Source organism: Rhodococcus indonesiensis, assembly GCF_047782815.1.
Classification (GTDB): domain Bacteria; phylum Actinomycetota; class Actinomycetes; order Mycobacteriales; family Mycobacteriaceae; genus Rhodococcus; species Rhodococcus indonesiensis.
On the sequence record NZ_CP180630.1, the window covers coordinates 3,641,000 to 3,871,685 of the forward strand.

A 230,686-nucleotide genomic window follows, 5' to 3' on the forward strand; every position below is an offset into this window, starting at 1 on the left:
GGCCCCGTCGGCGACCTGCAGCAGCTGCGCTGCCGGCACGACACCGAGCGCGTCGAGCTGCGGGCGCAGGAACTGGGTGGGATAGCTGTCCGGGGAGATCCCCGTCGCCCACACGTCCGCGGCGGCCAGTTCGACATCGCTCATGCCGGGCAAGGCGGGGGCCTGCGTCGAAGCGCCGACGCCGGGCAGCCGGTCGGGCCGCTGCGCCGCCGCGGCGCTCGCCGCCCACAGCGCCTCCCGGCGGGTGATGCCGAAGCACCCGAGGGCTCCCGCCGTGGCGAGGGCCTCGGCCTGGGCGGTGCTCGGTTCGACCCGCCGGGACAGTTCCGGGAACGACGTGTAGGGGCCGTGCGCCGTGCGCTCGGCGACGATCCGTTCGGCGAGCGCGTCACCGAGATGGCGGACCGCGCCGAGGCCGAGGCGCACCTCGCGGCCGCGGTTCTCGGTGGTGGCATGGGCGAGGCTCACGTTCACGTCCGGCCCGTGGACCACGACACCGTGACGGCGGGCGTCGGCGACGAGGGACTGTGGGGAGTAGAACCCCATCGGCTGCGCGCGCAGCAGGCCCGCACAGAATGCCGCGGGATGATGCAGCTTGAACCACGCCGAATAGAACACCAGGGCCGCGAAACTCTGCGAATGACTTTCGGGGAAACCGAAATTCGCGAAGGCATAGAGCTTCTCGTAGATGCGGTCGGCAACGTCGCCGGTGATGCCGTGCCGCTCGCGCATACCGTCGTAGAGCCGGCCGCGCAGCCGTTCCATCTTCGCGGTCGAACGCTTGGCCCCCATCGCCCGGCGCAACCGGTCGGCCTCGGCCGCCGTGAACCCGGCCGCGTCGACGGCCATCTGCATCAGCTGCTCCTGGAACAGCGGTACCCCGAGGGTGCGTTTCAGGGCTTTCTCGAGGCAGGGATGGTCGTAGGTGACGGGTTCGAGCCCGTTGCGGCGCCGGATGTACGGGTGCACGGACCCGCCCTGGATGGGACCCGGCCGGATGAGCGCCACCTCCACCACCAGGTCGTAGAAGACGCGCGGTTTCAAGCGCGGCAGGGTGGCCATCTGCGCGCGGGACTCGACCTGGAAGACCCCGACGGCGTCGGCGCGGCGCAGCATCTCGTACACCCCGTCCTCCGCGAGGTCGAGACACGCGAGATCCACCGTGATCCCTTCGTGCTCGGCGACGAGGTCGATCATGTAGTGCAGTGCGGACAGCATGCCCAGCCCCAGAAGGTCGAACTTGACCAGTCCCGCGGCGGCACAGTCGTCCTTGTCCCACTGCAGCACGGTGCGGCCCGCCATCCGGGCCCATTCGACCGGGCACACGTCGGCGACGGGACGGTCGCAGATCACCATCCCGCCGGAATGGATGCCGAGATGGCGCGGCAGTCCTTCGACCTGTGCGGCGAGTTCGAGGACGGGCGACGGGATGTCGGTGTCCGTCTCCTGGTCCACACCGTGCCACCGGGTGACCTGGCGGCTCCAGGCGTCCTGCTGGCCCTGCGCGTAGCCGAGAGCCCGCGCCATGTCGCGGACGGCGGACTTGCCGCGGTAGGTGACGACGTTGGCGACCTGAGCGGCGTGGGTCCGCCCGTACTTGGCGTAGACGTACTGGATGGCCTCCTCCCGCCGATCGGATTCGATGTCGATGTCGATGTCGGGAGGTCCGTCGCGTTCCGGGGACAGGAAGCGTTCGAAGAGCAGTTCGTTGCGGACCGGGTCGACGTTGGTGATGCCGATGGCGTAGCAGACGGCGGAGTTGGCGGCCGAACCTCTCCCCTGGCAGAGGATGTCGTTGTCCTTGCAGAAGGTGACGATGTCGTGCACCACGAGGAAGTAGCCGGGAAAGTTCAGCCGGCCGATGACGTCGAGTTCGTGCTCGATCTGACGGTAGGCCGCCGGATCGTCCTCGGGGGTGCCGTAGCGGTGCCGTGCCCCGTGCAGCGCGAGTTCGCGCAGCCGGCTGAGTTCGGTATGACCCTCCGGTACATCGAACGGGGGCAGATCCGGGGCGATGAGCCGCAAGTCGAACGCACAGTCTCGGGCGAGTTCGGCGGCCCGGCGGACGGCACCGGGGTGGGCGGTGAACAGTTGCGCCATCTCGGCACCGGAACGCAGATGGGCACCACCGGTCGGGAGGAGCCGGCCCGCGGCTTCGTCGAGACTCTGCCGGTCGTGGATGGCGGCCATCGCTGTCGCCAGTCGCCGGCGGTGCGGCGTGGCGTAGTGGGCCGCCGTGCTCGCAATGCACGGAAGACCCTGGCGATCGGCGAGTTCCGCGAGGAACGCGTTGCGTTCGCCGTCCTCGGGGAGACCGTGGTGAGTGAGCTCGACCGTGACCCGATCGGCACCGAAACGCTCGACGAGGTCGCGCAGGGCCGCCTCGGCCGCCTCGGGGCCCCCCACGTCGAGGGCTCGGCGGACGTGCCCGCGTCGGCAGCCGGTGAGGATCTGCCAGTGCCCACCGGCCGCATCGGTGAGCGCGTCGTAGTCGTAGCACGGCCGGCCCTTCTCCCCACCGGTCAGATGCGCGGCGGCGATCTCGCGGGACAACCGCCGATACCCCTCCTGCCCCCGCGCGAGGACCAGGAGGTGCGTCTCCTCCGGAGACCCGGCGGCGAGGGAGAGTTCGGCGCCGAACACGGTTCGCATCCCCAGTTCGCGGGCGGCCTCGGCGAAGCGCACGACGCCGTAGAGACCGTCGTGGTCGGTGAGCGCAACGGCTTCGAGACCGAGGCGCACCGCCTCCTCCACGAACTCCTCGGGGCCGGAAGCGCCGTCGAGAAAGCTGAATGCCGAATGGGCGTGCAGTTCGGCGTAGGGCACGACGGGCCCGTCGGGCGGCCGGACGCGCGGTTCGTACTCTCCGCGGGTGCGCGACCAGGCCGGGCTGTCGCTGCCGTCACCGGGGAATTCGACGTCGCGGCGGGGCCGGCCCGACAACACGCGTTCGAGCTCCGACCAGGTCGGCGGCCCACTCCCCCAGCCCATCCCTGCACCGCCTTCGGCTCGACCGTCTACGCGTATCGTACATATGTTCGATTCGTGCGATCCGCCGAGCGCGACGGTCACCGCCGCAGTTCCGCCGGACTTTCCAGCCGCCCCAGCTTGTGGGGGTTGTTGATCGCGTAGAGGCGGGTGATCCGGCCGTCCTCGACCACCGGACTCACCGCAGCAGCTGCGCCCTCGACCTCGAATCGCACGCCCGGCATGCCGTTGAGCCAGGCACCGGCCGCCACGAAGCCCGGGGCCCGGGTGAGGCGGATCAGCAACGTCGCCAGCCTCTCGGCTCCGGCGATCGGTTTGCGGGCCGCCGGCACCACCCCACCGCCGTCGGCGATGGCCACCACGTCCGGGGCGAGCACCTCCATCAGGCCCTGCACATCGCCCGTCGCGAGGGCCGTCATGAACTTCTCGACGACTGCCAGCCGCTCGGCCGGCGCCACCCGCATCCGCGGTCGCCACGCCGCGACGTGCCGGCGGGCACGGTGGGCGATCTGCCGGACCGCGGACGGGGCCTTGCCCACCACCTCGGCGATCTCGTCGTAGGGCGTATCGAACACCTCACGCAGGACGAACACCGCCCGCTCGACCGGACCGAGGGTCTCCAGCACGGTGAGCATCGCGATCGAGACGCTCTCGGCCAGTTCGGCGTCCTCGGCCACGTCGGGACTCGTGAGCAGCGGCTCGGGTAGCCATTCCCCGATGTACTCCTCGCGTTGCCGCGCCAATGCCCGCAGCCGGTTGAGCGCCAGCCGCGTGACGATCCGGACCAGGTAGGCGCGCGCATCCCACACGTGCGTCCGGTCCACGTCGGACCACCGCAGCCATGTCTCCTGGACGACGTCCTCGGCGTCGGCGGCAGAGCCGAGCATCTCGTAGGCGACGGTGAAGAGCAGATTGCGGTGGGCGACGAACGGGTCGTCGGTCACGACTTCGACGCTACGGCGAGCGGCTCGAGATTGCAGGCGGCGGACAACCCCTGCGACTCGATGCCGAATGCCGTGTTGGAGCGGGTCATGAAGTTCACCAGCGCGATGTAGGCGGTCAACTCCACCATCGCGGCCGGGCCGAGCGCCTCCAGCAGCCGGGCCGACAATTCGTCGGTGACCGTCGGCGGCGTCTGCGTCATCGCCTCGGCGTACTCCATGACGTCGCGCTCCAGCGGCGTGAACACATCCGACTCACGCCACCGGGGCACCTCACGCGCCTTCCTCAGATCCAGCCCCTTGTTGTGGGCGTCGAAGTAGCCGAGGTCCAGGCAGAAGCTGCATCCGACCAGTGCGGCCACCGCCATGTGGGCGAACGACTTCAGGTTCTCGTCACACCGGTCCCACTTCCGAATCCTGCGAGCGACCGCGAATCCGAAGTTCAGCACCCTCCGGTTGTGCCACATCACCCCCACCCCCTCGGGCACGTCGCCGAGCATCTTCCGGGCCGTCCGCTCGACGAGCACGCCGTAGAGGCCGCTCAGCTCCGCTTTCGGGATCCTGCTGGTCATGATTCCTCCTCCGATCGTCTGTTCTCGGCATGGAGACACCGGCCACGAACCGAATGTGACAGCCGGGCCGGAAATCGCGGCCGGGGCGGCCGAACCGACGAAAGCACCCCGTCGAGAACTCCACCGGCACCGGTGGCCTTACAAAACCGGACGAATGGTTTTTCGGTGGTATGCTGCGAGCGCTACCAGAGACAGACCTCCGGGACGTGCCTTGTGCCGCGGCACGGACGGGCCTCTGGTGGCTCCGCAGGGAGCGGAGGGTGAGGTTCCGTTCGGGCAGGCTCGGGGGGCCGGCCCGAACGGAACACCTCCGTCCGCACCCGGTCACGCAGGGCGGCCGACGAAGCGAGGAGTGGACATGCCCCGGGACTCCGTCGGTGCACCGACCGTCGAACCGGCAGCCACTCCGGCCGCTGCGAACCCCCCGTCCGAGACTTCCGCCGCCGGGCGCCCGGCCCAGCAGCGCGCGATCCGGACCCGACAGCAGATCCTTCTCGCCGCCGCCCGGTTGTTCGCCGACAACGGCGTCCACGGCACGGCCCTCGCCGAGGCCGCGGCCTCGGCCGAAGTGACCAAGGGAGCGCTGACCTTCCACTTCCCCACCAAGGACGCCCTGGTACAAGCGTTGATCAGCGAACAGGAACAGCGCACCCGCGCCGCGATCGGCACTGTCCTGCACACCGACGTCCCCGCGCTCGAGCAGCTGGTCGCGCTCACCCATGCGCTCGGCCGGTTGTTCACCGAAGACCTGATCGTCCAGGCCGGACTGCGGCTGACCGGCGAGTACGAGCGCGCCGACCGCGAGGCCTACCGGAGCTGGATCACGGTGTTCGAAGGCCTGTTCCGGCGCGCGTCGGACGAGGAGGAACTGAGCGCCCGGCTGGACCCGGACGCACACGCCCGGTTCCTCGTCTCCTCCGTTGCGGGGGTGTACCTGCTGTCGATGGTTCTCGCGGGCCGCGCGGACCTCGAGGCCCGCCTCGACCAGATGTGGGAGCTGTTGCTCCCCAGCATCGTCCGCGCCGATCGGCACGATCGGATCCCGGCGATCCGCTCCGCGCGCTGACTGGTTCCCCACCCTCCGAGACGGGCCGTTCGTACAGACGTGCGTCGCCGGGGAGGATCGCCGTACCGGACCGAAACCACCGGGAGGAACTCGCGACGAGAAGGCGGTTCCCGCGGTATCGGCCGAGCAGCGGGCCCGGCAACTGCCCGCTCGTCACAGGAACCTCCCGTTCGGCCCGCTGGGAGCACCCGCGCACACCGGTCCATTTCGGGGTTGTCCCCCATCCCGATTTCGGGTGTGCGCCCGGATGTGCCGCTCCGCCCACCGCAGCACTATCGATCTCGTGAAGCGGATCCTGCTGCAACTGTCCGCCGCCGCGGGCGTCGTCGTCGTCGTCACTGCGATCGCGGCAGGCGTCGTCGTGCACGCGTGGAACTCGGCGGTGGTCGACACCACCGGACAGGTCACCTTCGACCGTGCGCTGCACATCCCGCCGCTCGCGACGAGCGAGATCGCACCCGACGGGGTCCGCGTGTTCGACCTGACCATGCAGCGCGGCACCACGGACCTCGGGCACGGTCCCGGCACCCGGACCTGGGGCGTGAACGGGGCGTATCTCGGACCGACGTTGCGTGCCGGCCGCGGCGAACAGGTCCGGGTGAACGTCACCAACGATCTCGGCGAGGCGAGCACCCTGCACTGGCACGGCATGCACCTGCCGGCCGTCGCAGACGGCGGTCCGCACCAGGTGATATCTCCGGGTGCGACGTGGAGCCCGCAGTGGACGATCGACCAGCCGGCCGCGACGCTGTGGTACCACCCGCACCCGCACGGCGCCACCGCCGACCACGTCTACCGCGGGGTCGCCGGGCTGTTCCTGCTCGACGACCCGGCCGGCGGTCCGACCCTGCCCGACCGGTACGGGATCGACGACATCCCACTCGTGGTGCAGGACAAGCGGTTCGACCGCGATCAACTCGACACCGACGAAGCGATGTTCGCCGCCGTCGGTCTCCTCGGCGACGAGATCGTCGTCAACGGCACCCCGCGGCCCTACCTCGACATCACCACCGAGCGGGTCCGGCTGCGATTGCTCAACGCCTCCAACGCTCGCGTCTACAATTTCTCCTTCGATACCGGTCTGCCGTTCCTGCTCGTCGGCACCGACGGCGGCCCGCTCACCCGTCCGGCACCGATGCGCCGAATCCAGCTCTCCCCAGGCGAGCGCGCCGAGATCGTGGCCGCGCTGCCCGCAGGCGCGACGACCGTGCTCCGCAGCACCCCGCCGGACCTGGGTGCGGACTTCTGGCAGACCAGGTTCTCCGGCGGTGACGACGAGTTCGACATCCTCGAACTGCGCGCCGCGCATACGCTCGCGCCCAGCGCGCACGCACCGGAAGGACCGGTCACCCACGAGGATCCCGGTACCCCCACCGTCACGCGGCACCTGGACCTCACCGGCTCCGGCACCATCGACGGCCGCGCAATGGACATGTCCCGCATCGACCAGACCGTCGTCGCCGGCGCCACGGAGGTGTGGGAGGTCCGCAACAGCAGCGGGGCGATCCACAACTTCCACGTCCACGGCACGAGCTTCCGCGTCCTCGGCGACGGCCATCCCGCCCTGTCCGGACCGAAGGACACCGTCTACATCGCACCGGGGCGCACCGTCCGATTGCTGATGCGGTTCACCGGCCACCCCGATCCCGCGGCGCCGTACATGTACCACTGCCACCTGCTCCGGCACGAGGACGGCGGCATGATGGGGCAGTTCGTCGTCGTCGGCCCGGGTGCGGGGCCGCCACCCGAACCGCCCGCCCACACCGCCGTCCACGAGTAGCGTGCGTCCTATGACGTCCGCGATCCGGATCGACGGACTGGTCAAGCGATTCGGACGCTTCACTGCGCTCGACGGCCTGGATCTGGAGGTCGCCGCGGGCGAGGTGCACGGTTTCCTCGGCCCCAACGGGGCCGGCAAATCCACCACGTTGCGGGTTCTGCTGGGTCTGCTCCGCCCGGACGCCGGGCACGTCGAACTGCTCGGCGGCGACCCCTGGCGCGACGTGGTGAGCCTGCACCGGCGGCTCGCCTACGTGCCGGGCGATGTGAGCCTGTGGCCCGGGATGACCGGTGGGGAGGCGATCGATCTGCTCGGACGGTTGCGCGGCGGGCTCGACCGGCGGCGCCGCGCGGACCTGCTCGACCGGTTCGAGCTCGACCCGACCAGGCGCGGCCGTACCTATTCGAAGGGCAATCGGCAGAAGGTGGCGCTCGTCGCGGCACTGGCCTCGGATGTGGAACTGCTGCTGTTCGACGAGCCGACCTCGGGGCTCGACCCGGTCATGTCCGCGGTGTTCCACGACGAGATCACCCGGGAGAAGCAGCGCGGACGGACGGTCCTGCTGTCGAGTCACGTGCTCAGCGAGGTCGAGGCGCTCGCCGACCGGATGAGCATCATCCGTGACGGCCGGGTCGTCGAGACCGGCACGCTCGAGGACATGCGTGCGGATCTGCGCTCGACGATCGACGCGGTCCTCGCCGCACCCGTGGCCGACCCGACGGCACTGACCGCACTGCCCGGGATCCACGACGTGCGGATCGACGGCCCGCGCGTGCACTGCGCGGTCGAGCACGGCCACGCCGGTCCGGTGCTCGCGGCTCTGGGCCGCAACGACATCCGCAGCATCACCGTCTCGCCACCGTCCCTTGAGGAATTGTTCCTGCGGCACTATCACCGGCACGGGCAGGGCCCGACGTGACGGCCTCGTGGACGGGGATGCGGCCGCTGCTGCGGGCCACCGTCGAGCAGGACCGCGGCAGCGTCGCGCCGTGGATCGTGCTCGTCACGGCGCTGTCGGTGTCGTCGGTCCTCGCCTACGGCTGGGTGTTCCCGGATGCGGCGAGCCGCCGCACCCTCGATGCCACCCTCGGCACGAACCCGGCGCTGCGGGTCGTGTTCGGCCCGGCGCGCGACCTGACGTACGCGGACGGATTCAACGCGTGGCGGGCCGGGGCGCTCGGCGCGTTCTTCACGGCCCTGATGGCCATCCTGGCCGTCACCCGCAACAGCCGCGCCCACGAGGATTCGGGTCAGGCCGAACTCGTCGCCTCGGGCGTCGTCGGGCGCCAGGCCCGGCTGGCGACGGCCGTCGCGTGGTCGTCGCTGGCCTCCGTCGTGCTCGGTGTCGTCTGCGCGGGCGCGACGATCCTCGTCGGCGGCGGTGTCGCCGACTCGGTCACGCTGGCCGCGACGTTCACCGCGTCCGGGCTGGTGTTCGGTGCGCTCGCCGCGGTCACCGCCCAGCTGGGGTCCTACGCGCCCACCGCCAACACCCTGGCGGTCGGGGTGCTCGGGGCCTGCCTGCTGGTCCGCGCCTACGTCGACGTGGTCGCCCCCGACGGATGGGCGATCTGGACGACTCCGCTGGGCTGGGTGCAGCAGGTTCGTCCCGCGTCGGGAAACGACTGGCGACCCCTGGCGGCCTGCCTGGCGCTGACCGCGGTACTGCTGCTGATCGCTTTCGTCCTGCAGGCCCGGCGCGATTTCGGGGTCGGTGTGATCGCGCCGTCGCCGGGGCCCGCCGAAGGCGGCGCCGCAACGAACGTGTGGGGCCTGGCGCTGCGTCTGCACCGCGGCGCGCTCGCCGCATGGACGACGGTGTTCGTGGCGCTCGGGGTGGTGTTCGGTTTCATGTCCACCACGTTCACCGAGGTCTTCGCCGACAATCCGGCGCTCGGATCGCTGCTCGGGAGCGGACGCGGCTCGCTCGTCTTCGGTTTCGTGGTGACGATGCTGCAGCTGATGGGAATCGTCGCCGCCGTGTTCGGGGTCCAGGTGATGATGCGGCTGCGCGCCGAGGAACTGGCGCTGCGCGTCGAACCGGTGCTGGCCGGGGCCCTGACCCGGACCCGGTTCTTCGCGTCGCACGCGGGAATTGCGCTGCTCGCCCCCGCGGCGACGCTGCTCGTGGGGGCGACGCTGTTCGCGTACGTCTCGTCGGCGCGGGGTGGACGGATCGCGGCCGGAGATCTGATCCGGCAGGCGCTCGTGACGATCCCGGCGGTGTGGGTGCTGGTCGGGCTCGCGGTCGCGGTGATCGGCGCCCGGCCCCGGGGGCGGATGCTCGGCTGGCTCGGGGTGGTCGCGGCATTCGCGCTGACGATCCTGGGCCCGCTGTTCCGCTTGTGGAACTGGATTCTGGGAATCAGTCCGTTCCGGCACGTGCCCGTGGTGACGGCGGCGCCGCCGCAGTGGCTCGGGCTCGCCGTGCTCACCGTCGTGGCCACCTTGTTCGTGGCCGTGGGGTTCGCGGGGTTCCGGCACCGGGACGTCGGCTGAGGACCGGTCGCACTACAGTCGCGGAGCATCGGGTCGTCACCGGGAACGGAGCACCGCATGAACCGTTGGGCCACATTCGTCGTCGACCGGCGCTGGTGGGTGCTCGGGCTGGCGGTCGTCGTCGTCGTGCTCGCGGGCATCTGGGGCACCGGGGTGTTCGGGCGGCTCTCGCAGGGCGGGTTCTACGACCCCGGCAGCGAATCGGCCGAGGTGCAGCGCATCGTGGACGACAATTTCGGTCCCCAGACCGCCGACATCATCGCGATCTACACCCCGCCGCCCGGGCGCACCGTCGCCGACATCGGACCCGAGGTGACCGCGGTGCTCGATCGGTTCGCGGCCGAGGTGCCCACCCATTCGATCGACTCCTACTGGTCGGCCACGCCCCCGGCGAAGCAGTTGCTGCTGTCGAAGGACGGCGGCAGCGCGGCGGCGGCCGTCACCCTCGAGCCCGGCTCGGAGATCACCGTCCAGACGTTCCAGGGTCTGCTCCCGAAACTCGAGGTCCCCGGTGTCGATGCGCAGTTCGCGGGAAACTCGGTCGTCGGCGTCGCGTTCACCACCCGGCTCGAGCGCGATCTGCTGTTCGCGGAGGCGATTGCGCTGCCGGTGACGCTGGTGCTCCTGGTGTTCATCTTCGGCGGTCTCGTCGCCGCAGCGGTCCCGGTGTTCGTCGGGGTCCTTGCCGTCCTCAGCGCCCTGGCGACGCTGCGTCTGCTCACGATGTACACCGAGGTGAGTTCGTTCGCGCTGAACGTCACGTCCCTGATCGGTCTGGGCCTGGCGATCGACTACGGCCTGTTCATCGTCAGCCGTTTCCGGGAGGAACTCGACTCCGGCGCCGACCCGGCCACCGCGACGCATCGTACCGTGCTCACCGCGGGCCGCACGGTCATGTTCTCGGGGCTGTTGCTGATGTGCGCCTTCGCCGGAATGCTCGTGTTCCCACAGGCCCTGCTGCGGTCCCTGGGTCTCGGCGCGATCGCCGCGGTGCTCAGCGCGGCGGTGCTCTCACTCACCGCGATTCCCGCACTGCTGGCGATACTCGGGCACCGCATCAACGCGCTGACGTGGCGTGAGGGCGCCGCGCGGCGGGGCGAGGCCCGGGCCCGGCGCTTCTGGGGGTCGGTGGTGACGAAGGTGATGCGCCGGCCGGCGCTGGTGGCGGTGACGATCACCGCCGGTCTGCTGCTGCTCGCCACGCCGCTGCTGCGCGCCTCCTTCGGCGAGATCGAGTACACCGCCCTGCCCGCGGGTGACCCGGCGCGTGCCGCCACCCAGACACTGCTCGACGAGTTCCCCTCCACCGGCAACGGCGTCACGCTCGTGCTGCGGGGTGACGACGGTTCCGGACCCGCCCCGGCCGCGGTCACGGCGGTGTCCCGCGCGGCGGCGGAGGTGGACGGCGTCGCGCAGACCGTCACCGTCGCCGCGCGGAACGACGTCGTGGTCCTGCTGGCGCTGTACGCCCAGGGTGTGGAGGAGACGCCGCAGGCGGGCGAGATCGTCCGGGAGCTACGGGATCTGCCGCCCCCGCCGGGCACCGACCTGCTCGTCGGCGGCGGCCGGGCGATGGTCGACGACAGCAATGCCGCGATCGCACGCTCGATGCCGGCGATGATCGCGGTCATGGTGCTCTCGACCCTGGTGCTGCTGTTCCTGGCATTCGGGTCCGTGGTGCTGCCGCTCAAGGCGGTGGCGATGGCGGGTCTGAGCTTGGCGGCCACGTTCGGCGTACTCACCTGGGTGTTCCAGCTCGGCAACGGAGCGGAGCTGCTCGACGTGACCCCCAGCCCGCTGGAGCCGAGCTTCGTGGTGCTGATCCTGGCGGTGGTGTTCGGCCTGTCCACCGACTACGAGGTGTTCCTGATGTCGCGCATGGTGGAGGCCCGGGCCGCCGGAGCGAGCACGGAGGAGGCGGTGCGGTTCGGCACCGAGCGCACCGGCCGGGTGGTGACCTCGGCGGCGTTGCTGCTGATCGTGGTGACCGGCGCGTTCACGATCTCGGGATTGTCGATCATGCGGTTCCTGGGCGTGGGGATGATCCTCGCGCTGATCATCGACGCGACCGTGGTGCGGATGCTGCTGGTGCCGTCGCTGGTCAAGCTGATGGGCGAGGCGAACTGGTGGGCGCCGGCGTGGATGAAGCGGGCGCACGCGAAGGTCGGCATCGGACACTAGAATCCGTTCTTACCTTGCAGTAGGTTCGGGCCATGGCCACGTACCTCGTCACGGGCGGCACCGGTTTCCTCGGCACGCACGTGCTCGGCCGACTGCTCGCGACCCACCCGGACGCCGACATCCATGTGCTGGTCCGGCCGGCGTCGCTGCCGAAGTTCGAGGCCCTCTGCAAGCGCCTGGACGGTGGATCCCGGCTGCACGCACTGCTCGGCGATCTCACCGAACCGGGTCTCGGACTCGACCCCGCCACGGTGCCGCCGGCCGAGCACGTCCTGCACTTCGGCGCGATCTACGATCTGACCGCCGGCGAGGAACAGGCGACCACGAACGTGGCGGGTACGCGCGCGGTGATCGCGCTCGCGCTGGAACTGGGCGCGACCCTCCACCACGTCTCGTCCGTGGCCGTCGCCGGTGATCACCGCGGCACGTTCGCCGAGGACGACCTCGACCTGGGCCAGCACTTCCCGTCGCCGTATCACCGCACCAAGTTCGAGGCCGAGAAGGCGGTCCGGGCGAGTCCGGTGCGCCGGCGCATCTACCGGCCGTCGGTGATCGTGGGCAGTTCCACCACAGGCGAGATCACCAAGATCGACGGTCCCTACTACTTCTTTCCCGCCCTGGCCGCGCTGGCGGCGCTGCCGTCCCGGCTGCCGCTGGTCCTGCCCGACCTCGGCGACACCAACCTGGTGCCGGTCGACTACGTCGCGGCGGCGATCGTCGAACTGATGCACCGTCCCGGATCGGACGGGTGCACCTTCCATCTCGTCTCCCGCCCGCAACCGGTCCGCGAGGTGTTCGCGGCGCTGGCCGCCGCGGCCGGCGCCCCCGCCCCCGTCGCCGGCGTGCCCGGCGCGCTGGTACGTCCGCTGTTGTCGAGCAGCGCGCTTCCCGGCCTGGACACCGTCCGTCGTCTCGTGCTGCGCCGGGCGGGCATCCCACCGGTCGTGCTCGACCAGCTGACCTTCCCGAGCCGGTTCGCCGACCGCAACACCCGGGAGGCCCTGCGCGGCAGCGGCATCACAGTGCCCGTGTTCGCCGGGTACGCCCCGGTGCTGTGGCGCTACTGGCGCGAGCACCTCGACCCCGGCCGGGCCCGCCGCGACGATCCGCGCGGACCGCTCGTGGGACGGCACGTGCTGATCACGGGCGCCTCCTCGGGCATCGGCCGTGCGAGCGCGATCGCCGCGGCCCGCGAGGGCGCAGTCGTCTTCGCGCTCGCCCGCCGCGCCGAGGAACTCGACGCGGTCGTCGCCGCGATCCGCGCGGACGGCGGCAGCGCGTACGCCTACCCGTGTGACCTCACCGACTCGGCTGCGGTGGAGCACACCGTGCAGGCGATCCTCGCCGAGCACGACCACGTCGACATGCTGGTCAACAACGCGGGCCGCTCGATCCGGCGCGGGCTGTACCACTCGACGGACCGGCTGCACGACTTCGAACGCACCATGGCGGTCAACTACTTCGGCGCCGTGCGGTCGACCCTGGCCGTGGTTCCGCACATGCGGGCGCGCCGGTTCGGGCACATCGTGAACATCAGCACCGCCGGGGTTCAGGCCCGCACCCCGCGATACGCGGCGTACATCGCGTCGAAGTCCGCGCTCGAGGGGTTCGCCGACGTCGCCGCCTCCGAAATGCGGGACGACGGAATCACGTTCACCACCATCCACATGCCCCTCGTCCGAACCCCCATGATCGAACCCTCCGGGTCGTACAACCCGGGTCCGGCGATCAGCCCGGAGGACGCCGCGCAGATGGTCGTCCGGGCCCTCGTCGAGCGGCCCAAGCGCATCGACGTGCCGATCGGGACCGTCGGCGAGTTCGCCGGCATCTTCGCCCCGGGTCTGCGGGATCGGATGTTCGCGCTCTATTACCACGCCTACCCGGATACGCCCGCCGCCCGCGGTGAGAAGTCCGACGCGCCCCCGCAGTTGCGGACGCCGACCCGTCCGGCGCTCCCGAACCCCGCGGTGCTGCGCCGAGTCGGCCGGCTGCTGCCCGGCGTGCACTGGTGAGGCGGCTCCGCCGCCGGTGTGTCCTTCGGGCGGCTGGGGCCGCCCGAAGGACACACCGCTAGAGGACCGCCACCAGTGGTCGCACCGGCTTCGGCTCGGCGCCGCAGCTGACCGGACGCGGCGGCAGCTGCCGGGCCTCGACCCGCACGCGCCAGTGACGGCCGTCGCGGTGCCGTACGACCGCTGCGGCGTCGCTCTCGTCGACGACGAACGCATCGGCATCCGCGGCCACCTGCTCACGCACCGCTATCTCGGCGACCTGCCCGGCCGCGGACCAGCTGCTGCGCCCCCGCAGCCCCGGCAGGTACACCTCCCCGCGAGCGGCGGCCGCCATGGCGTCCCGGCTCTGCGCGACGTCGAGCCGGCCGTAGGTGTAGCCGGTGGGCAGCAGGATCAGCGACGGAGCGAACCGGTGCCCGCCGGTGTGCGAACACTCCCACACATCCTCGCCGAACTCCGCGGCCAGCGCCGCCGCCACGGGACGCCCCAGCACGGCGCAGCACCGGTCCCGCTTGCCGTGGGCACACACCAGTGCGACGGGCCGGCCCTCCGCACGGCCGAGGCCGGGGGCGGGACCGGCGACGACGTGCGGGATCAGATCGAGCAGTTCCTTCGGCTCCCCGACCTCGAGTCGCTCGCACCAGCTGTTGCCCGGATCGGACCGGGCCAGGAGCACGGTGCGGGCGCTGCCGGGACGCGACGTGTCGCGGCCGGGTCGCCGGATGAACAGCAGCCGCACGCCGGCGGCGTCGGCCGCGGCCGAGAACTCGCCGGCGAGGTCGGGACCGAGAGCGGCGCCGTCGAGGACGTCGCGTCCCCAGCCGGACGGCATCTCGAGGCACACCCAGCCCGGAGCGGTGGCGGCGGTTCCAGGCAGTGGCTCGTCGAGCGCGGACGCCGCCGAGCAGGTGGGAGGAAATTCAGGGCTCACCCGCTCATTGTGTCCGTCCGGGCTGGTCGTGGAAGCGACGGCCCTCCGCGAGTTGCTGCACGAAGGTCTCGATGCGGCGGGCACGGGTCTCCGGGCGCTTCGCGGCCTGCAGCCGGTAGGCGATCGCGAAGCGGTTGCGACCGTCGAGCGTGTCGTAGAAGGCCCGCGCGGCGGGATTGTCCGCGAGGGCGTCGAGGAAGTCCTGCGGCACCTGCGCGGTCGCCTGGCCGGCGTAGGCGCGCTCCCAGCGGCCGTCTGCGCGGGCGCGGGCGACTTCCGCAGCCCCGGCCGCGCTCAGCCGCCCCTCGGCCTCGAGGCGCTCGACGAGTTCACGGTTGCGCTGCGACCAGGGGCTGCGGACACGGCGCGGGGTGATGCGCTGGAGGCGGAAGTCGTCGTCGAGCCTGCGTGCCTGACTGTCGATCCAACCGTGGCACAGCAGTTCCTCGACCACCTCGGCGTAGCTCACCGACGGATGCGCCGACCCCTTCTTGGCGAGCTTGACCCAGATGCCCGGCGAATCGGTGTGGTGCTCACGCAGCCAGGTGGCGAAGGACTCCCGATCGGGGAAGTACTCGACAGGCAACTCGTCGGCCATGGTCATCTCCCCAGTCGGCGCAGGCCGGCCCGCGTCCACAGACCGAGGAAACCCTGGGACAGGTAGGCGAGGGAGCCGAGCGCGAGCACCCACTTCACGGTGCTGACCGTCGTCGCCGCCCGGACCGTGGTGTCGGTGATGCGGTCCCGGTGGTCGAGCAGATACAGACCCGCGACGTTCTCGACGTAGTCCGCGAACGCGGCCACTGCGGGGGCGACGGCGAGGGCGCGGCGGATGCGCGCCGGCACGGGCCGGTGCTCGGCGAGCGATCGCGCGCCGGCCCGCAGCGCGAGGGCAAAAGTCAAGGGATGCAACAGATCCCAGTAGTAGTGTCGGCGATAGCGCGCGACGGCGTCTGGGTCGAGTCCGTCGAGAACGGCACGGTATGTCGCCGCCGATCGAGCGGTCTGGATCCGTCCCACCGCCGGCGCGGCGGGGCCGAGCACGCGGGCGATGTTCGCCTGGGACACCACGAACAGCGCGGCCGTGGCGAGGAGTCTGCGATCCGGAGCAGTCGGAGCCATGGGGCGATCGTAGGTGGTGTGACGCACGTCGCCCGGCTCGTATTCGAATCTGCCGTTCCCCCGCGAGTACAGTGGGCGCGGTGTTGTTCCTGACGTCTCGGCGATACGTCGACCTCGAGCTCCAGGCGAGCGCCATCTGTTCGCGCTCGCTCTGACGACCGCTCTTCCAGGAACCCTCCCGTCGTAGGCCGCCGCATCCGGCGCTGTGCTACGACTTCTTCATTCGAAAGGCACACCCATGCCCGACACCGCCCTGTCCGCGCGCGCCGAGAAGACCTCGCGGCGCCTGCCCCGATGGGCTACCTCCTTCGGCCCCCAGATCGTCCTCGGTCTCGTCGTCGGCGTCGTCGTCGGTCTCGTCGCACGAGCGATGCCCGACGCCGCCGACGGCAACGAGAACTGGCTCGTGGGCACCGTCCACACCCTCGGTTCGAGCTACGTCAAACTCCTCACTGTCGCGGTGATCCCCCTGATCTTCACCGCCATCGTGAGTTCCATCGCGAATCTGCGCGAAGTGACCAACGCCGCGCGTCTCGCCGTACAGACCCTGCTGTGGTTCGCCTTCACAGCCTTCGTCGCGGTGATCGTCGGCCTCGTCGTCGGTCTGATCGTCGAACCCGGTGCGCGCACGGACGTCAGCACCTCGGCCGAGAAGGCACCCGGGACCACCGGCTCCTGGTGGGCATTCCTCACCGGCCTGGTGCCGAACAACTTCCTCGGCCTCAACGTCAAGACCACGCTCGCCGAGGGTGCGGCCACCACGACGCTGAGCTTCAACGTGCTGCAGCTGCTCGTCGTCGCCGTGGCCGTCGGTATCGCCGCCCTGAAGGTGGGGGACAAGGCTGCACCCTTCCTCGAAATCAACGCGTCGCTGCTGGCGATCGTGCAGAAGGTGCTGTGGTGGATCATCCGCCTGGCCCCGATCGGCACCGCCGCGTTGATCGCGAACGCCGTCGCTACCTACGGTTGGGACGCCATCGGTTCGCTGGGATGGTTCACCGCCGCCGTCTACATCGGCCTGGCTGTCGTCTTCTTCGGGGTGTATCCGATCCTGCTGCGCATGCACGGGTTGTCGGTGCGCAGCTTCTACTCCGGCGTGTGGCCGGCGACGCAGCTCGGTTTCGTCTCCCGCTCGTCCATCGGCACCCTGCCACTGACCGAGCGCATCACGGAACGCAACCTCGGCGTCCCACGTGAGTACGCCGCGTTCGCGGTTCCGCTCGGATCCACCACCAAGATGGACGGCTGCGCCGCGATCTACCCCGCCGTCGCGGCGATCTTCGTCGCCGAGTTCTACGGCGTACCGCTGGGCATCACCGACTACCTGCTGATCGTGATCGTCGCCGTCGTGGGTTCGGCCGCCACCGCCGGCACCACCGGCGCGACGGTGATGCTGACCCTGACGCTGTCCACCCTGGGTCTGCCGCTGGCCGGGGTGGGGCTGCTGCTCGCGGTGGAGCCGATCGTCGACATGGGCCGCACCGCCGTCAACGTGACCGGTCAGGCCCTGGTGCCGACCATCGTCGCCAAGCGTGAAGGGATCCTCGACCGAGAGCGGTACGACGCCGACCGGCGCGGCGAACCGTTCGCGGACGAAGACGCCGCCGTCGCCGCGGTCTGACGATCTGCAGTCACGGCGAGGGACTGCACTGGTGAGGGACTGCACCGACGGCAGACTCACGCAGTCGGCGACGAAGGGGAGTACTGCGGGTTCGAATGCGCGGTACTCCCCTGTCGTTCCCTTCTCGTGCCGAACCTCCCGGCCCGCAGTTCGTGGGTGCCCCGTTCCCGCCCTCCCCGATTCGGATCAGCACGTGGTGATGAACTGTGCCGGCGTGCACCGTGTCCTCGTGCGTCGTGCAGGGCTGCTCCGTGCGCGGGACTCGAACCCGCTGCGCTGCCCTCCGCGCGCCGGAGGATACAGACGGGTCGATTCACCGCGACCCACGGCGTGTGCTCGCTTCCGATCCGGGTACCCGCTGCCCACGATCACTCGTCGATCAGGTCCACCTCCCAGTTCACGCGCTGGATCTCCAGGTCCACCCGGCGGATCCGGCGGGCCAGATCGTCGGCGGTGCGCCGCAGGTCCCGGACCGACAGCGCCGAGACGTACGCCAGTTCGGACCGGAGCTGTCGGCCGTATCGATCCTTGCCGCCGGAGGCCGCGTCCGCGGCCGCGGTGAGCGCACGGTGCCGCGTCTGCAGAGCGTCCCGTTCGGCCAGCGCATCGGTGAGGGTCCGGTCTCCGACACGGGTGGCGGTGTTCGTCTTGTTGATCCGAGCGATCAGCAGAGCATGCCGATCGACGGCGTCGGTGAGTTGTTCGAGAAGCTCGCCGGCGTTCTCGGCGGGCTCCTCCCCTTCCTGATATCGGGCATTCGCCACGACCCGAGTGCCGAGCTGCTCGATCCGTCGTTTCAGCTCGCCTCGTTCGGCGAGTGCCTCCGCCAGCCGCATGACGTCGAATCGTAGACGAGCGGTGAATTCATGCGTACCCGATTTCCGGCACCGTCGAGACAACCCAGCCGGGTGGGAATACCGTGTCCCACGTTCCGGTCCGCGAACGGCCCTGCCACGTCGGCGTGCCCGAGGGTGAGCTGCGGTACAGGCCGCGAGCGGCGGCAAGGGTGCGGTCGTACTGGGTCGGCCAGCCGATGTCGGCGGCGAGTTGTTCGAGGACGGAGCGATCTCGGCTCAATGCCCGTTCGGTGTGAGCCAGTGCGGGCAGCGAGTCCCGCTTGTCGGTGTTGCATGCTCCGCAGGCGAGTACGAGATTCGCCAGTCCGTCGAGGGGTGCCCGGGACCACGGTAGTACGTGGTCGACCGGACTTCCATCGGAAAGCTTTGCCGCACAGTAGAAGCAACGCGCTCCGAACGCCTCACGAAGCGCCACCCGAGGTTTCGTCAGCGAGACGCGCTCGCGGCCGAACAGGTGCCCCGCAATGTCGGGGACGTCGAGGAAGGCGTTGTACCGGCGCACGTCCTGAACCCACAGGATCTCCAGGGTCGGAGTGAGCAGACCGGACAGGCGTGCCAGGGCCGCCGCAACTCCCGGAAACAGGCGGATCGCGCCGCCCTGCCGGACGATCGCTGCCCGGGTGATTCCGGAATGCAGCCAGGAGTCGTCGTAGAGGAACGGCTCGCCGCGTCCGCCCGGCAACCGTTGAAGCCGGTACAGCGGCTGTTGCGCGAGCGTGAGCGCGACCTCCGCGACGGTCCCGCGGTACAGGTCAGGCTTCCGCAATCTCGCGAGGGACAGACCGACCACCCCGCCGGTGTTCGCCGCGCTGCGCAGCGCCTCCACCGCCGTCAGGATCCGAGCCCTGGGCTGCGACGACTGGCGGAGCCGATGCCCGTCGAACGGGCGGACCTGGGACCAGTACAGGTCGATCACCCGCTCGGCGAGAGCGTCGATCGGCACGTCGAGTGCCGCGGCCGGCTCCGCCGGTAGATGTTCGACGCAGAAGCCGACCAGGGCCGACAGGGTCGCCAGCTTGTAGGTGGCGGTGCGCGCTCCGGTCTCGAGGACCGCGACGACGCGCTGACCGAGCGCGAGAGGATCCGTCGGTGGTCCGGTACCGTCCACCCCGCGACGGTAGCGCAGCGGAAGGATCCACGATGGGCAAGTTGGTCCGCGACCGGATTCCCGAGATCATCGAAGCCGCCGGCCGGGTGGCGCGCATTCGCGTACTCGATCGGGACGAGTACCGCCGCGCCCTGCTCGACAAGCTGGTGGAGGAAGCGCGCGAACTGCGGGAAGCACAGAACTACGACGAGCGGCTCGGCGAACTGGCCGACGTGCACGAGGTGTTCACGGCTGTGCTCTCCGCGTGCGGGATCACCACGGACGAGGTGGCTGCCGCGGCCGCGGGAAAGCGGGCCGAACGCGGCGGCTTCGATCGCCGCATCTGGTTGGACCAGCTCCGGTAGACCCGGAGTTCCGCTCAGTCGGTGAGGAAGGGCAGCACGGTGGCCTCGAACTCGCGGTGCCGGTCGCGGTGGATGCTGTGGCCGCAGGTGAAGTCGTGGACCGCGACGTCGCCGAGGACGTCCACCGCGGCGGTGAGCCGGGTCGGATCGACCATGCTGCCGGGCCCGCCCCGCAGAATCAGCGTAGGCGCGGTGATCCGCGGAAGACGTTCCCACCACATCGGATTCGGCGCCCGGAACTGGGTGATGGCCGAGCCGGTCATGGAGCGGTCGAAGGCGAAGGTCGCGCGCGGATTGCGCAGCAGGTTCGTCGAGGCATGCCACAGTTCGGCCGGTGACGGCAGACGCCCACCGAGCACCGGCGGCGGATCACCCGGGCGCAGCGGCAGGGGGGCCTCCTCGAGCACGAGCCGCCGCACCAGACCCGGGCGCTGCTGCGCGACGAGGGATCCGGTGTGCCCGCCGAGGGAGTGCCCGACGAGGTCGACCGTCTCGAGGCCCAGGTGCTCGCAGAGACCGAGCACGTCGGCGCCGAACTCGTCGAAACGGTAGGACGCGGCGCGGGCGCTGCGTCCGTGGCCGCGCAGGTCCACCGCCACGACCCGCCGGCCGGCCGCGAGCAGGGACCGGGCGAACCGGTCCCACGTGCGGCCGTCGCCGCCCATCCCGTGCACCAGCAGCACCGGCACGGGGTGGTAGCCCGTCGTGGGAGCCGAATCCCGGTAGGCGATCGCCACCCCGTTCGGCGCGGCCGTCAGCACACTGGTCTCCACGTCGATCGAGCGTACTCACTCGTAGACGCCCTCCACATGCCAGTGCTCGTCGACGTGGATCACCAGCAGGGCCCGGGACTCCTCGAGTCGCACCTGCAGCCGCGCCACCGCCCGCGCCGCCGCCGGATCCCACCAGTACTCGTCCACCGGCCACGGTCCGGCCCACCCGCGCACCCGCCAGCTGCGGCTGCCCCAGCTCAGCCGGCCGGGATCGCCGCTGAGCAGACCGCGCTCGGTCACCGTCACCGGGGTGCCCGCCGCATCCTCGAGCGCCACGCCGGGCAGGGTGGTGAGCACCACAGCCGGGGCGGGCGGCGGTAGCCGGCCCGGCCACGGCGCCGACGGATCCGTCGCCGGCACCGACTCCTCCCCCAACGGCACGAGGGTCACCCGTTCCACCGGGCCACGTCCACCACTGAGCACCCCCACCAACACGGAGTCGGCACCGAGCAGTCCCTGCACCCGCACCAGGGCGCGCCGGGCCCGTTCGTCCTCGTCGCCGACCCCGCCCCACAGACCCAGCTGCAGCGACCCCGCCGTCACCACCTCCACCGGTTCGAGCCGCAGCAGGACGATCCCGGCGGTGGGGCGGGCCGCACTGTGCCCGGTGAGCCAGCCGTCGAGTTGCCAGCGCACCCGATCGGCCGTGCCGTCCGGGGTCAGCGGCTCGGCGCAACGCCACGTCCGGGTCAGTTCCTCACCGTTGCCGGTGCGAGCGGCCACCAGCAGCCGGGTGCAGGCCACTCCCGCCGCGGCCAGCCGGGTGTGCAGCAGCGCGGCAAGCGCCCGGCCGGCGAAGGCGGCCGAATCGACCCGTTCGAGCGGCGGATCACAGGGACGTTCCACCACCAGATCGGGCGGCAGGGCACGGCCGGACGGCGGTCGTTGCGGCCGTGCCCGTGCGTCGCGGTGCGCGGCGACGGCGTCCGGTCCGAAGCGGGAGGCGACATCGGTCGGCGAGAGGGCAGCGAAGGCCCCGATCGTGCGCAGCCCGAGCCGTTTCAGCAGGTCCACCAGGTCGACGCGCTCCGGGGCAGCCAGGGACGGCTCCAGACAGATCTCCGAAATATCCAAAGGCGCAAGGAATTCCTCGTCTCTACCGGATGGGACGAGACGGGCGTGGCGGGCGGCGAGCACCGCCGTGAACAACTCGTCGGCGATGCCCACCTGGCATTCGACGCCGACGGCGGCCACCTCGTCGATCAGTCGCTCGGCCGCTGCTTCCTCGGAACCGAACCAGCGCACGACACCGCGCGCGGCGAGCACCACCAGACCGGGACGCAGCACCTCCACGCCCGGCGCCGCCGCATCGATCGCCGCCGCCACCGGCTCGAACAACCGCGCGTCGCGATCCGGATCATCTCGGGCCACATACAGATCCGGGCACCGGGCTTGGGCTTCCCGGCGGCGCAGACCTCGTCGCACCCCGGCTGCCCGGGCCGACGTGGAACAGGCCACCACCCGGTTGGCCGAGATCACCGCCACCGGTGTCGTCGGCGGCAGGTCGGCGGCCGCGGCGGCAGCGATCGCCGGCCAGTCCGGGCACCACAGGGCCACCACCCGGGCCGGGCGGGGTTCGCTCACAGTGCCACCTCGGCAGGCCGGGGACTGCCCACCTGCGCCGGTCCACCCGGTCGCCACTCCACCCCGGCTCGACCGGCGCACAGGTCCATTCGCGCCGACCGAGGCTGGAAGGACCGGCCCTGCGCGCGCACGGAGAACCTGGTACCGCACAGTCTGCCCCGGGCCGGGGCAGACAGCCCCCGGTAACCGTGCACCGCAGCCTCGAGCCGCACGTGCGCCCCGTCCCACCGGCCGTCGGTGACCACCAGGGCCGCGCCCTTGCTCCGGGCCCGAGCGACCACCGCCCGGGTCCGCGACGGCGGCACCACGGTGCCCCCGAGACCGAGAACGACGAGGTCCATGCCGTCGAGCAGGACGGCGGCCACCTCCACCGGGTCCGGCCCCGGGTCGGGGATCAGCGCGATCCGGCTCAACTCGGCCCCCATCTCGGCGGCAGCGAGCAGGCCGAGGCGACGATGACCGACGACGGCGGCGTGCCCACCGGCGGCGGTGGCCGAAGCCAGCACACCGAGCAGCAAAGATGTTGCGCCGGAGAAGCTTACGACGGATCCGCGGGCCAGGCCGCCGTCCGGGAGCAGCCGGGCGAGTGGCTCGGGCACCGGGAGCAGCCGGTCGGCCGGCACCGGGGATGCGGTGGGTTCCGCCGGGCGGGGACGGGCGCTCTCCCCTCTCGCAGGGATCGCGGCGATCTGCCGACGCAACGCCTCGAGCCGTTCCTGCCGGGAGGGACCCACCGGATCCTGCGACCCGCCCTCGACCGGAAACTCGGCCACCTCACCCACACGAACTCCCCTCGCCCTGCGCCGGCCGCGTATAACACGGCCCACCGACAAACCGCGGGGAAGACGCGGTTGTTCGAACATGTATTCGAACGACTTCAGTAGACCCGACTCCGGGGCGCCCGTCAAGCGATGGCCCCCGCGGCATCCACTACCCTCGTCAAGGTGTCGGAACAGGAGCGAGCGGCAAGCGTCGTCGGCCCGGATCACTTGGTGGCCGGACGTTATCGGCTCGTCTCCAAACTCGGTGGCGGTGGCATGGGAGCGGTCTGGCTCGCCCACGACACCCTGCTCGATCGGGACGTGGCCGTCAAACAGGTCACCTCGACCGTGGGCCTGCCCACGGAGGCCGCCGAGGAGATCCGCCGCCGCACGCTGCGGGAGGGCCGGATCGCTGCCCGCCTCACCCACGAGCACGCGATCGCGATGTACGACGTCGCCCTCCATTCCGGCGAGCCGTGGCTGGTCATGGAGCACCTTCCCTCCCGCAGCCTCGCCCAGGTGATGAACATCGCCGACACCCTGCCGCCGCTCGAGGTGGCGCAGATCGGCGCACACATCGCCGACGCACTCGCCGCCGCCCACGCTGCCGGGATCGTGCACCGCGACATCAAGCCGGGCAACATCCTCGTCGCCGAGCGCGGCCGCGAACTGGGTAGGGTGAAGATCAGCGACTTCGGCATCGCCCGGGCCAAGGGCGATCACGACCGGTCCGGCGTGATCACCGGCACCCCTGCCTTCTTCGCACCCGAAGTGGCCCGCGGCAGCGATCCCACCGAGGCCGGCGACGTCTTCTCCCTGGGTGCGACCCTCTACACCGCGATCGAGGGTCAGCCGCCGTTCGGCATCGATCCCGACTCGATCGCCCTGTTGCACCGCGTCGCCCGCGCCGAGATCATCCCGCCGACTCGTACGGGCCCACTGACCGACGTCCTGCTCGCGATGCTGGAACCCGACCCTGCCCGTCGCCCGACGATGGAGCAGGCCCGGGACCGTCTCGCCGCGGTCGTCCTCGGGGCCGACGCCGACCCGGAGCTGCTTCGCGGCCGTCCGATCCTGTCCGCCGACGGAACCGTCCCCGTGTGGGCCCGGCGCGCCACCGCACCCGTCGTGGGATCCCGGCGCACCGCGGCTACCGGCGGCACTCTCACCGGGTTGCCCGCCGCTCCCCAGCCCGTCTCGCTCCGGGGCGTACCCCGCCCCGCGGAGTTGCTGCGCCGGCTGCGCCCCACCGGGCCCCCGCCGCGCACCACGCAGGAGAAGATCGTCGCGTTCGCACCGATGGCGATGGCGGTCATGGTGGCCGTGATCGTTCTCGCTCTGATCGTGGCCCTGATCATCGCGGTCGCCGTCAGCTGAGCTTGACCTTCGGGTCGGCCGAAGCTCGATGATGGTGCCGTGACCCCCTCCCCAGACCTGATCACGATCGGCATCATGGCCCGGCTCAGCGGGCTCACCCCGGGGGCGCTGCGGTTCTACGGCGACTGCCGGCTGCTCGTGCCCGCCATGGTCGATCCCGTCACCGGCTACCGGTACTACACGGTCGACCAACGCGAACGAGCGGTGACGATCCGTCAGCTCCGCGAACTCGACGTCCCGCTCGAGGACGTCGGCCGGATCCTCGACGGCGACGCCGAGTCCGGTGCCGCGCTGCTCGACGAACACGTCGCCGAACTGCATCGCCGGGCCGAGCGCGCGACCCGGCTGGCCTCCGCCGTCAAGTCCCGCCTCACCGCCCTCGCGGCACCGCCGGCGGTCGCCGTGCCAGGCCGGCTCCTCGCCGACACCGTCGAACGCGTCCTTCCGTCCATCGCCATGGATCCGAAAATTCCTTGTCTGACAGGCATTCTCGTCGAGGTGAATGCCGGGGCGGTGGTCCTGACGGCGACGAACCGTTACCGGCTGACCACCGGCTCGGTGTCGGCCGCGGCCCGCACCGGGGACCCGTTCCGCACCGTCGCCGACAGCTCCGCACTCCGCGGGACCGCCACGTCACTGCGGGAACACGAGAACGTCGGCCTGGCCCTCGACGACTCGGGCGCGCTCACCCTCACCGGCGCGAACGGTGAGCGGCACAGCTGCCCCGCCGTCGAGGGAACCTTCCCCGACTACCGCAGCATGCTCGCCGCCCTCACCCCGCCGGTCACGCGGGTGATCGTGCACCGCGACGCCCTGGCCGGGGCCGTGCGCGACGCTGCGGCCGGCACGATCGACCTCCGCGTGCGGGCGACGGCACTCACCGTCGGCCACGGGAGGCACGACCGCGTGCTGCCCGCCGACGTCACCGGCGCCGACCTGGATCTCGCCTTCGACCGGGACGGGCTGGGCGCCGCCCTCGACACCGCCGTCGGCCCGGAGGTGCTGCTGGACATCGCCTCCTACGACCGGCCCGTCGTGATCCGTTCCGCCGCGGCCGGGGACCTGACCACGCTGGCCATGCCCGTCCGCCGAGAGGAACAACCGTGACCACCGATCCAATCATGGCCGCCGTCACCGACGCGGTCACAGCCGGCCGCTCCGGCGACAACACCACCGCCCGGACTCGGCTGGTGGCCTTGTGGTCGAGCATGGGGCCGCACGGCGATCCCCTGCACCGCTGCGCTCTGGCTCACTACCTGGCAGATCTGTACGACGATCCCGCCGTCTCCCTCACCTGGGACCTCCGCGCCTTCGACGCGGCCGCGGCCCTCGACGACGACCGGCTCGCCCGGCACCACGCCGCGTTGCAGGTGCGGGCCTTCCAGCCGTCGCTGCACCTGAATCTCGCCGACGACTACCGGCGTCTCGGGTCCTTCACGGTCGCCACGGAGCACTTGACGGCGGCCCGCGACTGCGTCGACACCCTGCCCGAGGACGGGTACGGCCGCACGGTACGCGCGGGGATCGAGCACGTCGCCGCGGCACTCGCGACCGGCTCGACCGCGCGGCTGCCCACGCACTGAATTCCGGTCAGTCGATCCGCCGCCGGTGCGCCCACCGGGTGAGCGCGTTGCGGTTGGACTGCTGGGTCTTGCGCAGCACGTTCGACGCGTGCGTCTCGACGGTCTTGACCGAGATCACCAGTTCCTCGGCGATCTCCCGGTAGGTGTAACCGCGCGCGAGCAGGCGCAGCACCTCGAGTTCGCGCGGGGTGAGCGAATCGAGTTCGGGGTCGAGCGGCGGCTCCGGCACGCTCGAGCGGCCGGTGAACGAGTCCAGAACGAATCCGGCCAGACGCGGGCTGAACACCGCGTCCCCGCCGGCGACCCGTCGCACCGCGTCGGCCAGTTCGGATCCCGAGATGGTCTTGGTGACGTACCCGCGCGCGCCGGCCCGGATCACCGCGATGACGTCCTCGGCGGCGTCGGACACGCTCAACGCCAGGCACACCGGCCCGTCGGCGATCCGTCCGAGCACCGCCACCCCACCCCCGTCGGGCATGTGGACGTCGAGCAGGACCACGTCGGGGCGGGTGGCGTCGATTCCCGTGACCGCTTCGGTGACCGTGCCGGCCTCGCCGACGACCTCCATGTCGACCTCCCGGCCGAGCTCTGCGCGCACCCCCGAGCGGAACACGGCGTGGTCGTCGACCAGGAACACACGGAAACGGCGGGAGGCGTCGAGTGACGTCAAGTGGGCTGCTCCTCTGAACGGGCGTCGGTGCCCTCCCACTCTAGGGTTGTCGTGCGCTCCGCTCCGGTACCGGCACGGGGCATGTGGATGCGGATCTCCGTGCCCTTGCCGGGGTTCGAGCGCACGACGACCCGGCCGCCGCGACGCTCCACCCGGCCCCGGATCGAACGGGCCAGGCCCTGCCGGTCCTCCGGGACCGCGGACTCGTCGAAGCCGACGCCGCGGTCCCGGACGAAGACACTCACCTGCTCGGGTTCGACCTCGACGAACAGGTCCACGCTGTCCACCTGCGCGTGCTTGGCTGCGTTGACCAGCGCCTCCCGGGTGGCACCGAGCAGGGCGGTGAACGACTCGGCGGTGAGGTCCTCGTCGTCGCCGGGCGTCACGTCGCCCACGATCACCGGCGCCACCGATACCCCGTGCTGGTCCTCCACCTCGCCGGCGATGGTGCGCAGCGCCTCGGCCAGGCTGGTGTGCGGGGTCTCGCCACCGCCGAACAGCCAGCGCCGCAACTCGCGCTCCTGGCTGCGCGCCAGGCGCAGCACCTCCTGCGAGTTGTCGGCCTGCTTCTGGATCAGGGCGAGCGTCTGCAGCACCGAATCGTGCAGGTGCGACGCGATCTCCTCGCGTTCCTCGTTGCGGACGCGGGCGGCACGTTCCTCCTCGAGCGCGCGCCACATCCGCACCCACAGCGGCACCGACAGCAGGCCGGCCCCGACCAGCGTCACCAGCACGGCCAGCACCGACGAACGTAGGGCCGCCACGTCGACCTGGGCGAGGATCACGACGCCGAGCCCGATCACGATGAGCGAGGCACCGCCGACCACCCGCGCCCAGGTGAGCACCGTCGGGCGGGCGGGCAGGCCCAGCACCGAACGTGGTCCCTCCGCGTCGAACTCGCGCCAGACCAGCGCGGCGCCCACCGCCACCACGACGACGGGGGCGATCACCGAGCCCACGCCGCCGTTCAACAGCCACGAAAGCCCCACGGCCAGGCCCACTCCGATGACCGCAAGGCCGAGGGCCCGGCGCCGTTCGGTCGGCGAGGGCGGTTCGGTGTCCGAGCCCTGCGGTGTGAGGACCCACAGCAGTCCGTAGGCGACGATGCCCAGGCCGGCCAGCGCCGCCAGCACCGTGAACGCCACCCGCACCTTGAGCACGTCGACCCCGAGATGGTCGGCGAGGCCGCCGGCCACGCCGCCCACGACCCGGCCACCGACCCGGCGCTCGAGGCGGGGGGTGGGCAGGGGTGGGTAGGGAACCGGCTGCATACCTTCGATACTGGCACGCGTACCCCGTCCCGGGCATCGGGGACGAACCCTGAACCGGCGACCGCGCACCGGCGCGGAAATCAGGGTCGGTCCCTGATGCGCGACGGTGCGCCGGTCCAGAAGGATGTGGTTCATGAACACGCGAAGCTTCCCCGAGCAGCTCTCGGACATGTGGCGCACCCGTCCGGTCCGGCTGCCACGACAGGGCCACGTCGCCGGGGTGTGCGCGGGCATCGGCGTGCGATACGACGTGGATCCGGTGCTGATCCGCGTGGCGTTCGTGGTGTCCACCTTCTTCGGCGGCGCCGGCCTGGTGCTGTATCTGGTGTGCTGGCTGCTGCTGCCGCGCTACGGCGATCAGGTCTCCCCCGCCGAATCCCTCGTCGGCCGCGGCCAGAGCTCCGAATCGAGCACCAAGGTCGTGGTGCTGCTGGTGGTGCTGGCCGTCGCGGCGAGCGCCTTCGGTCCGCTGGGCGCCGGGGTGGGCGGTTCCGGGTTCGTCAGCATGGTGCTGATGCTCGGCGGTCTGTGGCTGCTGTACCAGCGCCGGCCGGAACCACCGGTCCTGCCCGGGGCACCGCAGCTGTTCCCCCAGAACCCCTTCCAGGCGCCGTTCCAGCAGAGTCAGTACCAGCAGGCACCCTTCGCGCAGCACAGCGCCGCCCCCGGCCCCGCACCGGCGGACCCGGACTTCTGGACGAAGCCGGAACCGGAATCGCCCCGGCCCGGCGACCAGTCCCCCGGGCCGGAACCGGCACCCCCACAGGATCCGTTGCTGCAGCGCCCCACGCCACCGTCGTGGGATCCGCTCGGTGTCGCACCGTTCGCATGGGACCTGCCCGAGCCTGCGCCCACGACGGCCGTCGTGCCCGCGAAACAGCCTCGTTCCCGGCTGACCACGACCGTGCTGGGCCTGGCGGTGCTCGCCGCGGCGGCTGCGGGGGCGGTGGCTTCCGCCGGCGAGGTCGCGTGGCTCACCCCGGCGCGCATCGGTGCGATCGCGCTCGTGGTGATCGGGCTCGGCCTGCTCGTCGGGGCATTCCTGCATCGCGGCTACGGACTGCTGGTGGTGACCGGTCCACTGCTCGGGTTCGTGGTGCTCGCCTCGCTCGTCGGACCGATCGACACCTCGTCGTGGGGAGAGCAGTTGTATTCGCCCCGCACTGCCGCGGAACTGCAGCCGGAGTACTCGGTGCAGATGGGGGCTCTGCAACTGGACCTGCGCGGACTCGAACTCACCGAGGACGAGACCGTCTCCGTCGAAACCCGATTCGGCGCCACCGAGGTCCTGCTGCCGCAGAACCTCGACGTCGACGTCGTCTGCACCGAACGGGCTTCGAACCCCTGCACGATCCAGGGCCTCGACGGCGGCGACGACGGCGTCGGCGGACCGGTCCTGACCCTGAATCTCGACACCGCATTCGGCAACTCGGAGGTGCGCCGTGGCTGACACCGACTACACCGACCCCACCCAGCCGGCGTCCGGCGCCCGGCGACGGGGCCCGTCGATCCTGATGCTGCTCTCTGCGATCGCGGCGCTGGCCGTCAGCGCGTGGGCGCTGATCGGGCCGTTCTCCCTCGAGCCGCTGGCGAACGTCGAGTTCCGCTGGCTACTCGTCGCGCTCGCCGTGGTCGTCGGCGCGACGCTGGTGTTCGCGCCGGGCAAGAAGAAGCGCTGACACCGTCGCCCCGGAACGCACTGCGCCCTTCGGTTCCGATCCGAAGGGCGCAGCCGCGTCTCACTCCCACTCGATGGTGCCCGGCGGCTTGCTCGTGACGTCGAGGACGACGCGGTTGACGTCGGGCACCTCGTTGGTGATGCGGGTGGAGATGCGCTCCAGGGCCTCGTACGGCAGGCGGGTCCAGTCCGCGGTCATCGCGTCCTCGCTGGAGACCGGGCGCAGCACGATCGGGTGACCGTAGGTGCGGCCGTCACCCTGAACGCCCACGCTCCGCACGTCGGCGAGCAGCACCACCGGGCACTGCCAGATCTGCTTGTCGAGGCCGGCAGCTGTGAGTTCCTCCCGGGCGATGGAGTCGGCGCGGCGCAGGATCGCGAGGCGCTCGCGGGTGACCTCGCCGATGATGCGGATACCCAGGCCCGGGCCGGGGAAGGGCTGGCGGCCGACGATCTCCTCCGGCAGGCCGAGTTCACGCCCGACTGCCCGCACCTCGTCCTTGAACAGCAGCCGCAGCGGCTCGACCAGTGCGAACTGCAGATCCTCGGGCAGGCCACCGACGTTGTGGTGGCTCTTGATGTTCGCGGTGCCGGTGCCGCCGCCGGACTCGACCACATCCGGGTACAGCGTGCCCTGCACCAGGAACTCGACGGTTTCGCCGTGGGCGGCGTTCTCGCCGAGCACCTCCGAGACGGCGCCTTCGAAGCTGCGGATGAACTCGCGGCCGATGATCTTGCGCTTGGTCTCCGGATCCGTCACGCCGGCCAGTTCCCGCAGGAACGTGTCGGCGGCGTCCACGGTGACGAGCCTCGCCCCGGTCGCGGCGACGAAGTCCTTCTCGACCTGTTGCCGCTCGCCCTCGCGCATCAGGCCGTGGTCGACGAACACACACGTCAGGCGGTCGCCGATGGCCCGCTGCACCAGGGCTGCGGCGACCGCGGAGTCGACCCCGCCGGACAGGCCGCAGATGGCGCGTCCGTCACCGACCTGCTCGCGGATCTGTTCGATCAGGGCCTCGGCGATGTTCGCGGCCGTCCAGGCGGCGGGGATACCGGCGATGTCGTGCAGGAAGCGGCTGAGCACCTGCTGGCCGTGCGGGGAATGCAGCACCTCAGGGTGGTACTGCACGCCGGCGAGGCGGCGCGCGCGGTCCTCGAACGCGGCCACGGGCGCGCCGGCGCTGCTGGCGGTCACCTCGAAGCCCTCCGGCGCGGCGGTGACCCCGTCGCCGTGGCTCATCCACACCGGCTGTGTCGCGGGCAGGCCGTCGTGCAGGACACCTCCGGTGACGGACATCTCGGTGCGCCCGTACTCACGATTGCCGGTGTGCGCGACGGTGCCGCCGAGCGCCTGGGCCATGGCCTGGAAGCCGTAGCAGATCCCGAACACCGGCACGTCCAGGTCGAACAGTTTCGGGTCGAGTTGCGGTGCCCCGTCGGCGTAGACGCTGGAGGGGCCACCGGAGAGCACCACGGCGAGCGGATCGCGGGCCGCGATCTCCTCCACCGGGGTGGTGTGCGGCACGACCTCGGAGTAGACCTTGGCTTCGCGGACGCGGCGGGCGATCAGCTGCGCGTACTGGGCTCCGAAGTCGACGACGAGGACCGGCCTGGACTGCTGGGTTTGCGACACCCGAACAGTCTAGAGGCCCGGTCCTCGTCCAACGAACGGCGGTTCGGGTCAGGCGACGCCGGACGCGGACCCGGTGCGGACCTCGACGATCGGCAGCGACAGCGCGCCCGGGGCGCCGGCCGGAACGACCGGCTTGTTCGGGGCGATCGGGTCCAGCCGGCGGTAGCCCTCCCCCTGGCCGGGACGCAGGTCCTGCTCCCCCTTGTTCGGCCACAGCGCCGCCGCGCGCTCGGCCTGCGCAGCGATGGTCAGCGACGGATTGACACCGAGATTGGCCGAGACGGCGGCCCCGTCCACGACGCTCAGCGTCGGGTATCCGTACACGCGGTGGTACGGGTCGATGACACCGTGTTCGGGATCGGTGCCGATCACGCAGCCACCGAGGAAGTGCGCAGTGAGCGGGACGTTGAAGATCTCCCCCCAGGTGCCGCCCGGGACGCCGTCGATCTTCTCGGCGATCCGGCGGGTGGCCTCGTTGCCGACGGGAATCCACGTCGGGTTGGGGTGCCCGTGGCCCTGCCGGCTGGTGACCTTGCGGCGACCGAACAGGCCCTTCTTGGTGTAGGTGACGATCGAGTTGTCCAGGTTCTGCATGACCAGGGCGATGATGGTGCGCTCGCTCCAGTCCTTGACGCTGAGCATCCGGGCCATCTGGACCGGGTTCTTCACCACCTGGCCGAGGAACTTCAGCCAGCGCGGCGTGCGGCCGCCACCGTCGGTCATCAAGGTCTGCAACAGACCCATCGCGTTGGAGCCCTTGCCGTAGCGGACCGGCTCGATGTGGGTGTCGGCAGTGGGATGGAACGACGACGTGATCGCCACCCCGCGGGTGAGATCCAGGTCCGGGTCGACGCTCATCTTCCCGGCGCCGACGATCGACTCGGAGTTCGTGCGGGTCAGATGGCCCAGCCGGTCGGACAGTTCCGGCAGGGCGCCGGTGTCCTTGAGGTGGTGCAGGAGATGCTGGGTGCCCCACGTGCCGGCGGCGAGGACGACGTGCCCGGCGGTGTAGGTGCGACGGTTCTTCCGCTTCCAGGTGCCGGTGCGCTCGGTGTCGACGTCCCACGTGCCGTCGGAGGCCTGGCGCAGGCCGGTGACCGTGGTGAGCGGGACGATCTCGGCGCCGGCCCGCTCGGCGAGCCCGAGGTAGTTCTTCAGCAGTGTGTTCTTGGCGCCGTGTCGGCATCCGGTCATGCACTCGCCGCATTCGATGCAGCCGGTGCGGTCGGGGCCGACACCGCCGAAGTACGGGTCGGCGACGGTACGGCCGGGCTCTCCGAAGTACACCCCCACGGGAGTCTGGATGAAGGTGTCGCCCACACCCATGTCCTCGGCGACGGACTTGACGATCCGGTCCGCGGGGGTCATGTGCGGGTTCTGCACCACGCCGAGCATGCGACGCGCCTGGTCGTAGAAGGGGCTGAGCTCGTCGTCCCAGTCGGTGATGTGTGCCCACTGGCCGTCTTCGAAGAACGGCGCCGGCGGCTTGTAGAGGGTGTTGGCGTAGTTGAGGGAACCCCCGCCGACGCCGGCTCCGGCAAGGATGAGGACGTCGTGCAGCAGGTGGATCCGTTGGATGCCGAAGCACCCCAGCTTGGGGGCCCAGAGGAATCGCTTGAGATCCCAGCTGGTCTTCGCGAAGTCGGCGTCGGCGAAACGCCGGCCCGCTTCGAGGATGCCGACCTTGTAGCCCTTCTCCACGAGCCGCAGGGCCGTCACACTTCCGCCGAAACCCGATCCGACGATGAGGACGTCGTAGTCCGTCGCGCGCTGCTCACCCACCGAAACACCTCCATGAAGCTGGTTGTTACTCACCAGTATGCACGGACTTGCTGTGACCACTGCCACAAGGGTGCCCTAACTGTAACCTCGAGTTCCGTAAACCGCAGGTGAGGCCCGGAAACGGCTGTGGCCGAATGTCACATGGCTTCGATCGAATCGACGCGATGTGACATTCGGCCACAGCGGGAAAGGCGCAGGGGCGGTCAGGCGCGGACGGTCAGGCCGACCTTCTGGAACTCCTTGAGATCCGAGTAGCCCGACTTCGCCATCGCACGACGCAGACCGCCGACCAGGTTCAGCGAGCCGAACGGGTCGTCGGACGGACCGGTGAGCACGCGGTCCAGACTCGGGCGCTCGTCGTAGGCGACCTGCAGCAGCGCGCCGCGCGGCACGGACGGATGCGCGCTCGCCGACGGCCAGTACCAACCACGGCCCGGGGCCTCGGCCGAGACCGCGAGAGGGGCGCCGAGCACGGCGGCGTCGGCGCCGCAGGCGATGGCCTTGGCCAGGTCGCCCGAGGTCTCGATGTCGCCGTCGGCGATGACGTGGACGTACCGGCCACCGGTTTCGTCCAGGTAGTCGCGACGGGCGGCGGCAGCGTCGGCGATCGCCGTCGCCATGGGCACACCGATGCCCAGCACTTCGCTGGTGGTGGTGGCGCCCGCTGTCGAGCCGTAGCCGACGACGACGCCCGCCGCGCCGGTACGCATCAGGTGCAGCGCGGTGCGGTGATCGCTCACACCACCTGCGACGACCGGCACGTCCAATTCGGAGATGAACGTCTTGAGGTTCAACGGCTCGCTCGCACCGTGCGCCACGTGCTCCGCGGAGATGATGGTCCCGTGGACAACCAGCAGGTCGAGGCCTGCCTTCACCAGGTGCGGAGTCAGTGCCCGCGCATTCTGCGGGCTGACCCGGACGGCCGTGGTCACACCGGCGTCGCGTACCTGCGCGATCGCGGCGGCCAGCAGGTCGGGCTGCAGCGGGGCCGCGTGGAGCTTCTGCAGGTGGGCGATCGCCGCTGCCGGGTCCGGGTCGGATTCGGCGATGCCGACGAGGCGTTCGATCTCGGCATCGACATCGGCGTGCCGGCCCCACAGTCCCTCACCGTTGATGACGCCGAGGCCGCCGGCCTTGCCCAGTTGCACCGCGAAGGACGGCGAGACCAGCGCATCGGTGGGATGGGCGAGCAGCGGGATGTCGAATCGGTACGCGTCGAGCTGCCAGGCCGTCGACACCTCCTTCGAGGAGCGCGTCCGGCGGGACGGCACGATGTTGATGTCGTCCAGCTCGTAGGTGCGTCGGGCGGTTCGCCCCATGCCGATTTCAACCAGGTCGCGCACGCGCGTCCCTTTCTTCTCAGGTAGATGCCCCCACCGGACACTCCGGCGGGGGCCGATCGCGGACTCTTGCTCTACCGAACCACGTAGTTCGGTGCCTCGGCCGTGATCGTGATGTCGTGGGGATGGCTCTCCTTCAGACCCGCCGCCGTGATCTGCACGAACTGGGCCTCCTGCAGCTGTTCGATGGTGGCGGCACCGGCGTAGCCCATCGCTGCCCGCAGGCCACCGATCAGCTGGTGCGTGACCTGCTGCAGCGGACCGCGGAACGGCACGCGACCTTCGATGCCCTCGGGCACCAGCTTGTCCTCGGAGAGCACGTCGTCCTGGAAGTAGCGGTCCTTCGAGTACGACTTGCCCGCGCCCCGGCTCTGCATCGCACCGAGCGAACCCATGCCGCGGTAGCTCTTGAACTGCTTGCCGTTGACCAGGATCAACTCACCCGGCGACTCGGCCGTGCCGGCCAGCAGGGAGCCGAGCATGGCCGTGGAGGCGCCGGCAGCGAGCGCCTTGGCGACGTCGCCGGAGAACTGCAGGCCGCCGTCGGCGATGACCGGCACGCCCGCGGGCTTGGCGACGGCGACGGCCTCGAGGATGGCGGTGATCTGCGGCGCGCCGACGCCCGCGATGACGCGGGTGGTGCAGATGGAGCCGGGACCCACGCCGACCTTCACGGCGTCCACGCCGGCCTCGATGAGCGCTGCGGCGCCCGCCCGGGTCGCGACGTTGCCTCCGATGATCTGGACCCGATCGCCGACCTCGGTCTTGAGCTTGGCGATCATCCCGAGGACACCCGCGGAGTGACCGTGGGCGCTGTCGACCACGAGCACGTCCACCCCGGCGTCGGCCAGGGTCATGGCCCGGGTCCACGCGTCGTCGCCCACGCCGACGGCGGCACCGACGAGCAGGCGGCCGTCGCGGTCCTTGGTGGCGTCGGGGTGCTGCTCGGTCTTGACGAAGTCCTTGACGGTGATCAGTCCGGTCAGGCGACCCTGCCCGTCGACGATCGGCAGCTTCTCGATCTTGTGACGGCGCAGCAACCCGAGGGCGGCTTCGGCGGTCACACCCTCCTGCGCGGTCACCAGCGGCGCCTTGGTCATGACCTCCGCGACCGGGCGGTTCTGGTCGACCTCGAACCGCATGTCCCGGTTGGTGATGATGCCGACGAGCTGACCCTCGTCGTCGGTGACGGGCAGCCCCGAGATGCGGAAGCGCGCACACATGGCGTCGACCTCGGCCAGGGTGGCGGTCGGCTTGCAGGTGACCGGGTCGGTGACCATGCCCGCCTCGGACCGCTTCACGGTCTCGACCTGCGCGGCCTGCGCCTCGGCGGACAGATTGCGGTGCAGGACGCCCATGCCACCGGCGCGGGCCATCGCGATGGCCATGCGCGACTCGGTGACGGTGTCCATTGCGGAACTGACCAGCGGAACCCGGAGGCGGATGTCCCGGGTCAGCTGGCTCGACGTGTCCACCTGGCTCGGGATGACGTCCGACGCGGCCGGAAGCAGCAGCACGTCGTCGAAGGTCAGACCCAGCATGGCGACCTTGTCGGGGTCGTCACCGCCGGTATGCACGTGCCCTCCGGTACTCCTCATGCGGTTCGGACCCTCCATGACGCGTCGATACGGTGCGGGCGGGTGGGCCCCGGCCCGGCATCGGTGATTACGGAACACAATGTCGTGAAAGACAATGGTGCGAGCGGTGCACACCGTTCCCCGGACACTCCGAACAACGATGCCCTGCTCATGAACTATCGTATCGGTTCACCGGGACCGGCACACACGCGCATCCGCACGCGTACACGAAGCTGCGCGGGAAGTCCACGGTGTGACGGCTGGCGCGGACCCCGTCGGACTGCGTACCGTGGAGTCGTGCGTGATCAGTTGCCTCCCGGTCTGCCACCGGACCCATTCGCTGGAGATCCCGACGATCCGTCCGCCGCACTGGACGCCATCGAGCCGGGTCAGCCGCTCGACCCTGCCGAGCGGCTGGCCGTCGAGGAGGATCTCGCCGACCTCGCGGTGTACGAAGCGCTGCTGTCGCCCCGCGGCGTCCGCGGCCTGGTGGTGTGCTGCGAGGACTGTCATCAGGATCACTACCACGACTGGGACATGCTGCGGGCGAACCTGCTGCAGCTGCTCGTCGACGGTACGGTCCGGCCCCACGAGCCGGCCTACGATCCCTCACCCGACGCCTATGTGACATGGGACTACTGCCGCGGCTACGCGGATGCGTCGATGAACGAGGCACTGCCGGTCGACCCGTACGGCCTCGACTCCTAGAAGAAGCCACCGCACCACGGGAAGGGCCCGCCGGGACGTTCGTCCCGGCGGGCCCTTCCCGTTGCGTCTACTCCGAAGGTGCGGGCACCACGGTGATCGTCTGGCTGATCGACTGCTGCTCGAGCGAAGTGGAGGGTGTCGGCGCCGACGCCGACGGGGTCGTGGTCGGCGCAGCAGTCGGCACGGTGGTGGGCTCCGGTGTCACCGGTGCGCTCGTCGGTTCGGTGGACGGGAGCGGCGGCGGCGTCGTGACCGGGGACGGTGACGGACTGGGTGCCGGCTGCGACGACGGCGGCACCAGATCGACGCCGGGTGCATCGCTGGAGGTCGCCGGAGGCACCGTTCCCGTACCGGGCGTCGTGCCGGCGATGGTGGGGTCCACGGTCGACGGGGTCGTCGGAGTGGTCGGCGCCGGCGCGGGAATCACCTGGGTCGATTGGACCGGCGGCGCGGGCAGCACAGGCGGGGGCGGGGGCGGAAGAAGCTTGCTCAACTCGGTGGTGAGCCGCTGCACCCAGTCACCGAGCTGGTCGCGCTGGCCGGCGTCGGTGATCGACCCGGACCGCTGCTGTGCCGATTGGATCAGTTCCTGCGCGCCTTCCGTGTCGCCGACGGCGAGCCGCTGCTCGGCCTCCTGCAGCGTGGAGGCGGTGTCGATCCGGGCGATCGTCGACTCGGCCTGCTCACTGAAGACGACCTGCTTGACACTCCACAGCGGGTCGCCGGGTTCTGCCTGGTAGGACACGGCGGTTGCCCCACCGACGGCGATGGCGATCAGGGCGGCGGCACCGGCGATGGGCCGGATCAGGCGGAGCTGGGTGCGGGAGCGGGAGCGGCGCTCGGCGAGTGCGTCGCGGGCACCGATCTCCCGGTTGACCGCAGCGACGATCTCGTCGAGATCCGGTTCGGGAGGAAGCGGATCGGCCAGGATCTCGGCACGCCAGCCCGCAAGAAGGGTGGCCAGCTCGTATTCCTCGGTCGTCTCGGTGGGCACCGGTCCGTCGCCGGAGATCGCGTCGATGAGGGCGTCGTCACGGCGCACTGCCGCAATGTCCACGGGGGTGCCGTCGTCGGCGAGATCGGCGAAGAAATCGTCATCCGCGCCGTGCTTCCTACCCATTTCTCTCACCTGCTCTCGTCACTTCCTTCTTCAGTCGGGCGATGGCACGGTGCTGCGCCACCCGAATGGCCCCTGCCGTACTTCCCACCGCTGCTGCTGTTTCTTCGGCGGACAGACCCACCACGAGCCGCAGGACCAAGATCTCCCGCTGCTTCTCCGGAAGCGTGCCCAGCAGCTGCTTCATCTGCCGGCTCGTCTCCGCGTTGAGTGCCTGCTCCTCCGGACTGTCGTCCAGCGACATCGACTCGGGTACCTCTGCGACCGGATCCGCCCGGTTGCGGGCGGCGCTGCGGTGCGCGTCGGCGACCTTGTGTGCCGCGATCCCGTACACGAATGCCATGAAGGGGCGTCCCTGGTCCTGATACCGCGGCAACGCCGTCATCACGGCCAGGCACACCTCCTGCGCTACGTCGTCCGCGGAGAGCTGGCCACGCTCCGCGGCTCCGACCCGAGCCCGGCAGTACCGGACGACCAAGGGCCGGATAATTCTCAGAACCTGAGCGAGAGCTGTCCGATCTCCCTGCGCAGCCGCAGCGACAGCGGAGTCCAACTCCTCACCCATAACAGTCATCGATTGCGCAAGTCCTGGCGTTACAAAGTGACACGACCCCCCGGCCGGGTGTGCTTCCACACGCAGTGGAACATTCCCAGACTAGCGACACGATCGGACGGAACGGACGCACGGATGGCTTCTAGGCCCGGATCGTTGCGAATCTCCCACCGCGCCGGGCGACGAGTGCCGCCGACTCGTCGCGCACGCGCCGAGCCGCGTCGCCGCCCCCGAGCCCGTCCCACAGCATCGCGGCCGCCCAGCGCAGCGGGACAAGACCCAGCGCCGTACTGCGATCGAGTACGTCGAGGCACAGGTCACGAGCGGGTGCGAGATCGGACTCCCCCGTCCACGAGGCGGCCCGCAGCAGATCGGACTTGACCAGGTGCCGGACCGAGCCGCTGCGTTCGGCCTCCGTCGCGGCAGCAGCCGAACGCCGGCGGGCCGTGGCGAAGTCCCCGGAAGCGAGCGCAGTCTCCGCGCAGACCCAGTGCAGTCGCACCCGCTGCCGCCGGAGCACCGTGCCGTGCACGCCCTCGGCTTCGTCGAGAGCGGCGGCGCACCGGTCCAGCAGCCGGACGGCCAGCCGGATCCGGCCGCATCCGAGTGCATCCGCCGCCAGACCCGTGAGGGCGTCACACCGAGCCTCGGCGGTCCGCGAGGAATACGGCGGGGCGTCGGCGAGCACCGCGGCCGCCCGACCGTCGAGGACGGCGGCCTCGCGGTGCCGGCCGAGCTGACGCAGCAGCGACGCTTCGGTGCTCGCCGCCAGGGACAGGAGCGCTCCGTCCGCACCCGTGGCGCGGTGGAGCCGGGTCAGCTCCGCGCGGGCGGCGGCGTAGCGACCCTGACCGCCCAGGGCGACGGCCCGGTGCCACGACGCGACGGGATCCCCGCCGAGAGGGAGCGGGAACAGGTCCGGCCTGGCACCGAAGGCCGCCGATGCGAGCGTGGACGTGTCGGACGGCGGAGCTGTGACGGGCACGAGCCCATGATCGCACCACCTTCTCCTCCGCCCGCCGGGGAGGCAGAGTGCATTCCGAGAAATATGCACCGAAGGCGCATCAATTACTTCCGTGCTTCAGCCGGTTGAACATCCGGTTTACGTTTTGTTAATTACAGACAAGGTGTAGGTAAGTAAAGACGTGCGGACCGGAGCCATTTTCGGTTCACACAAGCCGGACGGATGCCCTTCCGCGCTCAGCACAGGGTCTATAGTCCCTGTTCGGGGCCGTTCCGGTCACCGGAGGCCGGTACGCACGAGCGAGGCGCACACCTTCAGGACACAATCACGAATCTGCCACGAAGTAAATATTTCGGCGGTTAATTCTCGCAGATCGGGATATGCAAATTGCCACTCCGCGAAAGTGTTGACTCCATTTCCTCGCCACCTTTACGGTTACGGAGCCTGAACAACTGCTTTGGGAGGAAAGACCTTCCGCCCACGGTCCGCTCGCCCCTCGGGCGAGCACGCTGCAAAGGAGTACCCATGCCTGCACCCCACCACTTGCCCGGACCGAACGCGGACGTCTGGGATTGGCAGATGCACGGACTGTGTCGTGGGGTGGACTCCTCGATGTTCTTCCACCCGGACGGTGAGCGCGGCCGGGCCAGAGCGCAGCGCGAGAGCCGGGCCAAGGAGATGTGCCGGCAGTGCCCGGTACTCGCGCAGTGCCGGGAGCACGCCTTGGCGGTGTCCGAGCCGTACGGCATCTGGGGCGGCATGTCCGAGACCGAACGGGAAATGTACGCGCGGCACCGACGACGGCGGATCGCTGTCTGACCGGGCCGCCGGACGACCTCACGAGAAGACGAAGCCCCGCACGGATTGTTCCGTGCGGGGCTTCGTGGTTCCCGGGTGCCCGGCTCGCTAGTGAGCGTGACCGTGGCCGTGGCCGGCCTCGGGCTCTTCCTCCGGCTTGTCCACGACGGCACTCTCGGTGGTCAGCACCATCCGCGCCACCGAGGACGCGTTGACGACCGCGGACCGGGTCACCTTGACCGGATCCACGACACCGTCGGCGAGCAGGTCACCGTAGGTGAGAGTGGCCGCGTTGAAGCCGGATCCGGCAGGGGCCTCGGACACCTTGTTCACCACGACCGACCCGTCGAGACCGGCGTTGCCGGCGATCCAGTACAGCGGGGCCGTGAGAGCGGCGCGCAGCACGGCGACACCGGTGGCCTCGTCACCCGAGAGAGAGTTCTCGAGCGCGTCCAGCTCACGGGCGGCCTGCACGAGCGCCGAACCGCCACCGGGCACGATGCCCTCCTCGACCGCGGCCTTGGCCGCATTGACGGCGTCCTCGACACGGAACTTGCGCTCCTTGAGGTCCGTCTCGGTCGCTGCGCCCACCTTGATCACCGCGACACCACCGGAGAGCTTGGCGAGCCGCTCCTCGAGCTTCTCCCGGTCCCAGTCGGAATCGGTGGCCTCGATCTCGCGACGCAGCTGTGCGACGCGGTTCTCGATGTCCTCCTGCGTACCGGCACCGTCCACGATCGTGGTGTTGTCCTTGGTGACCACCACCCGGCGGGCCGAACCGAGCAGGTCGAGACCGGCATCCTTCAGGGTCAACCCGATGTCGGAGTTGATGACGGTGCCGGCGGTGACGACGGCGAGGTCGTCGAGGAACGCCTTGCGGCGGTCACCGAAGAACGGCGCCTTGACCGCGACGGCCTTGAGGGTCTTGCGGATGGAGTTGACCACGAGGGTGGAGAGCACCTCGCCCTCGACGTCCTCCGCGATGATCAGAACCGGCTTGCCGTTCTCGGCGATCTTCTCGAGCAGCGGCAGGAAATCGGGCAGGGAGCCGATCTTGTCGCGGTAGAGGAGGATGACGGCATCCTCGAGGACCGCCTGCTGTGCGTCGATGTCGGTGATGAAGTACGGCGACAGGAAGCCCTTGTCGAACTGGACGCCCTCGGTGACGACGAGCTCGGTCTGCAGCGTCGAGGATTCCTCGACGGTGACGACGCCGTCCTTGCCGACGGTGCTCAGGGCCTCGCCGACCATGGCGCCGATCTCCTCGTCGCGCGAGGAGACGGTGGCGACCTGGGCGATCGCCTCCTTGCCCTGGACGGGGGTGGCGGCGGCGAGGAGCGCCTCCGACACCTTCTCGGCGGCCCGGCCGATGCCGTTGCCGAGTGCGATGGGGTTGGCGCCGGCCGCGACGTTCTTCAGGCCGGCCTTGATGATGGCCTGGGCGAGCACGGTGGCGGTGGTGGTGCCGTCACCGGCGACGTCGTTGGTCTTGGTGGCCACGCTCTTGACCAGCTGGGCGCCGAGGTTCTCGAACGGGTCCTCCAGCTCGATCTCCCGGGCGATGCTGACACCGTCGTTGGTGACGGTCGGGCCGCCGAACGCCTTGGCGAGCACCACGTGCCGCCCACGCGGGCCGAGGGTGACCTTGACGGCGTCGGCGAGCTGATCGACGCCACGCTCGAGTGCCCGCCGCGCGGTCTCGTTGAACTCGATTTGCTTGGACATGTTCTCCGACTACTCCTGGAACGAAGGATCCGGAACGGATTCCGCCCCGGGTCCGAGGCGGAACTCCGGGGCGGAATGCGTGCGGCTTACTTGGCGACGACGGCCAGCACGTCGCGAGCCGACAGGATCAGGTACTCCTGGCCGGCGTACTTGATCTCGGTTCCGCCGTACTTGCTGTAGATGACGACGTCGCCTTCCTTGACATCGAGGGGGATGCGCTTCTCACCCTCGTCGTCCCAGCGGCCGGGGCCGACGGCGACGACGGTGCCCTCCTGGGGCTTCTCCTTCGCCGTGTCCGGGATGACCAGGCCGGAGGCAGTCGTCGTCTCGGCCTCGTTGGCCTGGACGAGGATCTTGTCCTCGAGCGGCTTGATGTTCACGCTCGCCACGATGAGCCCTCCACTTTCAGGGGTTCGATGGTCCGAGGCCTCTGATGGTCCTCGGACAGGGTTTGTTCAGTCACCACGGTGACTCCGCGCGCAGTCCCGTCGTCGCGGGTGCCGGAACACGCTCGGCGTCGACTAGCACTCTATACACGCGAGTGCCAGCGCTCAAGGGCAGTGGGTGCTGAATGCGCTCGTGTCGCCTCGGACGCACCACGACCGTGACCACCGCGCCTCCACCAGGGGCGACCTCCGGTCGAGCGCACCCCGTCCGGAGGCTCCGGACCCACCGCCGGCCGTCGCCCCGCACAGACCCAGCGCGCCTGCAACCGTGGAGACCGAACTGTGACCATTCGTACCCCGGTCGGGTCCCGGTCGCTCCCCCTCTCCGGAAAACGCTCGTTCGGCGCCCGCGCCTACGACGCTCCGCTCGCGCCACCCTCGGAGAGAACGGCTCCGAGCTGGGACGACAGCGGTGGCACGAACGGGCAACCCTCGCCCGGAGCCGACGTCGAGAGCGCCCGGCGGAACAGGCACGCCGCCCTGCGACGGTGCCGGACGGACCAGGATCGGCGCTTTTCGGCGAGCGCTCACACACCCCCGTCTGTTACGTTCGGATAACGGAGACCGAACGCGTGACCATTCGGTGACTTTGCGGCTCGACCGCGTCCCTGTCCGCCGGTCACGCACGGGAGGGGAACTATGCGCACGTCGCTGGGAATTTCCACCGGCGCTTCCGGAGTGGGCTCGGCCCTCGTCGTCGAGGGGCCGGGAGAGCACACCACCGAGTACCGATTTCTCGCCGCCGATCCCGAGGCAGCCGGCGACCTGGGCGACCTCGTCATCGATGCCCTCTCCCTCATGAGCACCCAGATCGACGGGCACGCCGTCCCCGACGCGGTGGCGGTGGCCTATCGAACCTCCGAACACGCAGAGGCGATCCGCTCCGCGTCGGTGCGCGACGGCCACATCGTCCACCTGGTACCGGAGACGACGGCCGTGCTCGCCTACCTGAACAGCACCGGTCTCGTCGACACCGCCGACACCCTCGCCGTCGCCGACCTGGGTGCATCGGGATTCACAGTCTCCGTTGTCGACCGACGTTCCGGATCGATGCTGCGCTCGGCCCGGACCGAGGACGTCGGGGGCGGAGCCGTCCGCGCCCGCGTCTACGACCACGTGCGCCGCCGGATCGGCCGCGCCCGTGGCCGCATCCCGATCGACCCCGCCCTACTGACGGTGCGCTGCCAGGGCGCACTCGAGGCCCTCGGAGAAGCGTCCACCACCAGGATCGAACTCGGCGACGCCGGCCCGGCGGTGCCCCTGACCCGCACGGAACTCGACGAGATGGTGTCCGACCTCAGCGACACCGCGGCGACATTCACCCGGCGGGTCTGCGACACCGAGCCGCGGCCGCAGATGCTCGCGCTCGTCGGCGGCGCAGCGGCGATGCCGGCTCTCGCCGGCGCTGTGACGTCGGCCTTCGCCGGTCCCGTCGCGGTGGTGCCGGAACCGGCCACGGCAGCGGCCCACGGCGCCGCGCTGCTCGCCGCGTCGTCACGACTGTCCGCCTATCCGTCGGTAGGTGCCTCGGCTCCGACGCCGGGCACCCCCGGCGGCAAGGTCTCGGGTGCCCTCGCCGGGGCGCTGGTCATCGGTGCGCTCGTAGCCGGCTATGCGACCGACCACGTCGCGTCCGACGACACCGCCGTGTCCCCCGCGGGGACCAGCGGCCAGGCCACGACCCAGCCGGCGGCAGCCGTCCCCGACACCGGACACACGCAGATCCCCTCCGAGGATCCCCACGCCGCCGTCACCACGACAGCTCCCGACGACGGCTACCCACGCACGGACACGCCGGTGCCCTATCCGACGCCCACCGTGCCGCAGCCCTCGACGAGCACGCCGGCGACGACCACGCCGTCCAGCACACCGGAATCGACGACGAACGAGCGGCCCGAGTCGCCTGCGGACGTCCCCGGCACCGACCGGCCGTGGCAGTTGCCGGGAACCTTCCCGAGCCTGCCGCTGCCGACCGTCCCGCTGCCGACGCTGCCCGGCACGACGCCGTCGGAGAGCACCACACCGAGCTCGACGCCGTCCGCGCCGACGTCCGAGTTCGCACCGCCCGAGACGACGACCGAGGCCTCCTCGACCGCGGCCCCGGAGGAGGAGGCGCCGAGCACGTCACCGCCGCTCACCGAACCCGCACCGGCCGGCTGATCGCACCCGCCGATCCCCGCAGGATCGGGTCAGACGGGTACCTGGGCGATCTCGACCGGCAGGCCGGGATCGGTGCCGACGGTGAGCGCGGAGGGCTGGGCGCCCCCGGCGATCAGATGCGCTCCCAACGCGGCGATCATCACCCCGTTGTCGGTGCACAAACGCGGCCGCGGCACCCGCAGCGTGATCCCGGCGGCGGCGCAGCGCTCCTCGGCGAGCTCACGCAAACGGGAATTGGCAGTGGCTCCGCCCCCGAGGACCAGCGTGTCCACGCCCATGTCCTGCGCAGCCCGCACCGCCTTCATCGTCAGCACGTCGGCGACCGCCTCCTGGAAACCGGCCGCGACGTCCTCGAGCGGGACCGGTTCGCCGGACCGCTCGCGCGCCTCGACGAACCGCGCCACTGCCGTCTTGAGCCCGGAGAAGGAGAAGTCGTGCCGGGCGTCGCGCGGCCCCGTCATCCCCCGCGGGAACACCACCGCGGTGCGGTCACCGTTCCGTGCGGCCCGATCCAGCGCCGGTCCGCCCGGAAAACCCAGTCCGAGCAGCCGGGCGACCTTGTCGAACGCCTCCCCGGCTGCATCGTCGACCGTGGTGCCGAGCTCGACGATCGGCTTGCGGCCGAGATCCTCGACGTGGAGCAGGTGGGTGTGCCCGCCGGAGACCAGCAGCGCCACGCACGGCGGCATCGGTCCGTGTTCGATCGTGTCCACAGCGACGTGCCCACCGAGGTGGTTGATCGCGTAGAACGGCACGTCCCATGCCGCCGCATACGCCTTGGCCGCGGCGACACCGACGAGCAGTGCGCCGGCGAGACCGGGCCCGATCGTCACGCACACGGCGTCGGGTTCGACGACCCCGGCGGCGGAGAGCGCCCGTCGCATGGTCGGGACGATCGCCTCGAGGTGCGCGCGGGACGCGATCTCCGGGACGACGCCACCGAAGCGGGCGTGTTCGTCGACGCTGGAGGCCACCTCGTCGGCGAGCAGTTCGAGCGTGCCGTCACCGACCCACCGGACGATGCCGACGCCTGTCTCGTCGCAGGAGCTCTCGATCCCCATCACGATCACGACTGTGACTCCTTCCGCCGGTCCGGCCGGCACATGGTGTACGCGTCGGCCCCGCTCGGCTGGTAGTAGCGCTTCCTCGTCCCGACGATCTCGAAACCCTCCCGGCGGTACAGCGCGATCGCTGCGTCGTTGTCGGTGCGGACTTCCAGGAACACGGGACCGCCCCAGACGTCGGCCATCCGCAACAGCTCGGCGAGCAGCGCGCCACCGACGCCGCGGCGCCGCTGTCGTGGGTCCACCCCGATGGTATGGACCTCCGACTCCGGATGAACCGCGGTACCGAGTCGGGCGAGACCGGCGTAGCCGATGAGCCGGCCTTCGTCGTCGCGGGCGGCGACGTAGTGGTTCTGCGGTGCCGCCAGCTCGGCGCGGAACGCGTCGGCGCTCCACGGGTCGTCGCCGGGAAACAGGATCCGTTCCAGCTCGGCGCACCGGGCGACGTCGGACGGTTGCAGCGCGTCGACGAGGGGACGAGGGTCGTGGGTGGTCATTTCTTCTTCCGGTCCGCCGTCTCCACCGCGTCCGGACGGCGCAGGTACAGGGGCACCAGGGGCTCGGGCTCCACCCCGGCGAGCAGGTCCGCGGCGGCAACCGCGACCAGCCCTGCCGGGGACGGTGTGGCCACCGGATGCGCGGGCAGCTCGAACAGGCCGACGTGGGGGCGGGATCCCGCGATCCGCTGCGACGGCTCCGCCTTCAGATCCGCCGGCCTGCACACCCCCGGACCCTCGATGCGGGCGCCGCCGGAATACCGCGCCCAGTACACCTCGCGGCGACGGGCATCGGTGACGACGAGCAGATCGCCGGCACCGTCGCCGCAGTCGACCGAACCGGAACCGTCGCCGCAGGCGACCGAACCGGCACCGTCCGCGCCGCGGACGTCGGCCGCGATCGCGTCGAGACTGCACACACCGTGCACCGGCACGCCGAGGGCGTCGCCGAAGGCCGCGGCGGTCGCCATGCCCACACGCAGCCCGGTGAACGGTCCCGGCCCGACCCCGACGACGACGGCGTCGAGGTCGGCCGGCGTGTGGCCGGTGGACGACAGACACTCGAGGATCTGCGGGGTCAGCACCTCGGCATGGGCGCGTGGATTGTCCGTGACCCGCACGGCCAACGTCTCGATACCGGCGGTCCCTGGTTCACCGCGATCGTCCACACGGACGAGACCTGCGGTGACGGCGGGGGTGGCGGTATCCACGGCGAGAACGAGCACGAGTATCCAGAGTACCGCCGGGCGCGGCGGTCACCCCACCCAGGACCAGGTGGCGGTGCGCACGTCCGAGTCCGGTTCGCGGCGCAGCCGCACCCGCAGGTGCCGTTCGGTGAGCGTCTCGACCAGTCCCTCACCCCATTCCACGACGACCACGGCGGCGGTCAGGTCGGTGTCGAGGTCGAGAGCGTCGAGTTCGTCGAGGGCGTTCGGTCCGTCCCCGAGGCGGTAGGCGTCGACGTGGATCATTCCGACGGGTTCGCCCTGGGTGCGATCGCCGGGACGATGTTCGCGGGCGATGACGAAGGTGGGCGAGGTGACCCGGCCCTGCACCCCGAGGCCTGCGGCGATGCCACGGGTCAGGGCGGTCTTCCCGGCGCCGAGCGGCCCGTCCAGGACCACGAGATCGCCGGCGTGCAGTTGTTCCGCCAGGCGTCGGCCCAGTGCCTCGGTGTCCTCGACCGTGGGCAGCTCGGCGCTGTGCTCGGTGTGCGTGCCGGCGGCGAGATCGTCACCCAATTGCGGCGCGCCTCCTGCCCGCGTCGTGAGCGAACCCGCGTTGGATCAGCCGGTCGAGCGCACCGACGACGACCTCGGGGAACTCGAGCTGCACCAGGTGTCCGGCGCCGCGGACCCGCTTGAGCTCGACGTCCGGGAGGGCCGCCGCGAGTTCCTCGGAGCCGGAGAACGGGATGATCATGTCGGCGTCCCCGCACAGCACGAGGGCGGGTACCTGTCCCAGCACCGGCAGTGCCGCGGATTCGTCGTGCAGTTCGAGGGTGCGCAGGAAGTTCACGATGGTCAGCACCGAGGTTTCCGCCAGCATCCGGTCGGAGAATTCGACGAGCTTCGGGCTGACCACCGTCCCGTAGGACGCGGCACGCAGGATCGGCGCGATGATCGCCTTGGCGGCACCGCGGGCGTACTGCACGAAGCCCGGCGCGGTACGGGCCAGGTGCCGGAATCCGTCGATCACCGGGTTCTCGAGGTTACGGCCGATGCCGGTCTTGGTCAGACCGGCCGCGGTGGTGGCGAGCAATCCGACTCCGACGATGCGTTCGTCGAACAGCTCCGGACGCTGCGCGGCCAGGGCGATGGTCGTCATTCCGCCCATCGAGTGCCCGACCACGATCACCGGGCCGGTGGGGGCGACCGTGTCGACGACCGTGCCCAGGTCGCGGCCGAGTTGGGCAATGGTGCAGGACTTCGACTTCGGCGCGGTGGATTCCCCGTGGCCGCGCTGATCGTAGAACACCATCCGCACGTCCTTGCCCCAGCGCTCCTGCAGGTGGCGCATCTGCAGGTGCCAGGACTGCATGCGCAGGCAGTACCCGTGCACGAACACGATCGTCAGCGGCGCCAGCGCCGAGCCGACCTCTCGCACGGCGAGTTCGACGCCGTCCTCGGTGCGGACGGTGCGCTTGGGCAGCGCGAGCATCGCGTCGAAGTCTTCTTCGCCGTAGATCTCGTGCGCGGGCAGACCCGCGGTGCGCACCGCGTACAACCCCGCGTTCGAGCCGAGCGTGGCCAGGCTCGCACCCAACAGTCCCAGACTGCCCAACAGCGTCATCGCCGCTCGCCTCCTCCGCCACCGACGTAGGTGCGGACGGTGCGCCCGCCGACGCCGGTGACCACCTCGTAGTTGATGGTGTCCAGCAGCTCTGCCCACACCTGTGCGACAGGCTCGCCGTGACGACCGTCACCGAAGAAGAACGCGGTATCGCCTTCTTTTACTCCGTCCCCGTCCGGTCCGAGATCGACCACGACCTGGTCCATGCACACGCGGCCGAGCTGAGGGCGGCGACGTCCGCCGAGCTGCACCTCGAAGCGGCCGCTGAGATTGCGCCGGATTCCGTCGGCGTATCCCATCGGCAACAGGGCCACGGTGGTGTCGGTGGGCGCCACCCAGCGATGCCCGTACGACACTCCGGACCCTGCACGCACCTTCTTCACCAGCGCCACCCTCGTTCGTAACGTCATCGCGGGACGGAACCCGAAGTCCCCGATCTCGGGGATCGGGGACAACCCGTACATCGCTATACCCGGTCTGACCATGTCGAAACGCAGGTCAGGGCGGGTGACAGTCGCTGCCGAGTTCGACAGGTGCACCACCTCGGGGCTCATTCCGTGGCGGCTCAGATCGGCGACGGCCTCGCGCAACCGGTCCCGCTGGCAGTCGATCTCGGGGTGACCGAGTTCGTCGGCGTGGGCCAGATGGGAAAAGGCGCCGCGCAGCCGGATCGCGCCCTCGGCGTGGGCCCGGCCCAGGTCCTGCAGAAATGCCGGCCATTCGTCGCGTGCCACGCCGTTGCGGTTGAGCCCGGTGTCGATCTTCGCGGTGAGCACCGCGGTCACGCCCGTTTCCCGCGCGGCGGCGACGATCGACGCGAGATGCCGGGTCGACGAAACCCCCAGTTCGACGCCAGCGGTGATCGCGGGTGCGAAATCGGCGTCGACGGTGTGCAGCCACGACAACACGGGCACGTCGATCCCGGCGCGACGCAGTTCGAGTGCCTCGGTCAGGGTCGTCACCCCCAACTCGCGCGCCCCGGCGGCGACGGCGGCCCGCGCGACCGGGACCGCGCCGTGGTTGTATGCGTCGGCCTTGACGACGGCCATCACCGCCGCCTCCCCGGCGAACTCCTGCAGCCGCCGCACGTTCTCGGCCACGGCGTCGAGGTCGATCAGTGCCTCGGCCTGCGGCAGGTCGTGGTGGAGGTGGTTGCGGGGTCGGGGTTCGGCCGTGGTCATGGGTCCCGATCCTGCCACTGCGGGCGAAGTGGCCCGCAGCACGGTCGACGGTGTCGGGTCACGATTCGGCCATGCTCCGCAGACGGCGTACCGCCGCGGGCACCCGGTCGAGGATCGCACTCGCCGACGTCGGCGCCCCGGCAGCGTCGGCGCCCCCGCGCGCGGCCGTGTCCGCGGCGACCGCATGGGCCCGCGCACCGGCTGCGCCGGCGAGGTCCGGGGCCATACCGGCGGACATCAGTGCCCCGATCATCCCGGACAGGACATCGCCCGCCCCGGCGGTGGCCGCCCACGACCCGCCGGCCTCGTTGACGAACACGTGCCCGTCCGGGTTCGCGATCAGCGTCGAGCGGCCCTTGAGCAGCACGTGCACTCCCCAGTCGGCCGCCAGCGCTCGCACCGCCGTCACCCGGTCCGGCTCCGGGCGACGGCCGGTCAGGCGCGCGAACTCCCCGGCATGCGGCGTCAACAGCGTCGGGGCGTCTCGGCCGCGGACCAGTTCCGGCTGCCGGGACAGCAGCGTCAGCCCGTCGGCATCGATAAGGACGGGCAGATCCGTCGCCAGCACCTCGCGCAGCGTGTCGGCCGCCTGGTGATCGGTGCCGCCGCCGGGCCCGAACACCCACGCCTGCACGCGACCCGCCTCGGCGAACGACGGCGCGGCCACCACCTCGGGGAACCGGGCCAGCACGACGGGCGCAGCACTGCCGGCGTAGCGGACCATGCCGGACGTCGCGGCCACCGCACCGCCCGCGCAGAGCACGCCGGCGCCCGGGAACCGGGCGCTCCCGGCGACGATGCCCACGACGCCCTGGCTGTACTTGTCGTCGTCGGCGCCGGGCACCGGCCAGATCGCGCCGATCTCGGCCGGCTCGGCCGCCACCAGGTGCGACTGGGGCAGCTCGAGACCGATGTCGACGAGCTCGACCCGCCCACAGCGGGCCGGCGCGAGGACGTGGACCGGCTTGTACGCACCGAACGTGACGGTTACCGCCGCGGTGACAGCCGGTCCGTCCACGGCACCGGTGTCCGGGTCCACGCCGCTCGGGGTGTCCACCGCGACGATCGGCGCGACGATCTGCTCGACGACCGCCGCGGCCGCCGGGCGCAGCGGGCCCCGGCCCGAGATGCCGACGATTCCGTCGAGCACGAGATCCGGGTCACCGATCCGCCCCGGATCGGCCGGTACGAGGCGTCCACCGGCAGCACGCAGCGCCGCGGCTCCCGCTCGATGGGCCCGCTCCGGGTCGAGGAGCAGCGCCGTGACCGCGACCCCGCGACGACGCAGGAACGCGCCCGCCCACAGGGCGTCGCCGCCGTTGTCGCCCGACCCGACGAGCAGGCTGACGCGCCGGCCGGCGACGGACCCGGTACGCGCACGCAGCTCCGTCGCCGCGACCCGGGCGAGCCCGAACGCGGCGCGACGCATCAACGTGCCCTCCGGCAGGGCTGCGAGCAGCGGCGCCTCCGCCGCCCGCACCTGCTCACACGGGTAGTAGCTGCGCATCGGGTCTCCCGCCGGGGTCGCTATTCCACCGTCACGGACTTGGCGAGGTTGCGGGGCTTGTCGACGTCGTAGCCGCGGGCCTGGGCGACCTCGGCGGCGAACACCTGCAACGGCACGGTCGACAGCAGCGGCTGCAGCAGCGTCGGCGCCGCCGGAATCTCGATGAGGTGGTCGGCGAACGGCCGCACCGCCTCGTCGCCCTCCTCGGCGATCACCACCGTCCGCGCGCCCCGAGCCTGGATCTCCCGGATGTTGCTCAGCAGCTTCGAGTGCAGCACCGCCCGCCCCTTCGGCGACGGCATCACTACGATCACCGGCAGCCCGTCCTCGATCAGCGCGATCGGACCGTGCTTGAGCTCGCCCGCGGCGAAGCCCTCGGCATGCATGTACGCCAGCTCCTTGAGCTTGAGCGCACCCTCGAGCGCCACCGGATACCCCACGTGCCGGCCCAGGAACAGCACCGTCGACGACGACGCCAGCTCCCGCGCCAGCCGCCGTACCGGCGCGACCGTCTCGAGCACCCGCCCGATCAGGTGCGGCATCGCCGCCAGATCGGCGTACTCGCGGGCCACCTCGTCCGGATACTTGGTGCCGCGGGCCTGCGCCAACGCCAACCCCACCAGGTAGTTCGCGGCGACCTGCGCCAGGAACGCCTTGGTCGAGGCCACCCCGATCTCCGGCCCGGCCCGGGTGTAGAGCACCGCGTCGGCCTCCCGGGGGATCTGCGCGCCGTTGGTGTTGCACACCGCCAGCACCCGCGCCTTCTGATCCTTCGCGTGCCGCACCGCCTCGAGGGTGTCGGCGGTCTCCCCGGACTGGGAGATCGCCACCACCAGCGTCGACCGGTCCAGCACCGGATCCCGGTACCGGAACTCGCTGGCCAGCTCCACCTCCACCGGCAACCGCGTCCAGTGCTCGATCGCGTACTTGGCCACCAGACCCGAGTGGTACGCGCTGCCGCAGGCGACGACGAACACCTTGTCCACATCGCGCAGCTCCTGATCCGACAGCCGCTGCTCGTCGAGCACGATGCGACCCTCGGCGAAGTGCCCGAGCAGGGTGTCGCCCACCGCGGCGGGCTGCTCCTCGATCTCCTTGAGCATGAAGTAGTCGTGGCCGCCCTTCTCCGCGGCCGCCAGATCCCAGTCGATCTCGAACGGCCGGGTCGCCACGTCGGTGTCCCCGTCGAAGTCCGACACCCGGTACCCGTCGGCGGTGATCACCACCACCTGGTCCTGCCCGAGCTCGACCGCGTGCCGGGTGTGCTCGATGAACGCCGCCACGTCCGAGGCCACGAACGTCTCCCCGTCCCCGACCCCGACCACCAACGGCGTCGACCGGCGCGCCGCGACGATCGTGCCCGGATGATCGGCATGGGTGAACACCAGCGTGAACGCCCCCTCGAGCCGGCGCAGCACCGACAGCGCACTGGCCTCGAAATCCCCCGCGGTCGGCCCCTCGGCATACGCCCGGGCCACCAGATGCACCGCCACCTCGGTGTCGGTGTCGCTGGCGAACTCCACCCCGGCCTTCTCGAGCTCGGCCCGCAGCGGCGCGAAGTTCTCGATGATGCCGTTGTGCACCACCGCCACCTTCCCCGACGCGTCCCGGTGCGGATGCGCGTTCCGGTCCGTCGGACGACCGTGCGTGGCCCACCGGGTATGACCCATACCGGTGGTTCCGGCGAAGTGCCCGGCCCCGATCTCGTCGAGTTCGGCCTCCAGGTTCGCCAGCCGACCGGCCTTCCGCTCCACGGCCAGACCACCCGCACCGTCCAGGACCGCCACCCCGGCCGAGTCGTAGCCCCGGTACTCCATCCGCCGCAGTGCCTCCACCACGACATCGAGAGCCGGGCGGTGCCCGACGTACCCCACGATTCCGCACATGGTTAGCAGGGTACTGGTCCACGACCCGCCGGTAACAACTCGTCCGTGTCCCCGACGGGTGGCACGCACGAAGCTGATCATCGGCTAACGTTCACGCCGTGGCGGCGAAACCGAAATCCCTGGCCCAGCGGCTCTCGAAGCGCGGACCGCACACGGTATTGCGCGGCAACCTCGCTCTCGCAGGTCAGCCGGGCACCGTCTACACCCCCGCCGAGGGATTCGGCCTACCCGCCGTCGCGTTCGGCCACGGCTGGATGACCGGCCTCGACAAGTACTCGAAGCTGTTCGAGCACCTGGCCTCGTGGGGCATCGTGGTCGCTGCTCCGAGCACCGAACGCGGACCGATCCCGTCGCACCTCGGGCTCGCCGCCGACCTCGGCACCACCCTCGACATCTGCGTGGGTGTGCGCCTGGGTACCGGCCGGATCAGTGTCCACCCCGATCGGCTCGGCCTCGTCGGCCACGGCATGGGGGCGGGAGCCGCGGTGCTTGCCGCGTCCCGACGCGAGGTGGCGGCCGTCGCGGCGCTCTACCCGGCTCCGACGTCGCCCCCGGCCTCGACCCTGGCCGCCCGGGTGCACGCTCCCGGTCTCGTGCTCGCCGCGGAGAAGGACCTCGGCTCGATGGGCAGCGACGCCGTCGCTGTCGCCCAGGCCTGGGGCGGCGAGGTGCTGATGCGGGCCGTGCACAAGGCCACCGACGACGGCATGATCGAGGGCCGGCGCCTGCTCGCCTTCCTCGGCGTCGGGGGCGCACAGCGGAACACCCAGAAGGTCACACGCGCGCTCCTCACCGGATACCTGCTGTACCGGCTCGCCGGTGACAAGACCTACGCGCCGTTCGCCGATCCCGAGGCGGAGCTTCCCGGCTCCGAGGTGCTCACCGAGCCCGACGCGATCGACCGCGAACTCGGCACTCAGATCAACCAGCTTCTCGGACGGTAGAACTGCTCCTCGCCGGACGGCTCCGGCGCGCGCATCGTCCCGGTCCCGAGCTCGAGGGGGTCCCGCACGCGCCGTAGGGCCTCGAGGTGGCAGGCGACCGCTTCCCGGTGCTCAGCGACGATGCGCTCGAACCGTCCGGTCACAGCGGTCCTGCCTCGGCCAGGACCACCCCGTCGCCGGTCTCCTGCTCGGGACCCGGGCCGGCGCGCTCGTCCTGGGCCGGCCCGGTCCGGCGGGCGGTGTCCGCCCGGGGCCCCGGTATCCCGGCCGGCGCAGGGGGCACTCCGCCACCCGGCGCATCCGCCCGCGGGGGCTCGGGCGGCGGCGGTGCCGCCGACGTGCCGGGTCCCGTTGCGCCCTGTCCCGCAGTGCCCTGTCCCGGGACGATGTGTCCCGGATCGTCGACGGGCAGGGGCGGGGCCGGTTCCGTGGCAGTAGTTCCGGGTACGGATGCCTGCGGGTCGGAAGCGTGCGACGGCGGCTGTGCGGGATCCGGCGGGACGGCCGCCTCGACGGCCTCGGACACCTCCCCCGCCACCGTCGCGGCCAGGCCGAGGACCGCGCCGGTGAGGTCGCCCACAGCGGTCACGAGCCGTAGGCCCGCCGCGACCAGGTCCGTGGCTGCGCCTCGTGGCGAGCACAGGTCGGTTTCCGGACCCACATCCCGCACAGCCGGATCCGGCGGCGTGAGTGCCGTGGCGAGTTCGGCGAACACCGCCCGCACCGCATGGTCGGTGTCGTCGCACAGTGCGAGGAAGGACTCGACACTCGTCTCCACGCCGGGTCGGTACACCTCGTCACGCCATCGTGCGCACCAGTGCACGACTGCGGCGCGGTCGGGATCCTGGCCCAGGGCCGGATCCCACGCGGCGAGCTGGGTTGCCGTCGGACCGTCCCTGTCCGCGGCTCCGGCCAGGATGACGTCGATCTCCTCGATGGTGCGCCCGCCGACGGTGGTGTCCGCGAATTCTGCGGCCGCCCGGGCCTTCTCCTCGACGACGGCGAGCACCGCGGCTGCAGCGTCGATCAGCGCACGGTGAGCAGCGCCCAGCCGTGCCTGCAGGTCCTCCCCCACCGTGACATGGCGGAGGAGCGCGTCGACCGCACCAGCCGCTCCCTCTCCTGTCCACGCCGTCTCCAGCGCATCGACACAGGAACGCTGCCGCGCGACCTCGGCATCCAGGCCGGTCTCGAGCCGGGCGAAGACGTCGGCATCCACGAGCAGGACGGCCGGGTCCGTGCCGCGCTGCTCGTCGTAGCGTTCCACCAGGTGCGAGTAGGGCGGCACACCGGAGGCGTACCGCTCGACGCGCGGAAGATGCTCGGCAAAGAAGCGCAACCCGACCCGTCCCCCGTCGAGCACCGGGTCGAGCCGGCGCTCGCCCCCGATCACCGGGATGCCGTCGGCGGCATGTCGACGCCCCGCAGGACGGAGTCGGTCTCCTGATCCAGCCATGCGTACTCCCCGGTCGCGCGCCGCAGCGCCGACGCACGCGCGGCCGTCGCCGCCGACCACTCCACCACCGCGCGATGGAGTCCGTCGTAGCACGCCTGCACCGCTTCGGCTTCGGACCGGTAGCGGTCGCCGACCGCGTCCGCACCGAAGCCGACAGCGCGGAACGCGTGCGCACGACGTTCCACGTCGCCGGCCGAGTCTGCCAGTCCGTCGGCGACCGACCGGATCAGCGCGCCGTCGAGTCCCATTCCGTCACGCACCGCGCCCCCTCCCTCGTCCCCCGAGGGATTGGACGCAGCGGGCGGCGGATCGGTTCCCCGTCGGTAGAAACGCCTCAGACGGCGGCGACCGCTCCCGCGAGGCGATCGGCGAGTGCGCGGGCCAGTGCGTCGTCGGCGGCCTCCACCATGACCCGCACCAGCTGTTCGGTGCCGGACGGCCGCAGCAGCACCCGCCCGGACTCACCCAGTTCCCGTTCCGCGGCGGCCACCGCGTCGGCGACGGCGGGCGCCTCGGCAACCGCGGTCTTGTCGGACACGGGCACATTCACCAGCACCTGCGGCAGCGTGCGCATGACCGCGGCCAGGTCCGCGAGGGACGACCCCGTCGCCACCATCCGCTCCATGAGACGCAGACCGGTCAGCACCCCGTCACCCGTGGTGCCCAGAGCCGGCAGCACGATGTGACCGGACTGTTCACCGCCGAGGCTGAAGGAGCCGCGCCGCAGTTCTTCGAGCACGTAGCGGTCGCCGACCCCGGCGGTGACGACGGTGATCCCGGCTTCGCGCATCGCCAGGTGCAGGCCCAGATTGCTCATCACGGTGGCGACGAGCGTGTCGTCGTGCAGTTCGCCGGCCTCCCGCATCCCGAGGGCGAGGATCGCCATGATCGCGTCGCCGTCGACGACGGCGCCGGTCGCATCGACCGCGAGGCACCGATCGGCATCGCCGTCGTGAGCGAGACCGATGTCGGCGCCGTGCTCGACGACGGCGGCCCGCAGACCGTCCAGGTGGGTCGAACCGCAACCGTCGTTGATGTCGAGCCCGTCCGGTTCCGCGTGCAGCGCGACGACGGTGGCCCCGGCCGCGGCGTACGCGGCCGGCCCGACGTGCGACGCCGCGCCGTTGGCGCAGTCCACCACCACCGTCAGTCCGGTCAGCGGCGTACGCACCGCCGATGCGAGGTGCGCGAGGTAGCGGTCGGCCGCGTCGGCGGCGGTGCGCACCCGGCCGACGCCCGCACCGGTGGGACGTGCGACGACGCCCTCACCGTGCAGCATCGCCTCGATGCGGTCCTCGACGGTGTCGTCGAGCTTGTGGCCGCCGGCCGCGAAGATCTTGATGCCGTTGTCCGGCATGGGGTTGTGCGACGCGGAGATCATCACCCCGAGGTCGGCGTCGTAGGCGCCGGTCAGGAACGCGACCGCCGGAGTGGGCAGCACCCCGACCGACAACACGTCGACGCCGGCCGCTGCGAGACCCGCGGTCACTGCGGCTTCGAGCATCTCCCCGCTCGCACGGGGGTCGCGGCCCACCACCGCGACGGGGCGCCGCCCCTCGGCACCGTTCGCCAGCACGGTCGCGGCCGCACCGGCGAGTCGCATCGCCAGTTCGACCGTGAGCTCGGCGTTCGCCAAGCCTCGCACGCCATCGGTACCGAACATCCGACCCATCGAGCAAAGTCCTCCACGTCGAGAAATGCGGTCTACGCCGCCTGCTGTCGCAAAAAGTACGTCAATGCACGAGAGCAGGCGTCCGGTAGCGAATTCTCTACCGGCGCCTGCTCTCGTGGTCGAACAGGTGCCGAGGCTGACGAGGTCAGCGTCGGCGGCACATCAGCGCTTGGAGTACTGCGGTGCCTTACGGGCCTTCTTCAGGCCGTACTTCTTGCGCTCGGTGGCACGCGGGTCACGCGTGAGGAAGCCGGCGCGCTTGAGCGCGGGACGGTCCTCGGCGGTGACCTCGATCAGCGCGCGGGCGATCGCCAGGCGCAGGGCGCCTGCCTGACCCGACGGGCCGCCGCCGTGCAGGCGGGCGTGCACGTCGAACTGCTCGGTGCGCTCGACCGTGACCAGCGGCGACTTGACGAGCTGCTGGTGCACCTTGTTCGGGAAGTAGTCCTCGATGGTACGGCCGTTGAGCACGAACTTGCCGGTGCCGGGCACGAGGCGGACGCGGACGACGGCCTCCTTGCGGCGGCCGACGGTCTGCACCGGGCGGTCGAACACGATCGGCGCAGGAGCGACAGCGGCCTCCTCGGCCACGTACTCGTCCGCGGCGACCTCGACGTTCTCCGTGTCGGTGTACTCGTCGCTGTAGTTCTCGTTCACGTTCTCGGTCACTGCGCCACCTGCTTGATTTCGAACGGCACCGGCTGCTGCGCGGTGTGCGGGTGGTTCGGGCCCGCGTAGACCTTCAGCTTCTTCGCGATCGCGCGACCGAGCTTGTTCTTCGGGAGCATGCCGGTGACGGCCTTCTCCACCAGACGGTCCGGGTTCTTCTCCAGAACCTCACCGACGGTGCGGGAGCGGAGGCCGCCCGGGTAGCCGGAGTGGTTGTACAGGAGCTTGTCCTGCTTCTTGTTGCCGGAGACGGCAACCTTGTCCGCGTTGATGATGACGACGAAGTCGCCACCGTCCACGTGGGGGGCAAAAGTGGGCTTGTGCTTGCCGCGGAGCAGGTTCGCCGCCTGCACCGCGAGGCGGCCGAGCACCACGTCGGTGGCGTCGATGACGTGCCACTGGCGGGTCACGTCGCCGGCCTTCGGTGTGTACGTAGACACAGATCTTCCTCGTCTATCGTTTCGCTGCTGGCCCGCGCGCCGTCGATGATCACCCTCGGCGGCCAGTTGGGACCCGAGAAGCGACGTTCGCCGCGCACGAAGCAACGACGACGTACGACACGCCAACGGGACACGATACCGGGGACGCGTCCGCCCGGTCAAAACAGCACTCGGCCCGGTCGAAACAGCACGACGCCCCGGCGGCCTCTCCACCACCGGGACGTCGCTCGTCACTCGTGTCGTCTCAGGCCTGCCACCTCCGTGCCAACTCGGATTCGACGCTGCGCATCTCGTCGTTACCTCGCGCCACGGCGACGGCGATCTGGTCGAGCAGCAGGTTCAGGTCGGCGGACGCCCGATCCCACTTCTGCTGCGTGACGTGGTACTCGGACCTGGCGTGCCCGTCCCAGGTCTGCACCAGCGGTTCGACCTGGGACCTGATCCGGTCGAGCGTGTCGTTCATGCCGCGCTGCAGCCCGACGACGCGTGCATGCAGGTCGTCGATGCCACCGAAGTCCTGCCGGATCACATCGGGTCCACTCATTCGTTCTCCTCGGGTCGGGTCCTGCGGACTGAATCGGGCCCGGTCGGTGCCGGACCGGTCGAGGTCAGTAGGTGCCGTGGAGGCTGTCGCCGAGGACGTTCAGCGACTGTGCCTGAGCCTCGACGGTGCCCTCGTACGCCCGGCCGTTGGTGCGGATGCCGGTGACGATCGCGGCCAGTGCCTCGTTGAGCTGAAGGGCGCTGCGGTCCCATCGCGACATCACGTCGGTGAACGCCATTCCCGACCGGCCCTGCCATACGTCCGGCGACGACGAGACAGTGGTACGCAACGCCCCGAGCAACTGTTCGAGTTCTCCGTGAGAGTCCTCGATCTGCCGCGCCGCCGTCTCCATGGTCGCGACGTCGGTCGCCACCCGATTCGAACTGCCCTGCCCTGGTTGCGTCACGCCTGTCTCCTCTGCCGTCCCGCGTTCCGTGTCCCTCCGGACCCCCGTGGCCGAAGCGGTTCGCGCCTACACCGATTGGACGCAGCGCCGCCCGGTCAGGTTCCCTCCTCAGCGAACGAGGTGATCCGCTACGCGACCGTCACCGTGTGAACGGCCTGCTCGCATTCGTTCTTGATGCCTGCCCATTCCCCGTCGAGGAACTGGCATCCGACCGCGACCTGGATGCCGGACTCGACGACGACGAACCAGCGCACGAGCGAGAACTCGTCCGGTGCCTCCACATAGGCGATCACCGGACGGTCCGCGAAGGTGGTGTCGGTGTCGAGATCGCGGATCACCCCGCCCCGTTCGGCAGCGCGACGGGCCAGCACTTCCCCCAGGCCGGACAAGTCCAGACGGCGACGAAGAGTGCTGTGCACCAACACTATTCGTCGATCATTCCCGCCCACTGGGACGAGTTCGGCACGATCGGCACCGGCTGGGTCGCGCACCTTCCACCCCTCCGGCAACTCCAGCCGGACGGGCCCGAGCACATGCTGCACCGAAGGAGCTCGCGGCGTAGGAGATCTCGTCCCCGGGGTCGCGCCGGCCGTGTCGCCGAGGTCGGGATCGTCCACGACCTCCCCGTGCAGGTCCGCACGGTGTTCGGCAGTCCACACCAGGCCGACAGCGGTCACGGCCGCAACGACTGCGACGACTGCAATGCCCCGGCGCATCCGGCGGACGGGCCGGGACGCCGGCTCGGTGCGCAGCCAGCGCGGTGCCGCCCCCGCGTCCCCCGGCGGGACGGGAACGGGGTCCGGCACCGCGGCCAGCATCTCGGACGCTGCGACCGGTATCACCCGGATGCCACGGCCGAGCCGCTCGGCGATGCGCTCGCACAGCGGCATTCCGGGTGGCTCGCCCGGACTGCCCGTCACGAGGACGACATCCGGATCGACGGAACCGCACACGTCTCCTATCAGCTCGTCCAGCCGGCGGGCCCCGGTCGGAGAGTCCAGCAGTACCTCGTCGAGGTCGGGATCCCGGGCGAGCCGGTCGACCTCGCCGTCGGGCGCGGTCAGGGCCGTCGCCGTCACACCGGCCCCGTCGACCTCCACGACCGCGTACCGCTCGCCGTCGCCCAGCGGCGCGGTGCGGCGCGCCGCGACCGCGGTGGTCACGAGGACGGCGTGCCGCGCGACCTGCCGTGCGGCCGTGTGCAACTGCGCACGACGACGTTCTCCCCACTCGGTGGGATGCACCACCGTCACGGTGTCGAGATCGTCCGGTGCCCCTGCCGTCGCCGCGGCGTACCCGAGCAGGGCGGCCGGGTGCGCACCGTCGCCCGAACCGGGCCGGGGAACAGCGGCGGGAATCGTCACGGTCCGATCCGCCCACCGTGCGTGGATCCGTCCCGGGACGACCTGCACATGCAGCGTGCGGACGTCGCTCATTGCGGGGGCAGCCAGGCCGTCTGCACGAGCGCCTCCCCGTCGCGCTGCACGAGGATGCCCCGCCCGGGCGGCATCGGGCGCGGACGCGCGGTGCCCACGAGTGCACCCTCCTCGCGGTTGCCGCTCATCACGAGACCGGCCGCCGACAATTCCCGCAGCCGCGCGATGACCGGTTCGAAGAGTGCGCGCCCGGCTCCTCCGGAGCGGCGCGCCAGGACCAGGTGCAGCCCGACGTCCTTGGCCTGGGGCAGGTAGTCGAGCAGGGGCGTCAGCGGCGACTGGCTCGCAGCGGAGACGAGGTCGTAGTCGTCGACAACGACGAAGACCTCGGGTCCCGACCACCAGGAGCGTTCCCGCAGTTGCTGCTGAGTGACGTCGGGACCGGGCATGCGCCGCTCGAACACCGCCGCCAGGTCGCGGGACATCGCGGACAACGTGACGGCGGACGGCGCGTATCCGCCGAGGTGGTCCCCCTCCACGACGCCGAGCAGGGTGCGCCGGTAGTCCCCGACGATGATGCGGGCCTGCGCCCCGGTGCGGGACTCCATGAGGCTGCGGCAGATGCCGCGCAGCACAGTCGTCTTCCCGCAGCCCGAGTCACCGAAGACGAGCAGATGAGACTGTTCGGCGAAGTCGATCCCCACCGGGGCCAGTTCGGCTTCGTCGATGCCGAGCGGCACGAACAACCGCCGTTGCCCGGACGTGCCGCCGGCCGACCGGGCGCCGAGGGCCGCCAGGACGTCGGCGCGATCGACGAGGTCGGGGAGCATCCGGACGGCAGGGGCGGGGCGGCCAGGTGCAGCCGCGGCGACGGCGGCGACGGCGTCCGCCAGTCCCGCCGTGAGATCGACGGTTTCGGAGCTGCCGTCCACCCGCGGCAGCGCGGACAGTACGTGCAGCCCGTCACGGTCGATGCCCCGGCCCGGTCGGCCGTCGGGCACCGCCGCCGCCTTCTTGCGGCCGTACTCGGAATCGGCGGGATCGCCGAGGCGCAGTTCGAGGCGGGTTCCGAGATGGTCCCGCATCGCCGGTCGTACGTCGCCCCAGCGCGGCGCGGTGAGCACCACATGGATCCCGAAGGACAGCCCCTGGGCGGCCAGCACCGCGACCTGCGGTTCCAGCGCCTCGAAGTCCTGCCGGATGCTGGGCCAGCCGTCGATCACGAGGAACACGTCGCCGAAGGCGTCCACGTCCGCGGCCGGCCCGCTGCCGGCCCGGCGACGACGCAGCTCGGCCATCGACTCGAGGCCGAGTTCGGCGAAGCGACCCTCCCGGCGCCGCAGCAGGGCGGTCAGTTCGGCGATCGTCCGGCGGACCCGGTCGGCGTCCAGCCGGTTGGCGACCGAGCCGACGTGCGGGAGGCCGGCGAGTCCGGCGAGCGCTCCACCGCCGAAGTCCAGACAGTAGAACTGCACCTGTTCGGGCGTGTGCGTCATCGCCAACGACAGCACGAGGCTGCGGAGCATCGTCGACTTGCCGGCGCGCGGTCCTCCGACGACGACCACGTTGCCTGCCGAGCCCGCAAGGTCCACCACCAGCGGATCCCGCCGTTGCTCGAAGGGGCGGTCCACGATGCCGATCGGCGTGCGCAGGGTGCTCCGCGCCGGCACGTCACCGGTCAGCAGCGAGCGCGGGAGGAGCCTGTCCAGGCTCGGTGCCGCGTCGAGAGGCGGCAACCAGACCTCGTGCGCGGGAGTTCCGTGGCCGCGCACCCGCGCGACGAGGACATCGAGCACGGAACGGCTTTCCTCGGCGGGGACGGGGTCGTCGCCGGGTTCGGCCGGCTCGGGAACGGATTCGGGCTGTGCCAGGGGCACTTCGGCGGTGGTGAACAGCCGCGGCCGGGCGGCTGCAGCGCCGTGCCGGGTCACCGACCGGTCCGAGCGACGGTGCTCGTAGGGCGCGGACACGTAGGCGGCAGCGAACCGCAAGATTTCCGCCGAGTCGCACTTGAGATATCCGGCTCCCGGCGACGGCGGCAGGTGGTAGGCGTCGGGAACGCCGAGAACGCTTCGGGATTCGTTGGCCGAGAAGGTCTTCAGGCCGATACGGTACGACAGATGACTGTCGAGTCCGCGTAACCGGCCCTCGTCGATCCGCTGGCTGGCGAGCAGCAGATGCATGTGCAGCGACCGCCCCAGCCGGCCGATCGCAGCGAACAGGTCCGCGAAGTCCGGCTGTTGCGTGAGCAACTCCGAGAACTCGTCCACGACGACGACCAGCGCCGGCAACGGTGCCAGCGCTGCACCGCCGGCGCGGGCTCGTTCGTAGTCGCCCACGTTCGCGAAGTTGCCTGCCGCGCGCAGAAGCTCCTGCCTGCGGTTCATCTCGCCCTCGAGGGCATCCTTCATCCGATCGACCATGGCCAGTTCGTCGGCGAGGTTGGTGATCACCGCCGCGACGTGCGGCGCCGACTCCAGTCCGAGGAACGTTGCGCCACCCTTGAAGTCGACGAGAACGAGGTTCAGCGACTCGGGGGCGTGCGTTGCGATCAGACCCAGTACCAGGGTCCGCAAGAGCTCCGATTTTCCCGAGCCGGTGGCTCCGATGCACAGTCCGTGCGGGCCCATGCCACCCTCGGCGGCCTCCTTCAGGTCCAGTTCGACCGGTGTGCCGTCGGTTCCGATTCCGATGGGGATCCGCAACCGGTTGCGTCCCCACCGCGGCGACCAGGCCCGGCCGGGGTCGAACTGTGCGACGTCGCCGAGCCCGAGCAGATCCTCCCACCGGTCCGGTCGATTCTCACCGGGACCGGACTCGGCGGCCCGGTGGGTGGCTCGGTACGGCGCCAGTCGCCGCGCCGCCGTCTGTGCCTGCGCCACGCTCGCTCCGTCCGGAACCGCGAAGGTCTCCACCCGCTCGCCGGCGCGCGCACCCAGTCGTCCCGGACCGACGACGAGTTCGAGTCCGCGAGAGGCCGCGGCAGGCATCGACGCGCACAGGTCCAGGATCGTGACGGAGTCGAGTCCGTCGTCGAGGATCCCCGAGCCCGAGCCGGGTACGCCCCCGTCGATCACGATCACCAGTTGGGGCACACCGTCGACCGGGGCCGCATTGCGGACGAATCGTCCGCGCCCCGTCAGCCGGTCGGCGAACGCGGCCTCGAGATCGCGGACGGACCCGAACACGGCGCGGGCGCTGCCCGCCCCGTCGACGAGCTCGTGGTTCTGCACGTGCGGCAGCCACTTGACCCAGTCCCACTCGTCGGCCGTGTCCGGCCCGCACACCACGGCGATTCGCAGCACCTCCGTGCTGTGGAAGGTGCACAGATGCAGGAGCATCGCGCGCACCAGATCGCGTGCCGCTCGGCGGTCGCCGCCGAACGACACCGCCGGGAACCCGCGCAGCGACACCGCGGTCGGCAGTGCCGGCACCACCGAGTGCGCGCGCACGAACCGCCGCAGCGACACGGCCGCCACCGGTTCGAGGTCCTCGACGGGACCGGTGTCGGGGGCGATCAGCCGGGTCGCGAGACGTTGGCCGCTGAGCCCGACCCGGACGTGGCAGAAGTCGACGTCGGTTCCGCTGCGTTCCCACATGCGTACCGTCCCCGCAAGCGTCCACAGCACGGCCGGGTCGGGATGCGTCCATTCGAGGGCCCGCCGCTGCCGGTCCGCGGTGTCGTGGACCTCCCGCCGGAGGCCGTCGAGATACCGCAGGTAGTCCTTTCGATCCTCGTCCGCCTCCGCCGCTTTCGCTCCGCCTCCGCGGCTGCCCGCGAACATGCCGACCATCGAGACGACCATCATGAGCGGGAAGACGAGCGACATCGGACTTCGCGCCGCCCCGGAACCGAACATCAGCGCCACCATGCCGATCATCGCCGCGACCATCACGACCGGCAGCAGCTTCGCCAGGAGATTGCCCGGCGTCGACCGCGGAATCTCCGGCGGGGCCTGCATTCCGACCTCGCCCACCGGTACGCGCGGCACCTCGCGCCGCGGCCTGCGCACGAACCGCTCTGTGCTCACCAACCCACCCCCACCGGCCCACCACGGCAGCCGTCCTCGCGACGGCCGTCCCCCCACGGTCGACGAAGGGTAACGCACACCTGAGAGATCGGCATGCACGCGGACACGACGGCGTCTGCGCGAGGTGATGTCGTATCGTCTCCGCGAGATCCGGGCGGGTGCGCCCGCCCGGACCGAAGCACGGTCGGGGGACGACGGGGGGATGGACGATGACGGCTGCGCAAACCGAACCGGGGCGGATCGGCGCACCGGAACTCTGCCGGGTGACCGTGCTGGCACGGCACACCCAGGTCGACCTCGCCCTGCCCGGCGACGTCCCCGTCGCCCTGATCGTGCCCGGCGTCGTCGACCTCATCGCAAACCACCGCGCCCTCAACGACTTCGATTCCTCCGTCGAGCGGGTAGAGCCCGAAGCGTGGGCGCTTGCCCGTCTCGGTTCGTCGCGGCTCGCGGCGGCACTGAGCCTGCACGAGCAGGGTGTCCGGGACGGTGAACTGCTGGTACTCGAGGACGCGTCGGCACCGGCGCCACCCCCGCTGTTCGACGACGTGACCCACAGCGTCGCGACCGCCGACGAGGCCGGGACGGGCCGCTGGTCGCCGACTTCGGCGGCGACGGTCGCGGCGGCGGTCACCCTCGCCGCGACGGTGACCGGTGCGGGGGCTCTGCTGCGCCTTTCCGCGCCGGAAGGACGGCTCGCCGCCGGGGCCGGTTGCGCCGCGCTCACCGTCCTGCTCCTGCTCGCCGGGATCCTGCTCCGGCGGGCCCGCGACGACCGTCGCCCCGTGGTGCTGCTGTGCGCCTGTGCGGTGCCGGCCGCCTTCGTCACCGGAATCCTCGTGGTGCCGGGGGCCTTCGGACCGGCGCACTCGATGCTCGGTGCGGTCCTGTCGGGGGCCGCGGCAACCCTGGTCCTGGTCTGGACCGACGTCGGACGGGCGCCCTTCACCGCGGTTGCCGCCGTCGCTGCGGTTGCGGCGGCTGCCTTCCTCGTCGCCACATGGGGAATCCCCGCGTCCACGGTCGGCGCCGGAGTCGTCGTCACGGCGTTGCTGACTGTGACGTTCGCGCCCCGACTCGCCATGAAGTTCGCCGACCTGCCGCTGCCCCCGGTGCCCGGGCTCGGCACGGACGCATCCCGGACCGAGGACGGAGAGGACGCCCCGGCCGGCGGGGACCGGTCCCTGCCCGATCGGAGCGAACTCGCGGAAGCCGCCGCGCGGGCACGCGACCACCTCACCGGTCTCGTCGGTGCAGGAACCGTTCTGACCGTCGCGGGCGCGTGGTGCGTGGCGGCCCCGCTGTCCGGTGCCGACCCCGTCGGCCCGGGCACCGCCCTGGCCGTCGCCGCTGCGGCGGTGACCATGCTGCGCGGCCGCACCTACACCGACGCGCGCCAGGCGACGCTGCTAGTGGCAGGCGGCGCATCCGTGCCGGTGGTCCTGCTCGCCGCCGCCGCGATCAGCGGATCTGTGCCTCCCGTTGCTGTCTTCGCCCTCGCGTCCGGCGTCGCGGCCGCAGCGCTGGTACTCGGCGTGGCCGCTCCGCGCCGCTCGTTCACCCCGGTGCAGCGCCGCGCCGCCGAGCTGGTCGAGTACGCGACGATCGCGTCGGTCCTGCCACTGGCCTGCTGGGTCACGGGCCTCTACGCCGCCGTCCGCGGGATCTGACGTGGCCCGCGGGGCACGCCTCTTCCTCGTCGCCCTGGTGCTGACGACCTCGTCCTTCGGCACGGTCCCGTTCGCCGGGGCGGAACCTCCGCCCGTCGATGCCGGGAGCCTGCCTCCTCCCGCAGCACCCGGACCCGTCGACGACACCGCGCAACGTTCGCCGTGCACCACCGTCGACATCGTCGACGACACCGCCACGATCCCGGAACCGCAGCGCCTCCTCGATTTTCCGACTGTGTGGCCGTTGACGCGCGGCGCGGGCCAGCTCGTGGCGGTGATCGACACCGGAGTGGGCCGGAACGCCAGGCTGCCCGGGCTGGTCCCCGGTGGGGACTACGTGTCCTCGGGCGACGGGACGCAGGACTGCGACGCCCACGGAACGCTGGTGGCGGGACTCGTTGCGGCCCGGCCGGTCGCCGGGTCGGGGTTCGCCGGCGGCGCCCCGGACGCGCGGATCCTCGCCGTGCGCCAGTCCAGCCGCCACTTCTCGGCGCACCGGCCGGATGCCGACGACCAGGATGCGCGCACGTCGCCCGGCTACGGCAACGTGCGCACGATGGCGATGGCGGTGCGCCACGCGGCGGACCGCGGTGCCACCGTCATCAACATCTCCGAGGTCGCCTGCGCGCCGGCCGCAGAGGGCATCGACGACCCCGAACTCGGAGCGGCGGTGCGGTACGCAACGGAGGTGAAGGACGTCGTCGTCGTCGCTGCCGCCGGGAATGTGGAGGATCGCTGCCGAGGGTCGAACCCGCACGGACTCGATCCGCTCCGCCCGGGAGCGGATCCGTGGCGCGCGGTCACGACCGTGGCCTCGCCGGCCTGGTACGACGACTACGTACTCACGGTCGGCTCGGTCGAGCCGGACGGCTCACCGTCGAGCTTCAGTCTGCCGGGACCGTGGGTGGACGTCGCCGCGCCCGGCAGCGGGGTAGTCTCCCTGCATCCCACCGCGGATGCCCTCGTCGACGCCTACCCAGGTGCTCAGGGCCCGACTCCGGTGGCGGGCACGAGTTTCGCGGCGCCGCTCGTGTCCGCAACCGTCGCGCTGGTACGGGCACGATTTCCGCATCTCGATGCCCGCGCCGTCGCGATGCGGATCGAGGCCACGGCGCACGGGCCGGCCGAGGGCTGGAATCCGCGGGTGGGCCACGGCGTGATCGACCCGTTCGCGGCGGTGACCGCCCCGCCGGCGGAAGCGCGTCCACCGGTGGCGGCCTCGGTGGCTGTCGCACCTCCGGCGCCACCGGCTTTGACGGATCAGCGGCCCAGGAATGTCGCGGTCGTCGCGGCGATCGTGGTGCTCGCGATCGTGGGAGCGACAGCGGCGCTGCGACGCCGACGTCAGCTGCCGGCGCCGACCGGCGCCGGGTCCGGATCGGGTGCGACGCCGTCGTGAGCGACGAGCGCCTCCGCCCGCCCGAGCGCCGGACCCGGCGCGAACAGTTCGACGATCTGCCACGGCGCGGGCACCGGTTCGGAGAATCCCAGGGCGGTCGCGGCGTCCGCGTCGACGATGCCGTACCGCACGCCGGTGTCGGCGACGTAGAAGAGGGCGCCGCGCCGCGCGCTGTCCGGCGCGACGGAGGTGGTCTGCACGAACGCGCCCCGGCCGGGAGCGAGGTACGCGCTGTCGGCCTCGGGCCCGCCGCCGTCCGCCTGGGCCAGGGACACCGGCACCGCACCCTCGGGTAGCGGCAGCGCGGAGCCTGCCGACACCTCGACGGCGGACCGCGATCCTCCGTCCGCGCCGGCCTCCGGTGTCCACGTCAGGCATCCGACGGGGCGGTCGCCCGCATCGACGACCGTGGGCACGGTCGTGGGGAAAGTGTCCACGTCGAGACCGCGCACGGCCGGAGCGTCCCGCAGCAGATCCGGTGGGACGGCCGGGATCTCCGCGGCGCCCTGCGAATCGGTGAAGTGGACGATCTGCGCCGTGGCCTCGGAGACCTCCTGCACTCCGTCGCGCAGCACGACGTAGAACTTCTTCCCGTCCGGCACTGCGACGCGGACCACCGACCCGACGGTCAGCGAACCGATCGGATAGCCGGGCTCGCCGCCGGCGCCGGGGATCCGCGGAGCCTCGAGCCGCGGCACCTCCGGGATGGCGGCGAGCAGGGCCGGACCGACGGGACGCGCCATGCCGGCATCGATGCCGAGGACGCGGGTGAGCGCCCGGTCCGAGAGATCGACTTCGGCCCGGGATCCGCGGTACACCAGATGGTGCCTGCCGTCGGCCGCGACGAGCAGGGCTTCGTCGTCGGTGAGCGGTCGCGTGCGGTCACCGTAGGCCGGCGTCCCGGCGGCGACACTCGTGGTGACCGAGCGGCTTCCGTCGGTGGCCACGGTCTCGCACACCGTCCACGACAACGGCTCCGCGACGTGTGCCAGCGCGGACGGCGCACCCGGAATGCCGACGAGGGAACCTCGTGGGCGCGTTTCGAATTCCCCGTCGGCGACGACGGTGGGCTCGTCGGGCCGCCCGAGCACCAGGCGGGCGGAGGCCAGGTTGAGCACCGGATGGAAGGTGCCGTCGATCGCGACCAGCATCGTGCCGGATTCGCGACCGACCACGATCGTCGCGTCGCCGATCTTGTCCTGCGGGCGGAACAGGGCGAGTGCGGCGCAACCCGCGAGTCCGACGCAGGCGAGGACGGCACCCACCGCCAGAGCGCGCGACTGCGACCGCATCGGGTCGTGAATCATCCGCACGTCCCGCCGCACCAGTGCATGTTCCATGCGGCGCACCAGAAATCGGTAGCCGTTGACCTGCCAGCGCGTGGTCGGCTGCGCTCCCATCGATCCTCCCCCGTACGACGCCCCCTCCGCCGCAACACAGTACAGTTCCGCCGGGGAACGTCGGGGGCACCGGGCCGTCGCTCGGTGGGAACGGGGGAATCGTCGTGCAGGATGGGATTTTCCGGCGGCCACGGCGCCGCTCCGCGGCCGGGGTGGTGCGTGCGCAGTGTGCGGCGGTGGCCGGGTGGACGACTGCGGTGGCTGCCGGAGCACCGCCTCCCGCTTTGGTGCTCGCGGCGGCACTGGCCGCGGTGGCAGTGGTGGTTCCGGTCCGGGGACGCGACGCCGTCGACTGGTGGCGGGAATGGTGGCGATTCCGGAACCGTCCGATCCGGACCGCCCCGGTGATCGTCGACGTCGCAGCGGCCGGCGACGGGCCGGTCGGGGTGTGCTGGGACGGCTCGGCCGTCGGGGTGTGCTGGGACGGCTCGGCCGTCGTCGCGGTGGTGGAGCTGGTGCCGGCGGGTGGGGACCTCACCCGGCTGACACGCGATCGGGCAGATCCACTGCGCCGGCTTCCGCTGGCGGCGATCGCCGCGTGCCTCTCGCGGCACGACGTCGAACTCGACGGGATCGACGTCGTCGTGCACGGCAGCCGGGTGTGCGACGAGACCGCGGCCGGCGAGGCGTACGGGAGCCTGGTCGGTCCGCTGCCCGCCGCCGCGACCCGCACGGTGTGGCTCGCGCTGCGGTTCGACGCCCTCGCCTGCCCGGCCGCGGTGGCGCGCCGGGGCGGCGGGTCCGAGGGCGCGGCACGCGCCGTGCGCATCGCGGCGCGCCGGGTCGTGCGCGCGCTGGCAGAACAGCGCCACGCCGCACGGATCCTCGACGCGGGAGAGATCACCCGGGCGGTGGAGTCCGTCACCGGGGGCGCGGATCCGCTGCTGCTCGAGGAGGATCGCGACGCGGTACGGCTTCCCGGCGGTCTCAGTCGCGCCGCCGTCGTCGAACCTGGGCGCCTCGACCGGACGACCTTGACCCACCTCTGGTCGGAGCCGCTGTCGTCGGCGACGATCACGGTACGCCTGCGGCCCGGTACCGAGCCCGGAACCGTGCGAATGGGGGCAGTGGTGCGCGGAACGAGCCGCTCCCCCGAGCCCAGCCGCCGGATGCCGGGCACTCGACGGCTGTGGAGTCGCGAACTGGACGGGCTGCTGGCGTCGACCCCGACGGCCGCGGCCGGGCTCGAGGATCTGGTTCCCCTGCGCACCGTGCAGCTCGGCGACGTCGACGCCCTCACCCTGCCGGTGACGGGATGCGGACAGGTGATCGGGGCGGACGAGTCCGGGGCGGCCGTGTCTGCCCGCGTGACCGGCCCGGGAGTGCGATCCGTGTATGTCGCCGGGGAGCTGTACCTGGCGCAGCAGCTGGTGTTCCGGTCCGTCGCGATCGGCGCCCGGGTGGCGATCCACACCGATCGCGCCTCGGCCTGGCGTCCCCTGCTCGCCGCGGCGGGTCCGGACCGGTTGCGGCTCGGCGACGACCGGGGTGTCGACACGATCGTGTACGACGGCGTGGTCCCGGCGACGGTTCCCGCCGGGACGACCGCGATCCACGTGCATGCGGATCCGGACCGGTGGCCGCGTGAGCGCCCGGACGTGTCGATCCTGCAACCCGGCGCGGCCGGGGATCGGGTGGTGCTCACGACAGGGGGCCGCCGGATGTCGTTGTCGCTGGTGAGTGTGGGCGCCGAAGCCGCGTTCATCGGTCGTCCGCGGGCGGGTGGGCGCAGCCGGGCTCCTCAGCCGGGGTAGGGGTCGGCGGCCTGCCCGGCGCGCACGGTCCGCGCCCACCACGCGAGCTGGTTCAGCATCCGCTGGGCCGCATCGGCCGCGGCGCCGTCGGTGGTGGTGCCGTCTGCGGCGAAGGCGTGCTTGACGCGGTGGAAACTGACCGATTCGCGTACGGGGACCATGTGCACCTCGACGACGACCTGCCGGAGTTGTTCGACCGCGCGCAGACCGCCGGAGAGCCCGCCGTAGGAGACGAATCCGACGGGCTTGGTGCGCCATTCGTGTTTGACGGTGTCGAGGGCGGTCTTCAGGGCGGCCGGATAGCCGTGGTTGTACTCGGAGGTGACGACCGCGAACGCATCGGCCGCACCGATGCGCCGGGTGAACGCCTCGGCCTCGCGGCCGCCGGAAAGATCCTGCGGCAGCGGGGTGTCGGCAAGGTCGAGCACGCCGACGTCGAACTCGGGGCGTTGCCGCGCGGCCGCGGCGAACCAGTCGGCGACGACGGGCGCGATCCGCCCGGCCCGCACGCTGGCGACGACGATCTCGAGACGAATCGGGGCTTCGGCGTCCATGGGCCGATGGTAGGCGGGTCAGGCGGTGAGGCCGTGGGTGAGCAGGGCGGCGAGTTCGCGGTAGGCCTGGGCGTCCGGCAGGCCGGTGGCCTCGGCGACGTGGCGCTGCTGGATGCGGACCATGACGGCGGCGACGACGTCGGCGACGAACGCGGCGTGCACGTCGCGCAGTTCGCCGGTGGCGACTCCGGCGACGATGAGGTCGCGGACGCGTTCGGCGGCGAGCCGGGTGTTGCGTTCGTAGACCTCACGGGCGGCGGGGGCGGCAGCCATGTCCTCCATGAACTGCGCGGAGGCGGGTTCGAGTTGCCGGCCGACAGCCTCGAGATAGCCGCGGATGCGGTCGACGGCGCCGCTGCGGCCCTCGAGCTCGGATTCGACACGCTCGGTCGCGCCGCGGAAGAAGTGCACGGTGGCGGCCCGGACAAGGCGGTCCTTGCTCTCGGCGAGGGCGTACAGGGTCGACTTGGAACAGTGCAGGCGGGCGGCGATGTCGTCGAGGGTGAAGCGGGCGAAGCCCTCGGCGAGGAACAGCGCGACGAGCTGGTCGAACAGTTGCGCCTGCCGCGCCGTACCGCGCCGGGTTCCCGCTCTTGTCATACTATGAATAGTACTGCAGTATCGTTCTCAGTACTATTTTCTGAGCGAGGAGTCACCGTGCCCGTCGAGCGCCTGCTGCCCACCCCCGAGGCCTACGACCTCATCGAGCTGACCCGCGACGTCGCGGACAAGGTTCTCGCGCCGCGGGTCGTCGAACACGAGCGCAACGAGACGTTCCCCGAAGGCGTGTTCCCCGCCCTCGGGGCGGCCGGCCTGCTGAGCCTGCCGTACCCGGAGGAGTTCGGTGGCGGGAATCAGCCGTACGAGGTGTACCTGCAGGTGCTCGAGGAACTCGGCGCCCGCTGGGCGGCCGTCGCCGTCGCCGTGAGCGTGCACGGCCTGTCGTGCTTCGCGCTGGCCACCCACGGCACCGAGGAGCAGAAGGCCAGGTGGTTGCCGGACATGCTCGGCGGCGAGACGATCGGCGCCTACAGCCTGTCCGAGCCGCAGGCCGGGTCCGATGCCGCGGCCCTGGCCTGCCGCGCGACAGCCGTGGACGGCGGCTACCGGATCTCCGGGTCGAAGGCGTGGATCACCAACGGCGGCAAGGCGGACTTCTACACGCTGTTCGCCCGGACCTCCGACGCCGGCTCGAAGGGCATCTCCTGCTTCCTCGTGCCCGCCGGGACCGAAGGTCTCAGCTTCGGCAAGCCCGAGGAGAAGATGGGCCTGCATGCCATCCCCACCACGACCGCCCACTACGACGACGCGTTCGTACCCGAGGAGCGCCGTATCGGCGCCGAGGGCCAGGGTCTGCCGATCGCGTTCAGCGCGCTCGATTCGGGTCGCCTCGGGATCGCGGCCGTCGCGGTGGGCCTCGCGCAGGCCGCGCTCGACGAGGCCACCGCGTACGCCAAGGAGCGCAAGGCGTTCGGCAAGAAGATCATCGATCATCAGGGCCTCGGATTCGTCCTCGCCGACATGGCCGCGGCGGTGGACTCGGCCCGCGCCACCTACATCGACGCCGCGCGCCGCAAGGATGCCGGTCTGCCCTACTCGCGGCAGGCGTCGGTCGCCAAGCTCGTCGCGACCGACGCGGCAATGAAGGTGACCACCGACGCCGTGCAGGTACTCGGCGGCTACGGCTACACCCGGGACTTTCCCGTCGAGCGGTTCATGCGGGACGCGAAGATCACGCAGATCTTCGAGGGGACGAACCAGATCCAGCGGTTGGTCATCGCCCGGCACCTGGCCGGCTGACCGGCAGAGGTGTCGGGGCGCGTCGCCGTCCTCCCCGGCGGCGTGCGCGCCCCGACACTGCCCGGATAGCTCGCGCCGCGGAATCTGAAACATCTTCCTGTCAGATTCTGCGAGCCTGCTACCGTGCGCCGGTGAACAGACAGCGCAGGCGGGGCCGCAGGGCCGCGAACCGACTGGAGCGGGCGGCCGATGCCGCGGACGTCGTGGCAACCCTTGCCGAACTGGGGATCCTGTTCCTGAGACTGCTGTCGCTGCCGTTCCGCGCGGCGGCGGCGCTGCTCCGGATGGTCACGACCTGACCGCGCTACGCGCCGATCGCCTCCTCGAGGATCGGCCAGGACTCGTGCAGCGCGTCCTGCCAATAGCCCCACGAATGCGTGCCCTCCACCGCTGTGCTGAAGGTCGCCTCGATCCCGAGTTCGTCGAAGGTCCGTCGCAGCCGTTCGGTGCACTGTGCCGTGGCCGCCTCGATGGATCCGAGGACGAGCAGGTCGACCGGATCCACCTGCCCACCCAGGGCCGCCTCGTGCGGGCCCGGCAGGCCACCGCCGGAGGAGATGTACAGCGTCGTGCCGCGCAGCTTCTCCGCGTTCAGCGCCGCGTCGTTGGCCATCCACCCCGGGCCACCGATCGGGCCCCACATGTTCTCGACGTCGCCGCCCCCGATCGTGACGACGGCCTCGACGTAGCTGCGTCCCGGATCGCTGCTCGTCTGAGCGCACCCGCTGTAGGACGCCACCGCCTCGTACAGTCCCGGCGCCTGCTGCGCGAGAGCCAGCACCGAACTGCCCGACATCGACATTCCCGCGACGGCGTTGCGACCGTCGGCGCCCAGTGCCGCGTCCACGACCGGCGGCAGTTCCGACGTCAGGAACGTCGCCCATCGGTGCCGGCCGAGCTTCGGGTCGTCACGCACCCAGTCCGTGTAGTACGAGAAGGCGCCGCCCACCGGGGTGACGACGTTGACGTTCCTGCCGTCGAAGAACTCGCGGACGTCCGTCTGCTCCCGCCAGTTCGCGGCGTCTTCACCCCCGCCGGCGCCGTTGAGCAGGTAGAAGGTGGGCCGGGCAACGGAAGTGTCGGCGGGCCGGATCACCTCGACCGGGATCACCCGGTCCATGGACGGCGAGTACACGTGCAGCACCCAGTCGCGCGCGGTCCGCTCCTCCACGTGATCGACGTAGGCCCCGGCCGGAGCCGGCTCGGCGGCCGCCGGCGCCGTCAGCAGCGACGCCGCGGCGAACAGCGCCGCCGCGATCGTCGCGCCGCGTCGCCGGATCGCGGGCATGTCGAGCACTGCGCCTCCCTCTCACATGCCGATCCCCCGGCCGGGCCGGCCGGGGGAGGTGCTCGTCGGAACATATCACCGGAAGGCACATATCACCGGAAGGCCGCGGGTCAGCAGCAGCCGGGCCCGATGGGGCCGCGCAGCTCGCGGGTGGCCGCGTTGCGCGCCGCGAGTTCGCCGTCGGGGGGATAGTCGACGCCGACGAGGCTGAGTCCGTGCGCCGGAGCCACGGCCACGGCCGCGGCGCGCTGCCGTTCGTCGAGCAGCGCGGTCATCCACTCGACACTGCGCCGCCCCTCCCCTACTGCGAGCGCCGCCCCGACGAGGCTGCGCACCATCGACCAGCAGAACGCGTCTGCGCTCACGTGCGCGGTCAGGATGTCCCCCGTGCTCGTCCAGTCGAAGCGTTGCAGTTCGCGGACCGTCGTCGCGCCCTCGCGCCGCTTGCAGAACGCCGCGAAGTCGTGCAGGCCCAGCAGCGACCGCGACGCGGCACGCATCGCGTCGACGTCCACCGGCTTGGGCCAGGCGACGGTGTCGCGGGCCCGCAGCGGCTCGGCGCCGTAGACGGCGGTGGTGAGCCGGTACTCGTAGTGCCGGCGGACCGCCGAGAAACGGGCGTCGAAGTGCGGCGGGGCGACGGAGATGCCGGTGACGCGGACGTCGCGCGGCAGGAACCGCGCGAGCCGTCGCACCAGACGGGCGAGGTCGTCCGGAAGGGCAGCGGCGGGGACGTCGACGTGCGCGACCTGACCGGACGCATGCACCCCGGCATCGGTCCGCCCGGCGACCGTGAGCTGGACCGGTGCGCGCACGACCGCCCCGAGTTTCTCTTCGATCTCCCCGCACACCGTCCGTCGTCCGGGTTGCCGTGCCCAGCCGGAGAAGTCGGTGCCGTCGTAGGCGATGTCGAGCCGCAGCCGGGTGCTGTCCCCCGCGGCGGACGGGTTCTCGAAAGCAACGGGCCCGCCGCCCCGGTTCGGGGCGACGGGCTCGTTCGCTTCAGCGGATGCCGAAACCAAGTGGACTAGTCCTTCTTGGCCTCGTCGGCGTCCTTGGCGTCGGCCGCGGTGGCGGTCTCGTCCTCGATCGCGTCGACGACGGCGTCCGCGTTCTCGACCTGCGCGTCGGAGGCGTCGGCCTCGACGGCTTCGACGACGTTCTCCTCGGCCGGGGCCTCGGTGGCCGGCGCGCTCTGCGAGGCGGCGACGCGACGGGCGCGGTCGGCCTCGGAGGTGACGGTCTTCTCCTTGACGAGCTCGATGATCGCCATGGGAGCGTTGTCACCCTTGCGCGGCATCGTCTTGACGATGCGGGTGTAGCCGCCGTTGCGGTCCTCGTAGAACGGGCCGATCTCCGCGAACAGCGTGTGGACGACGTCCTTGTTGCGGATGACCTTCAGCACCTCACGACGGTTGGCCAGCGTGCCGGCCTTCGCGTGCGTGACGAGCTTCTCGGCGTAGGGCCGCAGGGCCTTGGCCTTGGCCTCGGTGGTGGTGATGCGGCCGTGCTCGAAGAGCGCAGTGGCCAGGTTGGCCAGCAGCGCCTTCTGGTGCGAGGCCGACCCGCCGAAGCGGGCACCCTTCTTGGGCTTGGGCATGATGAATCTCCTAGTAACGGACCGTGAGCTGCTACAGCTGCTCGGTCTCGGCGTAGTCCTCGTTCCCCTCGGCGTCGCCGAAGGAACCGGCGTCCGTATCGCTCCAGGTACCGGTCGCGGCGTCGTAGCCGGCGACGGTGCTCGGGTCGAAGGACGCGGGGCTGTCCTTGAGGGAGAGGCCGAGCGAGTGCAGCTTGACCTTCACCTCGTCGATGGACTTCTGACCGAAGTTGCGGATGTCGAGCAGGTCGGACTCCGTGCGTGCCACGAGCTCACCGACGGTGTGCACACCCTCGCGCTTGAGGCAGTTGTAGGACCGGACCGTCAGGTCGAGATCCTCGATGGGGAGTCCGAAGGAGGCGATGTGGTCGGCCTCGGCGGGCGAGGGACCGATCTCGATGCCTTCTGCTTCGACGTTCAGCTCACGAGCCAGACCGAAGAGCTCCACCAGGGTCTTGCCCGCCGAAGCGAGCGCGTCCCGCGCGGTGATCGAGTTCTTGGTCTCCACGTCGAGAATCAACCGATCGAAGTCGGTGCGCTGCTCGACGCGGGTCGCCTCCACCTTGTAGGTCACCTTGAGCACCGGCGAGTAGATCGAATCGACCGGGATGCGGCCGATCTCGGCGCCGGACGCCTTGTTCTGGACGGCAGGGACGTAGCCGCGGCCGCGCTCGACGACGAGCTCGATCTCCAGCTTGCCCTTGTCGTTCAGGGTGGCGATGTGCAGGTCCGGGTTGTGGACGGTGACACCGGCCGGGGGCACGATGTCGCCCGCGGTCACGGTGCCGGGGCCCTGCTTGCGGACGTACATGGTGACCGGCTCGTCCTCTTCCGAGCTGACCACGAGGCCCTTGAGGTTCAGGATGATGTCGGTGACATCCTCCTTGACCCCGGGAACCGTGGTGAACTCGTGGAGCACGCCGTCGATGCGAATGCTGGTGACGGCCGCGCCCGGAATCGAGGACAGCAGGGTGCGACGAAGCGAGTTGCCGAGGGTGTACCCGAAGCCCGGCTCGAGGGGTTCGATGACGAACTTCGAGCGGTTGTCGGCGATGACCTCTTCGCTGAGGGTGGGTCGCTGCGAGATGAGCATGGAGTGCCTCCTTGTGGGCGTCCGCCATATGACGCCCTGGTCGGGATGTGGTGTCCCCCCGGACCTCGGGAGGACCGGAAGGACACCACGGCGCGAAGCGCCTTACTTCGAGTAGTACTCGACGATCAGCTGTTCCTGCAGCGGGATGTCGATCTGCGCGCGCTCGGGGAGCTGGTGGACCAGCACCCGCAGACGCGGGCCGACGACCTGCAGCCAACCCGGGATCGGACGATCGCCCTGGGTCTCACGGGCCACCTGGAAGGGCAGCGTGCCCAGCGACTTCTCGCGGACGTCGATGATGTCGTACTGCGAGACGCGGTAGCTGGGGATGTCGACCTTCTTGCCGTTCACCAGGAAGTGGCCGTGGCTCACCAGCTGGCGGGCCTGACGGCGGGTCCGGGCGAGACCGGCGCGGTAGACGACGTTGTCCAGACGCGACTCGAGGATGGTCAGCAGGACCTCACCGGTCTTGCCGGGGCGGCCGGCGGCCTCCTCGTAGTAGCGACGGAACTGCTTTTCCATCACGCCGTAGGAGAAGCGGGCCTTCTGCTTCTCCTGCAGCTGGAGCAGGTATTCGCTCTCCTTGATCCGCGCGCGGCCGTGCTGGCCGGGCGGGTAGGGGCGACGCTCGAACGCCTGGTCGCCTCCGACGAGGTCGACGCGCAGACGACGCGACTTACGGGTAACGGGACCGGTATAGCGAGCCATGATTCAAACCTTCCTTTCCCGTTAGACGCGACGCCGCTTGGGCGGACGGCAGCCGTTGTGCGGCTGGGGGGTGACGTCGGAGATGGTGCCGACCTCGAGGCCCGCGGCCTGGAGGGAACGGATCGCCGTCTCGCGGCCCGAGCCCGGGCCCTTCACGAAGACGTCGACCTTCTTGACACCGTGCTCCTGCGCCTTGCGGGCAGCGTTCTCGGCGGCGAGCTGCGCGGCGAACGGGGTCGACTTGCGCGAACCCTTGAAGCCGACGTGGCCGGAGGACGCCCAGGAGATGACGTTGCCGTTCGGGTCCGTGATGGACACGATCGTGTTGTTGAAGGTGCTCTTGATGTGAGCGGCACCGTGCGGGACGTTCTTCTTGTCCCTGCGGCGCGCCTTCTGGGTCTTCTTGGGACCGGTGCTGCGTGACTTGGGAGGCATTACTTCTTCTTTCCTGCGACGGTGCGCTTCGGACCCTTACGGGTGCGGGCGTTGGTCTTGGTGCGCTGTCCACGCACGGGCAGACCACGACGGTGTCGCAGGCCCTGGTAGCAGCCGATCTCGATCTTGCGACGGATGTCCGCCTGGACCTCGCGGCGGAGGTCACCCTCGACCTTGTAGGTCTCCTCGATGAACTCGCGCAGCTTGGCGAGATCCTCGTCGGAGAGGTCCTTGCTGCGCAGATCCGGGCTCACGCCGGTGGCCTCGAGGATCTCCTTCGAGCGGGTACGGCCGATGCCGTAGATGTAGGTCAGTGCGATCTCCATCCGCTTTTCGCGGGGAAGATCGACACCTGCGAGACGTGCCATGTGGCATTCCTATTCGGTGTGCGGAGGTCTGCTCCCAGCCCGTCCCCTGCGTCGTGAAACTGTGTGGTCCCGCGGCCCGGCCGAAGCCGGAACGCCGGTAGTCCGAAACACAGTGGGGCCCCGGCCTCCGAACCGGGGGTGTATCGCGCGGCTCCCCGACGAATCGGGAATCGTGACCGAACGACTGGTACTGGAAGGTCTTCTCTAGCTTGTTGCCAAGCCGATCTGTCGAAGAGCGGGTGGTCTAGCCCTGGCGCTGCTTGTGGCGCAGGTTCTCGCAGATCACCATGACCCGGCCGTTACGGCGGATCACCTTGCACTTCTCGCAGATCTTCTTGACGCTCGGCTGAACCTTCACGGTGCGTCTGATCTCCTGTGTGTACGCCTGCGGCAGAGCACGAGGCATGCTGCAGACATGGTTCTCCCCGACCGTGCGGCCGGGGAAGCTCTTACTTGTAGCGGTAGACGATGCGCCCACGCGACAGGTCGTAGGGCGAGAGCTCTACGACAACCCGGTCCTCGGGCAGGATGCGAATGTAGTGCTGACGCATCTTGCCGCTGATGTGAGCCAGGACCTTGTGACCGTTCTCGAGCTCAATGCGAAACATCGCATTGGGCAGCGGCTCGATCACTCGACCCTCGACCTCGATGGCTCCGTCTTTCTTGGCCATATCCTCCGCGATCCGTGTTGTTCGGCGTGTGGTTGCATCGGTGTCCGTTACCGTGACGCTCGGCGTGCCCGGACTGCGGACACCCGCAGACCGGCGCGCAGGGCGCACCATCGATCTATGTTACGGGAACTTTCCCACCAGGGCCAAATGCCGACATACAGGAGGACAGCCGTGCGGGCGTTGGTTCAGCGGGTGACGGGTGCCGCCGTCGCGGTCGACGGCCGCGAGGTCGCCCGGATCTCACCCCCGGTCGGCGGTCACGGCCTGCTCGTGCTCGTCGGCGTGACCCACGACGACGACGCGGCCAAGGCCGCGACGCTGGCCCGGAAGGTGTGGACGATGCGGATCCTCGAGGACGAGAAGTCGGCGTCCGATCTGGCGGCCCCGATCCTCGTGGTCAGCCAGTTCACGCTCATGGCCGACACGCGCAAGAGCCGGCGCCCGTCGTGGTCGGCCGCCGCACCGCGCGCCGTGGCCGAACCGCTGGTGGACGAGTTCGCGTCGGCTCTGCGGGAGCTGGGCGCCGACCCGCAGACCGGCGTCTTCGGGGAGCACATGGAGGTGAGCCTGGTGAACGACGGCCCGGTCACTCTCCTGGTCGAGGTGTGAACCGGGGTCTGCGACCCGAGCGAATGTCTCGTTCGGCTCGTCGGGCAGCGAGCGAGACATTCGCTCGCCACCACCGCCGCACTACTCCGGGCGCAGGGTGAGGATGCGGGGACCGTCCTCGGTCACCGCGACGGTGTGCTCCCAGTGCGCGGCGCGGCTGCCGTCGGTCGTGACGACGGTCCACTTGTCGTCGAGCACCTCGGTCTCGTAGGTACCGAGCGTCAGCATCGGTTCGATGGCGAGCACGGATCCCACCACGAGGCGCGGGCCCTTCCCGGGCTCGCCCTCGTTCGGCAGGAACGGATCCATGTGCATCTCGCGGCCGATGGCGTGCCCGCCGTATCCGTCGACGATGCCGTAGCGCCGGCCGTGCAACCGTTCGGCCTCGCGGGTGCCGGTCTCGATGGCGTGCGAGACGTCGGTGAGCCGGTTGTCCGGCAGCATCGCCGCGATGCCCGCCTCCATCGACAGCCGTGTCGCATCGCTGAGATCGACGTCGGCGGCGGCGAGTTCCCCGACGCCGAAAGTCCACGCCGAGTCGCCGTGCCAGCCGTCGAGGATCGCGCCGCAGTCGATCGACACGAGATCGCCCTCGGCGAGGATCTCCGTCGCCGAGGGGATTCCGTGCACCACGCGGTCGTTCACCGACGAGCAGATCGAGCCGGTGAACCCGTGGTAGCCCAGGAAGGAGGGGACGGCCCCCGCGTCACGGATGACCGCCTCCGCCACCTGGTCCAGTTCCAGGGTGCTCACGCCCGGCTTCGCCGCCTCGCGGACCGCCACGAGTGCGGCCCCGACCACAGCGCCCGCCGCCGCCATCGCATCGAGTTCACCGGCGGTGCGGAACGGAACCACCTTGCGCTTGCGCCCGAAACCCATCGTCTTGCTCCTGCGTCCTTACTTGCCGAGGGCCGCGAGGGCGCGGGCGTTGATCTCGTCGACCTCGCCGACGGCATCGACCGTGACGAGCGCGTCGGCGTAGTAGTCGAGCAGCGGCGCCGTCTCCTCGCGGTACACCCGGAGCCGATTGCGGATGACGTCCTCGGTGTCGTCGGCGCGGCCGCGGGCGAGCATCCGCTCGACCACGACGTCCTCGTCGATGTCGAAGGAGAGAACGCCGTCGAGCTTCGTGTCCAGGTCCTTCAGGATGGACTCGAGTTCACGAGCCTGTTCCACGCTCCGGGGGAAGCCGTCGAGCAGGAAGCCGTCGACCGCGTCGGGCTCGGCGAGACGGGCGCGCACCATGTTGTTGGTGATCTCGGCGGGCACGAGCTCGCCGGCGTCGATGTACTTCTTGGCTTCGACACCGAGCGGGGTGCCCTGCCCGATGTTGGCCCGGAACAGATCCCCGGTGGAGATCGCGGGGACGCCGAGCTTCTCCGACAGGATGGCGGCCTGCGTGCCCTTGCCGGCACCGGGCGGACCGAGGAGTACAAGTCTCACTTGAGGAACCCTTCGTAGTTGCGCTGCATGAGTTGACTTTCGATCTGCTTGACAGTGTCCAGCGCGACACTGACGAGAATGAGCACCGCGGCGCCACCGAAGATGCTGGTGGCGGTCTGGCTGCCCGAGAGGAAGAAGTTGGGCAGCGTCGCGATGAGACCCAGGTACAGCGAACCTGGCACCGTGATGCGGTTGAGGACGTAGCTGAGGTACTCGGCGGTCGGGCGTCCCGGCCGGATGCCCGGGATGAAGCCGCCGTACTTCTTCATCTCGTCGGCCCGTTCCTCCGGATTGAAGGTGATGGCGACGTAGAAGAAGACGAAGAAGACGATCAGCCCGAAGTAGATCGCGATGTAGACCGGGTTGTTCGGATTCACCAGGTACTCGTTGATGATCCGCTGCCACCAGCTCGGATCGGTGGCCGAGGTGGCTCCGGTCAGCTGGGCGATGAGGTTCGGCAGGTACAGCAGCGACGACGCGAAGATCACCGGGATGATGCCGGCCTGGTTCACCTTCAACGGCAGGTACGTCGAAGACCCGCCGTACATGCGCCGGCCCACCATGCGCTTGGCGTACTGCACCGGGATCCGGCGCTGGCCCTGCTCGACGAACACCACGCCGGTGATGACCACCAGCGCGACGACGAGGACGATCGTGAAGACCAGCCCGCCGCGGGACTCGAGGATGGTGCGGCCCTCGGACGGCAGCCGCGAGGCGATGCCGGCGAAGATCAGGATCGACATGCCGTTGCCGACGCCGCGCTCGGTGATGAGCTCACCGAACCACATGACGAGCGCCGCACCGGCCGTCATGACCAGCACGATCACGACCATGCCGAAGATGCTGTCGTCGGCGAGGATCGGTTCGGAACAGCCCTGCAACAGCTGCCCGCGCGCCGCGAGGGCGACGATGCCGGTGGACTGCAGCACGGCGAGCGCCACCGCGAGGTAGCGCGTGTACTGCGTCATCTTGGCCTGCCCCGCCTGGCCTTCCTTGCGCAACTCCTCGAAGCGCGGAATGACCACCGTCAGCAGCTGCACGATGATGCTTGCGGTGATGAACGGCATGATGCCGATCGCGAACACCGACAGCTGCAACAGGGCGCCGCCGGAGAACAGGTTGATCAGCGAGTAGATCCCGGCGGAGTCCCCGCCGCTGAGCTGATCGATGCAGGCACGCACGTTGCCGTAGTCGACGCCCGGAGACGGCAGCGTCGCGCCGAGGCGGTACAGGGCCACCAACCCGAGCGCGACGAGGATCTTCCGCCTCAGGTCCGGGGTCCTGAGGGCCGAGACGAAGGCGGAAAGCAAAGATCCTCCTGGCAGGGCGAAACGGGAGACTGTGGATCGACGCGCGGGGTCCGACGGTCGACAACTCTTGAACTCTAGCAGCGCGCCCGGAACCGGTGCCGTGGCGCCGGGTCGGGGCTGCTCGTCCCCGCGGCGACAGGATGCCGCCGTGCGGTGTCCGGCAGGGCGGGAACGCCGAACGGCCGCACTGCAACACGTGCTGCAGTGCGGCCGTTCGTGTGCTGTGCGTCACGCACGAGCGAACCGGTCAGGCCAGTTCGGTCGCGGTGCCGCCGGCAGCGGTGATCTTCTCCTTGGCGGAGCCGGAGAACTTGTTCGCGGTCACCTGCACGGCCACCGTGAGCTCGCCCTCGCCGAGGACCTTCACGAGCTGGTTCTTGCGAACCGCGCCCTTGGCGACGAGCTCGTCGACGCCGACCTGTCCACCCTCGGGGAAGAGACGGGCGATGTCGCCGACGTTGACGACCTGGTACTCGGTGCGGAAGGCGTTCTTGAAGCCCTTGAGCTTCGGCAGCCGCATGTGCAGCGGCATCTGGCCACCCTCGAAGGCCGCCGAGACGTTCTTGCGCGCCTTGGTGCCCTTCGTACCGCGACCGGCGGTCTTGCCCTTCGAACCCTCACCGCGTCCGACGCGGGTCTTGTCCGTCTTCGCGCCCGGAGCCGGGCGCAGGTGGTGCAGCTTGATTGTCACTTGGAGGCCTCCTCAGCAGTGACTTCCTCGACAACGACGAGGTGACGCACCACGTTGATCAAGCCGCGGTTCTGCGCATTGTCCTCGCGGACCACGGACTGGCGGATCTTCCGCAGACCGAGGGTGCGCAGGCTGTCGCGCTGGTTCGACTTGGTGCCGATGGTGCTCTTGACCTGAGTGATCTTCAGCTCTGCCATTACTTCACGCTCCCAGCGGCCTGTGCCCGGGCGCGCAGCATGCCCGCAGGTGCGACGTCCTCGAGGGCCAGACCGCGGCGAGCCGCGACTTCCTCGGGGCGCTGCAGCTGCTTGAGGGCGGCCACGGTGGCGTGCACGACGTTGATGGCGTTGTCGCTGCCGAGCGACTTCGACAGGATGTCGTGGATGCCCGCGCATTCGAGCACGGCACGCACCGCACCACCGGCGATCACACCGGTACCCGGCGAGGCGGGGCGCAGCATGACGACGCCGGCCGCGGCCTCACCCTGCACCGGGTGCGTGATCGTGGAGCCGATGAGCGGGACGCGGAAGAAGCCCTTGCGAGCCTCCTCGACACCCTTCTGGATGGCCGCGGGAACTTCCTTGGCCTTGCCGTAGCCGACGCCGACCAGGCCGTTGCCGTCGCCCACGATCACCAGTGCGGTGAAGCTGAAGCGACGGCCGCCCTTGACGACCTTCGACACACGGTTGATCGAGACGACACGCTCGATGTAGTTCGACTTCTCGGCGGCACCGCCGCCGCGCGAGTCGCGATCGCGGCGGTCGCGACCACCACGCTGGTCCCCGGTGTTGGGGCCATTCTGTCCGGCGGGGCCGTTGCCGCCGTCACGCCGCTGACGTCCCGGCATCAGGCGTTCCTTCCGTTCGAAGAGATGGTCATCAGAACTTCAACCCGCTTTCGCGAGCCGCGTCTGCGAGGGCCGCGATCCGGCCGCTGTAGGTGTGGCCGCCACGGTCGAAGACCACAGCCTCCACGCCGGCAGCCTTGGCCCGCTCGGCGATCAGCTGGCCGACCTTGGCGCCGCGCGCCTTCTTGTCGCCCTCGAGCGCACGCACGTCCGGCTCGACGGTCGAGGCCGCCGCCAGGGTGGTGCCCGTCAGGTCGTCGACCAGCTGGGCGTGAATGTGGCGCGAGGACCGGTTCACGACGAGACGGGGACGCTCGGCGGTGCCGGCGACCTTCTTGCGCAGACGGAAGTGCCGACGCTGCTTCGACAGCCGACGCCGGGTGGACGCGTCCTTGCCGAGCGGAATCCGCTTGGCCTTCTGGTTCTCGGTCTGGCTCATGATCACTTACCCGTCTTTCCGACCTTGCGGCGCACCTGCTCGCCCTCGTAGCGGATGCCCTTGCCCTTGTACGGGTCGGACTTGCGCAGCCGGCGGATGTTGGCCGCGATCTGGCCGACCTTCTGCTTGTCGATGCCCGAGATCGAGAACTTCGTCGGCGACTCGACCGCGAACGTGATGCCCTCGGGGGCCTCGATCGGGACCGGGTGGCTGTAGCCGAGCGAGAACTCGAGGTCCTTGCCCTTGAGCGCGACGCGGTAGCCGACGCCGTGGATCTCCATCTTCGTGGTGTACCCCTCGGTGACACCCACGATGAGGTTCTGCACGAGCGTGCGCGACAGACCGTGCAGCGCGCGGCTGCGACGCTCGTCGTTCGGACGGCTCACGTTGAGCGCGCCGTCGTCACCCTTGGCGATGGTGATCGGCTCGGCGATGGTCAGCGAGAGGTTGCCCTTGGGGCCCTTCACTGCGACGTCCTGGCCGTCGATGGTCACCTCGACGCCCGACGGGACGGTGACCGGAAGCTTTCCAATACGCGACATTGTGGTGGCCTCCCTTACCAGACGTAGGCGAGGACTTCCCCGCCCACTCCCTGCTTGGCCGCCTGGCGATCGGTGAGCAGGCCGGAGGACGTGGAGATGATCGCCACGCCGAGGCCGCCCAGGACCTTGGGCAGGTTGGTGGATTTCGCGTACACGCGCAGGCCGGGCTTCGACACGCGGCGCACACCGGCGAGGCTGCGCTCACGGGACGGGCCGTACTTGAGGTTGACGACGAGGGTCTTGCCCACCTCGGCATCCTCGGTGCGGAAGTCGGCGATGTAGCCCTCACGCTTGAGGATCTCGGCGATGTTCGCCTTGATCTTCGAGTGGGGAAGCTTCACCTCGTCGTGGTACGCCGTGTTGGCGTTACGCAGACGCGTCAAGAAGTCTGCGATGGGGTCGGTCATGGTCATGGCTGACCTGTTCACCTTTCTCGTTGCGGTTCCCATGCAACACCGGCAGCGGCGACGAACGTGTCGCCGGCGCGGACCGGCCGTGGGCCTACGACGAACTTGGTTTCATGCGGACCGGACGCGGTTGCGACCGGCCCCTGACAGGAGTGACGGTGGACGACCGTGCGGTCGCCCACCGTTCACGTCACCAGGAGCTCTTGTGAACTCCCGGAAGCTGACCGCGGTGTGCCATGTCACGCAGGCAGATGCGGCAGAGTCCGAACTTGCGGAAGACCGAGTGGGGGCGCCCGCAGCGCTGGCAGCGGGTGTAGGCGCGCACCGCGAACTTCGGCTTCTTGTTGGCCTTGTTGACCAGTGCCTTCTTAGCCATGGGCTCAGTTCTCCTTGAACGGGAAGCCGAGGTGCTTGAGCAGGGCACGGCCTTCTTCGTTGTTGGTGGCGGTCGTGACGACGGTGATGTCCATGCCGCGCGGGCGGTCGATCTTGTCCACGTCGATCTCGTGGAACATCGACTGCTCGTTCAGGCCGAACGTGTAGTTGCCGTTGCCGTCGAACTGGTTGCCGTTGAGGCCGCGGAAGTCCCGGATACGGGGCAGCGCGATGGAGACCAGGCGGTCCAGGAACTCCCACATGCGGTCGCCGCGCAGCGTGACGCGCGCGCCGATCGGCATGCCCTCACGCAGCTTGAACTGGGCGATCGACTTGCGGGCCTTGCGGATCTCCGGCTTCTGACCGGTGATCAGAGCCAGGTCGGCGACCGCGCCGTTGATCAGCTTCGCGTCGCGGGCGGCGTCACCGACACCCATGTTGACGACGACCTTCACGACGCCGGGGATCTGCATGACGTTCGCGTAGTCGAACTCCGCGTTCAGCGCGTCGCGGATCTCCTCGCGGTACCGGGTCTTCAGACGCGGTGTGGTCTTGTTCTCGGTGGTGGTCATGTCAGATGTCCTTCCCGTTCTTCCGGGAAATCCGAACGCGCTTGCCGGTTTCCTCGTCGGTCCGGTAGCCCACGCGGGTGGGGTTGCCGTCCGAGTCGACGACCGCAACGTTGGAAACGTGGATCGGGGCCTCCTGCGTCACGATGCCCCCGGAAGAGGCGCCGCGCTCGTTGGCCGAGACCGCCGTGTGCTTCTTGATTCGGTTCACGCCCTCGACGAGGACCCGGTTCTCCTTCGGGTAGGCCGCGATGACCTTGCCCTTGGCACCCTTGTCCTTGCCCGAGATGACGAGCACGGTGTCGCCCTTGTGCACCTTCATCACAGCACCTCCGGAGCGAGCGAGACGATCTTCATGAACCGCTTGTCGCGCAGCTCGCGGCCGACGGGGCCGAAGATGCGGGTGCCACGCGGGTCGTTGTCACCCTTGATGATGACGGCGGCGTTCTCGTCGAACTTGATGTACGAGCCGTCCGGCCGGCGGCGCTCCTTGGCGGTGCGCACGATCACGGCCTTGACGACGTCGCCGCGCTTGACGTTGCCACCGGGGATCGCGTCCTTCACGGTGGCGACGATGATGTCACCGATACCGGCGTAGCGACGGGACGAGCCACCGAGAACGCGGATGCAGAGGATCTCCTTGGCACCCGTGTTGTCGGCGACGCGCAGTCGCGACTCCTGCTGGATCACTTACTTCTCCTTGACCTGGATTGGTGTGTGCGTCAGATTTCCGACCTGGACGCACGCGGTCGTCGGTCGCCCACGGCGCACGCGCGCAAGACACACGGGTCCCGTGAGGCAACCCGTCCAGGGTAGGCGATATACCTCATGCAGGGCAAATCCGCGAACTGTGAGGTCGCTCCCTACCCCGGACCCGGGCGTGTCGTCCGAGGGCGCCCCCGGAAAGACCGACGGCACCCACACCGCGCGCGAGGCGAGCGATGTGGGTGCCGTACTCGATCGTCGTCGACGATGCGAAAGAGGGCTTACTTGGCCTTCTCGAGCACCTCGACCAGACGCCACCGCTTGGTCGCGGACAGCGGACGGGTCTCCATCAGCTGCACGCGGTCGCCGATGCCGGCCACGCCGTTCTCGTCGTGTGCCTTCACCTTGGTGGTACGGCGGATGATCTTGCCGTACAGCGGGTGCTTCACCCGGTCCTCGAGCTCGACCACGATCGTCTTCTCCATCTTGTCGGAGACGACGTAGCCGATGCGGACCTTGCGGCTGCCGCGCTCTTCCTTCTGGGTCACTGCCTTTTCCTCACTCATGCCGCGTCACCCGCATCCGGGCCGGAGGCCAGGCCGAGCTCGCGCTCACGCAGCACCGTGTAGATGCGGGCGATCTCGTTGCGCACGACGCGCAGCCGGCGGTTGTTGTCCAGCTGGCCGGTGGCCATCTGGAAACGAAGGTTGAACAGCTCTTCCTTCGCCTCGCGGAGCTTGGTGACCAGCTCTTCCTCGGTCAGCTCGCGGAGCTCTGTGGCGGGGGTTCCGGTAGCCATCAGAACTGCTCCTCCCTCGTCACGATCCTGCACTTGCACGGGAGCTTGTGCATCGCGCGCCGGAGGGCTTCGCGGGCAATCTCCTCGTTCGGGTAGCTCATCTCGAACATCACCCGTCCGGGCTTGATGTTCGCGACCCACCACTCGGGCGAACCCTTACCGGAACCCATGCGGGTCTCGGCAGGCTTCTTGGTGAGGGGGCGATCCGGGAAGATGTTGATCCAGATCTTGCCGCCACGCTTGATGTGCCGGGTCATGGCGATACGAGCGGACTCGATCTGCCGGTTGGTGATGTAGGCCGGCTCGAGAGCCTGGATGCCGTAGTCACCGAAGGTCACCTGGGTCCCACCCTTGGCGGCACCCGAGCGGCTCGGGTGGTGCTGCTTGCGGTGCTTGACCCGCCGTGGGATCAACATGCGTCAGCCCTCCTGATTCTCGGTCGGAGCGGGTGCATCGGCGGAGGCGGCGCGGCCGGCGTCGGTGCTCGTCGCGGTGGTGCCCGAGGCACCGGAACGACGGGGACGGCTCGGACGCTCGCGACGGGGACGGTCGGCCGGGGCGGCGGCCGCAGCGGCCAGCTCACGACGGCCACCGACGATGTCGCCCTTGTAGATCCAGACCTTCACGCCGATGCGGCCGAAGGTGGTCTTCGCCTCGTACAGGCCGTAGTCGATGTCCGCACGCAGCGTGTGCAGCGGGACGCGGCCTTCACGGTAGAACTCCGAGCGGGACATCTCGGCGCCGCCGAGGCGGCCCGAGCACTGCACCCGGATGCCCTTGACGTTGGGCTGACGCATGGCCGACTGGATGGCCTTGCGCATCGCGCGACGGAACGCCACACGGTTCGAGAGCTGCTCGGCGACGCCCTGCGCCACCAGCTGGGCCTCGGACTCGGCGTTCTTGACCTCGAGGATGTTCAGCTGAACCTGCTTGCCGGTCAGCTTCTCGAGCTCGGCGCGGATGCGATCGGCCTCGGCGCCGCGGCGGCCGATGACGATGCCCGGACGCGCGGTGTGGATGTCCACACGCACACGGTCACGGGTGCGCTCGATCTCGACCTTGGCGATGCCGGCCCGTTCGAGGCCGGTGGCCAGGAACTTGCGGATCGCGACGTCTTCCTTCACGTACTCCGCGTACTGCTTGTCGGCGTACCAGCGCGACTTCCAGTCGGTGGTGATGCCCAGACGGAAGCCGTGCGGGTTGATCTTCTGGCCCACTACTGAGCTCCCTTCCGGCGGTTACGGTTTCCAGCAGACGCAGGCGCCTTGCTCTCGACGATCACGGTGATGTGGCTCGTCCGCTTGCGGATGCGGAATGCACGGCCCTGGGCACGCGGCTGGAACCGCTTGAGGGTCGCGCCCTCGTCGACGTACGCCGTGGCGACGACGAGCGTGCTCGGGTCGAGGTCCAGGTTGTTCTGCGCGTTCGCGGCGGCGCTCGCGATCACCTTGGCGACCGGCTCGGCCGCGGACTGCGGCGCGAACTTCAGGATCGACAGAGCCTCGTCCACGGTCTTGCCCCGGACGATGTCGACGACGCGACGCGCCTTCATCGGGGTCACACGCACGTGGCGCGCAACAGCCCGAGCGCTCTTGTTTGTGGTTTCAGTGCTCATCGACGCTTGCTCTTCCGGTCGTCCTTGATGTGGCCCTTGAACGTACGGGTCGGCGCGAACTCGCCGAGCTTGTGGCCGACCATCGACTCCGAGACGAACACCGGCACGTGCTTGCGACCGTCGTGGACGGCGAACGTGTGACCGATGAAGTCGGGCAGAATGGTGGAACGGCGCGACCAGGTCTTGATGACCTGCTTGGTGCCCTTTTCGTTCTGCGTATCGACCTTCGCCAGGAGGTGGTCGTCGACGAACGGGCCCTTCTTGAGGCTGCGTGGCATTCTCTAACTCCCTCCTTGACTAGCGCTTCTTGCCGGTACGGCGACGACGGACGATGAGCTTGTCGGACGCCTTGTTCTTGCGGGTGCGGCCCTCGGGCTTGCCCCACGGGCTGACCGGGTGGCGACCACCGGAGGTCTTGCCCTCACCACCGCCGTGCGGGTGGTCGACCGGGTTCATGACCACACCACGGACGGTCGGGCGCTTGCCCTTCCAGCGCATGCGGCCGGCCTTGCCCCAGTTGATGTTCGACTGCTCGGCGTTGCCGACCTCGCCGACGGTGGCGCGGCAGCGCACGTCGACGCGGCGGATCTCACCGGAGGGCATACGCAGGGTGGCGTAAGTGCCTTCCTTACCGAGCAGCTGGATGCTGGCGCCGGCGGAACGGGCCATCTTGGCGCCGCCGCCCGGACGCAGTTCCACCGCGTGGATGGTGGTACCGGTCGGGATGTTGCGCAGCGGCAGGTTGTTGCCGGGCTTGATGTCGGCCTGCGGGCCGGACTCGACCGGAGCACCCTGCACCAGGCCCTTGGGGGCGATGATGTAGCGCTTCTCGCCGTCCACGTAGTGCAGCAGGGCGATGCGGGCGGTGCGGTTGGGGTCGTACTCGATGTGAGCGACCTTGGCCGGGATGCCGTCCTTGTCGTTGCGGCGGAAGTCGATCAGGCGGTAGGCACGCTTGTGTCCGCCACCCTTGTGCCGGGTGGTGATGCGGCCGTGCGCGTTGCGGCCACCGCGGCCGTGCAGCGGGCGAACCAGCGACTTCTCGGGCGTCGAGCGGGTGATCTCGGCGAAGTCCGAGACACTCGCGCCACGCCGACCCGGGGTTGTCGGCTTGTACTTACGAATTGCCATGAGTCTTCTCGTCCTCTATCTCTCGAGTCCCGGCCGCCTAGGCGACCGGCCCTCCGAAGATCTCGATGGGCTTGCTGTCGGCCGACAGGGTCACGAGCGCGCGCTTGGTGTCCTTGCGCTTGCCGTAACCGAACCGGGTCCGCTTGCGCTTGCCCTGACGGTTGGCGGTGTTGACGCTGGTCACCTTGACGCCGAAGACCTTCTCGACGGCAATCTTGATCTGCGTCTTGTTCGAGTCCGGGTGCACCAGGAAGGTGTAGGTGCCCTCCTCCATCAGCCCGTAGGACTTCTCGGAGATGACCGGAGCCAGCAGGATGTCGCGCGGATCCGCGATCGTGCTCACTTGCTCTCCTCCTTCTCTGCCTGGGCGGACTCGGCCGGCCCGTGGATGAACGCGTTGAGCGCCTCGACGCTGAACACGACGTCGTCGCTGTAGAGCACGTCGTAGGTGTTCAGCTGATCCGGAGCGATCGCGTGCACGTTCTGCAGGTTCTGCACGCTCTTCCACGCCGCGAGATCCTCACGGCCGACGACGAGGAGCAGGTTCTTGCGATCGGTCAGCTCCGCGAGGAAGGTACGCGCGCCCTTGGTGGACGGCGCCTGCCCGGCGACGAGCTCGGTGATCACGTGGATGCGCTCGTTGCGAGCCCGGTCGGAGAGGGCGCCACGGAGGGCGGCAGCCTTCATCTTCTTGGGCGTGCGCTGGCTGTAGTCGCGCGGCTGCGGGCCGTGGACGGTGCCACCGCCGGCGAACTGCGGCGCGCGGGTCGAGCCCTGGCGGGCGCGGCCGGTGCCCTTCTGGCGGTACGGCTTCCTGCCACCGCCACGGACCTCGCCGCGGGTCTTGGTGGCGTGCGTGCCCTGGCGAGCCGCGGCGAGCTGCGCGACGACCACCTGGTGCAGCAGCGCGATGTTCGCGGGGGCGTCGAAGATCTCGGCGGGGAGATCGACGGTGCCGTTGGTCTGGCCGCCGGGAGCCTTGACGTCGAGCGTCAGCTTGGTTGCGGTCTCGGTGCTGGTCATGCCCGTGCACCACCCTTCACTGCGGTCTTGACGATCACGACGCCGCCCTTGCGGCCCGGGATCGCACCCTTGATCAGCAGCAGGCCGTTCTCGGCGTCCACCTTGTGGACCGAGAGGTTCTGCGTCGTGACGCGGTCGCTACCCATGCGCCCGGACATGCGGGTTCCCTTGAACACGCGGCCCGGGGTGGCGCAGCCACCGATGGAGCCCGGACGACGGTGCACAGCCTGCGCACCGTGCGAGGCGCCCTGGCCGGCGAAGCCGTGACGCTTCATGGTGCCGGCGAAGCCCTTGCCCTTGGAGGTGCCGGTGACGTCGACGAAGGCGCCGTCCTCGAAGACCTCGGCGGTGAGCTCCTGGCCGATCTCGATGCCGTCGGTGTCGTCGACACGCAGCTCGACGATGTGGCGACGAGGGGTGACGCCCGCCTTCGCGAACTGGCCGGCGACCGGCTTGGTGACCTTGCGCGGGTCGATCGCACCGTAGGCGAGCTGCACGGCGCTGTAGCCGTCGCGCTCCTCGGTACGGATCTGGGTGACCACGTTCGGTCCGGCCTTGACGACGGTGACCGGAACGACCCGGTTGTTCTCGTCGAAGACCTGGGTCATGCCGAGCTTGGTGCCCAGGATTCCCTTGATCTGGTTAGTCATGTGTTGTCTCCGCTGCGTCTTCTACAAGCTCGCTGGTCTCGAAAGTCACTGAATGTTGACGTCGACGCTCGCCGGGAGGTCGATGCGCATGAGCGCGTCGACGGTCTTGGGCGTCGGGTCGAGGATGTCGATCAGCCGCTTGTGAGTCCGCATCTCGAAGTGCTCGCGCGAGTCCTTGTACTTGTGCGGCGAGCGGATGACGCAGTACACGTTCTTTTCGGTGGGCAACGGCACCGGGCCGACCACGCGAGCGCCCGTACGGGTCACCGTCTCGACGATCTTGCGCGCAGATGCGTCGATCGCCTCATGGTCATAGGCCTTGAGCCTGATGCGGATCTTTTGTCCCGCCACGCTTATGTGTCCTTTTCTTGCCGCGTTTCGTAGCACCCGAGCGAATCGGGAACCACCTCGTCTGCACAGTTCCGCCCGAACGGCGACGACGAACAGCACTCTCCACACCTCGTGACCGGGCGCACCCGATCCGCATGCCGCTGTTCATCTGTCATTGTTCTCCGGCACACGCGGTCGGGCGTGTCGCCCTACTGCTCGCTCCGCAGCGCCGAACCGATGCTCGACACCACGGACCGACCTGCCGGATGTACCCGCACGGGTACAGGAAGGTACTGCTTCCGTCTTGCATGTGGCCGCGACCAGGCCGTCAGGCTCGATCCGCGACTGTCACTCGATCTTGTTCCGAGCCGCGGAAAACCGTGACCCGGTCAAGGCAACCCGACCAGTATGCAGGACCGCCCCGGCATTCTCAACTTCGCGTCGGCGGGACGGCCGTCACAATCCTCCGGTCGACAGGGTCGCCGGTGTCCGGACCGGCGCCGCCGCCCCGAGCGTATTGGTCGGATCGGGACCCGGGCCCGGCGCCGTCGGCGTGACCACCGGCAGCTCGCGCGGCGTCGGCGTCACACCCGGCACGTCGCGCCACACCGGCAGGGCCTCCTGCAGGGCCAGTCCCACCGAGATCAACCCGGACTCCTGCCACGGCAGCGCACCCAGCTGGACGCCGAACGGCAGCCCGGTCACCGCCGAGCGGCCGACGGGGAACGAAACAGCCGGGGCGCCGGTGTAATTGGCCCACTGGACGTCGCCGGCCACTCCGGACAGCACGCTCAGACCTGCGAACGCATCGCGGGGACAGCCGTCGTCGAGCGCGCCCGGCAGGGCGATCACATCGAGCTCGTGGTCGCGGAACATGGCGTTGTACTGGTGCTGATAACGCAACCGGTCCCGCTCCAGCGAGAAGTAGTCGGCGACGGGCAGCGCCAGAGAGGCCACCGCGGCACTCACGAGCGGCGCGAGGTCGATGCGGTATTCACCGAGCCGGTCCACGAACTGCCGGTGATAGGCACCCATCTCCGCGGTGTCACCGGCCAGGAGCGACTCCGGCGGGTGGGGCATCGACACCGGAACGAGTTCGGCGCCCAGTGCGCGCGCCGTCGCGAGGAACTCGTCGAACAGGCGGCGCAGCTCCGGTGCCAGCCGGTCGGTCCCGCCGTGCGGCAGGCCGATACGGACGCCCGCGAGCGGGGTCGCCCCGGTGGGCGGCACCAGCGGGTAACCGCCCTCGGGCACGCCGGGGCCACCGGCCGTCACCGGATCGTCCGTCTCCTCACCCGCGAGGACACCGAGCAGCAGCGAAGCGTCCGCGAGGCTGTGCCCGATGGGGCCGGGGTGGTCCCTGGTCCAGGTGAGCGGGATCATCCCGTGCGAGGTGACCCGTCCGTACGTCGGCTTGATCGCCGAGACGCCGCACGCGCTCGCCGGCAGCCGCAACGAGCCGCCGGTGTCGCTCCCGACGGACAAGGGGGCGAAGCGGGCCGCAACCGCCGCGGCGCTGCCGCCCGACGAGCCGCCCGGGGAGTACTGCGTGTTCCACGGGTTCGCCACCTGCGGGGTGACGACACCGATCGCGAACTCGTCGGTGTGCACGTGACCGAGCAGGACCGCCCCGGCGTCCCGCAGCCGGCGCCACACCCCCGAATCACCGGCTGCGACGTTGTCGCGGAGCACATTGCTCGACGCGGTCAGCGGAAGGCCCCCCACCGCGAACAGATCCTTGAGGGCGATCGGCAGTCCGCACAGCGGCGAGACGGGCTCACCGGACGCCCGGGCGGCGGTGAGCCGCGTGGCCGCCGCGTCGGCAGCGGCATAGGCGAGGTCCGGATAGAGGTGGATCCATGCGCCGACGCCGCCGTCGTGGTCCCGGCTACGACGCAGGTACGCATCGAGCAGTTCGCGCGGGTGCAACTGTCCGGCCTGCAGCAGACTGGCCGCTTCGATCGCACTCAACATGGCCGGATCGGTGGCCGGGACGGTCGCCGGGTCGGGAAGGCGAGAGGCCGGGCGGGCGGCGGCGCGCGCGGCGGGGAGGAGGCCGAGCCCGACGATGCCGCCGGCAGCGGTGCCGAGGAATCGACGCCGGGACGTTCGGGAACTCACCCGGTCGAGGCTAGTGTCGGCACCGTACGCCTGCAGGACGAGCGCACCGAGCCACCCTCCCCCACGACGCATGAGCGGTGCGCGATAATCCGTCGAACGGAACCGGCCGATGTACCGGAACGCAGGACTGTAGGGAGTGCCGATGACATCTTCTGCCCAGTCCCGGGCGTCCGGGGGGCGGCCGCTGCGGCGCAGGCCACAGCTGTCGGACGACGTGGCGGTGCACGTCCGCAACCTCATCATGTCCGGTGGGGTCCGGCCCGGTGACTTCATCCGGCTGGACGAGACCGCCGCCGAACTCGGTGTGAGCGTCACCCCCGTTCGTGAGGCATTGCTCACACTGCGGGGTGAAGGCCTCGTGGAGCTCGTCCCACACCGTGGCTACGTCGTCGCTCCGTTGAGCCGGGGCGACATCGACGACCTGTTCTGGTTGCAGGGACAGATCGCGGAAGAGCTCGCGCGCCGGGCGGCGGCCGCGATCACCCCGGAGACCGTCGCGGAACTGTCGGACCTCAACGAACGTCTCGCCGAGGCGGTGCACAGCGGCGACGGGGCGCGGATCGAGGACCTCGAGTTCGCGTTCCACCGCACCCTCAACCGCGCGACCGGCGCACGGAAGCTGTCGTGGTTCCTGCTCAACGCCACCCGCTACACCCCGGTGCACTTCTATTCGTCCGATCCCGCCTGGGGCGCCGCCGCCGTCGCCTCGCACCGCCGCCTGATCGACGCGCTCGGTCGCGCAGACGCCGATTCCGCAGGTGAGGAGACCCGCCGGCACTTCACCGACGGGGCCCGGCGCCTGGTCCGGCACCTGGACGAGATCGGTATCTGGAGCTGACGCGGCCGCCGCGCGGCACTCGCAGCCCGCTCGGACCGCGCCGGGCGGCCGGTAACATCGCGGCGTGACGGCGGGATCTACTCGTCGACGGGTCCGCGAGCGGCCGACCGAGAGTTCCACGGCGGAGAGTGATGCTGAGATACCACGACGAAGCGGTCCTCGTCGACGACCTGCACAAGTCGTTCGGCGACGTCCATGCCCTCAAGGGCATCACGTTCTCCGCCCCGCGCGGTTCGGTCCTCGGCATTCTCGGCCCCAACGGCGCCGGCAAGACCACGACGGTGAAGATCCTCTCCACGCTGCTGCGCCCGACGAGCGGGCGCGCGGTGATCGCGGGGCACGACGTGGTCGCCGACCCGGCCGCCGTACGGCGCTCGATCATGATGACCGGGCAGTACGCCGCCCTCGACGAGACGCTGTCGGGCCGGGAGAACCTGATCCTGTTCGGCCGCCTCATGGGTCTCGACCGCGCGGCCGCCCGCCAGCGCGCCGACAATCTGCTCCGCGAATTCGACCTGGTCGACGCCGGCAAACGCGCGGTGCGGCACTACTCCGGCGGCATGCGCCGCCGCGTCGACATCGCCTGCGGTCTCGTCGTGCGCCCCGAGGTGGTATTCCTCGACGAACCGACCACCGGTCTCGATCCGCGGAGTCGGCAGGGTGTCTGGTCTCTCGTGGGCGCGCTCAAGAAGCAGGGCATCACGGTATTGCTGACGACGCAGTATCTCGAAGAGGCCGACCTGCTCAGCGACAACATCATCGTCATCGACCGGGGCACCGTCGTCGCCGAGGGCACCGCCAACCAGCTCAAGGCCTCGACCGGCGGCAGCTACTGCGAGATCGTCCCGGCCGATCCGAAGGCCCTGCCGTGGGTCGTGCATGCGCTCGGCAACCTCGTCCCGGGCGACGTCCGGGCGGAACTGGCCGGGTCCGAATCCAACGACCGGGTCTCCATCCCGGCGCCGCACGGTCCGGCGACGCTCGCCGAGGCCCTGCGCCGACTGGCACCCACCCGGATCGAGCTGGCCGACATCGGTCTGCGCCGGCCGTCGCTCGACGACGTGTTCCTCAGCCTCACCGGCCACACGGCGGGCGCCGACGCCCCGGAACCGACGACGGGAGGGCAGGCATGACCGTGCACACCAAGAGCATCAGCGCCCAGCGGGTGCGGCACGACGCGAAGATCACCCTCCCGGAGAAGCGGGTCGGTTCGCACCGGCGGGCCGACCCGACGGTGCTCAACCAGTGGAGTGCGCTCACGATGCGCACGGTCCGCACCATGGCGCGGTACGGCGAGCTCGTCGTTGCGGCGATCACCCCGGTGGTGTTCGGCCTCGGCTTCTACCTGCCCCTGAAGTTCGTCATGTCGCTGCAGGGCATCGACTACGCGCAGTACCTGATGCCGATCATCGTCCTGCAGGCGATGGCGTTCACCGCCATCTCGGCGGCGCAGCTGTCCTCGGGTGAGGCGATGACGGGCCTGACGAGCCGGTTGCAGACCATGCCCGTGTTCAGCGCGGTCCCGCTGCTCTCCCGGATGTCGAGCGCGATGTTGCGGTCCGTCGTGTCCCTGGCCGGGGCGCTGCTGTTCGGATACGCGATCGGGTTCCGATTCTCAGCCGGGTTCGGACAGGCGGTCCTGTTCTGTGTCACCGCCCTGGCGATCAGTCTCGTCCTGGCGCTGGGCGCCGACGCGATCGGCACGCTGTCGAAGAGTCCCGAGGCCACCGCGCAGGCCCTGACGCTGCCGCAGCTGATCCTCGGCATGCTCTCGTGCGGCTTCGTCCCGGAGGAGGGCTTCCCCGAGTGGATCCGGCCGTTCGTCCGCAACCAGCCCATCTCGCAGTTCTCGTTCGCCATGCAGGACATGGCCGAGGGTGGCGTCACCTGGCAGGTCCTCTTCCCCACCGTGGCCTGGTGCGCGGGTCTCGCGCTCGTGTTCGCGCCACTGGCCGTATGGGCCAGCACGAGGCGGGGGTGATTCGCAGGTGACCGGAACGCCCGAGGCCCGGCCCGTCGACGCCGACGGCGCCGCATTCGCCTTCCTGGACCCCACGCGCGCCCATCCGGAGCGGTCGTCGGCGGCGCTGTGGGAGCACAGCCGAATCCAGTGCGGGCGCCTGCTGCTGCGCTGGGCGCGCGATCCCGCGACGATGATCCAGGCGCTGCTCTACCCCGCGCTGACCCTGCTGATGTTCCGGGTCGTGCTCGGCAACACCGTCACCGCCGCGACCGGTCAGCCCGCGATCTACGGCACGGTCCCGATGATCATTCTGGTCGGTGCCATGTTCGGCTCGGTGGTCAGCGCCGTGGGTCTGCGTACGGAGCGGCAGACGGGCCTGCTCGGCCGCTTCCACACCCTGCCGATCCACCGGGCTGCCGGGCTGTTGGGCCGGATGTTCGCCGAGGCGGTCCGGGTGCTGGCCACCACGATCGTCATCCTGGCGGCCGGGGTGGCTCTGGGGTTCCGGTTCACGCAGGGCTATCTCGCCGTGCTCGGGATTCTGGTGATCCCGATCCTCTTCGGGATCGCGTTCGCCCTCATGGTCACCGTCCTCGCGACCATGTCGAGCAAGCTGCCCCTCGTGGAACTGGTGTCGATCGGGTGCACCCTGCTGATGTTCTTCAACTCCGGGTTCGTCCCGGTGATGGCCTACCCGAAGTGGCTGCAGCCGATCGTGGAGAACCAGCCGATGTCGTGTGCGATCGACGCGATGAAGGCGCTGGCGATGGGCGGTCCGCTCGCCGAACCGCTGGTCAAGACACTGCTGTGGGTCTTCCTCGCCGTCGCCGTGTTCACGGTGCCGGCCATCCGGGGCTATCGGCGCGCGGCCGAGGAGGGCTGATCGCGGCGACCCCGGGCGGCCGTCCCCGGCTGTTATCCTGTGCGCCGACCGCGGCCGCACAACGGCTGCAGCACGCAGCCGAGGCACTGTCACCCAGTGCGGCCCACGGAGGAATGCCGATGAAGTATGCCCGCCGGATCACCGTCGCCGTGACGGCGGCCGCCCTGGCGGCCGCCGGGCCGGCGCTGCCCACGGCCGCCGCGGCGCCCACCGAGCCCCCGTCGCTACCGGCGCTGCTCGACTCGATGGGGCCGAGTCCCGCCGGCGCGAACGACCTCGACTGTGTGCCCTCCCCCGAGCATCCCCGGCCGGTTGTTCTCGTCCACGGGACGAGGATGGACATGACCGGCACGTGGGCCGTTGCAGCCCCGCAGCTCGCCGATCTCGGCTACTGCGTCTACGCCCTCAACTACGGTGGCATCCGCTCGCTGGTCGACCCCGAGCTCATGGTCTGGGGAGTCGGGAGCATCGAGGACTCCGCGAAGCAGGTCGGCGAGTTCGTCGATGCGGTACTCACTCACACCGGAGCGGAACAGGTCGACCTCGTGGGTCACTCGCAGGGTGGACCGGTCTCCCGCCAGTACCTACGGTTCGAGGGCGGCGCGGACCCGGCGGACCCGGACCGCAACAAGGTCGACAAGCTGGTGATGCTCGGTGCGACCAACCACGGGACCACGTTCAACGGGCTGCAGCAGCTGTACTCCCTGTTCGCCCGTCTCGGACTGGGGAACCAGGAATGGGCCACCGAACGCCTCGCGCAGATGGTCTTCGGTATCGCCGGACGTCAGCAGCTGATCGGATCGCGCGTGCTGGCCCGGCTCAACTCCGGGTCCGAGACCCTGCCGGGAATCGAGTACACCTCGATCGCCACCCGTCAGGACACGGTCGCCACGCCACCGGAGAATGCGTTCCTGCAGCCCAGCGAGAACAGCGTGGTGCACAACGTGTGGCTCGAGGACGCGTGTCCGACCAGCCCGGCCGGCCACCTCGCCCTACTCGAACTGCCCGAGTCGCTGCACCTGGTGAAGTCGGCTCTCGATCCGCAGTACGCCGAGACCGTGCCGGCCCCGTGCACGGCACCTCCCGCCGGCTAGACAGTCGCGGCACGCGAACGGCCCCTCCCGCCGGGAGGGGCCGTTCGCGTGTGCACGATCCGGGGACCGGAGATCAGATCCCGAGGGCCCGCTGCAGCACCGGCCATGAATCCTTCAGGTCGTCCTGCCAGTAGCCCCACGAGTGGGTTCCGGACTCGCGGAAGTTGTAGGTGGCGGGGATGCCCAGGCTGTCGAGCCGGTTCTTCAGGTTGTGGGTGCAGTAGTTGGTTGCGGCCTCGATCACGCCGCCGACCACGATCTGGTTGGCCAGCACTCCCGCGTCACCGTCGATCTCCGGTCCGGTCAGCGTGTCGTGGGGACCGGGCAGGCCGGTGCCGTTGGAGATGTACATCTCGAGCCCGCGCAACTTGTCGGCGTGGACGTAGGGGTCCTTCTCCGCCCACATCGGGTCGTTCGTCGGTCCCCACATGTTCTCGGTGTCGCCGCTGCCCCACGTCTCGACCGTGATCTTGACGAACTGCTGGCCGATCGGGTCGGACGTCTGTGCGCATCCGCTGTAGGCAGCGACGCCCCGGTACAGTCCCGGCGCAGCCATGGGCAGCTGGAACACCGAGGTGCCCGAGGTGGAGATACCGGCGATCGCGTTGACTCCGGTGGTACCCAGAGCCCCGTCGACCAGCGGCGGGATCTCCTTGGTCAGGAAGGTCTCCCACTTGTTCACACCGAGCTTCGGGTCGGGTTTCTTCCAGTCGGTGTAGTAGCTGAACATGCCGCCGACGGGCGAGACGACGTTGACGTGCTTGTCCTTGAAGAACTCGATCGCGTCGGTGCGGCCCCGCCAGGTGGCCATGTCCTCGCCGCCGCCGGCGCCGTTGAGCAGGTACAGCGTCGGCGCGGGCTTGCTGGTGTCGGCCGGGCGCCACACGTCCAGCAGGATCTCCTCGTCCATGGACGCCGAGTAGACCCAGATCAGAAGTTGCTGGGGTGCGTAGTTCTTGATCCTGGTGATGTACGACCCGTTCTCGGACGTGACGGCCGTGATGGGCTGCAGGGTGTCGGCCACCGGGTCGGCCGAGGCGAACGAGGCGCCCGTGAACAGCGGCAGCGCAAGTACCGCCGCCGAGATCGCGGCTGCTCCCATCTTCCGAGCGCGGCTCCGCGACTCGACAACACTCATTCCGTCAACCTCCTCAGGCCCGGCAGGCGGGCGTCCCCGAACCCCGGTGAACCGGGGTGCGCCCTGCGGCGCAGCATGTACTGAAATCGACAGCACGCGGTCGAACGTTACCTTGCGGACGGCAGGCCATAAACCTCACTGATCACATCCGTCACATCGATCGCATCACGATCTGCCGGGGCCCTGGGCGGGTTCGGCTTGTCCCTCATCGCGGCACTTCTTGTCGTCGAGGTGCTGAGCGAGCACAGGGCCGATGATCGCAAGAGACTCCGGGGTGGTCATGTCGGCGTGCGTGCCTGGAACGGACACATCGACGATCTCTCCCTCGACGAACTCCGACCAGCGCTGCGCCGGATCGTCCACACCGGGCAGATGCTCCGTGGCGCTGAAGTACAGCAGGTTGCCCCGGAACATGCCAGGCGTGTGCGAAGCAATGAGTTCCGCAGACCTGATTGCGCTGGCGTAGATGCGCCGCACTCGCTCGAGATCCAACGCGGGCCCACCGACCACCATAGTCTCGAACAATTGCTCTGCGTTCTCGGTCGACATATTCGAGATGTCGGCGTCGCCCACGTTGATCCCAACTTCGGCCAGGGCTTCCCGCACCGCATCGTGGAATTCGGATACTTCCAGATTGTGGTGGCTGTCCAACATTGTCAGGGTGGCTACCTCTTCCCCCACGGACTGCAGTTCGACCGCGATGATGTGCGACAGCACACCGCCGAGGGACCAGCCGAGCAGGTGGTAGGGACCGTGCGGCTGGATCCGTCTGATCTCCTCGACGTACCTGAGCGCCATGTCTTCCAGGGAGCCCGGAAGCGCCTCGTCCTCCGACAGAGCCGGTGACTGCAATCCGTAGACGGGACGATCCTCTGCGAATCGTGTCAAACCGGAGTAACACCACGACAGTCCGTACATCGGGTGCACACAGAAAAGCGGTTCGCGAGATCCCTTCCTACGGATGGGCAGCACGACGGCCATGGCGACATCCTGTGTCACGTCGTAGTCGAGTTCGGAGGATGCCGCCTCGAGGAGGCGCCTGGCCAGTCCCTCGACCGTAGGGTCGGCGAAGAACCACTGGATGCGAACGTCGATACCCGTCTTCGTACGCAGCCGGTTCGCCACCTGGGTGGCGTTGAGCGAGTTGCCCCCCAACGCGAAGAAGTCGTCGTCCACCCCGACCCGAGCCACCCCCAGGACCTCCGCGAACACCCCCGCCACGATCTCCTCGGCCGGGGTACTGGGAGCCCGGAACCCTCGCGACTCGAACACCGGTTCCGGCAAGGCCTTACGATCCAACTTGCCACTCGCATTGAGCGGGAAGGCCTCGAGTACCACCAGCGCCGACGGCACCATATACGACGGCAGCACCGCCCGGACCCCGTCGAGAACCCGCGCACCCTCGACCGTCGCACCCGGCGCAGCAACCACATACCCGACCAACTGCTCACCGGTGTGCGGATCGCTGTGCAAGACCACCACCGACTGTTCGACGCCCGGTTGGGCGAGCAGCGCCGCTTCGATCTCCCCCAGCTCGATCCGCTGACCGCGGAGCTTGACCTGGAAATCGGTACGACCGAGATACTCGAGTTCGCCGCCGGCGGTCCACCGCACCAGATCACCTGTGCGATACATCCGCTGTCCGGCCCCACCGAAGGGGGTGGCCACGAACCGCTCCGCCGTCAATTCAGCCCGACCGTGGTAGCCGCGGGCCAACTGCGCCCCGGCCAGATACAACTCACCTGCCACCCCGACCGGCACCGGCTGCAGCCGGCTATCGAGGACGTAGACCTCGGTGTTCCACACCGGCGCCCCGATCAGCGCCGACGGCGCCGATGGATCACCCGCCCACGCGGTGACGACTTCCGCCTCGGCCGGCCCGTACCAGTTGTGCACCTCCGGCGTGCCATCGCCGTCCCGCACCACACGTCGCACCACCTCGATCGGCAACGCCTCACCGGCGACGAACACCCGGCGCACTCCGGCACCGACACCCTCGGGCACGACCGCCACGAATGCCGCCAGCATCGACGGCACGAAATGCACGGTGGTCACCCCGTACTCGGCGATCACCTCGGCGAGATAGAACGGATCGCGGTGCCCGTCCGGCGCCGCCACCACCAGCCGGGCACCGGTCTGCAACGTCCAGAACAGCTCCCACACCGACACGTCGAACGTGAACGGCGTCTTGTGCAGCACCACATCCGACGAATCGAGCGGATACCGTGCCTGCGCCCACCGCAACTGGTTCACCGTCGCGGCATGGGTCAACGCCACCCCCTTCGGGCGACCGGTCGACCCGGACGTATAGATCACGTACGCAGTGTTCGACGCCTGCAGACCGGCAATCCGCTCCTCGTCGGCGATCGGCTCGTCGGAGTACCCCGACACATCGACGACGTCCACCTCGAGCACCCGCGAACCCGGCGCCTCGAACCCGTCCCGGGCGGTGGTCAACACCACCAGCGGAGCCGCCGACGCCAGCACATACTGCGTCCGCTCGCCCGGATGATCCGGATCGATCGGCACATACGCCCCACCAGCGGCGAGCACCGCATGCACCGCCACCACCAGATCCACGCTGCGGCGCATCGCCACCGCCACCACCGTCTCCGGCCCCACCCCCAAGCCGATCAGATGCCGCGCCAGCCGACGCACCCGCGAGGCGAACTCCGCGTAACTCCATTCCTCGTCGGCCGAGACAACCGCCGGCACCGCCGGGGATCGACGCACCTGCTCGTCGAACAGATCCACCAACGTCACCGACCCGTCGAGTTCGACGGAGGTCGCATTCCACGTCTCGAGCACCCGCACCCGCTCGGCCGCCTCGAGAATCTCGATCTCGCCCACCGGCACCGACGGATCGACCACCACCGACGCGAGCACCCGCACGAACCGCTGCCCGAACCCGACCACCGTCGACTCGTCGAACAGATCCGACGCATAGGTCACAGCACCGACCATCCCAGCCGGCGCCCCCGACTCGTCGAATTGCTCGACGAATGTGAACTGCAGATCGAACTTCGCAGTGTCCAGTTCCGCCTCGACCCCGGACACCTCCAATTCGGGCAGCTCGAACCGGGTACGCGCAAAGTTCTGGAACACCAGCAACACCTGGAACAACGGCGAATGGGCCGTCGACCGCACCGGCGCAATCTCGTCGACCAATGCCTCGAACGGCACCTCCGCGTGCCCGAACGCCGCCACATCCACCGCCCGCGCCTGCGACAGCACCTGCTCGAACGACACCCCCGACTCGACACGAGTCCGCAACACCAGCGTGTTGACGAACATGCCGATCAAGTCGTCGAGCTCACGCGCCCCACGCCCGGCGACGGGCGTGCCCACTGCAATGTCCGCGGTGCCCGACAGGCGCGACAACAACACCGCCAACGCCGCATGCACCACCATGAACACCGTCGACGCGTGCTCACGCCCCACCCGGGACAGGCCGGCATGCACCGACGCCGGCACCTCGAACGACACCGTCGCCCCACGGAACGACTGCACCGCCGGCCGCGGTCGATCGGTCTGCAACGGCAATACCTCCGGCAGACCCTCGAGCTGCCCGAGCCAATACTGCATCTGCTGTGAGAACACCGACTCCGGATCGTCCACCGACCCGAGCATCCGCCGCTGCCACAACGCGAAATCGGCGTACTGCACCGGCAACGGCACCCACCCCGGCACCTCACCACGACGCCGAGACTCGTACGCCACCATCACATCCCGACCCAACGGCGCCATCGACGAACCGTCACCGGCGATGTGATGCACCACCACCACCAACACGAACTCCGCATCGGCGACCTGGAACAACCGCGCACGCACCGGCACCTCGGCAGCGACATCGAACCCCGCACCGATCACCCCACCGACCGCAGCGAAAACCTCCGACTCCGGCACCCGCACCGGCTCGAGATCGAGCACCACCCCCGACGCCGGCAACACCACCTGCACCGGCCCGTCCGCATCCGACGGATACACCGTCCGCAACGACTCGTGCCGCTCGAGCACATCAGCCACCGCCGCCTGCAACGCCTCCACATCCAACCGACCCGACAACCGAATCACCAACGGCACGTTGTATACCGGCGACGACGGATCGAACTGGTTGATGAACCACATCCGCTGCTGCGCAAACGACAACGGCACCCGCTCCGGCCGCACCTGCCGCACCAACGGCACCACCGCACCCGAACCCGCATGCCGCTCGACCGCCACCGCCAACGCCTGCACCGTCGACGACTCGAACAACACCCGCACCGGCACCCGCGCATCCAACGCCGCACCCAACCGCGCCACCACCTGGGTGGCGTTGAGCGAGTTGCCCCCCAACGCGAAGAAGTCGTCGTCCACCCCGACCCGAGCCACCCCCAGGACCTCCGCGAACACCCCCGCCACGATCTCCTCGGCCGGGGTACTGGGAGCCCGGAACCCTCGCGACTCGAACACCGGTTCCGGCAAGGCCTTACGATCCAACTTGCCACTCGCATTGAGCGGGAAGGCCTCGAGTACCACCAGCGCCGACGGCACCATATACGACGGCAGCACCGCCCGGACCCCGTCGAGAACCCGCGCACCCTCGACCGTCGCACCCGGCGCAGCAACCACATACCCGACCAACTGCTCACCGGTGTGCGGATCGCTGTGCAAGACCACCACCGACTGTTCGACGCCCGGTTGGGCGAGCAGCGCCGCTTCGATCTCCCCCAGCTCGATCCGCTGACCGCGGAGCTTGACCTGGAAATCGGTACGACCGAGATACTCGAGTTCGCCGCCGGCGGTCCACCGCACCAGATCACCTGTGCGATACATCCGCTGTCCGGCCCCACCGAAGGGGGTGGCCACGAACCGCTCCGCCGTCAATTCAGCCCGACCGTGGTAGCCGCGGGCCAACTGCGCCCCGGCCAGATACAACTCACCTGCCACCCCGACCGGCACCGGCTGCAGCCGGCTATCGAGGACGTAGACCTCGGTGTTCCACACCGGCGCCCCGATCAGCGCCGACGGCGCCGATGGATCACCCGCCCACGCGGTGACGACTTCCGCCTCGGCCGGCCCGTACCAGTTGTGCACCTCCGGCGTGCCATCGCCGTCCCGCACCACACGTCGCACCACCTCGATCGGCAACGCCTCACCGGCGACGAACACCCGGCGCACTCCGGCACCGACACCCTCGGGCACGACCGCCACGAATGCCGCCAGCATCGACGGCACGAAATGCACGGTGGTCACCCCGTACTCGGCGATCACCTCGGCGAGATAGAACGGATCGCGGTGCCCGTCCGGCGCCGCCACCACCAGCCGGGCACCGGTCTGCAACGTCCAGAACAGCTCCCACACCGACACGTCGAACGTGAACGGCGTCTTGTGCAGCACCACATCCGACGAATCGAGCGGATACCGTGCCTGCGCCCACCGCAACTGGTTCACCGTCGCGGCATGGGTCAACGCCACCCCCTTCGGGCGACCGGTCGACCCGGACGTATAGATCACGTACGCAGTGTTCGACGCCTGCAGACCGGCAATCCGCTCCTCGTCGGCGATCGGCTCGTCGGAGTACCCCGACACATCGACGACGTCCACCTCGAGCACCCGCGAACCCGGCGCCTCGAACCCGTCCCGGGCGGTGGTCAACACCACCAGCGGAGCCGCCGACGCCAGCACATACTGCGTCCGCTCGCCCGGATGATCCGGATCGATCGGCACATACGCCCCACCAGCGGCGAGCACCGCATGCACCGCCACCACCAGATCCACGCTGCGGCGCATCGCCACCGCCACCACCGTCTCCGGCCCCACCCCCAAGCCGATCAGATGCCGCGCCAGCCGACGCACCCGCGAGGCGAACTCCGCGTAACTCCATTCCTCGTCGGCCGAGACAACCGCCGGCACCGCCGGGGATCGACGCACCTGCTCGTCGAACAGATCCACCAACGTCACCGACCCGTCGAGTTCGACGGAGGTCGCATTCCACGTCTCGAGCACCCGCACCCGCTCGGCCGCCTCGAGAATCTCGATCTCGCCCACCGGCACCGACGGATCGACCACCACCGACGCGAGCACCCGCACGAACCGCTGCCCGAACCCGACCACCGTCGACTCGTCGAACAGATCCGACGCATAGGTCACAGCACCGACCATCCCAGCCGGCGCCCCCGACTCGTCGAATTGCTCGACGAATGTGAACTGCAGATCGAACTTCGCAGTGTCCAGTTCCGCCTCGACCCCGGACACCTCCAATTCGGGCAGCTCGAACCGGGTACGCGCAAAGTTCTGGAACACCAGCAACACCTGGAACAACGGCGAATGGGCCGTCGACCGCACCGGCGCAATCTCGTCGACCAATGCCTCGAACGGCACCTCCGCGTGCCCGAACGCCGCCACATCCACCGCCCGCGCCTGCGACAGCACCTGCTCGAACGACACCCCCGACTCGACACGAGTCCGCAACACCAGCGTGTTGACGAACATGCCGATCAAGTCGTCGAGCTCACGCGCCCCACGCCCGGCGACGGGCGTGCCCACTGCAATGTCCGCGGTGCCCGACAGGCGCGACAACAACACCGCCAACGCCGCATGCACCACCATGAACACCGTCGACGCGTGCTCACGCCCCACCCGGGACAGGCCGGCATGCACCGACGCCGGCACCTCGAACGACACCGTCGCCCCACGGAACGACTGCACCGCCGGCCGCGGTCGATCGGTCTGCAACGGCAATACCTCCGGCAGACCCTCGAGCTGCCCGAGCCAATACTGCATCTGCTGTGAGAACACCGACTCCGGATCGTCCACCGACCCGAGCATCCGCCGCTGCCACAACGCGAAATCGGCGTACTGCACCGGCAACGGCACCCACCCCGGCACCTCACCACGACGCCGAGACTCGTACGCCACCATCACATCCCGACCCAACGGCGCCATCGACGAACCGTCACCGGCGATGTGATGCACCACCACCACCAACACGAACTCCGCATCGGCGACCTGGAACAACCGCGCACGCACCGGCACCTCGGCAGCGACATCGAACCCCGCACCGATCACCCCACCGACCGCAGCGAAAACCTCCGACTCCGGCACCCGCACCGGCTCGAGATCGAGCACCACCCCCGACGCCGGCAACACCACCTGCACCGGCCCGTCCGCATCCGACGGATACACCGTCCGCAACGACTCGTGCCGCTCGAGCACATCAGCCACCGCCGCCTGCAACGCCTCCACATCCAACCGACCCGACAACCGAATCACCAACGGCACGTTGTATACCGGCGACGACGGATCGAACTGGTTGATGAACCACATCCGCTGCTGCGCAAACGACAACGGCACCCGCTCCGGCCGCACCTGCCGCACCAACGGCACCACCGCACCCGAACCCGCATGCCGCTCGACCGCCACCGCCAACGCCTGCACCGTCGACGACTCGAACAACACCCGCACCGGCACCCGCGCATCCAACGCCGCACCCAACCGCGCCACCACCTGGGTGGCGTTGAGCGAGTTGCCCCCCAACGCGAAGAAGTCGTCGTCCACCCCGACCCGAGCCACCCCCAGGACCTCCGCGAACACCCCCGCCACGATCTCCTCGGCCGGGGTCGTCGGCGCCCGGAACTCGCGCGCAACGAACGTCGGCGCCGGCAGCGCCTTACGATCCAGCTTGCCCGAGGTGTTCAGCGGGAACTCAGCGAGCACCACCAGCGCCGACGGCACCATATACGACGGCAGCATCCGCGTTACGAACTCGATCACCTCGCCGGCATCCACCTCGTGGCCCGGCGCGGGAACCACATACCCGGCGAGCTGGTCACCGGTCGGGGTCGGCACGACCAGCGCCGCGGCCTGGTTCACCGACTCGTGCGCCAGCAACGCCGCCTCGATCTCCCCCAGCTCGATCCGCTGACCGCGGAACTTGACCTGGAAATCGGTACGACCGATGTAGTCGAGAACCTGGTCACCGCTCGCGGTTCGGCGCCACCGGACGAGGTCACCGGTGCGGTACATGCGAGCGCCGGGGGTGCCGAGCGGGTCGGCGACGAAGCGGTCCGCGGTGAGGTCCGGTCGACCCACGTAGCCGCGCGCGAGTTGCACGCCGGCGAGGTACAGCTCCCCGGGCACACCGACCGGGACAGGATGCAGCCGGCCGTCGAGGACGTACACGCGCACGTTCCACTCGGGCACACCGATGGGCACGCTCTGCCGCTCGTCGGCGGCGGGCCAGTACGTCACCGACACCGCGGCCTCGGTGGGGCCGTACAGATTGTGCACCGCGGCAGCGCAGATGCGACGGAAGGCGTCGACGGTCTCGGGTGGCAGAGCTTCGCCGATCACGAACACGTGCCGCAGCGTCGAGCAGGTACCGGCCGGCGCATGAGCGGCGAACACAGTGAGCATCGACGGCACGAAGTCGGTCAGCGTCACGCCGTGCCGCGCGATCGTCTCGGCGACGTACACCGGATCGCGGTGACCGTCGTGGGTGGCGACGACGAGGGTCGCGCCGGCGCGCAGGGGCAGGAACCAGCCCCACAGCGACACGTCGAAGGTGGTGGCGGTCTTCTGCAGATAGACGTCGCTGTCGTCGATCTCGTACTCGTGGGCCATCCACTCGAGCTGGTTGACGATGGCCTCGTGCGAGATGCACACGCCCTTGGGGCGTCCCGTGGAACCGGACGTGAAGATGACGTAGGCGGGGGTGCCGGGACGGATCGGACCGGCCAGTTCGTCGTCCCGGATCGGGTCGGGCGCGTAGCCCCGCAGGTCGAGGTCGTCGACCAGGACGGGGGCGACCGTGCCGGGCAGGTCCGCCGCGTCCGCACGGGTGCTCAGGACGCACACCGGTTGCGCGGTGGACAGGATGTGCCCGATGCGGTCGGCGGGATGGCCGGGATCGAGCGGGACGTAGGCACCGCCAGCCGCGACGACCGCGTAGATCGCGACCGGGAGGTCGATCGAACGCCGGATGGCCAGTGCCACGAGGGTTTCGGGTCCGACACCGAGGCCGATGAGGTACCGGGCGAGCCGGTTGACGCGCGCATCGAACTGCGCGTAGGTGAGCGTCTCGTCGCCGAAGACGACGGCCACCGCATCCGGACGATGCGCGACGGCGTCCCGGTACGCGGCCAGCAGCCCCGTCGCCGGGACCGGATGCACGGCACGGTCGTTGCCGGCAGCGAGGGCGCGGTGCTCGGCGGTGTCGAGGAGGTCGAGGTCACCCACCACGCGGTCGGTGCCCGCGGCCAGGGCGGCGAGCACCCGGATCAGGCGCCCGGCGAAACCCTGCACCGTGGGCTCGTCGAAGAGATCGGTCGCATAGGTGAACTGCGCCGACATTCCGGCCGGCTTCCCGGCTTCCTCGCGGGGCGAGACGGTCAGCTGGAGATCGAACTTGGCAACGGCGCCACCGAGATCGACGGATTCGATCTCGACGTCCGGCAGGATCACCTCGGCGCGGTCGAGGTTCTGGAAGAACAGCGCCACCTGGAACAGCGGATGGTGCCCGGTCGATCGCACCGGATCGAGCACCTCCACGAGCCGCTCGAACGGCAGCTCCGCGTTGTCGAAGGCCGCGAGGTCGGCGTCTCTGACCCGGCCGAGCAGTTCGGCGAACGTGGCGTCGGGCTCCACGCGGGTGCGCAGCACGAGGGTGTTGACGAACATGCCGACGAGATCGTCGAGTGCGCGCTCGCCGCGGCCCGCGACGGGTGTGCCGATCGCGATGTCCGCGGTGCCCGACAGTCGCGACAGCAGTACCGCGAGCGCGGCGTGGACGACCATGAACGCGGACGTGCCGGTCGCCTGAGCGGCGGCTTCGACCGCCTCGTGCAGGGCGGCGTCGATCTCGAAGTCGACGGTGGCGCCGCGGCCCGAGGCCTCCACCGGGCGGGGCCGGTCGGTCGGCAGGTCGAGACGGTCCGGGAGGTCGGCGAGGGCGTCCCGCCAGAACTCGATCTCCCGCGCCGCCGGTGATGCGGGATCGGACTCGTCACCGAGTACGGCGCGCTGCCAGAGTGCGTAGTCGGCGTACTGCACCGCGAGCGGTTCCCACGCGGGGGCCGCACCGCCGGTGCGTGCGACGTACGCGGTGACCAGGTCCCGCACGAAGGGCGCGATGGAGGCGCCGTCGGCGGCGATGTGGTGGACGACCAGGACGAGGACGTGCTCGTCGTCGGCCGACCGCAGCAGGTTCACCCGCAGCGGCACCTCGGACGTCACGTCGAAGCCGGCCGTCGCGAGCCGGGCGACCGCTCCGGCGATCTCGTCGGGCGGGGTCGGCACCGGGTCGAGGGGGTGCCTCGCCTCCTCAGGCGGGAGGATCAGCTGGGATCCGATGCCGTCGTGCTCGGGGTAGACGGTGCGCAGCACCTCGTGCCGGCCCACGACGTCGGCGAGGGCCCGGCGCAGGGAATCGACGTCGAGCGGCCCGCGGACGCGCAACGCGACGGGGATGTTGTTCGCCGCCGACACCGGATCGAACCGGTTGAGGAACCACATCCGCTGCTGCGCCAGTGACAGCGGGATCGGATCGGGGCGCGGCCCGGCGACGAGCGGTTGCGGCGCGCCCGCCCCGACGGAGGGTTCGACGAGTGCGGCGAGGCCTTCGACGGTGGACGCCTCGAACAACAGTCGCGCGGGGACCCGGGTAGCGAGGCGTTCTCCGAGCCGGGCGGCCGCGCGGGTGGCGACGAGGGAATTGCCACCGAGTTCGAAGAAGTCGTCGTCGAGGCCGGCCCGTTCGGCACCGAGCAACTCCGTGAACACCTCCGCCACGGCCTGTTCCGTGGCGGAACGGGGTGCGCGGTATTCGTGCGCGGGCAACTCCGGTTCGGGCAGTGCGGCCCGGTCGAGCTTGCCGACCGGGGTCAGCGGTATGCGGTCGAGCGGCACGATCACGGCGGGCACCATGTGCGCCGGCAGCCGGTGGGAGACGAACTCGGTCAGTGCGTCGGGGTCGATGTCCGCACCCGGGACGGGATGGACGTACGACACCAGCCGGGCCTCACCCGAAGGGGTCCGGCGTCCCACCGTGACCGCGAAGTCGGCATCGGGGTGCGCGGCCAGCGCGGCGTCGATCTCCCCGAGCTCGATCCGGAATCCCCGGATCTTGACCTGGAAGTCGTTGCGCCCCATGTAGATCAGCCCGGTCTCGCCCGATCGGACGAGGTCACCGGTGCGGTACAGGCGGGTGCCGGCGGGACCCGCGACGAACCGCTCGGCTGTCAGCGCGGCGCGACGATGGTAGCCGCGGGCGAGACCGGGGCCCTCGAGGTAGAGCTCCCCCACGACCCCGGACGGGACCGGGTTGAGGCGCTCGTCCAGCACGTGCGCGGTCATCCCGCGGATGGCCCGGCCGATCGTGACCTGCTCGCCGGGCCGCAGCGCGTGCGAGATGTTGGTCATGATGGTGGTCTCGGTGGGCCCGTAGCCGTTGAAGAAGCGGCGCCCCGGTGCCCATCGCGCGACCAGGTCCGGCGGGCACGCCTCGCCGCCCACGACCACCGTCGCGAGGGTGTCCAGTCCGGCCGGGTCGACGGACGCCAGGGCTGCGGGTGTGACGAAGGCGTGGGTGACCTGCCGGCTGCGCAGCAGCTCGGCGAGGTCCTCGCCGCCGTACACGGACGGCGGGGCGATCACCATGGTGGAGCCCGCGCCGACGGCGAGCAGCAACTCGAGGACGGAGGCGTCGAAGCTGGGGGACGCGAAGTGCAGGGTGCGCGAGGCCGGGTTCAGCGCGTAGCGCTCGACCTGTTCGGCGCAGAAGCCCTCCAGTCCGGTGTGGGTGACGACCACGCCCTTGGGCCGGCCCGTGGAACCCGAGGTGTAGATCACGTACGCGGGGTGCTCCGCCCGCAGTGTCCGGACCCGGTCGTCGAGCGCGACAGGTGCTGCGGACTGTTCGGCGAGGGCGGCGCGGGTCTCGGCGGAATCGAGGGCGATCCAGGGCACGGAGCCGGGCAGGTCCGGCACCGAAGCCGTGAGGGTCAGACCGGCGCGGGCTCCCGAGTCGTCGACCATGTGCCGGACCCGGTCCTCCGGGTAGTTGGGGTCCACGGGCACGAACGCGGCGCCGGCCTTGGCGACGGCCCACACCGACAGCACCGACTCGATCGACCGGGTCGCAGCGACGGCGACCACGTCCTCCGGCCCGATGCCGCGCCGGATGAGCAGCCGTGCCAGCCGGGAGGAGGCCGAGTCGAGCTCGCCGTAGCTCAGGGTGCGGTCCTCGAACACCACCGCGGGTGCGGCGGGATCACGTTCGACCGCTGCGGCCAGGAGCTGGGGCAGCAGAGCGACGCGGGGTCCGCGTCGGCGGCCGGGTCGCTGCCGGACCGGCCGGCGACCTCGTGTTTCGTCCGGCCGTCGGTCCCCCGAACCGTCGACACTCATCCCTGCGTGCTCCGTCGCCGGTCGTCCTGCGCGTGCACACCCAGCATCATCCACCTCGCGTATCCCTCATCGTCCCGGCCGTCGCCCCCTGCACACGACAGTGCAGGGTGGCACGCGCCAGCCCCATTAGACCATCGGGGGGCCTGACGCTTCGTTACGGTCGAAACCGCGAGGTCGGCCGCGGATCACACCCCGCGACCAGCAGGCGGACGACGAGGGGTACGGGTCAGCGGCCGCCCCCGACCCAGCGGTCGAGCACCGGCCCGATCCGGGCGACGGCATCCTGCGACGTCATCTTCCAGTGGGTGGCCTGGACCGATTCGACCGCCAGCGTGCCGGTGACGTGCGTCCGCCACTGCTGCGCGGCGCGGGTCGCCGAGGTTCCGTCCTCGCTCGCGGCGAAGAACAGCAGGTCCCCGTCGAAGCGGGCGGGCCGGTGCTCGGCGAGCAGCCGGTAGGACAGGCGCACGCCTTCGAAGATGCGCTCGAGGCGGGGCAGGGTCAGCGCGTCGAACGGGGCCGGCAGGTCGGCGACCAGCTCCAATGCCTGCTCGGGAGTGAACTGCGCCGGGTCGAGGCCGGCCCCGACGTCGGTTCCGATGGCGCCGAGCAGGTCGGCGACGCTGACCGCGGACGGGACCGTCTCGACGGGTGCGGCGGGTGGGTACGCGTCGAGCAGTGCGAGGGTGGCGACCTCGTGGCCGTCCGCCCGCAGCCGGACCGCGGCGGCGTGGGCGATGATGCCGCCGAGCGACCAGCCGACGAGATGGTAGGGCCCGGCGGGCTGGATCCGCCGGATCCGGTCCACGTACCCCGCGGCCCACGCGTCGATGCTCTCGGGCAGCGGTTCGTCGTCGCGCAGGGCCGGCGACTGCAGACCGTAGAGGGCCCGCTCGGGGTCGAGGTGGCGGGCCAGGCCCGCGAAGCTCCACGACAGACCGATCACCGGATGGATGCAGAACACCGGCTCGGCGGCACCGCCCGGGCGCAACGTCAGCACCGCGTCGAACCCGACGGTGTGATCAACCGGGTCGCCGGCGGATCCCTCGATCCGGGCGGCGAGGGCTTCGACGGTGGGGGTGAGGAACATCCACTGCAACGACACCGGCAGGTTCGTGCGTTCGCGCAGCCGGGCGATCACCCGCACCGCGCTCAGCGACGTGCCGCCGAGGTCGAAGAAGTCGTCGTCGAGACCGACTCGGAACTCGCCGGCGTCCCCCGCCGGCCCGAGAACCTCGCAGTAGGCGGCGGCGACCTCCGTCTCGAGCGGAGTGCGCGGCGGTCGGTGGCGCCGCGGGGCGATCACCGGCTCGGGGAGGGCCGCACGGTCGAGCTTGCCGTGCGGGTTCAGCGGCAGCGCATCGAGGGTGACGACGCCGGCGGGCACCATGTAGGAGGGCAGGGTCTCGGCCAGCGACGCGCGGAGGCCGGCCACGTCGATCCGCCCGGCGGTCGGAACCACGAAGGCCACCAGCCGGTCCCCGCCGTGGACGGCGACCGCGGCGTCGCGGACCGCCGGGTGGGCGCGCAGCGCGGCCTCGATCTCGCCGAGTTCGATCCGGAACCCGTGCACCTTGACCTGGAAGTCGGCGCGCTCGAGGTACTCCAGGGTGCCGCGGCCGTCGCCGTCGATGCGCCACCGCACCACGTCCCCGGTGCGGTAGAGGCGGGTGCCCGGGTCACCGAAGGGGTTGGCCACGAACCGCTCGGCGGTCAGGCCGGGACGGCCCAGGTACCCGCGGGCGAGCTGCACGCCGGCGAGGTACATCTCACCGGCCACGCCCGGCGGCACGGGATGCATCCGTTCGTCGAGGACGAACGTCTGGGTGTTGGGGACCGGGTCGCCGATGGGCACGGAGGTGAGCGTCGGCGTGGTGACCGCGTGGGCGGTCACGGAGACCGCCGCCTCCGTCGGGCCGTACAGGTTCACCAGGTCCGCACTCGAGGCGCCGAGCGCGCGTCGCGCCGTCGGGGCGGGCAGTACCTCACCGATGGCGAGGACACGGCGCAAGGTGGCGGGCAGCGCGCCGGCCGAGTCCTCGAGCAGCGCCTCGAGCATTGACGGCACCACGTGCAGGGTCGTGACCTTCTCACGGCGGATCACGTCGTTGAGGTAGGACGGGTCACGGTGACCGTCGGGGGCGGCGATCACCAGCCGGGCGCCGCACGTGAGTGCGGACCAGAACTCCCACACCGACAGGTCGAAGGTCGCGGCCGTCTTGAGCAGTACCGCGTCGTCGGGACCGAGATCGTAGTGCGCCCGCTTCCAGGCGATCTGGTTGACGATCGCCTCGTGCGGCACCGCCACGCCCTTCGGGCGTCCGGTCGAGCCGGAGGTGTAGATGACGTACGCGGTGTTCGCGGCGCGCAGCGGTGCCCGCCGATCCGTGTCGGCGAGCGGTGTGGGATCGACGTCGCTCAGGTCGAGGCGGTCGACGTCGAGCACCGTCCGGCCCGCCAGGGCGTCGACCCGGTCCCCGGTGGTCGACAGCACGCACTGCGGGGCCGCCGCATCGAGGATGTACCGGTTGCGGGCCGCGGGGTGGTCGGGGTCCAGGGGCAGGTAGGCGCCGCCGGCCTTGGCGACGGCGTACATCGCCACCACGAGGTCGACCGAACGCCGGATACAGAGAGCCACTGTGGATTCCGGCCCCACGCCCTGGGTCACGAGGTGACGGGCGAGCCGGTTGACCCGCGCATCGAAGTCCCGATAGGTGAGGGTGCCGCCGCGGAACACGAGGGCGGGGGCGTTCGGGGTGGCCGCGACCTGCTCGTCGAACAGGTCGACGAGGGTCCGGCCGGCGGACAGGTCGGCCTGTTCGGCTTCCCACGCCCGCATCATCTCGGCCAGTTCCGCAGAGTCGTGCAGGTCGATGTCGCCGACGACGGCAGAGGGGTCGGCGACGACCGCCCGGAGTATCCGCAGATACCGCGCGAGCAGGCGCTGGATCGACGGTGCGTCGAACAGGTCGGTAGCGTAACCGAATTCGATGTCGAAACCGCCGGGTCCGCCGCCCGCGGCGTGATCGACCACTGTGACGTGCAGATCGAAACGCGCTGCGTACGAATCACTCTCGACCGGCGTGATCCGCAGGCCCGGCAGCTCGAGGGTTTCTTGGGCGAAGTTCTGGTAGGAGAACCCGACCTGGAAGATCGGATGGCGTGCGGTGGACCGGACCGGGTCGAGCACCTCGACGAGGCGTTCGAAGGGGACGTCGGCGTGCGCGAACGCCTGCAGGTCGGTGTCGCGGACCTGCTCGAGCAGCGTCGCGAACGAGGTGGCGGCGTCGACGTCGGTCCGCAGTGCGAGCATGTTGACGAACATGCCGATCAGCCCGTCGAGTTCGGGGGCCGTGCGCCCCGCGACGGGGGTGCCGACGACGACGTCGTGCGTGTTCGACACTCGCGCCAGCAGCGCCGCGAGGACGGCGTGCAGCACCATGAAGGGTGTCACGCCGCGCTCGCGGGCGAGCGCGCTGATCGCGTCGTAGGTGGCCTCGTCGACGTGCGCCGAGACCCGGTCCCCCGCATGACCGACGACGGCGGGCCGGGGCCGGTCCGTGGCGAGTTCGAGGTGTTCGGGGATGCCGTCGAGGGCGCGCCGCCAGTAGGCCAGCTGCCGAGCCGTGCCCGAGCGGGGATCGTCCTCGTCGCCGAGGGCGTCGAGCTGCCACAGGGTGTAGTCGGCGTACTGGACGGGCAGCGGTTCCCACGCCGGTTCCCGGCCCGTCGAGCGTGCAGTGTAGGCGGTGACGAGGTCCCGGACGAGCGGACCCAGCGACGAGCCGTCCCCGGCGATGTGGTGGAGGGCCACGGCAAGCACGTGCTCGTGGTCGGCGAGGCGGAAGAGCCGGGCTCGTACGGGAACCTCTCCGGTGACGTCGAACCGCCTTCCCACGAAACCGGCGAGCCGGGCGGGGGCGTCGGAGTCGGTCGCGTCCTCGGGCCCGAGGTCGAGCGGGACGTCGCCGACGTCGAGGATGCGCTGCTCGCCGACGCCGTCGACCTCGGGGTACACCGTCCGGAGCGTCTCGTGCCGCGCGACGACGTCCCGCACCGCCGTTCGCATCGCGTCGACGTCGAGCCTGCCGGACAACCGGACGGCGAGCGGGATGTTGAACACCGCCGAGTCCGGGTCGAGGCGGTTGAGGAACCACATGCGCTGCTGCGCCGGAGAGAGCGGGATCCGATCGGGTCGCGGGCGGCGCGGCAGCAGGGCGCGGGCGGCCGTCGGCGCGGCCGCCACCCGGGCTGCGAGCGCCTCGACGGTGGTGGCGTCGAACAGGTCGGCGGCCGAGACGGTGACCCCGAGCGCTGCCCTGATCCGGCCGATCACGCGCGTGGCGAGCAGCGAGTTGCCGCCGAGGTCGAAGAAGTCGTCGTGGACCGAGACCCGCTGCACCCCGAGCACGTCGCCGAACGCCTCCGCGACGGCCACCTCCGCGGCGGAGGCCGGCGCTCGGTACGGAGCCGACGCGATCTCGGGCTCGGGCAGAGCCGCCCGGTCGAGCTTGCCCACGGGCGTGAGCGGGATGGTCTCCAGCGCGATCACCGACGACGGGATCATGTGGGCCGGCAACCGCTCGGCGACGAACGCGGTGAGCACGGCGACGTCGAGCGCGGAACCGGCGGCGGCGTGCACGTACGTGACGAGGCGGGTGTCCCCCGTCGCGCCCCGGTGACCGACGGTGGCGGCGAAGTCGACGGTGGGATGCGCGGCGAATGCCGCGTCGATCTCGCCGAGCTCGATGCGGAAGCCACGCACCTTGACCTGGAAGTCGTTGCGGCCCAGGTACGTGATGCCTTCTCGCGCCGAACGCGGGGACCGCACCAGGTCGCCGGTGCGGTACCGCCGGGCGCCGTCGGGGGCGGCGACGAAGCGGGTGGCCGTCAGTCCGGGGCGATCGTGATACCCGCGGGCGAGGCCGGATCCGGTCAGGTACAGCTCGCCGGCCGTGCCTGCCGGCACGGGCCGCAGGCGGATGTCGAGGATCTGGGCAGCGGCTTCACGAACGGGCCTGCCGATGGTGACGGGTTCCCCGGGCTCGAGCGGCCCGGAGATGTTCGTCATGATCGTGGTCTCGGTGGGCCCGTACCCGTTGTGGAACCGGCGGCCGGACGCCCAGCGCGCCACCAGGTCCGGAGGGCACGCCTCGCCGCCGACCACCACCGTCTCCAGGTCGTCCAGTCCGGTGGGATCCACCGACGCGAGGGCGGCCGGCGTCACGAACGCGTGGGTGACCCGTTCCCTCCGCAGCAGCTCGGCCAGTTCGTCGCCGCCGTACACGGACGGCGGCGCGACGACCATCGTCGATCCGGATCCGACGGCGAGCAACAGTTCGAGCACCGACGCGTCGAAGCTGGGGGACGCGAAATGCAGGGTGCGGGCGGCGGGGGTGAGCTGGTAGCGCTCGACCTGTTCGGCGCAGAAGGCCGCGAGTCCGGTGTGGGTGACCACCACCCCTTTCGGGTGTCCCGTCGAGCCCGAGGTGTAGATGACGTATGCGGGATGCTCGGCGCGCAGCGGGCGTACGCGGTCGACGAAGGTGAGCGGGTCTGCCGGGCAGGCGTCGAGTTCCCTCCGGACCTCGGGCTCGTCCAGGACGACGGTGTCGAACCCGTCGGGAACGACCCCTCGGTGTGCGCCCACCGTGAGGGCGAGACGGGCGTCGGAGTCCGACAGCATGTACCGGACGCGATCGGCCGGGTAGAGCGGGTCCACCGGGACGAACGCGGCGCCGGCTTTGGCCACCGCCCAGACGGCGAGAACGGACCGGATCGAGCGGGTGAGGAGCACCGCGACGCGGTCCTCGGGGCCGATGCCCCGGGCAATGAGCAGGCGCGCGAGTCGGGACGATTCGGCGTCGGCCTCCCGATAGGTGAGGGTGTGTTCCCCGGCCGTGAGGGCCGGGGCGCCGGGGTCGCGTTCGACGGCGGCCGACAGCAGGTGCGGCAGCATCGTCATGGGCGGCCGGCGCCGCGAAGCGCGGAGCTTCCCACGGGCGGTTCGGTCGATCACCTTCATCGGCTGTCCCCTCCGAATTCCGGATCCGTTGTGCGCGTGCGCATACCGGTTCCGATCACGGTCGGGGTGTCACGAACTGCGGCGACACCCGCCCTCCCCGACGGACACCGCTTCGCTGTCGTCTCGCGCACCGGAACCCCGACGATTCCCGGCTCGAGAGCACTTCGCCACCATTCCACACGAAAACAAACCGTGCCACCTGTTCGTACGTCCAGAAACTAAGTTACCGAAGGGTAGACCGGCATTCCGGACAGCGCGTGGCCCGTCCCGCCGGAAGCGCCGGCACATCCGAATGCCCGATTCGTCGCACGCCGCAGCGCCGCTTCCGAAGGCGCCCGTACCCCCGACCCGCATCCGGGGAGTCTTCGACTGCCCCACAGGAAAGACTCGACACCTGCGGTTTCGGAATACGGAGCCGGAACCCGGCTTGGAAGAGTTCCTCGCCGTCCCGCCGGTTCGATCCGACGGCCTCCATGACCGCTACGGACCGAGTACCGACACTCTCTCCATTTCGTCCAAGGATTGGACAATTCACTCCGGGGTGTTCGATGTGATCTCGGACACGACGACCGCCTGCCGACCGCTCGTGCGCAATGCCCGACACCTCCGAGTCACCGCGCGGCGCACCCGCATTCCGGGCAGGAGCCGACCGACGTCCAGCTTGCCAACAGCGGTCCGAGACGAGTGCACGCACCCGGCCCGGTCATCTCCCAGTGCGAGACGGGGAGATCGTGCCGATGCACCTCGTCCGCGACGTAGGGCGCCCAGTCCCGGCCCCCGTCCGACGCGGTGTGCGGCGCGGCGCCGACGAACAGCATGCGCCCGTCGTACCGGCCCGGAACATGCCCCTCGAGCGCATCGAACGAGCGCTCGATGCTCGTCAGGACGGACGCCGTCAGATCCGGGTCGATGTCGTCGGCGAGCACATCGAGACCGTCCTCGACCCCACCGGGTCCGCCGCCGTGGCTCGCGTTCAGAGCCGCTGCCGCCACCGAGACCGGATCGACCGGGGAGCGCACGGCGTCGGGCAGGTAGGAGTCGAGGAGCACGAGTGAACCGACCTCGAGTCCGGCCCGCTGGAGCTGGACCGCCATCTCGTGCGCGATCACGCCGCCGAGGGACCACCCGACCAGATGGAAGGGACCGTCCGGGTGGACCCGCCGGACCTCCGAGACGTACCGAGCCGCCCAGGACTCGATCGAATCCGGTAGGTCCGACTCACCCGACAGTGCCGGGGACTGCAATCCGTAGACCGCGCGGCCGGGCTCGACGTACCCGGCGAGCGACGCGAAGCTCCAGGCGAGGCCGATCACCGGGTGCACGAAGAACACCGGATCGCGTCCCTCCTCACCCTCCCGCAGAGGAAGCAGAACGGCCAGGGCCGAGTCGGCGGCTTCGCTCGCCGCCGACCGCTCCCCCACCGACCGCTCGATCCGGGCCGCAAGGTCGGCCACCTTCGGATGAGCGAAGACCCATTCGAGTGGGACCGGACGATCGAGTCGGCGCGTGAGCTCGCGGGTCACCCGCACGGCCACGAGGGAGGATCCGCCGAGAACGAAGAAGTCGTCGTCGGATCCGACCCGGTCCGCGGCGAGGACGTCCGCGAACACCTGCGCCACCGCGCGCTCGACGGGTGTCGCCGCAGCTCGGTAGGACGCCCGCTCGGGCATCGGCGTGGGCAGCGCGCCACGATCGACCTTGCCCGTCGCGCCGACGGGGAGCCGGTCCAGGCGCACGATCGAGGCCGGCACCATGTAGTTCGGCAGCTCGTCCGCGAGCACGCCCCGCAGGGACGCCGCGTCGAAGTCCGATTCCGACTGTGCAGCAACGACATACGCGATGATTCGCGCACCGGTCGCCGCGTCCTGATGCACTGTCGCGACCGCGGCCGACACGACGGGCAGACGCAGCAGCGCCGCTTCGATGTCCCCGAGCTCGATCCGGAATCCGCGCAGCTTGACCTGGGAGTCTCCGCGCCCGACGTGCTCGAGGACGCCCGCAGCGGTCCACCGGGCCAGATCGCCGGTACGGTACAGACGTCCCCCGGCCCCGAAGAGGTCGGCAACGAATCGGTCCGCGGTCACCCCGGGGCTTCCGCTGTATCCCCGCGCGAGCTGCCGGCCCGCCAGGTAGAGCTCTCCGGTCACTCCGGCCGGCACGGGTCGCAGCCGCCGGTCGAGTACATACACGCGGGTGTTCCACTCGGGCACTCCGATCGGCACCTGCTCGGTGTCCGCGGGCGTGACCCGGTGCGCCGTCACCGACACGGCCGCCTCGGTGGGTCCGTACAGGTTGACGAGTTCCGCCCGGCTCGACCGGGCGCACGCCCCGGCGACAGCCCCCGGAAGCGTCTCCCCGATCGAAAGCACCCGTCGCACCGAGGTCGGCAACTGTCCGTCTGCAACAGCGATCAGGGCGCTCAGCAGGGACGGAACCAGGTACAGCGTCGTGACGGCTTCGCGTTCGACGAGCGCCAGCAAGCGGACCGGATCGCGGCGGGCCTCGGGATCGGCGACCACCAGCCGGCCACCGCACGTCGTGGCGCCCCAGAACTCCCACACCGACAGGTCGAACGTGGCAACGGTCCGCTGTACCGTCACCTCCCCCGGACCGAACCTGAACTCCGCATGCAGCCAACGCAACTGGTTGACCACCGCCCCGTGGTCCACCGCCACACCCTTGGGCACCCCCGTCGATCCCGACGTGAACAGGATGTAGGCGAGGTTCGCGGGATGCAGCGGCGCGGTCCTGTCGGCGTCGGTCACCGGGGCGGCCGAGTACTGCGACAGGTCCACACTCGAGACATCGAGAACCCGGACCGGCTCCGGCACAACCGCGCTCGCGACGCCTGCGGATGCCGCAGACACGAGCACCGTCGCCGGTCGCGCCGCCGCGACCATGCGCGTCAGCCGGGCGACCGGAAGCGACGGATCGAGCGGAACGTACGCGCCGCCTGCGGCGGCGACCGCGTACATCGCGACGACGAGATCCACCGATCCGGGGATCAGCAGACCGACCCGGACCTCCGGTCCGACACCCTCCGCCACCAGCGCGCGGGCCAGCCGGGCGACGCGGGCACCGAGTTCACCGAACGTCGACTGCACCCCGTCCCCGACGAGCGCGACCGCGCCCGGGCGTTCGCGTACCTGGCGTCCGAGCAGATCGGGAAGGCAGTCGCCGGCCGCGATGTCGACGCGGGTGTCGTTCGCCGCCTCGAGCAGCGCCTGCCGTTCCCGGGCGCCGAGGAGGTCGGCGTCGCCGACCGCGCGGTCGGGAGCCGAGACCAGTTCGCCCAGGATCCGGACGAACCGGTCCACGACGGACGCGGCCGCATGTCCGTCGAAGAGATCGGTGGCGTACGACAGATGCCCGCCGATCCCCGCCGGCGTCCCGTCCGCCCCGTAGCTGTCACCGACGATCAGGTGCAGGTCGAACTGGGCGATCTCCCCCGCGATGTCGAACCGGGCCGCCGTCAGTCCGGCGAGTTCGAAATCGACCGTGCCGAGGTTCTGGAACGACAGGCCCACCTGGAACAGCGGATGCCGCGCCATGGACCGGGCCGGCGCCAGCGCCTCGACGAGCTGTTCGAACGGGACGTCCGCATGGGCCAGGGCCTGGAGGTTCTTCTCCCGGGCCTGCGCGAGGAGCGAGGTGAAGGAGACAGCCGGGTCGACTCGGGTGCGGAACACGAGGGTGTTCACGAACATCCCGATCAGGTCGTCGAGGGCTGCCTCGCCTCGACCGGCCACCGGGGTGCCCACGGCGATGTCCTCGGTGCCGGACAACCGGGCCAGCAGCACGGCGAAGGCCGCGTGCACGACGGTGAACGGCGTCGTCCTCGTTGTTGCCGCGAGTGCCGCCACCCTGCCGTGCAGATCCGCGTCGATCGTGACGGGAACCCGGTCGCCCCGATAGGACTGCACCGGAGGCCGCGGACGGGTCGTGGGCACCGGCAACTGATCGGGCAGATCGGCCAGTTCGTCGGCCCAGAAGGCGAGCTGGCGGGAGACGCGCGACTCCGGGTCGCTCTCGCTGCCCAGGATGTCCCGCTGCCACAGGGTGTAGTCCGCGTACTGCACGGGAAGTGGCTGCCACGCGGGTTCGCGCCCCTCTTGTCGCGCGCTGTACGCGAGGGCGAGATCCCGGACGAGGGGCGCCACGGAATATCCGTCGGCGGCGATGTGGTGCACCACGACGAGCAGGACGTGTTCGGCCGGGGACAACCGGAACAGCCGCACGAGGACCGGCACGGACCCGGTGACGTCGAACCGGGTCGCCGCCGCCGACCGGACGGCAGCGCGGAGTGCCGGTTCGTCGACGTCCGTCGGGTGCAGGGCCGGCGCACCCGCGCCGGCGGGCAGTATCTGCTGGACCGGCACCCCGTCGACCTCGGGGTAGAAGGTCCGGAGGACCTCGTGGCGGACGACGACATCGGCGACCGCCGACTGCAACGCCGCCGGATCCAGTCGGCCGGTCAGCCGCACTGCCATCGGAATGTTGTAGGCCGCGGCGGTCGCCTCGAACCGGCTGAGGAACCACATCCGCTGCTGGGCGGGCGACAGCGGAATCCGCTCCGGACGCGGCCGGGCGGCCAGGGCGGGCGAGCCGCCGGACCCGATGTAGCGTCCCACGGCTGCCGACAGCGACTCGATCGTCGATGCCTCGAAGATCACGCGCACGGGGACCGACGCATGCAGCGCCGCTCCGAGGCGGGCGACGACGCGCGTGGCGATCAGCGAATTCCCGCCGAGAGCGAAGAAGTCGTCGTCGAGCCCGAGCCGCTCCGCACCGAGCACCTCCCCGATCACCGAGGCCACGGCCTTTTCGACCGCGGTCGCGGGCGGGCGGAACTCCCGGACGGCCGGGACGGGTTCGGGCAGGGCCCGGCGATCCACCTTCCCGGAGGTGGTGAGCGGGAGCGTGCCGAGCACGGTCACCACGTCGGGCACCATGTACCGCGGCAGCACGCGTCCTACGGCCGCACGAACGGCGCCGCCGTCGGCCGCGGCACCGTCCACCGGCACGACGTACGCGGTGATCTGCGGACCGTGGGTCCCGTCGTGGACGGTCACGGCGGCCTGCGCCACCTCCGGCTGCGCCAGAAGTGCTGCCTCGATCTCCCCCAGCTCGATCCGCAGGCCGCGCACCTTCACCTGGAAGTCGTTGCGGCCCAGGAACTCCAGGGTTCCGTCCCGCAACCATCGGACTCGGTCACCGGTGCGGTACATCCGCGTCCCGCCCGGGTACGCGACGAACCGTTCCGCCGTGAGATCCGGACGGGTGTGGTAGCCGCGGGCAAGTTGCACCCCACCGAGATACAGCTCCCCCGGTACCCCGATCGGCACCGGATTCAGCCGCTCGTCGAGAACGTAGGCGGTGGTGTTGCGGATCGGGCGGCCGATCGGAACGGTGCCGGCATCGGTGCGACGGCCGGCGCAGCGCAGCACGGTCGCGGTGACGGTTGCCTCGGTCGGGCCGTAGGTGTTGTCGAGCAGCGCATCCGAACGCTCGGCGAACCGGGCCGCGAGCTCGCCGGGCAGCGCCTCGCCCCCGACGGACAGGTACTCGAGCGTCGCCGGAAGTTCGAGGTCGGGATCCGCGAGAAACAGGGCGAGCATCGTCGGGACGAACTCGAGGATGCAGACCGCCCACTGCCGCGAGAGGCGGACGAGGTAGTCCGGGTCGCGATGGCCTCCCGGTGCCGCGATCACGAGTCGTGCACCGACCTGCAACGGGAAGAACAGCTCCCACACCGACGCGTCGAACGTGACCGGGGTCTTCTGCAGGGCCGTGTCCCCGATGCCGAGTTCGTAGCGCTCGCGCATCCACGTCATCTGGTTCACGACGGCGCCGTGGGTCACGGCCACGCCCTTGGGGCGGCCGGTCGACCCGGAGGTGTAGAGCACGTAGGCGACGTGCGCCTCGTGCAGCGGCGCCAGGCGCTCGTGGTCGGCGAACTCGGTGGCCGGCGCCGGTGCGACGTCCGATTCGTCGACCACGAGGGCCGGGACGGTATCGGGGAGCGTGTCCCGGTCGTGTGTCGTGGTCAGCACCACCACCGGCTGGGCGGTGTCCAAAACGTACGCCGTTCGCTCGGCGGGATGTTCCGGGTCGAGCGGCACGTACCCGCCACCGGCCCGGAGCACCGCATAGATGCCGACCATCATCTCGACCGATCGGCTCATGTGGACACCGACCAGACGCTCGGGGCCGACGCCGCACGCGACGAGGCGCCTCGCGAGCCGATCCACCCGGGAGGCGAACTGCGCGTAGGTCAGCGCGGTGTCCTCGAAGACGACTGCCGTCGCGTCCGGGGTGCGCCGGACCTGCCGGGTGAACGCGTCCAGAACCGAGCGGTCGCCGAGCGGCGCAGCCGTCCGGTTCAGCTCGTCGAGCCGGGCGCGTTCCTCCACCGTTCGCAGGTCGATGCCGCCGACCGCGACGCCCGGATCAGCCGCCGCCACCTCCAGGATCGACACGAGTCTCGCAGCGAACGTCCGCACGGTGTCCTCGTCGAACAGGTCGCAGGCGTAGACGACGGATCCGGAGATCCCCTCTCGGCGCCCCTGCTCGTCGCGCGTCTCGGTCAGGTGGATCTCGAGATCGAGTTTGGCGCCGCCCGGGGGCGTTGCGACCGGCGCGATCTGCAGGTCCGGCAGTGCGATCTCGGAACGGGCGAAGTTGTGCACCACGAGCAGCACCTGGAACAGCGCCGAATGCGCGGTGGACCGGATGGGGTCGAGGACCTCCACGAGACGTTCGAGCGGCACGTCGGGGTTGCCGAACGCGGCGAGGTCGACCTCTCGCACGGAGGCGAGGACCTCGGCGAAGGTGGCATCCGGGTCGATCCGGGTGCGCAGCACGAGGGTGTTGCCGAACATCCCCACGAGATCGTCCAGTGCCTCCTCGCCGCGGCCGGCGACCTGCGCCCCGACGGGAATGTCGTCGGTGCCGGACAGGCGGGCCAGCAGGACCGCGAGCGCGGCGTGCACGAGCATGAAGAACGTCACCCCGTGGTCCCGCGAGAGCCGATCGAGCCGGGCGGCCGACGACTCGTCCAGCGTGAAGTCCACGCTCGCGCCGCGGCCGGTCTGCACAGCGGGCCGCGGACGGTCGGTGGGCAGCTCCAGCAGGTCCGGCAGACCCGCCAGGGCCGTGGTCCAGTAGTGCATCTGACGCGAGAGCAGCGAATCGGGATCGTCCTCGGATCCCAGCACATCCTGTTGCCACAACGCGTAGTCGGCGTACTGGACGGGCAGGGGTTCCCACCCCGGCTCGACGCCCGCTCTGCGGGCCAGGTACGCGGTGGCCAGGTCCCGGGCCATCGGGGCCCGGGATCCGCCGTCGCCGGCGATGTGGTGGACGACGACGACCAGCACGTGGTCCCGGTCGGTGAGGCGCAGCAGGGCCGCCCGGACGGGTACCGCGGTGGTGACGTCGAACCCGCGGGAGACGAGTGCGGCGATCCGCGAGGGCAGCTCGTCCTCGGTCACGTCGTGCGCCGCCGGATCGAGGGGCACGTCCTCGACCGGAACGATCACCTGGAACGGTCCGGAACCGGAGTCGGGGAAGACGGTGCGCAGCGCCTCGTGCCGTGCGAGCAGGTCGCGCAGTGCCGCCTGCAGGGCGGGCACGTCCAGCTCGCCGGTCAGTCGCAGCACGAGCGGGATGTTGAAGGCGGCGGAGTCCGGATCGAACCGGTTGAAGAACCACATCCGTCGTTGCGCGAGCGACAGCGGAATCCGCTCGGGGCGCTGCCGGTGCCGCAGCGGCATCCGGGACGGGACGGCGACCGGGTCCCCCATCCGCGCCGCCAGGGCCGACACCGTCGGCGCCTCGAACAACGTCCGCACCGGCACCCGGACACCGAGGGCGGCATCGAGCCGCGCGACCACCTGCATCGCGAGCAGCGAGTTGCCGCCGAGCGCGAAGAAGTCGTCGGCGCGGCCGACCCGCTCGACCCCGAGCACGGCGCCGTACACGTCTGCGACCGCCTGCTCGTCGGGCGTCGCCGGGGCGCAGTACTCGGCCGATTCGGGCTGCGGCACCGGCAGTGCCCGCCTGTCCAGCTTGCCTCCGGCGGTGAGGGGCAGGGCGTCGAGCACGACGACGTGGCCGGGCACCATGTGGTGCGGCAGCGTCCTGGCGAGGAACTCGCGCAGATGCGCCGGGTCGGGTGCGGCGCCGGCCGCTCCGACGACGTAGCCGACGAGCCTGTCCCCGCCGTGCGGATCGGTGTGCAGCACCGTAACTGCCTGCGCGACCGACGGATCCCGCTCGAGCGCGGCGTCGATCTCTCCGAGCTCGACCCGGAATCCACGCAGCTTGACCTGCGAGTCGCCGCGCCCGAGGTACTCCAGCTCGGCGAGCTCACCGGTGCCGCGCCAGCGCACCGTGTCACCGGTCCGGTACATCCGCGTGCCCGGCGTCCCGAACGGATTCGCCACGAACCGTGCGGCCGACAGGGCGCTGCGCCGGTGGTATCCCCGGGCGAGGGCGGTCCCGGCCAGGTACAGCTCGCCCGCGACGCCGGGTGGCACCGGCCGCAACCGGGAGTCCAGCACCAGTGCGGACACTCCCGGGACGGGCCGGCCGACGGTGACCGGACGGCCGGGCTGCAGCCGCGCGAACGAGGAGATGATCGTCGTCTCCGTCGGCCCGTAGCCGTTGAAGTACTTCCGCCCCGGCGCCCACCGCGCCAGCAGGTGCGGCGTTGTCACGTCCCCGCCGACCGAGACGGCCTCTAGGCTCTCGAGGCCCGACGGATCGACTGTCCCGAGGACGGCAGGGGTGACGATGGTGTGGCTGACCCGTTCGGCTCGGATCAGTTCCGCCAGTTCCGGTCCGCCGCCGATCGTGGACGGCACCACGACCAGCGTCGCCCCCTGGGAGAACGCGACCATCCATTCGAGCACCGAAGGGTCGAAGCTCGGCGAGCACACGTGCAGGAAGCGCGCCCGTGACGTCACGCCGTACAGCGTGACGGCGGCGTCGAGCAGCGGGTCGAGGCCCGCGTGGGTGACCACCACTCCCTTGGGCTGCCCGGTCGACCCCGACGTGTAGATGACGTATGCCGCGTGCTGCACCGACAGGGGCCGGACGCGCTCGGGCGTCCCGGCGGCGGATCGCGTCGCGACGACCCGCGCGAACTCGGGATCGTCCAGTTCCAGCCGGGGCGGGGAGTCGGGCAGCGCGGAGGCGTACTCGGTGGTGGTGAGGCACACCGCCGCACCGGAATCGGCGAGCATGTACCGGACCCGGTCCACCGGATAGGACGGGTCCACCGGAAGGTGTGCGGCGCCGGCCTTCGCGACCGCCCACACCCCGAGCACCATCTCGTACGAACGCGGGAACGCCAGGGCCACGACATCGTCGGGGCCGATGCCCCGTGCTGCCAGCTCTCGTGCGAGCCGCGACGACGACTCGTCGAGTTCGCGGTAGGTGATCGTCCGGCCGCGGTACCGGACGGCCGGCGCGGCGGGGTCGCGGGAAACCGCCGCGGTCAGGATCTCGGCGAGCGTGCGGGCACCGCCCGGCACGGCGTCCGGGGCACGCGTGAGCCGGGCGGCCTCGTCGCCGGTGAGGAGCGCCAGGTCGCCGACCGGCACGGCCGGGTCCACCACGGCGGCGGCCAGCAACCGCACGAACCGTCGCGCGAATCCGGCCACGGTCTCGTCGTCGAAGAGATCCCGCGCGAACACGAACTCCGCCGACATTCCCGCGGGTTTCCCGTCGAGGTCCGTGCGTTCGCGCAGGGTCAACGACAGGTCGAACTTCGCGGTGGTCACCTCGAAGGGCACCGCCGCCAGGCTCAGGCCCGGTAGTTCGAGCCCCGCGGGGGGGAGGTTCTCGAGCGCGAGGGCAACCTGGAACAGCGGGTGCCGCGCGGTCGAACGTTCCGGAGCGAGCAGTTCCACGACTCGTTCGAAGGGGATCTCGGCATGGGTGAACGCCTCGAGGTCGTTGTCGCGGACTCGGGCGAGGTGGTCCGCGAACCCGGACCCGGGATCGACCCGGGTCCGCAACACCAGGGTGTTGACGAACATGCCGACCATGTCGTCCAGCGCGGCGTCACCGCGGCCGGCGACTGCGGTACCTACGGCGATGTCGTGCGACGACGACATCCGGGCGAGGAACACTGCGAGTGCGGTGTGCAGGACCATGAACAGGGTCGACCCGTTCTGCTGCGCCAGTTCCGCCGCCCGCCGATGCGTCGGAGCGTCGATGTCGAAGGCGATCCGGCCGCCGGCGAAGGACTGCACCGGGGGGCGGGCGCGGTCGGCCGGCAGGTGCAACTCCTCGGGCAGATCCTCGAGGACCCGCTGCCAGTACTGCGCCTGCGCCGCCAGTGGACTGCCGGCGTCGCCCTCCGATCCGAGCGCCTCGCGCTGCCACAGCGCGAAGTCCGCGTACTGCAGCGGCAGCGGTTCCCATGCGGGTTCCCCGCCGGCGGCACGCGCGGCATAGGCGGTCATCAGATCTCGGGTCAGCGGCGTCATCGACCAGCCGTCGGCGCTGATGTGGTGGGCAACGAACACGAGCACGTGTTCGTCGTCCGCGACGCGGAACAGCCGCACCCGGAACGGCACTTCGGTGGTCACGTCGAATCCGGTGGCCACCACGTCGGCGATGCGGTCCGCCAGATCCGCCGGACGCACCGACTCCGACGCCCAGTCGGGGGTGTACCCGGCGACGGGAACGATCGCCTGGTACGGCAGCCCGTCCCGCTCCGGATACCGGGTGCGCAGGATCTCGTGCCGGGTTGCGATGTCGAACACGGACTTTCGCAAGGCATCGACGTCGAGTCGGCCCGTCAGCCGGATCGCCACCGGGATGTTGTCGGCCGCGGAGGCCGGATCGAACCGATTGAGGAACCACATCCGCTGCTGTGCGAACGACAGCGGTACGTGGTCCGGGCGTTCCCGCGCCGCCAACGGAACCGCCCGGACCGCAAGGCCACCCGACTCGAGCCGGGCCGCCAACGCGGCGACCGTCGGCGCCTCGAACACCGCGGGCACCGGCACCCGGGTCTCCAGGGCTGCACCCAGGCGCGCCACCAGCCGGGTTGCCAGCAGAGAATTCCCACCCAGCTCGAGGAAGGAATCGTCCAGTCCGATGCGCTCGCGACCGAGCACCTCGGCGAACACCGACGCGACGGTCTCCTCGACCGGGGTGCGCGGCGCCCGGTATTCCCGCTGGGCGAACACCGGTTCGGGCAACGCCGCGCGATCGAGCTTGCCCACCGGCGTCAGTGGCACCGTGTCGAGGACCGTCACCAGGGCCGGCACCATGTGGGCGGGCAGCGTCTCCGCCAACCCGGCGAGCACCGCCGGCACCTCCAGCCGGGTTCCGGCCACCGGCAGCACGTACGAGACCAGTGCCGCCTCCCCGGACGGCAGCACCTTGCCGAGGGTCGCCGCGAACTCGATGTCCGGCCGCGCCGTCAGAGCCGCGTCGACCTCCCCCAGTTCCACCCGGAACCCGCGGATCTTGACCTGGAAGTCGCTGCGCCCGAGGTACTCGATCGGGCCGTCGGCCGCGCGACGGACCAGGTCCCCGGTCCGGTACATCCGGGTGCCCGGATCCGACCCGAACGGATCGGCCACGAACCGCTCCGCCGTCAGCCCCGGTCGACGGTGGTAGCCGCGCGCGACCTGAGCGCCGGCCAGATACAGCTCACCGACCACCCCCGGCGGCACCGGCCGCAACCGGCCGTCGAGGACGTACGCGCCCACTCCCGGGATCGGGGTGCCGATCGTGATCGGCTCGCCGGCCACCAGCGGCGCGCTGCTGGTGGCCAGGATCGTCGCCTCCGTCGGCCCGTACGCGTTGAAGAACCGCCGGCCGGGAGCCGACCAGCGGTTCACCAGTTCCGGCCCGAAGGCCTCGCCGGCTGCCACTACGACCCGCAGGTCCGTCAGCCCCGCGGGATCCACCGAACTCAGCGCCGCCGGGGTGATGAACACGTGCGTCACCGCAGCGGCCGTCAGCACCTCGGCCAGGTCGGCGCCGCCGCCCACCGACGCCGGCGCCACCACGACCGTCGCACCCGCGGAGAACCCGGTCAGCAACTCGAGCAGGGAGACGTCGAAGCTCGGCGAGCACACGTGCAGCACCCGCGCGTCCGCATCGACCTCGTAGTGCTCACGCTCGGCGGAGATCACGCCGGCGATGCCCGCGTGCGTGACAGCGACGCCCTTGGGGCGGCCTGTGGAGCCGGACGTGTAGATCATCCATGCGACGTCCAGGCCCTCGAGCGCGCGCGTCCGGTCGGCGTACGAGATCGGATGCCCGGGCAACTGCTCGACCTGTCCGGCCGTCGCCGCGTCGTCGAGCCGCACCTGTTCGACTCCGGCCGGCACGGCCGCGGAGAAGTCGTTCACCGTCATGCACAAGGCTGCGCCGGAGTCCGCCAGCATGAATTCCACCCGCTCGACCGGGTAGCGCGGATCGACAGGGACGAACGTCGCCCCCGACTTCGCCACCGCCCACAGCGCGAGCACCGACTCCAGGGAACGGGGTATCGCCACCGCGACCGCGTCACCCGGCCCGACGCCGCGACCGATCAGCCACCGTGCCCATCGCGACGACGTCTCGTCCAGCTCCCGGTACGACAGGGAGCCGCCCCCGGCGGCACACACCACCGCCGGGTGGTCGCCGCGCAGTTCCACCGCAGACGTCAGCAGAGTCGGCAGCGGTGCCACACGCGCGGCCCGGCTACGCGAACGGCCCCGTTCCCGGCGCCGCACCCCCGACTCCCGCCTCACGCGCCCGGACCTCGATCTGCCCGGACCGGGCTCCTGCGTTGCACTACGGAACAGCTCCTTCCACACGCGGGAAGAGAATGGAGAACTCGTCCCGCCCGCAGGCAATCTACCGGCCGGTATTCAGTTCCGCATACTCCACGGGTCGACGGCGGCCACGGTCGCCCACTCGTCACCCGCCGCGGCGGAACCCGCGGGAACCTCGTCACGGTCGGTGACGACCACGACCCGGAGGTCCTCGGCGGGCGCGTCGTTCAACGCCTCTACCAGCGAAGACGGGACGAATGCGTGGGTCACCCACTCGTCGGACACCACGGCGGCGAGGTCGGCGTCCGGCTCGGCCACGACCACCACCGCACCGGCGATCCCGGCCGTCAGGATCGCGAAGACGCGCCACTGCTCCGCCGTACCGTCGCACACCAGCAACCGCGACTCGTAGTCCAGCTTCCCCGCCGCCCCTCCGCCGCGGGCCAGGGCGACCAGTTCGCCGTGGTCGACCACACGGTCGGCCACCCGCAGCGCGGGGTGCTGCGGCTGCAGGACCCGGACCCGCTCCGAGTAGTCGACCGGACGGGTGGACAGCGCTGCCACGGTGGCCGCCGTCGCCGGGTCGTCGAGGTACAGCCAGCGCGCGGCGGCCGACGGCCGGACGTCCGCCCCGTGCGTCGCCAACCCGAGCTCGGGCGTCTGCGCGGCCGCGGTGGAGCCGGAGACAGCAGGCACGATCGCAGCGCCCGCCTTCGTGATCGCCCAGAGCGCGGTGATCAGTTCCGGTCCGGCCGGCGCGGCGACCGCGACACCGTCGCCGGGTCCGACACCCTGGGCGATGAGATGCCGGGCCCACTGCGACGACCGGCGGTCGAGCTCGAGATAGGTGACCTCGGTGCCGTCCGCGACGAACGCCGGGGCCTCCGGGTCGGACTCCACGGCGACCTGCCACTCCTGCGGCACGGTCCGCTCGACCCGGTCGGGGGCCGCCACCGGTTCGGGCTCGATGTCCGCGGGCGCCGAGCGCTCGGTCTCGGTACGGATATCGATGTCCCCGACCACGGCCCGAGGGCTCGCCGCGACGGCGCGCAGGACGGTCACGAAGCGTTCGGCGAAGGTGGCGACGGTGCCGGCGTCGAACAGGTCCACGGCGTAGGTGAACCCGACGTGCATGCCGGCGGCCGAGCCGCCCGGGTGCTCACGCGGATCGACGGTCACCTGCAGGTCGAACTTGGCGGCGAGTTCACCGCCGTCGAGCGCCTCGACGGTGAGATCCGGCAGTTCGAGCCGCGCTGCCTCGGTGTTCTGGAACGACAGCACTGTCTGGAAGACGGGATGCCGGGCCGGAGAGCGCGCGGCCACCACATCGTCGACCACCCGCTCGAACGGCACGTCGGCGTGACCGAACGCCTCGAGGTCGACGGCGCGGGCCCGGTCGAGCAGCTCGGCGAAGGTCGCCGCCGGGTCGACGTCCGTACGCAGCGCGAGAGTGTTGACGAACATCCCGACCAGGTCGTCGAGGCGTCGGTCGCCGCGGCCGGCTACCGCGGTGCCGACGACGATGTCACGGGTCCCGCTGAGGCGGGCCAGCAGCACCGCGAGCGCCGCGTGGACCACCATGAACAGCGAGGCCCGATGCTCGAGCGCGAGTGCGTCGAGCCGCTGCCGGGTGTGCTCGTCGACCTGCACGGCTACCGTGCCGCCGCGCAGCGACGGCTGTGGCGGCCGGGGGCGGTCCGTGGGCAGATCGAGGAGTTCGGGCACGCCCGTCAGGCGCGAACGCCAGTAGTCGAGCTGGGCACCGGCCGGTGACTGCGCGTCGTCGGCGTCGCCGAGGACCCGGCGTTGCCAGAGCGCGTAGTCGGCGTACTGCACCTCGAGCGGCGCCCAGGCGGGGGCATCGCCCGACAACCGCGACGCGTAGGCGGTCATCAGGTCCCGCGCCAGCGGCGCCAGCGACGCACCGTCGGCGGAGATGTGGTGGACGACGAGGGCGAGCACGTGGTCGTCGGCGCCGACCGAGACGATCCGGCCGCGCACCGGCACCTGCGACGAGACGTCGAATCCTTCCGCGGCGAGGGCGACGACCTCGGCGAGCGCCTCCTGCTCGGACGCCGCCTCGACCGGCACCACCGCGGGCACGACCGCGCCGGCGTCGAGAATGTGCTGGTAGGGCCCCGTCTCGTCCTGCGGGTACCGGGTGCGCAGCGACTCGTGCCGCTCGATCACGTCGCGCACCGCCGCGGTGAGGGCCGCGGTGTCGAGGCGGCCGCGCAGCCGGATCGCGAGCGGGATGTTGTAGCTCGCGGACGCGGGATCGAGCTGGTTGAGCACCCACATGCGCTGCTGGGCGAGGGAGAGCGGCACCCGGTCGGGGCGGGGGCCGGCGGTCAGCGCGGGCCGGGGCGCCGACTCCGCGTGCGCGTCGGCCCGGACCGCGAGTTCGGCGACCGTCGGCGCCTCGAACAGCTCCCGGATCGCCAGGGCGGTTCCCAGCGACTCGTTGACCCGCGCGATCACCCGCGTCGCGATGAGCGAGTTGCCGCCGAGGTCGAAGAACGAGTCGTCCGCCCCGATCCCCTCGACGCCGAGCACGTCGGCGAAGACCTGCGCGACGGCGCGTTCGGCGTCGGTGGCCGGCTCGCGGCGCGTGCCCGCCGTGGTGGTTGCCTGGGGCACCGGCAGGGCGCGCCGGTCGAGCTTGCCGTTGACGGTGAGTGGCAGCTCGTCGAGAACGACCACGACGTCCGGAACCATGTAGCCGGTGAGGAAGACACCGAGCTGCTCGCGCACGCGGGCCACGTCGAGGTCCTCACCGGCGCGGGGCACCACGTATGCGACGAGCCGATCGCCGAGGCCGTCGTCGCGGACCACGGCGACCGCCTGGGCCACCGCGTCGGCACGCATCAGCGCCGCCTCGACCTCGCCGAGCTCGATGCGGAAGCCCCGCAACTGCACCTGCGCGTCGCTGCGCCCGGCGTACTCGAGTTCACCGTCGGCGTTCCACCGGGCGACGTCGCCGGTGCGGTAGAGCCGGCCCGACCCGAACGGGTCGGCGACGAACCGTGCGGCGGTCAGCCCCGGGCGGCCGAGATAGCCGCGCGAGAGCTGATCGCCCGAGACGTACACCTCGCCCGGCACGCCCACCGGGACGGGCTGCAGCAGCCGGTCGAGCACCCGCAGCCGCAGACCCGGCAGCGAGCGGCCGATCCGGCTGGCGGCGCCGGCGCGGGCGGCACCGCGGTCGAGGGCCAGGAACGACACGTGGACCGTGGTCTCGGTGATGCCGTACATGTTGACCAGAGTCGGTGCCACAGGCCGCCGCCCGTACCAGCCCCCGAGCTTGCCGAGGTCGAGGGCCTCGCCGCCGAACACGACGTAGCGCAGGGCGAGCGGACCGCCGTCGGGGCGCTCCACCGATGCCACCCGGTCGGCCTCGTCGAGCTGGAGGAACGCTGAGGGGGTCTGGTTCAGCACGGTGACCCGCTCGGCCCGCAGCAGCTCGAGGAACTGCTCGGGCGAGCGCGACGTGAGGTAGTCGACGACGACCAGCCGGCCGCCGTACAGGAGCGGTCCCCACAGCTCCCACACCGTGAAGTCGAACGCGTAGGAGTGGAACAGCGTCCACACGTCGTCGGAGCCGAACCCGAACAGCGGTTCGGCGTTGGCGAACAGGGTCAGCACGTTGAGGTGGGTGACCGCGACGCCTTTCGGGCGGCCCGTCGAGCCGGAGGTGTAGATGACGTACGCACGGTTGTCCGCGCGCAGCGGCGCGATCCGCTCGGCGTCGGTGACGGGCCCGCTCGGGGCGTGCGGGTCGTCGTCCTCGACGTGCACCCGTGGCAGGCCGAGGTCCGGCAGGTCACCACCTGCGTCGGTGAGGAGGCAGCGCGGCCGGGCGTCCTCGAGCATGTACCGCAGGCGCTCGGCGGGATAGGTGGTGTCGGTGGGCAGATACGCGGCACCCGACTTGAGCACCGCCAGCAGCGCCACGATCAGGTCGGCCGACCGGGGCAGCGCGACGGCGACGAGCTCTTCCGGGCCGGCTCCGGCCGCGACGAGCCGCCGGGCCAGGCGGTTGGCCCGCGCGTCGAGCTCGGCGAACGTCAGGGTGCGCCCGGCGAACGTGACGGCCGGGGCGTCGGGGCTGCGGCGGACGACGGCGTCGAAACGGTCGACGAGGGTCGCCTCGGCCGGCACCCGGGCGCCGGGTCCGAGACTGCTCCACTCGGTGAGGATCCGCTCGGCCTCGGCGTCGCCGAGCAACGGCAGCATGCCGATCGGGGTGGCGGCGGACGTGGCGGCCCCGCGCAGGATCCGGGTGAACCGGTCGGCGAAGGACTGCATGGTGTCGGCGTCGAAAAGATCGGTGGCGTAGGCGAGTTCGACTGTCATCCCGCCCGGCGCGCCGCGGTCCGAGACCTGCTCGGCGACGGTGACCTGCAGGTCGAACTTCGCGATCGCCGTGTCGAATTCGACACCGGAGATGCGCAGACCCGGCAGCTCGAGGGTGGACTGCGGCAGGTTCTGGAAGGTGAGCATCACCTGGAACAGCGGGTGCCTTGCCTGCGAGCGGGACGGGTCGAGTACCTCGACGAGTCGTTCGAACGGCACGTCTGCATTCGCGAACGCCTCGAGGTCGGTGCCGCGTACCCGGGCGAGCAGGTCGGCGAACGACTCATCCGGCGCGACGGCGGTGCGCAGCACCAGCGTGTTGACGAACATGCCGATCACGTCGTCCAGAGCAGCCTCGCCGCGGCCCGCGACGGGGGTGCCGACGGCAATGTCGTCGGTGCCGGACAGACGGGCCAGCAGCACGGCCAGTGCCGTGTGCACCACCATGAACACGCTCGCGTTGTGGGTGCGGGCCAGCTCGGCGAGCGCGGCGTGCACTTCCTTGTCGATCGGGAAACGAAGGGCGGCACCACGATTGGAGGAAACGGCGGGGCGCGGGCGGTCGGCCGGGAGGCCGAGCTCCTCCGGCAGGTCCGCGAGCTGCGCTCGCCAGTAGGCGAGCTGCCGGAACAGCACCGACTCGGGATCGTCCTCGTCGCCGAGCACCTCCCGCTGCCAGAGTGCATAGTCGGCGTACTGAACCGACAACGGCGGCAACGGGTTCGGCTCGTTGCGGGTACGCGCCCGATAGGACGCGACGATGTCGCGGGTCAGCGGCGTCATGGAGAAGCCGTCGCCGGAGATGTGGTGCACGACGACGACGAGTACGTGCTCCTCGGCCGAGAGACGCAGCAGGGCGACGCGCCACGGCACGGCGGCGGTGACGTCGAACCCGGTGCCGGCCAGTTCGAGAACCCGGGCGGGAACGTCCTCGACCGCGACGTCGACGGGCGTGAGATCCGGGACGGCCTCGGCCGCCGGCAGCACCACCTGGTAGCCGTCGCCGTCGATTTCCGGGTACACCGTCCGCAGCGACTCGTGCCGGGCGACGAGATCGGCGACCGCACCCTGCAGAGCATCGACGTCGAGGTGTCCCGTGAGACGGATCGCGACGGGGATGTTGTCGACCGCCGACTCGGGCGCGAAACGGTTCAGGAACCACATCCGCTGCTGGGCGAGCGACAACGGGACCTGCTCGGGGCGCTCGCGGGCGACGAGCGCCACGGCCCCGGACCCGGCCTGCGCCTCGAGCCGGTCGGCGAGCGCCTGCACCGTCGGGGCTTCGAACACCAGCGGCACCGGCACCCGCGTGTCGAGGACCGCGCCGAGCCGGGCGACGAGCCGGGTGGCGACGAGCGAGTTGCCGCCGAGGTCGAGGAAGGAATCGTCGAGGCCGACTCGCTCGACGCCGAGGACGTCGGCGAAGACCTCGGCGACGGCCTGCTCGGTCGGCGTCTGCGGCGCCCGGTACTCGCGGACCGCGAAGACCGGGTCGGGAAGGGCCGCGCGGTCGAGCTTGCCGACGGGATTGAGCGGCACCTCGGGGATGGGGACGACCGCCGCCGGGAGCATGTAGTCGGGCAGGAAGCCGGCCGCGAACTCGACGAGCGCCCCGGTGTCGAGGTCCGCGGCCGCACCTGCCGGTACGACGTAGGATACGAGCGCGGTCTCCCCGGACGGCAGCGGGCGGCCCACGGTGGTGGCGAACTCGACGTCCGGGTGCCGGACGAGGACCGCGTCGATCTCGGTGAGTTCGATGCGGTAGCCGCGGATCTTGACCTGGAAGTCGGAGCGGCCGAGGTACTCGATCGCACCGCCGTCGTCGCGGCGCACGAGGTCGCCGGTGCGGTACATGCGCGCCCCGCCCTCGGTGAACGGGTTGGCGACGAACCGGTCGGCGGTCAGACCCGGCCGGGCGTGATATCCGAGCGCGAGCTGTGCGCCCGCCAGGTACAGCTCGCCGGTGACGCCGGCGGGGACCGGCCGCAGGTGCGTATCGAGCACGTATGCCCCCACACCGGGGATCGGGGTACCGATGCGGATCGGGTCACCCGGGTGCAGGGCGGCGCTGCTGACCGCGAGGATGGTCGCCTCGGTCGGGCCGTAGCCGTTGAAGAAGTCGCGGTGGGGCGCGGCCCACCGTTCGACGAGATCGGGTCCGAAGCTCTCCCCCGCCACCACGACCACGCGCAGGTCGTCGAGCCCCCGAGGGTCCGCCGACCCGAGGGCGGCCGGGGTGATGAACGTATGGGTGACGCGCTCGGCCGCGAGCAGCTCCGACAGGTCCGTGCCGCCGACGATCGCCGGCGGCGAGACCACGAGGGTCGCGCCGGCACCGAACGTGGTCAGCAGCTCAAGCATCGACACGTCGAAGCTGGGCGAGCAGATGTGCAGCACCCGGGCGTCCGCGGTGACCCGGTAGTGCTCACGCTCCGCGGTGATCAGAGCGGCGATGCCGCTGTGCGGGACGGAGACGCCCTTGGGCAGGCCCGTCGATCCCGACGTGTAGATCATCCACGCCGGATGCAGCTCCGACAGGGGGCGGAGCCGGTCGGCGTACGACACCGGGTGGCTGGGACGGGCCGCGATGTCGGCGGCCACGCCGGGATCGTCGAGCGCGGTCCACTGCGTCGATCCCGGGAGAGCGCCGGCGAAGGCGGCCAGGGTCAGTCCGACGGCCGCACCCGAGTCGGACACCATGTGCTGAACCCGCTCGGCGGGGTACTTCGGATCCACGGGCAGGAAGGTCGCGCCCGACTTGGCGACCGCCCAGACGGACAGGACGGACTCCACCGAGCGCGGCACGGCAACGGCCACCACGTCGCCGGGCCCGACGCCCCGGGCGATCAGCACTCGCGCCAACTGCGACGACCTCGCGTCCAACTCCCGGTACGTGAGGCCCGTTCCGCCGGGCGTGACGACCGCCGGATGGTCGCCGCGTTCCTCGACGGTCGACGTCAGCAGCTGGGGCAACAGGACCACCTGGCTGCGGGCACGGGCGCCGCGCTGGGGGCGGGCCGGGGACGGACGGCGGCTGCGGGCAGGGCGTTCGCGGTGCCTCCCGGCGGACGGCTCCGGAGCGATCGCCGGATCGCTCTCGCCCGGACTGCCGTCGTGTCGAGAAGACCGCATGTAGGTGCCCACATCCTTCGCTTCGATTCCGTTGCCAGCGCGCGCGAACGATCAAGCATAGTCACTGCGCCCGGCGCCCTCGGCGGGACCGTACCGGCCGGTAGCCGCCACCCGTTCATCCACCGAGACGCCCGCGACGTTACCTTTACGGGCCTCACCTGCCGGAACGTGGTGGGCTCCCGCCAGCCGAAGGGAGCCCACCACGCCGGCACGGCGTCAGACGACGACGACCCGATGTGCCGCGCGCCACCGTTCGAGCAACTCGTCGGGGGCGCGGTCGACGACGACCACCACCGCCAGATCCTCGAGTCCCCCGGGTTCGAGGGTGTCGAGCGCGTCGGCGGTCAGGTGGGCGTGGGTGACCCACTCGTCGTACAGGGCGGCGTCGAGGGCGTCCCCCGAGTCGGCGCCCTCCGGCACCACCACGACCGTCGCGCCGGTGGCCGTGACCAGCAGCGGCTCGAGAACCCCGCTTTCCGCCGCCGGCGAGCCGACCGCGGCGCTGCGCGACTCGTACGTCAGGCCGTACTGCTCGCGCAGCTCACCGATCCGGTCGATCACCTCCGCCTGGGTGAGCGTGCGCGTCGCGGTCACCAGGGCCGGGCTCTCGGGCTCGACCGGGCGGAGCCGGTCCGCGTAGGAGACCGGGTGTGCGGCCTGCGCCGCCTGCTCGGCACGCAGCTGCTCGTCGTCGAGCTGCAGCCACGGGACGGCGCCGGGCAGGCCGGTGACGCCCGTCACCGTCAGACCCAGCGTCACCCGGGCCGAGTCCGGCATCCCGGCTGCCGGGACGGCGGGATCGACCATCAGCAGGGCCGCCCCGGTCTTGGCGACCGCCCACTGCGCGACCACGGACTGGACCGACCGCGGGACGGCGACGGCGACCACGTCGCCGGCACCGACACCCCGCGCGACGAGCACCCGCGCCAGCCGCGAGGACCGCGCGTCCAGTTCGCGGTACGGCACCTCGGTGCCGTCGACGGCGACGGCCGGGGCCTCCGGATCCTCCTCGACCACGTTCGCCAGCACCGCGGCGAGCGTGCGGCCGGTGCTCGCGACCGGGGCCGCCGCGGGTTCGGCCTCGGCGACGAGGTGCGCCCGCTCCGCCGCGTCCATCAGATCGATGTCTCCCACCACGGCCTGCGGGTCGGCCACGAACGCCTCGAGGACCCGCACGAACCGCTGCGAGAGCACGTTCACCTCGGACTCGTCGAAGTACCGCTCGAGGTACTTGAAGGTGAACACGATCTCCGACTGCGCGAGGGTGAGCAGGGTCAGCGGGTAGTGCGTCGCGTCGTCGAGCCGGACGTCCGTGACGGTCATCCCGTCGAGGTCCGTCGCGGCCGCCGACAGGGCGGCCCGGTCGATCGGGTACGACTCGAACACGAGCAGGGTGTCGAAGCCGATCCGGCCGCCGGCCCGCTGCTGGATCTCGGTGAGACCCAGGTAGTGGTGGCCGAGCAGGTCCGCCTGCTGCGCCTGTACGCGACGCAGCAGCTGCGCGATCGTCTCGTCGTCGTCCGTGTCCACCCGCACCGGCAGGGTGTTGATGAACAGGCCGACCATCGACTCGACGCCGGGCAGCTCGGCGGGGCGGCCGGAGACGGTGGCACCGAAGGTCACATCGGAGCGACCCACGATCCGGCCGAGCAGCACCGCCCAGGCCGCCTGCACCAGCGTGTTCACGGTGATGCCGAGGCTCGCGGCCAGGGCCGACACCGCCGCGGCGCGTTCCTCGTCGAACACCACGTGCACCGAGGAGATGGCGTCCGCGTCGGGCCGGCGCACCGACGGGGCGAGGACCGTCGGCTCCTCGACACCGGCGAGTGCCTTCGCCCACACCTCGAGCGACGCCTCGCGGTCCTGCTCGGTGAGCCACTCGAGGAACTCCCGGTAGGAGTGCGCGGCGGGCAGCGCGGTGGTGTCCCCGCGCGTGACGTACAGCGCCATGAGGTCCTGCATGAGGACCGGCATGGACCAGCCGTCGAGCAGGATGTGATGGACCGTCACCGCGAGCAGCGAACGCCCCTCGGCCAGGTCGACGAACAGGAACCGGATCAGCGGTGCCCGGCCGAGGTCGAAGCGCCGGACCTGCTCGTCGCGCAGGATGCGGGCCAGCTCGGCGTCGCGGGCGGCCTCGTCGAGGTCGCCGAGGTGCTCGTGCCGCCACTGCACCTCGACGTCACCCAGCACCAGCTGCACCGGGTCGCCGCTGTCGGTGACGAACACCGTCCGCAGGTTCGGGTACCGGTTCAGCAGGGCCTGTGCCGCGGCGCGCAGCCGCTCCGGATCCACCGCCCCGCCGAGCTCGAGCACCGCCTGCATCGTGTAGACGTCCACGCTCGCCTCGGTCATGAGCGCATGGAAGTGCAGACCCGCCTGCAGCGGCGACAGCGGCCACACGTCGGTGGCCGAGGGATACCGCGACTGCCACACGTCGAGGTCGTGCTGGGCGACCGAGACGAGCGGCACGTCCGACGGGGTCAGGCCGCCGGCGCCCGGCTCGCGGACGTGGCGGGCCAGCGCCGTGAGTGCCTCATGCCAGTGCTGGGCCAGCTCCTCGATCTCCGAGCGCTCGACCACCCCGGCGGGGAAACCGAAGTGCGCCTCGAGCTGCCTGCCGTCCGGTCCGTACGACACGGTCGCGGTGACGTCGACCGTCGTGGTGACCGGCGCCCCGGCGGGACGGACGGTCCGGTCGCCGGGTGCCGCCGTCGGCGACCACGCGCCGCCCTCGACGGACACGGCCGGCTCGCCGAAGTGGAGGGCGACCTGCGGCCGCGGAGCGCCCAGGTCCCCGTCGGAGCCGGGGTCGAGGTACCGCAGCAGACCGAAGCCGGCACCGCCGTCGGGCAGAGCCCGCAGCTGTTCCTTGACCGCCTTGACTGCGGCGCCCATCGCCGGTCCCCCGGCGAATGCGTCGTCGACGTCGATCCCTCCGAATCCCGCACGGAACGGGAAGGCGATGGTGAAGCATCCGACCGTCCGCGACAGGTCGGCTCCGGGCACCACCGTGGAGTCACGTCCGTCCCCGTCCACCTCGAGCAGCGTGGCCGTCTCGTCGATGCCCCGGTCCCGGCGCCACCGCACCAGGGCCAGACCCAGCGCGGTGACCAGACCGTCGCGGACGGTGCCGTGGAACCGCTCGGGCACCGCGACGAGCAGTGCCTCCGCGTCCGACGCCGGCACCGTGCTGTGCACGTGCTCGACGGTGGCGCCGACATCGACGGCCGGGTCGAGCGGACGGTCCCCGATCGGGAAGTCCGGGGTGTCCAGGATCGACCGCCACAGGGCGAGTTCCGTTCGGCGCTCGGTGCGACCGGCCGCCTCGGCCAGCCCGTGCGTCCAGCGGCGCAGGGAGGTTCCGACCGGCGGCAGCACCACGGGCCGCCCGGATGCGAGAGCGTCGTACGCGGCGGCCAGATCGTCGATCAGGATCCGCCAGGACGCGTCGTCGGCAACGAAACGGTGGGCGACGATCAGCAACGTCTCGCCGCGCTCGTCGTCGATGCGGACGAACTGCACCATCCGGCCTGCGGCGGGGTCGAGTCGGTCGACGGCCGCCGCGAGGGCCCGTTCGGCGCGGTCCTGCCGGTCGTCGGATGCGCAGATCGCCGGTTCCGCCTGTGCCAGCAGGGTTTCCGGGTCGACGGTGCCGGTGGCCCGCACCCGCAGGGTGACGGCACCGTCGGCATCGTGTTCGACGATCGTGCGCAGCGCGTCGTGGTGATCGACGACCGCGCCGACCGCACCGGCCAGCGCGGCGGCGTCGACGCCGGCGGGCAGGGTCACCGCAGTCGACACGGCGAGCCGGTCGACGTCGCCGGAAGCCTCGAGGGCTGCACGCATCACCGGGGTCAACGGGACGTCCCCGATGCCGCCGCCGGGCAGTTCGGTCAGTGCACGCTCGACGCCGCCGGTGAGGGTGGCGATCTCCGCCAGCCCCGCGACGGTCTTGCGCTCGAACACGTCCCGCGGGGTGAACACCACGCCGCGGGCCTTCGCCCGCGAGACCAACTGGATCGAGACGATGCTGTCGCCGCCGAGCGCGAAGAAGTCGTCGTCGAGGCCCACCCGGTCGAGGTCGAGGACCTCGGCGAACACCCGTGCCACGGCCTCCTCGGTGACGGTGGTCGGGGCCCGGAACTCCCGCGCCTCGAACACCGGCGCCGGCAGCGCCTTGCGGTCGAGCTTGCCGTTGACGTTCAGCGGCAGCGCCTCGAGCACCACGAACGCCGCCGGCACCATGTACGACGGCAGGTCCCGCCCGAGGCGGGAGCTCACATCGGCGACGTCGAGCACGACGCCCGGCTGTGGGACCACGTAGGCGATCACCTGCGGTCCGACGCGGTCGTCGTCGCGGACGACGACGGCCACGTCGCGCACGTCGTCGAGACCGCGCAGCGCAGACTCGATCTCGCCGAGCTCGATCCGGAAACCACGCACCTTGACCTGGAAGTCGCTGCGGCCGACGTACTCCAGACGACCCGCCGGGTCCCAGCGCACCAGATCGCCCGTGCGGTAGAGCCGTTCGCCGTCCCCGAACGGCGAGGCGACGAACCGCTCCGCCGTCAGATCCGCCCGGCGGTGGTAACCCCGCGCCAGCTGCGCACCCGCCAGGTACAACTCACCGGGCACGCCGACCGGCACCGGGTGCAGGCGCGCGTCGAGCACGTACACCCGCGAATTCCACTCGGGCACACCGATCGGCACCGACACACCCGCCGCGTCGTCGACCTCGTGGAAGGTCACCGACACCGCCGCTTCGGTCGGGCCGTACAGGTTGTCCAACCGCGCCGCGTTGTGCGCCAGGAACCGTCGCGCCGTCGCCGCCGGCAACGCCTCACCGATCGCGAGCACCCGTCGTACCGCCGCCGGAAGACGGTCCTCGCCGTCGACGAGGAGGGTTTCGAGCATCGAGGGCACCACATGCAGCGTGGTCACGGACTGCTCGGCCGTCAACCCGTTCAGGTAGCTGGGGTCCCGGTGTCCGTCCGGGGCCGCGATCACCAACCGGCCACCGGAGACCAGCGCCGACCAGAACTCCCACACCGACAGGTCGAACGTCGCCGCCGTCTTGAGCAGCACCGCATCGTCGGCCCCGAGCGCATACTCCGCCCGCTTCCACACCAACTGGTTCACGATCGCGCCGTGCGGCACCGCCACACCCTTCGGCCGACCCGTCGACCCCGACGTGAAGATCACATACGCCGTGTTCGACGCCCGCAACGGCGCCCGCCGCTCCGCATCACCGATCGGAGCACCGGGGAGCTCGTCGAGAGCGAGGGTGTCGAGAGTGATCATCGGGATCGTCTGTCCCGGCACCTCGAAACCGTCGCGCTCGGTGGTCAGCACCACCACCGGCGCCGCCACCTCGAGGATGTACCCGGTCCGCTCGGCCGGCTGCTCCGGATCCACCGGCACATACGCACCACCGGCCTTGGCCACCGCGTACATCCCCACCAGCAACTCGATCGACCGGCGCATCGCCAACGCCACCGTCGACTCCGGCCCCACACCCAACGACACCAGATGCCGGGCAAGACGATTGACCCGAGCGTCGAACTCTCCGTAGGTCAGCGTCTCGCCCTCGAAGAACAGGGCTGTGGCCTCGGGGGCGCGCCGCACCTGCTCGTCGAACAGATCCACCAACGTCGCCGACGCATCCACGTCGTAACCGGTCTCGTTCCACGCCTCGAGCACCCGCACCCGCTCGGCCGCCTCGAGAATCTCGATATCCCCCAGCGCCACCGACGGATCGGCCACCACCGCCTCGAGCACCCGCACGAACCGCTCCGCGAAACCGACAACCGTCGGCTCGTCGAACAGGTCCGTGGCGTAGGTGAGCACGCTCGTGATCCCCTCGGGGGCCCCGTCGTCGGCGTACCGGTCGGTGACCACCAGGTGCAGGTCGAACTGCGAGGTCTGCAGATCCGCGTCCACACCGGACACGGTCAGTCCCGGCAACTCGAGACTGGTCGTCGCGAGGTTCTGGAAGGACAGGCCCACCTGGAACAGCGGATGCCGCGCCGTCGACCGTTCCGGATTGAGCACCTCCACCAGGCGCTCGAACGGCACGTCGGCGTGCGCGAAGGCCTGCAGGTCCCGCTCCCGCGCCTGGTCGAGCAGGTCCGCGAAGGACTCACCGGACTCGACCCGGGTACGGAAGACCAGCGTGTTGACGAACATGCCGATCAGATCGTCGAGTTCACGCTGACCGCGGCCCGCGATCGGCGTACCGATCGCGATGTCCTCGGTGCCCGACAGCCGCGCAAGCAGCACCGCGAACGCGGCATGCACGGCCATGAACAACGTCGCGCCCCGGGCCCGGGCCAGCTCGACCAGTTGCCGGTGCAGGTCGGCGTCGATCGTGAAGTCGATCTTCCCGCCCGCGAACGACTGCACGGCCGGTCGCGGCCGGTCGGTCGGCAGATCCAGCTGGTCCGGCAGATCCGCCAGTGCCTGCTTCCAGTACGTCACCTGCTTCGCAGCCACCGATGCCGGGTCGTTCTCGTCGCCGAGCACCCGTCGCTGCCACAGGGCGTAGTCGGCGAACTGCACGGGCAGCGGCATCCAGTCCGGAGCGTTGCCGGTGGAGCGGGCCACGTACGCCGTCACCAGATCGCGGGTGAGCGGCCCCATCGAGGAACCGTCCGCCGAGATGTGGTGCACGACGAACGCGACGATCGTCTCGTCCTCGCCGACAGTGAACAACCGCACCCGGATCGGAGCCTCCGACGTCACGTCGAAGCCCGTGTAGGCCAGCTCGCGGATCCGGTCGGCCACCTCGTCCCAGCTGGTGGCCACCGGCGTCAGATCCGGGACCACCGCCGTCACCGGCAGCACGACCTGGACCGCGCCGTCGTCCGTCTCCGGGTACGCCGTGCGCAGCACCTCGTGCCGCTCGAACACGTCCCGGATCGCATCCTGCAATGCGGCGACGTTCAACCGGCCCGACAGCCGCAGCGCGACCGGCAGGTTGTAGGCCGCCGACTCCGGATCGAAGCGGTTGAGGAACCACATGCGCTGCTGCGCGAGCGAGAGCGGTACCCGCTCCGGCCGCGGCCCGGCCACCAGCGGCACCGCGCCGCCGGATCCGGCGTGCTGCTCGACGTGCGCCGCGAGCGCCTCGACCGTGGAGGCGTCGAACAGCACCCGCACCGGCACTCGCGAATCCAGCGCCGCACCCAGACGCGCCACCAGCTGGGTGGCGATCAGGGAGTTGCCGCCGAGCGCGAAGAAGTCGTCGTCGAGACCGACCCGTTCGACGCCCAGGACCTCGGCGAAGATGCCCGCGACGATCTCCTCGATCGGGGTGGTCGGTGCCCGGAACTCCCGTGCGGCGAACGTCGGCGCCGGCAGCGCCTTGCGATCGAGCTTGCCCGAGGTGTTCAGCGGGAACTCCGCGAGCACCACGATCGCCGCCGGCACCATGTACGACGGCAGCGTCCGCGTCACGAACTCGATCACCGCGCCGGCATCCACCTCGTGGCCCGGCGCGGGAACCACGTACCCCGCGAGCTGGTCGCCGGTGGGGGTCGGTACGACCAGCACCGCGGCCTGGTTCACCGACTCGTGCGCCAGCAACGCCGTCTCGATCTCGCCGAGCTCGATGCGCTGACCACGGAACTTGACCTGGAAGTCGGTGCGGCCGATGTACTCGAGTTCCCCGGCCTCGTTCCACGTGACCAGGTCACCGGTGCGGTACATCCGCTCCCCCGGCGCGCCGAACGGGTTCGCGACGAACCTGTCGGAGGTCAGGTCCGGGCGACGGACGTAGCCGCGTGCCAGCTGCACGCCCGCCAGATACAGCTCACCCGGGACACCGACCGGAACCGGCCGCAGCCGGCCGTCGAGGACCAGCACCCGCACGTTCCACTCCGGGACGCCGATCGGCACGACGTCGACCGGTCCGTCGGCCGGTGCCTGCCAGAACGTCGCAGACACCGCCGCTTCGGTCGGGCCGTAGAGGTTGTCGATCCCGGCGGTACTGATACGCCGCACGCCCTCGATCGTCTCGGGCGGCAGGGCCTCGCCGATCACGAAGACGTGGCGCAGCGTGGTGCACGACTCGCGGTCGACGTGGGCGGCGAACACCGTGAGCATCGACGGCACGAAGTCGGTGATCGTCACCTTCTCGCGGGCGATGACCTCCGCCACGTACACCGGGTCACGATGCCCGTCGGGTGTCGCCACGACCAGCTTCGCCCCCACGCTCAGCGGCATGAAGAAGCCCCACAGCGACACGTCGAACGTCGTGGCCGTCTTCTGCAGGTAGACGTCCTGCGCCGTCATCTCGAACTCGTCGAGCATCCACGCCGTCTGGTTGACGATGGCGCGGTGGGTGACGGCGACGCCCTTGGGCCGGCCGGTCGAGCCGGAGGTGAAGATGGCGTAGGCCGTGTTGTCCGGGCGCAGCGGCGCGCGCCGGTCCCGGTCGGTGACGGGCGCAGCCGAAATCGCCGACATGTCCAGCTCGTCGACGAGTACGGCGTCGACGGCGAGTCCGTCCGGGACGGTGAACTCGTCGCGCGCGGTCGTGACGATGCACACCGGATCGGCCGTGTCGAGGATGTGCCGGACGCGGTCGACCGGGTGATCCGGATCGATCGGCACCCACGCGCCGCCGGCCTCGACGATCGCGTACATGCCCACCAGCAGGTCGAACGACCGCCGGATCGCCAGGCCCACCAGGGACTCCGGCCCCACGCCCTGCGAGATCAGGTGCCGGGCGAGCCGATTGACGCGGGCGCCGAACTCGGCGTACGTCAGCTCGGCACCCTCGTAGGCCAGTGCCACCGCATCCGGGGTGCGGCGGACCTGCGCCTCGAACCGGGACAGCAACAACTCGGTGCCGTCGAGAGCATGGTCCGAGTCGTTCCACCCGTGCAGAATCTGCTCGAGTTCGGCCGGGTCGAGCAGCTCGACGTCGCCGACCGGCAGCGCCGGCTGCCCGGCGATCGTCTCGAGGACGCGCACGAACCGCGACAGCAGCGTCTCGACCTGCTGGGCGTCGAACAGCCTGCGCTGGTAGCGCAGGTCGAGTTCCATGCCGGATCCGACGTGGACGAACAGGCTCAGCGGGTAGTGGGTGGCGTCGTTCGTGCCGACGCCGGTGACCGACATGCCGTCGATCGACGCTGCCTGTTCGGCGAGTCCCTTCTCGTCGAGCGGGTAGGACTCGAACACCGTGAGGGTGTCGAACGCGACGGCCGGTCCGGCGACCCGCTGGATCTCGGTGAGTCCCAGGTGATGATGCTCGAGCAGCTCTGCCTGTTCCCGCTGGAGACGCTGCAGGAACCGCTCGATCGGCTCCTGCGGGTCGAACGTCACCCGCACCGGCAGGGTGTTGATGAACAGGCCCACCATCGATTCCACGCCGGGCAGATCCGCCGGCCGGCCCGACACGGTGGCGCCGAATACGACGTCGTCGCGTCCGGTCGACCGGCCGAGCAGTACGCCCCAGGCCGCCTGGACGAGGGTGTTGACGGTGACACCGAGCCGGGCTGCGGCCGAGGCGATCTCGGCCGTGCGGTCGTCGTCGAGCAGCAGCCGTACGCGGTCGGCGCCCTCCGCACCGGGGTGCCGGTCCGTCGCCGGCGCGAGCAGCGTCGGCTCCTCGAGCCCGTCGAGGACCCGGGCCCACGTCGCGCGGGAAGTGTCGAGGTCACGCTCGGCGACCCACGCCAGGAACGACCGGTAGGAGCGGGGTCGCGGCAACGGCGCCGCGTCCCCGCGGGTGGCGTACAGCATCATCATGTCCTGCATCAGCAGCGGCATCGACCAGCCGTCGACGAGGATGTGATGCACGGTCACGCCGAGCTGGTAGCGGCCCTCTCCGAGGGACGCGAGGACGAACCGGATCAGTGGCGCCTCGTCCATCGCGAACCGTCGCGCCTGCTCCTCCCGCCAGAACGGCACCGTCGCGCGGACACCCTCGGCGGCGACGAGCTGCGAGAGGTCGGCCTCACGCCACGGCACCCGCACATCCGACAGCACCACCTGCACCGCGGCACCGGCGGCGTCGTTGACGAAGACCGTCCGCAGGTTCGGGTACCGGTCGAGCAGCGCCTGCGCGGCGGTGCGCAGCCGTTGCGGATCGACCACACCGTCGAGGTCGAGCACGGCCTGGATCGTGTAGACGTCCACGCTGGTTTCGTCCATGAGGGCGTGGAAGAGCAGGCCCGACTGCAGCGGCGACAGCGGCCACACGTCGGCCGCGGACGGGAAGCGCGCCTCCCACGCCTCGAGGTCCTGCTGCGTCACCGACACGAGCGGCACGTCGGACGGGGTCAGGCCTCCGGCGCCGGGCTCGTTCGCGTACCGCGCCAGCGCCGCGAGCGCGTCCACCCAGTACGCGGCGAGGGACTCGATGTCCTCCGGATCGAGAAGCCCTGTCGGGAAGGCGAACCCGGCGGCGAGCCGAGGTCCGTCCGCACCGTCGGACACGATCGCGTTGATGTCGACGACGGCGTTGGCAGGCATGTCCGCGTCGAGGGCGGCGTCGACTCCACCGAGCGCGTCCGTGGGAACCCAGCCGATCGCGGCGAGTTCCTCGGGCACGTCCGCCGCCGACACCCGGCCGAGGTAGTTGAAGCTCACCTGCGGCTGGGTGGGGTACGCGGCCAGGACCTGCGAACCGACCGGGTCGAGGTGGCGCAGCAGGCCGTAGCCCATGCCCTTGTCCGGAATCGCCAGGAGCTGTTCCTTGACGGCCTTGACCGCGGATCCCATGGCACTCCCGCCGGCGAAGGCGTCGTCCACGTCGATTCCGGTCAGGTCCACCCGCACGGGATGCGCGCTGGTGAACCAGCCGACGGTGCGCGACAGGTCCGCACCCGGCACGACCGTTTCCTCGCGGCCGTGGCCCTCGAACTTCAGCAGTGCGGACGTCGCGTCGATGCCGCGGTCGCGTCGCCACCGGGTCAGGGCCAGGCCGAGAGCGGCGATGAGCCCGTCGTTGACGCTGCCGTGGAACAGCGCGGGCACCGAGGTCAGCAGGGCGTCGGTGTCGGCCGCGGGGACGGTCACCTCCAGCCGTTGCACGGTCGAGGCGACGTCGACCGCCGGGTCGAACGCACGAGCGCCGAGCAGCGGATCAGGCCCGTCGAGCACCGACCGCCACAGCTCGAGCTCCGCCCGGCGTTCGGGCGCGCGCGCCGCGTCCACCAGACCGTGGGCCCAGCGGCGCAGCGAGGTGCCCACCGCCGGCAACGTGACGTCCTGTCCCGCGGCCACCTGGCCCCACGCGACGGCGAGGTCGGGCAGCAGAATCCGCCACGAGACGCCGTCGACCACGAGGTGGTGCGCGACGACGAGCAGCACGCCGGGGCGGTCGCCGGGTCCGAAGTCGAACCACACGAACCGCAGAACGCGTCCCTCGGTGGGCGCGAGCCGGTTCAGCGCGGCGTCGAGCTCGCGCGACGCGACCGCGGTGAGCGCGGCGTCGTCGATGTCGGCGGGCACCTCGACGCGGGTGACGAGTTCGTCGGCGTCGACCGTGCCGGCGGCCCGTACCCGCAGCACGGGGGCACCATCGGCGTCGTGCTCGAGGATCGACCGCAGCGCGTCGTGGTGGTCGACGACGGCGCCGACGGTGCGCACCAGCACGTCCCGGTCGAGGTCCTTCGGCAACGTCACCGCCACCGACTGGGAGAAGCGGTCGAAGCCGCCGCCCCAGCCGAGCACCTCACGCATGATCGGAGTGAGCGGGACCTCCCCGACGCCGCCGCCGGGCAGCTCCTGCAGACCGCCGGGCCCCTCCCCCGCGGTGGTGCGGGTCGCGACCTCGGCCAGTCCGGCGACGGATCGCCGCTCGAACACGTCCCGCGGGGTGAACACGACACCGCGGGCCTTGGCGCGCGAGACCAGCTGGATCGACACGATGCTGTCGCCGCCGAGCGCGAAGAACGACTCGTCGACGCCGACCCGGTCGAGGCGCAGCACCTCGGCGAACACCTCGGCAATGGTCTCCTCGAGATCATTGCTCGCGGAACGTATTTCGCGTTCCTCGAGCTCCGGTTCGGGCAGCGCGTGGCGATCGAGCTTGCCGACCGGGGTCAGCGGGATCTTGTCGAGCACCACGATCGCGGACGGCACCATGTGCGCCGGCAGCGAGCGGCCGACGAACTCGGTCAGCGCGGCGGTGTCGACCGTCGCGCCTGCCTTCGGCAGCACGTAGGAGACGAGCACGGTGCCGCCGGACGGCGTCGTGCGGCCCAGCGTGGCCGCGAAGTCCACACTCTCGTGGGACGTCAGCGCGGAGTCGATCTCGCCGAGCTCGATGCGGAATCCCCGCACCTTGACCTGGAAGTCGCTGCGCCCGACGAACTCGAGCTCGAGGCGGTCGTCGGCCGTGACACGCCAGCGCACCATGTCGCCGGTGCGGTACATCCGCGCACCGTCCGCCGCGAACGGATCGGCGACGAACCGCTCCGAGGTGAGCACCGGACGCCGGTGGTAGCCGCGGGCGAGGGCGGCACCCGACAGGTACAGCTCACCTGCAACGCCCACGGGGACGGGACGCAGCCGGGAATCGAGGACGAGGGCGGTCGTGCCGCGCACGGGCCCGCCGATCGTGATCGGATCTCCCGGCAGGACGTGCGCATAGGTCGAGATGACCGTCGCCTCGGTGGGACCGTAGCCGTTGAGCAGGGTGCGGCCGGGCGCCCACCGGTTCACCAGCTCGGGCGGCAGGGCCTCGCCACCGACGACGACCACCTCGAGGCTGTCGAGGCCGTCGGGGTCGACGGTGCCGATCACCGCGGGGGTGATGATGGTGTGCGTGGGGCGTTCCGTGCGGAACAGGTCCGCGAGGTCGGGGCCGCCGATGATCGTCGACGGCACGACGACCAGCGTGGCGCCCTGGGAGAACGCCGCGATCCACTCCATCACCGACGGATCGAAGCTCGGCGACATGATGTGCAGGAACCGCGATCGGGACGTCAGGCCGTAGAGGTCGAGGATCGTGTCCAGCAGGCCGCCGAGGCCGGTGTGGGTGACCACGACGCCCTTGGGCCGGCCCGTCGACCCCGACGTGTAGATCAGGTAGGCGGGGTGCTGCGGGCGCAGCGGCCGGACGCGATCGGCGTCGGTGATCGGGGCCGCCGAACGGGCCGCGACGTCCGCTGCGAGGCCGGGATCGTCGACGACCAGCCACTCCGCGTCGTCGGGCAGACCGGCGCGGTGAGCGGTTCCCGTGATCCCCAGGGCGGCACGGGAATCGGAGAGCATGTAGCGCACGCGCTCCGGCGGGTACGACGGGTCGACCGGCACGTGTGCGGCACCGGCCTTGGCCACCGCCCACACCGCCCGGACCATGTCGTAGGAGCGCGGGAACGCCACGGCCACGATGTTCTCGGGGCCGACGCCGCGCTCGATCAGCAGCCGCGCGAGCCGGGACGAGTCCTCGTCGAGCTCGCGGTAGGTGATCGAGCGTCCCTCGTACCGCACGGCGGTCGCGTCCGGGTCGAGGGACGCGCCGGCCGTGAGGAGGTCGGCGAGGGTTCCGCCGCTGACGACGTCGGTGCCGCGCACGTGGGTCAGCCGCTCGAGTTCGTGCGGCTCGAGCAGCGGCAGGTCACCGACGGGCAGTGCCGGGTCGGCGACGGCCGCGTCGAGGAGGTGGGCGAAGCGAGCGGCGAACCCTTCGACGGTGTCGGCGTCGAACAGGGACCGCGCGTAGGTGAACTCGGCGGAGATCCCGTCCGGTCCGCCGTCCGCCGTGGTGTGCTCGCGCAGGGTCAGCGCGAGGTCGAACTTGGCGCTGTCGACGTCGAACGGGACCGTGGACACGCTCAGTTCGGGCAGCTCGAGGCCGGTCTCGGGGAGGTTCTCGAACGACATGGCGACCTGGAACAGCGGGTGCCGGGCCGTGGACCGCTCGGGGTTGAGGATCTCGACGAGCCGCTCGAACGGAAGGTCCGCGTGGGCGAACGCCTCGAGATCGCTCTCGCGGATGCGCCCGAGATGCTCGGCGAATCCGGCGTCGGCGTCGATGTGGCTGCGCAGCACCAGGGTATTGACGAACATGCCGACCATCTCGTCGAGTTCGGCCTCACCGCGGCCGGCGATCGGCGTGCCGATCGCGATGTCGTCGGCGGCGGCCATGCGCGCCAGGAACACCGCCAGGGCGGTGTGCATGACCATGAACAGCGTCGTACCGCTGCGCCGGGCGAGGTCGGCGGCCTGTCGGTGGGTGCCCGCGTCGATGCGGAACTCGATCTTGCCGCCCTCGAAGGCCTGCACCGAGGGTCGCGGCCGGTCGGTGGGCAGGTTCAGCTCGTCGGGCAGCCCGGCGAGCGTCCGCTTCCAGTAGTCGGCCTGGGCGGAGACGAGGCTGTCCGGATCGTCCTCCGATCCCAGCACCTGACGCTGCCACAGCGCGAAGTCCGCGTACTGCACCGGCAGCGGCGCCCGGTTCGGTTCGTGGCCGGCCGCGCGCGCGACATAGGCGATCATCACATCGCGCGTCAACGGTGCCATGGACCAGCCGTCGGCGCTGATGTGGTGCGCGACGAACACCAGCACATGGTCGTCGTCGGCGACCCGGAAGAGCCGGGCCCGCAAGGGAATCTCGTCGGTGACATCGAAGCCCGCGGAGACCACCTCGACGACCCGGGCGACGAGGTCGGCCTCGGACACCGGTTCGGGTGCGAGGTCGGGGGCCGCCTCGGCGACCGGCAGGACCACCTGGTAGGCGTGACCGTCGGACTCCGGGTAGACGGTGCGCAGCACCTCGTGCCGGGCGACGACGTCGCGCACCGCGGCCCGCATGGCGTCCACGTCGAGTGTTCCGGTCAGCCGGACGGCGACCGGGATGTTGTTGGCCGCCGACTCGGTGTCGAACCGGTTGAGGAACCACATGCGCTGCTGGGCCAGCGACAGCGGAATCCGGTCCGGCCGCGGCTGCGGCACCAGCGGCGGACGCCCGCCGCCGCCGGCGTGCTGCTCGACCGCGACGGCGAGAGCCCCGACCGTGGTCGCCTCGAAGACGGCCCGGACCGGAATCTTCGCGTCGAGCGCGGCGCCGATGCGGGAGACGACCTGGGTGGCGAGCAGGGAGTTGCCGCCGAGTTCGAAGAAGTCGTCGTCGACACCGATCCGGGTGAGGCCGAGCACGTCGGCGAACACGCCGGCGACGATCTCCTCGACCGGGGTGCTCGGGGCGCGGAACTCCCGCGCCTCGAACACCGGCTCCGGCAGTGCCCGGCGATCGAGCTTGCCGTTGACGTTCAGCGGCAGCGCCTCGAGCACCACGAACGCCGCCGGCACCATGTACGACGGCAACGCCCCGGTGAGGCCGGACTTCACGCGCGCGATGTCGAGCACCGCGCCCGGCTCCGGAACCAGGTACGCCACGAGCTGCGTGCCCGTCCGATCGTCGTCCCGGGCGAGGACCGCGACGTCGCGCACCTCGTCGGCACCGCGCAGCGCGGCCTCGATCTCGCCGAGCTCGATCCGGAATCCGCGCACCTTGACCTGGAAGTCGCTGCGGCCGAGGTACTCCAGACGTCCGGCAGCGTCCCATCGGACGAGGTCGCCGGTGCGGTAGAGCCGTTCGCCGTCCCCGAACGGCGAGGCGACGAACCGCTCCGCCGTCAGATCCGCCCGGCCGTGGTAGCCGCGTGCCAGCTGCGCACCGGCGAGATACAGCTCGCCGGACACCCCGACCGGCACCGGGTGCAGGCGCCCGTCGAGCACGTAGACCCGCGAGTTCCATTCCGGCACACCGATCGGGACCGAGGCCCCGGAGACGTCGGCCACGTCGCCCGCGGTGATCGACACCGCGGCCTCGGTCGGGCCGTAGAGATTGACCAGCTGCGCGGTGTTGTGCTGCAGGAACCGCTGCGCCGTCGCCGCCGGCAGCGCCTCACCGATCGCGAGCACCCGGCGCAGAGACCTGGGCAGCACCCCGTCGGAGTCGACGAGCAGCGCTTCGAGCATCGACGGCACCACGTGCAGGGTGGTGACCGCCTGCTCGGCCATCAGGGTGTTCAGGTACCCGGGATCGCGGTGCCCGTCCGGTGTGGCGATCACCAGGCGGCCACCGGAGACCAGCGCCGACCAGAATTCCCACACCGACAGGTCGAACGTCGCCGCGGTCTTGAGCAGCGCCGCGTCCTGGGACCCGAGGCCGAAGTGCTCGCGCTTCCACAGCAACTGGTTCACGATCGCCGCGTGCGGCACCGCCACGCCCTTCGGCCGACCCGTCGAACCCGAGGTGAAGATCACGTACGCGGTGTTCGACGCCCGCAGCGGCGCCCGCCGCTCGGCGTCGGTGACCGGATCACCGGCATGGGGCGACAGGTCGGCCGTGTCGATCGCCAGGTGCGGGACAGAGCTGTCCCCCGGCAGCTCGAACGCGTCCCGCTCGGTGGTCAGTACCACCACCGGCGCCGCGGCGTCGAGGATGTATCCGGTTCGCTCGGCCGGCTGGTCCGGGTCGAGCGGCACGTAGACGCCACCGGCCTTGGTGACGGCATACATGCCGACGAGCAGCTCGATCGATCGGCGCATCGCCAGGGCGACCGTCGATTCGGGACCGACGCCGACCGAGATCAGGTGCCGGGCGAGCCGGTTGACTCGGGCATCGAACTCGCCGTAGGTGAGCGTCTCGCCCGCGAAGAACAGGGCGGGGGCGTCCGGGGTGCGTTGCACCTGCGCGTCGAACAGGTCGGCCAGCGTGGCCGACGTGTCGACGGCGTGATCGGTGTCGTTCCAGCCCTCGAGTACCCGCAGCCGCTCGGTGTCGTCGAGCAGCGGCACGTCGCCCACCGGGAGCGACGGGTCCGCCACCACGGACTCGAGCAACCGCAGGAAGCGCCGGGCGAAGCCGGCCACCGTCGACTCGTCGAACAGGTCCGTGGCGTAGGTGAAGAAGCCGGTCACACCGGCCGCGGCACCGTCCTCCGCGTGCCGGTCGGTGACGATCAGATGCAGATCGAACTGCGAGATCTCCATGTCCGCATCGACGTTCGCGATGGTCAGACCGGGCAGCTCGAGGCGGGACTGAGCGACGTTCTGGAACGACAGGCCCACCTGGAACAAGGGGTGCCGCGCGGTCGAGCGGACGGGGTTGAGCACCTCCACGAGCCGCTCGAACGGCACGTCGGCATTGGCGAATGCTCCCAGGTCGGCCTCGCGTGCCTGCGCCAGCAGTTCCTCGAACGCCGCGTCCGGGCGAACCCGGGTGCGGAAGACCAGGGTGTTGACGAACATGCCGATGAGATCGTCCAGCGCCCGCTCGTCACGGCCCGCGATGGGCGTGCCGATCGCGATGTCGTCGGTGTCGGACATCCGTGCGAGGAACACCGCGAGGGCGGTGTGCATCACCATGAACAGCGTCGTGTTACTGCGACGGGCGAGCTCGATCAGCCGCGCGTGCAGGTCGGGGTCGACGGCGAACCCGGTCCGGGCGCCGGCGAAGGACTGCACGGCCGGGCGCGGCCGGTCGGTGGGCAGGTCCAGCTGGTCGGGCAGACCGGCCAGGGCGTCCTTCCAGTACGCCACCTGCTTCGCCGCGATCGACTCGGGATCGTCTTCGGAACCGAGGACCTCCCGCTGCCACAGCGCATAGTCCGCGTACTGCACCGGCAGCGGCGCCCACGCCGGGAACTCGCCCTGCGAGCGGGCGATATAGGCCTGCATAAGGTCCCGGGTGAGCGGACCCGCCGACGAACCGTCGGCCGAGATGTGGTGGACGACCAGCGCGAGCACGTGGTCGTTCCCGGCCAGCCGGAACAGTCGCAACCGCAACGGCACCTCGGTGGTGACGTCGAAGGTGGTGGCCCCGAGCTCGTGGACGGCCGTCAGGATCTCGTGCTCGGCCACCGGGACCGGGGTGAGGTCCTGTTCGGCCTGGGCGGCAGGCACGACGACCTGGATCGGGCCGTCCGCCGTCTCGGGGTAGTAGGTGCGCAGGATCTCGTGCCGGGCGACGAGGTCTCCCACCGCCGCCTGCAGCGCCGCGACGTCGAGCGTCCCGGTCAGCCGGATCGCCATCGGCACGTTGTACGCGGCGGTGTCCGTGTCGAACCGGTTGAGGAACCACATGCGCTGCTGGGCGAGCGAGAGGGGGATCCGCTCGGGACGCGGCCGCGCCTCGAGCGGACGTCGAGCGTCGGCACTCTGATGCTGGACGGACACCGCGAGGGCTTCGACGGTCGGCGACTCGAACAGCGCACGAATCGGCACCCGGGCATCGAGGGCGGCACCGAGCCGGGACGCGACCTGGGTGGCGAGCAGAGAGTTGCCGCCGAGTTCGAAGAAGTCGTCGTCGAGACCGACCCGCTCAAGGCCGAGGACCTCGGCGAACACCCGCGCCACGGCCTCCTCGGTGACGGTGGTCGGGGCCCGGAACTCCCGCGCCTCGAACACCGGCGCCGGCAGCGCCTTGCGGTCGAGCTTACCGTTGACGTTCAGCGGCAGCGCCTCGAGCACCACGAACGCCGCCGGCACCATGTACGACGGCAGCTGCTGCGCCAGGGCCGACTTGAGCTGCGCCGCATCAACTTCCGCACCGCCAGCCGGAACGACGTAGGCCACGAGCTGTGCGCCGCCGCGGTCGTCGTCGCGCGCGATCACCGCCACGTCCCGCACGTCGTCCAGATTGCGCAGGGCGGCCTCGATCTCGCCGAGCTCGATCCGGAAACCACGCACCTTGACCTGGAAGTCACTGCGGCCGACGTACTCCAGACGACCCGCCGCATCCCACCGCACCAGATCACCCGTGCGGTAGAGCCGCTCACCGACCCCGAACGGCGAGGCGACAAACCGCTCCGCCGTCAGATCCGCCCGGCCGTGGTAACCCCGCGCCAACTGCGCACCCGCCAGGTACAACTCACCCGGCACGCCGACCGGCACCGGGTGCAGGCGCGCGTCGAGCACGTACACCCGCGAATTCCACTCCGGCACACCGATCGGCACCGACACACCCGCCGCGTCGTCGACCTCGTGGAAGGTCACCGACACCGCCGCCTCGGTCGGGCCGTACAGGTTGTCCAACCGCGCCGCGTTGTGCGCCAGGAACCGTCGCGCCGTCGCCGCCGGCAACGCCTCCCCGATCGCGAGCACCTGCCGCAGCGAACCCGCCAGCACGCCCCCACCCTCGACGAGCAACGCCTCGAGTATCGACGGCACCACATGCAGTGTCGTCACGGACTGCTCGGCCATCAGCGCGTTCAGATACCCCGGATCGCGGTGCCCGTCCGGCGCCGCGATCACCAACCGGCCACCGGAGACCAGCGCCGACCAGAACTCCCACACCGACAGGTCGAACGTCGCCGCCGTCTTGAGCAGCACCGCATCGTCGGCCCCGAGCGCATACTCCGCCCGCTTCCACACCAACTGGTTCACGATCGCGCCGTGCGGCACCGCCACACCCTTCGGCCGACCCGTCGACCCCGACGTGAAGATCACATACGCCGTGTTCGACGCCCGCAACGGCGCCCGCCGCTCCGCATCACCGATCGGAGCACCGGGGAGCTCGTCGAGAGCGAGGGTGTCGAGAGTGATCATCGGGATCGTCTGTCCCGGCACCTCGAAACCGTCGCGCTCGGTGGTCAGCACCACCACCGGCGCCGCCACCTCGAGGATGTACCCGGTCCGCTCGGCCGGCTGCTCCGGATCCACCGGCACATACGCACCACCGGCCTTGGCCACCGCGTACATCCCCACCAGCAACTCGATCGACCGGCGCATCGCCAACGCCACCGTCGACTCCGGCCCCACACCCAACGACACCAGATGCCGGGCAAGACGATTGACCCGCGCGTCGAACTCGCCGTAGGTCAGCGTCTCGCCCTCGAAGAACAGGGCTGTGGCCTCGGGGGCGCGCCGCACCTGCTCGTCGAACAGATCCACCAACGTCGCCGACGCATCCACGTCGTAACCGGTCTCGTTCCACGCCTCGAGCACCCGCACCCGCTCGGCCGCCTCGAGAATCTCGATATCCCCCAGAGCCACCGACGGATCGGCCACCACCGCCTCGAGCACCCGCACGAACCGCTCCGCGAAACCGGCCACGGTGCCCTTGTCGAACAGGTCCGTCGCACACGTGAACGTCGCGTCGATGCGAGCCGGCGTTCCGTCCTCGTCGTAGCGGTCGAAGACGGTCAGCTGCAGGTCGGTCTTGGCGAGCTCGAGCTCGAAGTTGGTCGGCGAGACGGTCAGTCCCGGCAGTTCCAGCTTCGTCTGTGCGAGGTTCTGGAAGGACAGGCCCACCTGGAACAGCGGGTTGCGGGCCGTCGACCGCACGGGGTTGAGCACCTCCACCAGGCGCTCGAACGGCACGTCGGCGTGCGCGAACGCGCCGAGGTCCGTCTCCCGGACCTGAGCCAGGAACTCGTCGAATGCGACGTCGGACTGCACGCGGGTGCGGAAGACGAGCGTGTTGACGAACATGCCGATCAGGTCGTCGAGCACCCGCTCGCCGCGGCCGGCGATCGGCGTACCGATCGCGACGTCGTCGGTGCCCGACAGCCGCCCCATCAGGGTCGCCAGGGCGGCGTGGATCACCATGAACAGCGTGGCGTTGTGGCGGCGGGCCAGCTCCTGCAGACCGCGATGCAACTCGGCATCGACGGTGAAGTGCAGCGAGTCGCCACGGAAGCTCTGGCGCGGAGGCCGCGGGCGGTCGGCGGGGAGATCGATCTGGTCGGGCAGCCCGGCCAGGGTCCGCTTCCAGTACTCGATCTGCTGCGCGGCGACGGAGTCGGGATCGTCCTCCGAACCGATGACGTCGCGTTGCCACAACGCGTAGTCCGCGTACTGGACGGGCAGCGGCTCCCATCCCGGGTTCTCCCCGCGGGACCGCGCCTCGTAGGCGATGGTGACGTCGCGCGCGAGGGGCGCCATCGAGGCGCCGTCGGCGGAGACGTGATGCACGACGAACGCCAGGACGTAGTCGGTGTCGGTGATCCGGAAGATGCGCGAGGCCACCGGCACCTGACGTGTCACGTCGAAGGTCGTCGACATGAACGCGACGATCTCCTCGGTGAGGTCGTCCTCGGTGACGTCGTACGGCGTCAGATCGGGCAGCGCCTCCTCGACGGGGAGCACGATCTGGTGCGGTCCGCCGTCGGGGTCCGGGTAGTAGGTGCGCAGCATCTCGTGCCGGCCGATCACGTCGCGCACCGCCGCCTGCATCGCGGCGAGATCCAGATCGCCCTGGAGTCGCACCGCGAAGGGAATGTTGTCCACCGCGGAGGAAGTGTCGAACTGGTTGAGGAACCAGTACCTCTGCTGGGCGAGCGACAGCGGCACCCGCTCGGGACGCGGTGCCGCTTCGAGCGGACGCCGGGCACCGGTACCGATCTGACGGCCGACCTCCGCGGCGAACGCTTCGACGGTGGACGTCTCGAACAGCACCCGCAGCGGCACCGACGCGTCGAGCGCCGCCCCGATCCGCGAGACCACCTGCGTGGCGATCAGCGAGTTGCCACCGAGGGCGAAGAAGTCGTCGTCGAGACCGACCCGGTCGAGACCGAGCACCTCGGCGAACACACTCGCCACGATCTCCTCCACCGGAGTCGTCGCGGCACGGAACACCTTGACCTCGAACACCGGCTCCGGCAACGCCTTCCGGTCCAGCTTGCCCGACGCGTTGAGCGGCAACTCCGCGAGCACCACGAACGCCGACGGCACCATGTACGACGGCAGCACCTGCCCCACCGCCGAGCGGGCCTCGTCCTCGTCGAACACGGCACCGGCGGCCGTCACCACGTACGCCACCAGCTGCTCGGCGCGGACCATCGCGACTGCCTGGGCCGCCTCGGTGTGTTCGACGAGCGCCGCCTCGATCTCGCCGAGTTCGATGCGCAGACCCCGCAGCTTGACCTGGAAGTCCGTGCGGCCCAGGTACTCGAGCTCCCCGGCCTCGGTCCACGTCACCAGATCACCGGTGCGGTACAACCGCTCCCCCGCCGCCCCGAACGGATTCGCCACGAACCGATCCGAGGTCAGATCCGGCCGGCCCACGTAGCCGCGCGCAAGCTGCACACCCGCCAGATACAACTCACCCGGCACCCCCACCGGCACCGGATGCAGCCGCCCGTCGAGCACGAACACACCCGTGTTCCACACCGGCGCACCGATCGGCACCGACACCACATCCGCGTCGGTCACCTCGTGGAACGTCACATCCACCGCGGCCTCGGTCGGCCCGTACAGGTTGTGCACAGCCACACCCGGGACCAGCGTCCGCATGCGCGCCGCGACGGCACCCGGCAGCGCCTCACCCGAGGCGAAGACGTAGCGGAGCGAAGGCAGGTCGGCCACGGTCGGTTCGGCGACGAACACGGCGAGCATGGAGGGCACAAAGTGGACCACCGAAACGGACTGCTCGGCCATCAGCGCGGCGAGGTAGGCGGGGTCGCGGTGCCCGTCCGGGGCCGCGACCACCAACCGCGCCCCCACCTGCAACGGCCAGAAGAACTCCCACACCGACACATCGAACGTGAACGGCGTCTTCTGCAACACCACATCGCCGGCCGACAACCCGTACCGACCCTGCATCCACACCAGACGATTGACGATCGCCGCATGCGAGACCGCCACACCCTTCGGCCGCCCCGTCGACCCCGACGTGAAAATCACATACGCCGTGTTCGACCCCCGCACCGGCGCACGCCGCTCCCCATCGGTCACCGGCGCATCCGACAACCCCGACACATCCAACTCGTCGAGCACCACCGTGCGGACAGACCCCTGCCCCGGCACCACGAACCCGTCCCGCCCCGTGGTCAACACCACCACCGGCGCCGCCACCTCCAGGATGTACCCGTTGCGCTCGGCCGGCTGATCCGGATCGACCGGCACATACCCGCCCCCGGCCTCCACCACCGCATACATCCCCACCAGCAGATCCACCGACCGGCGCATCGCCAACCCCACCAGCGACTCCGGCCCCACCCCCACCGACACCAGATACCGCGCCAACCGCCGCACCCGCCCGGCGAACTCCCCGTAACTGAGCGACACCCCGTCGAACGTCACCGCCGGCGCCTGCGGCGACCGCCGCACCTGCTCCGCGAACAACTCCCCCAACGTCGCCGCCGGCACCGCACGCCCCGTGTCGTTCCACACCTCGAGCACCCGCGACCGCTCCACCGGCTCGAGGATCTCCAGATCCCCCACCGCCACCGACGGATCGGCCACCACCGCCTCGAGCACCCGCACGAACCGCGCCGCGAACCCCGCCACCGTCGACGCATCGAACAGATCCGTCGCATAGGTGATCCCGACGGCGTACTCGGCGGAATCGGCTGTCTCGGCGGTCGTTTCGGCGAGGGAGAACTGCAGGTCGAACCGTGCGGTCGCGGCGTCGAAGTCGAGGCCCGAGACCGTCAGGCCCGGAAGCTCGAGGGCTCCCATCGCCTGGTTCTGGAAGGACAGCATGACCTGGAACAGCGGATGCCGCGCCGTCGACCGGGCAGGATTGAGCACCTCCACCAGCCGCTCGAACGGCACGTCCGCGTGCGCGAACGCGTCGAGGTCCGTGCCGCGTACCCGCGCGAGCAGGTCCTCGAAGGACTCCCCGCCCTCGACCCGGGTCCGCAGCACCAGGGTGTTGACGAACATCCCGACGAGGTCGTCGAGTTCCTGCTCGCCGCGACCGGCCACCGGGGTGCCGACGGCGATGTCGTCGGTCCCCGACAACCGCGCCAGCAGCACCGACAGTGCCGCGTGCACCACCATGAACGGGGTGACGTTGCGCTCACGTGCGACCCGCCCGATTGCGGCATGGAGGTCCGGCCCGAGCGAGAACTCGTGCACCGCACCCGCGTTGGAGGCAGACGCCGGCCGGGGACGGTCCGACGGCAGGTCGAGCTGGTCGGGCAGCCCGGCGAGCGCGCCGCTCCAGTACGCCTCCTGACTCGCGATCACCGAACCCGGGTCGTCCTCCGAGCCGAGTATCTCCCGCTGCCACAACGCGTAGTCGGCGTACTGCACCGGCAGTGGCTCCCACTCCGGTTCGCCACCGGTGGCCCGTGCCGAGTACGCCACCACCACGTCACGGGTGAGCGGCCCCATGGAGAAGCCGTCGGCCGCGATGTGGTGCACGACGAGGACGAGAACATGCTCAGTTGCGGACACCTCGAACAGCCGCGCCCGGAACGGCACCTGCGTCGACACGTCGAACCCCGCCGAGGCCATCGTCAGGACCTCGGCGAGCAGCTCGTCCTCCGAAGCCGGGATCGGCGACAGATCCGGAATCACCCGCGAGGTCGGCAACACCTGCTGGTACGCCACACCGTCCGCGTCCGGATATACCGTCCGCAGGGATTCGTGCCGCGCGAGCACATCGGCGACCGCCACCTGCAGTGCGTGCCGATCCAGCAACCCGGACAACCGGATGGCCAGCGGAATGTTGTTCACCGCGGAGTCCGGTTCGAATCGGTTCAGGAACCACATGCGGCGCTGCGCCAAGGAGAGCGGAACCCGCTCGGGTCGCGGGCGCGCCACCAACGGCACCCGGGTGCCGGCGGAGTCGGCCTGCTCGAGGCGGGCGGCGAGGGGAGCGACCGCCGAGGCCTCGAACAGTGTCCGCACCGGAACCGCCGTGCCGAGCGCCGCGGCGAGCCGGGAGATCACCTGCGTGGCGACGAGCGAGTTGCCACCCAGTTCGAAGAAGTCGTCGTCCAGACCGACCCGTTCCACGCCGAGGACGTCGGCGAAGACCCGGGCGACGATCTCCTCGACCGGGGTGGTCGGTGCCCGGAAGACCCGGGTTTCCTGCTCCGGTTCCGGCAATGCACGCCGGTCGAGCTTGCCGCCGGGCGTCAGCGGGATCGAGTCCAGGACCACGACCGCGTGCGGCACCATGTAGCTCGTCAGGAACTGGGCCACGGAGTCCTTCACGGCGGCGCCGTCGAGTTCGATGCCCGGCTCGGGAACGACGTAGCCGACGAGCTGCTCACCCCGCTGCCCGTCCCGGCGCACCGTCGCGACCGCCTGGGCGACGCCGGCGCACCGCGCGAGCGCCGCTTCGATCTCACCGAGTTCGATCCGGAAACCGCGGATCTTCACCTGGTCGTCGGCCCGGCCGACGTACTCGACCACCCCGGCCGTCTCGTCCCCGGGAGAACCGGACCACCGCACCACGTCACCGGTTCGGTACATCCGGCTGCCGTCGGTGGCGTACGGATCGGCCACGAACCGCTCGGCCGTCAGCCCGGCCCGGCCCAGATACCCGCGAGCCACCTGGATTCCCGCCAGGTACAGCTCGCCCGGGACACCGACGGGCACCGGCTGCAGCCGGTCGTCGAGAACGAGCACCCGCATTCCGCGGACGGGGCCGCCCATCACCACCGGTTCGCCGGGTAGCAGGGCGTCACTGATGTTCGATGCCACCGTCGACTCGGTGGGACCGTAGGCGTTGAAGAACGCGCGGCGCGACCCGTCGGGCAGGATCGTCGCCCAGCGTGCCACCAGGCCCGGAGAGCACGCCTCGCCACCCGTGATCACCACGCGGATGCAGTCGAGGCCCGCGGGATCCACCGACCCGAGGGCCGCGGGGGTCACGAAGGCGTGGGTGACCGCCTCCGCGGCCAGCAGGCCGGCGAGCTCGGCGCCGCCGTACACCGAGGTCGGCGCGACGACCATCGTCGCGCCCGCACCGCACGCCAGCAGCAGTTCGAGCACCGAGGCGTCGAAGCTCGGCGACGCGAAGTGCAACGTGTGGGAGTCGGCGGTGACCGCGTACCGCTCCACCTGTTCGGCGCAGAAGTTCACCACACCGGCATGTGCGACCACGACGCCCTTCGGCGTGCCCGTCGTGCCGGAGGTGTAGATGACGTACGCCGGGTGGGCCGGGCGCAGGGAGCGCACGCGTTCGGCGTCGGCCAGCGGTCCCGCCGGCAGTCCCGCGCCGGCCTCGACCGCTTCCTCGAGTACGAGCCACGGAACGGAATCCGGTAGCGTACCGGCGGTTTCGGCTGTGGCGAGCCCGAGCACCGCGCCGGAATCGGAGAGCATGTAGGCGATCCGCTCGGTCGGGTACGTCGGGTCCACGGGGACGAACGCGGCACCGGCCTTGACCACCGCCCACAACGCCGTGACCGACTCGACCGACCGGGGCACCGCCACGGCCACGCGGTCTTCCGGTCCCACACCACGGGAGATCAGGATCCGGGCCAGACGCGACGACGTCGCGTCCAGATCCCCGTACGACACCGACCGGCCGTCGAACCGCAGGGCCACGGCAGCCGGGTCGCGACGCGCGGCGAGGGCGAGGATGTCGGCGAGGGTGCCGCCGGGCTCGGCGGCGGCACCGTGCACGGACGTCAGTGCCTGTCGCTCCGGTACCGAGAGGAGGTCCATGTCGCCGACGGCCCGTGCCGGGTCGGTGGCGACGGTCTCGAGCATCCGGAGCAACCGGCGCACGAAGGTCGCGACGGTCGGCTCGTCGAACAGGTCGGCGGCGTAGAGGAGGTCGCAGGCGAGACCACCGGGTTCGCCGTTCCCGTCCACGGTTTCGACGAAGATGAACGACAGGTCGTACTGGGACTGTCGGCGGTTCGCGGTCACGGGACTGATCGCGAGCTCACCCAGTTCGAGGCTGGTCTGCTCGAGGTTCTGGAAGGCGAGCATCACCTGGAACAGCGGGTGATGGGACTGCGACCGGACCGGATCGAGTACCTCGACGAGCCGTTCGAACGGGACGTCCGCGTGCCCGAATGCGGCGAGGTCGGACTCGCGCACGCGCGCCAGCAACCGGGTGAAGGGCTCACCCGTCTCGACCTCGGTGCGCAGCACCAGGGTGTTGACGAACATGCCGATCAGGTCGTCGAGTTCCTGCTCACCGCGGCCGGCGATCGGAGTGCCGATGGTGACGTCCGCCGAACCCGACAGGCGGCTGAGGACCGCCGCCAGGGCGGCGTGCACCACCATGAACGGTGTCGTCCGGGTCTCGTGCGCCAGCCGGACGAGACCCCGGTGCACCGATTCGTCGACGGTGAAGGCGTGCACGGCGGCACGGTTGCCGGCGACCGCCGGTCGCGGCCGAGCGGTCGGCAGGTCCAGTCGCTCGGGTACGCCGTCGAGACGACGTGTCCAGTACTCGATCTGCTGGGCGACGACCGACTGCGGGTCGTCCTCCGAGCCGAGGGCCTGCCGCTGCCAGATGGCGTAGTCGGCGTACTGGACGGTCAACGGCTCCCACGCGGGTGCCTCGTGCCGGGTCCGGGCGTCGTAGGCGACCATGACGTCCCGCGTGAGCGGACCCATCGAGAATCCGTCCGCGGCGATGTGGTGCACCACGAGCACCAGCACGTGCTCGGTGTCGGACACCTGCAGCAGACGGACGCGAACGGGCACCTCGGTCGTGACGTCGAAACCGGCCGAGACGATCTCCGCGACCGTCGGCACGATCTCGGGCTCGCTCACCGTCGACGGCGTGAGCGTCGGCTTCACCTCCGAGGCGGGCAGCACCTGCTGGTAGCCGACCCCCTCCGTCTCGGGGTAGACGGTGCGCAGCACCTCGTGCCGGGCCACCACGTCCGCCACGGCCGCGCCGAGCGCGTCGACGTCGAGCGTCCCCGACAGCCTCAGGACGACCGTGATGTTGTTGACCGCCGACCCGGGGTCGAGGCGGTTGAGGAACCACATCCGCCGCTGCGCCAGCGACAACGGAACCTGCTCCGGCCGCACCTGCGGCACCAGCGGGGGCCGGTGGGAGTCGCCGGCCGCCATCGCCGCGTCGACGAGTGTGGCGAGCTGCGCGGCGGTAGGGGCGTCGAAGAACTCCCGTACGTCGATGCGGACCTTGTGATCGGCGTTGATCCGGGCCACCACGCGCGTGGCGCTCAGCGAATTGCCGCCCAGGGCGAAGAAGTCGTCGTCGACGCCGAGCCGCTCGACACCGAGCACACTCTCGAACGCGGCGACGACCGTTTCCTCGGTGGGGGTGCTCGGTGCGCGGTATTCGGTTGCCAGAACGCTGAAGTCGGGCTCGGGCAGCGCTCCGCGGTCGAGCTTGCCCGACGCGTTGAGGGGAAATTCCGTCATTTCCACGAACAGCGACGGCACCATGTAGTCGGGCAACCGCCGGCGCACGGCCGCAGCCAGCTCGGTGCGGTCGATCGGTTCACCGTCGGTGACGAGGTAGCCGACGAGGTGGTCGCCGAGCGTCTCGTCGGAGTGCACGACGACGACCGCCTGCCGGACCCCGGGGTGGTCGAGCAGGGCGGATTCGATCTCGCCGAGTTCGATGCGCAGGCCGCGCAGCTTGACCTGGAAGTCGGTGCGCCCGACGTACTCGATCAGCCCGTCGGTGTTCCACTTGACCAGGTCACCGGTGCGGTACATGCGGTCGCCCGGCGCACCGAACGGATCGGCGACGAAGCGGTCCGCCGTCAGGTCGGGCCGGCGCAGGTAGCCCCGCGCGAGCTGGATGCCCGCGAGGTACAGCTCTCCCTCGACTCCCTGCGGAACGGGCCGCAAACCCTCGTCGAGCACGTAGAGATCGGTGTCGGCCACCGCCGCACCGATGGGGACGACGGTGTCGTCACCGTGGGTCTCGTAGTAGGTGACGTCGACCGCGGCCTCGGTCGGGCCGTACAGGTTGTGCAACCCGGCCGTGGAGATCGCGTGGAACCGGGCGACGGTCTGCGCGGGCAGCGCCTCACCCGAGGCGAAGACGTACCGCAGCGAGGTGACGGCCGCGGCGGTCGGCTCGGCGAGGTAGACCGCGAGCATGGAAGGGACGAAGTGGGCGACGGTGACCCGGCGCTCGATCATGGTCTGCGCCAGGTAGGCGGGGTCGCGGTGACCGTCGGGCAGCGCAATCGACAGTCGCGCCCCCACCTGCAGCGGCCAGAAGAACTCCCACACCGACACGTCGAACGTGAAAGGGGTCTTCTGCAGCACGACGTCGTCGCCGCGCAGCCCGTACTCGGCCTGTCGCCAGGCGATGTTCGCGACGATGGCCCGGTGCTCGACCGCGACGCCCTTCGGGCGGCCGGTGGAGCCCGAGGTGAAGATGACGTACGCGAGACTGTCGGCGGTCAGGGCGCCGAGCCGTTCGTCGTCGCGCACCGGGTCCGCGGGCACGGCCGCGAGGTCGAGGGTGTCGACGAGGACCACGGGTACCGAGGCCGGCAGGTCCACCTCGTCGCGGGCGGTGGTGACCACGGCGACCGGTTCGGCGATGTCGAGGACGTAGGCGATGCGGTCCGCGGGGTGGTCCGGATCCAGCGGCACGTAGGCGCCGCCGGCCTTGACGACTGCGTACATGCCGACGAGCAGGTCGAAGGATCGTCGTATCGACAGGCCGACACGGGTGTCCGGGCCCACGCCGAGCCCGATCAGGTGCCGCGCGAGCCGGTTGACGCGGGCGTCGAACTCCGCGTAGGTCAGGGTCTCGCCGTCGAACTCGAGGGCGACGGCGTCCGGGGTCGCCTCGACCTGCGCGTCGAAGCGGCCCACGAGGGTGTCGAGGTCGGGTCCGGCGGGCGCCACGGCGGCGTCACCGAGGACGGAGGCGGCATCGGTCAGGAGGCCGTCGAGCACGGTGGGCAGACCACCGTCGGCGAGGAGCTCGGGCGCGAGGTTGGACAGCACGACCGGGACCAGCGCCTCGATCCCGAGCACTCCCCCCATCGCGGCGTCGAGGGTGGCGATCTCCTGCTGGAGCCGGCTGTAGGTCAGCTGCGTGTCACCGTGGGCGAGGGCGACGCGGTCGGGCTCGCGGTCCACGACTCCGGCCAGCAACCGGGGCAGGTCTGCGATCGTCAGCGCCTGCTTGCCCGACGTGCCTTCAGCCATCTACTTCATCCTCCGATACCTCTGCGTGTCGCGCACTGTCTTGCGCGCTCCGTCCGACCCTGTGGGCACCCGGGTACCCACGGGGTCGGACGACAGTCGATGTTCGATTATCCCGGTCGGACCGACAGCAAACGAAGCGCCCAGGTCAGAGCCCCCCACCGGTGATCTCGTCGGCCGTGGTGAGCACGGATCGGACCAGTTCGGCGAACCCGTCGGCGCCCAGCGCGGGCAGGACACCGGGGATGAGGGTGTTCAACACCACAGGCACGAGCGCCTCCGCGGTCAGTGCCCCGCTCGTCGCCGTGGCCGTCGCGGCCAGTTTCTGCGCGAACTCCCCGAAGGTGACGTCCCGGCCCTCGTGGCTGAGCGCCACCGCGTCGGGGGCGGTCTCGGCGGCGGCGGCGACCAGGTCCGGCAGGTCCGCCACGGTCCGCGGCTTGCGCGGCGCGGCCAGCCGGGCCCGTTCGGTCTCGGTGAGGATGTCGATCGCACGCAGCCGGATCTGGGGATCCGACGTCACCGCATCGAGGATGCGGGTGAACCGTTCGGCGAACAGCTCGACCGTCTCCCGGTCGAACAGCGCGGTCGCGTAGGTGAAGATCACCTCGAGACCGCCGAGGCCGCCGCCGGGCGCGAACTGCTCGACGAAGGTGCACTGCAGGTCGAACTTCGCCTGGTGGGCGCCGGCCTCGAGCGGGGTGACCGCCAGTCCCGGCAGTTCCAGCGTGCCGGTCTCGATGTTCTGGAACGTGAGCATCACCTGGAACAGCGGCGTGTACGAGCTCGACCGCCGGCGGCCGACGGCGTCGACGAGCCGCTCGAACGGCACGTCGGCGTTGCCGAACGCCGCCAGGTCCTTCTCCTTCGCCTGGGCGAGGAGGTCGGCGAAAGTGCCCCCGCCGGCCACGCGGGTGCGCAGCACCAGCGTGTTGACGAACATGCCCACCAGGTCGTCGAGCACTTCCTCGGCGCGACCGGCGGTCGGAGTTCCGACCGCGACGTCCTCGGTGGACGCCAGGCGCGACAGGAGCACCGCGAGGGCGGCGTGCACGACCATGAACACCGTCGCGTTGTGTTCGCGGGCGGTCTTCTCGATCCGCTGCGCGAGCGCCTCCCCGATGGTGAACGTCACCGAGTCGCCCTCGGTGGACTGCCGCGCCGGCCGCGGCCGATCCGTCGGCAGCGCGAGCAGCTCGGGACTGCCGGTCAGCTCGTCGGTCCAGTACCCGAGCTGGCGGGACAGCTCACTGTCGGGGTCGTCCGGGCTGCCGAGCACCTGCTGCTGCCACAGCGTGTAGTCGGCGTACTGGACCGCCAGCTCCGCCCAGCCGGGCACCTGCGCCTCGGCGCGGGCGGCGTAGGCGACCATCACGTCGCGTACGAGCGGCCGCATCGAGTAGCCGTCGGCGCTGATGTGGTGCGCCACCAGGGCGAGCACGTGCTCGTCGTCGGCGACGCGGAACAGCCGCGCCCGCACCGGCGGGGTCTGGGCCGTCACGTCGAAGCCCGCACCGAGGACGTCGGTGAGCCGGTCGACGATCTCGCTCTCGGCGACGGGCACCGGGACCAGGTCCGGCAGTGCCTGCGACGTCGGGAGCACCACCTGGACCGGGCCGTCCTCCGTGTCCGGGTACACCGTGCGCAGCACTTCGTGCCGGGCGATCACGTCGGCGACCGCGGAGCGCAGGGCCTCGGTGTCGAGGGAGCCGCTCAGCCGCACCGCGACGGGGATGTTGTAGACCCCGGATCCGGGATCGACCTGGTTGAGGGTCCACATCCGTTGCTGCGCGAGCGACAGCGGAATCCGCTCGGGCCGCGGCTGTGGTACCAGCGGAGGCCGGGCACCGCGGCCGACGGACGGCTGGATCCGGCCGGCCAGCGCCGCGACGGTCGACGCCTCGAACACGGTCCGCACCGACACCCGGGTGTCGAGTGCGACACCGAGCCGGGAGGCCAGCTGCGTCGCGAGCAGGGAGTTGCCGCCGAGTTCGAAGAAGTCGTCGTCGAGGCCGGCGCGTTCGATGCCCAGGACCTCGGCGAGGATGCGGGCGACGATCTCCTCCACCGGGGTGGTGGGGGCCCGGAACTGCCCGGCCTCGAACTCCGGTTCGGGCAGCGCCCGGCGGTCGAGCTTGCCGTTGGTGTTCAGCGGCAGCGCCTCGAGGACGACGAACGCCGACGGCACCATGTACGACGGAAGCGCCTGCGCCAGTGCGGTCTTCGTCGCGGCCGCATCGAATCCGGCAGTGACGGATCCGGCAGTGAGGGATCCGGCAGTGTCGGATCCGGTGTCGGATCCGTCGGCCGGGACCACGTACGCCACCAGCCGGTCGCCGACGTGCGGGTCGGTGCGGACGAGGACGGCGACGTCGCGCACCTCGTCGCGGGCGCGCAGCACCGACTCGATCTCCCCGAGTTCGATGCGGTAGCCGCGCACCTTGACCTGGAAGTCGGCGCGGTCGCGGTAGACCAGTTCGCCGGCGCGGTTCCAGTGCACGATGTCGCCGGTGCGGTACATCCGGCCCCCGCCGAACGGGTCGGCGACGAACCGGTCGGCGGTCAGGTCGGGACGGCCGTGGTAGCCGCGCGCCAGCTGCGCGCCCGCCAGGTACAGCTCGCCGGCGACCCCGATCGGCACCGGACGCAGGCGCGCGTCGAGCACGTATACGCGGCTGTTCCACTCGGGCACGCCGATCGGCACGACCGCGGTGTCGGCATCGCTCGTCTCGTGCACGGTCACGGACACGGCGGCCTCGGTCGGCCCGTACAGGTTGAACAGGGCCGCCTCGTTGTCCGCGCGGAACTGCTGCGCGGTGACCGCCGGTAGGGCCTCGCCGATGGCGAGCACACGCCGCAGCGACGGCGCGACCTCCCCACCCGCGGCGGTCGTGAGCATCGACAGCATCGACGGCACCGCGTGCAGCGTGGTGACGCGCTCGTCGCGCAGCAACCGCAGCAGGTAGTCGGGATCGCGATGCCCGTCGGCGGTCGCGATCACCAGACGCGAGCCGGAGGTGAGTGCCGACCAGAACTCCCACACCGACAGGTCGAACGTGGCGACGGTCTTGAGCAGCACCGCGTCGTCCGGTCCGAGATCGAACGCGTCCCGCTTCCAGAGCATCTGGTTGACCACGGCGGCGTGCGGAACCGCCACACCCTTGGGCCTGCCGGTCGATCCGGACGTGAAGATCACGTACGCGGTGTTCGCCGCACGCAGCGGCGCGCGACGTTCGGCCGCGGTCACCGGCGCGTCCGGCAGACCGGAGAGGTCCACGCGGTCGAGTTCGACGACCGGCATGCCGGGCACGTCGATCCGATCCGCCGCGACCGTGACCACGCACGTGGGCGCCGCGGTGCCGAGGATGTAGGCGTTGCGCTCGGCCGGCTGGTCCGGGTCGAGGGGCACGTACGCACCGCCGGCCTTGGCGATCGCGTACATGCCGACGACGAGTTCCGGCGAACGCCGCACGATCAGCGCGACCCGGTCCTCCGGCCCCACACCCTGAGCGATCAGGTGCCGGGCGAGACGGTTGACGCGGGCGTCGAACTCGCCGTACGTGACGGCGGTGCCCTCGTACACCAGTGCGACCGCGCCGGGGTCCCGGCGCACCTGCTCGTCGAACAGGTCGACGAGCGTTGCGGCCGTGTCGGTCTCGTGGGCGGTGTCGTTCCATGCCGCCAGGACGGCGTGCTCTTCGCGCGCGAGCAGCACCGGGTGATCGCCCAGCGGCACGTCCGGCGCCTGCACGAGGGCCCGGAGCAACTGCTGGAAACGCTCGGCCACAGCACGGGCGGTGGACTCGTCGAACAGGTCGGTGGCGAAGGTCAGGATCGCGTCCATGCCGGCCGGGGAACCCTGCTCGTCGTATCGGTCGCTGACGATCAGGTGCAGGTCGAACTGCGACGTGCCACCCTCGAGGTCGATCGGGGCGACGGTCAGACCGGCCAGTTCCAGTTCCGTGCGCTGCTGGTTCTGGAACGAGAAGCCCACCTGGAACAACGGGTGCCGCGCGGTGGAGCGGGCCGGGTTGAGCACCTCCACGAGCCGCTCGAACGGCACGTCCGCGTGGGCGAATGCCTGCAGGTCGGTTTCCCGTGCCGCCCCGAGCAGTTCGTCGAACGAGCGGTGGCCGTCGACGGAGAGCCGGAAGACCAGCGTGTTGACGAACATGCCGATCAGGTTCTCCACGGCGGCCTCGCCGCGACCCGCGATGGGTGTGCCCACCGCGATGTCGTCGGATCCGGACAGGCGGGCGAGCAGCGCCGCGAACGCGGCATGCATCGCCATGAACACGGTCGCGTTGCGGGCGCGCGCGAGGTCGCGCAACGCGGCGTGCACCTCTGCGTCTACGACGAACTCGACCCGGTCGCCGCGGAACGACTGCTGCGCGGGCCGCGGGCGGTCCGTGGGCAGGTCCAGCTGGTCCGGCAGATCGGCCAGCGCGGTCCGCCAGTGGTCGAGCTGCCGGGCGGCGAGCGACTCGGGATCGTCCTCGGATCCGAGCAGTTCCCGTTGCCACAGCGCGTAGTCCGCGTACTGGAGCTCGAGCGGCGCCCACGCCGGCTCGGTGCCGGCGGACCGGGCGGCGTACGCGGTCATCACATCGCGCACCATCGGCACCATCGACGAGCCGTCCGCGGCGATGTGGTGCACCACGGTGACGAGGACGTACTCGGCGGGTGCGAGACGCAGCAGCGCGATCCGCAGCGGGATCTCGCGGGTGACGTCGAAGCCGGTCGAGGCGAGTTCGCGCAGGCGCGATTCCAGCTCGGCCGCCGGGACGTCGATCGGGTCGAGGTCGACCGGGACCGCGGTGGCGGGCCGGATGTCCTGCACCGGACCGGAATTCGTCTCCGGGTACACGGTCCGCAGCGTCTCGTGGCGGGCCACCAGGTCGGCGACGGCGGCGTGCAGCGCGTCGACGTCGAGGTCGCCGGTCAGCCGCAGAGCCATCGGGATGTTGTACGCCGTCGACTCGGGGTCGAAGCGGTTGAGGAACCACATGCGCTGCTGCGCCGGCGACAGCGGGATGCGTTCGGGACGCGTGCGCGCGGTCAGCGGCACCCGTCCGCCGCCGGTGGCGTCCTGCTCGACCCGCGCCGCGAGCGCGACGACGGTCGAGGCCTCGAACAACGTCCGCACCGGGACCTGCGTGTCGAGCGCCACCCCGAGGCGCGCGACGACCTGCGTCGCGATCAGCGAGTTGCCGCCGAGCTCGAAGAAGTCGTCGTCGGCGCCCACCCGCTCCACACCGAGCACCTCGGCGAACGTGCCCGCGACGATCTCCTCGACCGGCGTCGACGGCGCCCGGAAGACCCGGGTCTCGAACACCGGTTCCGGCAGTGCCCGCCGGTCGAGCTTGCCGTTCACGGTCAGCGGGATCGCGTCGATCACCACGAACGCCGACGGCACCATGTACTCCGGTACCAGCGCGCCCACCCCGGCGCGCAGTTCCTCGACGTCGACGGTCGCGCCGTCGGCGGGCACCACGTACGCGACGATGCGCGCCGCGCCGGGGGCGTCCTCGCGCACGATCACCGCGGCCTGCCCGACCGGCCGCTGGGCCAGCACGGCCGATTCGACCTCGCCGAGCTCGATCCGGAAGCCACGGATCTTGACCTGGTCGTCCGCGCGGCCGAGGTACTCGAGATCCCCCGAGACCGCCCAGCGGGCGACATCGCCGGTGCGGTACAGCAATCCACCGTCGGCGGAGAACGGGTCGGCCACGAACCGGGCCGCGGACAGGTCCGGGCGGCCCAGGTATCCGCGGGCCAGCTGACCGCCGCCGACGTACATCTCACCGGCCACGCCCACGGGAACGGGGTTGAGGCGGGTGTCGAGGACGTAGACCCGCAGGCCCGCGATCGGCACGCCCACGATGCTCGCGGAACCGGCCTCGGCCAGGTCCGCACCGATCTCCCGGTACGACACGTGCACCGTGGTCTCGGTGATGCCGTACATGTTCACCAGCCGCGGCGCGGTGTCCCCGTGCCGGGTGAACCAGCCCTCCAGCCGGCGCGGCTCGAGTGCCTCACCGCCGAAGATCACGTACCGCAGGGCGAGGTCGCCCTCCGTGCCACCGGCCGTGCGGTCGGCCTCGGCGAGCTGGTAGAACGCCGACGGCGTCTGATTGAGCACCGTCACCCGTTCGCGCACGAGCAACTCGCGGAATGCCTCCGGCGAGCGCGAGGTGAACCAGTCCACGACCACCAGGGTGCCGCCGTACAGCAGGGGGCCCCACAGTTCCCACACCGAGAAGTCGAACGCGTACGAGTGGAACATCGTCCACACATCCGACGGGCCGAACCCGTAGACCGACTCGGTGTTCACCATCAGCCGCACCACGTTCCGGTGCGGGATCAGCACGCCCTTGGGCCGGCCCGTGGACCCGGAGGTGTAGATGACGTACGCGAGGTTCGCGGCGTCGAGCGGCGCGGTGCGCTCCTCGTCGCGGATCGGCGCGTCGTCCACCCCCGACAGATCGACGGTGTCGAGCTCGACCACCGGCACCGCGGTGGGCACCTCGATCCCGGTGCCGGAGGCGGTGAGCACCGCGGCCGGCGCGGCGTCGGTTAGCATGAACTCGATCCGGTCGGACGGGTAGTTCGGGTCCACCGGCAGATACCCGCCGCCGGCCTCGAGCACCGCGACGAGGGCGACCACCAGATCCAGCGACCGCGGCAGCGCGACCGCCACGAGCGACTCGGGACCCACGCCCACCGAGATCAGATGGCGGGCCAGTCGCCGCGCCCGGGACGCGAACTCCGCGTAGGTCAGCGCCTCGTCGCCGAACCGCACCGCGATGTCGCCGGGCGCAGCGCTCACGCGCGCCTCGAACATGTCCACCAACGTCACATCCGCCGGGGCGACGTCGTCGCCGAGCGAATTCCACCGGGAGACCACGAGTTCGCGTTCGAACTCGTCGACGATCTCGATGTCACCGACCGCCACCGACGCATCCGCCGCCACGGCCCGCAGGATCCGCAGCAGCTGCTCGGCGAAGGCGGCGACGCGCAGCTCGTCGAACAGGTCGGTGGCGTAGGTGACGGCGGCGGCGATGCCGGCCGCCGAACCGTCCTCGGCCACCTGCTCCGAGAAGGTGAACTGCAGGTCGAATTTCGCGGTGGGCGGGTCGTAGTCGAGGGCCTCGAGCGCGAGACCGTCGAGTTCGAGTTCGGCCTGTCCGATGTTCTGGAAGGTCAGCACCACCTGGAACAGCGGGTGCCGGGCCTGGGAGCGCTCCGGGTCGAGGATCTCCACCAGCCGTTCGAACGGCACGTCCGCGTGGGCGAACGCGTCGAGGTCGCTTTCGCGCACCGCGCTCAACAGTTCCGCGAAGGACTGCCCGCCCTGCACGTCCGTGCGCAGGACGAGGGTGTTGACGAACATGCCGACCAGGTCGTCGAGGGCGGCCTCGCCGCGGCCGGCGACCGGGGTGCCGATCGCGATGTCCTCGGTTGCGGACAACCGGGCCAGCAGCACCGCGAGCGCCGCGTGCACGACCATGAACAGCGACGTGTTCTTCTCGTGCGCGAGGCTCTGCAGACGTTCGTGCAGCGCCTCGTCGACCTGGAAGCGGCTGGTGCGGCCGTGTCCGGAGGTCCGCTCGGGGCGGGCCCGATCGGACGGCAGGTCCAGCTGGTCGGGCAGCCCGGCGAGCGTGCGCTTCCAGAACTGCACCTGTTCGGCGGCCACGGATCCCGGCTCGTCCTCGGAACCGAGCACGTCGCGCTGCCACAGGGCGTAGTCCGCGTACTGGATCTCGAGCGGGGCCCAGCCGGGCAGCTCACCGCGGGTGCGGGCCGCGTAGGCGACCATCACGTCGCGGGCGAGCGGACGCACCGAGAACCCGTCCGTGGCGATGTGATGGGCGACGAACAGCAGCACGTGCTCGGTCCGGCTCAGCTCGAAGACCACCGCCCGGAACGGCACCTCGGCGGTGACGTTGAACCCGCGCGTGACGAGTTCGCGGGCACGATCCGGCAGGGCGTGCGCGTCGATGCGCTCGACCTCGAGCCGCACCGGGGAGTCCGGCAGGATCTGCTGGTAGCCGGTGCCGTCCACGTCGGGGTAGACGGTGCGCAGCACCTCGTGGCGCTCGGTCAGGTCCCGGACCGCCCCGCGCAGGGCGGGCACGTCGAGGGCACCGGTGAAACGCACTCCGATCGGGACGTTGTTCACCGCCGACTCGGGGTCGAAGCGGTTGAGGAACCACATGCGCTGCTGCGCCGGCGACAGCGGGATGCGCTCGGGCCGCGCGTACGGGACCAGCGGGGTGCGGCGACCCGCGCCGGCCTCCTGCTCGGCCCGCACCGCGAGGGCTTCGACAGTCGGGGCGTCGAACAGTGCCCGCACCGGGATCGACGCGTCGAGCGCGTCGCTGAGGCGGGCCGCGACCTGCGTCGCGACGAGTGAGTTGCCGCCGAGATCGAAAAAGTCGTCGTCACGGCCGACCCGCGGCACACCCAGTACCTGGGCGAAGACGCCCGCGACGATCTCCTCGACCGGGGTCCGCGGCGCGGTGAAGGTGCGCGCTTCGAAGGTCGGAGCCGGCAGCGCTCGCCGGTCGATCTTGCCGCTGGCGTTCAGCGGGAACGCATCCAGGGGGACGAAGGCCGAGGGCACCATGTAGGACGGCAGCGCGGTGGCGAGCGCGTCCTTCGCCCGGGCGGGGTCGAAGTCGACGCCCGGTTCGGGCACCACGTAACCGACCAGCTGCGGTCCGAAGCGCGGGTCCTCGCGCACCACGGCGACGGCTTGGCGCACCTCGTCGAGGGCGGTCAGCTGCGACTCGACCTCTCCGAGTTCGATGCGCAGACCGCGCAACTTGACCTGCAGGTCCGTCCGGCCCAGGTAGTCGAGCTCACCTGCGGCGGTCCACCGCACCAGGTCGCCGGTGCGGTACATCCGCTCGCCGCTGGACCAGGGGTCGGCGACGAATCGGTCGGCGGTGAGGTCCGGGCGGCCGTGATAGCCGCGCGCCAGCTGGGGACCGGTGAGGTAGAGCTCGCCGGCGACGCCGAGCGGCACGGGGTGCAGCCGTTCGTCGAGCACGAGCGCGCCGGTGTTCCACACCGGTGTACCGATCGGAACCGTTGCGGTGTCGCCGGGTCCGGCCGTCCGGTGGACGGTCTGGATCGTCGTCTCGGTCGGTCCGTACAGGTTGTGGACGGGCGCATCGTTCAGTGCGTGGAACCGGGCGACGGTTTCGGCCGGGAGGCTCTCGCCGCCGCAGAAGACCTGGGTCAGGGACGCGGCGGTCGTCCGGTCGAGGTGTTCGAGCACGGCGTCGAGCACGGCGGGCACGAACTGGACCAGCGTGACGGCGTGCCGCCCGATCGCTGCCGCCATTGCGGCGGGGTCGCGGTGCAGGTCGGGTGCGCCGACCACGATCCGGGCGCCCACCAGCGGCGGCAGGAAGATCTCCCAGACCGAGGCGTCGAAGGTGGCGGGGGTCTTGAGCAGCAGGGCGTCGCCGGCGCCCGGGCCGAACTCGTCCTGCATCCACAGCAGTTGGTGGACCACGGCGGCGTGCGGCACGGCCACGCCCTTCGGCCGACCGGTGGACCCGGATGTGTAGAGCACGTACGCGAGATGATCCGGGCGCAGCGGCGCGAGCCGGTCGGCGTCGGTCAGGGGCGCATCGCCGTACGGGGTGGTGTCGGCCTCGTCGAGCGCCACGATCGGCACCGCGTCGGCACCCGGCAGGCGCTCACGTCCGGTACGGGTGAGAACCATTACGGGCGAGGCGGATTCGAGGACATACGCGATCCGGTCGGCCGGCTGGTCCGGGTCGAGCGGGACGTAGGCGGCCCCCGCAGCCAGGACGGCGTGGATCGCCACGAGCATCTCCGTCGAGCGGCTCGCGGCCACTGCGACCACGGTGTCCGGTCCCGCGCCGTGCGCGACGAGATACCGCGCCAGGGCGTTGACCCGGGAACCGAACTCGCGGTACGTCCACGTCGACTCGCCCGATTCCACGGCCACGGTGTCGGGCGTGCGGGCGGCCTGCCGGGCGAGGAGATCGACCAGGGTGGCGTCGGCGTCGAGCGCGCGACGGGGACCGTGCGAAAGATGCTCGACCGCATCGAGTTCCGCGCCCGGCAGCATCGGCAGGTCGCCGACCGGCACGTCGGGTCGTTCGGTCGCCAGCCGTAGCAGACGGACGAACCGGTCGCCGACGGCGGCGATCGTCGGGGCGTCGAACAGGTCGGTGGCGTAGGAGATCTCGACGGCGAGAGCGCCCGCGTCGGTGCCGGCGGCCTGACCCTCGAGGATCGTGAACATGAGGTCGAACTTCGACACGCCGCCGTCGAGGGGCAGTTGCGCGACGGACAGCCCCGGCAGTTCCAGGGCCACGTCGCCGATGTTCTGGAACGCCAGCATGACCTGGAACAGCGGAGTCCGGGCCTGGGTGCGTTCCGGCGCGAGCACGTCCACGAGCCGCTCGAACGGCACCTCGGCGTGCGCGAAGGCCCCGAGGTCGACTTCGCGCACCCGGGCGAGCAGGTCCGCGAAGGTGTCGGCGGTGTCCACCTCGGTACGCAGCACCAGGGTGTTGACGAACATGCCGATCAGGTTGTCGAGCGAGCGCTCCCCGCGGCCGGCCACCGGTGTGCCGACGGCGATGTCCCGGGAGGTGCCGAGACGGGCCAGCAACAGCGCCAGGGCCGCGTGGACCACCATGAACACCGTCGCGCGCTGCTCGCCGGCGAATCGGCCGAGCGCGGCGTGCAGCGACTCGTCGACGGTGAGCCGATGCGTCGCACCACGATTCGTCGCCACCGCGGGCCGGGGGCGGTCGGTCGGCAGGTCGAGGCCGTCCGGCAGCCCGCCGAGCGCCTGCTTCCAGTACTCGAGCTGACGGGTGACGAGCGAGTCCGGGTCGTCCTCGGAGCCGAGCACGTCGCGCTGCCACAGGGTGTAGTCGGCGTACTGGATCTCCAGCGGCTCCCAGGCGGGTTCGTTGCCGAGCGACCGGGCCGCGTAGGCGACCATGATGTCGCGGGTGAGCGGGCCCATCGAGAAGCCGTCGCCGGCGATGTGGTGCATGACCGCGACGAGCACGTGCTCCTCGGGGCTCAGGCACAGCAGCCGCACGACGATCGGGACGTCGGTGGACACGTCGAAGTGCGTGCCCGCCAGCGCCCGCAGCTCGTCGGGCAGCTGCGCCCGGTCGATGCGCACCGCCTCGAGCGAGACGCGGACCTCGGAGGGGGCGAGCACCTTCTGGTAGCCGTATCCGTCGAGGTCGGGGTAGACGGTGCGCAGGGATTCGTGGCGGGCGAGGACGTCGCACACGGCATCCTCGAGCGCCGGGACGTCGAGCCGGCCGGACATGCGGACGGCGACCGGGATGTTGTTCGCCGTCGAATCGGGATCGAACCGGTTGAGGAACCACATCCGCTGCTGCGCGAGCGACAGCGGCACCCGCTCGGGACGGGGTTGCGGAACCAGCGGGGCCCGTCGCGCCGGGCCGTCGTGCCCGTCGATCCGGGCGGCCAACGCCTCGACGGTCGAGTTCTCGAACAGCACCCGCAGCGGCACCGACGCGTCGAGCGCCGCCCCGATCCGCGAGACCACCTGCGTGGCGATCAGCGAGTTGCCACCGAGGGCGAAGAAGTCGTCGTCGAGACCGACCCGGTCGAGACCGAGCACCTCGGCGAACACACTCGCCACGATCTCCTCCACCGGAGTCGTCGCGGCACGGAACACCTTGACCTCGAACACCGGCTCCGGCAACGCCTTCCGGTCCAGCTTGCCCGACGCGTTGAGCGGCAACTCCGCGAGCACCACGAACGCCGACGGCACCATGTACGACGGCAGCACCTGCCCCACCGCCGAGCGGGCCTCGTCCTCGTCGAACACGGCACCGGCGGCCGTCACCACGTACGCCACCAGCTGCTCGGCGCGGACCAGCACGACCGCCTGCGCCACCGCCGCAACCTCCAGCAACGCCGCCTCGATCTCGCCGAGCTCGATGCGCAGACCCCGCAGCTTGACCTGGAAGTCCGTGCGGCCCAGGTACTCGAGCTCCCCGGCCTCGGTCCACGTCACCAGATCACCGGTGCGGTACAACCGCTCCCCCGCCGCCCCGAACGGATTCGCCACGAACCGATCCGAGGTCAGATCCGGGCGGCCCACGTAGCCGCGCGCAAGCTGCACACCCGCCAGATACAACTCACCCGGCACCCCGACCGGCACCGGATTCAGCCGCCCGTCGAGCACGAACACACCCGTGTTCCACACCGGCGCACCGATCGGCACCGACACCACATCCGCGTCGGTCACCTCGTGGAACGTCACATCCACCGCGGCCTCGGTCGGCCCGTACAGGTTGTGCACAGCCACACCCGGCAGCACCGACCGCACCCGGGCGGCGACCGCGGCGGCGAGAGCCTCACCGGAAGCGAACACGTACCGCAGCGACGAGATCCCGCCGACCGCGGACTCGGCGACGAAGACCGCGAGCATCGACGGCACGAAGTGCGCGACGGTCACCGACTCTGCGCGCATGACCGCCGCGAGGTACCCGGGGTCGCGGTGCCCGTCCGGGGCCGCGACCACCAACCGCGCCCCCACCTGCAACGGCCAGAAGAACTCCCACACCGACACATCGAACGTGAACGGCGTCTTCTGCAACACCACATCGCCGGCCGACAACCCGTACCGACCCTGCATCCACACCAGACGATTGACGATCGCCGCATGCGAGACCGCCACACCCTTCGGCCGCCCCGTCGACCCCGACGTGAAAATCACATACGCCGTGTTCGACCCCCGCACCGGCGCACGCCGCTCCCCATCGGTCACCGGCGCATCCGACAACCCCGACACATCCAACTCGTCGAGCACCACCGTGCGGACAGACCCCTGCCCCGGCACCACGAACCCGTCCCGCCCCGTGGTCAACACCACCACCGGCGCCGCCACCTCCAGGATGTACCCGTTGCGCTCGGCCGGCTGATCCGGATCGACCGGCACATACCCGCCCCCGGCCTCCACCACCGCATACATCCCCACCAGCAGATCCACCGACCGGCGCATCGCCAACCCCACCAGCGACTCCGGCCCCACCCCCACCGACACCAGATACCGCGCCAACCGCCGCACCCGCCCGGCGAACTCCCCGTAACTGAGCGACACCCCGTCGAACGTCACCGCCGGCGCCTGCGGCGACCGCCGCACCTGCTCCGCGAACAACTCCCCCAACGTCGCCGCCGGCACCGCACGCCCCGTGTCGTTCCACACCTCGAGCACCCGCGACCGCTCCACCGGCTCGAGGATCTCCAGATCCCCCACCGCCACCGACGGATCGGCCACCACCGCCTCGAGCACCCGCACGAACCGCGCCGCGAACCCCGCCACCGTCGACGCATCGAACAGATCCGTCGCATAGGTGATCTCGGCGACGAGGCCGTCGGCGCCGCCGTCGTCGTCCGAGGACTCGGACAGCGTCAGCTGCAGGTCGAACTTCGCCACCGAGGTGTCGATGGCCTGCGTCTCCAGGACGAGCCGGGGCAGCTCCACATGCGTGGACCCGAGATTCTGGAAGGCCAGCATGACCTGGAACAGCGGATGCCGCGCCGTCGACCGGGCGGGATTGAGCACCTCCACCAGCCGCTCGAACGGCACGTCCGCGTGCGCGAACGCACCGAGCGCGGCCTCCCGGGCGCGGGCGAGCTGCTCGGTGAACGGCTGGTCCGGGTCCACCTGGGTACGCAGCACCAGGGTGTTGACGAACATGCCGACCACGTTGTCGAGTTCCTGCTCGCCGCGACCGGCCACCGGGGTGCCGACGGCGATGTCGTCGGTCCCCGACAACCGCGCCAGCAGCACCGACAGTGCCGCGTGCACCACCATGAAGAGCGTGGTGCCGTGCCGGCGCGCGACGTCGTCGAGCGCGGAGTGGATCTCGGCGGACACGACGAACCGCTCGGTGCCGCCGCGGAACGACTGCCGTGCCGGCCGTGGCCGGTCCGACGGCAGGTCGAGCTGGTCGGGCAGCCCGGCGAGGGTGGTGCGCCAGTAGGCGAGCTGGTCGGCGATCAGCGACTCCGGGTCGCTCTCGGAGCCGAGAAGTTCGTGCTGCCACAGTGTGTAGTCCGCGTACTGCACCGACAGCGGCGGCCACGCGGGACGCTCCCACTCGATGCGTGCGGCGTAGGCGGCCATGACATCACGTGCGACCGGTCCCATCGACCAGCCGTCGGCGGAGATGTGGTGCATGACGATCGCCAGCACGTGCTCGGTCGGGTCGATCTCGAACAGGTGGGCCCGCACGGGCACCTCGCGGGTCACGTCGAAACCGGCGGACGCGAGCGCCGAGATCTCCTGCTGCAGGTTCTCTTCCGTGATCGACGTCGGTGTCAGGTTGGGCACCGCCGTGGCGGCGTCCGTGACGACCTGCATCGGCCCGTCCGGCCCTTCGGGGTAGACGGTTCGGAGCGACTCGTGCCGATCGATGACATCCATGATGGCGACCTGCAGCGCGGTGATGTCGAGTTCACCGGACAGCCGCAGCGCGAAGGGCAGGTTGTAGGTGGCCGACTCGGGCTCGAACCGGTTGAGGAACCACATGCGCTGCTGGGCCAGGGACAGCGGGATCCGGTCGGGGCGCGGCCGGGCCACGAGCGGGATGCGGCGGCCGGCGCCGGCACGGTGTTCGACCCGCGCGGCCAGCGTGACGACGGTCGACGCTTCGAACAGCAGACGCACGGGCACCTGGGTGTCGAGGGCCGCACCGAGCCGGGACACGAGCTGGGTCGCGACGAGCGAGTTGCCACCGAGCTCGAAGAAGTCGTCGTCCAGTCCGACCCGGTCGATGCCGAGGACGCTCTCGAAGGTGCCCGCGACGATCTCCTCGATCGGCGTGGTGGGGGCGCGGAAGGCCCGCGCCTCGAACACCGGCTCGGGCAGTGCCTTGCGGTCCACCTTGCCGTTCGGGGTGAGGGGGACGGCGTCGAGGACGACGCAGACCGAGGGGACCATGTAGGACGGCAGGAATCCTGCGACGTACCCGGTGAGTTCCTCGCTGTCGAGTCCCGCCTCGCCGTGGACGTAGGTGACCAGAGTGGTCTGCCCCGAGGGCATTTCGTGCCCGACCGTGGTGGCGAAGTCGACGGCGGGGTACGAGAGATAAGCGGCGTCGATCTCCCCGAGCTCGATCCGGTAGCCGCGGACCTTGACCTGGAAGTCGGTCCGCCCGGCGTACACCAGCCGGCCTTCGTCGTCCCACCGCACGACGTCGCCGGTGCGGTACATGCGCTCGCCCGGCGCGCCGAACGGGGAGGCGACGAAGCGGTCCGCCGTCAGCGCGGGCCGCCGGTGGTAGCCCCGGGCGAGCGCGTCTCCGGTCAGATAGAGCTCTCCGGACACACCGACCGGAACGGGGTGGAGCCGGGCGTCGAGCACGAGGGCACCGACCCCGGCCACGGGTGTGCCGATGGTGATGGGCTCGCCCGGGTGCAGTTCGCCGCGGGTGGTGACGATCGTGGTCTCGGTGGGGCCGTATGCGTTGAAGTAGCGGCGTCCGGGCGACCAGCGGGCGACCAGATCGGCGGTGGAGACGTCGCCGCCGACGTTGAGGACGCGCAAGGTGTCGAGGTCGCGGGGGTCGACCGATCCGAGTACGGCGGGGGTGATGACGGCATGGGTCACCCCGTACCTCTCGATCAGGTCGTGCAGTTCGATCCCACCCAGCACGTTCGCGGGTGTCACGACGAGTTCGGCGCCGGAGGAGCCGGCCATGAGCCACTCGAGCACCGACGGGTCGAAGCTGGGTGCGCACACGTGCAGCACCCGTGACCGCTCGGTGACGCCGTACAGTTCGACGCTCTCCTGCACGAGCGCGGCGAGTCCGTGGTGGGTCACGGCGACGCCCTTCGGCAGGCCCGTCGACCCCGAGGTGTAGATCATGTATGCCACGTGGTCGAGGCGCAGCGGCGCGAGCCGGTCGGCGTCGCCGACGGGTGCGGCGGAAGCCCGTTCGATCGCCGTGCGGGTCTCGTCGACGTCGAGGGCGTTCCAGTCGAAGTCCGCGGGCAGCTCCGGCAGGTGCCCGGCGGTGGTCAGACCGAGGACGGCGCCGGAGTCCCGGACGATGTGCCGGATGCGTTCGACCGGGTGTGCGGGATCGATCGGCACGTACGCGGCGCCGGTCTTGGCGACGGCCCACACACAGTGCACCATCTCCGCGGATCGCGGGAAAGCGAGGGCCACAATCGTTTCGGGTCCGACACCGCTGTCGACGAGGACGCGGGCGAGGCGGTTGGACCACTCGTCGAGCTCACGGTAGGTCAGGGCGGACTCGCCGCATCGGACGGCGATCGTGTCGGGCGCGAAATCCACTCCGGCCGTGAGCAGTTCGACGAGCGGCCGCTCCGCCCGATGGAGTTCGGGGCCGCGGACCGAGACGAGCCGGGCCTCCTCCTCGGGCGCGAGGAGGTCGATGTCACCGACCGGCGTCGCCGCATCGGCGACGATCGCTTCGAGGATCCGCGCGAAACGCTGCCCGAAGACGTCGACGGTCTCGGCGTCGAACAGGTCGGTCGCGTACTCGAACACGGCGTCCACGCCGGCCGGGCGACCCTCGTCGTCGGTCCGCTCGACCAGCCACAGCTGCAGGTCGAACTTCGCGATCGGCACGTCGAACTCGGCCGCGGTGGCACGCACACCGGAGAACGAAATATCGCGCGTTCCAGGAGATTCCACGGCCAGCGCGGCCTGGAACAACGGATGACGAGCCGTGGACCGGGGCGGCTTGAGGACCTCCACGAGCCGCTCGAACGGGACGTCCGCATTGGAGAAGGCGCTCAGATCGGAGTCGCGGACCCGGTCGAGGAGTTCCTCGAAACGCGCCCCCGGATCGACCCGCGTGCGCAGCACCAGTGTGTTGACGAACATGCCGATCAGGTCGTCGAGCAGACGATCACCCCGGCCGGCGACGACGCTGCCGATGGCGATGTCGTCGGATCCGCTCAGTCTCGACAGGAGGACGGCGTACGCGGAGTGCATCACCATGAACAGCGACGCATGATGCGAGCGGGCGACCTCGACCAGACCACGGTGGGTCTCGGCCGAGATCTGGAACCGGCGCTTGTCGCCGCGGTAGGTGGCGACCGCCGGGCGGGGACGATCCGCGGGCAGGTCGAGCTGATCCGGGATGCCGTCGAGTTCCCGAGTCCAGTAGGCGATCTGCTGCGCAGAGATCGAGGCCGGGTCGGATTCGAGTCCGAGCACGTCGCGTTGCCACAGTGCGTAGTCGGCGTACTGCACCGGAAGCGCGGACCAGCCGGGTTCGGAGCCGGCCGCCCGCGCCGCGTATGCGGTAACGATGTCGCGCACGAGCGGCTCGAAGGACGATCCGTCGGCGGCGATGTGGTGCAACACCATGGCCAGGACGAACTCGTCGTCCGCCAGCCGGTACAGGGCGATCCGGAACGGCAGGTCGACGGCGACGTCGAACCCGCGCTGCGCCAGGGCCACGACCCGGGCGTGCAGATCGGACGCGGCGATGTCGAGGACGGGGACACGACTGTCGACGTGTTCGGCCGGCAGGATCACCTGTTGCGGTTCCCCGTCGACGGCCGGGTAGACGGTGCGCAGTGTCTCGTGCCGGGCCACGACGTCGCCGAAGGCGGCGTCGAGGGCCGCCGGATCGAGCGGACCGGTGAGCCGCACTGTGAAGGGCAGGTTGTAGGCGGCGGTGCCGGCGTCGAAGCGGTTGAGGAACCAGATCCGTTGCTGCGCCGTCGAGAGCGGCAGCACGTCCGGCCGCGGTCCCGCGACGAGCGGCCGGCGGGCACCCGATCCGGACTGTCGCGCCACCCGGGCCGCGAGGCCCACGACGGTGGACGACTCGAACAGCACCCGCACCGGCACCTGGGTGTCCAGGGCGGAGCCGATCCGGGACACGAGCTGGGTGGCGACGAGCGAGTTGCCGCCGAGTTCGAAGAAGTCGTCGTCGAGGCCGACCTCGGCGACTCCCAGGACCTCGGAGAACGTCTCGGCCACGATCCGCTCGGCGGCGGTGCGCGGCGCCCGGAACATACGGGCGCTGTTGAACACCGGCTCGGGCAGGGCCCTGCGGTCGAGCTTGCCGCTGGTGTTGAGCGGGAACGCGTCGAGCACCATCAGCGACGCCGGAACCATGTACGACGGCAGCGCCCGGCCCAGCGCCTCGGTCAGCGCATCGGTGTCGATCGCATGGCCGGGAGCGGCGACGAGGTAACCGACGAGCTGGTCGCCGGTCGCCGTCGGCACCACGAGCACGACGGCCTGCGAGACCTCCGGGGCGGCGAGCAGGACCGCCTCGATCTCGCCCAGCTCGATGCGCTGGCCGCGGAACTTGACCTGGAAGTCGGTACGGCCGATGTAGTCGAGGTAGCCGGCACCGTCCGAGTCGAGGCGCCACAGCACGAGGTCGCCGGTGCGGTACATCCGGTCGCCCGGGGCGCCGAACGGATCGGCGAGGAACCGGTCGGCGGTGAGGTCGGGGCGGCGCAGGTAGCCGCGCGCGAGCTGGACCCCGGCGAGGTACAGCTCGCCGGGCCTGCCGGGCGGCACGGGCCGCAGCCGGTGGTCGAGGACGTAGACGCGGCTGTTCCACTGGGGGACGCCGATCGGGACGGTGGTCACGTCCTCGGGAGTCGCCCGGTGGTAGGTGATCGAGACCGCGGCCTCGGTGGGGCCGTAGAGGTTGTGCAGCTGCGCGGCGCACAACTGGGCGAACGCGGCCGCCGTCTCGGACGGCAGGGCCTCGCCGATCACGAACACGTGACGCAGCGTGTCGCACGAGCCGGGCCGGGCATTGGCGACGAACACCGTGAGCATCGACGGCACGAAGTCGGTGAGGGTGACCCCGTGTTCGGCGATCCTGTCGGCCACGTACATCGGGTCGCGGTGGCCGTCGGGGGTGGCGATCACCAAGGTCGCGCCGACGCGCAGGGGCATGAAGAAGCCCCACAGCGACACGTCGAACGTCGTCGCGGTCTTCTGCAGGTACACGTCGGACGCCGACAGCGCGTACTGGTCGTTCATCCACCGGATCTGGTTGTCGATCGCCCGGTGGGTGACGGCGACGCCCTTGGGACGCCCGGTGGAGCCCGAGGTGAAGATGACGTAGGCCGTGCTGTCGAGACGTACCGGCCCGAGCCGGTCGGCGTCGGTGAGCGGGCGCGTGTCCAGGCCGGCGAGATCGACGCGGTCGATCTCGACCACGTCGAGGCCGGCGGGCAGATCCACCTGGTCACGCGCGGTCGTGACCACGCAGACGGGTTGAGCGGTGTCGAGGATGTAGGCGGTCCGGTCCGCGGGATGGTCCGGGTCGATCGGCACCCAGGCCCCGCCGGCCTCGAGGATCGCGTACATCCCGACGAGCAGCTCGAGCGAACGCCGCACCGACAGTCCGACCAGTGACTCCGGTCCGACGCCGCGCGCGACGAGCAGTCGCGCGAGCGCGTTCGCGCGGGCGGCGAACTCCGCGTAGGTCAGGCTCTCGCCCTCGTACACGAGGGCCGTGGCGTCGGGTGTGCGTGCCACCTGCTCCTCGAACTCCGCGAGCAGCGTGCGGTGGTCGAGGGGGTGCTCGGTGCGGTTCCACTCGGTGAGCACCTGGGCGGTCTCGGCACCGGTTCCGAGGGGCAGGTCCCACACGCGCCGGTCGGGATCGGCCGCGACGAATCGGTCGAAGAACTCCACGAAGCGGGCGTGGTGCGCCCGGGACTCCTGCGCGCCGTACAGGTTGGGGTTGGACTCGAAGTCGATGTGGGTGTGCGTGCCACCGCTCTTGTAGACGTTGACCCCGAGGTCCTCGATGAGACCGGTGGACAGGATGTTGATCCGTCCGACCATGTCGCCGAGACGGACCTCGTTGTCGAACAGCATGATGTTGACCCACGGTCCGAAGAACGTCGAGCGGCCGCCGGCCGCACTGCCGGCGTCGCGGACGATGTCCTCGTGGCGATACCGCTGGTGTCGCAGCGCTCCCGAGACGGCAGCGGTCGCCGACGCGACGAGCCCGCGCACGGTGGTGTCGGCGGCCACCTCGAGGCGCAACGGCACCACGTTGGAGACCATGCTGCCGGACCGGCGCAGCACCGCGGTGGTCCGCGCGGCGACGGGCAGGCTGAGCACGACGTCGGTGCGGCCGGTCATCTGGGCCATGTAGGCGGCGAAGGCCGCGATCACCGCGGTGGCGAGGCTGGTGCTCTCGCGTTCGGCGAAGCGGTCGACGAGCCCCTCGACACGGTCGTCGAGCGTGGCACTGTCGATCCGGCTGACGGGGGCCGGCGGTGCGGGACGACCGGCCAGGCTGGTGGGTTCGTCGATGCCTTCGACGACCGACGACCAGTACTCGCGGTCGGTGTCGAACCGCGACGAGTGCCGGTACCCGATCTCGGCCTCGTACACGGTGCGCACGTCCGAAGCCTTGTTCGGGCTGGGTTCGGCGCCCTCGACGGCCGCGGTGTAGAGCTCCGCGATGCGGGTCATGAAGGTCGCGGCACCGAAACCGTCGAGCGCGAGATGGTGGACGCGGTTGTACCAGAAGTAGCGGCGCTCGCCGAGCTGCAGGACGGTGGCCGAGATCAGCCGGTCCTTGAGAACGTCCACCGGGGTGCTGCGGTCGGCGCGCATCCATTCCATCGCGGCCTCGCGCGGATCGTCCGAGTCCCGCAGGTCCACGTATCCGATGGAGGCGTCGAGGTTCGGATCGACGAGCTGGTAGGGCTGCGCGTCGACCTCGAGGAACCGGAGGAAGCCGGAGCCCATCTCGAGGGCGGCGCGGGCGCTGGCCTCGAGCAGGAGGTCACGGTCGAGTTCGCCGACGAGCTCGACGTACTGGGCGATGTTCGCGGGCACCGACGGGTCGACGTGTTGCGCGAACCACATCCCGAGCTGTGCCGGGGAGAGGGGGAAGGCACCGTCCGGCACGTTCGCCGCGTTCGTGTTCGTCGCACCCGATCCGCCGACACCCAGCGAGTCCAAACCCCAACCTCTCTCTCACCGTCGGACGCAGGCCCGACCGTCGCGCCCGGTGACCCGGGCGAGCACCGTGCTCAGGTATATCTGCTGTTCAGGGGAGGAGCGTTACACGGCGGACAACGGCGCGAACGCCGCGAGACCCGCCGGGACAACGATCACCCCGCCTGTCGGCGCGGAGCTGCCCGAGCAGGTTACTCGCCGGTCGCCTTCCGGCCGCGTGACTTGCGCACCGGACCAATCTACAGGGTCGGTAAGGTCGGCTTCATCTTTGCCGCCGCGGTGTCGGAACGGTCACCAGAGCACGGCGATGACGACGTTGAGGATGCCGAGCGCGCCGGCCGCGTGCGCCAGGGCAGCGGTGGAGCCCGGGTTCTGCCGTTCCTTCTTCATGCCGACGATCGCGATCACGAGGATGACGACGGCGACGACGAGCTTGACACCGATCTTCATGTGGTTCAGGTCGGCGTCGTCCGCCTCGTTGAGCCCGACCAACGCAAGGCCGGTCACCACCTGCAGGATCGCGCCGTGCAGCATGCCGGCCACCACGCGCGGTTCCTTGATCACGGCGAGCCAGGAGCCGATGATCCCGGCGAGGCCGATGAAGTGCAGGATGAGGAAGATGTCGATGGCGAGCGTCATGTGGCCATCGGATCACCCGAACAGGACAAATGTCCAGTCGGGTGACCCTCCTCGCTCCGCGGGTCGTGCCTCAGCTCACCGACCCTGCCGCTGGCGGGCATACCAGTCGAGCAACTCCGGTGCGTCGACCGCGCTGCGGTCGACGGTGCGGGCCGCGTCCGCCCCCTGGAAGAGCCGCTTGATCGGCACCTCGAGCTTCTTCCCGGTGCGGGTGTGGGGAACGCCCGGCGCCGCGACGATGTCGTCGGGCACGTGCCGCGGCGACGCCTGTTCGCGGATTACGGTGCGGATCTTCTCGCGCAGTGCGTCGTCGAGGGTGGCGCCGTCGGCGAGCACCACGAACAGCGGCATCCAGTAGCCGCCGTCGGGCTGCTCGGCTCCGATCACCAGGGCTTCGACGACCTCGGGGAGCTTCTCGACGGCCTGGTAGATGTCGGCGCTGCCCATCCGGACCCCGTGGCGGTTGAGCGTCGAATCGGAACGCCCGTGCATCACGACCGTCCCGCGCCCGGTGATCGTGATCCAGTCGCCGTGCCGCCACACCCCGGGATAGACGGAGAAGTACGCCTCGCGGTAGCGGTGCCCGTCCGGGTCGTTCCAGAATCGGACCGGCATCGACGGCATCGGGGCGGTCACCACGAGCTCCCCCACCTCGTCGCGGACCGGCCGGCCCCGCTCGTCGAACGCGTCGAGGGCGACGCCGAGGTACGGCACCGACAGCTCGCCCGGCCACACCGGCACGGTGCGCACGGCACCGACGAACGCGGAGACGACATCGGTGCCGCCGGTGATGGACATCACGGGCACGTGCTCGCCGACGTTCTCGGCCAGCCACTGCGACGACGACGCGGGCAGGGTGGACCCCGTGACGCCCACCGCCCGCAGGGCGGACAGGTCGTGGTCCCGACGGGGAACGACGCCCGCCTTGATGCAGGCCAGCACGTACCCCGGGCTGGTCCCCAGCACGGTGACCCGTTCCTGTGCGGCGATCCGCCACAGCCGGTCGACCTGCGGGTGCGACGGGCTGCCGTCGTAACAGACGATCGTCGCCCCGACGAGCAACCCGGCGGCCTGGAAGTTCCACATCATCCAGCTCGGGCTGGTGTACCAGAAGAAGGTGTCGTCGGATCCGAGGTCGGTGTGCAGCGAGACGGCCTTCAGATGCTCGAGCAGGACACCACCGTGCCCGTGCACGATGCCCTTGGGAAGGCCCGTGGTCCCGGACGAGAACACGACCCACAGCGGATGGTCGAACGGCACCGGCTCGGGACTCAGCGGGTGTTCCCCGACGGTGGCCGCCTCCCAGGTGAGCGCGCCTTCGAGGTCCTGGTGCGGGTCTGCCAGCCGGGGCACCACGACGGTCAGCACCAGCGAGGGCAGTTGCTCCCGCAGCCGGGCGACCGCCTCGGCGCGGGGGTGGGTGCGGCCGGCGAACCGGTAACCGTCGGCCGTGATCAGGGCGGCGGGGTCGAGTTGCCCGAGCCGGTCCACGGCCGCGGGGGCCGAGTAGTCCTGGCCGCAGGCCGCCCACACGGCGCCGATGCTCGCGGTGGCGAGCAGCGCGACCACGGCCTCCGGGATGTTCGGCAGGTAACCGACGACGCGGTCGCCGGCACCGACGCCGTGCTCGCGCAGGGTGGCGGCCAGCGCGGCCGCTTGCCTGCGGAGTTCGGCCCAGCTCAGTTCGGTGCGTTCGCCGTCCTCGCCGACGTGCACGATCGCGGGGCGGTCGTCGCGCGCGTGCCGCAGGGCGTGCTCCACGTAGTTCAGGCGCGCGCCGGGGAACCAGACGGCTCCGGGCATCGTGGCATCGTCCAGCGCCGGTCCCGGGTCGGTGCGTGACCGTACGTCGAACCAGTCCCACACGTCCTGCCAGAACGGTCCGAGATTGTCGACGGACCACCGCCACAGGGCGGGGTAGTCGGGGAGGGAGACGCCGTGGCGCTTTTCGACCCACCGGGCGAAGGCGGTGATCCGGGCGCTCGCGACATCCTGTTCGGTGGGGGTCCACTGGGGAGGGATCTGTGTGTCGGTCATGCCCTCGCGCCCCCTCGGTGATCACCTGCGCGGGCCTCGACGGCGCGGTGCAGGATCTGCTCGGCGTGCCGCAGCACCGGCGCATCGACCATCCGGCCCTCGAACTGGAACACCCCCCGCTCCTCCGGCACCGCCGCCAGCACCCGCCGCGCCCACGCCACATCCTGCTCACTGGGCGCATACGCCGACCGGATCACCCCCACCTGACCCGGATGGATCGCCACCTTCGCATCGAACCCCACCGCCACCGCATCGAGCGCCTCGTCCCGCAACCCCTCGTGATCCCGGATGTCGAGAAACACCGAATCCAACGCGAACCGCCCGTATGCCTTCGCCGCCAGCAACGCCTGCGAGCGCACATGCCGCGCCACATCCCGATACGTCCCGTCGGCCCGGCGCGACGACTGCCCGCCCAGACCCACGACGAGATCCTCCGCCCCCCACATCAGACCGACCGTCCCGGCCGCCAACGCGATCTCGTCGACCTTCAACGCCCCCAACGGCGACTCGATCAACGCCACCACCTCCCGCGGCGCCAACGACGTCACCTGCTGCGCCGACTCGCACTTCGCCAGCATCACCCGGGTGTAGTCCGTAGCCGCCAGCGCCTTCAGATCGGCGTCGTGCTCGTCGGTGCCGGCGGGGTTCACCCGCACCACCGTGCGAGCGGGATCGAGGACCGTGTCCTGCAGGCACTTGCGGGCGTAGTCCTTGTCCCCCGGCGCCACCCCGTCCTCGAGATCGAGGATCACCACGTCCGCCGTCGCAGCCGCCTTACCGAACCGCTCCGGCCGATCCGCCGGACAGAACAACCACGCCGGGCCGCCGACGCCGTACATAGAGACCTCCTCCATCGGTGATCTCTTCGATGATGCTGTCCGTATGGTCCCCTGTCAGGGCATTTGCCCAGGATCCGCGCGCCGGACGGTCGTACGCGCGGGAAATTTCGGGCGCGGACGACCGGGGGTCGCGCGGATCCGTCGGCGATGCGGTCAGCGGTCGGCGGCCGCGGCGGACTGCTCGGCGCGGTGCAGGATCTGCTCGGCGTGCCGCAGCACCGGCGCATCGACCATCCGGCCCTCGAACTGGAACACCCCCCGCTCCTCCGGCACCGCCGCCAGCACCCGCCGCGCCCACGCCACATCCTGCTCACTCGGCGCATACGCCGACCGGATCACCCCCACCTGACCCGGATGGATCGCCACCTTCGCATCGAACCCCACCGCCACCGCATCGAGCGCCTCGTCCCGCAACCCCTCGTGATCCCGGATGTCGAGAAACACCGAATCCAACGCGAACCGCCCGTATGCCTTCGCCGCCAGCAACGCCTGCGAGCGCACATGCCGCGCCACATCCCGATACGTCCCGTCGGCCCGGCGCGACGACTGCCCGCCCAGACCCACGACGAGATCCTCCGCCCCCCACATCAGACCGACCGTCCCGGCCGCCAACGCGATCTCGTCGACCTTCAACGCCCCCAACGGCGACTCGATCAACGCCACCACCTCCCGCGGCGCCAACGACGTCACCTGCTGCGCCGACTCGCACTTCGCCAGCATCACCCGGGTGTACGGGGTCCGGTCGAGGGCGTCGAGGTCGGCGAGATGGTCGGACGTACCGGCGGGATTGAGCCGCACCACCGTGCGAGCGGGATCGAGGACCGTGTCCCGCAGGCACTTGCGGGCGTAGTCCTTGTCCCCCGGCGCCACCCCGTCCTCGAGATCGAGGATCACCACGTCCGCCGTCGCAGCCGCCTTACCGAACCGCTCCGGCCGATCCGCCGGACAGAACAACCACGCGGTGCCGCCCACGGTGGGCACGGTCCTCATGCCTGCTCCTCCCCGGCCGGACGGCACTGGACCAGCGTTTGGCGCACCGCGACCGCGACGACGTCGCCGCGCTGGTTGCGGGCCGTGTGCTCGAGCGTGACGATCCCCTGCCCGGGACGAGACTTGGACGCACGCTTGTCGGTGACCAGCGTCTCGGCGTAGAGGGTGTCGCCGTGGCGGACCGGGGCGGGGAACTTGATCTCCGAGAACCCGAGGTTGGCGACGATCGTGCCCTGGGTCAGCTGTGCCACCGACAGACCGACGAGCGTGGACAGGGTGAACATCGAATTCACCAGGCGCTCACCGAATTCGGTGCCCGCGCTGTAGGCGGCGTCGAGGTGCAGCGCCTGCGTGTTCATCGTCATCGTGGTGAACGCGACGTTGTCGGCCTCGGTGACGGTGCGGCCGGGGCGGTGCTCGTACACCGTACCGACCTCGAATTCCTCGAACCACAGTCCTCGCTGGGTGACCCGGGCGCTCACAGGCCGAGCTCCCGCGCCACCAGCATGAGCTGGACCTCGGTGGTGCCCTCGCCGATCTCGAGGATCTTGCTGTCCCGGTAGTGCCGTGCGACGGCGTACTCGTTCATGAAGCCGTAGCCGCCGTGGATCTGCGTCGCGTCGCGCGCGTTGTCCATCGCCGCCTCCGACGCGACCAGCTTGGCGATGGCAGCCTGCTTCTTGAACGGCTTGCCGGCCAGCATCAGGGCCGCGGCGTCGTAGTACGCGGCGCGGGCGGCATGAGCCCGTGCCTCCATCCGGGCGATCTTGAAGGCGATCGCCTGGTTCCGCCCGATGGGGCGGCCGAAGGCCTCGCGTTCCTTCGCGTACTTGACGGACTCGTCGACGCAGCCCTGCGCGGCACCGGTGGACAGCGCGGCGATCGCGATGCGGCCCTCGTCGAGGATGCGCAGGAAGTTCGCGTAGCCGCGGCCCCGCTCCCCGAGCAGGTTCTCCGCCGGGACCCGCACATCGGTGAAGCTCAGCGGATGGGTGTCCGAGGCGTTCCAGCCGACCTTGTTGTAGGCGGGCTCGGCGACGAAGCCGGGGGTGTCGGTGGGCACGACGATCGTGGAGATCTCCTTCTTGCCGTCCCGCTCGCCGGTGACGGCGGTGACGGTGACGATCTCGGTGATGTCGGTGCCCGAGTTGGTGATGAACTGCTTGCTGCCGTTGATGATCCACTGATCACCGTCGAGCTTGGCAGTGGTCTTGGTGCCGCCGGCGTCGCTGCCCGCGCCGGGCTCGGTCAGGCCGAACGCGCCCAGGGCCCGGCCGGCCGCGAGCTGCGGCAGCCACTTGCGCTTCTGCTCCTCGGTGCCGAAGCGGTAGATCGGCATGGCGCCGAGCGAGACGCCGGCCTCGAGGGTGATGGCCACGGACTGGTCGACCTTCCCGAGTTCCTCGAGGGCGAGGCACAGCGCGAAGTAGTCGCCGCCCTGTCCCCCGTACTCCTCGGGGAACGGCAGCCCGAACAGGCCGAGATCGGCCATGCCCTTGACGACCTCGTACGGAAAGGTGTGGTTGGCGTCGTGCTCGGCGGCGACGGGCGCGACGACGCTCTGGGCGAAGTCGGCGACGGTGTCCTTGAGGTCCCGGTAGTCCTCGGGAAGCTGTCCGGTGGAGAGGTAGTCGGTCATCGCTGCTGTGTCCTAGCTTTCGTTGGTGTCGGTGGGAACGACGCGGGCGAGGAGCTGGTCGACCTTGACCTGGTCCCCGGGGGCGACGAGAAGTTCGACGGTGCCGTCGACCGGCGTGGTCAGGGCGTGCTCCATCTTCATCGCCTCGACCACGACGACGGTCGCGCCGGCGGTGACGGCAGCGCCCTGTTCGACGGACACGGCGATCACGGTGCCGGGCATCGGGCTGGTCAGCTCGGCCTCACCGGCGTGGGCGTCGGCGCCGCGGATGTTCGCTTCGCGGGCCTCGCGCACGGGCCAGGTGCCGCCGTCGCCGGCGAGCCACAGCTGGCCGTCGTCCTCGGCGACGCGGAACACCGAGCGCACCCCGTCGAGCGTGACGGCGAGGCGATCCCCCTCGAGCCGAGCGGTGAGCACCCGGTCCGGCCCGTCCTCGATCCGTGCAATGGCGGCTTCCGGGGTGCCGGACAGGTGCACGTGGTCGGTGCGGGTGGGGGTGTGCAGCCGCACCGTGGTCGGCGCGAATCCGCCGACCCGCCAGCCGGTGGGCCGGTCCCACGGATCGACCGGGGACTGGCTCGACGCGGCGGGCCAGCGTCGCAGCCACCGGTGCGCGGCCGCGGCGACGAGCACCGCATCGGGGGTGTCCGGGGCGGCGTAGTCGCCGAGACGGCGGTCGAGCAGGCCGGTGTCGAGGTTCCCGGCCTGCACGTCGGGGTCGGCGAGCAGGAAACGGGCGAAGTCGATGTTGGTGACCACTCCCAGGACCGCGGTGTCGGCCAGGGCCCGGTCGAGACGGCGCAGCGCGGCGGCCCGGTCGGGTCCGTGCGCGATCACCTTCGACAGCATCGGGTCGTAATCGCTGCCGACGACCGTGCCCACCTCGAGACCGGAGTCGACCCGGATCCCCGGACCGGAGGGTTCGACGACGCCGGCGACGTGGCCGCCGGTGGGCAGGAACCCGCGGGCGGGGTCCTCGGCGTAGACGCGGGCCTCGATCGCATGCCCGGTCAGGGTGATCTCGTCCTGGGCGAAGCCGAGCGCCTCACCGGCGGCGACGCGCACCTGCCACTCCACCAGGTCCAGTCCGGTGACCAGCTCGGTCACGGGGTGCTCGACCTGCAGGCGGGTGTTCATCTCCATGAAGAAGAACTCGTCCGGTGCGTCCGCGGAGACGATGAACTCGACCGTGCCGGCACCGGTGTAGTCGACGCTGCGGGCGGTGTTGCACGCCGCTTCGCCGATCCGGGCGCGGGTGGCCTCGTCGAGCAGCGCCGACGGGGCTTCCTCGATCACCTTCTGGTGGCGGCGCTGCAGGCTGCACTCACGTTCGCCGAGGTGCACGACGTTGCCGTGGGTGTCGGCGAGGATCTGCACCTCGATGTGCCGCGGTCGCTGGACGAACCGCTCGAGGAACAGGGTGTCGTCGCCGAACGCCGAGGCCGCCTCGCGTCGCGCCGAGGCGAGCGCCTCGGCGAGCTGACCGGATTCGGTGACCAGGCGCATGCCCTTGCCGCCGCCCCCGGCGGACGGCTTGATCAGCACCGGATACCCGATGTCTTCCGCGGCGGCGATCAGTTCGTCGTCGGTCAGGCCGGGCCGGGAGATGCCCGGGACCACCGGCACGTCGAACGCGGCGACGGCGTTCTTGGCGGTGATCTTGTCGCCCATGACCTCGATGGCCTTGGCGGGCGGGCCGAGGAACACGATTCCGGCGTCGGCGCAGGCCTGGGCGAAGCCCGAGTTCTCGGACAGGAAGCCGTAGCCGGGGTGGATCGCCTGTGCGCCGGTGCGCCGCGCGGCATCGATCACCTTGGTGATGTCGAGGTAGCTCTCCCGCGCGGCGGCGGGACCCAGACGCACCGCGGTGTCGGCCTCGCGCACGTGGCGGGCGCCGGCGTCGGCGTCGCTGTAGACGGCGACGGAACGGATCCCCATCTGCCGCAGCGTGCGGATCACCCGCACCGCGATCTCCCCGCGGTTGGCGACCAGAACGGTATGGAATATCCCGGCTCGGCCGGTGGTATCGAACATGTTCAACTGCCTCACATCCGGAAGACGCCGTAGGAAACCGGCTCGAGGGGCGCGTTCGCACACGCCGACAGGGCCAGGCCGAGAACTTCCCGCGTGTCGGCGGGGTCGATGATGCCGTCGTCCCACAGCCGCGCGGTCGAGTAGTAGGGGTTGCCCTGGTGCTCGTACTGTTCGCGGATCGGGGCCTTGAACGCCTCCTCCTGCTCGGCGGTCCAGGGCGTGCCGGACGCGTCGAGCTGGTCGGAACGCACCGTCGCCAGCACGGAGGCGGCCTGCTCGCCGCCCATCACCGAGATGCGCGCGTTGGGCCACATCCACAGGAACCGGGGCGAGTACGCCCGCCCGCACATCGAGTAGTTGCCGGCGCCGTAGGAGCCGCCGACGACGACGGTCAGCTTCGGCACCCGCGCGCACGCGACCGCGGTGACCATCTTGGCGCCGTGCTTGGCGATGCCGCCGGCCTCGTAGTCCCGCCCGACCATGAACCCGGAGATGTTCTGCAGGAACAGCAGCGGGATCGAGCGCTTGTCGCACAGCTCGATGAAGTGCGCGCCCTTCTGGGCGGATTCGCCGAACAGCACGCCGTTGTTGGCGATGATGCCGACGGGGTGGCCGTGGATCCGCGCGAACCCGGTGACCAGGGTCTTGCCGTACTCGGCCTTGAACTCGGCGAAGCTCGAACCGGGTCCGGTCGGGTCGCCGTCGACGATGCGCTCGATGACCTCGTGCACGTCGTAGGGGGTGCGCGGGTCGGTGGGCACCACGTCGTACAGCTCCGCCGGATCCGCAGCGGGCGCGAACGTCGGCGCGACGTCCCACGGCCGGGGGGTGCGGGGCCCGAACGTGGCGACGATGGCGCGCACCCTGTTCAGCGCGTCGCGGTCGTCCTCGGCGAGGTGGTCGGTGACACCGGAGACCTTCGAGTGCAGGTCGCCGCCGCCGAGTTCCTCCGCGGTGACGACCTCGCCGGTGGCGGCCTTCACCAGTGGCGGCCCGCCGAGGAAGATGGTGCCCTGGTTGCGGACGATGACGGCCTCGTCGCTCATCGCCGGCACGTAGGCGCCGCCCGCGGTGCACGAGCCGAGGACCGCGGCGATCTGCGGGATCCCCTTGGCGCTCATGGTGGCCTGGTTGTAGAAGATGCGGCCGAAGTGCTCGCGGTCGGGGAACACCTCGTCCTGCCGCGGCAGGAACGCCCCGCCGGAGTCGACCAGGTACAGGCACGGCAGCTGGTTCTGCAGGGCGATCTCCTGCGCCCGCAGATGCTTCTTCACCGTCACCGGGTAGTAGGTGCCGCCCTTGACCGTGGCGTCGTTCGCGACGATCACGCACTCGCGGCCGGACACCCGGCCGATGCCGGCGATCATTCCGGCACCGGGGCATTCGTCGTCGTACATGCCGTTCGCGGCCAGCGGCGCGATCTCGAGGAATGCGCTGCCGGGATCGAGCAGGGCGTCGACGCGCTCGCGGGGCAGCAGCTTCCCGCGGGCGACGTGCCGTTCCCGGGCCTTCTCGCTGCCGCCGAGCGCGGCGGTCGCGAGCTTGTCGCGCAGCTCGGTGACCAGCTGGACATGCTGCTCGCGGTAGGTCCGCGCAGCGGTTGTCGGGGGGGTTGTCACAGTTCAGTCCTCGCCTTGGGGTGGGCGCCTGAGTTAATACTCGATAACTGAAAATGAGGTTAGCTGTGATTAACTGAGTTGTCCAGACCACGTCAGGAAGGAACGGTGCGGCCGATGACGGACTTGAAGCCGGACACCGACGAACAGCTGCTCACCGCACGCGGCCGGGCCAAGGCCGACCGGCGGCGGCAGCTGCTCCAGGCCGCCGCACGACTCGTCGCCGAACGCGGATTCAACGGCGTACGACTCGAGGACCTCGGGGCTGCGGTGGGCATCAGCGGCCCCGCCGTCTACCGGCACTTCCCCAACAAGGACGCGCTGCTCGTCGAGCTGCTGGTCGACATCAGCCGCCGTCTGCTGGCCGGCGGCACCGACGTGGTCGACCACACCGACGATCCCCGCCGCACGCTCGACCGGCTGGTGGACTTCCACCTCGACTTCGCGCTCGGGGAACCGGACCTGATCCGGGTGCAGGACCGGGAGCTGCAGTCCCTGCCGGAGGACGCCCGCAGGGAGGTGCGCCAGACCCAGCGACGGTACGTCGAGCTGTGGGTGGGCGTCCTGCGCCGCCTCGACCCCACTCTGGGAGAGTCCGATGCACGGACCATGGCGCACGCAGCGTTCGGGCTCATCAACTCGACACCGCACAGCGCCGACCGGTCCTCGCCTGCCGCAACGCGAGCGGTGTTGCGGCGCATGACCCTGGCCGCGCTGGGCGCAGAGCGCCCCGAATCCGGCGCCTGAACAGGCACGGAGCCCCGCCCGGATGACCGGACGGGGCTCCCGTCGTGCTGCACTTACCGGCACTGCTGCTACCGGTACTGCTGCTACCGGTACTGCGACTACCGGACCTTGTCCCTCGTCATCGAGGTGTAGGCCAGCGTCAGCGCCGCCGCGACGGCGATACTGATGATCCACCGCCACCAGTCGATACCTGGCGTATCACCCTGATCACTGATCAGACCCCAGATCCAGTAACCGATCAGAGCGCCGATGATGCCGATGACGACGGTGATGATCCAACCCATCGCCTGCTTCCCCGGAATCACCAGCCGTGCGAGCACACCGATGACCGCACCGAAGATGATCGTGCCGATGATTTCTCCCATCACGGGCTCCTCTCTCGGAACATCGAACCGTGGGGACGGTATGCCCCAGAGTGCGCGGAACATGCACGTTTCGGGTGAGTTCCGGTAAATCTTCTGCAAAATGTTGCGGCGGGCCGCGCGGGTGGGCCCCGGCCGGGACGGCCGGGGCCCAGGGATCACGCGTCGTGCACGATGACTCCGCGGATGTTCTTGCCGTCGCGCAGGTCCTGGTAGCCCTGGTTGACCTCCTCGAGGCTGTACCGATGGGTGACCAGCTCGTCGAGCTTCAGCTGGCCCGCGTCGTACAGGCGCAGCAGCCGCACGATGTCGTACTGCGGGTTGGCCGAGCCGAACAGCGAGCCCTTGATGGTCTTCTGGAACAGGGTCAGTTCCGTTCCGGACACGTGCACGGTCAGCTTCTCCGGATTGGCCAGGCCGGTGATGACGACGGTGCCGCCCTTGCCGACGATCGAGGTCGCCGCCGAGACGACCTCCTCGTCGACGGTGCCCACGAGGATCAGGGCGGCGTCGGCGCCCTGGCCCCAGCTCAGCTCGTTGACCTTCTCGGCCGCCTCGGCGGCACTGGCGAACGCGTGCGTGGCCCCGAACTTCAGGGCGGTCTCGCGCTTGAACTCCACCGGGTCGACGACCACGACGTACTTGGCGCCCGCGTGCACGGCACCCTGGACGGCGTTGATGCCGAGGCCGCCGATGCCGTAGATCACGACGATGTCGCCGGAGCGGACGTCCCCGGCGTACACCGCGGTGCCCCAGCCGGACGGCACACCGCAGCCGACGAGGACGGCGGTCTCGAGCGGGAGCCAGTCGTCGACCTTGACCACCGAGTGCTGCGAGATGGTCGCGCGCTCGGCGAACGTGCCGAGCATGCACATCGCGCCGAAGTCGGTGCTCCCGGAATGGAACCGGAACGAGCCGTCCGGCATGCAGCCCTCCAGGATGGTCGCGCCCATGTCGCACAGGTTCTGCCGGCCCGTCGAGCAGTACCGGCAGGTGCCGCAGTTCGGGATGAAGCTGCACACGACGTGATCGCCCGGCTTGACCTTGGTGACACCGGGACCGACCTCCTCGATGATGCCGGAGCCCTCGTGACCGCCGACGATCGGGAAGCGCGGGGGCAGGTCCCCGTCGGTCAGGTGCAGGTCCGAGTGGCACAGCCCCGCCGCGGTGTACTTGATCAGCACCTCGCCGGGGCCGGGGCCGTCGAGGTCGAGTTCCATGATCTCGAAGGGCTTGCCGGTCTCGAGCAGGACTGCAGCTTTGGTCTTCATCGTTGTTCTCCTCGGGTGTGTCGGGGTGTGGGTCGGCTCAGAGGGCGATGTTCACGGCTTTGGTCTGGGTGTAGAGGTCCAGCGCTCCCGCACCGAGCTCACGTCCCCATCCGGACTGCTTGAACCCGCCGAACGGCATGGCGGTGTCGAAGCCGTTGTACTGGTTGATCCACACCGAACCGGCCTTGAGCCGCCGCGCGGTGCGGTGCGCCTTCGACAGGTCCCGCGTCCAGATGCCCGCGGCCAGTCCGTAGATCGAGTCGTTGGCGGCGGCGGAGATGCCGTCGTCGGCGTCGAAGGGCATGGCGGCGACGACCGGACCGAAGATCTCCTCGCGCACCACGCTGAAATCGGGCTGCACGTCCACCAGCACGGTCGGCTCGACGAAGAAGCCCTTGTCGCCCCAACGCTTTCCCCCGGTGAGGGCGCGCGCCCCATCGGTCAGCCCCTCACGCAGATACCCGGTGACCCGATCCAGCTGCTCCTGGGAGACCAGTGGGCCGAGCTGGGTGGCCGGGTCGAGACCGGGTCCGATCTTCACCTTGCTTGCGGCCTCGGCGACGGCCTCGGTGAACTTCTCGAACAGGGGGCGCTCGACGAACAGGCGGGTGCCGGCAACGCAGCACTGGCCGTGGTTGAACAGCCACGCATCGAGGGAACCCTGCACGGCCGCATCGAAGTCGGCGTCGGCGAAGACGATGTTCGGGCTCTTGCCGCCGAGTTCGAGCGAGACCTTCTTCAGGTTCCCCTTGGCGGCGTCGACGACCTTCTTGCCCACCTCGGTGGACCCGGTGAAGGCGATCTTGTCGACGTCGTCGTGCGCGGCAAGGGCGGCGCCGGCGTCACCGAAGCCGGGCACGATGTTCACCACCCCGGGCGGGAACCCGGCCTCTTCGAAGATCTCGGCGAGCAGCAGCGCGGTGAGCGGCGTCTGCTCCGCGGGCTTGAGGATGACCGTGTTGCCGGCGGCCAGGGCTGGGGCGAGCTTGAACGCGGCCATCAGCAGCGGGAAGTTCCAGGGCACGATGAGTCCGCACACGCCCACCGGTTCGCGCAGCGTGTAGGCGTGGAACTCACCGCCGGGCACGAACGGCATCGTGACGTTCACCGTGCTGCCCTCGATCTTGGTGGCCCACCCGGCGTAGTAGCGGAAGATGTCCGCCGACCACGCCGTGTCCACGGCCGCGGCGATCACGGCGGATTTGCCGTTGTCGAGCGCTTCGAGTTGGCCGAACTCCTCGGCACGTTCGGTGAGCAGATCACCGACCCGCCAGATCATGCGCTCCCGCTCGGCGGCCTTCATCGTCGCCCAGGGGCCCTCGTCGAAGGCCTTGCGGGCGGCCCGCACGGCCCGGTCGACGTCCTCGGCGCCGCCGTGGGCGACGTCGGTGAGCTTGTCCCCGGTCGCGGGGTCGTAGGTCGCGAAGACGCGGCCCGAGGCAGCGTCGAGCCATTCGCCGCCGATGTAGAGCTGCTTGGGTCCGGAGAGGAATTCCCGGACCCGCGGAGCGACGATGTGCTCGGCAACAGCTGTCATGCCCAACCTCCTGAAGTAGTGTGACACGGGTCATACTGCTTCGGGTGGGACCGCGGGAACTGTTCAAGGATTGGACAGTGCGCACATGCGCATACGACCGTCAGCCCGCGATGCCGAGCGCGCGGATCCGGCTGTAGAGCGTGGTGCGGCTGATGCCGAGCTGCGCCGCGGCGTGCACCTTGTTGCCGCCGCTCTCACGCAACGCCTCGATGATGGCCTCCCGCTCGGCGCGCTCGCGCCCGCCCAGGCGGGAGACCCGACTCGTCGCCCGGTAGTCGACCGGCAGATCCTCTCGTCGCACCGGCAGTGGGGACTCCCGCACCGGGACGGCGGCGAGCACCGCCCGCAGCTCGGCGAGGTTGCCGGGCCACGAACGTTCCGACAAGGCCGTCAGGGCACTCGGGCCCAGGCGCAGATCTCCTCGGCCGAGTTCCTGTGCGAGCGCGGCGGCCAGGTCACCGAGCTCCCGGATCCGTTGCCGCAGGGCCGGGACCCGGACCTGACCGGGGCAGCGTGCCAGCAGTTCCCGTACCGGCGGGCGGATGTCGTCGAGGGGGTCGGCTGTGAGCACGAGCCGCGGTGCGGCCGGGTCGGAGAGCATCGACGAGAGCAGCGCCGGCACCGGATCCGGAGCCAGGTGCACGTGTTCGACGACCACGAATCCGCGGTCCGTCGCGGCGGCCGCGACCGTGAGCAACCGGGCCGACCATTCGCGTTCACCCTCACCGACGATCCGGGCGGCGTCCAGGAACGTGCCCTCACCCCGGACGAGTTCCCTTGCAGCCCAAGTTCGTCCACTCCCGGGCTCACCGACGATCGCCACGCCACCGGCGCCGTCGCGCAGCCGCCCGAGCCGTCGCCGCAGCCGCGTCGTCACATCCTGCGCGACATCGCTGCGGGGCACGGGTTCGCGTGCCCCGGAGGCGTCGAGCAGGAACAGCGCGCCGCTGCCGATGCCCGGGATGCGGTCGATCCGCAACCGGGTGCTGCCGCCGGCGGACAGCGCGAAATCCATGGTGCGGGACTCCCCGGCGGGTAGATCGACCGCGATCGCGCGCAGGGCTGCGTGATCGGCGGGTAGGAGCAGTTCGACGGCGGCCTTGTTGGTGAGCATGATGTCCTCGCCCATGGCCGCGACCGCGACGCCGCGCTGCTGCGCGGCCCGCTGGAACGCGTCGACGACCCGGCGGTCGGACTCGCGGGCGCCCTCGAGCAGCCGTGCCTCGATGTCGCGGGCCGCCCGGGCGAGGAACGGCGCGAACAGCGGATTGGCCGTCTTGCCGGCGGCGGTGATGTCGAGGATGCCTTCGATGCGGCGGGTGACCGGATGCACGAGTGGATGCCCGTAGCAGCTGAAGTCCTTGAGGGACTCGAGGTAGTGCTCTTCGCCGTGCACCACGAGGCTCTGCCGCACTTCGAACGGGGTGCCGAGAGCGTTGGTGCCGTAGGTGTCCTCGCTCAGGGCGGCGCCGGGGACCACGCCGATCTCCTCCATGGCCCGCTGCATGGGTGCCGAGTCGAACAACCGGGCCACGATCCGGCAGTCCCGGTCCACGAGGAGGATGCAGCAGCCCGTGCCGGCGAGCTGTGTGCGCAGCTCGTCGAGCACCGGCCGGGCGGCATCGAGCAGCCGCCCGGCCGCGTCCGAGGGGCCCAGCAGCGTCGGTTCGGGAAGCCGTCCCGGGTCTATCCCGCTCAACTGTGAGCGCTTCCAGGACAGCGCGATCTCCGGCCGCAGACCGTTCACCCCTGCCCGGCCTCCCCGAGCAGGGCCGTCGACATCTCCCGCATCTCGACCTTGCGGATCTTGCCGGTCACCGTCATCGGGAACTCGTCGACGATGTGCACGTAGCGGGGGATCTTGTAGTGCGCGAGCTTGCCCGTGCAGTACTCGCGCAGCGACTGCGCGTCGAGCGGCGCCGCCCCCTCCCGCATCCGGATCCACACCATGAGCTCCTCCCCGTACTTCTCGTCGGGCACCCCGACGACCTGGGCGTCGAGGATGTCCGGGTGGGTGTAGAGGAACTCCTCGATCTCGCGCGGGTAGATGTTCTCACCGCCGCGGATGACCATGTCCTTGATGCGGCCGGTGACCGAGACGTACCCCTCGGCGTCCATGACACCGATGTCGCCGGTGTGCATCCACCGGGCCGCGTCGACGGCCTCGGCGGTCTTGTCGGGCTGGTTCCAGTAGCCGAGCATCACCGAGTAGCCTCGGGTGCACAGCTCCCCCGGCTCGCCGCGCGGGACGGTCAGGCCCGTGGCCGGATCGACGATCTTGACCTCGAGATGCGGGCCGACGCGGCCGACGGTGGACACCCGCTGGTCGATGGTGTCGTCGCTGCGGGTCTGCAGCGACACCGGCGAGGTCTCGGTCATGCCGTAGCAGATGGAGACCTCGGTCATGCCCATCCGCTCGATGACCTGCTTCATCACCTCGACCGGGCACGGGGAGCCCGCCATGATGCCGGTGCGCAGGCTCGACAGGTCGTAGCGGTCGAAACCCGGGTCGGCGAGCTCGGCGATGAACATCGTCGGCACCCCGTACAGGGAGGTGCAGCGTTCCTCGGCGACGGCGGCCAGGGTCTGGGTCGGGTCGAAGGCCGGTCCCGGGATCACCATCGTCGCGCCGTGGCTGGTGCAGGCCAGATTGCCCATCACCATGCCGAAGCAGTGGTAGAAGGGCACCGGGATGCACACCTTGTCCTGCTCGGTGTAGTGGCACAGCTCGCCCACGAAGAACCCGTTGTTGAGGATGTTGTGGTGGCTGAGGGTGGCGCCCTTGGGGAATCCGGTCGTGCCGGACGTGTACTGGATGTTGATCGGGTCGTCGGCCGACAGATCGCGCTGCGCGGCGTCGAGCCGGGTGCGGTCGTCGGCGAGTGCGGCGCGCCCGGACGCGCCGAGCTCGTCCCAGTCGGGGGAGCCGAGCAGCACGACCTGTTCGAGATCCGGGCAGTTGCCCCGCACCTCGCCGATCATCGCCGCGTAGTCGGACGTCTTGAAGCTCGGGGCCGCGACCAGCATCCGGATTCCGGCCTGGGTGAGCACGTACTGCAGTTCGTGCGAGCGGTAGGCCGGGTTGATGTTGACCAGGATCGCGCCGATCTTCGCGGTGGCGTACTGGACGAACACCCACTCGGCGCAGTTGGGCGCCCAGATGCCCACCCGGTCGCCCTTGCCGATACCGGCCCGCAGCAGTCCGAACGCGAGGGCGTCGACCTCGGCGGCGAGTTCGGTGTAGGTCCAGCGCCGGCCGGCGGCACGGTCGACGAGCGCGTCCCGCTCGCCGTGCCGGGCGACGGTGCGGTCGAAGTTGTCACCGATCGTGTCCCCGAGCAGCGGGGTGTTCCACGCCCCCGAGGTGTAGCTGGGCAGTTCGGGTGTGGTGAAACCGGTCATTGGTGCTCCTGCAGTGTGCGCGGCCCGGGACGAGCGACGGGGTCTCGAGGACTCCGTCCACCATGCTCGCCGATCCGGGGCCACAGGTGTTCGGATTCTGGACAGTTGACGGGGTGCTGACAGCACGAGGCGCCCTCCCCGGAATGTCGGGGAGGGCGCCGGCGGGATCAGAGCGCTCGGTCCCGGGTCTCGACGAGAGCCTTCGTGCACACGAAGCTCAGCACGCCGAGCACGGAGAGCATGACGCCGATGGCGATGCCGCCGTAGGACGCGGCCAGGGGCGCGGCCAGCATGGGCGGGATCGCACCGCCGAGGACGCCGGCGAGGTTGTAGCCGAGTCCGGCGCCGGTGTACCGGTACCGGGTCTGGAACATCTCCGGTAGCAGCGCACCGCACGGGCCGTAGGCGATGCCGAAGATGGCCAGGGTGACCATCATGCCGACGACGAACGCGACCGGCGATCCGGTGTCGAGCAGCGGGAACAGCGCCAGCGCCCAGACGACGGAGAAGCCGCACGAGATCATGATGACGCGACGGCGTCCGACCCGGTCGGAGTAGAGGGCGGAGAGCACGATCGCGGCGCCGAACACGAGCGACGAGATGATGCCGACGGTCAGGACGAACGGCCGGGAGAAGCCGAGGGTCTTGGTCGCGTAGCTGGTCAGGTACGCGGTGCCCATGTAGAAGAACGCGAACATGATCGCCAGGGCGCCGGCCGAGAGGAGGATCTCCTTGGTCTGGTAGCGCAGGGCGTCGAGGAACGGCAGGGTGCGCTTCTCGACCGGGGCGGCGGCGCGGGCCTCTCGCTCGGCCTGGAACACCGGGGTCTCCTGGATGGCGAGACGCATGTAGAGACCGACGGCCACGAGAACGATGCTGAGCAGGAACGGGATTCGCCAACCGTAGTCGAGGAACGCCTCGTTGGTGTCGCCGAGGGCCAGGCCGGTGAACAGGAAGGTGCCACTCGACAGGGCGAAGGCGATGGCCGGACCGAGTTGCGGGAACATCGCATACAGGCCGCGTTTGCCCGGTGGCGCGTACTCGGCGGTGAGCAGGGTCGCGCCGGCCCATTCCCCGCCGACGGCGAAGCCCTGCGCGAAGCGCAGCAGCACGAGGATGATCGGGGCGGCGACGCCGATCGTCTCGGCGCTCGGGAGCAATCCGATGAGCAGGGTCGAGATGCCCATCAGCAGCAGGGTGGAGACGAGGGTCTTCTTGCGGCCGATGCGGTCACCGAAGTGCCCGAACAGCATGGCGCCGACCGGGCGCGCGATGAAGGCGACGGCGAAGGTCGCGAACGAGGCGACCGTACCGGCGGTGGCGCCGAGCGCCGGGAAGAACACCGTCGGGAAGACCAGGGCTGCGGCGGTTCCGTAGATGAAGAAGTCGTAGAACTCGATGGTGGTGCCGATGCAGCTGGCGATGGCGACGCGTCGGATGCCGGGGCCGCCCGGGGCGGGAGCGGTCGGCGCGGCGGGCTTGTGCCCCGCCGGTACCACGGGGGGTTCGGCCCCCGGTGTCGACACTGTGGTCACGTCTGTCCTCCGTATTTCCGTCCGAGCCGCGGCGGACCTGCGCCGCGGGATGGAAGGAAAGGTAGTGATCCGCCTCACTCCCCCACCACCCCCGAAAGGGGGGTGGCTGTGAGCCGGATCACGTAGTTCGGCGAACGAATGACTAGGACACGTCGTCGGGCACCCGGTAGCGCGGCCGGCGGGCAGACCGATCGCACCCGGGCCGTCTACGCTCCGTCCATGGCGACGACCTGGGACCCGGCCACGCCGGGCATCTTGGCGCTACCGTCGGGCCGGTACGTTCGGGGCCGCGGCGTCCGCCGGCCCCTCCCGCCCGGCCCGCGCCCCGGACTCGGGGTCTACCTCACCGGCCGGAAACCGCCGACGGTCCCGTGGGAGGCCCGGTGGATCCGCTGGCCCGACTTCCGGCTCCCCGCCGATCCCCGGGCCGCCCGCCGGATTCTGTACGAGGCATGGGAGCGGTGCGCGGCCGAACGCGTCGAAGTCGCCTGCGGCGGGGGCCGCGGACGCACGGGCACCGCCCTGGCCTGCCTGGCGATCCTCGACGGCGTGCCGCCCACCGAGGCGGTTGCCTATGTGCGCGAGCACTATTCGCGCCGAGCAGTGGAGACACCGGGGCAGCGGCGCTTCGTCGCCGCGTTCCGGTGACGGGCGCGTCAGTGACCGGCGGCGCCGGCGAGTTCGGCGCGCATCTCGCGCCACACGGTCGCGTACGAGTCGATGTTCGGCGCCGTCGCCCATGCCAGCGCGCCGGACTTGATCTTCCCGAGCGCCTCGGCGAACAGGTCCTGGTAGCGCGACAGACGCGGAACGAAGGCCGACACGTCGTCGAAGAGATTCTGCGCCTTGCGGTCCAGCTCGATCAGTTCGTCGAGGAAGTTGGCCGATTCCGGGTCGGCGAGCAGCGCGGTGAGCGCGTCGTCGAGCGGCCCGAACTGTTCGAACAGCTCCGCGAGGGAATCCTCGTCGATCGAGACGCGCTCCGCGTCGAGCTGATCGGTCAGTTCCGCGGCCCCCGCGTCGGTCAGGGAGATGCCGTCGCCGGTCTCCTTGGCCTTGCCCTGGGCGACGAGGGCGTCGAACGCCGCCCGCCCGGACGCGACGGACACCCCGAGGTGCGCCGCGATCACTTCCGCGGTGACGGTCTGCTTCAGCCGCACCGTCTGCAGCAGAGCCAGCTCGTCGACATTGCCAGCGAACGCCATCGTGTACTCTCCTCGTCGCCCGGTCGCGGGCCGTACGTGTCACCCGGTCGGGCGGAGTACATGATTTGGCGGAAACGGCGGCTGTGTCAAACTCCCGAGCGGGTACCACGCGTTCTCGTCGCTACAGCGTCCTCGTCGCTACAACTCCCCCGTCCTCGCGGAATCGAGCCGGTCGTCCCGCGTGGTGTCCTTCAGGTCCACCCCGGACCGCCCGAGCCGGCGCGCCCCGTCGACCAGCCCCGCGACGACGGCCGCGGCCGCCGCATACCCGAGCCCTTCGGGCGGGTGGATGTTGGACACGCAGTTCCGTTCGGCGTCGGCGCGACCGGGCCGCGGCTCGTGGGTCAGATACACCCCGAGGCTGTCGGCGACCGACAACCCGGGCCGCTCCCCGATCAGGACCAGCAGGGTGCGCACCCCCAGGGCTGCGCCGATGTGGTCGCCCAGCGCGACCCGCGCCGACGTCGCGATCACCGGCGTCGCCACGGACAGGTGCCGCGGCAGGGCCGCCACGATCGCCTCGAGCAGCGCGACGCCGTGCTCGGTCAGGGCCCGCGGCGAGAGCCCGTCGGCGAGCACCACGCCGACGTCGGCGTCCACGACCGGGACCGCGGACAGATCCGCGGGCAGCCGGCCGAGATCCGGGCGGCGCAGATACTCGCCCCGATCACGTACGCAGCTCTCGACGACGACCGGTGCGCCGAGTCCGAGACGTTCGACGTCGGCAGCCAGGGCCGGCACGTCGAGGGGCTGGTGCACCGCGTCGCGGGCCGCGGCGTGCGCGGCCCGGAACTCGAGCACCCGCGCGGTCGGGAGACCGTCGCCGGCGCGACCGAGCCCGATGCGGGCCTGGGTCGACGACCGCAGCGGCGCCCAGAAGTCGCGGTCGACGGACCCGCTCATGCCGCACCTCCCGCGAGGGCGCGCAGCGGGGAGGCCGCCGCGTCCACCGGCAGGATGTGCCCGGCACCGTCCACCATGCCGAGGCCGGCGAGCCACCGCTCGAACTCGGGAGCGGGGCGCAGCCCGAGCGCGCGCCGTACGTACAGCGCGTCGTGGAACGACAGGCTCTGGTAGCCGAGCATGACGTCGTCGGCTCCGGGCACGGCGATGACGAACGCGGCGCCGGCAACCCCGAGCAGCGTCAGGAGGGTGTCCATGTCGTCCTGGTCGGCCTCGGCGTGGTTGGTGTAGCACACGTCCACACCCATCGGCAGGCCCAGCAGCTTGCCGCAGAAGTGGTCCTCGAGGCCCGCCCGGACGATCTGTTTGCCGTCGTAGAGGTACTCGGGGCCGATGAAACCGACCACCGTGTTGATCAGTAGCGGGTCGAGCGCGCGGGCGACGGCGTACGCCCGGGTCTCGAGGGTCTGCTGATCCACCGGACGTCCGCCCGTGCCGAGGTGCGCGCCGGCCGACAGCGCCGAACCCTGCCCCGTCTCGAGGTACATGACGTTGTCGCCGACGGTGCCGCGTCCCAGGGCGCGGCCGGCCTCGTTCGCCTCCCGCAGCAGAGCCAGGTTCACCCCGAAGCCGGCATTGGCCCCCTCGGTGCCGGCGATCGACTGGAACACCAGGTCCACGGGTGCCCCGGCCTCGATGAGGCCGAGGGTGGTCGTCACGTGGGAGAGCACGCAGGACTGCACCGGGATGTCGAAGCGCAGCCGCATCTCGTCGAGCAGGTGCAGCAGGTCGGCGGTGGCCCGGGGCGAATCCGTCGCCGGGTTGATGCCGATGACGGCGTCGCCGCAGCCCATCAGCAGCCCGTCGAGCGTCGCGGCGGCGATGCCGCGCGGGTCGTCGGTGGGATGGTTGGGCTGCAGCCGGGTGCCGAGGCGGCCGGGCAGGCCGACGGTGGTGCGGAACGCCGAGGTGACCTCGATCGCGCGGGCCACCGCGATCAGGTCCTGGTTGCGCATGAGCTTGCTGACGGCGGCGACCATCTCGGGCGTCAGGCCGGGTGACAGGGCGGCGAACGTCGCGGCCGCATCGGCCTTCGTGACGGTGTCGAGCAGCAGGTCGCGCAGTCCCCCGACCGTCAGGTGCTGCACGGCGCGGTAGGCGTCCCGGTCGTGGTCGTCGAGGATCAGCCGGGTGACCTCGTCGGTCTCGTAGGGCACCACCGGTTCGGCGAGGAACACGTCGAGCGGGACGTCGGCGAGCACCCACTGCGCGGCTGCGCGCTCGGCGTCGGATTCGGCCGCGCAGCCGGCGAGTTCGTCGCCGGAGCGGCGCGGGGTGGCCTTGGCGAGCAGATCCACGAGGCCGTCGAAGGTGTAGGTGGTGCCGGCGAGGTGCTGGGTGTAGACGCTCACTTCAGCTCGGCCTCCGCCTCGGCGAGCGCGGCGAACTCCTCGTCGGGCGAGTTCGCCACCAGCCGGTGCCGGCTGTAGAGCCCGAAGTAGGCCATGAACGCGGCGAAGGCTCCGAGGGTCCACAGGGCGGCGATCGGGTCGACCAGGAACGTGGCCACGACGGCAGCGGCGGCGACGACCAGCGCGAAGGAAGTGGTGACGACACCGCCGGGAGTGCGGTAGGGCCGCGGCATGTTCGGCTCGCGCCGGCGCAGCACGATGTGGCTGACCATCATCAGCACGTAGCTCACCGCGGCACCGAAGACGGCCATGTTCAGCAGCATCGCTCCCTCGCCCGTGAGCGACAGCGCGAAGCCGATCACGCCGGGGACGATCAGCGCCAGCACAGGCGCCTTGCGCTTGTTGGTCAGCGACAGGCTCGTGGGGAGATAACCGGCGCGCGAGAGCGCGAACGTCTGCCGCGAGTACGCGTACATGATCGAGAAGAAGCTCGCGATCAGACCGGCGAGGCCGATGTAGTTGACCACCTTCGCGGTGCCGCTGTCGCCGAGGGCCTCGACGAGGGGGTTGCCGGAGGTGGACAGGGCCTCGGCGCCGAGCGCGCCGGTGGCCAGGAACAGCACGGTCGCACCGGTGACGAGCAGTACCAGCATGGACACGATGATGCCCTTGGGCACGTTCTTCTCCGGCTCGGTCGCCTCCTCGGCGGCCAGCGGCACACCCTCCACGGCGAGGAAGAACCAGATCGCGAACGGTACGGCCGCCCAGATGCCGAACAGACCGAAGGGCAGGAACGACGACGCGCCGGCGGCGGTCTCGTCGACGGCGATGTCGGTGAGATTGGCGGTGTCGAACAGCCCGACTGCCGAGACGGCGAACACCACGAGCCCGACCAGGGCGATCGCGGTGATCACGAACATCGCCTTGAGGGCTTCGCCCGCGCCGGTGAGGTGGATGCCGATGAACACCGCGTACACGGCGAGGTAGATCCACCACCCGTCGGTGATGCCGAACAGGTTCAGCGACTCGACGTACCCGCCGATGAACGTGGCGATGGCCGCCGGGGCGATCGAGTACTCGATGAGAATTGCTGTGCCGGTGGCGAATCCGCCCCAGGGGCCGAGTGCGCGCCGGGCGAAGGTGTAGCCGCCGCCGGCGGCCGGCAGTGCGGAGGACAGCTCCGCCATGCCGAGCACCATCGCGAAGTACATGGCCGCGATGATCACCGCGGCGACGAGCAGTCCACCGAACCCGCCTTCGGCCAGGCCGTTGTTCCAGCCGGCGTAGTCCCCGGAGATGACGTAGCTGACCCCCAGCCCCGCGAGCAGAATCCAGCCTGCCGAACCCTTTCTCAGACTTCGCTTTTCGAGATAGGCACGACTCTCGGCGTGGAAGTCCGCGCCGTCGTGGTGGGCCGCGGTTCCGGTCCTGGGCGGGTCGGTCAACGACATGATCTCTCTTCTCGACGGAGGATGGCGACGTGTCGAGCAGGCACGCCGAGGACACCGCGAGTACTCACGGTACGAGCGGCATGTACACACCGCGTCAGTACGCGGTCACGGAAGTGTTACGAGGAGTGGCTCCGGGTCGTCGGCACCGGGCACGCGTCGGCGGCCTCGGCCACGACGGTCGGCTCCGTGGCCGGATCCGGGCGGGCGCCGGCGGCCCACTGCTTGCCGAGCAAGGGGGCGTCACGGGCGAGGGCGTCGTTCTCCTCGGCGGTGAAGGCGCGGCCGCGACTGAGGAACCGGAGCCCCTCGGGGGATTCGAGACTGAATCCGGAGCCGCGGCCCGGCACCACGTCGAGGACGAGCTGGGTGTGCTTCCACGCCTCGAACTGGGATCCCGAGATCCACACCGGGACGGCGTCGGTGCCGCCGGGCAGGTCGTCGGCGGTCCGTCCCACCTCGAGACGCAGGTCCAGCATCCCCAGCAGCACGTCCAGGTCGCCGACGACGAAGTCGCCGTCCGGGTAGCACATCGGCGCCGATCCGTCGCAGCAGCCGCCGGACTGGTGCATCATCAGCGGCCCGTGCCGCTCGGCCAGGCGGCGCAGGAGCGCGACCGCGTCGGAGGTGGCGACGAGGCGGAGCGGGACGGACATGCGGTGCCTTCCGGTTGTCGACGTGGGCCTCCCCCGAGCGAACGTGTCGCTCACCTCGACTGATCGAGTGAACGATACATTCGCTCGACTCGGGGCGGGGCGGAATGGGAACGGCACCTGCCACGTCGCAGGGGGGTGACGTGACAGGTGCCGGGCCTGATCAGAAGAAGCCCTGGGCCTTCGGGGCGTAGGACACCAGGAGGTTCTTCGTCTGCTGGTAGTGGTCGAGCATCATGTGGTGGTTCTCGCGGCCGATGCCGGACTGCTTGTAGCCGCCGAACGCCGCGTGCGCCGGGTACTGGTGGTAGGTGTTGGTCCACACCCGGCCGGCCTGGATGGCACGGCCGGCCCGGTAGGCGACGCCGCCGTCGCGGGACCAGACACCGGCTCCGAGGCCGTAGAGGGTGTCGTTGGCGATGGAGATGGCGTCGTCGAAGTCCCGGAAGGAGGTCACCGAGACCACCGGTCCGAAGATCTCCTCCTGGAAGATGCGCATCTTGTTGTGGCCGCTGAACACCGTCGGCTGGACGTAGAAGCCGCCGGACAGGTCGCCGCCGAGGTCGGCGCGCTCGCCACCGGTGATCACCTGTGCGCCTTCGCTCTTGCCGATCTCGATGTAGGACAGGATCTTCTCGAGCTGGTCGTTCGAGGCCTGCGCACCGATCATCGTGTCGGTGTCGAGCGGATCACCCTGGCGCACGGCCTTCGTGCGCACCGCGGCCAGCGACAGGAAGTCGTCGAAGATGTCCTGCTGGATCAGCGAGCGCGAGGGGCAGGTGCACACCTCGCCCTGGTTGAGAGCGAACATCGTGAAGCCCTCGAGTGCCTTGTCCTGGTAGTCGTCGTTGGCCGAGAGCACGTCGGAGAAGAAGATGTTCGGGCTCTTGCCGCCGAGCTCGAGGGTGACCGGGATCAGGTTCTGCGAGGCGTACTGCATGATCAGGCGGCCGGTGGTGGTCTCTCCGGTGAACGCGATCTTGCGGATCCGCGGGCTCGACGCCAGCGGCTTGCCGGCCTCGACGCCGAAGCCGTTGACGATGTTGACCACGCCCGGGGGCAGCAGGTCGCCGATCACGGAGATGAGGTGCAGGATCGAGGCCGGCGTCTGCTCGGCCGGCTTGAGGACGACCGCGTTGCCGGCGGCCAGCGCCGGGGCGAGCTTCCACACCGCCATCAGGATCGGGAAGTTCCACGGGATGATCTGGCCGACCACGCCGAGGGGCTCGTGGAAGTGGTAGGCGACGGTCTCGGAGTCGATCTCGGAGATCGAGCCCTCCTGCGCACGGATCGCGCCCGCGAAGTAGCGGAAGTGGTCGATCGCGAGCGGGATGTCGGCGTTGAGGGTTTCGCGGATCGGCTTGCCGTTGTCCCAGGTCTCGGCGAGGGCGATCGACTCGAGGTTCTCCTCGATGCGGTCGGCGATCTTGTTGAGCAGGATGGACCGCTCGGCGACGGAGGTCTTGCCCCAGGCCGGCGCGGCGGCGTGGGCGGCGTCGAGGGCCAGCTCGATGTCCTCCTCGGTGGACCGGGCCACCTCGGTGAACGGCTGTCCCGTGACCGGGGTGACGTTCTCGAAGTACTGACCCTTCACAGGCGGTACCCACTGGCCGCCGATCCAGTTGTCGTAGCGGGACTGGAAGGACATCAGGGCGTCGGGCGAGCCGGGACGGGCGTACACGGTCATCGGTGTTCACTCCTCGGATGGTCTGGCACACCCCATACGGGGCGTGTGATCCGGAACACTACGAACCGGTGGGTTGCAACTACGTTGCGTAGCTACGACCTCAGATGCCGAGCTGCCGGTCCAGCAGCTCGATCCGGGCCTTGACCTGGGCGAACAGTGTCGAGTGCGGATCGAGGGTGGTCAGGTACGCCTCCCATGCCGCGATGTCGTCGCGCCCGTGCACCGAGGCCGTCCACCGCGCGAGCAACTGGGCGTCGCCGGCGCGGAGCAGTGCCGCCTGCACCCGGGCGCGCAACTCGTCCCGGATCTCCTCGACACCGGGCGCGACCGATCCGGGCAGCACCGGCCCGGCGTACAGGCGCACCGCCGTCGCCACATCACCGCGGTCGAGCGCACCGCGGACCTCCGCGACGTCGGTGACGAGTTCGCCCAGGAGACGGTACGGGCGGGAACCGAGACCCTCGGATCCGAACACCTTGCGCAGCCGCGACATCTCGGCACGAATGGTGACGGAGTCGAGCTCGGACTCGTCGAGCAGCACCGCAAGCCGGTCCGAGCTCAGACCCTCGGGATGCTCGGCGAGCAGCAGGAGGATCTCGGCATGCCGCTGCGAGAGCGGAATCCGCTCGCCGTCACGGTGCAGCGTGGGCCGGCCGGACCCGAACGTGTCGAGGCTCGTCCGAGCGGCCGACAACAACCGCGGGGAGCTGAGCAGGTGCAGTCGCAGCTCCGACTCGGCGGCGGCGACCGTGGCCCGCACGAGTTGCAGCACCTCCGGTGCGGCGACACGCAGACCGCCGGTGATGTCGATGGCACCGAGGATGCGCCCGGTGCTCGGGTCGTGCACCGGCGCGGCCGAGCAGCTCCACTCGTGCACGGTGCGGTTGAAGTGCTCGGCGGCCACGATCTGGACCGAGTGGTCGACGGCGAGCGCGGTGCCGGGCGCGTTGGTGCCCACCCGCTCCTCGCTCCAGTCGGCCCCCTCGACGAAGCTCATCGACAGCGCCCGGTCGCGGGCCGCGTGGTCGCCTTCGACCCACAGCAACCGGCCCTGCTCGTCGCTGATGGCCACGAGCAGCCCACTGTCGGCGGCGTCCTCCACGAGCAGCTTGCGCACGACGGGACGGATCAGCGCCATCGGGTGCCCGGCCCGGTACCGCTCGAGATCCAGGCCGGTGAGCAGGCTCGGCTGTTCGACGGCGTCGGGACTGATCCCGTTGCGGCGGCTGCGCAGCCAGGATTCGCGCACCACCGAACGCACGGAGGCCGGCACGACCGACGCGTCGGCCGCATCGAGGAACGAACTGTGCGCCGACGACACGCGTTGCGCCAGCTGCGACGGGTCGTCACCGGGCCGCAGCGCCACCCAGGGGTTGGCCGAGCCGGATCGTTCGTCGGTCATGCGGTGCTGCTCATCTGCCGGTTCCTCCTCCGGACAACTGTAACCCGAGTCACAAGTCGGTCCGGGTGCCCACCCGCTCCGCCAGCATCACTGCCGTCGCGTGCGGTCCGCGGCCGGGCACCTGCGGGAACACGGACGTGTCCACGACGCTCAGTGCCTCGGTGGTGTGCACCCGGCATCGGTCGTCGACGACGGCCGTGTCGTCGGTGCCCATCCGGCAGCTCCCGGACAGGTGCAGCGACGTCCCGAGGTGTCGTTCGAGCCACGCGTCGTCGGGGTCGAACGCATCGGGATCGAAACCGGTCCGGTCCACGACCTCCGGCATCGCCGCGAGCAGCTGCGCGGCGTGCGCGACCCCGTGGCGCAGGTCGGCACGGTCGGCCGGGTCCTCGAGGTAGCGGTAGTCCAGCAGCGGCGACCGCGTCGGGTCGGCCGGATCGAGGCGGATCGTGCCGCGGCTGCGGGGACGGGTCAGCACCACTCCCAGCACGGGATCCGCGACGCCGCTGCCGGGGACGGACGCGGCGAACGGTGCGGTGTAAGGGCGCATCTCGAGATTGCCGGTGTGCAGGACGACCTGCAGGACCGGGGCCGGTCCGGGCTGCGGGACGCGGTACCGGTAGGGGACGGCGATCTCGGGATGGTCGGTGAAACCCGTCCCGACTCCGGGAATCTCGATCCGCGGGGTGATGCCGTGGCGGGTGAGCTCGGCGCCGTAGCCGATTCCGGAGAGCATGAGCAGTTGTGGGGAGCCGATCGCACCGGCGGCGAGCACCACGTGGCCGGCGTCGACGGTCTCGCCGTCCTCGGTCTCGACGCCGACCGCGCGCGATCCCGAGAGCACGACCCGGCGCACGCGGGTTCCGGTGCGTACGGTCAGATTCGGCCGGGTCAGGGCGGGCAGCAGGTACGCGTGGGCGGGACCGACGCGCATCCCGTTGCGGATGTTGAGGGGGACGCGGCCCACCCCGTCCGGTCCGGGCGCGTTCAGGTCGTCGACACGACGGTGCCCGGCGGCGAGCGCCGCGTCGTGGAACGCGGAACCGACGGGGTGCAGTTGTGCCCACGGCGTACGGGCGACGGGCACGGGACCGGTCGCGCCGTGCCAGCGACGGTGCACACCCGTCCCGGCGTCGGCATCGGTTTCGGTGGCGCGGAAATGCGGCAGCACCCGATCGAACGACCAGGACGGTGGCCAGGCTTCGAAGTCGTCCGGGCGGGCCCGCACGAAGTACGCCCCGTTCACTGCGCCGGACCCGCCCAGCACCCGGCCGCGGGCGACGACGGACGGGCGACGCCGAGTAAGCCGGGCCGGGTAGGTGCAGGTCCACTGGCTGTCCGGCCCGACCGGCAGGACGGTCGCATCGAGCACCGCGGGCGGAGTGCCCGGAGTCGAGCGGTAACCCGGACCGGCCTCGAGCAACAGGACCGTCCGGTCGGGGTCCTCGCTGAGCCGGGCTGCCAGCACGCAGCCGCAACTGCCGCCGCCCACGACGACGACGTCGGCGTACGGCGGCGCGGACACCCCGCTCAGCCCTGGATGCGGGGCGCGAGCGCCGCCGGATCCCGGGCGACGACCGCACCCCACCAGAGGCCGGCGCCGTAGGCGATGTCGTCGAGACGCTTGTAGAACACGTAGCGCAGGGGGTCGAGACCGCCGTCCTCGCGGTGGCCGTACCAGTCCCACAGCCCCTCGGCGACGGCGAAGCCGAGGACCGCGCGACGCACCTTCGGCGAGATCACGGCGGCGACGAACGTGACCGGCCAGTAGTGCCGGCACAGCGCGGAGGCGACCTGCCACATTCCGCCCGCGAAGCCCTGCGCGGTGAGGACCGCCGCGATCCGGGTCGGCTGGTCGAGTTCGGCGAACATCCGGCGCAGGCGGAGCATCGTCACCGACAGCGACGCGACCGCGCCGACCGCGCCGAGGCGGGTGCGGCTCGCGGCGGCCACGCACGCGAACAGCATCGACCCCGACATCGACATGGTGGGCACCGAACCGCGGTGCCGGCTCGCGAGAGGCGCCGCACCGGTGCCGTAGAAGGCCTTGCGGGTGAACCACTTCCGGAACCCGACGCGGTGGTCGTGGGCCACGTGCGCGACCGGTTCGTAGCGCAGCCGCCAGCCGGCCTCCTGCAGCCGCCAGCACAGGTCCACGTCCTCGGCGACGTGCATGGTCTCGTCGAATCCGCCGGTCGCGGTGAGCACGTCGCGGCGGACGATGATCGCCGCGCTCGGTACGTACGAGACCGGGCTGCCGGACTTGACGGCGGCCTCGCGGCGGCCGAGATCGAGCGACGAGCGCGCGTGTTCGTAGCGTCCCAGGGCGCCCTTGTCGGGCTCGAGCGCGACGACGCGCGGGGCCACGAGCGCCACCGCCGGATCGGAGAAGTGCCCGAGCATTACCTCGAGCCAGCCCTTGCGCGGCACCACGTCCGAGTCGAGGAAGGCGACGAACGGCGTCGTGGCGGCGCGCAGTCCGGTGTTGCGTGCCGCGGCCGGGCCGCGGGACCGCTCGTGCCGCAGCACCCGGACCGAGTCCCTGTCCGGGACGGGCAACGGGACGTCGGAGCCGTCGTCGACGACGATCACCGTCAGGCCCTCCACGGCGGCCAGCAGGCGTTCGAGCCCGGCCGGGTTGTTCTTCACGGGAATCACGACGGTGACCTCGGAGGTGGCGGGCAACGCGGTGGGACGGGGGTTCCCGACGCCCGAGTCGAGCAGGCGGCGCGCCACGACGGCGGTCTGCGAGTCGACGACCTTCACGTAGCCGTCACCGATCATGGCCGCGGCGGCGGGGGCGAGCTTGAGCATGCGGGTGGGGGAGCCGCCGATGAGGACGCGACCGTCGGAGTAGGCGCGCACCCGCGGATCGATACGGACGCCGAATCCGTCGGGCAGTCGGGCCGTGCTCGTCAACGGAGTCTTCCTTTCGCATCCGGCTCCCACCGGGTCGTCTGTGCCGCCGCTCGATCGACGAGTTCGGCGAACCATCGTGCCCCCTGCGCTGCGCTCGCGGGCGTCGGATCCCCCAGCACGCCGTTCGCGGACACGGCGACGATACCGCCCGCGCGCATTCGTGGCATCAGGTCGGTGAGGGTGCCGGTGTTTCCCTTCTCGGCACGGGCGGTGTCCACCACGTGCGGATCCAGATGCAGCAGCAGGCTGGTCTCGGTGACGCCGGCATGGGCGTCGCCACCGGGAACGGCGAACGGCAGCCATGCCACGTCGCGGCCCTCGTACCGCAACCGGGACACCGCCCTGGCCAGTGCGGGCACATTGCCGCCGTGCCAGTTGACGAACAGCAGGCGCGCGGCCCACCGGCACACCGAACGTCCGTATTCGACGAAGACGGTCTCCATCGCCTCGGCGCCGAGCGAGACGGTGCCGGGGAAGCCCTCGTGCTCGCCGCTGGCCCCGTACTCGAGGGCCGGCGCGACGAACACACCCGGCAGGGCGGCCGTCAGCGCCCGGGCGATCCGGGTGTCGGTGTCGAGCGGAAGGTGTGGCCCGTGCTGTTCGAGCGCGCCGACGGGAACCGCGACCGTCGCGCGGCCCGGTTCGAGGTCGGGCCAGTAGGTGGTGGCGAGGTCGCGGGTCACCGGTCCGATGGTAGGGGTGCACCCTTCGGGTCGCCGCCGGCAGTGGCGAGTGCGCGCTCGACCCGGGCCATCGCCCCCTGCCAGTGGGCGCGCTGAGCAGCGCGTTCGTCCGGGCCGGCCAGGCGCTCCTGATGGAAGCGGAGCACGGTGCCGCGCGGCGCGGTCGAGACGGCCACCTGCACGGTGCTGTCGTGGTTCCAGGCCGCGGGCTGCCAGGTCAGGCGCACCCGGTCCCTCTCGTGGCGGCTACGCAGCTCCCCCGTGACACCGTCGTCGCTGCGCCACTCGGCGCCCGGGACGAGCGGGACCGTCGCGCCGGGGCCGAGCCACAGCTCGGGTGTGCCGACGAGCAGCCGCCACACCGCGTCGATCGGATGCGGCAGGGTCTTCGAGACCCCGATCTGCCATCCGGCGTCCTTCGTCTGCCCGACCGCCATCATTTCTCCTTCTTCCGATGGGCACGGACCTTGTCACGGTTGCCGCACCGCGCCATCGAGCACCAGCGCCGCGTTCCCGCGCGGGAGGTGTCGGCGAAGACGATGGCGCAGTCGTCGGCGGCGCACCGCTTGATGCGCTCGGCATACGGGCCGGTCAGCAGGGTGATCGCGTCGCGGGCCAGCGTCGAGAGCACCTGACTGCCGGTGACGGGAGTGACCACGCCGGGCGGGCGCAGCTGCGGGGCGATGTCCGGGCGGGCGGCGGCCGCGTCGAGGGCGGCGCTGTCGGCGGCCGTCGGTCCGTCTCCGTCCGCGGACCGGTTCGCGGTGCGCCACAACACCTCGCGTAGCTCCTTGGTGGGGATCAGATCCTCGGCGGTGACGTCGACCGCCACGGCGGCGTCGGCCTGTCCGAGCAGGTGCGTCGCGACCCAGCGCGCGAGGTCGCCCGGGGCGTGCAGTATCTCCCACCGGGCCCGCTTCCCCTCGCCGCCGGTGTAGAGCAGATCCAGGCACGGCGCTCCGGTGTCGACGACGAACTCGGTGCCCTCGGCGGAGCGCATGTCGACCGGACTCATGTAACCATTCTAACCGGTTACACATCCTTGCGACGAGTTTTCGTCCGTTCGGCGGTCGGTACGAACAGAATCGACACACCGCGAGCGAAAGGCAGGCCGATGAGCAGGCTGCTGTACTCGGCGACCGTGTCGGTCGACGGATTCACCGCCGCGCTGGAACGTCTCGGCATGACCGGGGGCCCGTTGCGACGGACATCCGGCTGCGGGTCGTGCGGTGAGAACGCTATCCGCCGGCTCCGGAACTCTCGTCGCCGGACGGCGGCGGGAGCTGGACGGCGGCGACGAGACCGTGATGATCGGAACCCGGGAGTTCGATCCGGTCGAGGGAGATCGCCGTGGCGCCCCGGGTGAGGATGTGATCGATCCCGACGACGGCCGGGTAGCGGCGGTCCGCCGGATACGTCGGCACGAGCCCGCCGCCGACCCGGTCCGCGGCGAGCACGTACCCGGAGTCGAGGAGGTCGCGGAAGCGGGTGTGCGAGTACGTCGCGTTGAAGTCCCCGCTGACCACGACCGGCGCCGGGCCGGTCACCGACTCGAGTTCCTCGTCCAGGCGTTCGAGCTCGGCCGCCCACGCCGGAGCAGGTGTCAGGTAGGGGGGCGCGGGATGCACGGCGTACAGAATCAGCGGCCGCCCGGGGCCGGTGTCCAGAACCGCGGTCAGGTTCGTCGGCCCGAACCCGTCGAGCGTGCGGCCCGCCGAGAGGGGAAACCGGCTGTAGATCCCGGCGCCCGCACCGCCGGTCGGCGTCGGGGCGAGGAAGCGGTGCGGAAGCAGGTCGTCGAGCCCCGCGACCTGCAGCGCGGCCGCCGCGTCCTCGGTCAGTTCCTGCACGGTCAGGACGTCGACCCGCCGCTCGCGCACCGTCCGGACCAGCGCATCCGGATCGGCCTGCCCGACCATGAGATTGGCCTGCATCACGTGGATCGTGGGACCGGAAGTCGAGGCCGGCCGGTCACCCCGGACGCCAGGCACGTACAACGGTCCCAGGGTCCAGGCTCCGGCGGCGACGACGACGAGCGCCGAGGCCAGCAGAACCGGGCGCCGGGCGAGCGCGGCGACGACCGCACCGGCCGCCGTCCCGAGCAGCAGATACGGCCCCAGCGACGCCCACGCGATCACGGCGTTGCTCTCCACGTCCGTCGCGGAGGCGATCAGCGCGGTGAGCCCGAGCACCGTCGCGACGATCGAGACGAGGGCGGCGAGCCGTCGCGGCACACTCATGGATTCCTCCCCCCCTCGCATTCACGGGAACGTACCGTCGCCCTGTCGATCCGCGCGTGTCCCGTTCGTCGTCATGTCGTACGGCAACCCTGCCGCACGGCACAACCACCCACGGAAGGGCTCCCCATGAAGTACATGATGCTGATCAACGCCGCATCGGCCGAGGCGGGCGACCAGTGCACCGTCGAGGAGTGGATGGTCTTCGACAAGGAGATCCAGGAGGCCGGAGTCGTCGTCGCCTCGGAATCGCTCGCAGACCTGACCACCGCGACGACCGTGCAGGTCGGTCCCGACGGGGCACGTTCCGTCACCACCGACGGACCGTTCGCCGAGACGCGCGAGGTTCTCGGCGGCTTCTACGTCGTCGACGTGCCCGACCTCGACGTCGCGCTGGACTGGGCGGCTCGCTGCCCCGGAGCGCGCGGCGGCGGATCCGTCGTGGTGCGGCCGATCGCCGACTTCGGGCAGTGAGCGCGACGGACGGGCCGGGCGCCGGCGCGCGGGTCGACGCGGCCGTCGAAGCGGTGTTCCGGGAGGAGCGGGGACGGTTGCTCGCCGCCCTCGTGCACCGCTTCGGCGACCTCGACCTGGCCGAGGACGTCGCCGGTGAGGCGATCGAAGCGGCGCTGGTGCACTGGCCCGTCCGGGGCGTGCCGGCCAAGCCGGGGGCCTGGTTGCTGACGACGGCGCGGCGCAAGGCCGTCGATCGGCTCCGGCGGGATCAGGCCTACGCCGCCCGGCTGGCCGTCCTGCAGGTGGATTCGGATCGGGCGGCCCATTCTCCCGTCCCCGAGGCCGGCAGCGACGTGCCCGACGAGCGCCTGCAGTTGTACTTCACCTGCGCCCACCCGGCGCTGGCGGCCGAGGACCGGGTGGCGTTGACCCTGCGGTGCCTGGCCGGGCTCGGGACACCCGAGGTGGCGCGGGCCTTCCTGGTCCCGACCGCGACGATGGTGCAGCGGATCGTGCGGGCGAAGAAGAAGATCCGGCAGGCCCGCATCCCGTTCCGGATGCCCGACCGGGACGAACTGCCGGAGCGGCTGCCGGGCGTACTGCAGGTGCTGTACTCGATCTTCACCGAGGGGTACGCCGCGAGTTCCGGACCGGACCTGCAGCGCCTCGACCTCGCCGACGAGGCGATCCGGCTGGCCCGGATCCTGCACCGGCTGCTGCCCGGTGAGCGGGAGGTGACCGGGTTGCTCGCTCTGATGCTGCTGACCCACGCGCGGCGCGACGCCCGGACCGGCCCGGAGGGCGAGGTCGTTCTGCTCGCGGATCAGGACCGCGCACGCTGGGACGGCGCGCTCGTCGCCGAGGGCACCGCTCTCGTGCCCGTGGCACTGACCGGTGGCCCGCCCGGCCCGTACGGGGTGCAGGCCGCGATCGCCGCGCTGCACGACGAGGCCGCCGACGTCGCCTCCACGGACTGGCCGCAGATCGTCGCGCTCTACGACGTCCTGACCACCCTGACGCCGACTCCTGTCGTCGCGGTCAACCGCGCCGCGGCCGTGGCGATGCGTGACGGCCCGGAGGCCGGTCTGGTGCTGCTCGACGCCCTCGGGGACGAGCCCCGGCTGCGCAGCTACCACCCGTATCTCACGGCCCGCGGGGAGCTGCTGCACCGGCTCGGCCGCGACGACGAGGCCGCCGTCGCCTACCGGCGGGCACTCGAGCTGGCCGGAACCGAACCCGAACGCGCGCACCTGCGCCGTCGTCTGGAGGAGACGGGCCGGTCGTGACGCGGGCCGATTCGCGGTGTCGTCGCCGCCTCGGCCGAGCGGCTCCACACCCGTCGGCCGGCACCTCGGTCAGTCGCCGAAGCCGCTGCGGGCGGCCCAGCCCGACGTGGCGAACGACCGTCGCAGGGCGGCGCGCAGGTCTGCCGCTCCCGCGAGTTCCGTCATCACGGACCGATACTCGTGCGGTGGGCGGCCGACGAGCGCCGCGACGGCGGCACAGTCGCGCAGCAGCGTGCCGAACAGCACCTCCTGGGTCTGCAGCGGGATCGGCGGTCCCCCGGGCGGCGCGAGGGTGCCCCACTTCGAGACGTACACGTCGAAGCTCACCGGCCGCCCTCCCCCGTCGATCTCGAGGACGCACTCGTCCGCGGTCACGGTACGGCGCGTGTAGTTCGGCTCCGTCGCGTCGAGGCACGCGAGCTGGTCCCGGTCGAGCAGCGACGCGAACACCGCGGTGCGGGCCCCCGGCCGGCGGAACGCGGTCGCCGCGACGTAACCGGCGACGCTGACGTGGGCGCTGTGCCCGACCGCCATGCCCGTCACCGTCGCGCGCAGGAACGGCACGGTGGGGTCGACGTCTCCGGCGGTCAACTTGCGCGCCACCACTGCGGGACAGGCGTTGGACCCCACGGCGACGACCAGACGCCGGTCCCGGACGCCGCCGACGCCGGCGGCCCGGAGTGCGCCGTCGACGGTCGCGGCGGGCCGGCGGGTGCTCGCACCGACCTCGGCGCGAGCACGTGCGCGGTAGTAGCCGTCGCGGGTGAGCAGGCCCGTTCCCGGCGCGGCGGGTCCGGGGTAGAGCCACGGAGCAGCCACGAAGTCCACCCCGCCGTCGACGGTGCTCATGCTCCCAGTATTCCGCGCGCTAGCCTGCGGGCGTGCACATCGAACCGCGTTCCCTCGACGACGCCGCGGTGCAATCCCTCGTCGACGAGGTGCAACTCGAATACGTCCGCCGGTACGGCGGTCCCGACCACACGCTTCTGCGCCCGCAGGAGTTCGATCCACCCCACGGCATCTTCCTGCTGGCGTCGCTGGACGACGTCCCGGCCGGTATCGGCGGATGGCGGGAACGGAACTCGGCTCACCCCGGGCTGCGCGACGGCGACGCCGAGATCAAACGCATGTACGTGCGCGCGGGCCTGCGCCGACGGGGTGTGGCGCGACGGATCCTGGCCGAACTCGAGCGCACCGCCGCCGAGGCGGGCCGGCGCCGCATGGTGCTCGAGACCGGCACCGAGCAGCCCGAGGCGCTCGCGATGTACGCGGCGTCCGGGTACGTTCCGCTGGCCGAGCGGTTCGGCAGGTACGCCTCCTCGGAGTCGTCGCTGTACTTCGCCAAGGACCTGCCGCCGCGAGACGACCGCATCCGTCCGGCAGCCGAGGCTGACCTGCGGCTGCTGCAGGACATCGAACGTGCGGCCGGGCGGGCATTCGCCGGGCTCGGCATGGACGCCGTCGCCGACGACGCGCCGCCCACGCTCGCGGAGCTGCGCGCGTACGTGACCGGCGGGCGCGCGTGGGTGGGCACCGACGGTGACGACCGCCCGGTGGCCTACCTGCTCGCCGAGGTCGTCGACGGCACCGCTCACGTCGGACAGGTGTCGGTGCATCCCGAGCACGCGCGCCGCGGGCTCGGGCGGGCCCTGATCGATCACCTCGCGACCTGGGCACGCGTTCGGGCGCTGCCCGCGCTGACACTGACCACGTTTGCCGACGTGCCGTGGAACGGTCCGTACTACCGGCGGCTCGGCTTCGAGTTCGTGCGCGACGACGACGTCGGTCCGGGCCTGCGCCGGATCCGTCGCGAGGAGGCCGCCCACGGTCTGGATCGGTGGCCGCGGGCGGTGATGCGACGCGAACTGTGAACGGCGCCGGCCGAGGTCACGTGTACCCCGGCACCGACGCCGCCCAGAATCGCCGAACCAGGTCCGTCGTCTCGGCGGGCGCTTCGAGCGGGACGAGGTACGCGGCGCCGTCCACGACGGCGCACGAGGCGTGCGGCACCAGGCGGCTCGCCGCGCGCGCCTGCTCCAGCGTCCACCCCTTGTGGTCACTGCCGGTGACGAAGAGGGTCGGCACCGGCAGCCCGGGCAGGCGACCGGTCAGATCGGGGCGGTGCAGCGAGATGGAGACGACCGCGTTGCGCAGTGCCGCCCGGTCGGCGCGGACGAGGCAGTCCTCGACGAGGGCGACCGCCTCCGGATCGCGTTCCCTCGTTGTGGCGGACAGCAATACGTTCGTCACCCCCGAGCGGATGAAGCCGACGGGGCCGAGCATCCGGTGGGCGGAGAGGAGGAATACCGTGCGTGCGCGCTCCGCCCGGTTCAGTGCCTGGACGGGCGTCCCCAGCGTCACCAGGGTCCGGCACCGCGATGGCGCGTCGGTCGCGAAGACGATGCCGACGTGGCCGCCCCAGGCGTTGCCGACCCAGTCGACGGGTTCGTCGACGCCGAGTTCGTCGAGTACCGTTCCGGCCGCCGCAGCGCATTCGGTGGTGGTGTAGCGCCGGCCGGGATCCTCGCTCGCGCCGTGCCCCGGACCGGTGATCGACACGACCCGCCGTTCGGTCGACCACTCCTCTTCCACTCGGCCCCAGGATCTTTCGTCGACGAACAGGCTGTGCCACAGCACGGCGGGCGGGCCCTGCCCCCGCACCCGCACAGCCAGCGAGCCCACTCCGGTCGAGATCTTCCGCGTCATGGTCGTCACCGCCTCCGGTGTCCGGTTGACACTGTCAAGTGTTATGGTCCTCCCCATGGTTGACACTGTCAATGCGGCCCCGGGTGCGGGACGGCCGGGCGAGGGCCTCGACGAACGCCTGCTCCGGACCGCGCTCGAGCAGTTGCGCGAGGAGCCCGCGGAGCGACTCAGTCTGCGCCGGGTGGCGCAGCAGCTGGACGTGAGCCACCAGGCGCCCTACGTGCACTTCGGCACCAAGCGCCGGTTCCTCGCGGCGGTGGCCGGGACCGGACTGCAGCAAGCCGCGGCGAGGGCCGCCGCCGCCGTCGAAGCCGCGGGCCCCGATCCCCTGCACCGGCTCCACGCCCTCGCCGGCGCCTACGTGCGCTTCGTGCGGGACAGCCCGCACGTGCACGACCTGGCCTACGGACCCACGGTCGGCAAGGCCGACCATCCCCGCCTGCAGCAGGCCGCGGCCGACTACTGGGAGTTGCTGCACGACACCGTCTCGGCCTGCCAACCCGCGGGCATCGACGAAGCCGACGTACTGTGCCGGTGCGCGGCCGCGTGGGGCACCGTCTACGGCATCGCCCGGTTGGCCGCACTGCACCAGATCCCCGCCTCGGTCCCCGCCGACAGGGACGCGCTGCTGCACGAGGCCCTCGACATGCTCCATCGCGGATGGCAGGCCCGCGACTGACCGCCCTGCCCGCGACCCGGCAGGTAACCGACTTGTTCTATTTCAAATAGAACAATATGCTGGTGTCGTGCTCATCAGACTGGATCCGAACTCGCCGGACCCACTGTTCGTGCAGCTGGCCGCGGCCGTGCGCGGCGCGGTGGCCCGCGGCGAGGTCCGGGCGGGCGAGCGCCTCCCCGGCGCACGCGACCTGGCCGCCTCGCTCGGCCTCAACGTCCACACCGTGCTGCGGGGCTATCAGCAACTGCGCGACGAAGGCCTGGTGGAGCTGCGTCGCGGACGCGGTGCGGTCGTTACCGATCGCGCCGAAACTGGTTATGCCGCTGTTCATTCCGCCGTCACTCAGGTCGTCGCGCACGCCAAGCGCGTCGGCCTGAGCGCCGACGGCCTCGTCGACCTGATCAGAGCGGAGTACAGATGACGAACGATCCCGGCACCGGCCGGCGACCAGCCGGCCGCATCCTCCTCACCTCCACGGTCGCCCCGCTGGCCGTCGCCGCCGCGGGCGCACTCGTGCTCCGGAACTGGCGTGCGCAACTGCCGGATCCGATCGCGACACACTGGAACCTCGACGGCGCCGCGGACGGATTCGCCGGACTCCCCGCGACGATCGCACTGGTACTGGGGTTCGGTGCGCTGTTCGCCGCTCTCGGTTTCGGTCTCAGCCGGGCTGCCGCCGCCGACCCCGCCCTCACCCGCGCGGTCGCCGCGACCGTCACGGGCACCGTCGCTTTCGTGACCACCCTGATCGTGCTGGCGACCGGCTCGCAACGGGGTCTCGCCGACGCCGCCGCAGCCGCACCCCCGGGGACGTCGCTTCTCGCCGCGCTCGGCGTCGGCTTCGCCCTCGGGGCCGGCGCCGCCGCGGCGATACCGCGGTGGTCGCGTGGACCCGCCGCTCCCCCGGCTGCGGAGGCACCGCGAATTCCCGTCGGCACAGACGAACTCGTGGTGTGGACCCGCTCGGTGGCCACCGGCAGCGTCACGACGAGCGTGCTGGTCGCGGCGATCGGCCTCGTCGCCGCGATCGGCGTGCTCACCCGGCTGTGGATCCTGCTGGGCCTGGCCGTGCTGCTCGCGGTGCTGGTGGCCGCAACCTGCTCGATTCGCGTCACCGTCGACGCCCGCGGGGTCACCGTCGCGGGACTGTTCGGGTGGCCGCACCTGCACACTCCGCTCGGTGACATCGCCTCCGCCTCCGTCACCGACGTGGCACCGCTGAGACACTTCGGTGGCTACGGATACCGCATCGCGGTGCTCGGCCCGCTGCGCGGTGCACGAGGGTTCGTCCTGCGCGGCGGCCCCGCCCTGGTGCTGCACCGGCGCGACGGCGTGCGCACCCTGGTCGTGGTCGACGACGCCGCGACCGCCGCCGGACTCGTCAACAGTCTGACGGAGCGGGCGGGCGGCGCAAGGACTGATCCGACCCGCTGAACCCGGGCGGGAGGACCGCGACACCCGGCCGTGCACCGCTCGTAGCCTCCGTCCGTCCGCGGTTCACCACGCCAGTCCGAGGTCGACGGCGGCGAGACCGGCCCGCGTGCGGTTGTCCACCCCGAGCTTGGCGTAGACGCGCTCGACGTGGTTGCGGGCCGTCTTCTGCGCGATGCACAGCTCGTCGGCGATCTGCCGTTGGAGCGGCCGCGGGCGACCAGCCGCAGCACCTCCACCTCCCGGGCGGTCAGGCCGGCCGGCCAAGGCGCGCGTCGCACCTGCCGGTGCCCGGCCGCCGTCAGCACCGCCTCGACGGCCTCGGCGTCGAGGCGGCCACCGCGGGCCTCGCGCCGCAGACGCTCCGCCGCGTGCTCGGGGGTGAGCGCATCACGATGCGGCCGGGGTTCGCCGAAGCGCTGGTACGTCTCCGCCGCGCCGAGGAGCCGAGCGGCGACACTCAGGTCGCGGCCGCGGACGCCGTTGGGATATCCGGAGCCGTCGAGGCGTTCGCGGTGTGTGGTCGCGACGGTGACGACGTCCTCCATGCCGGTGACACGGCTGAGGATCCGCCCGGTCAGGTACGGGTACAGCCGGACCCGTTCCCATTCGGTGGCGGTGAGCGGGCCGGGCTTCTCCCAGATCCGGTTGGACACCCCCATTCGCCCGAGACCGTGCACGAGACCGGCCCGGTAGAGCACCGCGATGTCCGTCTCCGGCAGGCCGCGCAGGCGGG

General features: G+C 70.8%; 148 protein-coding genes and 1 pseudogene (2 of these 149 cut by a window edge). 36 read left to right on the forward strand and 113 right to left on the reverse strand.

The annotated features are described in order from the left end of the window. The 3 genes from ACM26Y_RS16875 to ACM26Y_RS16885 all read right to left on the reverse strand — a co-directional run. A protein-coding gene (locus ACM26Y_RS16875) for an error-prone DNA polymerase (protein ID WP_416061417.1) crosses the window boundary here: on the reverse strand, nt 1-2,991 show its 5' portion. Its footprint begins 270 nt before the window's first position; the window shows 2,991 of its 3,261 coding nt (coding positions 1-2,991); the start codon lies at nt 2,989-2,991; the stop codon falls past the left edge of the window. Nucleotides 2,992-3,068: 77 nt separating this feature from the next. Next, nucleotides 3,069-3,932 (reverse strand): RNA polymerase sigma-70 factor, encoded by an 864-nt coding sequence (locus ACM26Y_RS16880; RefSeq protein WP_416061418.1) that lies wholly within the window; start codon nt 3,930-3,932, stop codon nt 3,069-3,071. Then, the gene (locus ACM26Y_RS16885; protein WP_416061419.1) at nt 3,929-4,501 is read right to left on the reverse strand and encodes a carboxymuconolactone decarboxylase family protein; all 573 of its coding nucleotides are present in this window, start codon (nt 4,499-4,501) and stop codon (nt 3,929-3,931) included. The genes ACM26Y_RS16880 and ACM26Y_RS16885 overlap by 4 nt, the downstream gene beginning before the upstream one ends. Nucleotides 4,502-4,859: 358 nt before the next feature. On the opposite strand from ACM26Y_RS16885, the gene ACM26Y_RS16890 reads away from it, so the two are divergent. From ACM26Y_RS16890 to ACM26Y_RS16915, 6 genes are all read left to right on the forward strand, one after another. Continuing rightward, nucleotides 4,860-5,567 (forward strand): ScbR family autoregulator-binding transcription factor, encoded by a 708-nt coding sequence (locus ACM26Y_RS16890; RefSeq protein ID WP_416061420.1) that lies wholly within the window; start codon nt 4,860-4,862, stop codon nt 5,565-5,567. Nucleotides 5,568-5,814: 247 nt separating this feature from the next. Further along, nucleotides 5,815-7,347 carry a multicopper oxidase family protein gene (locus tag ACM26Y_RS16895; RefSeq protein WP_416061421.1) on the forward strand — a complete coding sequence of 511 codons (1,533 nt, stop codon included), beginning with the start codon at nt 5,815-5,817 and terminating at the stop codon, nt 7,345-7,347. A gap of 10 nt (nt 7,348-7,357) precedes the next feature. After that, nucleotides 7,358-8,266 carry an ATP-binding cassette domain-containing protein gene (locus tag ACM26Y_RS16900; protein ID WP_416061422.1) on the forward strand — a complete coding sequence of 303 codons (909 nt, stop codon included), beginning with the start codon at nt 7,358-7,360 and terminating at the stop codon, nt 8,264-8,266. Then, a complete protein-coding gene (locus ACM26Y_RS16905) occupies nt 8,263-9,846 on the forward strand; it encodes an ABC transporter permease (protein WP_416061423.1) in 1,584 nt (527 codons plus the stop codon). The genes ACM26Y_RS16900 and ACM26Y_RS16905 overlap by 4 nt, the downstream gene beginning before the upstream one ends. Nucleotides 9,847-9,903: 57 nt before the next feature. Next, nucleotides 9,904-12,027 carry an MMPL family transporter gene (locus ACM26Y_RS16910; RefSeq protein WP_416061424.1) on the forward strand — a complete coding sequence of 708 codons (2,124 nt, stop codon included), beginning with the start codon at nt 9,904-9,906 and terminating at the stop codon, nt 12,025-12,027. Nucleotides 12,028-12,059: 32 nt separating this feature from the next. Further along, the gene (locus tag ACM26Y_RS16915; RefSeq protein WP_416061425.1) at nt 12,060-14,039 is read left to right on the forward strand and encodes an SDR family oxidoreductase; all 1,980 of its coding nucleotides are present in this window, start codon (nt 12,060-12,062) and stop codon (nt 14,037-14,039) included. 58 nt (nt 14,040-14,097) lie between these two features. Here the strand turns inward: ACM26Y_RS16915 and ACM26Y_RS16920 are convergent, their stop codons facing one another. From ACM26Y_RS16920 to ACM26Y_RS16930, 3 genes are read right to left on the reverse strand one after another with little or no spacing between them, the layout of a single operon-like run. Continuing rightward, nucleotides 14,098-14,970 (reverse strand): sucrase ferredoxin, encoded by an 873-nt coding sequence (locus ACM26Y_RS16920; protein WP_416061426.1) that lies wholly within the window; start codon nt 14,968-14,970, stop codon nt 14,098-14,100. A 4-nt stretch (nt 14,971-14,974) separates the two neighbouring features. After that, nucleotides 14,975-15,568, reverse strand: coding sequence for a YdeI/OmpD-associated family protein (locus ACM26Y_RS16925; RefSeq protein WP_416061427.1), 594 nt, complete (start codon nt 15,566-15,568; stop codon nt 14,975-14,977). Nucleotides 15,569-15,570: 2 nt separating this feature from the next. Then, a complete protein-coding gene (locus ACM26Y_RS16930) occupies nt 15,571-16,092 on the reverse strand; it encodes a hypothetical protein (protein WP_416061428.1) in 522 nt (173 codons plus the stop codon). A gap of 238 nt (nt 16,093-16,330) precedes the next feature. On the opposite strand from ACM26Y_RS16930, the gene ACM26Y_RS16935 reads away from it, so the two are divergent. Beyond that, nucleotides 16,331-17,713 (forward strand): dicarboxylate/amino acid:cation symporter, encoded by a 1,383-nt coding sequence (locus ACM26Y_RS16935; RefSeq protein WP_003938010.1) that lies wholly within the window; start codon nt 16,331-16,333, stop codon nt 17,711-17,713. Between the two features lie 368 nt (nt 17,714-18,081). Here ACM26Y_RS16935 and ACM26Y_RS16940 read toward each other — a convergent pair whose 3' ends face one another. Continuing rightward, the gene (locus tag ACM26Y_RS16940; RefSeq protein ID WP_003938011.1) at nt 18,082-18,549 is read right to left on the reverse strand and encodes a DIP1984 family protein; all 468 of its coding nucleotides are present in this window, start codon (nt 18,547-18,549) and stop codon (nt 18,082-18,084) included. A gap of 28 nt (nt 18,550-18,577) precedes the next feature. Then, on the reverse strand, nt 18,578-19,678 hold the full coding sequence (locus ACM26Y_RS16945; protein WP_416061429.1) for an HNH endonuclease: 1,101 nt from the start codon (nt 19,676-19,678) through the stop codon (nt 18,578-18,580). 32 nt (nt 19,679-19,710) lie between these two features. On the opposite strand from ACM26Y_RS16945, the gene ACM26Y_RS16950 reads away from it, so the two are divergent. Further along, nucleotides 19,711-20,022 carry a nucleoside triphosphate pyrophosphohydrolase gene (locus tag ACM26Y_RS16950; protein WP_416061430.1) on the forward strand — a complete coding sequence of 104 codons (312 nt, stop codon included), beginning with the start codon at nt 19,711-19,713 and terminating at the stop codon, nt 20,020-20,022. Nucleotides 20,023-20,036: 14 nt separating this feature from the next. Here ACM26Y_RS16950 and ACM26Y_RS16955 read toward each other — a convergent pair whose 3' ends face one another. The 3 genes from ACM26Y_RS16955 to ACM26Y_RS16965 are packed head-to-tail and all read right to left on the reverse strand — an operon-like array spanning nt 20,037 to nt 23,161. Then, a complete protein-coding gene (locus tag ACM26Y_RS16955; RefSeq protein ID WP_416061431.1) occupies nt 20,037-20,795 on the reverse strand; it encodes an alpha/beta fold hydrolase in 759 nt (252 codons plus the stop codon). 15 nt (nt 20,796-20,810) lie between these two features. Continuing rightward, entirely contained in the window at nt 20,811-22,379 is a 1,569-nt protein-coding gene (locus ACM26Y_RS16960) for a DNA polymerase Y family protein (protein ID WP_289382031.1), read from the reverse strand. Continuing rightward, nucleotides 22,376-23,161, reverse strand: coding sequence for a hypothetical protein (locus ACM26Y_RS16965; protein WP_289382033.1), 786 nt, complete (start codon nt 23,159-23,161; stop codon nt 22,376-22,378). Before ACM26Y_RS16965 ends, ACM26Y_RS16960 begins: the two co-directional genes overlap by 4 nt. 129 nt (nt 23,162-23,290) lie before the next feature. Here ACM26Y_RS16965 and ACM26Y_RS16970 point away from each other — a divergent pair, with 129 nt between their 5' ends. The 3 genes from ACM26Y_RS16970 to ACM26Y_RS16980 are packed head-to-tail and all read left to right on the forward strand — an operon-like array spanning nt 23,291 to nt 26,100. Then, the gene (locus tag ACM26Y_RS16970; RefSeq protein ID WP_371384330.1) at nt 23,291-24,517 is read left to right on the forward strand and encodes a serine/threonine-protein kinase; all 1,227 of its coding nucleotides are present in this window, start codon (nt 23,291-23,293) and stop codon (nt 24,515-24,517) included. 39 nt (nt 24,518-24,556) lie between these two features. Beyond that, nucleotides 24,557-25,624 (forward strand): MerR family transcriptional regulator, encoded by a 1,068-nt coding sequence (locus ACM26Y_RS16975; protein WP_416061432.1) that lies wholly within the window; start codon nt 24,557-24,559, stop codon nt 25,622-25,624. Between the two features lie 14 nt (nt 25,625-25,638). Then, a complete protein-coding gene (locus tag ACM26Y_RS16980; protein ID WP_416063697.1) occupies nt 25,639-26,100 on the forward strand; it encodes a hypothetical protein in 462 nt (153 codons plus the stop codon). Between the two features lie 7 nt (nt 26,101-26,107). Here ACM26Y_RS16980 and ACM26Y_RS16985 read toward each other — a convergent pair whose 3' ends face one another. Both ACM26Y_RS16985 and ACM26Y_RS16990 read right to left on the reverse strand, forming a co-directional pair. After that, nucleotides 26,108-26,770, reverse strand: coding sequence for a response regulator (locus ACM26Y_RS16985; RefSeq protein WP_003938020.1), 663 nt, complete (start codon nt 26,768-26,770; stop codon nt 26,108-26,110). Continuing rightward, complete coding sequence (locus ACM26Y_RS16990; protein WP_054374071.1) at nt 26,767-28,041, reverse strand: ATP-binding protein; 1,275 nt, start codon at nt 28,039-28,041, stop codon at nt 26,767-26,769. The genes ACM26Y_RS16985 and ACM26Y_RS16990 overlap by 4 nt, the downstream gene beginning before the upstream one ends. Before the next feature lie 133 nt (nt 28,042-28,174). On the opposite strand from ACM26Y_RS16990, the gene ACM26Y_RS16995 reads away from it, so the two are divergent. Together ACM26Y_RS16995 and ACM26Y_RS17000 are read left to right on the forward strand one after the other, a co-directional pair. Further along, nucleotides 28,175-29,491 carry a PspC domain-containing protein gene (locus ACM26Y_RS16995; protein ID WP_416061433.1) on the forward strand — a complete coding sequence of 439 codons (1,317 nt, stop codon included), beginning with the start codon at nt 28,175-28,177 and terminating at the stop codon, nt 29,489-29,491. Beyond that, a complete protein-coding gene (locus tag ACM26Y_RS17000) occupies nt 29,484-29,720 on the forward strand; it encodes a hypothetical protein (RefSeq protein WP_289379271.1) in 237 nt (78 codons plus the stop codon). Before ACM26Y_RS16995 ends, ACM26Y_RS17000 begins: the two co-directional genes overlap by 8 nt. Before the next feature lie 60 nt (nt 29,721-29,780). On the opposite strand, the gene guaA is transcribed toward ACM26Y_RS17000, so the two are convergent. The 4 genes from guaA to guaB form a co-directional block, all read right to left on the reverse strand. Beyond that, nucleotides 29,781-31,352 (reverse strand): glutamine-hydrolyzing GMP synthase, encoded by a 1,572-nt coding sequence (guaA, locus tag ACM26Y_RS17005; RefSeq protein WP_003938024.1) that lies wholly within the window; start codon nt 31,350-31,352, stop codon nt 29,781-29,783. Nucleotides 31,353-31,400: 48 nt separating this feature from the next. Continuing rightward, entirely contained in the window at nt 31,401-33,134 is a 1,734-nt protein-coding gene (locus ACM26Y_RS17010) for an FAD-dependent oxidoreductase (protein ID WP_416061434.1), read from the reverse strand. 203 nt (nt 33,135-33,337) lie between these two features. Then, nucleotides 33,338-34,477 carry a GuaB3 family IMP dehydrogenase-related protein gene (locus tag ACM26Y_RS17015; RefSeq protein WP_003938026.1) on the reverse strand — a complete coding sequence of 380 codons (1,140 nt, stop codon included), beginning with the start codon at nt 34,475-34,477 and terminating at the stop codon, nt 33,338-33,340. Nucleotides 34,478-34,548: 71 nt separating this feature from the next. Beyond that, nucleotides 34,549-36,072 carry an IMP dehydrogenase gene (gene guaB, locus ACM26Y_RS17020; protein WP_040783396.1) on the reverse strand — a complete coding sequence of 508 codons (1,524 nt, stop codon included), beginning with the start codon at nt 36,070-36,072 and terminating at the stop codon, nt 34,549-34,551. 276 nt (nt 36,073-36,348) lie between these two features. Between guaB and ACM26Y_RS17025 the strand changes: the two genes are divergently transcribed. Next, nucleotides 36,349-36,759, forward strand: a complete 411-nt coding sequence (locus ACM26Y_RS17025) for a DUF5319 domain-containing protein (protein WP_003938028.1) — start codon at nt 36,349-36,351, stop codon at nt 36,757-36,759. Between the two features lie 67 nt (nt 36,760-36,826). Here the strand turns inward: ACM26Y_RS17025 and ACM26Y_RS17030 are convergent, their stop codons facing one another. The 3 genes from ACM26Y_RS17030 to ACM26Y_RS17040 all read right to left on the reverse strand — a co-directional run bounded on the left by ACM26Y_RS17030 (nt 36,827) and on the right by ACM26Y_RS17040 (nt 39,414). Continuing rightward, entirely contained in the window at nt 36,827-37,879 is a 1,053-nt protein-coding gene (locus ACM26Y_RS17030) for an anti-sigma-D factor RsdA (protein WP_289379275.1), read from the reverse strand. Beyond that, nucleotides 37,872-38,450 carry a sigma-70 family RNA polymerase sigma factor gene (locus ACM26Y_RS17035; RefSeq protein WP_040783363.1) on the reverse strand — a complete coding sequence of 193 codons (579 nt, stop codon included), beginning with the start codon at nt 38,448-38,450 and terminating at the stop codon, nt 37,872-37,874. Before ACM26Y_RS17035 ends, ACM26Y_RS17030 begins: the two co-directional genes overlap by 8 nt. A gap of 121 nt (nt 38,451-38,571) precedes the next feature. Further along, nucleotides 38,572-39,414 carry a hypothetical protein gene (locus tag ACM26Y_RS17040; protein ID WP_416061435.1) on the reverse strand — a complete coding sequence of 281 codons (843 nt, stop codon included), beginning with the start codon at nt 39,412-39,414 and terminating at the stop codon, nt 38,572-38,574. Between the two features lie 504 nt (nt 39,415-39,918). Here ACM26Y_RS17040 and ACM26Y_RS17045 point away from each other — a divergent pair. Continuing rightward, nucleotides 39,919-40,212 carry a WhiB family transcriptional regulator gene (locus ACM26Y_RS17045; RefSeq protein ID WP_003938032.1) on the forward strand — a complete coding sequence of 98 codons (294 nt, stop codon included), beginning with the start codon at nt 39,919-39,921 and terminating at the stop codon, nt 40,210-40,212. A gap of 87 nt (nt 40,213-40,299) precedes the next feature. Here ACM26Y_RS17045 and groL read toward each other — a convergent pair whose 3' ends face one another. Together groL and groES are read right to left on the reverse strand one after the other, a co-directional pair. Further along, a complete protein-coding gene (groL, locus tag ACM26Y_RS17050) occupies nt 40,300-41,916 on the reverse strand; it encodes a chaperonin GroEL (RefSeq protein WP_289379279.1) in 1,617 nt (538 codons plus the stop codon). Between the two features lie 86 nt (nt 41,917-42,002). Beyond that, nucleotides 42,003-42,305: a co-chaperone GroES gene (gene groES / locus ACM26Y_RS17055; protein ID WP_003938034.1), complete on the reverse strand. Its 303-nt coding sequence runs from the start codon at nt 42,303-42,305 to the stop codon at nt 42,003-42,005. Between the two features lie 696 nt (nt 42,306-43,001). On the opposite strand from groES, the gene ACM26Y_RS17060 reads away from it, so the two are divergent. Continuing rightward, the gene (locus tag ACM26Y_RS17060; RefSeq protein WP_416061436.1) at nt 43,002-44,522 is read left to right on the forward strand and encodes an Hsp70 family protein; all 1,521 of its coding nucleotides are present in this window, start codon (nt 43,002-43,004) and stop codon (nt 44,520-44,522) included. Nucleotides 44,523-44,551: 29 nt separating this feature from the next. On the opposite strand, the gene tsaD is transcribed toward ACM26Y_RS17060, so the two are convergent. The 8 genes from tsaD to glmS are packed head-to-tail and all read right to left on the reverse strand — an operon-like array spanning nt 44,552 to nt 52,949. Then, nucleotides 44,552-45,592 (reverse strand): tRNA (adenosine(37)-N6)-threonylcarbamoyltransferase complex transferase subunit TsaD, encoded by a 1,041-nt coding sequence (tsaD, locus tag ACM26Y_RS17065; RefSeq protein WP_054374434.1) that lies wholly within the window; start codon nt 45,590-45,592, stop codon nt 44,552-44,554. After that, the gene (gene rimI / locus ACM26Y_RS17070) at nt 45,589-46,083 is read right to left on the reverse strand and encodes a ribosomal protein S18-alanine N-acetyltransferase (protein WP_003938037.1); all 495 of its coding nucleotides are present in this window, start codon (nt 46,081-46,083) and stop codon (nt 45,589-45,591) included. Before rimI ends, tsaD begins: the two co-directional genes overlap by 4 nt. After that, nucleotides 46,080-46,808, reverse strand: coding sequence for a tRNA (adenosine(37)-N6)-threonylcarbamoyltransferase complex dimerization subunit type 1 TsaB (tsaB, locus tag ACM26Y_RS17075; RefSeq protein ID WP_003938038.1), 729 nt, complete (start codon nt 46,806-46,808; stop codon nt 46,080-46,082). Before tsaB ends, rimI begins: the two co-directional genes overlap by 4 nt. A 30-nt stretch (nt 46,809-46,838) precedes the next feature. Continuing rightward, nucleotides 46,839-47,324, reverse strand: coding sequence for a tRNA (adenosine(37)-N6)-threonylcarbamoyltransferase complex ATPase subunit type 1 TsaE (gene tsaE / locus ACM26Y_RS17080; protein WP_054374431.1), 486 nt, complete (start codon nt 47,322-47,324; stop codon nt 46,839-46,841). Next, nucleotides 47,317-48,375, reverse strand: coding sequence for an alpha/beta fold hydrolase (locus tag ACM26Y_RS17085; protein WP_416061437.1), 1,059 nt, complete (start codon nt 48,373-48,375; stop codon nt 47,317-47,319). Before ACM26Y_RS17085 ends, tsaE begins: the two co-directional genes overlap by 8 nt. Continuing rightward, nucleotides 48,372-49,556 carry an alanine racemase gene (alr, locus tag ACM26Y_RS17090; protein ID WP_416061438.1) on the reverse strand — a complete coding sequence of 395 codons (1,185 nt, stop codon included), beginning with the start codon at nt 49,554-49,556 and terminating at the stop codon, nt 48,372-48,374. The genes ACM26Y_RS17085 and alr overlap by 4 nt, the downstream gene beginning before the upstream one ends. A 58-nt stretch (nt 49,557-49,614) precedes the next feature. Further along, complete coding sequence (locus ACM26Y_RS17095) at nt 49,615-51,063, reverse strand: NAD(P)H-hydrate dehydratase (protein WP_416061439.1); 1,449 nt, start codon at nt 51,061-51,063, stop codon at nt 49,615-49,617. A gap of 20 nt (nt 51,064-51,083) precedes the next feature. Next, complete coding sequence (gene glmS, locus ACM26Y_RS17100; RefSeq protein ID WP_003938043.1) at nt 51,084-52,949, reverse strand: glutamine--fructose-6-phosphate transaminase (isomerizing); 1,866 nt, start codon at nt 52,947-52,949, stop codon at nt 51,084-51,086. Between the two features lie 98 nt (nt 52,950-53,047). Between glmS and ACM26Y_RS17105 the strand changes: the two genes are divergently transcribed. After that, the gene (locus ACM26Y_RS17105; protein ID WP_289379288.1) at nt 53,048-53,893 is read left to right on the forward strand and encodes a dienelactone hydrolase family protein; all 846 of its coding nucleotides are present in this window, start codon (nt 53,048-53,050) and stop codon (nt 53,891-53,893) included. 139 nt (nt 53,894-54,032) lie between these two features. On the opposite strand, the gene ACM26Y_RS17110 is transcribed toward ACM26Y_RS17105, so the two are convergent. The 9 genes from ACM26Y_RS17110 to eccCa all read right to left on the reverse strand — a co-directional run bounded on the left by ACM26Y_RS17110 (nt 54,033) and on the right by eccCa (nt 64,487). After that, nucleotides 54,033-55,349 carry a hypothetical protein gene (locus tag ACM26Y_RS17110; RefSeq protein ID WP_416061440.1) on the reverse strand — a complete coding sequence of 439 codons (1,317 nt, stop codon included), beginning with the start codon at nt 55,347-55,349 and terminating at the stop codon, nt 54,033-54,035. Continuing rightward, the gene (locus tag ACM26Y_RS17115) at nt 55,283-55,609 is read right to left on the reverse strand and encodes a hypothetical protein (protein WP_416061441.1); all 327 of its coding nucleotides are present in this window, start codon (nt 55,607-55,609) and stop codon (nt 55,283-55,285) included. Before ACM26Y_RS17115 ends, ACM26Y_RS17110 begins: the two co-directional genes overlap by 67 nt. A gap of 74 nt (nt 55,610-55,683) precedes the next feature. Further along, nucleotides 55,684-57,021, reverse strand: a complete 1,338-nt coding sequence (glmM, locus tag ACM26Y_RS17120; RefSeq protein WP_003938047.1) for a phosphoglucosamine mutase — start codon at nt 57,019-57,021, stop codon at nt 55,684-55,686. Nucleotides 57,022-57,183: 162 nt separating this feature from the next. Further along, a complete protein-coding gene (gene rpsI, locus ACM26Y_RS17125; protein WP_003938048.1) occupies nt 57,184-57,690 on the reverse strand; it encodes a 30S ribosomal protein S9 in 507 nt (168 codons plus the stop codon). Then, nucleotides 57,687-58,130, reverse strand: a complete 444-nt coding sequence (rplM, locus tag ACM26Y_RS17130; RefSeq protein WP_003938049.1) for a 50S ribosomal protein L13 — start codon at nt 58,128-58,130, stop codon at nt 57,687-57,689. Before rplM ends, rpsI begins: the two co-directional genes overlap by 4 nt. Before the next feature lie 244 nt (nt 58,131-58,374). Then, nucleotides 58,375-58,674: a WXG100 family type VII secretion target gene (locus tag ACM26Y_RS17135; RefSeq protein WP_416061442.1), complete on the reverse strand. Its 300-nt coding sequence runs from the start codon at nt 58,672-58,674 to the stop codon at nt 58,375-58,377. A gap of 64 nt (nt 58,675-58,738) precedes the next feature. Further along, nucleotides 58,739-59,080 carry a WXG100 family type VII secretion target gene (locus ACM26Y_RS17140; RefSeq protein WP_235157476.1) on the reverse strand — a complete coding sequence of 114 codons (342 nt, stop codon included), beginning with the start codon at nt 59,078-59,080 and terminating at the stop codon, nt 58,739-58,741. Nucleotides 59,081-59,208: 128 nt separating this feature from the next. Beyond that, entirely contained in the window at nt 59,209-60,444 is a 1,236-nt protein-coding gene (locus ACM26Y_RS17145; RefSeq protein WP_416061443.1) for a type VII secretion-associated protein, read from the reverse strand. 68 nt (nt 60,445-60,512) lie between these two features. Further along, on the reverse strand, nt 60,513-64,487 hold the full coding sequence (gene eccCa, locus ACM26Y_RS17150; protein WP_416061444.1) for a type VII secretion protein EccCa: 3,975 nt from the start codon (nt 64,485-64,487) through the stop codon (nt 60,513-60,515). Between the two features lie 209 nt (nt 64,488-64,696). Here eccCa and eccD point away from each other — a divergent pair, with 209 nt between their 5' ends. Both eccD and mycP read left to right on the forward strand, forming a co-directional pair. After that, a complete protein-coding gene (gene eccD, locus ACM26Y_RS17155; RefSeq protein ID WP_416061445.1) occupies nt 64,697-66,157 on the forward strand; it encodes a type VII secretion integral membrane protein EccD in 1,461 nt (486 codons plus the stop codon). 1 nt (nt 66,158) lies between these two features. After that, nucleotides 66,159-67,556 carry a type VII secretion-associated serine protease mycosin gene (gene mycP / locus ACM26Y_RS17160; RefSeq protein ID WP_416061446.1) on the forward strand — a complete coding sequence of 466 codons (1,398 nt, stop codon included), beginning with the start codon at nt 66,159-66,161 and terminating at the stop codon, nt 67,554-67,556. Here the strand turns inward: mycP and eccB are convergent. After that, a complete protein-coding gene (gene eccB / locus ACM26Y_RS17165) occupies nt 67,502-68,956 on the reverse strand; it encodes a type VII secretion protein EccB (RefSeq protein ID WP_416061447.1) in 1,455 nt (484 codons plus the stop codon). The two genes, mycP and eccB, sit on opposite strands and share 55 nt — an antisense overlap. A gap of 152 nt (nt 68,957-69,108) precedes the next feature. Between eccB and eccE the strand changes: the two genes are divergently transcribed. Beyond that, nucleotides 69,109-70,710: a type VII secretion protein EccE gene (gene eccE / locus ACM26Y_RS17170; protein WP_416063698.1), complete on the forward strand. Its 1,602-nt coding sequence runs from the start codon at nt 69,109-69,111 to the stop codon at nt 70,708-70,710. Here eccE and ACM26Y_RS17175 read toward each other — a convergent pair. Both ACM26Y_RS17175 and ACM26Y_RS17180 read right to left on the reverse strand, forming a co-directional pair. Then, nucleotides 70,698-71,264: an NADPH-dependent FMN reductase gene (locus ACM26Y_RS17175; protein WP_003938058.1), complete on the reverse strand. Its 567-nt coding sequence runs from the start codon at nt 71,262-71,264 to the stop codon at nt 70,698-70,700. The genes eccE and ACM26Y_RS17175 overlap by 13 nt on opposite strands. Before the next feature lie 18 nt (nt 71,265-71,282). Next, nucleotides 71,283-71,864, reverse strand: coding sequence for a TetR/AcrR family transcriptional regulator (locus tag ACM26Y_RS17180; protein WP_416061448.1), 582 nt, complete (start codon nt 71,862-71,864; stop codon nt 71,283-71,285). A gap of 57 nt (nt 71,865-71,921) precedes the next feature. Here ACM26Y_RS17180 and ACM26Y_RS17185 point away from each other — a divergent pair, with 57 nt between their 5' ends. After that, nucleotides 71,922-73,064: an acyl-CoA dehydrogenase family protein gene (locus ACM26Y_RS17185; RefSeq protein WP_416061449.1), complete on the forward strand. Its 1,143-nt coding sequence runs from the start codon at nt 71,922-71,924 to the stop codon at nt 73,062-73,064. A 131-nt stretch (nt 73,065-73,195) separates the two neighbouring features. Next, nucleotides 73,196-73,363: a hypothetical protein gene (locus tag ACM26Y_RS17190; protein WP_160320120.1), complete on the forward strand. Its 168-nt coding sequence runs from the start codon at nt 73,196-73,198 to the stop codon at nt 73,361-73,363. A gap of 5 nt (nt 73,364-73,368) precedes the next feature. Here the strand turns inward: ACM26Y_RS17190 and ACM26Y_RS17195 are convergent, their stop codons facing one another. The 9 genes from ACM26Y_RS17195 to infA all read right to left on the reverse strand — a co-directional run bounded on the left by ACM26Y_RS17195 (nt 73,369) and on the right by infA (nt 79,227). Further along, nucleotides 73,369-74,361: an alpha/beta hydrolase gene (locus ACM26Y_RS17195; protein ID WP_416061450.1), complete on the reverse strand. Its 993-nt coding sequence runs from the start codon at nt 74,359-74,361 to the stop codon at nt 73,369-73,371. A 101-nt stretch (nt 74,362-74,462) separates the two neighbouring features. Next, on the reverse strand, nt 74,463-75,374 hold the full coding sequence (gene truA, locus ACM26Y_RS17200; RefSeq protein WP_289379190.1) for a tRNA pseudouridine(38-40) synthase TruA: 912 nt from the start codon (nt 75,372-75,374) through the stop codon (nt 74,463-74,465). A gap of 5 nt (nt 75,375-75,379) precedes the next feature. Continuing rightward, complete coding sequence (gene rplQ / locus ACM26Y_RS17205; RefSeq protein WP_003938063.1) at nt 75,380-75,952, reverse strand: 50S ribosomal protein L17; 573 nt, start codon at nt 75,950-75,952, stop codon at nt 75,380-75,382. Between the two features lie 31 nt (nt 75,953-75,983). Continuing rightward, a complete protein-coding gene (locus tag ACM26Y_RS17210) occupies nt 75,984-77,045 on the reverse strand; it encodes a DNA-directed RNA polymerase subunit alpha (RefSeq protein ID WP_003938064.1) in 1,062 nt (353 codons plus the stop codon). A gap of 102 nt (nt 77,046-77,147) precedes the next feature. Next, nucleotides 77,148-77,753 (reverse strand): 30S ribosomal protein S4, encoded by a 606-nt coding sequence (gene rpsD / locus ACM26Y_RS17215; RefSeq protein WP_003938065.1) that lies wholly within the window; start codon nt 77,751-77,753, stop codon nt 77,148-77,150. A gap of 21 nt (nt 77,754-77,774) precedes the next feature. Further along, nucleotides 77,775-78,188, reverse strand: coding sequence for a 30S ribosomal protein S11 (gene rpsK, locus ACM26Y_RS17220; RefSeq protein WP_003938066.1), 414 nt, complete (start codon nt 78,186-78,188; stop codon nt 77,775-77,777). Then, nucleotides 78,188-78,556: a 30S ribosomal protein S13 gene (gene rpsM / locus ACM26Y_RS17225; protein ID WP_003938067.1), complete on the reverse strand. Its 369-nt coding sequence runs from the start codon at nt 78,554-78,556 to the stop codon at nt 78,188-78,190. The genes rpsK and rpsM overlap by 1 nt, the downstream gene beginning before the upstream one ends. Nucleotides 78,557-78,800: 244 nt before the next feature. Beyond that, complete coding sequence (gene rpmJ, locus ACM26Y_RS17230) at nt 78,801-78,914, reverse strand: 50S ribosomal protein L36 (RefSeq protein WP_003938068.1); 114 nt, start codon at nt 78,912-78,914, stop codon at nt 78,801-78,803. A 91-nt stretch (nt 78,915-79,005) separates the two neighbouring features. Then, a complete protein-coding gene (gene infA, locus ACM26Y_RS17235; RefSeq protein ID WP_003886926.1) occupies nt 79,006-79,227 on the reverse strand; it encodes a translation initiation factor IF-1 in 222 nt (73 codons plus the stop codon). Nucleotides 79,228-79,398: 171 nt separating this feature from the next. On the opposite strand from infA, the gene dtd reads away from it, so the two are divergent. Continuing rightward, on the forward strand, nt 79,399-79,836 hold the full coding sequence (gene dtd / locus ACM26Y_RS17240; protein ID WP_416061451.1) for a D-aminoacyl-tRNA deacylase: 438 nt from the start codon (nt 79,399-79,401) through the stop codon (nt 79,834-79,836). Nucleotides 79,837-79,917: 81 nt separating this feature from the next. Here dtd and map read toward each other — a convergent pair whose 3' ends face one another. The 25 genes from map to ACM26Y_RS17365 form a co-directional block, all read right to left on the reverse strand. Then, complete coding sequence (gene map / locus ACM26Y_RS17245) at nt 79,918-80,715, reverse strand: type I methionyl aminopeptidase (protein WP_003938070.1); 798 nt, start codon at nt 80,713-80,715, stop codon at nt 79,918-79,920. 18 nt (nt 80,716-80,733) lie between these two features. Next, nucleotides 80,734-81,279, reverse strand: coding sequence for an adenylate kinase (locus ACM26Y_RS17250; RefSeq protein ID WP_003938071.1), 546 nt, complete (start codon nt 81,277-81,279; stop codon nt 80,734-80,736). Beyond that, entirely contained in the window at nt 81,276-82,589 is a 1,314-nt protein-coding gene (gene secY, locus ACM26Y_RS17255) for a preprotein translocase subunit SecY (protein ID WP_003938072.1), read from the reverse strand. The genes ACM26Y_RS17250 and secY overlap by 4 nt, the downstream gene beginning before the upstream one ends. A gap of 247 nt (nt 82,590-82,836) precedes the next feature. Then, nucleotides 82,837-83,280 carry a 50S ribosomal protein L15 gene (gene rplO / locus ACM26Y_RS17260; protein ID WP_003938073.1) on the reverse strand — a complete coding sequence of 148 codons (444 nt, stop codon included), beginning with the start codon at nt 83,278-83,280 and terminating at the stop codon, nt 82,837-82,839. Next, nucleotides 83,277-83,477: a 50S ribosomal protein L30 gene (gene rpmD, locus ACM26Y_RS17265; protein ID WP_003938074.1), complete on the reverse strand. Its 201-nt coding sequence runs from the start codon at nt 83,475-83,477 to the stop codon at nt 83,277-83,279. The genes rplO and rpmD overlap by 4 nt, the downstream gene beginning before the upstream one ends. After that, nucleotides 83,477-84,127, reverse strand: coding sequence for a 30S ribosomal protein S5 (rpsE, locus tag ACM26Y_RS17270; protein WP_003938075.1), 651 nt, complete (start codon nt 84,125-84,127; stop codon nt 83,477-83,479). Before rpsE ends, rpmD begins: the two co-directional genes overlap by 1 nt. 31 nt (nt 84,128-84,158) lie before the next feature. Further along, nucleotides 84,159-84,566: a 50S ribosomal protein L18 gene (rplR, locus tag ACM26Y_RS17275; RefSeq protein WP_054371930.1), complete on the reverse strand. Its 408-nt coding sequence runs from the start codon at nt 84,564-84,566 to the stop codon at nt 84,159-84,161. 2 nt (nt 84,567-84,568) lie between these two features. Further along, nucleotides 84,569-85,108: a 50S ribosomal protein L6 gene (rplF, locus tag ACM26Y_RS17280; protein WP_003938077.1), complete on the reverse strand. Its 540-nt coding sequence runs from the start codon at nt 85,106-85,108 to the stop codon at nt 84,569-84,571. Between the two features lie 14 nt (nt 85,109-85,122). Next, nucleotides 85,123-85,521: a 30S ribosomal protein S8 gene (rpsH, locus tag ACM26Y_RS17285; protein ID WP_003938078.1), complete on the reverse strand. Its 399-nt coding sequence runs from the start codon at nt 85,519-85,521 to the stop codon at nt 85,123-85,125. A 184-nt stretch (nt 85,522-85,705) separates the two neighbouring features. Then, nucleotides 85,706-85,891, reverse strand: coding sequence for a type Z 30S ribosomal protein S14 (locus ACM26Y_RS17290; protein WP_003938079.1), 186 nt, complete (start codon nt 85,889-85,891; stop codon nt 85,706-85,708). Nucleotides 85,892-85,895: 4 nt separating this feature from the next. Next, nucleotides 85,896-86,462, reverse strand: a complete 567-nt coding sequence (rplE, locus tag ACM26Y_RS17295; RefSeq protein WP_003938080.1) for a 50S ribosomal protein L5 — start codon at nt 86,460-86,462, stop codon at nt 85,896-85,898. A gap of 1 nt (nt 86,463) precedes the next feature. Further along, on the reverse strand, nt 86,464-86,781 hold the full coding sequence (rplX, locus tag ACM26Y_RS17300; RefSeq protein WP_003938081.1) for a 50S ribosomal protein L24: 318 nt from the start codon (nt 86,779-86,781) through the stop codon (nt 86,464-86,466). Next, nucleotides 86,781-87,149, reverse strand: coding sequence for a 50S ribosomal protein L14 (rplN, locus tag ACM26Y_RS17305; RefSeq protein ID WP_003938082.1), 369 nt, complete (start codon nt 87,147-87,149; stop codon nt 86,781-86,783). The genes rplX and rplN overlap by 1 nt, the downstream gene beginning before the upstream one ends. Before the next feature lie 296 nt (nt 87,150-87,445). Then, nucleotides 87,446-87,730 carry a 30S ribosomal protein S17 gene (rpsQ, locus tag ACM26Y_RS17310; protein WP_040783378.1) on the reverse strand — a complete coding sequence of 95 codons (285 nt, stop codon included), beginning with the start codon at nt 87,728-87,730 and terminating at the stop codon, nt 87,446-87,448. After that, nucleotides 87,727-87,963: a 50S ribosomal protein L29 gene (gene rpmC / locus ACM26Y_RS17315; protein ID WP_003938084.1), complete on the reverse strand. Its 237-nt coding sequence runs from the start codon at nt 87,961-87,963 to the stop codon at nt 87,727-87,729. Before rpmC ends, rpsQ begins: the two co-directional genes overlap by 4 nt. Then, nucleotides 87,963-88,379, reverse strand: coding sequence for a 50S ribosomal protein L16 (gene rplP / locus ACM26Y_RS17320; protein ID WP_003938085.1), 417 nt, complete (start codon nt 88,377-88,379; stop codon nt 87,963-87,965). Before rplP ends, rpmC begins: the two co-directional genes overlap by 1 nt. 3 nt (nt 88,380-88,382) lie before the next feature. Further along, nucleotides 88,383-89,180 (reverse strand): 30S ribosomal protein S3, encoded by a 798-nt coding sequence (rpsC, locus tag ACM26Y_RS17325; RefSeq protein ID WP_003938086.1) that lies wholly within the window; start codon nt 89,178-89,180, stop codon nt 88,383-88,385. Continuing rightward, nucleotides 89,180-89,578 (reverse strand): 50S ribosomal protein L22, encoded by a 399-nt coding sequence (rplV, locus tag ACM26Y_RS17330; protein WP_026137933.1) that lies wholly within the window; start codon nt 89,576-89,578, stop codon nt 89,180-89,182. Before rplV ends, rpsC begins: the two co-directional genes overlap by 1 nt. Beyond that, the gene (gene rpsS / locus ACM26Y_RS17335) at nt 89,575-89,856 is read right to left on the reverse strand and encodes a 30S ribosomal protein S19 (protein WP_003938088.1); all 282 of its coding nucleotides are present in this window, start codon (nt 89,854-89,856) and stop codon (nt 89,575-89,577) included. The genes rplV and rpsS overlap by 4 nt, the downstream gene beginning before the upstream one ends. 19 nt (nt 89,857-89,875) lie before the next feature. Beyond that, nucleotides 89,876-90,709 (reverse strand): 50S ribosomal protein L2, encoded by an 834-nt coding sequence (gene rplB, locus ACM26Y_RS17340; RefSeq protein ID WP_003938089.1) that lies wholly within the window; start codon nt 90,707-90,709, stop codon nt 89,876-89,878. A 37-nt stretch (nt 90,710-90,746) separates the two neighbouring features. Further along, entirely contained in the window at nt 90,747-91,052 is a 306-nt protein-coding gene (rplW, locus tag ACM26Y_RS17345; RefSeq protein ID WP_003938090.1) for a 50S ribosomal protein L23, read from the reverse strand. Next, a complete protein-coding gene (gene rplD, locus ACM26Y_RS17350) occupies nt 91,049-91,732 on the reverse strand; it encodes a 50S ribosomal protein L4 (RefSeq protein WP_003938091.1) in 684 nt (227 codons plus the stop codon). Before rplD ends, rplW begins: the two co-directional genes overlap by 4 nt. Continuing rightward, entirely contained in the window at nt 91,729-92,382 is a 654-nt protein-coding gene (gene rplC, locus ACM26Y_RS17355; protein ID WP_003938092.1) for a 50S ribosomal protein L3, read from the reverse strand. The genes rplD and rplC overlap by 4 nt, the downstream gene beginning before the upstream one ends. 45 nt (nt 92,383-92,427) lie before the next feature. After that, the gene (gene rpsJ / locus ACM26Y_RS17360; protein ID WP_003938093.1) at nt 92,428-92,733 is read right to left on the reverse strand and encodes a 30S ribosomal protein S10; all 306 of its coding nucleotides are present in this window, start codon (nt 92,731-92,733) and stop codon (nt 92,428-92,430) included. A 435-nt stretch (nt 92,734-93,168) separates the two neighbouring features. Further along, nucleotides 93,169-94,833 (reverse strand): amidase, encoded by a 1,665-nt coding sequence (locus ACM26Y_RS17365; RefSeq protein ID WP_416061452.1) that lies wholly within the window; start codon nt 94,831-94,833, stop codon nt 93,169-93,171. A 142-nt stretch (nt 94,834-94,975) separates the two neighbouring features. Between ACM26Y_RS17365 and ACM26Y_RS17370 the strand changes: the two genes are divergently transcribed. From ACM26Y_RS17370 to ACM26Y_RS17390, 5 genes are all read left to right on the forward strand, one after another. Continuing rightward, nucleotides 94,976-95,671: a GntR family transcriptional regulator gene (locus tag ACM26Y_RS17370; protein ID WP_416061453.1), complete on the forward strand. Its 696-nt coding sequence runs from the start codon at nt 94,976-94,978 to the stop codon at nt 95,669-95,671. A gap of 131 nt (nt 95,672-95,802) precedes the next feature. After that, nucleotides 95,803-96,804, forward strand: coding sequence for an ATP-binding cassette domain-containing protein (locus ACM26Y_RS17375; protein ID WP_289379211.1), 1,002 nt, complete (start codon nt 95,803-95,805; stop codon nt 96,802-96,804). Next, the gene (locus ACM26Y_RS17380; protein WP_003938097.1) at nt 96,801-97,652 is read left to right on the forward strand and encodes an ABC transporter permease; all 852 of its coding nucleotides are present in this window, start codon (nt 96,801-96,803) and stop codon (nt 97,650-97,652) included. Before ACM26Y_RS17375 ends, ACM26Y_RS17380 begins: the two co-directional genes overlap by 4 nt. A 7-nt stretch (nt 97,653-97,659) precedes the next feature. Next, entirely contained in the window at nt 97,660-98,517 is an 858-nt protein-coding gene (locus tag ACM26Y_RS17385; protein ID WP_416061454.1) for an ABC transporter permease, read from the forward strand. Between the two features lie 119 nt (nt 98,518-98,636). Next, on the forward strand, nt 98,637-99,611 hold the full coding sequence (locus tag ACM26Y_RS17390) for a lipase family alpha/beta hydrolase (RefSeq protein ID WP_416061455.1): 975 nt from the start codon (nt 98,637-98,639) through the stop codon (nt 99,609-99,611). Nucleotides 99,612-99,684: 73 nt separating this feature from the next. Here ACM26Y_RS17390 and ACM26Y_RS17395 read toward each other — a convergent pair whose 3' ends face one another. From ACM26Y_RS17395 to ACM26Y_RS17465, 15 genes are all read right to left on the reverse strand, one after another. Beyond that, the gene (locus ACM26Y_RS17395) at nt 99,685-100,713 is read right to left on the reverse strand and encodes an alpha/beta hydrolase (RefSeq protein WP_416063699.1); all 1,029 of its coding nucleotides are present in this window, start codon (nt 100,711-100,713) and stop codon (nt 99,685-99,687) included. Between the two features lie 201 nt (nt 100,714-100,914). After that, nucleotides 100,915-113,139: an amino acid adenylation domain-containing protein gene (locus tag ACM26Y_RS17400; RefSeq protein WP_416061456.1), complete on the reverse strand. Its 12,225-nt coding sequence runs from the start codon at nt 113,137-113,139 to the stop codon at nt 100,915-100,917. Nucleotides 113,140-113,365: 226 nt separating this feature from the next. Continuing rightward, nucleotides 113,366-119,158, reverse strand: coding sequence for an amino acid adenylation domain-containing protein (locus ACM26Y_RS17405; RefSeq protein WP_416063700.1), 5,793 nt, complete (start codon nt 119,156-119,158; stop codon nt 113,366-113,368). 617 nt (nt 119,159-119,775) lie between these two features. Further along, nucleotides 119,776-131,868 carry an amino acid adenylation domain-containing protein gene (locus tag ACM26Y_RS17410; RefSeq protein ID WP_416063701.1) on the reverse strand — a complete coding sequence of 4,031 codons (12,093 nt, stop codon included), beginning with the start codon at nt 131,866-131,868 and terminating at the stop codon, nt 119,776-119,778. A gap of 183 nt (nt 131,869-132,051) precedes the next feature. Further along, nucleotides 132,052-139,443, reverse strand: coding sequence for an amino acid adenylation domain-containing protein (locus tag ACM26Y_RS17415; protein ID WP_416061457.1), 7,392 nt, complete (start codon nt 139,441-139,443; stop codon nt 132,052-132,054). A gap of 216 nt (nt 139,444-139,659) precedes the next feature. Continuing rightward, nucleotides 139,660-169,209 carry a non-ribosomal peptide synthase/polyketide synthase gene (locus tag ACM26Y_RS17420; RefSeq protein WP_416061458.1) on the reverse strand — a complete coding sequence of 9,850 codons (29,550 nt, stop codon included), beginning with the start codon at nt 169,207-169,209 and terminating at the stop codon, nt 139,660-139,662. A 145-nt stretch (nt 169,210-169,354) separates the two neighbouring features. Beyond that, a complete protein-coding gene (locus tag ACM26Y_RS17425; RefSeq protein WP_416061459.1) occupies nt 169,355-190,198 on the reverse strand; it encodes a non-ribosomal peptide synthase/polyketide synthase in 20,844 nt (6,947 codons plus the stop codon). 288 nt (nt 190,199-190,486) lie between these two features. Further along, entirely contained in the window at nt 190,487-190,834 is a 348-nt protein-coding gene (locus tag ACM26Y_RS17430) for a hypothetical protein (protein ID WP_003936303.1), read from the reverse strand. 75 nt (nt 190,835-190,909) lie between these two features. Then, nucleotides 190,910-192,871: an acetoacetate--CoA ligase gene (locus tag ACM26Y_RS17435; protein ID WP_416061460.1), complete on the reverse strand. Its 1,962-nt coding sequence runs from the start codon at nt 192,869-192,871 to the stop codon at nt 190,910-190,912. Beyond that, nucleotides 192,868-193,725 (reverse strand): HpcH/HpaI aldolase/citrate lyase family protein, encoded by an 858-nt coding sequence (locus ACM26Y_RS17440; RefSeq protein WP_416061461.1) that lies wholly within the window; start codon nt 193,723-193,725, stop codon nt 192,868-192,870. Before ACM26Y_RS17440 ends, ACM26Y_RS17435 begins: the two co-directional genes overlap by 4 nt. Nucleotides 193,726-193,863: 138 nt before the next feature. After that, entirely contained in the window at nt 193,864-194,700 is an 837-nt protein-coding gene (locus ACM26Y_RS17445; protein WP_416061462.1) for an HpcH/HpaI aldolase/citrate lyase family protein, read from the reverse strand. Then, nucleotides 194,697-195,182, reverse strand: a complete 486-nt coding sequence (locus tag ACM26Y_RS17450) for a MaoC family dehydratase (RefSeq protein ID WP_416061463.1) — start codon at nt 195,180-195,182, stop codon at nt 194,697-194,699. The genes ACM26Y_RS17445 and ACM26Y_RS17450 overlap by 4 nt, the downstream gene beginning before the upstream one ends. Then, the gene (locus ACM26Y_RS17455; RefSeq protein ID WP_003936308.1) at nt 195,179-196,339 is read right to left on the reverse strand and encodes an acyl-CoA dehydrogenase family protein; all 1,161 of its coding nucleotides are present in this window, start codon (nt 196,337-196,339) and stop codon (nt 195,179-195,181) included. Before ACM26Y_RS17455 ends, ACM26Y_RS17450 begins: the two co-directional genes overlap by 4 nt. Before the next feature lie 12 nt (nt 196,340-196,351). Further along, nucleotides 196,352-198,373 carry an acetyl-CoA carboxylase biotin carboxylase subunit gene (locus tag ACM26Y_RS17460; protein WP_416061464.1) on the reverse strand — a complete coding sequence of 674 codons (2,022 nt, stop codon included), beginning with the start codon at nt 198,371-198,373 and terminating at the stop codon, nt 196,352-196,354. Between the two features lie 11 nt (nt 198,374-198,384). Further along, nucleotides 198,385-199,992, reverse strand: coding sequence for a carboxyl transferase domain-containing protein (locus ACM26Y_RS17465; RefSeq protein WP_003936310.1), 1,608 nt, complete (start codon nt 199,990-199,992; stop codon nt 198,385-198,387). 114 nt (nt 199,993-200,106) lie between these two features. Here ACM26Y_RS17465 and ACM26Y_RS17470 point away from each other — a divergent pair, with 114 nt between their 5' ends. Then, a complete protein-coding gene (locus ACM26Y_RS17470) occupies nt 200,107-200,736 on the forward strand; it encodes a TetR/AcrR family transcriptional regulator (RefSeq protein WP_416061465.1) in 630 nt (209 codons plus the stop codon). A gap of 98 nt (nt 200,737-200,834) precedes the next feature. Here ACM26Y_RS17470 and ACM26Y_RS17475 read toward each other — a convergent pair whose 3' ends face one another. The 6 genes from ACM26Y_RS17475 to ACM26Y_RS17500 all read right to left on the reverse strand — a co-directional run bounded on the left by ACM26Y_RS17475 (nt 200,835) and on the right by ACM26Y_RS17500 (nt 208,843). Next, the gene (locus ACM26Y_RS17475) at nt 200,835-201,101 is read right to left on the reverse strand and encodes a GlsB/YeaQ/YmgE family stress response membrane protein (protein ID WP_054374118.1); all 267 of its coding nucleotides are present in this window, start codon (nt 201,099-201,101) and stop codon (nt 200,835-200,837) included. A gap of 155 nt (nt 201,102-201,256) precedes the next feature. Further along, the gene (locus tag ACM26Y_RS17480) at nt 201,257-202,369 is read right to left on the reverse strand and encodes an NDMA-dependent alcohol dehydrogenase (RefSeq protein WP_054374119.1); all 1,113 of its coding nucleotides are present in this window, start codon (nt 202,367-202,369) and stop codon (nt 201,257-201,259) included. A 37-nt stretch (nt 202,370-202,406) separates the two neighbouring features. After that, a complete protein-coding gene (locus ACM26Y_RS17485) occupies nt 202,407-203,906 on the reverse strand; it encodes an aldehyde dehydrogenase family protein (protein ID WP_416061466.1) in 1,500 nt (499 codons plus the stop codon). A 100-nt stretch (nt 203,907-204,006) separates the two neighbouring features. Further along, complete coding sequence (locus tag ACM26Y_RS17490) at nt 204,007-205,653, reverse strand: sigma-54-dependent Fis family transcriptional regulator (RefSeq protein ID WP_416061467.1); 1,647 nt, start codon at nt 205,651-205,653, stop codon at nt 204,007-204,009. After that, nucleotides 205,650-207,308 (reverse strand): AMP-binding protein, encoded by a 1,659-nt coding sequence (locus tag ACM26Y_RS17495; protein ID WP_416061468.1) that lies wholly within the window; start codon nt 207,306-207,308, stop codon nt 205,650-205,652. The genes ACM26Y_RS17490 and ACM26Y_RS17495 overlap by 4 nt, the downstream gene beginning before the upstream one ends. A gap of 167 nt (nt 207,309-207,475) precedes the next feature. Continuing rightward, on the reverse strand, nt 207,476-208,843 hold the full coding sequence (locus ACM26Y_RS17500) for an MFS transporter (protein WP_416061469.1): 1,368 nt from the start codon (nt 208,841-208,843) through the stop codon (nt 207,476-207,478). Between the two features lie 219 nt (nt 208,844-209,062). On the opposite strand from ACM26Y_RS17500, the gene ACM26Y_RS17505 reads away from it, so the two are divergent. After that, complete coding sequence (locus ACM26Y_RS17505) at nt 209,063-209,491, forward strand: protein-tyrosine phosphatase family protein (RefSeq protein ID WP_416061470.1); 429 nt, start codon at nt 209,063-209,065, stop codon at nt 209,489-209,491. Nucleotides 209,492-209,499: 8 nt separating this feature from the next. Here the strand turns inward: ACM26Y_RS17505 and ACM26Y_RS17510 are convergent, their stop codons facing one another. From ACM26Y_RS17510 to ACM26Y_RS17570, 13 genes are all read right to left on the reverse strand, one after another. Continuing rightward, nucleotides 209,500-210,048 (reverse strand): hypothetical protein, encoded by a 549-nt coding sequence (locus tag ACM26Y_RS17510; protein WP_289378797.1) that lies wholly within the window; start codon nt 210,046-210,048, stop codon nt 209,500-209,502. A gap of 138 nt (nt 210,049-210,186) precedes the next feature. Next, complete coding sequence (eutC, locus tag ACM26Y_RS17515; RefSeq protein ID WP_289378798.1) at nt 210,187-210,951, reverse strand: ethanolamine ammonia-lyase subunit EutC; 765 nt, start codon at nt 210,949-210,951, stop codon at nt 210,187-210,189. Further along, nucleotides 210,948-212,363, reverse strand: coding sequence for an ethanolamine ammonia-lyase subunit EutB (locus ACM26Y_RS17520; protein ID WP_003937353.1), 1,416 nt, complete (start codon nt 212,361-212,363; stop codon nt 210,948-210,950). Before ACM26Y_RS17520 ends, eutC begins: the two co-directional genes overlap by 4 nt. After that, nucleotides 212,360-213,814, reverse strand: coding sequence for an ethanolamine permease (eat, locus tag ACM26Y_RS17525; protein WP_371383537.1), 1,455 nt, complete (start codon nt 213,812-213,814; stop codon nt 212,360-212,362). Before eat ends, ACM26Y_RS17520 begins: the two co-directional genes overlap by 4 nt. Before the next feature lie 116 nt (nt 213,815-213,930). After that, nucleotides 213,931-214,467 carry a DUF779 domain-containing protein gene (locus ACM26Y_RS17530; RefSeq protein ID WP_407040981.1) on the reverse strand — a complete coding sequence of 179 codons (537 nt, stop codon included), beginning with the start codon at nt 214,465-214,467 and terminating at the stop codon, nt 213,931-213,933. 160 nt (nt 214,468-214,627) lie between these two features. Beyond that, nucleotides 214,628-216,151, reverse strand: a complete 1,524-nt coding sequence (gene adh, locus ACM26Y_RS17535; protein ID WP_003937356.1) for an aldehyde dehydrogenase — start codon at nt 216,149-216,151, stop codon at nt 214,628-214,630. 100 nt (nt 216,152-216,251) lie between these two features. After that, the gene (locus tag ACM26Y_RS17540) at nt 216,252-217,553 is read right to left on the reverse strand and encodes a helix-turn-helix domain-containing protein (protein WP_003937357.1); all 1,302 of its coding nucleotides are present in this window, start codon (nt 217,551-217,553) and stop codon (nt 216,252-216,254) included. 49 nt (nt 217,554-217,602) lie between these two features. Beyond that, the gene (gene mftG, locus ACM26Y_RS17545) at nt 217,603-219,078 is read right to left on the reverse strand and encodes a mycofactocin system GMC family oxidoreductase MftG (protein ID WP_416061471.1); all 1,476 of its coding nucleotides are present in this window, start codon (nt 219,076-219,078) and stop codon (nt 217,603-217,605) included. A gap of 5 nt (nt 219,079-219,083) precedes the next feature. Then, nucleotides 219,084-220,472, reverse strand: a complete 1,389-nt coding sequence (gene mftF, locus ACM26Y_RS17550; protein WP_416061472.1) for a mycofactocin biosynthesis glycosyltransferase MftF — start codon at nt 220,470-220,472, stop codon at nt 219,084-219,086. Next, entirely contained in the window at nt 220,469-221,155 is a 687-nt protein-coding gene (gene mftE, locus ACM26Y_RS17555) for a mycofactocin biosynthesis peptidyl-dipeptidase MftE (RefSeq protein WP_416061473.1), read from the reverse strand. Before mftE ends, mftF begins: the two co-directional genes overlap by 4 nt. Further along, nucleotides 221,152-221,595 carry an SRPBCC family protein gene (locus ACM26Y_RS17560; protein WP_289378804.1) on the reverse strand — a complete coding sequence of 148 codons (444 nt, stop codon included), beginning with the start codon at nt 221,593-221,595 and terminating at the stop codon, nt 221,152-221,154. The genes mftE and ACM26Y_RS17560 overlap by 4 nt, the downstream gene beginning before the upstream one ends. Continuing rightward, the gene (locus tag ACM26Y_RS17565) at nt 221,592-222,170 is read right to left on the reverse strand and encodes a CGNR zinc finger domain-containing protein (RefSeq protein ID WP_289378805.1); all 579 of its coding nucleotides are present in this window, start codon (nt 222,168-222,170) and stop codon (nt 221,592-221,594) included. Before ACM26Y_RS17565 ends, ACM26Y_RS17560 begins: the two co-directional genes overlap by 4 nt. Nucleotides 222,171-222,393: 223 nt before the next feature. Next, a complete protein-coding gene (locus ACM26Y_RS17570; protein WP_371383533.1) occupies nt 222,394-223,395 on the reverse strand; it encodes an endonuclease/exonuclease/phosphatase family protein in 1,002 nt (333 codons plus the stop codon). 126 nt (nt 223,396-223,521) lie between these two features. On the opposite strand from ACM26Y_RS17570, the gene ACM26Y_RS17575 reads away from it, so the two are divergent. Continuing rightward, a complete protein-coding gene (locus tag ACM26Y_RS17575; protein WP_003937362.1) occupies nt 223,522-223,866 on the forward strand; it encodes a YciI family protein in 345 nt (114 codons plus the stop codon). Continuing rightward, entirely contained in the window at nt 223,863-225,134 is a 1,272-nt protein-coding gene (locus tag ACM26Y_RS17580) for an RNA polymerase sigma factor (protein WP_416061474.1), read from the forward strand. Before ACM26Y_RS17575 ends, ACM26Y_RS17580 begins: the two co-directional genes overlap by 4 nt. 69 nt (nt 225,135-225,203) lie before the next feature. On the opposite strand, the gene ACM26Y_RS17585 is transcribed toward ACM26Y_RS17580, so the two are convergent. After that, nucleotides 225,204-225,983, reverse strand: a complete 780-nt coding sequence (locus ACM26Y_RS17585; protein ID WP_416061475.1) for a hypothetical protein — start codon at nt 225,981-225,983, stop codon at nt 225,204-225,206. A 32-nt stretch (nt 225,984-226,015) separates the two neighbouring features. On the opposite strand from ACM26Y_RS17585, the gene ACM26Y_RS17590 reads away from it, so the two are divergent. Beyond that, entirely contained in the window at nt 226,016-227,005 is a 990-nt protein-coding gene (locus ACM26Y_RS17590; RefSeq protein ID WP_416061476.1) for a GNAT family N-acetyltransferase, read from the forward strand. 16 nt (nt 227,006-227,021) lie between these two features. Here ACM26Y_RS17590 and ACM26Y_RS17595 read toward each other — a convergent pair whose 3' ends face one another. Further along, a complete protein-coding gene (locus ACM26Y_RS17595; RefSeq protein WP_416061477.1) occupies nt 227,022-227,840 on the reverse strand; it encodes an alpha/beta fold hydrolase in 819 nt (272 codons plus the stop codon). Between the two features lie 55 nt (nt 227,841-227,895). Between ACM26Y_RS17595 and ACM26Y_RS17600 the strand changes: the two genes are divergently transcribed. From ACM26Y_RS17600 to ACM26Y_RS17610, 3 genes are all read left to right on the forward strand, one after another. Beyond that, nucleotides 227,896-228,519, forward strand: a complete 624-nt coding sequence (locus tag ACM26Y_RS17600; protein ID WP_416061478.1) for a TetR/AcrR family transcriptional regulator — start codon at nt 227,896-227,898, stop codon at nt 228,517-228,519. A gap of 67 nt (nt 228,520-228,586) precedes the next feature. After that, a complete protein-coding gene (locus ACM26Y_RS17605) occupies nt 228,587-228,940 on the forward strand; it encodes a GntR family transcriptional regulator (protein WP_054374136.1) in 354 nt (117 codons plus the stop codon). Continuing rightward, nucleotides 228,937-229,953: a DUF1648 domain-containing protein gene (locus ACM26Y_RS17610; RefSeq protein WP_416061479.1), complete on the forward strand. Its 1,017-nt coding sequence runs from the start codon at nt 228,937-228,939 to the stop codon at nt 229,951-229,953. Before ACM26Y_RS17605 ends, ACM26Y_RS17610 begins: the two co-directional genes overlap by 4 nt. 63 nt (nt 229,954-230,016) lie before the next feature. Here ACM26Y_RS17610 and ACM26Y_RS17615 read toward each other — a convergent pair. Then, a pseudogene (locus ACM26Y_RS17615) lies at nt 230,017-230,686 on the reverse strand (HD domain-containing phosphohydrolase) (it continues 898 nt past the right edge of the window).

Coding starts and splice junctions, on each gene's coding strand:
- ACM26Y_RS17495 (WP_416061468.1), bottom strand. CDS start 207,308: ATGACCGGTTTCACCACACCCGAACTGCCCAGCTACACCTCGGGGGCG.
- rpsM (WP_003938067.1), bottom strand. CDS start 78,556: ATGGCACGTCTCGCAGGTGTCGATCTTCCCCGCGAAAAGCGGATGGAG.
- rplV (WP_026137933.1), bottom strand. CDS start 89,578: ATGAGCACTGAAACCACAAACAAGAGCGCTCGGGCTGTTGCGCGCCAC.
- ACM26Y_RS16885 (WP_416061419.1), bottom strand. CDS start 4,501: ATGACCAGCAGGATCCCGAAAGCGGAGCTGAGCGGCCTCTACGGCGTG.
- rplP (WP_003938085.1), bottom strand. CDS start 88,379: ATGTTGATCCCACGGCGGGTCAAGCACCGCAAGCAGCACCACCCGAGC.
- rplF (WP_003938077.1), bottom strand. CDS start 85,108: ATGTCGCGTATTGGAAAGCTTCCGGTCACCGTCCCGTCGGGCGTCGAG.
- rpsH (WP_003938078.1), bottom strand. CDS start 85,521: ATGACCATGACCGACCCCATCGCAGACTTCTTGACGCGTCTGCGTAAC.
- eccD (WP_416061445.1), top strand. CDS start 64,697: ATGACGGCTGCGCAAACCGAACCGGGGCGGATCGGCGCACCGGAACTC.
- ACM26Y_RS17290 (WP_003938079.1), bottom strand. CDS start 85,891: ATGGCTAAGAAGGCACTGGTCAACAAGGCCAACAAGAAGCCGAAGTTC.
- ACM26Y_RS17585 (WP_416061475.1), bottom strand. CDS start 225,983: ATGAGCACCGTCGACGGCGGGGTGGACTTCGTGGCTGCTCCGTGGCTC.
- ACM26Y_RS17505 (WP_416061470.1), top strand. CDS start 209,063: ATGGCGACGACCTGGGACCCGGCCACGCCGGGCATCTTGGCGCTACCG.
- eccB (WP_416061447.1), bottom strand. CDS start 68,956: ATGGGAGCGCAGCCGACCACGCGCTGGCAGGTCAACGGCTACCGATTT.
- ACM26Y_RS17475 (WP_054374118.1), bottom strand. CDS start 201,101: ATGGGAGAAATCATCGGCACGATCATCTTCGGTGCGGTCATCGGTGTG.
- ACM26Y_RS17380 (WP_003938097.1), top strand. CDS start 96,801: ATGACCGTGCACACCAAGAGCATCAGCGCCCAGCGGGTGCGGCACGAC.
- guaB (WP_040783396.1), bottom strand. CDS start 36,072: ATGAGGAGTACCGGAGGGCACGTGCATACCGGCGGTGACGACCCCGAC.
- rplC (WP_003938092.1), bottom strand. CDS start 92,382: ATGACTAACCAGATCAAGGGAATCCTGGGCACCAAGCTCGGCATGACC.
- glmS (WP_003938043.1), bottom strand. CDS start 52,949: ATGTGCGGAATCGTGGGGTACGTCGGGCACCGCCCGGCTCTCGATGTC.
- ACM26Y_RS16900 (WP_416061422.1), top strand. CDS start 7,358: ATGACGTCCGCGATCCGGATCGACGGACTGGTCAAGCGATTCGGACGC.
- ACM26Y_RS17510 (WP_289378797.1), bottom strand. CDS start 210,048: ATGGCGTTCGCTGGCAATGTCGACGAGCTGGCTCTGCTGCAGACGGTG.
- ACM26Y_RS16995 (WP_416061433.1), top strand. CDS start 28,175: ATGAACACGCGAAGCTTCCCCGAGCAGCTCTCGGACATGTGGCGCACC.
- rpsQ (WP_040783378.1), bottom strand. CDS start 87,730: ATGAGTGAGGAAAAGGCAGTGACCCAGAAGGAAGAGCGCGGCAGCCGC.
- ACM26Y_RS17430 (WP_003936303.1), bottom strand. CDS start 190,834: ATGACGCTCGCCATCGACATCTTCCTCATCCTGCACTTCATCGGCCTC.
- rplD (WP_003938091.1), bottom strand. CDS start 91,732: ATGACCAGCACCGAGACCGCAACCAAGCTGACGCTCGACGTCAAGGCT.
- ACM26Y_RS17045 (WP_003938032.1), top strand. CDS start 39,919: ATGCCTGCACCCCACCACTTGCCCGGACCGAACGCGGACGTCTGGGAT.
- infA (WP_003886926.1), bottom strand. CDS start 79,227: ATGGCCAAGAAAGACGGAGCCATCGAGGTCGAGGGTCGAGTGATCGAG.
- ACM26Y_RS17085 (WP_416061437.1), bottom strand. CDS start 48,375: ATGACGCTGTTGGGCAGTCTGGGACTGTTGGGTGCGAGCCTGGCCACG.
- ACM26Y_RS16940 (WP_003938011.1), bottom strand. CDS start 18,549: ATGCGGCTGGCGGAGGCACTCGCCGAACGAGGCGAGCTGAAACGACGG.
- ACM26Y_RS17600 (WP_416061478.1), top strand. CDS start 227,896: ATGGTTGACACTGTCAATGCGGCCCCGGGTGCGGGACGGCCGGGCGAG.
- ACM26Y_RS17175 (WP_003938058.1), bottom strand. CDS start 71,264: ATGGACGCCGAAGCCCCGATTCGTCTCGAGATCGTCGTCGCCAGCGTG.
- ACM26Y_RS17110 (WP_416061440.1), bottom strand. CDS start 55,349: ATGGCTGGATCAGGAGACCGACTCCGTCCTGCGGGGCGTCGACATGCC.
- adh (WP_003937356.1), bottom strand. CDS start 216,151: ATGACCGTGTACGCCCGTCCCGGCTCGCCCGACGCCCTGATGTCCTTC.
- ACM26Y_RS16980 (WP_416063697.1), top strand. CDS start 25,639: ATGGCCGCCGTCACCGACGCGGTCACAGCCGGCCGCTCCGGCGACAAC.
- rpmD (WP_003938074.1), bottom strand. CDS start 83,477: ATGGCAGAGCTGAAGATCACTCAGGTCAAGAGCACCATCGGCACCAAG.
- ACM26Y_RS17420 (WP_416061458.1), bottom strand. CDS start 169,209: ATGGCTGAAGGCACGTCGGGCAAGCAGGCGCTGACGATCGCAGACCTG.
- ACM26Y_RS17415 (WP_416061457.1), bottom strand. CDS start 139,443: ATGCGGTCTTCTCGACACGACGGCAGTCCGGGCGAGAGCGATCCGGCG.
- ACM26Y_RS16910 (WP_416061424.1), top strand. CDS start 9,904: ATGAACCGTTGGGCCACATTCGTCGTCGACCGGCGCTGGTGGGTGCTC.
- map (WP_003938070.1), bottom strand. CDS start 80,715: ATGGGTTTCGGGCGCAAGCGCAAGGTGGTTCCGTTCCGCACCGCCGGT.
- glmM (WP_003938047.1), bottom strand. CDS start 57,021: ATGGGTCGGATGTTCGGTACCGATGGCGTGCGAGGCTTGGCGAACGCC.
- ACM26Y_RS17485 (WP_416061466.1), bottom strand. CDS start 203,906: ATGACAGCTGTTGCCGAGCACATCGTCGCTCCGCGGGTCCGGGAATTC.
- ACM26Y_RS17435 (WP_416061460.1), bottom strand. CDS start 192,871: ATGACCGACACACAGATCCCTCCCCAGTGGACCCCCACCGAACAGGAT.
- ACM26Y_RS17370 (WP_416061453.1), top strand. CDS start 94,976: ATGACATCTTCTGCCCAGTCCCGGGCGTCCGGGGGGCGGCCGCTGCGG.
- ACM26Y_RS17400 (WP_416061456.1), bottom strand. CDS start 113,139: ATGAGTGTCGACGGTTCGGGGGACCGACGGCCGGACGAAACACGAGGT.
- ACM26Y_RS16925 (WP_416061427.1), bottom strand. CDS start 15,568: ATGGCCGACGAGTTGCCTGTCGAGTACTTCCCCGATCGGGAGTCCTTC.
- ACM26Y_RS17460 (WP_416061464.1), bottom strand. CDS start 198,373: ATGTTCGATACCACCGGCCGAGCCGGGATATTCCATACCGTTCTGGTC.
- ACM26Y_RS17440 (WP_416061461.1), bottom strand. CDS start 193,725: ATGGAGGAGGTCTCTATGTACGGCGTCGGCGGCCCGGCGTGGTTGTTC.
- rplB (WP_003938089.1), bottom strand. CDS start 90,709: ATGGCAATTCGTAAGTACAAGCCGACAACCCCGGGTCGGCGTGGCGCG.
- ACM26Y_RS17390 (WP_416061455.1), top strand. CDS start 98,637: ATGAAGTATGCCCGCCGGATCACCGTCGCCGTGACGGCGGCCGCCCTG.
- ACM26Y_RS16950 (WP_416061430.1), top strand. CDS start 19,711: ATGGGCAAGTTGGTCCGCGACCGGATTCCCGAGATCATCGAAGCCGCC.
- ACM26Y_RS17455 (WP_003936308.1), bottom strand. CDS start 196,339: ATGACCGACTACCTCTCCACCGGACAGCTTCCCGAGGACTACCGGGAC.
- rplQ (WP_003938063.1), bottom strand. CDS start 75,952: ATGCCCAAGCCCAAGAAGGGTGCCCGCTTCGGCGGGTCGGCCTCGCAC.
- ACM26Y_RS16915 (WP_416061425.1), top strand. CDS start 12,060: ATGGCCACGTACCTCGTCACGGGCGGCACCGGTTTCCTCGGCACGCAC.
- alr (WP_416061438.1), bottom strand. CDS start 49,556: ATGACCACGGCCGAACCCCGACCCCGCAACCACCTCCACCACGACCTG.
- ACM26Y_RS16930 (WP_416061428.1), bottom strand. CDS start 16,092: ATGGCTCCGACTGCTCCGGATCGCAGACTCCTCGCCACGGCCGCGCTG.
- ACM26Y_RS17470 (WP_416061465.1), top strand. CDS start 200,107: ATGACGGACTTGAAGCCGGACACCGACGAACAGCTGCTCACCGCACGC.
- ACM26Y_RS17210 (WP_003938064.1), bottom strand. CDS start 77,045: ATGCTCATCTCGCAGCGACCCACCCTCAGCGAAGAGGTCATCGCCGAC.
- ACM26Y_RS17375 (WP_289379211.1), top strand. CDS start 95,803: ATGCTGAGATACCACGACGAAGCGGTCCTCGTCGACGACCTGCACAAG.
- ACM26Y_RS17565 (WP_289378805.1), bottom strand. CDS start 222,170: ATGAGTCCGGTCGACATGCGCTCCGCCGAGGGCACCGAGTTCGTCGTC.
- ACM26Y_RS16970 (WP_371384330.1), top strand. CDS start 23,291: ATGGCCCCCGCGGCATCCACTACCCTCGTCAAGGTGTCGGAACAGGAG.
- ACM26Y_RS17570 (WP_371383533.1), bottom strand. CDS start 223,395: ATGAGTGTGCCGCGACGGCTCGCCGCCCTCGTCTCGATCGTCGCGACG.
- rplR (WP_054371930.1), bottom strand. CDS start 84,566: ATGAGCCAGACCGAGAACCAGAAGGCCAAGCGGATTCCGCTCGGCAAG.
- ACM26Y_RS17575 (WP_003937362.1), top strand. CDS start 223,522: ATGAAGTACATGATGCTGATCAACGCCGCATCGGCCGAGGCGGGCGAC.
- eat (WP_371383537.1), bottom strand. CDS start 213,814: ATGTCGTTGACCGACCCGCCCAGGACCGGAACCGCGGCCCACCACGAC.
- ACM26Y_RS17530 (WP_407040981.1), bottom strand. CDS start 214,467: ATGTCCGTCCCGCTCCGCCTCGTCGCCACCTCCGACGCGGTCGCGCTC.
- ACM26Y_RS17480 (WP_054374119.1), bottom strand. CDS start 202,369: ATGAAGACCAAAGCTGCAGTCCTGCTCGAGACCGGCAAGCCCTTCGAG.
- rpmC (WP_003938084.1), bottom strand. CDS start 87,963: ATGGCTACCGGAACCCCCGCCACAGAGCTCCGCGAGCTGACCGAGGAA.
- rimI (WP_003938037.1), bottom strand. CDS start 46,083: ATGACCACCCACGACCCTCGTCCCCTCGTCGACGCGCTGCAACCGTCC.
- ACM26Y_RS16890 (WP_416061420.1), top strand. CDS start 4,860: ATGCCCCGGGACTCCGTCGGTGCACCGACCGTCGAACCGGCAGCCACT.
- rpsD (WP_003938065.1), bottom strand. CDS start 77,753: ATGGCTCGCTATACCGGTCCCGTTACCCGTAAGTCGCGTCGTCTGCGC.
- ACM26Y_RS17560 (WP_289378804.1), bottom strand. CDS start 221,595: ATGATGGCGGTCGGGCAGACGAAGGACGCCGGATGGCAGATCGGGGTC.
- rplE (WP_003938080.1), bottom strand. CDS start 86,462: ATGACCACCACCGAGAACAAGACCACACCGCGTCTGAAGACCCGGTAC.
- rpsE (WP_003938075.1), bottom strand. CDS start 84,127: ATGCCGGGACGTCAGCGGCGTGACGGCGGCAACGGCCCCGCCGGACAG.
- ACM26Y_RS16935 (WP_003938010.1), top strand. CDS start 16,331: ATGCCCGACACCGCCCTGTCCGCGCGCGCCGAGAAGACCTCGCGGCGC.
- ACM26Y_RS17595 (WP_416061477.1), bottom strand. CDS start 227,840: ATGACGCGGAAGATCTCGACCGGAGTGGGCTCGCTGGCTGTGCGGGTG.
- ACM26Y_RS17035 (WP_040783363.1), bottom strand. CDS start 38,450: ATGACTGTTATGGGTGAGGAGTTGGACTCCGCTGTCGCTGCGGCTGCG.
- ACM26Y_RS17395 (WP_416063699.1), bottom strand. CDS start 100,713: ATGGGAGCAGCCGCGATCTCGGCGGCGGTACTTGCGCTGCCGCTGTTC.
- ACM26Y_RS17610 (WP_416061479.1), top strand. CDS start 228,937: ATGACGAACGATCCCGGCACCGGCCGGCGACCAGCCGGCCGCATCCTC.
- rpsK (WP_003938066.1), bottom strand. CDS start 78,188: ATGCCTCCCAAGTCACGCAGCACCGGTCCCAAGAAGACCCAGAAGGCG.
- rpsS (WP_003938088.1), bottom strand. CDS start 89,856: ATGCCACGCAGCCTCAAGAAGGGCCCGTTCGTCGACGACCACCTCCTG.
- ACM26Y_RS17030 (WP_289379275.1), bottom strand. CDS start 37,879: ATGGGTAGGAAGCACGGCGCGGATGACGATTTCTTCGCCGATCTCGCC.
- ACM26Y_RS17445 (WP_416061462.1), bottom strand. CDS start 194,700: ATGAGGACCGTGCCCACCGTGGGCGGCACCGCGTGGTTGTTCTGTCCG.
- ACM26Y_RS17540 (WP_003937357.1), bottom strand. CDS start 217,553: ATGACCGACGAACGATCCGGCTCGGCCAACCCCTGGGTGGCGCTGCGG.
- ACM26Y_RS16990 (WP_054374071.1), bottom strand. CDS start 28,041: ATGCAGCCGGTTCCCTACCCACCCCTGCCCACCCCCCGCCTCGAGCGC.
- eutC (WP_289378798.1), bottom strand. CDS start 210,951: ATGAGCGGGTCCGTCGACCGCGACTTCTGGGCGCCGCTGCGGTCGTCG.
- ACM26Y_RS16895 (WP_416061421.1), top strand. CDS start 5,815: ATGTGCCGCTCCGCCCACCGCAGCACTATCGATCTCGTGAAGCGGATC.
- ACM26Y_RS17060 (WP_416061436.1), top strand. CDS start 43,002: ATGCGCACGTCGCTGGGAATTTCCACCGGCGCTTCCGGAGTGGGCTCG.
- rplX (WP_003938081.1), bottom strand. CDS start 86,781: ATGAAGGTGCACAAGGGCGACACCGTGCTCGTCATCTCGGGCAAGGAC.
- ACM26Y_RS17135 (WP_416061442.1), bottom strand. CDS start 58,674: ATGAGTGGACCCGATGTGATCCGGCAGGACTTCGGTGGCATCGACGAC.
- ACM26Y_RS17180 (WP_416061448.1), bottom strand. CDS start 71,864: ATGACAAGAGCGGGAACCCGGCGCGGTACGGCGCGGCAGGCGCAACTG.
- ACM26Y_RS17095 (WP_416061439.1), bottom strand. CDS start 51,063: ATGCGCAGCTACTACCCGTGTGAGCAGGTGCGGGCGGCGGAGGCGCCG.
- groL (WP_289379279.1), bottom strand. CDS start 41,916: ATGTCCAAGCAAATCGAGTTCAACGAGACCGCGCGGCGGGCACTCGAG.